The sequence below is a fragment of the Pedobacter westerhofensis genome, assembly GCF_900182595.1.
In the GTDB taxonomy this organism is placed as follows: Bacteria; Bacteroidota; Bacteroidia; order Sphingobacteriales; family Sphingobacteriaceae; genus Pedobacter; species Pedobacter westerhofensis.
In genome coordinates, this window is record NZ_FXTN01000004.1 from 288,357 (window position 1) to 519,042 (window position 230,686).

The window sequence follows — 230,686 nt, forward strand, 5'->3', positions numbered from 1 at the left end:
AATTCTACATCATAGCAAATCAGGATGCCGATCTTTCCGCAGTCGGTATCAAATACCTGCAGCTTATCTCCGCCCACCATACCATAGTATTTCTGCTCGTTAGGCGTGATGTGGATCTTGCGGTATTCTTCGGTTTTTCCGCTCCTGTGGCAGAGATAGGTAGCATTGTACAGCTTATTGTTTTCCAGTATCGGCATACTGCCCGATATGATATTTACATTGTAAGACACCGCGTATTCCTGAATCTTCTCTACAATTTCTGCGGTCAGTTCTGCCAGCTTGCGCATGGCTTCCATTTCCGGCAGGTGATTGTAGGGCTGCAGCAGAGGCGTATTGAAAAGCTCGGGGAACATCAGGAAATCTGATTTGTAACCGCTTACCGCATCCACAAAGAATTCTACCTGCTCATAAAACGCCGCCATATCAGGGAACAAACGCATTTGCCATTGTACCAGGCCTAAACGAATGGTTTTTGCGGAGCGTGCCGAAGCATCAATACCCTGGTAGTAAATGTTGTTCCACTCGATCAGCGTAGCAAATTCCTTTGACTCATGATCCCCGGGCAGGTAATTTTTTAAGACCTTACGGACGTGGAAATCGTTGGAAATCTGGAACGTGAGGGTTGGGTCATACAGCTCTTTCGCTTTTACCTTATCGATATATTGTCTTGGGCTTAAAGTATCTGCATGAGAGTGGTATCCCGGTATGCGGCCGCCTGCAATGATACTTTTCAGGTTAAGGCTTTCACAAAGTTCTTTTCTGGCCTCATATAACCTGCGCCCCAGACGGAGCCCGCGGTATTCAGGGGAAACAAAGATTTCGATACCATATAAGGTATCACCATTGGGATCGTGCGTCGAAAATGTATATTTTCCGGTAATCATTTCATAAGTATGTTTATCTCCATACTCATCATAATCAACAATAATGGCCAGAGAACAGGCCACTACTTTATCATCTACAGCAATACATAACTGACCTTCGGGGAAAAGTTTCAGCAGCTTAGCGATTGTTTGCCTGCTCCAGATCTGTCCGCCCAGCGTATCGTAAGCCTGTTCCATCGACTCTTTCAGATCGTTGTAATCCTCAAGGGTGAGTTTTCGTGTTTCAATATTCATGTATCGTGTTTTTTATAGGAAATGTGTTATGCTTTAAAACAAGCGTCCCGATTGTGCTGCAAAAGACCGGCCTAAATGTTTATAGGCGGCTTCAGTTACCTCCCGGCCTCTGGATGTCCGCATCATATAGCCTTCCTGGATCAGGAAAGGTTCATATACTTCCTCAATCGTTCCTTCGTCCTCGCCAACGGCGGTAGCGATGGTCTTTAAGCCAACCGGCCCGCCTTTGAACTTGTCTATGATCGTGAGCAGGATCTTGTTATCCATCTCGTCCAGTCCGTGTTCATCCACGTTCAGGGCGGTTAGCGCATATTTGGCAATGGCCGTATCAATGGTACCATTGCCCTTGATCTGTGCAAAATCGCGGGTACGCCTCAGCAGTGCATTGGCAATACGGGGTGTGCCGCGGCTTCTGCGGGCAATCTCATAGGCGCCTTCTTCGGTGATCAGTGTTTTCAGGATCTGTGAAGAGCGCAGCACGATGGTGGTGAGCAGCTTGGCATCGTAGTAGGCCAGGCGCGAGTTGATCCCGAACCTTGCACGCAATGGTGCGGTAAGCAGGCCGGAGCGGGTAGTAGCCCCAACCAGCGTAAAAGGATTTAATGTGATCTGCACGGAACGGGCATTGGGCCCGCTCTCCAGCATAATATCTATTTTAAAATCCTCCATGGCAGAATACAGGTATTCTTCAACCAGGGGACTTAAACGGTGGATTTCATCAATAAAAAGGATATCTCCGGTTTCAAGGTTGGTGAGCAGCCCGGCCAGGTCGCCCGGTTTGTCAAGCACAGGGCCGGAGGTGACTTTGATCCCCACGCCCATTTCATTGGCCACAATATAGGAGAGGGTAGTTTTGCCCAGTCCCGGAGGGCCGTGAAGCAGCACATGGTCTAAAGGCTCGCCACGCAGTTTTGCGGCCTTAACGAAGATCTTCAGGTTTTCCATGATCTTTTCCTGACCGGTAAAATCCTCAAATGCCTGCGGCCGCAACACTTTCTCTATATCCCTTTCACCGGGGCTTAAGCTTTCTGAAGAAGGATCAAGGTTTTCGTTCATGTTGTAAAGTTAAGATAAAAACTTTGCTGCCGGCTGTGCTTCTTTGGTTCCCCTGGCATAATCGTAAAAGCCTTCGCCCGATTTTACGCCATTTTTACCAGCCATTACCATATTTACCAGCAAAGGGCAGGGGGCATATTTGGGATTGCCAAAGCCTTTGTATAAGACATTTAAGATCGCCAGGCAAACATCAAGGCCGATAAAATCAGCCAGCTGCAGTGGGCCCATCGGATGCGCCATGCCTAGTTTCATGACGGTATCGATTTCTTCCACACCGGCAACACCTTCATATAAGCTGAAGATGGCCTCGTTGATCATGGGCATCAGGATGCGGTTGGCCACAAAGCCGGGATAGTCGTTCACTTCAACCGGGGCTTTCCCAAGCTTGCGCGAAAGCTCCATCACCAGTGCTGTAGTTTCATCCGACGTAGCATAACCGCGGATCACCTCTACCAATTTCATTACCGGCACGGGGTTCATAAAATGCATGCCGATCACGTTGCTGCCCCTGCTGGTTACGGCAGCAATTTGGGTAATCGATATCGATGACGTATTGCTGGCAAGTACCGAACCGGCCTTTGCATAAGCATCCAGTTCCCTGAAGATCTTTAGTTTAAGCTCCAGGTTTTCGGTAGCCGCTTCAACCGTGAGGTCTGCTTCGGCAACACCTGTTTTCAGATCCGTGAAGGTAGTGATCCTGCGCAGGGCAGCAGTTTTTTCTTCTTCGGTCAGCGTGCCTTTGGCTACCTGACGGTCAATGTTTTTGCCTATCGTATTTAATCCTTTGTTCAACGCTTCCTGACAAACATCTATCAGGTTTACCTCGTAGCCAAATTGGGCGAAGGTATGGGCAATGCCATTTCCCATCGTTCCGGATCCGATGACTGCTATTTTGTTCATTTTATATTTGGTTTGGTCTTATGGTGCAAGCCTGTTAATTGTCCATACGCCATTTTCGTTTGTATACGTAATCCTGTCGTGCAGCCTGCTCGGGCGTCCCTGCCAGAACTCAATATGAGAGGGCGCCAGGATATAACCTCCCCAGTGCTCGGGGCGGGGTATTTCTTTTTCTGCATAGGCTACCGTCAGTTCCTGTACACGCTCTTCCAGGATTTCACGGTCAGGGATCACCGAACTTTGCGGGGATGCCATGGCGCCGATCTGGCTGCCTGCGGGGCGTGAATGAAAATAGGCCGTAGACTCTTCTTCAGTTACTTTGGAAATTGTTCCCTCAATGCGCACCTGGCGTTCCAGTTCTGCCCAGAAAAATACCATTGCGGCCTGCGGGTTTTCATCCAGCTGCTGCCCTTTTTTACTCGCATAGTTGGTGTAAAAAACAAAGCCTTCGTCAGTAAAGCCCTTGAGCAGTAGAATCCGTGCCGTGGGCTTGCCGGAGCGGTCGGCCGTAGCCAGTGTCATCACATTGGGCTCGTACAGCTGTGCGTCCAGCGCCTCTTTAAACCATTTGCCAAATTGCACAACCGGGTTTTTGTCAACATCCGCCTCTGCAAGCGTTGCAGAACGGTAATCTTGTCTCAAATTTTGAATACTTTCTTTAGTAAGCTCCATTCCACAAAAATAGGTTTTAGTTTTTTTAAAATTATCAGTAATTTTCGGAATGATAAGTCAACTGGCACCTTCAGCAGGGAAACTGCTTATTTCTGAACCTTTTCTGAATGATCCCAATTTTGCGCGGTCTGTGGTTTTACTGACCGAACACAGTGATACAGGGACACTTGGATTTGTGGTGAACCATCCCAGCCTGCTGATGGTTGATGACCTGATCGCCGATATCGGTGCACCAAATTTCCCTGTTTTTTACGGAGGGCCGGTAGCTACCGATACGATCCACTTTATCCACCGCTGTCCGGACAGGATTACCGATGGCGAAGAAATTGCCAAAGGCGTATACTGGGGAGGCAACTTTGAAACGCTGAAAGCGCTGATGGGGCAGGGCGAGGTGACACAGGAAGAAGTGAAATTCTTTGTGGGTTATTCCGGCTGGGGCGAGCAGCAGCTGCAGGGCGAGATCAAAGCAAATACCTGGATCGTATCAGACCAGTACGATCCGGATATGGTGTTTTCTGCTGATGAAGAGCAATTGTGGAAAGACGTGATTATCCATCTAGGCCCTAAGTATGCACACATCAGTAATTTTCCGCAAAATCCCAATCTGAATTAAAATCCATTTGTGTTGCAGGCAGCGCTCTGATAGGGCAGGACTTCCTGTATATTTCATATTATTAGTGAGTTATGCTTTTTACAATATAACTTCACCAGTTTAGGGTATAGGCTAAGGTAGTTATGAACGCTATTTTTATCGGATCTCAAACATATATTCATTTGAATTTGATCCGGAAAAATGAAAAGAACTACTCTACCACTAATTGCATTATTATTTGGATGTGTCGTATTTGGTTTTACGGCCAAAAACCGTCCGGGAATAACGGGGAAAGTCACCCATCCATCTGACGCTGAGCTGGCCAAAAACGAAATTGTGTCGCTGAACAGACAATTTTCTGAAAGTCTTCACAATGCTGACACGGAATCTGCAGCGAAAATTTACACTGTAGATGCGAAACATATGCCACCAAATTCCCCTGCCGTTGAGGGCAGGGAAAGCATTAAACAATTTTATAATCAAAAGATTGATCAAAATGGCCTGGATCTGGTTTTAACTACATTGGCTGTTTGGGGAAACAGCAACATGGTTACCGAGGAAGGTACATATGTGGTTAAAACAATTGAAGGCGTTCAATGGGAAGTTGGTAAGTATTTGTCACTTTGGAAAAAGGAAAATGGAAAATGGAGAATTTTCCGGCAGTGTTACAATTCTGATAGACCAGCAATGTAAATCCCTCAATATACTGAAAATGTACGGTTAATGAATACTGAAATTGTGCTTTTAATGAATACTGAAAATGTGCTGTTAATGAATTAGATAATCAGTTAATGAAGTGCAAAAAATAGGAGTAGCGCTGGTAATGGATTAGATAACCAGTTAAGACAGTTTAGTAAGCCGGTGGGTTAAAGCACCACGCATTCGATACTCGTCAAAAAAATGATACCCTGTATCGATGCCTAGCGTTTTTTTGCGTAGCAAAATAATGCAGCACCGATACAGGGTACCATTTTTTCAGCGCAGCCAGATGATCTCAGAACCCGAGAAAATCTACATCGTCTCCGCCGATGCTTCAACCGCTTTTCTCAAATCATCTTTATACTCCTGCATCTTAACAGCAAGGCCTTCATCAGAAGTAGAAAGGATCTGCACAGCGAGCAATCCGGCATTTTTTGCCGCATTTAACGCTACCGTAGCTACAGGAATGCCATTGGGCATTTGCAGGATAGACAGTATAGAATCCCATCCGTCAATAGAGTTGGAAGATTTTACAGGAACACCAATCACCGGCAGTACCGTAATTGAGGCGACCATGCCCGGTAAATGCGCTGCACCACCAGCACCGGCAATGATCACTTTTAAACCCCTGCCAGCAGCTTCTTTGGCGTAAGTAAACATCCTTTCGGGCGTACGGTGCGCAGAGACAACCGTCATTTCAAATTCTACTCCAAATCCCTTTAAAATATCAGCAGCATCGTTCATGATATGTAAATCAGACTTGCTGCCCATAATTATTCCTACTTTAACGCTCATTAAGATATTACTTTTAGTGTTTCTTTGATATAGTTTGCTTTTTCGATCGCGGCCTCGCGGTTTTGGTCTACGATCGTTACATGGCCCATCTTCCTGAAAGGCTTGGTATATTTCTTACCGTACAAGTGTACATATACACCATCAAGGCCCAGGATTTTTTCCATCCCCTGATAGGTAGCCACACCTTCATGGCCTTTCTCGCCAAGCAGATTGATCATCACGGCATTGCTGATCGAACGGGTATCGCCCAATGGCAAGTTAAAGATAGAACGCAGGTGCTGCCCAAACTGTGATACATAATTGCCCTCGATGGTCTGGTGACCACTGTTGTGCGGCCTTGGTGCCAGCTCGTTCACCAGGATGTCACCATCACGGGTGATAAACATCTCTACGGCCAGCAGCCCGGTTACATTTAAGGCACCGGCAATATTTTTGGCAATAGTTTCTGCCCGCTCCTGGATATGATCAGGATAGGTAGATGGCGAGATCAGGAATTCTACAAGATTAGCTTCGGCATTGAACTCCATCTCTACCATCGGAAAGGTTTTTACGTCCCCGTTAGAGTTCCTTGAAACGATCACGGCAATCTCTTTTTCAAAATCTACGATCTCCTCGATCAGGCAGTGGCTTTCAAAAGCATCATCCAGATCGGCGGCAGAATTAATCCGCATCACGCCTTTGCCGTCATAACCGTCCCTGCGCTGTTTTAGCATATAAGGGAAAGGGATATGGGAATGCAGCATATCTTCCTTGGTATTGGCCAGCTGGAAAGGGGCCGTAGGAATATCGTTTTCTTTGAAGAACTGTTTTTGTACGCCTTTATCCTGGATCAGCCTGATCACGCGGGATTGCGGGAATACCAGTTTGCCCTCTTTTTCGAGCTGCTCCAGTGCTTCAATATTTACTTTTTCGATTTCAATCGTGATCACATCAGCTTTCTTGCCGAACTTATAAACCGTATCGTAGTCGGTAATAGAACCGCATTCAAAGTAATTGGCGATGTGTTTACAGGGAGCGTCGCTATCAGGATCCAGAACCAGCGTAGTCAGGTTGTAATTAATGGTTTCCTGAATTAACATTCTGCCTAATTGTCCCCCGCCTAAAATCCCCAATTTAGAATCACTTATTTGTTTTGCCATATCGATATGAAAAAGTTATGCTTATTTTGCACAAAAATAACAATATAAACGGATTTGATGGATGCAGATGCTATAATAATTGGTGCCGGGGCCTGTGGATTAATGTGTGCGGTGCAGGCCGGATACCTTGGAAAGAAGGTAGTTATCCTCGAAAAAGGGAGTAAAGCAGGTGCCAAAATATTAATATCAGGAGGGGGAAGATGTAATTACACCAATCTGTTTGCCAGTGATGAACAGTTCATTTCGGGAAATAAACATTTTACCAAATCTGCCTTTACGCAGTGGACGGTAGCAGATACTGTTAGTTTTTTTGAAACCTATGGTATCCGCGGAAAAGAAAAAACACTGGGACAGCTGTTCCCCGAAGAGCAGAACGCAAAAGCGATTGTAGACATGTTTACAGGGCTGTGTGACGACTTTGGACAGGAGATCCGCTGTGATGCGGATGTTACTGATGTGATCAGAGGTGAAGATCAGTATACTGTGTTGTATCAGCGGAACGGAAAAGAGTATCGGTTAACAGCACCAAAGATTGTGATCGCCACTGGCGGGCTGCCCATTCCAAAGATGGGGGCAACCGACTTCGCACTGCGTTTTGCGCGGAAGCAGGGGCTGAATATCGTAGAAACTGCACCGGCACTGGTGCCGCTTACGATCACCGGGAAGGATGAGGACTGGTATGCGCAGCTCTCAGGCAATTCCGTGTTTGTGGAGATCAGCAATGAGCGGATCTCCTTTGAAGAGAATATACTTTTTACGCACTGGGGCCTCAGCGGCCCGGCGGTACTGCAGATCTCCTCGTACTGGCGTGCCGGCGAAAGCATCAATATCAACCTGCTGCCGCATGAAGAGATTGCAGATCTGATTGAAGAAGAAAGAACATATAACGGTAAAACCCTGCTCTCTACCTTGCTGAACAGGTATTTTGCAAAGAAGTTTACCGATGCACTGGGCAAATTCCTGCCCCTGGGCAAAACCGTGGCCTCGCTGACAAAATCTGAAATGGAAACAATCCATTCTACGATACATTTGTTTAAGGTAAAACCGGCAGGCGATAAGGGCTACGACAAGGCCGAGGTGATGCGGGGCGGAATAGACACCGCAGAGCTGTCTTCTAAAACCCTGGAATCAAAAAAGCTGCCCGGCATATACTTTGGCGGGGAATGTGTAGATGTGACAGGCTGGCTGGGCGGCTACAACTTCCAGTGGGCCTGGGCCTGTGGTTTTGTCATTGCACAGGGGATATAAAAGATGATGACGGAAACAGAGATCTTAAAGCATTACTGGGGCTTCAGCTCCTTCAGGCCCTTACAGGAAGAGATCATCTCTGCTGTAATGAAAGGGGAGGACACGCTGGCGCTGCTGCCCACCGGCGGAGGGAAATCCCTCTGTTTCCAGGTGCCTGCAATGGCGATGGAAGGGATCTGTATCGTAGTGTCGCCGCTGATCGCGCTGATGAAAGACCAGGTGGAGAACCTGAAAGCGAAAGGGATCAATGCTGTCGCGATTTATGCAGGAATGGGCAAGCGCGAGATCGATATCCTGCTGGACAACTGCATTTACGGGCCCATCAAGTTCCTGTACCTCTCACCGGAGCGGTTACTGAGCGACCTGGTGAGGACGCGTATTTCTTATATGAATGTAAATCTGATTGCCATTGATGAAGCGCATTGTATCTCCCAGTGGGGATATGATTTTCGTCCGCCTTATCTGCAGATCAGCTCACTCCGGGAAATCCATCCGGATGTTCCGTTTATAGCACTCACGGCCACAGCTACGGCTTTCGTAAGGCAGGACATCCAGGATAAACTCGAACTGAAAAATCCTAAGATATTTGTCCAGAGTTTTGCACGTAAAAATTTAAGCTATGTGGTGTTCGACCTGGAGGATAAGTATAAAAAACTGATCGGGATCGCAACCAATGTAAAGGGCAGCGGACTGGTGTATGTCCGCAACCGGCGCGAAACCTCTGAAGTAGCGCTGTTTTTACAGCGGAACAATATTGCCGCCGACTTTTACCACGCGGGGCTGGAAAAGGATGAACGCTCGCGCAAGCAATCAGAATGGAAGCAGAACAAGATCCGTGTGATGGTGGCCACCAATGCTTTTGGAATGGGGATCGACAAACCCGATGTACGTTTTGTGGTACACCTGGACCTGCCGGAAAGCCTCGAAGCCTATTACCAGGAGGCGGGGCGTGCAGGCAGGGACGGCAGGCGTTCCTATGCGGTACTGCTGGCCAACAAGTCTGACCAGGCGGCGCTCAAAGCAAAGTATACCGATAGTTTCCCAAGCGTGGAAGAAATCCGCAAAACTTATCATTATCTGGGCTCGTACTTTCAGCTGGCCTATGGCGCCGGTGCGGGGGTAAGCTTTAGTTTCGACCTCGCGGATTTCTGTAAAAGGTTTAAGCTGGGCGTGATCAAGACCATCGGCGCGCTCAAGTTCCTGGAGCACGACGGATACCTTACGCTGTCAGAAAATATCTTCCTGCCCTCCAGGGTTATGTTTACTGCCGGAAATGAAGATGTGTACCGCTTTCAGATCGAGAATTCAGGCTATGACCCGCTGATCAAAACGATGTTGCGCCTGTACGGGGGTATGTTTGACCACTATGCGCCGGTCACGGAAAGCGATATTGCCAAACGGCTGGGCATTTCTTATAACGATGTGGTGAGGCAGATCACTAACCTGCAGGAGCAGGGACTGCTGTCTTACCTGCCGCAAAGCGACCAGCCCCAACTGCAGTATATCCTGGCAAGGGTAGATCTCCTGCACCTGGATACGGATGTGAAATATATAGAACTGCGCCGTAAGGTGCAGGCAGAGCAGATCAGTGCCGTGCTGGCCTATGGCAGTACGCAGATTTGCCGCAGTATACAGCTGCTGGCCTATTTTGATGAGCCCAACGCAGATAAATGTGGGGAATGTGATGTTTGTTTGGCTGAAAGGAAGGAAGAGGAGCTGGCAGAACTGACGGACAAGGTTGATTTTGAAATCGCTACGCTGCTGCAGGCAGGGCTGCGCAGCCTTGATGAGCTGGTGCAGGAACTGAAAACGGGCTCCGACCAGGAGAAGCTTGGCCGGATACGCGAGCTGCTTGATGCAGGTAAAATTAAAACTGATGGCAAAAACTATTATCTTTGATTGTATGTTCAATTATATATGATGAAAAAACAATTACTCTGCCTGCTCGTCCTGCCTGTGCTTTTTACAGCATGTAAATCCAAATGTGTTGAAGACCTGGGCATTCTTTCTACCCGGGACCTTACGCTTAAACCCTTTGATGAAATTTCCGTGAAGGGGCCGATCAGGCTTGTGATGCGCCAGGACAGCAGTTATAAAGTAAATGTGCAGTCAGACTCTGCGGTAATCGATATGGTTAAGGTTGAAGTCAGCGGACATGAACTGCAGGTAAAGCTGGATGCAAAACAGTATTGTGGTAAGGACTCAATTATTGTAAGTGCGGGGATCGGCGACCTGAAAAAACTGAAAGCAGAGGGTGCCGCACATATCTACACGTCTTCACTGATCAATGTAAACGACCTGGAAATGAATTTATCAGGCGCTACCATGCTGATGCTGCAGATGAATGCCGGAAAGCTGGTTACCAATACTGACGGGGCAGCCAATATTGTCCTGCTGGGGCAGGCCGGTGCGCATGAACTGAAAAGCAAGGGAGCCATTCAGATGACTGCCTTTGATTTTGTAACAGGTATTTCCGACCTGAACGTAGAGGGAGTTGCCAAATTAAAGATCAATGTACTGAACGAACTGAAGATCAACAGCACAGGTTCTGCCGATATCAGTTATAAAGGCAGCCCGAAGAAACTGGACGAGAAGAAAACAGGTACTTATAAACTTGAAAAAGTAAATTAATACTGCAATTCCGCTGCTTACATGGAACCAAAAAATGATAAAAAAGTAATTCGTTCATGGGCATTTTTCGACTGGGCAAACTCGGCTTATAACCTGGTAATTACCTCAACTATATTTCCTGCCTACTATACCATCATCACTTCAGATAAGGATAACAATACGATTGATTATGTGACCTTTATGGGCAAGAAGTTTGTGAACTCTGCCCTGTATAATTATGCCCTTGCCTTTGCTTTTCTGGTAATTGCGCTGTTATCGCCCATCCTGTCTTCGATCGCAGATTCAAGGGGGAACAAAAAACTGTTCATGCAGATCTTTACCTATATCGGTTCGCTGGCCTGCTGCGGCCTCTACTTTTTTGAAATCGAGAACCTGCAGCTAAGTATTGTACTGTTTGTACTGGCCGCTATCGGTTTCTGGGGCAGCCTGGTTTTTTACAATGCCTACCTGCCTGAAATAGCTACGCCAGATATGCAGGACAGTGTAAGCGCCAAAGGTTATGCCTATGGTTATGTGGGCAGTATCATCCTGCAGCTGATCTGTTTTGTATTTGTATTTTTTCCATCCACCTTTGGCTTGTCGGGCGAAGGACAGGCCTCACGACTGTCATTTCTGATGGTGGGGATCTGGTGGGCCTTGTTTGCCCAGATACCCTTCAGGAAGCTGCCTGCCGGGACAGCGGATCTGCAGAAGGCCAGGGCCAGCTGGCTCACCGGCGGCTTTAAGGAACTGCGCAAGGTTTGGGCGCAGCTGAAACATATGCCCTACCTGAAAAGGTTCCTTACGGCTTTCTTCTTCTACTCCATGGGCGTGCAGACGGTCATGCTGGTGGCAACGATCTTTGGTGAAAAACAATTGCACCTGCCCACCTCAAAGCTGATCGCGACGATCCTGCTGCTGCAGATTGTGGCCATCCCCGGGGCAATGCTGATGTCATTTCTCTCCCGCAGGTATTTTGGCAATGTAAAGGTGCTGATCGGGGTGGTGATCATCTGGATCGGCTGCTGTGCGGGCGCTTACTTTGTAACTACTGAAATGCAGTTTTATTATCTTGCGGCCACGGTAGGACTGATTATGGGAGGGATACAGTCGCTCTCCCGTTCCACATACTCCAAGTTTTTGCCACAGGAAAGCCCTGACCATACCTCTTTTTTTAGTTTTTACGATGTAACTGAAAAGGTTGCCCTGGTGATCGGAATGTTTAGTTTTGGCTATATTGAAGAATTTACAGGCAGTATGCAGAATTCACTGATTGCGCTCGCAGCGTTTTTTGTGATTGGCCTGGTATTTTTGCTGCTGCTGCGCAAAGTGGAACCAAAGACTGAGAATCAGACATTTGCCGTATAAAACGAGTACTTTTAACCATTATCGATGATCCTGACAGGATTTATTCAATTCGTTGAATCGTCGGACAAATAAAATTAGACCAATTGATGAAAGTAGAATTATTTATCCCTTGTTTTGTTGATCAGTTATATCCTGAGACAGCATTCAGCACCATCAAACTGCTGGAGAAAGCAGGATGTGAGGTAGATTATAACCCGGGCCAGACCTGCTGCGGGCAGCCGGCCTATAATGCCGGGTACTGGGAACAGGCAAAGGAAACGGGTACTAAATTTCTGAACGATTTCTCCGGCAGCAATTATATCGTTGCTCCTTCTGCCTCTTGTGTAGGCATGGTGAAAAATGGCTTTAACGATTTATTTACCAATTCAAACGTCCACAATAAATGCAGGACCCTGCAGGGCAATATCTTTGAACTGTCGGATTTCCTGATCAATGTACTGAAGAAGGATTATTTTGGTGCCGAGCTGGAAGGTAAAGCGGTATATCACGACTCCTGCAGTGGCCTCCGTGAATGCAAGATCAAGGAAGAACCGAGACAGCTGCTGGACAAGGTCCACGGACTGGAAATGCTGGAAATGAAGGACACCGATATGTGCTGCGGTTTTGGCGGTACCTTTGCAGTGAAGTTTGATGCGATTTCATCGGCCATGGCAGAGCAGAAGGTAAACCATGCGCTGGACCAGGATGCAGATTATATCATTTCAACAGATTTGTCCTGCCTGATGCACCTGCAGGGGTATATCGACCAGAATAACCTATCTTTAAAGACGATGCACCTGGCAGATGTACTGGCTAACGGATGGCTGGAAAGCACTGAATATTAATATTTATTTAACCTTTTTTAACATCTTGCTGTGGTTGCTTTGAATTAATTTTGCATGTTTAACTGATATACAATGAACCGATTTCTTATCGCCTCAATCTGTGTGCTGGGCCTTTCTGCCCAGCTTAAAGCACAACCAAAAAAATCTGGTGCCATTCAATTTGAAAGCACTTTTGACCCGGCGGCCATGGCTGCTGCCAATGGGATCAAACTAAGCGAACAGGCTTTGGCAAGAATGCCGAAAAGCTCGGTCTCCAACTACGAACTGCTGTTTAACTTAACCAATGCCAGCTACATGCCGGTAGAGGAAACGGAAGACAGCAATAACAGCGGCGGACAGGGCGGAGGCTTTCGTTTCGGCGGCTTTGGAGGTACCAATAAAGATTACTATTATCAATTTGCTGAGCATAAACTGTCAGAGGTTTTCGATCTAAACGATTCCACTTTTGTGATGGAAGATAAACTGGGCGACCTCTCCCAGCAGGGATTTGGCATGCAGCAGGCTGCGCCCGTTGTGGAGTTCATCAAAAGTGACGACACAAAGAATATCCTCGGTTTTCCATGTCATAAAGTGACGGTAAAGACTACCATTAAACGCAAGATCATGGAAGAGGAGAAGGTGATTACTGACGAAACAAGCGTTTGGTATACCAATGATCTGGGTTTTGATTTTTCACCGAATCCAGGATTATGGACTGAAGGTGCTGTACTGGCGATCGAAGGAAAGGGCACGCATGTCTATGCTAAAAGCATCGAGTTCCGTAAAGTAAGCGAAAAAGACGTGAGCCTGCCGAAAAAAGTGATCCCCCTCACTCAGGCACAATACCGCGCTAAAATGGAAGCACGGAGAAAACAGTTCCGCGGAAACCGAACGGGCGCCAACGGACAGGTAAGAACAATAACGATTAACTAAGCGAAATGATATAACAGGCCTGCAAAGGCCTTTTTTATTTGCCCTGGTGCTGATCAGGTGATCGTTCAGTTTGGAATTTATACACAATTTTGCGAAGCTTTTTACCGTAATTTTACACTGCATTTTCCTCCAGGATTACCCTCCCTTTTTTATACCCTTTTTCAATCTATTTGCTGGTAGCTAAAACGAGTTACCAACACCTTTAGCAGATCTTTTCAGCTCATGTTTTTTTTAGACAATACTCTTTTTTCGAGTCTGTTGCGAATCGGTTGTACATAAGTATAACTATTTTTTAGCCCCTAGGGGTAAAGAATCCGTCATAATTGGCAGCGTATTTTCCACTGGTGTTGATAACATTTAGAATCATTCCACGGCAGAATTTGCATTTTTGATCTCCGCTAAAATAGGTCGGCATGAGGGCTGATTGAATTAAAAAAGAACCTTCGCAAATGAGCACAAAAAGAATCATCAAATTCGAAAAAGACGATTGCAATCCATGCAATATGGTTTCAGAATACCTGGACAGAAAAGGTGTGGTATATGAAACAATCAATCCGTTTAACCAGCCGGAACTGGCCATGCAGTTCAGGGTGCGTTCTGTTCCAACTGTCATCCTGATGGAGCAGGAGCAGGAACTGCAACGCGTAATTGGTTTTAAACCCGAAGAATTATCTGCCCTGCTGGCAAGTTAGGGATTCAATGACCTGCAGCTGATGACCTGGATTTATTACGACAGTAAAACGGGAAATGTGGAACGCTTTGTAAACCGGCTTAAACTCCACCGCGACTGGAGGATACAGAAGATCGGGGGCACATTTAAGCCAGAGCATGCCGGGCACCTGATTACCTATACCACTGGCTTTGGAGAAGTACCACTTTCCACGCTGCATTTTCTGGAACAGAACAGCAGCATGATCAAATCGGTAACGGCCAGTGGTAACAAAAACTGGGGCCCGAACTACGGGATGGCAGCAACAAAGATCTCAGCACAGTTTCACCTGCCGGTGCTGATGCAGTTTGAGCTTTCGGGCACGATGGCAGACATTCAAAAATTTATAGACAATATAGAGGGCTAATAGATATGGTAACTAAAAAATGGATCTTGCTGAACAACGAGATCATGGTAAAAAACGACGACGAATTCAGCCTTCACAAAGATAAGGAAGCCGTGCGTTCCTATTTTCTTGACTATGTCAACAAAAACACGGTTTTCTTTTACACCCTGAAAGAAAAAATCGACTACCTGATTGAACAGGAATATTATATTGACTTTTACCAGTGGTACACTTTTGAGCAGATGCAGGAAGTGTATGATATGGTTTATGCCAAGAAATTCAGGTTTCAGTCTTTCATGAGCGCATTCAAATTCTTCCAGAGCTATGCGCTCAGGGACGATAGCGGCGAGAAATTCCTGGAACGCTATGAAGACCGCGTAGTTGCGGTTTCGCTGTTCCTGGCCAGGGGCGATGTGAAACAGGCACTGGAATATGCAGAAATGCTGATCAACCAGGAATACCAGCCTGCAACACCTACCTTTTTAAACTCAGGTAAAAAACGTTCGGGTGAACTTGTTTCCTGTTTCCTGGATGAAATCGGTGATAACCTGAACGGTATCGGATACGCGATTGATTCGGCAATGAAACTGTCGTCAATCGGCGGAGGTGTTTCCTTCAACCTGTCGAAAATCCGCGCCAGGGGCGAATCCATCAAAGATGTGGAAGGCCGCGCTGGCGGGGTGCTTCCGATCATGAAGATCCTGGAAGATACTTTCTCTTATGCCAACCAGCTGGGGCAACGTCCGGGAGCAGGAGCGGTGTACCTGAATGTATTCCATACGGATATCGAGGAGTTCCTCGACTGTAAAAAGATCAATGTTGATGAGAAAGTAAGGATCAAATCACTGTCTATCGGTGTGGTAGTTCCTGATAAGTTTATGGAACTGGCCGAAAAGGACGAAGCCTGCTACCTTTTCCATCCGCACACGGTATTAAAACAATACGGCAAATATCTTGATGAAATGGATATGGACGAGATGTACGAAGAGCTCGTGACCAATCCTGCCGTAAAAAAGAAAAAAGTAAATGCACGTCACCTGATGGTGAAGATCGCGCAGACACAAAAAGAAAGCGGTTACCCGTACCTGTTCTTTAAAGGGAATGCCAACAGGGGCCATGCTCTAAAAGATATAGGCAACGTAAAGTTCTCCAATCTCTGCACCGAGATCATGCAGATCTCAGATGTATCTGATATTGAGATTTACGGTACTGAAGATAAAATCCGTTACGGGATTTCCTGCAACCTGGGCTCCCTGAACATTGCTACGGTAATGGACAACAAGAGGATCAAGGAAGCGGTGAAAACAGCGATGCGCTCCCTGACGATCGTTTCTGATATCACCAATATTGCAATGGTGCCATCGGTACAGAAAGCAAACAAGGAGCTGCACAGCGTAGGGCTTGGCGCCATGAACCTGCACGGGTTTCTGGCCAAGAATTTTATCATGTACGAAAGCAAAGAGGCGCTTGATTTCTGTAATGTGTTCTTTATGATGGTCAACTTTTACTCACTGCAAAGCTCTATGGAGATTGCCCGGGAAAGAAAAGAAACCTTTGTAGGTTTTGAATCATCGGAGTATGCCAACGGAAATTACTTTGCGCAGTATATCGCCAAAGATATCGTTCCTGTGAATGATAAAATCGCTGCCCTGTTTGAAGGCGTGGAGATCCCTACAGCGGCCGACTGGGCACAGCTGATGGCTGATGTGAAGGAACATGGTATATTCCATGCCTACAGGCTCGCTATTGCGCCTAACCAGTCTACATCCTATATCATGAACGCTACTGCATCGGTAATGCCAGTGGTGGATGTAATTGAGGTAAGGGAATATGGCGACAGTACTACATACTATCCGATGCCATACCTGGACAATGACAATTACTTCTTCTATAAATCTGCCTATGATATGGACCAGAAGAATGTACTGAGACTGATCTCGGTGATCCAGAAACATGTAGACCAGGGAATTTCTACAATCCTGCACACCAATACGAAGGATACCACGCGTGATATTGCAAAATATTATATTTATGCGCATAAAATGGGATTGAAATCCCTGTATTATACCCGTACCAGGAAAGCCGGTATTGACGAATGTGTGTCCTGTTCAGTGTAAACCTATAATCTAAGAAAAACAAAATGAGCAATTATAAAGCTGTAAACTGGAATACACCCGAAAACGATTATGCAGGCATGTTCTGGGAGCAGAACCTTCGCCAGTTTTGGGTAGATACAGAATATATCCCTTCCAAAGATATTGACATCTGGAAAACGCTGGCACCTGAGATCCAGGAAGCTTATAAAAGGGCGCTGGGCGGGCTAACGCTGCTGGATACCCTGCAAAGCCATACGGGTATGCCCAAACTGCTTGACCATATTGACGGGCTGCAGAATAAAGCGGTATTGTCTTTCATGTGTATGATGGAAGCCATCCATGCCAAGTCGTACTCCACGATTTTTACTACGGTAGCGACTACAGCAGAGATCAATGAGCTTTTTGAATGGGTAGAAAGCAATAAACTGCTGCAGTTTAAGGCGGCTACGATTGATAAATATTACAGAAAGCTGGATGCCGATCAGGTGAGCAACGAGACCCTGTTTATGGGACTGGCAGCTTCAGTACTGCTGGAAACTTTCCTGTTCTACAGCGGGTTCTTTATGCCGCTCTGGTTATCAGGACAGGGACAGATGGTAGCCAGTGCCGATATCATTAAAAAGATCGTTGCTGATGAATCTATCCACGGTGTGTTCGTAGGACTGCTGGCGCAGGATGTTTACAAAAAACTGCCTGACCCTGAGAAGAGCAAAGCCGAACTGGTAGAGCTGCTGACGGAGCTGTACGAAAATGAATTGAAATATACCGATGAGTTATATACAGAAGTTGGGCTTACTGCCGACGTGAAGGAGTACATCCGTTACAATGCAAACAAGGCGATGATGAACCTTGGCTTTGAAGAGATATTTGAGGTGAAAGCAATTAACTCTATCGTATTAAATGGTTTAAATGGTGAAACTACCCAGCATGATTTCTTCTCCAAGAAATCTACCAACTACGAAAAAAGCATGGAGGTGATTTATCTCCGTGATGAGGATTTTGAAATGGATGCAGAACCTGTATTCTAATGATCAGATAAAATGCTGACAGAAGCCCGCCCGATACAAATCAGGCGGGCTTCTTTTTTAGCGCAACGCCTTAGAAATAAGGGCCAAAATACCCGGAACATTATTCGTGTAATTCGTTACATTTGTTTATACACATAATTTAATGCGCTCTGTACTCACTTTTCTTCTTGTCCTGATCTGTTTTGCCTCCAATGGCGAAGTGATCGTGATTGGAAAGAAGTTGCCTTATCAGAGCCTCGGCAAATCTGTTACGTACCTGAAAGACGCAAAGTCCGGCCTGAGCCTGGCGCAGGTAATCCGGGCAGATCAGGATGGCCGGTTCATCCAGTCCGCTGCGGAAGTCCTTAATTTTGGCAATTCCAATGCTGCCTACTGGGTGAAGATCTCTTATGTCAATACTACACAGGATGACGCTTATCTTGTGGTTGATCTTGCAAATATTGAGGTTATCGATTATTACGCTGAAAGCGCTCCCGGTAAATTCCGCAGGGAACATACAGGCAGCATTGCCCCGCTGAACCCTGACGTCGTCACCGGTAACAAGTATATCTTTACTTTACCTGAAAGCGCTTATCCGGGTGGAATAGAGACTGTTTACCTGCGCGTTAAAAGTGAAAATATACTGCTGCTGCCGATCAAGATTGCCCTGTCTGAACAATTGATTGCGGGCATCAATAAGGTAGACAGGTTTGAGGCAATTACCATCGGGATCCTGATGGCGCTCTTCCTGTTCAACGTTTCAGTGTACTTTAAATCCAAAGATCTTACTTACCTGTTTTACAGTATCCGGATTTTGGCGCTGTTCATTTACATGATATTTTACTTCCTCGGCTATGCCTATCTGCTGGGCGGGGAATTCCGTTACCTGCTGAATACGCACCCTCATCTGTTCCTGGGCCTGGGCTCTATCGCAGGAATAGCCTTTTCTTACCGGTTTCTAAACTTAAGGGTCACCCTGCCATGGTCGCTGAAGATCATTTATGCGCTCACCGCGGCCTGGATGGTGCTGATCGTAATTTCGGCCCTGGGCTATAAGAGCGCCGGTTCCAATATTTCGCAGGCCTTATCGCCATTAACGATCATTACCTTATGGGGGCTTGGTTTGGCGGCGTATATCAAAGGGTATAAGCTTGCTTTATACTTTGTGATCTCCTGGTCTTTTGTATGTATCAGTACTACCGCACTGGTGTTCTGCCTGGCAGGCATCCTGCCATATAATGAGAATTTCCTTCATTTTGTGCCGCTGGGCTTTATCTTCGAGCTGTTGTTGCTTTCCCTTGCGCTGGGCGACAGGCTAAAGGAGATGAAACGGGCAAGGCTGCAGGAGCATGCCGCCAAGTTAAAAGTGCAGGAAGAAAACCTGTACCTGATTGGCAGCCAGAATGAGCGGCTTGAAAAAATCGTGGATTCGCGCACGCGGGCACTTAAAAAAATGGTGCAGTCACTGGAAGCAGCTAATGCCGACAAAACCAGGATATTTTCTATCATTGCCCACGACCTGAGGAGCCCTTTCAATAGCCTGATCAGTCTGTTTTCATTAAATGATATGGACCTGCTCACTTTCGACGATGTGAAGATGCTGCTCAATGACAGCAGGAAAAACGTTGACAATATCCATAATACACTAAATAACCTGCTGTACTGGGCTCAAAGCCAGATGAAAGGCATTACTACTGCGCCTTCGCGCTTTAACGTGCGTGTGATGGTAGAAGACCTGATGCTGGTTTACCAACCGCTGATCAGTAAAAAGAACATCAGAATGGAGATTGCGGTTGATGATGATGCCGATGTCTTTGCCGATCTGAACCAGATCAACCTGGTGATCCGGAACCTGCTGGACAATGCGATCAAGTTTACGCCGCTGGGATATTATATCCGGATCAGGATCTGGGGCAGCCAGAACCATGTTTTTATTGATGTATGCAATCCTGTAACCGATCAGCTCAATATCGATCAGTTTATCCGGAAGGAGCACAGCGAACCTTCCTACGGAACGTCCAATGAACGGGGAGTAGGCCTTGGCCTGCATTTGTGCCGCGACTTTGTAGCTAAAAATAAAGGTATCCTCAAAGTGAGCAAGGAAGATGATTGCGTTGTGCTCCGGTTCAATTTGCCTAAGTTCAGGATTGAGTCGTCCCCAGCCGTAGAAGCTGAACTGGCGGAAAAGGCCTAAGATTTCTTTTTGTTGAACAGTCTGCTCAGGTTGGGCTTGATCCCGATAGTGAGCGGAATGGCATTGAAAGGCCTGCCGCCAACATCCCCAAGGCCATGCATATAACTGGTTTCCATGAACAGATTGGCACCGCCGATATTGTATTCTATGCCGGCACCGGGCTCGATGATTCCCATGTGATTGGTCTTGTTGTTTAAAACCGCAATATTAGTGGCTTGGTTTACCGCAAGCCGTGGTGTGAGTATAAATCCGCCGCCACCGTTTACAAATCCGTAGAAGGCCACATTATGGATGATTTTTCTATAGCCAACACCCACCGTTAACAGGTAGGTGGTAGACCTTCCTTTTTCCAGCTGATAGTTAAATTCCTGATCGGTCTGTGCATTGTCGTATCCGAAAACATGGAGGCTGAATTTGGGATAGAGGAAAACTCCGCCATGACCATTTCCCTGTCCAAGCCCGATATTGGCACCGATGGTGGTAGAAAATTTTGGCCTCATAAAATCACTGCTTCCGCCTATCGGAAATGAAAATCCAAAGCCGCTCATCGAATAGAATTTGTCACTGCGGGGCGGAAGATCCTGTGCATTGGATGGTTTTGAAAATGATAGAAGTAGCAGGGTAGTGCATATGAAACGGGAGTGAATTTTCATGGATAGGGTTGTGGTGTAACGTTACAACAACAGGTTAATGTTAATGTTTAAAATTGGGTACGCTCTGATGATTTAAACGATTAATTTGGTTAGATTAGCAAGACTTCATTTCACGTCGAATGACTTAATTTACAAGCAAACAGAATTATATTTGGCCTTTTCAGCCTCCGAATTTAATGTGGCGAACATTTATAATTACCTGTAAATCATTAGTTCAAACTTTCTGGTGTAAACTTTAAGTTAGTCTTGCGCCTTTTAAATTAGGATTCTTAACCGGAAATTACAGAATTAAATATTGATATTTAGCATTGTGCACTGTCCAACAATGTGTTACATACACTACATCAATTATTACTGTTGCCTTTCATATGCTGCTGAAAAATCTGTTCGCATTCCTTTAAATCTTTCTACCACAGTTGCAATAAATGCTTCATCAAGCATGGCGAATATCTCATTTGCCCCGCCGCCGGTAAGGTCGAGCTCTGATAATTTATAGCTTTGTTCCAGTGTGCCCTGTTCAAATTTAACGATGTATTTCTGATTCATATTAAACAGGGTGATCTTACATTCGGGGTGCGGCAGTTCTGCGATTACTCTCATTGGGCATCAATTATTTTAAGGGTGATAAATGGCCAAATTTAACAATATTACGCATGGTTTACACCGATGTTCCGTCAATTCCTTAATTTTAACATTTAATTTTATTTACAGAATTCTACTCATATCCCTACCCATGGCCGAAGATTTAGTAATTATCAAAAGTGAAAGCAAGGAACAGCAGTATCAGTCGCTGCTGCCGCAAATTGAAGCGCTGATCAGCGGCGAGGAAGACCTGACCGCAAACCTGGCAAATATAGCTGCCGCGCTCAAGGAGCAGTTTGGTTGGCTCTGGATTGGCTTTTATCTGGTAAAGCAGGATGAGCTGGTGTTGGGGCCTTTTCAGGGGCCTGTAGCCTGCACCAGGATCAGGAAAGGCAAAGGTGTTTGCGGCGCGGCCTGGCTGGAGGCAAAAACTTTTATTGTAGATGATGTGGAGGAATTTCCCGGGCACATTGCCTGCAGCTCTGCGTCGAGATCAGAGATCGTACTGCCGCTGTTTAAAGACGGTGAAGTAGTAGGGGTGCTGGATGCTGACAGTGCAGATCTTGCTCATTTTGATACAACGGATGACGAATACTTAAGCAAGATTATTGCTTACATCAACTTATAGGTGCTCCAAACAAATGTTCCCGGCAGATGTTGTTTAGAAAAACATCCATTATGAAAAACGAGAAGAACATAGAAATATTAAAGAGCAAAGTTGAAGAAGTAAGGATATGCCTGTTTACAACGATTAGCGCAAAAGACGAATTTTCAAGCCGCCCAATGGCTACAGCGAAAGTTGAAGAAGATGGGAGTATCTGGTTCTTTACCAATGAGTATTCGCTGAAATCCAAAGAGATTTCCAAAGAAAACCAGGTGACGCTTGGATACAGCAGCCCTGCCGATAATACTTACATAACTGTAAACGGCAAGGCTGAACTTGTGGATGACCAGGTGAGAAAAGAAGCTTACTTTTCGGCACCGGTAAAAGCCTGGTTCCCTGACGGTGTTCAGGACCCGAGGCTTATTCTGGTAAAGGTTACTCCGGAAACTGCGGAATACTGGGATGGTACTTCATCGAAGATCGTGCTTGCATTTAGTTTGCTGAAAGCGATCGTGACGGGAGACCAGCCGGATGCGGGCAAGCATGACAAGATCAATTTTTAGATATTAGTTGTTGCTGGGGTTGGAGATGATCTGGCTTCGCGAAAAAATGGGATTAAAATATCGTCGCTGCCTGCTGCTGAAACGCAGCAGAAGGCGATGATATTTCAATCCCATTTTTTTTCAGGGTATCCTGTAGCATGATGGCTTGTGATATCTGTTACCTATTTCATGCTCAATCCTTTTTTCATGCTCAGTCCCTTTTTCATGTCTAATCCCCTAGTTCAAATCCAATCCCTTGCGCATGTCAATTCCTTATTCTTGATCAATCCATATTCATGTTCAATCTCTAGTTCAAGTCCATTCCTTTGCGCATGTCAATTCCTTATTCTTGATCAATCCATATTCATGCTCAATCTCTAGTTCAAGTCCAATCCCTTGCGCATGTCAATTCCTTATTCTTGATCAATCCCTAGTTCAAGTCCAAGCACTTAATTATGTCCAATCTCTTGGTCATGTCAATTCCTTATTCATGTCCGATCCCTAGTTCAAATCCAATCCCCCAGTTGCTGTCCAATTCCTTGTGTATCCAATTTCCTGTTCATGATCAATCAGCAGTTCATTTCCGATTCCTTATTCTTCTTCAATCCCCATCTATGTTCAATCCATTGTTTATGTCCAATTACTCCATTTATGTACACGTAAGGCAATTCAGTAGCTATTTACCGTATTCCTTATCCAGGAAGAGGTAGCGCGCACGGTGCTTTTCTGTTTCAGCTTTGGTATTCACATCCAGATTGATGTAATTGACCTGGTTATTGGCTTTGATTTCCGGCCACTCAGGTAGGCCTGAGCCGTTGGGGTTGCCCGTTTTAACGAAGTTGGAAAAGTAGCCCAGCATGGTGTCAGAGACCTTCTGGTCATCGGCGGTAAATGCGTATACCTTGTTGTACCGGAGGTTGCCCATGGCGTATTCGATTTCAAAGGCGTGTGGGGCGCCGGTAGGAACAATTGGTTTTTTAGCATCGGGATCTTCTTTTCCCTTGGTAAAACCTCCGGCCAGTCCCGGGACAGCGCCTTTCATGCTCTCGTTCATAGGTGGTTTGGATTTGGAGAAGAGGTAACGGTAAACCGCTTTTTGGCCGGTATGACTGTGCAGATCGGCCCATTTCCAGGTGCTGTAAACGATGAATCTGTCACTTGAGAGGGCGGTTGCGGACTCCACAACCTGTTCATCAGTGGTGCCTGGATAAAGCTGGAGTACTTCCTCACTTTTTTCTTTGTAAAGTTCCCCAATGGCTTTTTTATAGTTGTCGGGAGTTGGCGCCGCGGTTTTTAAGATGGACTGATAAGAAACCTCCGCAGAGTTCCATCCTACGAGAATGGGCACCTTTGCCTGTTTGCCCTCAGCGAATGTTTTTACAGGAAGTTGAGGAAAGAAATATCCGTCCACGGTGGTAGTGGCGCCACCCATATTATTTTTGTATGCGATGTCGATCAGCTGCGTGGCAGGTATCTTACGTAGTTCGGCCAGTGAGGCTGCACCGATTTTTGCGCCAAAGGCTATACCTTTGCTTTCTCCTTCGGCGAGTGTGACAGGTGCGAGTGTAGGGTAGATAGCTGCTCCGCTTTCGCCAATGGCGCCGGCAAACAGGCCTTTGGCCAGGGGAGAGGCCATCTGTGCAAAAACGGAGATTGATCCTGCCGACTCTCCGGCAATGGTAACCCTGTTGGGATCCCCGCCAAAGGCGCTGATATTCTGCTGAACCCATTTCAGTGCCGCAGTCTGATCCATATAGCCGTAGTTTCCGGAAGAATGGTGAGCCGACTCCTTCGTTAGTTCGGGATGGGAGAAAAAACCAAAGATACCAAGGCGATAATTAACCGTTAGGGTAACGATTCCTTTTTTAGCCATGCTTTCGCCATCGTAGCGCGGTTCTGAGCCGTCACCTGCAATAAGTCCGCCCCCATAAAAGTACACCAGTACAGGAAGTTTCTCCTTTGATGCCCTGGCAGGCATCCATACATTAAGGTACAGGCAGTCCTCGCTGGTGCTGTCAGCCCTGAATCCCATGTCCCCGAATACAGGCTTCTGCATCCCTTTGTTACCAAAGCGGTCTGCTTTGCGGACGCCCTGCCAGTTCCGGACAGGCTGAGGTTCTTTCCAGCGTAAATCGCCCAGCGGAGGCTGTGCAAAGGGCACTCCCCTGAACACGCTGATGCCGGACGCTTCAGTTGTGCCTTCAAGGATACCATTTCCAGTTTTAATACGTATGCTGCTGCCTGCCTGTGCTGTCGCAGAAAGGGAAATGGCACTGCAAAATATAGTGATCACTACAATCAGATTTTTTTTCATTTGTTTCATTTTTAAGATGCTGTCCTGGCTTTTGGCTTGATTGAATCCTGAGGCAATCTTAAGATGATATCGCTTGCCCGAGTGGTAAATCCAGTTAATAAATCTACTTAATATTGACGGATAATCCTTTCTGGACAGCATATTTATTGTAACAATCTGATTCATAAATAACTGGAATGGCCATGTGCATCCGCTTCCGGTTCCCCAAAGAAGCATGGCTTTTACTGCATAACCACTTTTGAAATTGTGTGAAAAAAAACATAATTCATTTTGAACATATCGATCCAATGTTGGTTATAGAGCTGCCTTGAGTAAGGGCTGTGTTTGTTGATTGATAAAGAGTTTGTATTGGTAGGTAACGACGATATAGATATTAATTTAAATGTACGGGCTTTGATATGGAAAATTTAATTTACGAAGGTACCGTTTACTGGGCCATGGATACTGAGATACTGGCTATGGATCTGACGGAGAAGTATGTTGGCAGGCATTTTTCGCTTACTCCGCCCTTATCGCAACATGAGGGGAGAATCTACCTGACCAATACGGCTATTCACCTCGAAGGTGATGAGCAGATGATTATCCTGCTTGCCGATATTACGCAGATCAGCCTGGATTTTGACGAGGTGTTTTCTGCTGCCTCGGTCAAAAACGTTGGAATGTTCTGGAAACCACTAAGGGTAACTTACGGTCTGGATCATATCATCTATCTGATTATCGATTATACGCTGATGATCTCCAATAATAAGCGGTTTTATGAAATCCTGAAGGGAAGGCTCGCGGGCTAATGGCTGCATGATGTATTTGGGTATCTGGCAGGTCTGGAAATGGGCACCGCCTGGTAGTGTTCTCCTTACCGGGCGCCGCTCAGCGTGTTTAATAATCCTGCAGCATTTTTATTGCCAGGATCAGTGGCAATCGCTTTTTTAAAGTAAATGGCTGCCTCCTGCTTTTTGTCCAATTTTAAATAAGATTCGCCGATCAGCTCATAGCCATAAGACAGATCAGCAGGTTTTGCTTCCGGCAATATGGCCAGATGGAACAGGCTAATTGCTTCTTCCAGCTTATTGCGCCGCTGCAGATATTTTCCTGTACTGATCAGGTCGCCTGTTTCGAAAGAGAAATCATACTGGTCCTGATGGTCCGCTTTGAGGGCGCTGAAGAATTGCAGGCCCTTTTCATGATCGGCCAGTATTTTATCCCGGATATCGAGGTATACTGATCGCTTTGGAATGGTAAAAGGTTCATCCTTTAAGATCGACAGGATGGCTGACTTCAGGGCATGAACTTTAAAGTTCTGGTTGTTGGTCATCATTACGATGCGTACTCCTGACTTCAGGTCGCTGTACACCAGTGCTTCGTAATTGCTGTTTGAGCCCTGGTGCTGGTGCCAGGTCAGCTCGCCGTTCTCAAAGCCGGTGGAGCCCAGGCTGCTTTCTCCGCCGGGAAAGTTTTCTGCCAGTTCTCTGAAAGATTCCTTACTGATCAGGCTGTAACTCTCCAGTTTTGTGATGTATTGATAAAGGTCCCGAACAGGCAGCCGAAGCCACCCCGTCATCTCCTGGGCATAACGTGTAGTCTGAAAATCATTGTTAAATGCGATGGCCATGCCCGGGCCATTGGTGGGATAATTTAGTTTAGAGTGCGACATTTTACAGGGTATCAGGATATTTTTTGTGACAAAGTCGGCATAGCTCTGGCCGCTGATCTTTTCTATCATCCGCATTTGCAGGTAAACGTTGTAATGGTTATAGATATAGGCAGTTCCGGATTCGAAGCTCAGTTCTTTTAATTCCATCAGGTTTTTCAGCATCTCCTGATCACTGTCCGCGGCTGTCGGGCTAAACAGGGGAATGCCGCTGGTATAATTTAAAAGATGCCTGACCTTCACCTTTGCCGCCCAGGCAGGCAGAGCCGGAAAGAACTTTGAAATGGGATCGTCCAGACTGAGCAGTCCGCGTTCTTTGAGGATCATGATGCCGGTGCCATTAAATTCCTTACAGATTGATCCGATATCGAATGACAAATCAGGATTTAATTTTTTAGTCCTTGAGCCGTCGGCAAAACCGAGGGAAGCCTGATAAATGATTTTCCCGTGCCTCGCTACAAGTATATTGCCATTAAAAACACCGCGCTGCATCGACACCTGCATCAAAGAATCGATCTTGCGGGATTGGGGATCTCCCGCATGCAGGGCAGAAGTAATGAACAACAGCATCAGGAAGGGGAAAATTCTTTTCATCGTAGATCTTTTTGAATAAGACAGATGAAATGATGCTTAGTTGCATGAAAGTACTTCAAAAATAATCTCTGCTACAGTTTACTGAGCGCAATAATCTCTTTTCCTTCAATTACTCTTTTTGCATCGCCCAGACCTACTACATCTATCATCGCGCGGCCCAGTTCCTGCATGGTTACAAAACCTGCAGGGTAAATAGCCCTGCCCAGCGGAAATAACCAGGAAATGTACTTGTAGAAACCATGTGTTTTGGAAAGCCCGGGAGTAGGTTTGATGAAACCAGGCCTGAAGGCATACACTTGTTTAAAAGGGAGCTTCATCAGGTCGTTTTCTGTTTTGCCTTTAACGTTTGCCCAGTTACTGCTGCCCTGTTCGGAACTGTCTGTGCCGGCACCTGATACATAACAAAAGGTCATGTCCGGATTGAGCCTGCTCAGCGTTCCGGCAACCTGCAGTGTTAAAGTATAGGTGGTTTTGTAAAAATCTGCTTTACTTACCCCAACAGAGCTTATTCCCAGGCAAAAGAAACAAGCATTGAAACCTCGAAGCTGATGCGCTATCGCATCAAGGTTATAGAAGTCGGGCTGTATTATTTCTGTCAATTTCGGATGACTGATGCCAGAAGCTTTCCTGTTGATGATCGTCACCGCTTCCACCTGAGGATCCTGCAGACATTCGTGCAGCACACCTTCCCCAACCATACCTGTTGTGCCTGTAATAATGGCCCTTATTGTCGAATTCATGATAGATTTCTTTGTACTAAGATAGTTTTATAATATTCTTTTTCAAATTCATCTGATATTAAATGAATATTGCCGGATCACATGTTTATTACTTGTTAAATGAATAATATGTGCTGTCTAAAATTTATCTTCGGATGATTTAAATGCTAAAACTTACAAAAAAATCTGAATAATGTCCTTATTTTCCCGTTATCCCATATCAAAGCTGTTGCTGTTGATATCATTTTGCATCCTATCGCTATCAAAAAACACCTTTGCACAGGAATCCTATCAATTTGAGAAAGGCCTGATCGTCAGCAATGCTTATCATTACGGCCGCGAAGCGATTTATACCGACCAGCTGGCCTGGCTAATGTACAACGGGCAACTGAAGACGCCTGCAGAGGGCGTCGAATTTGCGAAAGATGAAAAAGGTCAGCCGCGGCAGTGGAAGGTTGTTACAGCAGATGCCAGGAAACGTTTAGGCAGCAGGACCAGCCCAAATGCATATGTCTATCTCACCTATACTTCGGGCAAGGACCAGTCTGCAGTGCTCAACATTCAAGGTAACAGCGCCCTGTATGTGAACGGTGTTTTACATACTGGTGATCCCTATGCCCTGAACTGGCTGTATATCCCGGTAAAACTTAAAAAGGGTTTAAATGAATTTTATGTGAGGGGCCAGAGCATTACTGCAACGTTGTCATTTCCTGCAAAGCCCGTCTTCCTTAATACAGAAGATGCTACATTGCCCAATGTCGTTACCGGAAAAAATAACAGCAGCCTGCTGGGTGCTGTGGTAGTGATCAACACCAGCAATGTGGTATTGAAAAATCTATCTATACAAAGTAAATCGGCCTCGAACATGCTTTCTACAGCTATTCCTGATGTACTTCCGATGACCACGAGAAAGGTTTATTTTAAGTTTGACGGTTCCGCCATGTCTGCGAACAGCAATTACAAGCTTGATCTGGCCTTGTTGCAGGCAGGTAAACAAACAGACACCGCTTCGGTAATTATAGAAGCTGTTGCACCCGCATCATCCTATAAAAATACCTTTATCAGCAAAATCGACGGAAGTCTCCAGTATTATGCTGTCACACCAAAATCAGGTCTTACCAAGCCGGGCGACGCATTGTTTTTCTCTGTTCACGGGGCAGGAGTAGAAGCTATCGGACAGGCTAAAGCATACAAGCCCAAAGACTGGGGAACAGTGGTTACGCCCACGAACCGCCGGCCACGGGGATTCAACTGGGAAGACTGGGGCCGACACGATGCGCTTGAAGTACTTGGGCAAGCCACAGCATTGTTTAAACCCGATCTGCAGCATATTTATCTGACCGGACATTCCATGGGTGGACACGGTACCTGGTTTTTAGGGGCAACCTACCCGGATAAATGGGCCTCAATAGCGCCATGTTCCGGTTATCCCACGTTGAAAGGATACGGATCCGCTGATGGGCTGATCCCTGAATCTGGCAGCACAGCAATGGAGAACATGCTGATCAGGGCCAGCAACCAAAGTGATGTGATTAAACTGGCAAAAAATTACAAATCACTCGGTGTGTACGTTTTGCATGGCGACTCTGATAAAGTGGTTTCAGTGAACTATGCCAGACAGATGAAAAAGATACTGGCAGATTTCCATACGGATTTTAGTTACTATGAATACCCGGGAGGGGAACATTGGTTTGGTGACCAGAGCGTCGACTGGAAACCTATCTACGATTTCTTCAAATGGCATCAGCTTGCGGCCGACAGCAGTGTAAACATCATTGATTTTACCACGGCAAATCCAGGTGTATCTGCGAAATATCACTGGGCCTCAATTGTGCAGCAGGAACAGCCGCTGCAGTATAGCCATATTCTGCTCAGCAGGAACAAAAAAGAACTCAGCATAAATGGCACAACCGAAAATATCAGCCTGCTTAAATTAAACCTGAAAGAATTCGCAGCAGGTGTTACGCTCAGGATGAGTATTGATAACTCAACGGTGGTTTATACTACAAAAACTGCGTCAGACAGCATATACCTGCGCAGCCAAAATAAATCCTGGAGGCTGGGCAGCATGCCTGCCGCACATGATAAGAACCCTTTGCGGAACGGCACATTTAAAGAGGGATTTAACCAGCAGATGGTATTCGTATACGGCACATCGGGCAATACGGCAGAAAATGAATGGAGCCTCAACAAGGCACGTTATGATGCTGAAACCTGGTATTACAGGGGGAACGGCGCTGTAGATATGATTGCCGATAAGGCATATCAGGCGAAGAACTTCAAAGGTCGAAATGTAGTGCTTTATGGCAACTCGGTCACCAACAGTGCCTGGAAAACCCTTTTGAGCGATTGTCCTGTATCAGCAGACCGCAACGGTATCAAAGCAGGAAAGAAAAGCTGGACCGGCGATGATCTTGCCGTCAACTTTGTATGGCCGATCAAAGGAACCATTCATAACTCCGTGTCTGTGATTGCAGGTACGGGAATGAAGGGATTGAATACAGCTTTTGCAAACCAGTATCTGGCTGGCGGAAGCGGCTTCCCTGATATTTTTGTTTACAGGCTCAGCATGTTGACAGAAGGAACCAAAGGCGTCGAAATGGCCGGGTTCTTTAATAACCAGTGGCAAATCAGCCCCGAAGCGATGATACAGCAATAAGGTATCTCAAATTGCAATCCTATATCACTGTAGCTTATATCATCATTTGATCAGAGCACATCATTCAATCAGACATGATGATCAACTCAGATATCATCGTTAAATCAAAATCAGATATCATCTTAAATCATAAAGGCTGCCTTACGAGGCAGCCTTTATGATTTAAGATGATATAGTCGAATTAAAGGACGATCCTTTTGCCGCTTGCAGCAGAGCGCTTTGCGGCATCAAGGATTTCCATTACGATCATATTATATTTTAAAGAAGAGAGGTCGTCCGTAGCGGGCAAATCATTTTTGAGTACTGCGGCAAGGTACAGCATAGGGTTGCTGATGTTCGCTGCCAGAGGTGCCGCTTTTTTTGTACTAACGATATTTTCGCGCATTCTTGTCGTGATATTGCGGTTATCCAGCGCATGAACATATCCGGTTTCACCAAATACTTCCATGTCTTTAATTGAGAAAGGCCAGTTCCATGAGGCTTCGATCAGGCCGGTAGCACCGGGATATTCCAGGATGATTGTCGCATCGTCTTCAACCTTGGGATAAACCTCAGGTTTGTAATGACGTGCAATAGCGGTAACGGCAAGCGGCCTGCTGCCATTCATCAGCCAGGTCATCAGATCGGCCCCATAACACCCAAAATCATTCATCGCACCTGCTCCGTTTTTAACCGGATCCGTCAGCCAGCTCAGAAACTCAGGGCTGCAGTTGATTTCTTTTGGCCCCTGATGGCCATCATGGACTACCATCTTTTTGATCTTTCCCATGCTTTTGCTGTTCATGCTGTCATAAATATCACGATAAGAAGCGTACCAGGTGGTTTCATAGTTGGTTAACACTTTTACGTTATATTTTAGCGACAGTGCTTCTATCTGTTTTGCCTGCTGCAGTGTAGCCGCCAGCGGTTTCTCGACCATTACAGGCACACCAAGCGGAGCACATACCTGCACGATCGACAGGTGATCTGCAACGGCATTATATCCGAGTACAGCATCAGGTTTTTTAGCGATCAGCAGTGCTTTCAGATCGGTGTAAAACAAGGAGTCCGGCAGCTGATATTGTTTGCTGAATTTTAGTTGCAATGCCCGGCTGGGTTCTACAATTCCGACAATCATAACCTTGCCTTCCTTAAACTCATGCAGGATATTATGGATATGATCATGGTTTAAACCCGCAACTACAACACGTATTTTTTGTTGTGCAGCAATGCTGGTGGAAAGGCCCACCAGCATGATGATCAATAACTTTTGATAAAATAGGATAGTTTTCTTCATGGTTGTGCAATTTATCTATTTAACGCCGAATTGCCACGATAGTATGATCTGCTATTTTAATACTTCAACGTCCAGATAGCTGTCGTTAAAGACAGTATGCGTAGCTGTGATATAATCGCTCTGATCAGCTTTATATGGGTTGGCTACAAATTTTTGCGGGTTGCGCGCAAACAGGGGGAATGCCGTACTCTGCACCTGGATCATGATGCGGTGGCCTTTTTTAAAGGTATGCAGCACATCCTGCAGCTGAAAGTTGACATCAGTCTTTTGATTGGCCACAAAGGCTTCGGGTTTCTCAAAGCTGTTGCGGAACCTGCCCGGCATCACTTCAGAACGTACCATCTGCTCATAACCGGCCATCAGTATATTTTTGTTAGGCAGATACGGGTGGTTGGGCTCATCGCCGGGATACACATCGATCAGTTTAACAATCCAGTCTGCATCAGTACCGGTAGTTGCAACTTTAAGGTGCGACATGATTTCGCCTCCCAGGGTCATATCTTCAGTAAGCACATCCGTTTGGTATACCAGTACATCCGGTCTGCGGCCGGCAAAACGCTGGTCTTCGCTCATATAGTTATGCGGCGTAAATCCTTCGGTCGTGGTATTGTCTTCCGTATAAGGGACAGGTTTCATCGGGTCGCTGATAAAGGATACCGATCCTGTAGCTGCCGGCTGGCTGAAGCTGATCTTTCCGTCTTTTCCAAGAAACAGCTTTTGGTGACTGGCATTGGCTGCCGGCCACTGATCAAATGTTTTCCAGTTCTTATTTCCGGTATCATACATATAGGCATTGGGAAGGCCGGAGTTTTTGTCGCCATTGCCTTTCAGGAAGTGGTCGAAAAACTTAGCCTCGATGTTCTTCTGGTAAAAGGTAGCAATGCTGTCGCCAAAATATACATTTGAATGCAGCGTATGGCCAGTTTCGCGCGACCAGCGGCCGTGGCCGAAAGGTCCCATCACGATGGTATTGTACGCAGCCGGGTCAGATTTTTTGATCGCCCTGTGAATGGCGAGGGGGCCGGTAAGGTCTTCTGCATCATACCATCCGCCTACCAGCATCACCGCAGGTTTTACTTTTCCATAATGTTTGGGCAAGGCACGTTTTTGCCAGAACTCATCGTAGTTAGGATGGTTCATCGTTTCCTGCCAGTAGAAGTTGTCTTTGTACCACTGATCGAAATTCTTCAGCGGCCCTACGTCCAGTAAAAACTGGTAGCCGTCGGCAGATGTTTTTTTGATAGACTGGCCATTGTACCAGGCTTTGCTCGTGGTATCTGTTTTTTGTACACCAAATACCGGGAAGGTGAAGATATAGCTTTCAAGGAAGGAGCCGTTATGGTGGAAATCGTCAAAAAAGAAATCTGATATCGGCGCCTGCGGAGATGAAGCTTTCAATGCAGGGTGGTTAGACAGGATTCCTGCAGCGGTATAGAAACCGGGATAGGAGATGCCCCACTGCCCAACGCGGCCATTGTTGCCGCTTACATTTTTTACGAGCCAGTCGATCGTGTCATAAGTATCAGAACCTTCATCAACATCATTTTTGCTCTTTTTATTGTCGATTACCGGAGTCATGTTCGTCCATGTGCCTTCACTTTTATAGCGGCCGCGCACATCCTGGTAAACTACGATATAACCTTCTTTCATCATGATGTCTGAAGGGCCCAGTCGTGCAGGAATTTTATCTTCGCCATAGGGCGCGATGCTGTAACAGGTACGCTGCATGATCACAGGGTACTTCTTTTTTGCCGAAGCATCCCTGGGGCTGTAAATAGAGGTAAAAAGCTTTTTGCCATCCCTCATGGTGATGTAAACATCCTTTTTTGTGTAGTTGTCTTTTGCGTAGGTACTTGCTGTGCTGCCCTGGGCGAAGGTGCTGCCTGCAAACAATACCATTATTACGCAGGTAATAATAGGTTTCATCCGTATGGTTTAGTTAATCCTCCAAATTTAGGAGATTGATAAACTAATTCCAGTATACGAAGTAACAATATTGCGTTGCAACCTAATTTATTTTCAACCTTTAATACTTTTTGCAAAGAATAACTGCCTAATGTCCCTTTTCTACTTGTTCAAGGTCGCCATGAACAGTTGATTTAAAGTTGTATTTCATAAATTCTTCATCCTGCGGAATCTCGAGGCTAAAGTTTTTGATCCTTGCAATCTCTACGGTCAGATCTGTCCCTGCAAAATCAAGCACATGGCCGCCCTGATCTTTGCTGTCTGACAAGAAATGGAAGTGATAACCTTCTACACTGAGCCCGTTCAGATAGGGCGGTAATTTGTAACCTACGATCACACCGGCAGTATTTCTGATATCAAAGAATTTCTGCCTGTCCAGCAGGGTGGCCAGCGGAGGATAGGGCTTTTGGGTGTAGGGAGGAAAAGCGCGTGTTTTCAGGTATTTGAAGTTTCCCGATATTTTAACTGCATAGGCCGCGTTTTTTTGGTTAACATATTGCTCCAGCTGCGCCAGAGCTTCTTTTTGATTTTCAGCAGCATGGATATGAAAGGTAGTATCTGCTTTAAAGAAAGTTACAAAAGCCAGGGCCGTTTTAAAGGAATCAGGCACCAGGCTGGTTTTTCCCGTTGCCTGTGTCTGATAGGCGCGCCCATTGTAAACGATCAGTTCCCCGTCCAGTAATCCGGGGGCACCAATTCCAAAATCCCCGTGTTTTTTTAATTCGGAGAGCGGTAAGGTAGCTTCAAATAATCCGCCCACAAAGCTGTCTGCAATGCCGTATTGATATAAAATATTGTTGTGGTTCAAGGGATTCGCCTGCTGATCTGTCATTGATGGCTTTGATTTCGGATGATGGGTTACTGATGATTTCGTTTTAAAATTCTGCTGGGCCATCAGGTTGAGGCTGATCACCGAGCAAAACAGGATGAGTTTAATTTTCATGGTACTGCTAAGATTGTAATTTATTATCTGTAACGTAAAAAATAACCCGATTGATATTTCATCAGGGAGAAATACATGCTGTTAAAATTTTCTTTATTAACAATTTAAAAATTAAAGCGCCAAAATGATCATCAAAGCTGATTTGGTTCACAGAATATATAATCTTTGTTTATATTGTATCCTTAATAGAAAAAACTAAATATGAGAATGATGAAACAGATCCCCGTCATTGCGGGTGCCTGGGCAGTTTTGGTGCTGGGCATATCTCCCCTGGGCGCCAGGCTGCAAACCAAAACTGACACTTCAGCCAAATCCTGGATAGTAAAATCAAACCGCTATACGGCCTTATTGATTGAGCTGGATAAAAAATATTCCCCGGAGTATGGTTCTTCACAGGGGCTCGCAGCATATGATACGCAAATCAGCGTTCCTACACTGGAAAATGAAATGGCGCAGCGAAAAGATGAAGAGCAGCTGCTGAACCGATATATTGCCAGTTTAAGTACGGAAAAAGATATGGCTGTTGCACAGGATCTTAACATCCTGATCAGCCATCTTAAACTGGGCTTCCGGCAGCAGGATTTTCAAAGGAAACGTCAGGTTCCTTTTCTCAATGCCGCTTCCGGGATTTATGGGGGACTGGAAATCCTGCTGGATGCACAAACCGCTGATGCGCGGCGCAGCGCTGCTGTAGTACGGATGAGGAAGTATGCGGGCATGGAGAAAGGTTACCGTCCCTTTTGCACCATCCTTCGTGAGCGTACTGAACAGCAGATCGCCGGAAAAGACATGATCTATCCCTCAGCGCAGCAAATGGAAGTAGAGCTGTCAAGGAATGAAAGCATCGTGAACGGAATTGCAGAACTTTGCAAAAAATATAAACTGAGCGGATGGGAGGAACCCTACCAGAAATTAAAAGCACAGACAGCAGCTTACGACAGCTGGCTGCGCCAGAACGTGCTCAGCAAAGCACGGAAGGATTTCCGCCTCCCGCCTGAAGAGTATGCGCTTGCACTGGAAGATTATGGTGTGGATATCCCGCCGGCCGACCTGGCCGTTATGGCACATGCCGCCTTTACCAGTATCCAGAATGAAATGCAGCCCATCGCAGAAAAGATCGCCGGGCAGCGGCATTTGCCTTCTGCGGATTACCGTGCGGTGATTGCGGAACTGAAGAAAGAACAGGTTCACGGAGACTCTATTATTCCTTTGTACGAAAGGCACCTCAAAGATATTGAGGGGATTATCAGGAAAGAGCAGCTGGTGACCCTGCCGGGCAGACCGGCGATTATCCGTCTGGCCACAGCGGCAGAGACCTCCAGAAGTCCGGCACCCCATATGGTCCCGCCACCATTCTTAAACAATACCGGTCAGCGCGGGGTATTTGTACTGCCCTTAAATATGCCTGCGGCACCGGGAGAAAAAGAGACCAGCAAGTATGACGACTTTACCTTCGATGCAGCATCCTGGACGATTATTGCGCATGAGGCCAGGCCGGGGCATGAACTTCAGTTTGATAAAATGGTGGAGGAAGGCGTATCACAGGCGCGTTCCCTGTATGCTTTTAACTCTACAAATGCAGAAGGCTGGGGATTGTATGCAGAATATATTACCAGGCCCTTTATGCCCCTTGAAGGCCAGCTGGTTTCCCTTGATTACCGCCTGTTGAGGGCTGCCCGCGCGTTCCTTGATCCTGAGATACAGGCCGGAAAGGTGACACAGCAGCAGGCGCTGGATATACTAATGAAGGATGTGGTGCAGTCGAAAGCCTTTGCACAGCAGGAGGTAGAGCGTTATTCGCTAAAAATGCCGGGCCAGGCAAACAGCTATTTTTATGGCTTTACAAAAATGATTGCGCTGAGGAAGGATACGGAGGCAGCTTTGGGTGCCAAATTTAACGCATTGCGCTTCCATGACTTTATTCTTTCACAGGGTTTGCTGCCGCCGGCACTGATCCGTGACGCAGTGATGAAGGAGTTTATCCCAACTGAAAAAGCGAAATAAGCCTGATTTTACGTTTGATGTTCCTGAGCCGCCATCCGGTTGCTCAGGAACGTTAAAGTTTCAAAGACAATAAAATCAAACGACAGGTAGATTAACCTATATTTTTATAGTTGCCAGATCAGACCGAAGCTCTTTGATTGACTTCAGCCGGTCTTCAGCAACAAATAACGATATCAATATGACCAGTCCGATGGCCAGGAAAGCATCCAGCACCATCGCGGCATCCCTCATTTCATGGGTTACAGACTCCACAAACCCAAAAGTAAACAAGCCCACCACGATAGCCAGTTTTTCTGTTACATCATAAAAGCTGAAGTAGGAGGCCGTATCCGGAATATTCTGCGGGATATACTTGGAGAAGGTTGAACGTGAAAGTGTCTGTACACCGCCCATCACGATGCCAACAACTACCGCTGCCGCATAAAACTGGTAGGCATTGGTGATGAAGTAAAAAAAGCCGCATATCATTGTCCAGAAAGCAACAATGCCGATCAGCACTTTAACATTGCCATATTTTTCTGAGAATCTTGCGGTTAACCATGCGCCCAGAATGGCTACAAACTGGATCACAAGGATAATGCTGATCAGATTTTCTTCGGGCAGCAGCAATTCCTTTGCCCCAAATCCGGCAGCTACCAGCATTACGGTTTGCACACCTACAGAGTAAAAGAAAAACGCCGGCAGAAAACGTTTGAGCAGCGGCATTCCCTTTACCTTTCCCCAAACTTTGGCGAGCTCTTTAAAACCGCCGGTAAGTACATTGTAATTGTGTGAACCAGGATTTGGTGCGCCTTTTGGCAGGATATAAAATGGGATCAGCGCAAAGCCGATCCACCAGATGGCGACAATCAAAAATGAGAGCCGTGCAGGTAAGGCTTCGTCTGTGATGCCAAAGGTAGCGGGCGACAATACAAATATGAAACAGATGATCTGTACCGTGATACATCCTGCAAAGCCATAGATAAAACCTTTGGCGCTTACTGCATCCTGCTGGTCAAGCGTTGCGATCTGCGGGAGGTAAGAGTTATAGAATACAAATCCACCGCAATACCCGATAGAGGCAAGGCCGTAACAGATCATACTGAACTCAAAAGTGTCCATCGTAAAAAAGAAGAGCCCTGCGCAGGAGAGGCTGCCGAGCCAGGTAAAAAGCTGCATATAGATCTTTTTGTTGCCGCGGTAATCTGCAATTGAAGTTAATATCGGCAGGCTCACCACGATAATCAGGTAGGACAGGCCGAGGATGTAATTTGCCAAAACCGTATTTACATACTGTCTGCCAAAGAATGTAACCATATCTCCGTTTTGCTTATTCGCCGTTATGGCGACATAATATGCCGGAAATATGGTAGTAGTGATGACCATATTATAGGATTGATTTGCCCAGTCGAACATTGACCAGGCCCAGATTGTCCTCTTGTTATTCTTTGCTTCCATATACGGTTACAAAAAAAGGACAACCGGCGCTTTTGTGAAATACCCGAAAAGGATGATTCACATCCCCTTTATTGGGGGCTGATCAAAATGACTGGTGCTAACCAAATCCGGGCAGTTCTTTCATTGTTATTGGGGATGTTATCATAAAATCACCTTCGTTTACTTTGCAGCATAAATAATATCACCACATTTTAATTTATTGCTAAACCGGGTTAGGCCCTGAATTTAATTTATGAAAAACAGAACACTAATTATTACAGCAGTTATTGCTATTGTTATTTATTCATTGTCCTCCTGCGGGACTGGCGGAAAGGGAAAGCCGGGCGCAGAGGATCAGCTGGCAGCAAGGGACACTTCTGCAAAAAGGGGGGGATATCTGGTTACAATTATGGGATGTAACGACTGTCATTCACCAAGAGTGCCGGGTGCCCACGGGCCAGCGCTTGATGCAGAACGCATCCTGTCGGGATATCCCTCAAATGTATCTTTTAAGGTACCTGATCTGAAGCATCTTGAACCAGGCTCTGGTGTGTTTGATCCTACAGGAACGGCCTTTACCGGCCCCTGGGGCACTTCATTTGCATCAAATTTAACCTCTGATGGCACAGGAATCGGAAACTGGTCCCTGGTACAGTTTAAAAATGCGTTTTCGCACGGTAAATTTATGGGGATCAATGAAGAGCGGATGATCATGCCTCCGATGCCGTGGCAGAACTATACGCATATTGATGAGGCCGACCTGAAGGCAATTTTTGCCTATCTCAAATCTACAAAGCCTGTGCACAACAATGTGCATGCCTATATGCCTCCCGGGGCAGCAAAATAAAAAGCATCTAAAAACAAGAAAGCAAATGGTGTTGTTCCATTTGCTTTCTTGTTTTTGCTTCAATACTAGAGTTTGGTATCTGGCGGGGTTGCAGTTGGCGGCAGCTTCAAACCCGAAATGCCTGTAACTACTTCTTCTTCCTCGTCTTTATGTTTTTTCTTCTTTTTCTTGGCTCCGCCTCTCAGCTGTTCTTCAAGAAAGTTGTCGTAATCAGTTTGCTGATCACCTTTTAAGATATTTCTGATATTTTTTGTGGTCTCATTCTGCATCCTGTAAAACTTTGCGATATCATCATCACCAAAGGCACCGGTCTGCTGCTTCTTGGTTAGCGCAAGCTGTTCCCTGTACATGTCCATGGTATAGTTATAGATAATATTCCGCTGTGTAGGGTTCATCTTTACTTTTTTATCCATGGCTTCCATGTTCTTGTTTGTTAACTCTGTAAGGGTTGGTGTTTTTTGCTGTGCAGAAGCAAAGAAAACTGTGCCCAGGATCATCGACAGAATTAAAGTATATCTTTTCATTGTTTTATATGATTAATAATTTCGCACGCAGGGTTATACACCCATTTTGTATGGCGCAATTTATAAAATATTCTGCAATACTTTAAAAACGAATGATCATTAATCGCTGAAAATATCTGTTGCAGCGGCCTGGCTGAATCAACTATCAATAATAATAGCCTGCCTGTAATCTGGAAAGCCCCGTAAAATGACTTTATCTAAGTTATATTACTTCTATAGCCATATAAGGAAAGAATAACTTTGCTGATTTCGGGAACATTTTCAGCTTTCCAGTGTTCAGGCTAGGTAATTAGATATTGATGAACAGCAAACTCCAAAGTCTTTTAAAGGTTTCTACAGAAATAGATACGACGGTATTTCAGCGTACAACAAGCTGTCTGGTGATCGCTCCGCATCCGGATGATGAGTCGCTGGGCTGCGGCGGACTGATCGCCCGCCTCTGTGACCTGCAAATCGCCGTGCATGTGATCTTTACCACAGACGGCAGCATGTCGCATCCCCATTCGCGCAATACCAGTACGGCTGCGCGCTGCAAAATGCGCGAGCAGGAAGCCATCAGTGCCCTCCGCATCCTGGGCGTGGAGGAAAAGAATATCACTTTTTTCAGAGGAAAAGACAGCGCCCTTCCCGCACGCGGTGAAACGGGCTTCCCGGGATTTGTGGCCCAGATGATCGGCATTATTGATGGAATAAATCCCGAACTGGTGCTGGTGCCCTATGAGTTTGATCCGCACAGAGATCACCGTGCCAGCTGGCAGATTACCATTGCGGCGCTGGAACACTATCCCGGGGCAGAAATCTGGCAGTACCTGATCTGGTTATATACCCTCGGCAAGGAAGGGGATGTAGAGCCGATCAGCAATATTCCCGGAGGCATACAATATCTGCCGATGGGCAATCAGCTAGGGAAAAAGAGAACGGCTATTTCGCAGCATAAATCACAGCTGATCCCTGATGTATTTGATGATCCCGATGGATTTATACTGGTGAATGAAGTGCTGCAAAACTTTTATGGCGACAAAGAGTATTATATAAAACAGGTTAAATCATGATGGAAAAAGAAAATATAGACCGGGCATATTTTGATGCCATGTATGAAAATTCAAACGATCCCTGGAACTTCGCCGGCAGTGCCTATGAGCAGGACAAGTATCAGCATACGCTAACTGCCCTCGGCGGCAGGCACTTTGCAAATGCGCTGGAGATCGGCTGCTCAATCGGGGTGCTTACAGAGATGCTGGCGCCCAGCTGTTCATTTCTGCTGGGCGTGGACATCAGTGAAAAACCCATTCAGATTGCCAGGGAGCGTCTTAAAGCGCGGAATGGAATCCAGTTTGGAGTATTTACGATCCCGCGTGAATATCCTGAGGGAAAATACGACCTGATCATGCTCAGTGAAGTGGCCTATTACCTGAGCAGGGAAGACCTTGAACTGACCAAAGAGCTGATCTTCGACTCGCTGAACCCCGGCGGCACGCTGTGCCTGGTAAACTGGAGGCCACAGATTGAAGGCTGTGCGTTTAACGGAGATGAGATCAGCAGGAATTTTACCGGTGATCCCTCGTACATCAATACCTATCAGGATATCAAAGACAATTACCGGATTGATGTGATGCAGAAACCATAACCAGCTCTTCCAGCTGCTCCTCATAACGGCTTACCATTCGTTCTACGTCAAAATGCGATTCCGCGTGTTTTCTGCAGTGGCTGCGGTCTTTTACCACCGCCGACGCAATCGCTGCTGCCAGTCCGTCGATATCTCCCGGACTGGCCAGTGCACCGGTTTCGGGAATGATCAGGCGGGGCAGAGCGCCAATGGCAAAGCCTGCTACAGGAGTACCGCAGGCCAGAGATTCTGCTACTACCAGCCCGAATGGTTCTTCCCAGGCTGGAGTGATCAGGCTTAGCAGGGCATTGCCCGTCAAAGCATTTAATTCTTTATGGGTTTTTCTTCCCACATAAGTGATATCATCGTTCAGCAATGGCTCAACCTGGGTTTTGAAATAACGCTCGTCTGCAATCATACCCGCAATCATTAGAGGGATGCCCGCCAGTCTTGCTGCCTGAATAGCCAGATGCGTTCCCTTATCAGGATGGATGCGGCCAAACCACATGGCGTAGTTTCCCGAGGGCCGGGGATAGAAATCCCAGCTGTTGAGGTCGATACCATTTTCTATGACCATGCAGCTGGTGTTCGTATAGGGCTGCCAGTTTTCTGCATTGCGGTCTGAAACCGTAACATAAGTAATGGGCATATTTGCCTGTTTGCTTTCCAGCTGTATGGCGTTTTTCAATTCAAAAAACGGAGGCGTATGGAGCACGGTAAGCATCGGTGTTTTGAGCATCCCGGCCATGGTGACAGGCACATAGTGCAGGCAATTGTTGAATATGACATCCAGTTCCATGCTGTCAATATGCTGCATCAGGTTCATGTACGCGTGATGTTCAGCCATATACTCTGAGGAAAGATTGGGTTTCTTCTCCCTGAAACCCGTCTGGTCGTCATAGCTGCTGTCATCCAGTATCGGATAAACGTTAAGCGAGGGATCTGATTTGGAAGAAGCGAATAAAATCACCTCATGGCCGCGCGCCGACAAGCGTTTGCAGATATCATATGTAAACGCTTCGAGTCCGCCGCGGAAGGGGCTTTTTATTGGATGTTTAAGATGTGCAATGATCCCTATCTTCATGAATATATCTTGTTACTGATCGTTTCTTCCTGCTGCATCAGGCAGTTCTCCATTCCATCTTCAGTGCGGATGAGATATCCTGCAGCATTCTGTAGTGTAGCGTCTGGTGCGGGCTGGCGCAGATAATAACTGAGGTCGCGGTGCCAGCGCTCCAGATCTCCCGGTGCCATTAATCCTTTGGCGCCAACACACCTGGCAGAAAGTTCCAGCACTTCCAGGCATGTACTTTCAACGGTCAGCCTGCTCAGGTGCGCATAAGCGATCAGGCGTTCGTGCTGCTCATCCATGCCTTTGAGGCGGTCAAATTCATGCCCTGCGTTTTGGATCCAGAGTTGCCCGGTATGAATAGCCATGGCCATTTTTCCGATGCGCATCTTTTGAAAAGGATCGTCGAGCCGGTTGAGTGAGCGGAGAAAGGACATGGTTTTATTGTAGACTGCCTCTGCCATGCCCAGCTGTACGGCTGCAAAACGAATGGCCCCGCTGAGGAAAAAGGGAGCACGGAGATAATCTCCCGGCGCGCCCAGTACTGCATCTCCATCTAAGATTATTCCGGAGAAATCGATGGTGTGGCTTACCGATGCTTTCATCCCCATGGGCTTCCATGAATTGCGGTCGATCCTGTATTCTTCTACCTGGTCCATCGGCACCACCACCATTTGCCAGTCTGAAGCCGCAAGGGGCTGATCAGTTTTTCCGCCGATCAGCGCATAATCTACCAGGCTGCTGCCGGAACAAAATCCTTTGCTGCCATTGATACTGACGGTGCTATGATCCACAGCAAAACTGATACCGGTAGCACCGTCTGTGTTCCAGACGCCAAAAAGTTTCTGATGCTGCCCTGACTGATTGTACCACCAGTCGCGCTGCTGATCAGTGGCATATAAATGGATCAGAAACAGGGTATTGATATGCCCTTCATAAATTCTTCCTACAGCACCGTTGCTTCTGCCAACATCTTTGAGCAGGGAAAGCAGTTCAGGCATATGGTCGTCATTAAAATCAAGTTCATTACCGGGCAGGACAATGCTGAGCAGCCCGCTTTGCTTTAACAGGCGGATCTCTTCTGCAGGCATTCCGCCGGATGCTTCAGTGCGTACCGCCAGCTGGTCCAGTTGCTGATATAAGGTTGAATAATCTGTCATCATCTAATTATGCAAATTGCTTTGTATTTAACATATCCCTGAGGTGCCCTATAGCAGTATCTATATGTACCACAGGATGTCTTTCTTCCCATTTCTGTAAGGTAAGGTGCATTTCCGTCTCTTCCCACAGCGCACCAAAATACCTGGCCTCGGTAATCCTGAGTCTGAGCCAGTCGGCTTCAACAAAGAGAGAATTTGCAAGAATTTTCAGCCTGCTGCGGTTCAATGTTTTGCCCAGCCTGTAGTCCGTAAAGAGTTCCCTCAGCGCTTTCTTTGCGTTGAATTTAACGATCAGTGATCCAAGGGGCTCTACCAGCATCTTTTTACCTTCCAGGTTCATTTTTGTCCATTCGTTCAGCTGGATAGAAAAACCAAAGTCTACCTTTCCGCTTTCGCGGCTGGAGGTATATACTTTTACATTTGGCGAACGCCTGATGCGCGCATCGATCCTGAGCAGTGCTTTACGAAAGTTTTCATCTTCGAGAAAAGGCAGTACAGGCAGGCGCCCCGCCTTATCATAAATACTGCATTTTACAGCAGTACTGGGGCCAAAACACTGGAAGTGACGTGGCCAGGGGTCAAATGAACAAGGGTCGAGGTATGATTCAAGATGGCTCACCAGGTAACGGTAGCCCACATCTTTGAGATGGAATTTCCGGGAGGGGCTGTCACTGTATTCAGAGATGATCCTGCCGCCCACCACATCGCAGCCACTGTCAAATTCGGCGAAAATATAATGCAGCCAGCAGCTGTCTACCCGCGAATCGCCATCAGTAGAGATGATAATTCCATCAGGATTGTTCAGGACCTCAAAACGCTGGTAGGCTTCGTCCATTAATAATCTTCTCACTGTACCGATATGTGCTTCATGCTTTTCAAGCGTAATTTCTGCAGTGTGCAAATGAAAAAGAGGGTATTTTTTCTGGTATTCCGCTGCAAGGGCAAAGGATTGATCTGTGCAGTTGTTGGCCAGCAGCAACACTTCATAAAGCGAATGTGGTATGGCATTCCCAAAAGGATCGACCTGAAGCCGCAGGGCATCAAGCATCCCTGTGAGATTTAGCGCTTCGTCCTTTACAGGTACAATGATTGTGGCTTTGAGTGCTTTAACCGGAGGATTTTTGAAGAGTGTCATTTTGCTCATTTTGTTTGACAACATACAGGAGGCTTCAATGTTTCATGTATTTTCAGGCTGCCGAAACAATAGGCCCCCGCTTGCAGTTGTCACAATACATGGGCTTTACTACAACCAGTTATCCGGCAATCTGTTTTTATATCCATCATCATGGTGCCGGGCATATCACCAGGGCAATCAGCATTGCCGCTGCCATCAAAGATTTTCCGGTTTGTTTTCTGGGAAGCAATCTGAAACCCTATGCTGACCTGATCAGCAGTCATATAGAATGTATCCACCTGCCTATGGATGTTCCTCTGGATGATGAGCCTGAGCTGCCGCCTGCAGAGCTGAACTTTTTGCATTATGCACCGCTGGGGCTGGAGGGGATACGCCGCAGGGCGGATATCCTGACAGGAGTATTCAGGGAGAAGTACCCGATGATACTGGTAGTCGATGTATCTGTCGAGGTCACACTGCTGGCGCGTTTGTGCGGAATTCCTACGGTTGTGATGCTGCAGCATGGCAGGAGGAATGACGAGCCACATCGCAATGCCTACCAGAGTGCCCAGCTGCTGATTGCACCATTTTCTCCGGTGATGGCATCGGGCGGAATTGCAGAAGAGTTTGCTGCAAAGACTTTTTACAGCGGCGGTTTTTCGCGGTACAGCAATCTAAATCTTTCTACTAATATCCATGAAAGTCCGGGGCATCTAGCCATACTTACAGGTAAGGGAGGCACCTCTGTTGATCCTGAATTTATCATCTTCCTGGCAAATCAATGCCCTGGCTATGTTTTCCATGTGATTGGCCAGCTGGCGCCGGAAGATGCAAAAGCACCGGACAATATCATATGGCATGGCCATCAGCATGATCCGCTGGATTTACTGCTCATGTGTGAGATCGTGATTGGGAATGCAGGCCACAATACAGTCATGGAAATGGCAGATCTCAATAAGCGCTTTATTTGCATACCTGAAGAAAGGCCTTTTGAAGAACAGGAGCAGAAAGCTGCCCTGCTGGCGCAGAATGGCAAAGCTGTGCTGGTTAAAGCCAGTGATTTGTATGCGGAGGACTGGCCTGCATTACTGGACGATGTGGGGCAATTAACACCCGACTGGACAAACGTAATCAACCCGGAAGCGCTGCTAAACATTGCCGAAAAGCTGAGAATAACGGCAGAAGATCTTTATTTACGGTAAGTTTCAATAACAGCCTGTTCAGGATAATTTAATATGTTGATATGATCATGATCCCAGGAGATATATCCCATGTCCCGGAACTGGGTTAACCATCCTTCCATAGGCCACTGATGCCATTTCCGGTGAAACACCCTGGCATTGCTGATGATGTCTTCCAGATGGTTGAGCGGCGGATTATAGCTTGCATGGGGCTGATGATAGGCTGTGGCCTCCAGCATTTCCAGTTGTACATGATTTGCCCGCGCCATAAATGCGAAATCTGTGTCCTCAGCACCGTAGCCCGTATATTCCTCGTCGAACCCACCGATTTTGCCAAAAACTGATTTGCTGCAGCCAAAGTTGAGCGACCAGAACAGTTCATATGGCATGCTTGTTAATCCGCCCCTGATCGGGTCAGCTTTGCTTAGAATTTGCAGCGCACCGGTATGCAGATCGGGTAAAAGATTAGTGTTCAGGTAACGTACGCTGCCAGACCATAAAACGTCACGCTGTGCAAATGCTTTACGATATGCACTGATAAAATTTTCTTCAGGGATACAATCCACATCAAGGAAGATACAGTGTTCTGCGCTGGCTTTTGACATGGCAAAGTTGCGGGCTTTAGCAAGGGGGAGGGCCTCTTCAGAAAGAAGGCAAAAGGAGCTGAGGGAAAAGCTTACCGGGGGCAGTGGGTAGTCTTCTTCGTTCATATGCACCACAATGAGTTCCATATCGGTATCAGCATTCATTGCTAATCCACGGATCATATTGAGCAATGCTTCCCTGCGGCCTTTAACTATTGTTAGAACAGATATTGTGATTCCCATGGCTGCTTAACGCGGGCAGCCTCAAATAGTTTTAGAAACTCCGGACATTCCTGCCCGGAGTTTCTGAACGCATTAAATGATCACTATCAAATTATAATGTTGCGATATCAATTACGAATCTGTAACGCACATCACCTTTTTGCATACGGTCGTACGCATTGGAGATATCCTTGATGTCAATCATTTCAATATCCGAAACAATATTGTGCTCTGCACAGAAATCAAGCATTTCCTGAGTTTCGGCAATGCCTCCGATACCTGAACCTGTAAGGCTTTTTCTTCCTGCAAGCAGGCTGAAAGCAGCTACTTCTGCCGGTTTAGGCGGAACACCCACACAGATCATGGTACCATCGGTAGCCAGTAATGAGAGGTACATGTTAAAGTCGTGCTCAGCTGAAACAGTGTCCAGGATAAAATCAAATGTGCCCATCGCAGCTTTGATCTGCGCTTCATCAGAAGTAACTACAAAATGATGTGCACCCAGTTTTTTTGCATCTTCTTCTTTTTTCGGAGAAGTGCTCAGCACAGTAACTTCAGCGCCAAAGGCAACGCCAAATTTCACTGCCATGTGGCCTAATCCGCCCAATCCCAATACAGCAAGTTTATGTCCTTTACCAACTTTCCAGTGTCTCAAAGGTGAATAGGTTGTGATACCTGCACACAACAGGGGTGCTACAGCAGCCAGGTTCAACTTTTCTGAAATGTGTAAAACGAATTCTTCTCTTACTACGATGGTATTTGAATAACCGCCGTATGTAGGAGTTTTTCCATCGCGTTCCAATGCATTGTAGGTTCCGGTATTGCCTTCAAGGCAGTATTGTTCAAGATCTTTTTTACAGTTCACACACTCCTGGCAGGAATCTACCATACAGCCTGTACCGGCAAGATCACCAACTTTAAAGTTTTTCACATGGTCACCTACTTTAACTACGCGGCCAACAATTTCGTGGCCTGGTACCATTGGGAAAATACCCGGAAACCAGTCGTTTTTGATCTGGTGCAGATCTGAATGGCAAACACCACAGAATAAAATGTCAAATTGTACGTCGTGTGGACCTACTTCGCGACGCTCGAAAGACCATGGTGCTAAATCTTCCGTTGGGCTTTGTGCCGCATATCCTTTTGTCTCTATCATTATAAATATAGTTAAGTTGAGATAAAGGTAAGCTCTTGTCTGAACAATCAAATAATAGATTTCAAACAATTGATTGCAAAATTCAAACATTTGAAGGTGGCAGCAGACAGCCTTGACAGACTCGATTGAAGAGCTGAGCAGAGTTACCTGTGGAAATGTAGCTGTTATTTAGGGCGTTTCACATAATCTGTGGGCGACATTCCAAACTGTTTGGTAAAATTACGCCCGAAGTTGGTGTGTGAGCGGTAACCTACCAGTTCTGCAATCTCATAGATTTTGAGTGTACCCTCACTGAGCAGTTCCGCACCGCGTTTCAGGCGTGCCAGGTTGATCAGTTCATTGGGGCTCATATCAGAAACCGACCTGATCTTGCGGTACAGGGTAGGCCTGCTCATGTTGAGCTGTGCGGCCAGCGTATCTACATCCAGGTCGGGATCTTCGAGGTGCCGGTGTATGGTATCCTGCAGTTTGCCCAGGAACAGCTCGTCTGCCTTTGAATACGCGATGCTTTTGATATGGATCAGCGGGGAGCTTGCAAAGTATGCTTTGATCTTATTGCGGTTTTTGATCAGTGAGGCAATCTGCACCTGCAGGAATTCTGGGGAGAAAGGCTTCTCCACATACGCATCGGCGCCCAGTTCCAGGCCTTTGATCTTGGACTGCAGGGTATCCTTTGCGGTGAGCAGTACCACCGGGATGTGGCTGAACTCAATTCCGGATTTGATCAGTTCACATAATTCAAATCCATCCATTCCGGGCATCATTACGTCGCTTACTACCAGCTGCACGATATGCTGCTGCAGCAGGTCCAGTGCCTCATGGCCATTTCTGGCCGTCAGTACCGTATATTTGTCAGCGAGATCGTCTGCAATAAAATCCAGGATTTCCTCACTGTCGTCTACCAGCAGCACCACATTCCTGATCGCTGCAGGGTGTGTTTCTTCCATTTCAAGGACTACATTTTTTTCCATTTTCCATTGAGGTTAAATTCTACCAGCTGATGCACGGGAAGTGCCACAGTAAATATGTTTGCTTCGGCAGCGGTATTTTCAAGCCGCAGATAGCCATTGTGCAGTTCTGCCAGCGATCTGGAGATCGACAGGCCGATACCTGTGCCCGGTTTCATATCCGTTTCTTTCATTCTGTAAAAGGGCTCAAATATTTTATCTGCCAGTTCTGCCGGGATATGCTTCCCGTCACTGCTCACGCGGATGCGGAACATTTCATCGCCCTCGGCGACAGATAAACTGATCTTCAGCATTTTGCGGCCATATTTTAAGCCATTGTCTACCAGGTTGCTGATGATCTTGTGGAAGGCTTCCATATCAATATACGCGTAACAGGGCAGGGCGGGCACAGACAAACTGATACCGATGTTCCTGCGGTCGGCACTTTCCTGGAAATCCAGTACAATATCTGCCAGCATCTCTGCGATATCGGCGCGCACAAAACTCAGCGAAAAGCCGGATGTTTCGGTCTTTCTGAAATCCAGCAGCTGGTTGGTGAGCGTAAACAGGCGCTCGGTGCTGCGCTCCATGATCTTCAGGTTTTTTTTAATCTCAGGGATCTGCACCGCCTGTTTCACCAGTTTCTCCATCGGCCCCTTGATCAGCGTGAGCGGGGTGCGGATCTCATGGGCCACATTGGTAAAAAACTCAATTTTTGCGTGGTAAATCTCTTTCTCCTTTTCATTTTCAAAGATCTCCATCCTCCGGAGGTTTTTCTTTTCGATCTGCTGATGATAGCGCACTAAAAGATAATAGGCGAGTGCTACCAGCAGGATGGCGTACAGCGCATAGGCCAGGGGGCTTTTCCAGAGGGGCGGCAACACCCTGATGAGTATTTTAACGTTCTTTTTGCTCCAGTCGTCACTGCCGTTGATCAGTGCCCGGGCCTCAAAGGTATAATCGCCCGCGGCCAGCTTGGTAAAATAGACCTTTCTGTTGGTCTTCAGATATTCCCAGTCTTTGTACAGGCCTTTCATTTTGTAGGCGTACTCCGTCATATCTGGTGAGAAAAAGCTGATCGCGGCAAAGTCGATACTAAAGGACGACTGGCTGCTGTTCAGCAGGATCGTATCAGTAAAGAGGGTAGAGCGCGCGAGCAGCGACAGGTTTTCTTTCTGCTGATGCTGGTTATTGTCGATCTGAAAGGCGGTCATGTATACCGGGGCTGCATAAGCTGCGGCATACAGCTGCCGGGGCTGAAAACTGATCAGGCCCCTGACACTGCCAAAGTACATTCTGCCGTCGGTATCTTTAAAAGAAGAGTGGTAGTTAAACTGGTCGGTAAGCAGTCCGTTGGAGCGGGAGTAGATCTTCAGTGTTTCCTTAAGCGGGTCAAAGCGGATCAGGCCCCTGCTGCTGCTGATCCACAGTTTGTGGTCGTCATCTTCTTCGATCTTAAAAAGAATATTGCTGGGGAAGCCGTTGCGGCTGGTATAATGTTTAAAGATGCGGAGCTGCCTGTCGTATTTGCATAAACCGCCGCCATCAGTGGTAAACCACATGTTTTTACGACTGTCCTCAAAAATCCCGTTGATAGAATTGTGGCTGGAATTGCGGGTTTTGCCTTCCCTGCTGCGGTAGTTCCTGAGGCCGCGTTGCTGCAGGCGAAAAGAATAAACCCCTTCGTTGACTGTCCCTGCCCAGATCCGCCCCTCGCTGTCCTCCATCACTGTATTATAAAACACAAAGGGCAATCCCGGGATCGGGTCAAAATTGTCTTTTTCCCGGTTATATACATATATTCCTCTTACCGTGGCCACTATAATCTGCCCCTCCCGGGTCTTGCAGAAAGAAATGATAAAGTTGGAACGCAGGTTGTTGCCTTTGCCGCCGGTATAATGCCTGATTACCTTTCCGCTGCTGATATCCATGATGTCCAGGCCATGCTCAAAGGTGGCAATCCAGAGCCTGCTACCGTCTACCAGCAAACCGTGGATATTGGAATACGCGATGCTTTTGCTGGTCCCGTCGGGTTTAAAGCTGCTGAAAAAACCCGTTTTGACATCCAGTTTGTTCAGCCCTGCATCTTCTGTACCGATCCAGATGTCGCCATTGCCGTCCTTACAGATCTCCCGTACATCGCTGCCGCTGATCGAATTGCTTTCTTTTTGCGGGAGGTACTTGTTGAAGATTGCGTACTGGCTGGAGTAATAGTTGATGCCGCCAAAAAAAGTTCCGGCCCACATCCCGCCTTCGCGGTCGCGGCAGATGGTGTAGATCGCGTTGTCAGACAGGGAGTAGGTATTGCTGCCCTGCTTCTGTAGGTGCGTAATCCTGTCACTCAGGCTGTTGTAAACATATATACCGGATTCTGTACCGATCCAGTATTCCCCGTTGGCGGCGCTTTCAATATCCCGCACGAAGATCGGGGTTTTATCCTTATTTAGCCGCGCCAGGCTGCGCAGCGCTTTGGTTTTCAGATCATACAGTTTGATCCCGTCGTTCGTCGTGCCGATGATCAGCTGTCCGTCTGCTGTTTCGGCGATTTTGGCAACACAGCGGGTATCGTTGCTTTTGTTTGGGGGGATAATGAGGTGTGATTCAAATGCAGCAGTCCCTGGGTTATATTTTTCTATGGTACCTTCCAGCGTGCTCAGCCATATGCTGCCGTCCCTGAACATTGTAATGCTCTTGGTGCTGAAGTTTACCTTGTTTTCAAATGAATAAAAGCTTTTAGCATTATGGTCAAGCCGGTACAGGACAAAATTTGAAATAATCCAGATATTGCCCTGCCTGTCGCTGCAGAAGTCGTCAATGCCCATGGCAGCAGTTTGGGGCAGCAGCAAAAATTCTTCGTGTATAGGTTCGTAACGGTACAGGCCTGTACTTGTTCCTATCCACAGCACCTGATGCTGGTCGTTGTATAATTTATGGATAATGTCGCTGCCGATGCTCCTTGGGTTGGCAGGATCATGGCGGTACGACTTAAAGGAATAACCATCAAAGCGGTTTAATCCATCCTTGGTACCAAACCACATAAAGCCCCTGCTGTCCTGTATACTGCCATATACAGTATTGTGCGACAACCCATTTTCCACCTGATAGTGTTTAAAATAGTAGGGTTGTGCAAAGGTAAATTTTACCGTTAACAGGAAAAGCACGATGATGAGGTTCTTCAATTTGGTTAGAATCGTTTAACCAAATATACAATATTCTCTTAAATAGAGACAATTTGAAGAAAGAATGATACGATATGTAAACATGACGAAAGTCAAAATCAGTCATATTTGACCAATCCAAATATAATCACATGAAAAGAAGTTTACCCGCCCGCACCAGGGGTATTGGCTTAAACCAGCATTCGCTGAAAGTCTTTATCTCCTGTGTTTTCCTTCTCCTTATTGCCTGCACTGGCTACGCCCAGGAGAAAAATACCATCACCGGAACAGTATCTGATGAAAAAGGTGTCACACTGATTGGTGTTAGTGTAAAAGTAAAAAACACCGCCATTGGCGCCACTACTGATGCTAATGGAAAGTTTGTTCTCAATGTACCTGCAAAAAATGTTATCCTTCAGTTCGTCTATGTCGGATTTATCAGTCAGGATGTAGCCTTAAACGGGCGCAGCAGTATTTCCGTACAGCTGAGAGAAGGTAACGAAAACCTGCAGGAAGTAGTTGTTACAGGCTATGGTTCGCAGAAAAGAGAATCCATCACAGGCTCTATTGCTTCGGTAACGAGCAAGGACATCGACCGCGTACATGGTGGTTCTACCGTAAGCACCGCACTCGCGGGAAAAATCCCCGGCGTAACCTTCAGGATGGCTGATGGCCGTCCCGGCGCCAGTGCCAATATCCAGATCCGTAACATGGGCAGCCCGCTGTACGTGATCGACGGCATCCAGCAGGATGTAGGCCAGTTCAATAACCTTTCGCCGAATGATATTGAAAGCATCAGTGTGCTAAAGGATGCTTCGGCTGCGATCTATGGTGTCCGCGCTGCCAATGGGGTTGTTGTGGTAACTACCAAAAAAGGCAACAAAGGTGAGAGCATCATCAATGTGGATGCGTATCTGGGTTACCAGAACTGGACACGTTTTCCAAAAGTGCTGAACAACTCGTATGATTATATGCTGTATAAAGCCGATGCAGAAATCAATGGAAACGGATCTACCAGCATTACGGCCGCCGAGCTTGAAAAATACCGGGCCGGTACAGAACGCGGCTACCAGAGTTTCGACTGGCGTGATTATGTGCTGAAGTCCAATAACAACGCGCCACAGAACAACATCAATGTGAATTTTACCGGGGGGAGTGATAAGATGACTTATTACGTTTCAGCCACTAATCTGTATCAGAACTCTGTTCTGGGCAAAGAATATGAATTTAAGCGCAGCAATATTCAGTCGAACATTACCGCCCAGGTCGCAAATGGTTTAAAGGTAGGACTGAACATTAACGGCCGTATCGAAAGCCGTGAAAACCCGGGTGTTCCGGGGGGGGATGATTATTTCCTGGCCCGTTATTCCGTTTTACGCAATACGCCGCTGGAAAGGCCTTATGCAAATGATAATCCTCTGTACCTGAATGATATTGGACATAGTGAGTCTAACTATGCCTTCCTCAACAAGAGGCTTTCCGGTGTGTACCGCAGCGACTGGCGTGTAATACAGGCAAACTTTAATGCAGAATACCAGATTCCCGGCGTGAAAGGACTAACCGCCCGTGCTGTATATTCCTATTATTATGCTGATTATGTGCTCAATAACAATGAGTATACCTATAATACCTACACTTATCGCCCTGCCACGGATACTTACGATATTACGGGCGGAAGTAATAACCCATACCGTGAGCGCGAGCAGCGTAAGGAGTTTAGCACTACGCAGCAGGCACAGTTGAACTACAACAATACCTTTGGCAAACATAATCTGACCGCTACCCTCGTAGCGGAGCGGCTGGAACTGATCCATCAGCGTAACTATGTACACGGATCGCCGATTTCCAACAACCTGCCTTTAATCTATTTCCCTACACTGGATACCTATAATGATACAGATGATACCGAGCGCCGTATCGGTTATATCGGCAGGGTAAATTACAATTATGACAGCAGGTATTACCTGGAGCTATCTGCCAGAAGGGATGCTTCCTATTTGTTTGATCCGGCACACCGGGTGGGCTATTTCCCCAGTGTATCCGCAGGATGGCGCATCACTGAAGAAAAATGGATGAAAAACCTGCTGGGAGATAGCAAGATCCTGACCGACCTGAAATTTAGGGCTTCGTACGGAGTTCTGGGAGATGACAGGAATCCCAATGATGCTACTCAGGCTATCGTAGCTCCATATGCTTATCTGCCAGGATACAATTACAATCAGGGAACAGCAATCCTGGACGGAAATGCGGTGATCGTATCGCGTGACAAGGGGATTCCAATCAACAGGATCTCATGGCTGAAGAGTAAGACTACCGATGTTGGTGCCGACTTTAGTCTATTTAGCGGCAAGCTGTCAGGTAGCGCAGATTACTTCTACCGTAAACGCACAGGCCTGCTGGGTATCAGGACCGATATCGTAGTACCTACGGAAATTGGTTATACGCTGCCGCAGGAAAATGTGAACTCTGATGCCCAGTATGGCCAGGAGATCGCCCTGAACTATGCCGGTAAGGTTGGACAGGTAGGGTTTAATGTGGGAGGAAATATCTCCTATACCCGTCAGAAGAACCTTAATTCTTATAACCCCTTATTTTTTAACTCATGGGATCAGTACAGGAATTCCCTTGAAAACAGGTATTCGCACATCGATTGGGGATACGAGGTGATCGGGCAGTTCAATTCTCAGGAGCAGATCAATAATTACACTGTAAATAACGATGGAAAGGGGAACCGCTCCCTGATTCCGGGTGACCTGATGTATAAAGATCAGAACGGCGACGGTAAGATCGACCAGTATGATGAGCGGCCTCTTGGTTTCGGATTGGGTACACAGCCTAACATCAACTACGGACTGAATATCGGATTGAGTTATAAGGCATTTGACTTTCATGCCGACTTCTCCGGTGGAGCAGGTTATACCTACTCACAAAACTACGAGGGAAGGTGGGCCTTTCAAAACGGGGGAAACCTCAATGAGATCTTTCTGGACAGATGGCACCGTGCCGATCCGCTGGACATCAACAGCGCCTGGATCCCGGGAAAATATCCTGCCAACAGGTTTAACGTAGGTACCGGGCACAGTGATTACTCACTGAATGGACAGGGCAACTCTTCTTTCTGGCTCCACAATGTAAAATACCTGCGTGCCAGGACGATAGAATTTGGTTATTCACTGCCGGCATCAGTGCTGGCGAAAGTTAAAGTGCGGAAATTAAGAGTATATGCCAATGCATATAACCTGTTCTCCATTGATAACATGAAGCAGTATAACCTCGATCCTGAGATCAGTGATGATAACGGCCTGCAGTTCCCGCAGAGTAAAATCGTGAATTTTGGTCTCAACCTAACCTTTTAATTTAATCAGATGAATAAGATATATATACTTTCATTAGTTGCGCTCCTGCTCATCACAGGTTCCTGCAAGAAAGACAGCGATTTTTTAGATGTTCCACCCAAACAGGTGATTCCTGAAGAAACAGCTTTTTCTGACCCTGCACTGGTACTTTCTGTGCTGGGCGATTTATACAACCGTCAGCGCGATTTCTCCAGTCTGGATGGACAGCCGGAGGAGAGACCTTATGTTATTGGTGATCAGCCGGGCTGGCGCACCTTTGCTGATTTCAGCGAGGCTTTCCCTTCAGAGAACGGCAGTTCTTTCCTGGTTCAGCGCAGCAGCTGGGATTTTATGGAATGGGGGATGTGGAACTATGGTTATATTCGTGACCTTAACCTATTTATACAACGCGCCAATGCAGCTACAAAACTGCTTGAAGCGGATAAAACCAGATTTATTGCCGAAGCACGTTTTCTGCGCGCCAATTACTATTTCGAAATGGTGAAAAGAATGGGCGGCGTTCCACTGATCACTGAACCGCTTACATATGATTACAGCGGGGTAGTGACCAACCTGCAGGTTGCGCGTTCCAAAGAATCAGAAATTTATGACTTTGTGATCAGCGAAGCAGAAGCGATCAAAAGCAAACTGCCATCGGATGTGAGCCAGAAATCGCGCGCCACAAAGGCAGCAGCACTGGCCATGGAATCACGTGCAGCGCTGTACGCAGGCTCTATCGCCAAATATGGTGCAGGTACGCCCCAGGTTGCCACACCGGGAAATGAAGTAGGTATTCCTGCATCACTGGCCGCAGGCTATTATACAAAATCTCTTGCTGCTGCAGAAGAAATTATCAATGGCGGTGCAGGTGGTTACCAGCTGTACAAGGTGTTGCCTGATCTGTCTGACAACTTTGCTGCGATATTTCTTGACAAAAGCAGCGTAAACCAGGAGTCTATCTGGATTGAAGATTTTAAAGTGAACAGCGGCAAGGTACATGGTTTTACAACAAACAACCAGCCGTTCTCGATCTCTGATGAAGGACTGGATGCGGGACGTTTAAATCCTTCGCTCAACCTGGTGGAAGCATTTGAGAAACTCGATAACACATATGCTCCAATCGCCACCAAAGATGGCAGCGGAAACCCGGTTTACTATACCAATCAGCTGGATGCTTTTGCCGGCAGGGATGCACGTTTGGCAGGCACAGTACTGCTGCCAAACGCAACTTTCAAAGGTAAAAACGTAGATATCTGGGCAGGTTACCAGCTGGCAGACGGCAGTATCTTTACCAGTGATGATGCAGGCCACCTGAAAGCTTTGCCGGGTACCAGTGTAAATATCCAGGTAGTAGGCAAGGATGGCCCGATCAATGGACAGGAGTTCAGGACGCAGAGCGGCTTTTACGTCCGCAAGTACCTTGATCCGCAGATCGGTTCTGGTCGGCGCGGCCGCCAGAGTGATGTGGCCTTTATCCGCTACCGCTATGCAGAAGTACTGCTGAACGCTGCGGAAGCTGCTTTTGAACTGGGCAGGATCAGCACTGCTGACGGATACATCAACCAGGTGCGTGCACGTGCAGGTTTGACCACACCGCTTACCGGGGTTACATTTGACAGGATTGTTCATGAAAGAAGGGTAGAGCTGGTATTTGAAGGCCATACATTGTTTGACATGAAGAGATGGCGACTGGCGCACCGCGTATGGGACGGCGGTTCGATGACGGTAAACGATCTGGTCAGCAACATCGGTTCTGCGACCAAAAGAAACACCCAGCCTTATGCGCTGTGGCCATATAAATATTATAGCCCGGGAAGCCCTAACAATGGAAAATGGATCTATAAGGAAGTGCTGCCTTCTGCAGTCACAGGGGCCAGCAGGTTCCAGTTTGGTAATTACTATTCACTGATCACCAACGAAATCCTGTCTGCCAATCCAAAAATTGTTAAACAACCTAACCAATAATGACCATGAAATTCAGATTTCACTATATCATATTGCTGTCGTTTGTTCTTGGAGCTTCGTCATGCAAAAAAGACAATTACGACGCACCTTCCTCAACGCTCAAAGGGCGGATCATGTATAACGGCGAGGAGATCGGCCTTGAATACAACCAGGTACCGCTGGAGCTTTACCAGCCCGGGTTTGGCAAGGTAGGGGCCATTGCCGCTTCCTTTGCCCAGGATGGTACATACTCTACTTTACTTTTTGACGGCAATTATAAAATGATCATCCCCGCCAGTCAGGGCCCCTTCCAGTGGCGTGAAACCACTGCAGGCGTAAGGGACACGCTTGCAGTAACTGTAAGCGGCAACCAGACACTGGATTTGCAGGCTACACCTTATTTTATGATCAGGGCCGCAACCTATACCGTAACCGGAAAAACAGTGCTTGCCAATTTCCGTGCCGATCAGATTATTACCGGCAGCAACGCCAAAACGATAGAGCGGATCAACCTGTATATCAACAAAACACAGTTTGTGTCCAGTGCCGATAATATTGCAAGTGCAGAAATTGCGGGCACCGCGATCACAAACCCTGCAGCGATCAGCCTTACGGCAACAGCTCCTGCAATCGTGCCAGCCCAGAACTATGTCTTTGTTCGCATCGGCATAAAGATCGCAGGCGTAGAGGATATGATCTTTTCGCCCCTGCAGAAACTACAAACGAATTAATCTTAAATTTTTTATATGAAACGAGGATTCCTATCTTTTAGCCTGGCTGCTCTTTTACTTAACGTCACAGCCCAGGAGCGTAAAGCACCTGCTTATCCATTGATTACACATGATCCCTATTTTAGCGTATGGTCATTTAGCGACAAGCTCAACGGCTCGGCCACCAAACACTGGACGGGCACCAGCCAGTCCTTGTCTGGCCTGCTTAAAGTTGACGGCAAAGTTTACCGCTTTCTGGGCGATCAGGAAGAAAGCCTGATCACGGTACTGCCTGCATCTGATGAAAAAGCGTACACGGTAAAATACAGCGAATCTGCTCCGGCCGCAGGCTGGGAAAAAAGTACTTTCGCTGATGCAGCATGGAAGACAGGGACTGCGCCTTTTGGCGACGGACAGGCTACCACGCAGTGGAAAAGCAAAGACCTCTGGGTACGCCGTACTTTTAACCTGGCGCAGACAGATTTTAACAACCTGAAGCTGAAGATCATGCATGATGATGATGTAGAGGTGTACCTGAACGGAAAGAATATCTACAGCTGCCAGTGTTTCAACGGCAAGTTTATCAATGTTCCGGTAGATAGTAAAATCCTGCAGAAGGGCCAGAACATCCTGGCTATCCATGTGAAGAACAATACCGGCGGGCAGTGGCTTGATGCAGGCCTGGTTTATGTGAAGCCTGTTGTGGCGATGCAAAATATCGCCAGCGCCAAACAGACCGATGTAAAAGTGAGTGCTACGCAGACAAGCTACAGTTTTGACTGCGGCAATGTTAATCTCGATGTAGACTTTACTTCGCCACTGCTGATGAGCGATCTTGATTTGCTTTCACGCCCGGTGTCGTACGTAAGCTTTAAACTGAAAGCGAAGGATGGTAAAAAGCATAATGCCGAAGTTTACTTTGGCGCTTCAACAGACCTTGCAGTAAATACCGCTACGCAAGAAGTAACTGCCAAAGCCTACCAAAGCAATGGCCTCTCTATCTTAAAAGCGGGTACTACGGCACAGCCGATGCTGAAGAAAACAGGTGATGATTTGCGGATCGACTGGGGATATGTTTATGTAGCTGCAGGGCAGAAGAGTGCTGCCAAACAGTATATCGGTGCTGGTGATGCTGCCCAGCAGGGTTTTGTGACCGGAAAAGTAGTTGCTTCAGGAGCCACTACCGGCAAAAAACTTGCGCTGTCCACTGTTCTGCCTTTCAGCCTTAATGGCAACGCTGCGGTAGAAAAGCAGCTGATGATTGGTTATGACGATCTCTATTCTGTTCAGTACTTTGGCCAGAACCTGAGGCCATGGTGGAACAATAAGGGCGACCAGACCATTGAAAACCAATTGAAACTTGCGGACGAACAATACGCAGCAGTGATTGAAAAATCCTCGGCCTTTGATGCGGCTTATCATGCGGCTAATCTTAAAGCCGGTGGAGAACATTATGCAGAACTGTCTGACCTTAGCTACCGTCAGGCTATTGCCGCACATAAGCTGGTCAAATCTACCGATGGGGAGATCCTGTTCCTGTCTAAGGAGAACTTTAGTAACGGCTCTATCAATACCGTAGATATTACTTATCCTTCGGCACCTTTGTTCCTGGTTTATAACCCAGACCTGCTCAAAGGAATGATGAACGGTATTTTTTATTACAGCGAAAGTGGCAAATGGAAAAAACCTTTTGCAGCACACGATCTGGGTACCTACCCGCTGGCCAACGGACAAACCTATGGCGAAGATATGCCTGTAGAGGAAGCCGGCAATATGGTGATCCTTACCGCTGCGATTGCGAAAGCGGAAGGCAATGCTGAGTATGCAAAGAAACACTGGGCAACGTTAACTACCTGGGCTGAGTACCTGAGCAAGGAAGGACTTGACCCGGCAAGCCAGCTGTGTACGGACGACTTTGCAGGCCACCTGGCAAGAAACGCGAATTTATCTGTAAAGGCTATTGTTGCACTGGGCAGTTATGGCATGCTGGCCGAACAACTGGGACAGCATGATATCGCAGTGAAATACAAGACGATGTCGCAGGAGATGGCCCAGAAATGGATGAAGATGGCCGACGATGGTGATCATTATGCGCTGACATTTGACAACAAAGGTACCTGGAGCCAGAAGTATAACCTGGTTTGGGATAAGGTCCTTCAGTTGGGCATCTTTCCGAAAGAGGTTTACAAAAAGGAGATCGACTTTTACCTGAAAAAACAGAATGTTTACGGTTTGCCTTTAGACAGCCGCAAGACCTATACAAAATCTGACTGGATCATGTGGACGGCTACTCTGACAGATAATGAGGCCGATTTTCAGCGCTTTGTTGACCCGATTTATAAGTACGCCATAGAAACGCCTACACGTGTACCATTGAGCGACTGGCATGAAACTACTGATGGTAAACAGGTTGGTTTCCAGGCGCGCAGTGTAGTTGCGGGATATGCTATGAAATTGCTGGATACTAAACTGAACTCAAAATAAGCAGCATGCAAAAGACTGTTTCCATCCTTATATTAACCTCTCTGTTTACGTTTGTGCTGCGTGCACAAACGTTTACTAACCCTTTGCTGCCTTCGGGCGCTGATCCCTACAGTTTTTATAAAGACGGATTTTACTACTATACCCATAGTACCGGCAACGGGGTAGAACTGTGGAAGACCAGGAACCTGGCAGAGCTGAAGGATGCGCCGCATCAGCGCATCTGGAAACCTGAAGCAAACAAAGCATGGTCTAAAAATATCTGGGCGCCAGAAGTGATGTTTCTGCAGGGGAAATGGTATGCCTATTTCGCTGCCGATGATGGCAATAACAGTAATCACCGGATGTATGTACTGGAAAATTCATCGGCTGATCCCTTTAAGGGCAGCTGGGTTTTCAAAGGACAGGTAAAGGATGCAAGCAACAAATGGGCGATTGACGGGGATGTAATCCATTTGAAGAACCAGCTGTATATGATCTGGTCTGGCTGGGAAGGAGACGAAAACGGAAAGCAGGAGATTTTTATCGCAAAAATGAAGAACCCCTGGACGATCTCAGGTAAGAGGGTGAAGATATCTTCACCAAAATTTGACTGGGAGAAGTATGGCAAACTTACAGGTGCAGGAAATCCTCCGCAGGTGGATGTGAATGAAGGGCCGCAGTTTCTGGTACATCAGGACAAGATTTTCATTATCTATTCTGCCAGTGGCTGCTGGACGGATTTTTATGCACTGGGCATGCTGAGCACAGGGATTGATGCCGATCTGCTGAGCCCTTCGTCATGGAGAAAGTCTGAACAGCCGGTTTTTAAGCAATCGCCGGAAAACAGTGTGTATGCACCGGGACATAATTCGTTTTTTAAATCGCCTGATGGTAAACAGGACTGGATCCTGTACCATGCCAATGAAAAGCCGGGGCAGGGATGTGGTGGTTTCCGGTCGCCCAGGGCCCAGCAATTTCACTGGAAAGCTGACGGGACACCGGATTTTGGAATCCCGGTAAGCACAGGGAAGGCCTTGCCGGAACCTGCCGGGCAATAAGATTTTAGGATAACTTTTAGTGTTCTATTATTTGGTTAGGGGCTTGCCAGGATTGGCGGCCCCTTTGTTATAAATTGAGCATTTTAACGATCCATCGTATGGAGCCCCCCGGTATTGCGGCAATAATCTGCAGGCAAAAAGCTAAAACCGGTAGAATTAAATACGCCCATATCGGGTATTTATATTTGATTGTGGTATTCCTGGTACATAATTGCAATGCTGGTATTACTTGTGTTTTATAGTGCAATAGTATCAGTACAGTTAGCAGCAGGTAAAACGGCAATAATATGGTGAATGGTGTCATCAGGCCCATAAAGGTAATATCCCAAACCAAAATATTTAACCAGATGGGAATGGATATGAAAGTTCCCAAAATTACAGTGCGGTTATACAGTATGAGCATTGCGGTGAGCATCTGTGAAATACCAATAAAAGATTTGAATGGCTCATGATCGGCTAAGTACCAGGACACTCTGAACAGATCAATATCTTTCAGGGCCATATTCATCACCTCTTTTGGAACGCCAAACTGGTGCCCTGAAATTTTTGCCAACCCATAGCTGAGGAGCAGGCCAGCTAAAAGGCACCTGGCAACAAGAATGAAATAATCCCAAATTTGCCCTTTATTCAATTTTTTCATTTATGATATATCTTTAAATTGAGAACTGTCATGTGGTTCGCCGCTGACGACGAAGTGTTGTCTCTAAGTTAAATCATTTTTTTCGCTGAATTGGAATGATTAACTGTAAAATATAAAATTCCGATTGGTGTGATTGTTGATCAGGGGCAGGGAATAAATATCAATTAATAAAACAAATCATGGATCAGGAAGCACTTCATCATTTGATAGTTCGCAATGTTGGATTAAGCGAGCAGCACTTTGAAAGCTTTTTAAGCATCAGGCAAACCAGAACGCTGGCAAAAAAAGAGCTTTTGGTTAAAGAGGGCAGCATATGCAACATGATCGGATTTATTCATTCGGGACTGATGCGCTCCTTTGTACGCGGTGATGGAGAAGAGCATAACACAGATTTTTATTTTGACGGCTATCTGGTGAGTGCTTATTCCAGCATGGTTACGCAGTTACCCAGTGATCATCTGATTGAGGCGCTTACCGAAACACAGCTCAGTTACATCAGCCTGGACGATTATAACAATCTGGTCAGCAATGATATCGCATGGCTACAGTTTGGCAAATACGTTGCTGAGTTTTTCCTGATCAGAAAATGTAAGAGAGAGATTGCGCTTTTGAAGTTATCTGCTGCTGAACGACTGGAGGACATGCGCAAAACATACCCGGGAATAGAACAATTAATTTCACAGTATCATATTGCATCTTATCTTGGGATCAAGCCCCAGTCACTCAGCAGGCTTAAATTCAATGATACTTTGGGGAGTTAATTCCGGATTTCAAATCTTCACATATGTTCATGAAACTGATGAATGGAATGACGTATTTGCCTTGGGCGAGGCGCCCGCAGATATAGATAATTCCTTAAGAATGTTGTTATGAAAAAAGAAAAACTTGGCGTAGGCATTATTGGTGCAGGCAAAGGCAGCTGGGCTGTCAGAGGTCATATTCCCGCATTGCAAAAATTATCAGCGCATTTCACGCTGACAGCAGTCAGTACATCTGCAATGCAATCCGCAAAAGCTACTGCTGAGCAATTCGGAATAGCCTATGCTTTTGATAATGAGTATGATCTTGTAAATCATCCATCCGTTGATCTTGTTGTTGTTGCAGTAAAAGTTCCCGCACATGATCATTTGGTGAGGACTGCCCTGGAGGCCGGAAAAATGGTGTATTGCGAATGGCCGCTGGGCAACGGTACAGCAGAAGCAAAGGCACTCGCAGACCTTGCTGCTGAAAAAGGGATCAGGACTTTCGCCGGTCTGCAGGCCCATGCACTGCCTGAACTGAAATACCTGAAGGATTTTCTTGCCGAAGGCAGGATCGGAAAGGTGTTATCATCTGCGATTATTGGAACAGGAGATAACTGGGGCACGAGCCTCCCGACAGAGTCGCTCGCTTATTTGCTTGATCCCAAATCAGGTGCGGATATGATGACGATCCCATTTGCACAGACCATCGATGGTGTGGAGTTTTCGCTTGGCGCGTTTACTGAAATCACAGCTCAACTGGCTACAAGGAACCATGCTGTGCTGATCGGGGAAACTAACCGGGAAGCTCCGCTGCTGGTAAATGATCAGGTTCTGTTAAGCGGTACGCTGCTGAACGGTATCATATTTTCTGCACATTACAGCGGGGGCGAATCACAAAGCCACAACTTTTACTGGTCGGTTAAAGGGAGCGCCGGGGAAATCGTGATTACTTCGCCAACGGGCCATCTGCAGTTTGGCAAGCTCGATCTGCAGGTGTCTTTTGGAAAAGACGCCTTACAGCCATTAGTGGTACCAGCCAGCTATCTGCCAGATGAAGGAGGGGAGCCCGGACTATGCGCTGACCCATCGCGGGCAGTTTACTATGGTTACAAGGAAATTGCTGAAGACCTTGCAAAGGGAACAAACGTATTCCCTTCTTTCAGCTATGCTGTAACAAGACATGAGTTTCTGGATCAAATGATCACAGCAGCAGCATCGGGCTGCGGTTTAACAATTAAAAATGATTAAAGTAAAATCTTATACTTATCAAATCATATGTCTGGTGCTGATGTTTGGCAGTTGTGTGAATTCGCTGTTTGCCCAGGCTCTGCCCGGCTTATCTTTCACTGTATCCGCTCCCAATCCATCGGACCATCTTTTTCATGTTCAGGTCAGATATACTTCGGCTGTTCAGAAGGAACTCAAGTTCCGCATGTGTGCCTGGACACCCGGATTTTACGAAATACAGGAATATGAGAAGGCGGTTTCGAATTTTAAAGCGACAGATTACTCAGGAAAAACACTTCCATGGAACAGGGCGGCCGACAGCAGCTGGCGGGTGCAGCCCGGAAGTACCGGCGTTATCCTCAGTTATGATGTAAAAGCCGTCAATCCCTTTATCGCAAATGCGAACCTGACTGAAGGCTATGGATATTTTGTTCCTGGAGCACTGCTGATGTACCTGGATGAGGAGATCCGGCAGCCACTTACGGTGCAGATTATACCGTACAAACTCTGGCCGCAAACAGTAGCAACTGGTTTGGATGAGCTTCCGGGACAGCCAAATACCTATCGTGTCCCGAATTTTGATGTGCTCTATGACAGCCCTTTTCTGATGGGAAAGCTGCAGGAATTCCCTGAATCATCGGTAAAGGGTAAAAAACTGAAATTTATAGGCTACCAGATGGGGCAGTATGATCAGAAAAAGTTGATGGAGGATGTCACGAAAATTGCTGTGAGCGCCAGCGAAATCATTGGCGACGTACCTTATGCGCATTATTCCTTTCTGGGGATTGGCATGCCGATCCGTGGTTTTGGCGGGATTGAGCATTTGAACTCCTCTTCTTTGCTGATGGCGAATGACAGCACTTTGCTGGCAGACCCGAAATTCAGGGAGTCGATGTATGGTTTTCTTGCACATGAATATTTCCACCTGTATAATGTAAAGCGTATCAGGCCTGTAGCGCTGGGGCCTTTCGATTACAGTAAAGAAAATTACACGAATATGCTCTGGGTATCTGAAGGGTTTACCGATTACTATGAGTACCTGATCCTGCGAAGGGCAGGCCTGTTAAGCAGGGAACGGGTTCTGGCAAATTATCAGGAACATATTAAAAATTACGAAAATACTCCCGGTCATCTTTACCAGTCACTGATAGAGTCCAGCCGTGGGATCTGGGCGCAGCGGGGCAGGCCGCAGGCGCGTACAGCCGAAGAGCAGTCGAAAACGATATCAGTCTACGATAAAGGATGTGCGCTGGGGATGTTGCTCGACCTGAAGATCCGTCATGAAACAAAAAATCACCGCTCACTGGACGACGTCATGAGGTCTTTATATAAAGAGTACTATCAAAAGAGAAACCGGGGATTCACCGATCTGGAGTTTCAGCAGGAATGCGAGCGGGCTGCAGGCCTGAAGCTGACTGAACTGTTCAGCTATGCCACAAGCGTTGCCCCAGTAAATTATCCAAAATACCTGGCATATGCGGGTTTAAGGATAGATACCGCTGATAAAAGTTTCATTATGACCAGGATGGATCATCCGGATGCCCTGCAGTCAGAGATCTACAACAGCTGGTTGCGTTAAGGGCGACCGGCAATCTCCACTGCATAGGTTTGAATGGTCCCTTCAAAGTTACCTCCGAAAATCACCCATTTTCCATCGGGAGAGATATGCACATTCGGCTCCAGGCCTTTGGTTTGGGGCTTTTCCCGGTAGATATGGGCTTTCATGTTCACCAGTTTTTCTGATACAAAGCGTTTTCCGGCAGGACGGAACAGATAGATCCACTGGCCGTTTTTTGCTTTAGCCACTTGTGTAGAATCCCCACCATCACCGGCAAAGAAAGTATTGTCCGGAGATACCGCAAAATGTATCGACCATTCATCAGCAGTCATCTGATAAGTGGCCACAGGCCTGCCGCTTTGCACATCAGTGCCGGAAAGGAAAAATGTCTTTCCCTTTGGTTTTTGCAAATCAAACCAGATCACTTTTCCGTCCCCTGAAAAGAATTCATGCCCGGCAATCTCATTTGGCATGGTACGCTGGTGCATGAGCACCAACTGCTCCGTTTTGATATTATAACGCCAGATACGATCTACTTTTTCCCATGGCCCCTCATGACAGAACAGGAGGATATCGGGGTCGACAGGGGAGAACTGTACGTGTCCCAGCCAGTTGTTTTCCTGATGCACCTTTTTGCTTATGCCTGTCTTCAGGTCCAGCGTGGTAATTGTATTGAGCAGATGCGCATTATAAATCCGCTGAAAATAGTCCGATTTAGCCGGATACTGCTTTAGGATGGCTGCCTGCTCAGGCATTGAACTTGCTGAGGCAACCATCGTGGCATCAGCGGTAACAGTGGTAAGCCCCACATGTTCAGCAGGTTTTACTACATAGAGCAATCTGGTCTTTTTAGTATCGGGGTTTCCTGCATATATAGTGTCGGCCGACTGGTAAATAAATTCATGCGTTTTTTGTGCACTGGTAGCAGCCAGCGTTTTGGGAGAAGGGCCAAAAGTAAGCTGTACAGATTTGAATGTCTTTAAATTCATGGCGAATACCTGAGGAACCTGATTGATATCCACATCGGAAAACACCATTTTATCCTCCCTGTGGCCTGGTGATCCAAAAAAAGGATTGTTATGAAAATACCAGTTTTTGATAGCGTTGCCTGTGTTTCCGCTTAAACGAACTATTTTATGACCTGTGTCTTTGTCGATCCAAACATCGGGCATCGGTTTTACGGAACCTGTTTCAATGATTGGTTGTGCAGCAGCAGCAGCTGCACCGATAATAAGGATCGCAGTGAGTATAATAGATTTCTGTTTCATTGCTCATTATTTAAAGCGCCTGAATCAAAATTAGCTATTATTAATTTATATATTTAAGATAGATATTAAAGTCTGATGGAATAGCCTTGCAGGGCATAATATAATTTAATATCTGGACAATAACCGTTGCGAAACCTTAATGACCGCTCCCTGTCCGGTCCCGTACAGAATTTGTACGATATTGAACATTTGCAATAATTCATCGGTGCCATTTGCCTGTCCTTCAGCAGCTTTTCACTACGCTATTCTTTGGCACGTCCTTAGCGCGAAACCAAATAATTTGTCTGTCAGGAAAAAATCAGTAAGTAAATTTGAAATATGTTTAGACTGAACTTGAACATCGCACTGCGCAATCTATGGAGAAACAGGGGGATCACCTCTATCAATATTGGCGGACTGGCAATAGCATTAGCCGCTTTTATTCTGATCATCATGTATGTAGGTTTTGAAAGCAGTTTTGATCAGAGTAATCCCAACTACAGGAATATTTATGCTGTCGGGAGAATCTATCCCGACTTTAAAACAATTTATACGCCGCCTCCACTTGCAAAAGCAATTCAGCTCAATCTTCCTGAGGTAGAACTGGCCGGGATAATTAAGCAAAGCTCCTTTGAGATGGTGCTGAAGAACGGGAAACACAGCATCATCACAAAGAATTTTTTACAGCTGGATTACAGCGCCGCAAGAATTCTTGATGTGCGGCCTGTTGGTGGTTTGGAAAAACCGGCTGGAGCAAATGACCGCCTCAATTATCTGGGGATGGCAGACATGAAAACATTATTCCCGGATAAACGGGATAACAAGCCTGAAATTGTGGGCGCTGGCAGCAGCACTTCTGGCATAACAGCGAAAATAAACGGAGCGATCATCAATGACAGGCATTCTCATATTACTTTTGATGCCATATCGGTTGCCAATGAGCTTGGGCAGGGAGAAAACTACGGTTACAACAACTACAGTACTTACATTCTGGTTAAGCCGGGTACTGATATCAATCACCTGGAACAAAAGATATCTGCCTTGTACCGGGCAGAGCTTTCAAAAGGAGAGACTGACAGAAAAACAATTGAAGAGATTAAACAGGTATCAACCTTCCTGGATCCGTTGGCCCATCTGCATTTAAGACCGAAGGCGGGCAATGATACGCCATATAAAATACTGATTGCTTTATCCGGACTGGGAATCCTGATGCTGGTGATTGCGTGCATCAATTTCACCAATATGAGTATAGCACAGGCAAGCAGGCGTGCAAAGGAAGTTGGCGTCAAAAAGGTGATGGGGGCTTACCGTTCTCAGCTTACCCTCCAGTTTCTTACCGAGATTTTTGTACAATGTTTTGTTGCTACAATCCTGGCGCTGATTATAGCTGAACTGGTACTGCCGGCATTCAACAACCTGTTTGCAATCAAACTAACGATCTGGGATCTTGAGAATCAACTGGTATGGCAGCTGCCGGTGGTCTTGTGCCTGATCACGGTCATCGCAGGAATATATCCTGCGCTGGTTTTATCTGGTTTTAAACCTGCGGTTGTGCTGAAAGGTAATTTTTCTGCCAGTAAGCACAGTTCCTGGTTACGGGACAGCTTGCTTGTCATTCAATTCGGCATTGCCATTATTTTTATCATTGGTTTATTTACGATCAATAGCCAGTTAAAATATATGCGCAACCAGGATCTGGGTTTTACAGCCAGTCAGGTGGTATATATAAAGAGCAATACCATTTTTACAAAGCCAGAGACCTTCCAACCGGTTAGGGAGAGGATACTAAAAATACCGGGACTGAGGTCTGCCACAGTGGCGACGAGTATTCCTGATGGTTCCGAAAATGGATCTAACGGCTATACATACCGCGGTACACAGGCGAATATCGACTTTGTGGATGTTGATTTTGATTATTTTGAAACGCTGGATATTAAGTTAAAAGAGGGACGCCTTTTTTCCCCGGCTTTCAAAACTGATACCGCTAATGCTGCGGTGATCAATGAAAGTGCCGTTGCTAGATTTAATATCAAAAACCCGGTAGGACAAACGCTGCGTGGCTGTGACAGGGATTATAAGATAGTGGGAGTGGTAAAGGATTTTAAGTCACAGGGATTTGAAAATGCTATTCAGCCAACAATCTATGCGATCCGTAATCCTTGCGGAAATCCTAAAATTGAGATTTTGCTGAAGATTGAGCAAAGTAAAATGGCTGCTGTACTGGCTATTCTGAAAGAAAAATGGCCGGAGATTAATCCGAAAGACGGGGAGGATTTCAGGTATGAATTTTTAGATGAGCTCTATGGCAGGCTTTTTAAGAAACAGGAACAGCTGCAATCCGTATTTTTTGCCACCGCATTGCTTGCTATATTTATTGCTACATCAGGCTTATTTGCTTTCGCAAAATATGTAACAAATGGCAGGATCAAGGAAATAGCGGTACGTAAAATACTTGGGGCCACGGATCTGCAGATACTAAAAATGATTAACCGTTCCTTTCTTGTGATGGTAGTTTTGGCTAATCTGATCGCATGGCCAATAGCCTACATCCTGGTCAGCAAATGGCTTGAAACTTTCGTCTACAGGATTGATCTGCCAGTGGCGCCGTTTGTCTTCAGTGCTTTGATCACCACAATTTTATCGGTACTGACGGTAAGCTTCCAGGCAGGCAAAGCAGTGAAAGCCAGTCCGGTGGATGCTTTAAAATACGAGTAAGCATCCTTGATTTGCCGTTATTAGGATTAATATCGACCTAAATTATCCAAAATATATGTTAATCGCAGTGCTGCGGCCTGACTCGATGTTTTAACATTAAAATCTCTTACAATGACAATATAGTGTGGTTACAGCGATACCGCTGGGCCATTTGATGATGATCCGGGAAAATTTAAGTTTAATCAAGAAATAAAGTTTTTCGCTTTTATACTCCATATCGGAGTAAATATACAATAGTTGAAATATAGTGATTATTCTTTAGGTTAAATGACCGGGTAAATGTTATATTAGAGCAATGATTTGTTGTGCAGGGTTTTAACCTGGATATCAGGTTATGCCAGACTCCTCAATATTTTTAACCGTTCTCAAATTATCCAGATGCATAAACCAAAAAAGAAGGAGATGTCAAGTGTTCCCACCGAAGAGCTTGCTTTTCAGCATGAGGAAAAAGAAAATCGGGCTGCTGAGCTAATCATTGCAAATAAAGAACTGGCTTTTCAGGAAAAAGAAAAAGGAAATCGTGCTGCCGAACTGCTCATTGCCAATAAAGAACTGGATTTCCAAAAAGAAGAGAAACAGAAACGTGCAGAAGAGCTTGTAATTGCAAACAAAGAACTGGCCTTTCAGAATGAAGAAAAGGGCAACCGTGCGGCAGAGTTGGTGATTGCCAATAAAGAACTTGCTTTTCAGGCCGAAGAAAAAGAAGACCGGGCTGCTGAACTGATCATTGCCAACAGGGAGCTCGCCTTTCAGAATGAGGAGAAGGAAGACCGGGCGGCAGAGCTGATCATAGCCAACAAGGAACTTATTTTTCAAAACGCAGAAAAAGAAAGCAGGGCAGCCGAACTGGTGAAAGCCTATAAAGAACTGGCCTTCCAAAATCAGGAAAAAGAAAACAGGGCTGCGGAACTCATTATTATTAATAAGCAGCTGGCCTTTCAGAATGAAGAAAAGGAAAACAGGGCTGCTGAACTGATTGTCGCAAATGAGCATCTGAAGCAGGCGGAATTGGAAATTGCGGAGTTGAACATTGGTTTAGAACAAAAAATCATAGAGCGTACAGCTCAGCTGGAAGCCGCCAACAGGGAGATGGAAGCATTTTCGTACTCGGTTTCCCATGATTTAAGAGCACCCCTTCGCGCAATTAACGGTTTCACCCAGATCCTTATTGAAGACTATGCGGAGCAACTTGACCCTGATGCTTTGGATATCCTCAATGAAATTGTGGGCAACTCCAGCAGAATGGGACAGCTAATCGATAATCTTCTGGAATTTTCACGCTTTGGGAAGCAGAACCTCACCATGGTGAATATCAATATTACAGAGATGGTGGAATCTATTGTTGCAGGACTGCTGAAAGAACACCCGGACCGTCAGGTGAGCGTGACGATCAAGCCTCTTGGAGATATCACGGGAGATAAAAATATGTTAAAGCAGGTTTTTATCAATATGATCTCAAATGCCTTTAAATATAGCGGTAAGAAAGAAAAAGCTATGATCGAAATAGGTTCCTATGAAAAAGATAAACAGTGCGTGTACTATGTGAAAGATAACGGAGCGGGTTTCGACATGAAGTATTATGATAAATTATATGGCGTTTTTCAACGCCTCCACAGCTCAAATGAATTTGAAGGTACCGGCGTAGGCCTGGCCATCATACAACGTATCATTAGCAAACACAATGGCTCTGCATGGGCAGACGGAGTGGTAAACCAGGGTGCTTGTTTTTATATTTCCTTACCTACATTAATTAAAAATTAGAGATGCAAACAGCAGAAATTAACCATACGGATATCCAGATCCTACTTGTAGAAGATAACAAATCAGATGCTATGCTTACGATCAGGGCATTAAAAAAACACAACCTTGCTAATAACCTCATTCATTTGATAGATGGTGCACAGGCACTTGATTTTATCTTTGGAAAGGGAGAATTTGACGGGCGGGATATTGAAAACAAACCCAAAGTAATCTTCCTGGACATAAAAATGCCAAAAGTAAGCGGACTGGAGGTGCTGCGTATCATTAAAGAAGATGAAAGAACCAAACGAATTCCTGTAGTGATGATGACCTCATCGAAGGAGGAGAAAGATATTCTGGAAAGTCATCAGCTGGGGGTAAACAGTTACGTAGTGAAACCAGTTGGATTTGAGAATTTCTCCAAAACTATTGCCGAACTGGGATTCTACTGGTTGGCAATCAACAATTCACCTGAAATCTAATCCATGAGAATAAATACGAAATTGAAGATATTGCATCTCGAAGATCTCTTTAGTGATGCCGAACTGGTGAACAGGACTTTGAAAAAAGCCAAGTTTGACTTTGAGCGGCTGGTGGTAGACAATAGGGAGAACTTTATTAAAGCGCTAACCGAATTTGCCCCGGATATCATCCTTTCTGACCATTCCTTACCTTCATTTAATTCTCATGAAGCATTATCCATCTTTAAGACGATGGGCTTGAATATTCCGTTTATCCTGATCACTGCTACTGTTTCTGAAGAGTTTGCGGTGGATGTAATCAAAAGGGGAGCGGACGACTATATTTTGAAAGACAGGCTGGAGAGATTGCCCACTGCGCTTGCAAATGCCTTAGAAAAATTTCAACTGTTAAAGGATCATCAAAGCATCCAGGATAACCTGGTCAAAAACGAAACGCTGTTCCGTGCTTTGATAGAGAACAGTGCCGATGCGATTATTGTGATCAATGAACAGGTGGAGTTCATTTATCAAAGTCCTGCTGTAGAGCGGCTTACAGGGTTTGATTTTACAGAATTAGTGGGTAAAAAATTATTAGATTATATACACCCGGATGATCTGGAAGATTATAAGCTCTTTTTTGAACAGGTACTGCAGTTACCGGGTATTGCCATCACCAATAAATTCAGGTTCCGTCAAAAGAATCTTGGTTATATTTACACCGATGGTACCATCACCAACCTGCTGCACGATAAAAATGTGAATGCCCTGGTGATCAATTACAGGGACAATACCAAAAAGATCAAAGCCGAAGAGGAAAAAAAGGCCCTGGAAATTTTACTGGACAAGGCTACAAGCCTTGCCCGTATTGGCAGCTATGAAGTAGATCTGGAGAACAATACGCTTTACTGGTCTGCTATCACCAAACAAATCCATGAGGTTGGCGACACCTACCTGCCTACTGTTGAATCTGCCACCAGTTTTTACAAGGCGGGTTTCAACAGGGACACGATCAGTGATCAGTTGAAAATAGTAGTCAGTACCGGAAAGACGCTTGATCTGGAACTTCAGATCATCACAGCCAAAGGTAATGAGCGCTGGGTCAGGATCATCAGTGAGCCTGATTTTATCAATGGAAAATGTGTGAAAATACGGGGTAGTTTCCAGGATATAGACATCCGGAAACGGGCCGAACTGGAACTGCTGAAAGTAGCCGAGGAGAAAAATATGATCCTCGAAAGTATTGGCGACGGTTTTTTTACGCTGGATACCCATTGGATGATCACCTACTGGAACAAGGAAGCGGAGAACATTCTTAAGAAAAAAAGAGAGGAAGTGATTGGCAGGAACTTTTGGGACCTCTATCACGGGTCGGCAGGTACCCACAGTCACCTCAGTATGCTTAAGGCATCCAAAGAAAGCAAGGTGCAAAACTACGAATGGTTTGTGGAGAACCTTAACTGCTGGCTTGATGTGACCGTTTATCCATCAATCCAGGGACTGTCTATTTTCTTTAAAGATATTACCGAGCGCAAATTAGGCGAGATGGAGCGCACAAAAATGGTATCAGACTTATTGAAGCGCAACAACGATCTGGAACAATTTTCATATATCATCTCACATAATTTGAGGGCCCCGGTTGCAAATATCATCGGCCTTGCCGGAGAGCTGATCAGAGACCAGGTGCTCAAAGGGGAGAGCAACCTCCTGATTGATTACCTACTGGCCTCTACACAAAAGCTGGATACGGTGATCATAGATCTGAATGCTATTCTGCAGGTTAAACGGGAGATCATAGATAGTAAAGAAAATGTGGTTCTTTCCCGGCTGCTGGAAGAGGTTTTAACTTACCTGCCAAACCTGATCAGGCAGCAGAAAGTTAAGTTTATCATCGACTTTAGTGCAGGGGACGAACTCTGGACGTCAAAAAGTTTTATGCACAGTATATTTTACAACCTGATTTCAAATAGCATCAAATACCGCAGGCCAATGGTTAATCCGATTATTGAGATTAAAAGCGAAAGGATAGGGAACAAATTTATCCTCAGTTTTACAGATAACGGCATTGGCATTGATCTTGAAAAGAATAAATCCGAAATATTTGGATTGTATAAACGTTTCCACAGCCATGTTGAAGGTAAAGGCATGGGGCTGTTTATGGTGAAAACACAGATAGAAACACTTGGGGGAAGTATATCGGTAGAAAGCAAGGTGAACCGTGGTACGCAGTTCAGGCTGGAACTGAAAGTGAATCCTGCCGGATAAATTGTTCTGGCAGCAGCAATGGGTTATGAACTTATTTTATCGCCCAGTACACGCTTAAGGTAATCGCCCGGGTTAACTTTGTAATACTTTTTAAATGCTTTTGCAAAATGGGTCATATTGGTGTAGCCGACCATATATCCTGCTTGAGATACGTTGTAATTTCTTGAATTCAAGAGATCTTTGGCCTTGATCACCTTTGCCTTTTGTGCAAACTGGTACAAGGTACGGTTGAATACCTGCTTGAATAATCTGGTCATTTTACTCTGGCCCATGCCCACTTCTGCAGCAAGCTCAGCGATCTTGATGGTCTGATGACTATTTTCCATTAACTTCTTCCTGATAGCAAACATCTTTTCTGCATCCTCTTTTAAGAGGCCGGATGAATTGTAGCGTTCTTTGATCACAAAGCTGCGGTACAGTGTTAGCCTGAGCAGATTAAGCACAGCGAGATAGATTTCGAATTTCGAGGGCTCGCTCTCGCCGCCAATACATGCCAGTTTACGGATAAGGGTTTCTGCTTCAGGAACTGCTTCATCCAAATACAGGAAGGGTGAGATGGGATCGAGTCCATTTAATACATCAGGCTGATCCATAATGGCGCTGACAGTTGCGCTTGTAAAAGTTATTGTAATGGTTTTTAAAGGCTCGTTTTGAGGATAAGCTACTTCAACAGATGAGCCATATGAATAAAATAAAACGCTATTGGGGCCATTGTAATTTGTTTTTAGCCATTCACCATCTTTTTTGATGCTGATTTCATTTGACATGATGCTTGCAGAAATGCAGAAAGTTGTGCTGTCCTTTTCATTGATAGTTTCCTGTTGCCAGGGAACTATCAAATGGTATTTGCCCAGGTATAATGACAAATCCGACGGAAAATACAATCCCCTAATCTTTCCGGAGCCTAAGGATGAGGGCAGGTTAACTGCATCTGAGGTACTTACATTGTAGAACTCAGTGGACAGGTCCTCAATCAGGTTGGAGCCTTTTCTGATTCGGATATAGCTTTTCATAGGCAGGACTGCTTCAACATGAAGAACTAAGGTAATAAAAAAAGTATATCGGCTGAACGGGTATATTTTTTGGCCCACAGCGAGGTTCCATATTTTTATATAACAACTGTTTCTTCTGTAACCAGCCTCAGTGCTGCGGGGATATCGAGAAAGTTATCGTGGTCAGGATCCACTTTATTGAGAAAATTATCGGACAGAAAGAATGAATTAAGATCCTCAAGACTGTCGAACCATGCCTCAATCATGGCATCATAGGCTGGGTTGGGGTAACCTGCTGCCGGAACTGGGACAGAAACTATAAACTTTCTGACAAACTGTTTGGTTTCGGGAATCGAGAGCAGGAGCGGAGCATGTATATCCCGGCGGTAATCTAAAAATTCCTGATGGCTCATGCCTTTCCGGCGTGTTAGTAAAATAGCTAGCTTGATCATAATATATTTGAATGAAAATGTTTATTCAAATCTCTATAATAATGCACAAGGCCAATAGCCTGAAACTTTTACAAAACAGCCCGAAAAGAGAATTATCAATATACCTTCTGAGTGTTCCTTTGATCAGGCGCTCTGATATGAATTTCATTGATGCCAGTCTTTTAACCAGACGTCATCATATTCTGCAGGATAACGTCTGAACTGCGTATTGACATAAGCACAAAGAGGAATGATCCGCAGATCATTTTCTTTTGCATAACTTACCAGCTGGTTAAGCAGCAATTTCGCAAACCCCCGGCCTTCATATTCGGGAGAAACTTCGGTATGAAAGACAGTAAGCCTTCCCTTTGTAAGAGCAATGTTCATCTTGCCCACTTTCACATCATCCGTAAACAGCTGAACCTCACCAGTGGAATGGCCCAGAAAGACTACTTTTGTACTTTCCATTATTTGATTACCTCCTTATTTTCTTCATTCTTAACAATGCTTAAAGCGCCCGAAGGGCATTTGGCAACCTGACCAATCAGTTCCTGCGTGGTTGCGTTTTCTGTCCTGATCCATGGCCTCGCCTTTGGATCATAAACTTTCGGCAGTGTGCTTACACATATTCCTGCATGTATACATATTTCCGGTTGCCAGAGAATTGTTATTTCCCCGGCCGGATATTTTATCGTTTCCATCAGTTTCCTATTCAAAATATAGTGATGATAATTTATTTCAAGCTTTGATGCAAAGTTCAGCAACCTGGCAGGATAAGAGAGATGATTTATGTCGAAAAAAAATGTAGTCATATATCTATCTTTTTTTTCGACATAGATCATCTTCCTGTTTCCAGGTCTTGACGGAACTTTGCTATTGGCTTTATGCCACACAATCACATCATCAACTCGAAATTACAATGAAAAAGAAAAGCAGTTTTTCAACGCAGGGACAAAGGGCAGATATTGGGGACCTTGCCATTTACAGGATATTGGCGAACAGGTACGCGGATGCGGTAGGCCCGTTCGTCTTTTTGGACCATATCGTACCAAAAATCCAGACAAAGGTGAATAAAGAAGGGACGGGCGCACATCCGCACCGCGGCATTGCTACATTAACCTATATACTCAATGGTGAAGACGAGCACTTTGACAGTGCAGGAAATTATGCGATGGTACATTCCGGCGGAGTGCAGTGGATGAATGCCGGGAACGGGATCATTCATGATGAAACGCTGAACTATGATTCCAGTACTGACTCTAAACTTACCCATGCCTTTCAGTTCTGGATCAATCTGCCTGCAAATATCAAAAGCGAAAAGCCGGCATATATGGCCATTGAAGGCAATGAAGTGCCTGTAAAATCATTGCCGGAAGGAAAAGGCTGGATCAAAGTGATCGTTGGATCTTTCGAAGAACTAAGCGCTGCGATCCCCAACTATTCAGAGCAGTTCCTGTACCATATCCATCTGGAGCCTGATGCCAGTTTTACTATCAGTTTTGCTGGTAAATTAGAAGTTGCGGCCTATCTGCCAGAACTGCCGGCCTTTCTGAATGATGAGAAATTTAATGATGGCGACTTTATTGAATTTGACCGGCAGGAGGGGACGATTGAATTGAGAAATGAAAACCATCATGAGGCATGTGATATTTTATTGTTTGGGGGAGAGACCTATAATGAGCCTATTGTAGCTGAAGGCCCCCTTGTGATGAATTCCAAACTGGAGATCGCAAATGCCTATAAGGATTTTTATAACGGTGATTACGGCAAAATTGATTACGACAAGCACAGGTGATTTCCCGGCCTCTGTGCCCAAGATCAACTGCCCGGTGTATTTTTTTGTGGGGAGGAATGATCATCAGACCAACTATGCCATTTCTGAGGCCTATTATAAAAAACTGATCGTCCCAAAAAAGGAGCTGTTCTGGTTTGAGAAATCCGGGCACCTGATCCCGTCACGGAGCCCCTGCTGATGCAGCAGGTAGTGATCCAAAAAATTCTGCCCAAAATACCGCACTGATCACTGCTGAACAATTTGCCGCCGGATTTTAATTAAATGAATGTCGAAATTCCAGTGGTGAAAGACTGGTTTTTGTCTTAAACAGTTTACTGAAAGATTGCAGGTGTTCAAAGCCCAATTGGTAAGCGATCTCGCTTACTGAAAGATTAGTTGTCGAAAGTTTTTCCTTGGCCAGGTCGATGAGCTTATTGTGCAGGTGCTGCTGGGTATTCTGCCCCGTCAGCGATTTGAGCATGCTGCTCAGATATCCGGGCGAAATATTTAAATTTTCAGCAATGTACGTAACGCTGGGCAGTCCTTTCTGTGCAAGGAGGCCTGCTTCAAAATAGCCTGAAAGCAGATCTTCCAGTTTGATCAGGATCTCGTGGTTCGATTTCCTGCGGGTGATAAACTGACGCTGATAAAAGCGCTCTGAATAGGTTAGCAAAAGTTCCAGCTGTGCAATGATCACGCTGCCGCTATAGCGGTCTATATTCGCATGGTATTCCAGCTCAATGTTCTGCACAATAGTGGTCAGCATGGTTTCTTCCTTATCCGACAAATAGAGTGCTTCATAAACAGAGTAGCTGAAAAATTCGTACTGTTTAATGGTTTTGGCCAGCGTGGTGCTCCACAAAAAGTCCGGGTGGACCAGTATCATCCAGCCTTCCGGCCGGTGGGTGATACTGCCCTTTTCAAACTCAGCGCTGAATACCTGTCCGGGCGACATAAAGAACAACACGCCCTCATCAAAATCATGAGACTGCTGGCCATATTTGAATTTGATGCTCCTGGCTCTTTTCATCGAGATCGAATAAAAATCGTAAACCACACTGAACGAGCTATCGGCCAGTGGCCTGCTCAGGTCATCCATGTGTACCAGGCTGATCAGCGGGTGCACTGGTTTGGGCAGGCCTGCGGCACGGTGATATTCGGTAATGGTATGAAAGTGGAAAAGTGGGGTGCTGCTCATATGAATTAAATGTACTTATTTATTTTTGTTTGTAGACACTGGCAAATTCCCTGGCAAAGTCGGCAAGTTTGACCTTTCCCATTTTGGGATTGCTGCGCTTAAAATTTTCCAGCGCTTTGCCGCTGTGCATGGCTGCCTGCATTTCTACCAGGCTCTCTGCGAGTTTTTCAGGCAATTTGGCCATCTTCAGTCCGCGGAGCATCTCCTTGTCGGATAACAATACCCATTTTAGCCAGGGTTTACCGATCGACGCACCGATGATCCGGGCAGCTTCGTTGCAGGTCATTTCTTCACTGCCAACGTAGCGTACAGTGTTCCCCATGGGCATCAGCGTCAATTCTTCAGCTGCAGCATCCGCGATATCCTTTGGCGACACGAAAACGATCCGGTCATCACCGCCATAATTTCCCATCAGCAGGCCGGTCTTACCTGTCAGCAATGCCCAAAGGCCGGAATAACGAAGCGTCAGGAATTTACCAATCAGGCCTTTGCCTTTGATCAGATCCATAGACTGGTAGAAGTTGGTGTAAAAGGCCGCGGGCCGCAGGATGGTAACTGATGCCTCCAATCCATCGAAGAGGTATTCCAGATTCTCGGCTTTCACCAGATCAGCCGACCAGCCACTGAGGAGCACTATACGTTTGGTACCGGCCTCCTTTAGTGCCTCGGCGTAATTCCTGGCTACCTGATGCAGATATTCTCCGATATCGGGTTCGGTAAAGCTGAGCGGGATCATCGTGTACACAGCATCTGCATCCTTGAAGGTTATTTTTAAAAACTGCAGGTCTTTGATTGAGCCAATGGCCGGTGTTGCACCCAATGCCGCTATGGCACTTTGTTTTTTAGGATCGCTGCTGATCAGGGTGACATCATGGCCCTGAGCCACTAAAATTTCTGTCAGCGGTTTGCTGATGTTCCCAAGGGAACCTGTTAAAATAATCTTCATCCTTATTGGGTATAAACGCCGTTTTCAATATCAGCAATCAATGATGAATGGGTAGGCTGCCATTTCAGATCTTCCTGCGTCCATGTGCTTGATGAGGGGCAGTCCAGTGCGGCCATCTGCGCGAACCAGCCAAAGTGTTCAGCTGCGGATTCCGGCGCAATTGATCTTACCGGAAGATTCAGTTGTTTACCAATATTTTCTGCAATAGACTGAACTGTAATGGCTTCTTCGGAGTTAGCATGGTAACGTGCTTTTGCTGATGCATTCTCCAAAGCCAAGCGAAATACACGGGCGGCGTCCAGTCTGTGCACAGCGTTCCAACGGTTATGTCCGTCGCCAATATATGCAGAGACGCCTTTTTCCTTTGCAATATTAACCATGATGGGGATAAATCCGTGCCTGTCCTCGTCGCCATGTACCGATGGTGATAAACGTACTACTGCTGCACGAACACCCTTGTCAGCTACAGCATCTGCTGCCTGCTCCGAGGCACGCGGCCAGGCAGGATTAAACACTGGGATAATATCTTCAGTGGCCAGCGTTCCCGGGCTAACCAGTGCTGTACCGGAAGTTACAATGAAAGGGCGGCCTGAACCTTCAAGCACCTCACCAATGGTTTCAATAGCAATTCTGTCTATTTCGCATACTTCGGCAAAGCGGCTGAAATCGTGTATAAAGCCGGCATGGATTACACCGTCAGCTTGTGCAGCTCCTGTCCGCAGGCTTTCCAGGTCTTCAAGGTTGCCCAGATGTACATCTGCACCTGCGGCGAGCAGTTTTTGGGCTGATGCCTCCGACCGTGCCAGTCCCAATACCTGATGGCCGGCAGCTAATAATTCCTGCACTATGGCAGTGCCGATGAAGCCTGTGGCTCCTGTGATAAATACGCGCATAATTGTATGTTTTAGTTGATACAAATATGGGCTGCTGTGCTGGGAGGGATTTATCCATATCAGCTTTTGATTTAGCCATATCCTGAATATTTATTTTTACATATCCCTGCGGGCTCAGTAATTATTTCTACTTTAGTATCAACCAAATAATTTCTGATGACAACCCATCGGCTGATTAATGAAAAAGAATTACTGTTCCTAATGCCAGCTGATCTTATAGATACTGTATTGTCTGCCCGCTGAACCCGGATAAACTTAAACAAAACCCGGGCTGATAATTCATATATTAGTTAATAAAAATACACAAAGTCTTTAGACAAATAACGTTTAGTACATAATGGACAGACGATCATTCGTAAAGAGTACATGTTTAACAGGTGCAGGATTGCTGGCAGGCGCACAGCTGCTGAAAGGAATGCCCATCAGTATGCTGGAACCGGCACAACTGATGGGGGGGCGGTATATCACGCTTTGCATTATGATCAGGACTACCCCCTGGGAGGTTTCGCGTGATGTGAAACTGCATCCGCGCGATGAAGAAAAATGGCATACGCTTGAAGGGGTTAAAAACCTTAGGAATGCTTTTGGGGCCAATAATCCGAAAGGCAGGCTTACCTGGGGCTTTACACTCAATGCACTGGAAGACCGCCGTACCAATTATGTGCAGATCCGGGAGTACGCTGCCTGGTGCCAGGCTGAGTATGGCGACGAAGTGACGGTATTTCCCGGTTACTTTCCGGCCATGTACCTGCCGCCGGCGCGGATCAATAAAGAGCTGTCTGAGGCACTAAGGATCATCAGCGGGTTTGTGGGCAAAGGCTATAAACCAAAGTCCGTCATCGGCGGTTTCCTGCCGGCAGAGTCATTGCAATATCTGGCTCAGAAAGAAAATATACACGTAGCGCAGGCCGTGATCTGGAGCCAGCACAATATTGACGGAGGGGGAGCAGACGGATCTCCTTCCTATCCTTATTATCCCTCCACAAAGCATTTCTGCAAGCCGGGACAGCATAAAAAAGATCTGATCGATTGTGTAAACCTTGATGGCTGGTCTATGGACTTCATCTGTGCCAGGCAAAGCGGCCAGACGGGCCACGAAATCACAGGGTACAACAGCCGCCGTGGTGTTGGCCCGATCGAAACCTATAAAGGATGGGGACTTGAACTGGGCCACAGGGAAGTGATGCACACACAGTCCATTCATTTTGACAAGGGCGTAGAGCTAAATGGTTTTGGCTGGGTGCCAAATATCTGGGAAGCACAGATGGTATATGAGTTTGGAATGGATTTCATTTGCAGTGCGATGAAATTATGGGTAACTGATACGCTGAAACGCTGGCCTGATGCGCAGTTTGTAAGTTTTGGAGAGTTTGGTGAAATCTGGCGCAGCCACTATAAATCCAACGATGAATACAGTTATAAGTTTGTTGAACGTGGCTGCGGACTTGGCGATTCGTACAATAACCTGGAAATCCGCTGGTTTATGAATAAAGGATTCAGGCTGGCGCTGCTGCGCGACTGGCATCACCACACACCGGAAATGGTTATCGATTTTACGCGGTACGATCTTCCGGCGAAAGAACCGGGGGGCTCCCGCCCGGATAAACCGGTGAAGGACTGGAGCCTGATCAACCGCATTAACCAGAAGGGCTTGCGCCCGGAAGACAAGCCGTTGCGGCTGATAGATCTCACTGCCGATGAGCAGGAGCTGATCTACAGGTACTGTCCTGAACTTAAAACCTCCTAAGCTAATATACTTTAAAACCAATATTTTAACTATGTCCATCTTTATCAATAAAATATCCTGTACCGCTGCTTTGTGCCTGCTTTCGTGCCATTTTCAGGTCTTCGCTCAGGAGGCACTGCTTCCTACAACATGGACTGAACAGGCTAAAAACAAAGAAGTGCCGCTGAATGAATATCCCCGTCCGCAACTGCAGCGTACCGAATGGCTTTGTCTAAACGGTAAATGGGATTATAAAGGGGGCAAGTCTGCTCCTAATGCCCTGAACCCGCAGGCCGAAGCATCATTTGACGGCCTCAGTCAAAAGATTTTAGTGCCTTATTGCCCGGAATCCTATCTTTCAGGGGTGCAGAAAAAACAGGAGATCAATTTGTGGTACCGCCGTACATTTGAAGTTCCGGCTTCCTGGAAGGGCAAGGACGTGCTGCTGAACTTTGACGGTGTAGACCACGACGCAACAGTTTTTGTAAACGGCAAAAAAGTAGGCAGTCATTCCGGTGCTTATGATGCATTCAGTTTTAATATTAAACCTTATTTGGTTAAAGGCCAGAATACGATTGTAGTGGCTGCATACGATCCTAACGATGGCAGGGCCCCTTCGGGGAAAAATGGCCCGCGTGGCGATTATACCTTTAGTTCCGGCATCTGGCAAACTGTATGGCTGGAGCCGGTATCAGCTGTGCACATCAGAAATATTAAGCTGCTGCCCGATGTGGATGGCAAGCGCCTGAAGGTGCTGGTAAATACTATCGGTGGGGGCAATGTGACCGCTTTTGCGCTGGCCGGCAGAAAGGAAATCGCGCAAACAAAATCTGCTGCTGGCACTTATTTCTATCTGCCAATTGAAAACCCAGAACTCTGGTCGCCGGATCATCCATTTTTATATGATCTCAAGATTACGCTGCAAAACAGCAATGGCAGTGTTGCGGATGAAGTGCTAAGCTATTTTGGTATGCGGGATATCAAGCTGGCCAAACTGAATGGCGTGATGCGGCCCCTTATCAATGGGAAATTTATCATGCAGCTGGGACTGCTCGACCAGGGTTACTGGCCGGACGGGATACTGACCGCACCCACAGAAGAGGCCTTAAAATCTGATATCGAATATACCAAAAACGCGGGTTTCAATCTGATCAGAAAACATATGAAGACCGAGCCTCAGCGGTTTTATTATTGGGCAGACAAGCTGGGCTTACTGGTTTGGCAGGATATGCCAGCGATATGGTATCAGAACGAAGATACTACTGCTACCCGCCGTGTGTTCCGCAAGGAGCTGAAAGCAATTATTGACGACCACTATAATTCACCTTCCATCATTACCTGGGTGCCCTTCAATGAAAACTGGGGCGCCTTTGATGTGAAGAACATTACTGCCTGGCTGAAGCAGTACGATCCATCTCGACTGGTAAACGGCAACTCTGGTTTTAATAACAATCCTGGCTATCAGAAAGCTTATGGAGATCCCGGGAACGGGGACTACGTAGACACGCATATTTACGTAGGCCCTTACGGTGCATCGGTGCCCGATGAGAAACGGGCGGCTTCATTGGGCGAGTTTGGCGGTGTGGGCCTTTTTGTCCGCAATCATATGTGGCCGGTAGAAAATAATGCTTATGCATACGAGCCTACTCGTTCCGCGCTCAGCGACAGATATGTTTTCCTGATGGAGCGGGTTGAACAGCTGATGAAGTACAAAGGGCTCAGTGTTGCCATTTACACGCAGACTACCGATGTGGAACATGAGGTAAACGGTGTGCTTACCTACGACCGTAAAGTGGAAAAAATGGACAATAAACGGGTTAAAGAAGTGAATGAGGCTGTGATCCAGTCGGGATTTAATATGAATATTACGAAAAAATGAAAAGACATTTTATACTTCTGGTGATCCTGTCCCAGTTTCTATTTTCTGTAGCCAATGCCCAGCAGCAAACTGTCAGCAAAGGTAAGGAGCCAAAAATCATCAATATTGTTAATTTTATCAGGGACATTGAGCCGCGTGACGCTGCTGTCACAAAGGATGTGCTGTACCAGACCGTCGTAAAGCAGATTGAGCTGATGAAGCAATATCACCTGGGCGGAACATTCCTGCTGCAATATGATGCACTGATTGACAAACGTTACCAGGAACTGCTAAAGGCACTGCCCGGCAATGAATTTGAAATAGGTGGCTGGTGGGAATTGCCACAGCCGCTGATTGAAAAAGCGGGCATCAAATGGCGCGGCAAGTATGCCTGGGACTGGCATTCGGATGTCGGATTTTCTGTAGGCTATACGCCCGCAGAACGTGAGAAAATCATCGATGTTTATTTTGCTGATTTCAAAGCCGTATTTGGCTATTATCCCAAATCTATTGCCGCCTGGGTTATTGATGCACATTCCCTCAATTATATGTACAACAAGTATAAGATCGTTGCTTCGGCAAATTGCAAAGATCAGGTAGGAACAGACGGATTTACCCTTTGGGGCGGGTATTGGAACCAGGCTTACTATCCGAGTAAAATAAATGCCTACATGCCTGCACAGCAGCAGGACCAGCAAATTCCGGTTCCGGTTTTCCGGATGCTGGGCAGCGATCCGATCCGTCAGTATGCTGACGGGAGCACGGTGACTACGTTAGAACCGGTATATCCTTATGCCGGCGGAAATGAGCAGTGGATCAATTGGTTTTTCAAAACTTTTGCCAACGATCCCGCACTGGGATTTAACTATACACAGGCGGGCCAGGAAAATTCCTTCACCTGGGATGCGATGAAGAAAGGCCTGGAATGGCAAATGCCGATTATCGCTAATTTGAAGAAGGAAGGGAAGGTGCGCGTGGAGACAATGGAGCAGTCTGGAGCATGGTTCAGTAAGCAATATAAAGTTACTCCGGCAACTACATTTACTGTAAGCAAAGACCTTGGCAATAGTGATCAGAAAACCATGTGGTACAACAGCCGCTTTTACCGTATCAACCTGCTTTGGGAAAAAGGTATGCTACGCATTACCGATATCCATTTGTTTAATGAACAGATCCCTGATAAATACCTTAAAGAGGCGACTACCACCAACCAGAGTTTCTTTTATACCCTGCCGGTAGTAGATGGGTTTCAATGGGGCAAAGCGGGGCATCCCGAAGGTTTCCGCTTAATGGCGAATGAGGGCGGCAGCAGTGTGCCTGTACAGGGGGGCGATCCGGTATTTACAAATGTTAACGAGACTACCGCCCGTGCCGCATGGCCGCTGGCAAAGGGTTCATTTGAATTTGAAATGAGCGAGAATGCCTTTACCATTACAGCAAAAGGAAAACCTGCTCCCGACTGGTTTTTGGAGCTCTACGTCGCCGATAAAGGCAAAACTGCGTTTCAGAAACTTACAGGTAATAGTGCAGTCTATGAGTTTCATGGCCATTCTTACAAGATCAGCCCGCTGCAGGGACGCCTGGAAGAAAGCAGAGGCGGAGGTTTATACCGGGTATATCCTAAAGGAGACCGTATTTCATTCCGGCTGGCAGATACGGGAGGAAAAGAACTACAATAAGGCGACCGGATGTTTTATAGACAAATGTCTATTTTATTTTTCGACAAATATCTTCTTTACAATCTGTTAGCTTCGTGACATTTGCACTGTCAATATTTAGCAAGCTAATATGAAAGCAGTTGTAATCAAAAATTATGGGGGGCCGGAAGTCCTCGATATAAGTGAGTTACCGACCCCCACCATAACAGATCCTTCGCAAGTGCTCGTGAAGGTGAGGGCTACATCGATAAATCCGCTCGATTATCAGGTAAGGCGTGGAGATTATGCTTCTCTGTTTGGATTACCAATTATAACGGGCCACGATATTGCAGGGGACATTGTGGCCGTAGGTGAGGCTGTAAAAAACTGGCGGATTGGTGATAAGGTCTATTACTCCCCGCGATTTGGCGGAAGTGGCAGCTATGCCGAATATCATCTTACGGAAGAATCTTCGCTATCCAGAATGCCGGATAATCTTTCATATGAGGAAGCTGCTGCTGTACCTCTTGTTGGCGGAACTGTATGGGAAATGCTCGCGGTAAGGGCCAGCCTCAAAAAAGGGGAAACGATACTGATCCCCGGAGGTGCCGGCGGCGTGGGAACATTCGCAATACAGGTCGCGAAGTCTATGGGGGCTGTTGTTTTTACAACAGGGCAGAGTGCTTTGCATGAGGATCTTCGGAAACTTGGCGCTGATGTGGTAATAGATCATCATCATGAGGACTATATTGAAGAGATCAAGTCTTATACGAATGGAAAAGGGGCAGATGTAATTATTGATACCGTTGGGGGCAGTATGCTGTCGGACAGTCCGCTTGCGCTGGCTGACTATGGTAGAGTTGTATCACTGGTTGATATTGCCCAGCCTCAAAACCTTATCCATGCCTGGGAAAAGAATGCTACGTACCATTTTGTTTTTACGCGGCAAAGCAGGGATGAGTTGCATCATATTACCAGATTGATAGAAAATGGAGATATAAAACCTGTTATAGATAGTGTATATCCGATTGAAGAAGTCAAAAACGCCCATGAAAGGATTGAACAGAGAAAAAGAGAAAGACCTTTATTTGGTAAGATTGTGCTTTCTTTTTAGAATGATGGATTAAGCAGGTTCACTGCTATTGCTTTAACCGTATCTTAAATTGGGAAGGCGTATCAATATAACTGGCATCTTTATCAAGCCCCGCTTTAAAGGTCTCAAGTTTTGCGCTATCGATCCAAAATACCGTTTTTAAATACTGCGATTTTGTTAACCTGGTTTCATCATATGTTTCGTCGCCACTTGGTTCATGAGGCGCTATTTTATGTTTCAACAAGGTTTCTTCGAAATTCTCCCCGCGCAACCAGACAATGATGTTGCCTTTATTCGCAATTCCAATCACAAAATCCAGTCGGTTCACCGAAGGTTTCTGGTACAAATCAGTGCTGATGCCCTTTGCATTTACGGTGCTGAACGCCTTTTTAATCGCATCTACAGGAAGAGGTATTGTATCTGAATAGAAAGATTGATCGCGGAATGAAGCATACTGAACCACCAGTTTTACAGGCAGGCGTTCTTTTCTGGTAGGGTCGTTAGAATCCCCGTAGCCCCAGCCGAAGTTATTGCCGTCATTTACAGTATTGTAACCTACGTATGCTATTTCGCCGTCTTCTAAAATAAGCTGGCCGTTGTGTACATGTACGGGATAGCTGGCTGGCGAAGAAAATGAAGCGGTGTAATAATACCTTTTCCAGGTTTTATATTTCCAGATCTTTACTGACGTGGCCAGGATCAGGAGCATCAGTATCGCCGCATAAATCTTATTGATGGAATTTAGTTGATACATGCTAGTGCCAGTTTGTGTTTGCAAGTTCAATAAAAAAGCACAAGACAAAAATGCTGCACAGGCTGAGTGCTAAGGAAATATAGAAAATTATACGGCTTGCAGCATATGCCTTGCCTTTGTAGGTGAAGGTATACATACCTGCCAGTATACTAAAGATTGGGCAGACCAGCGTGCAGAGCATGATTCCTTCATCTTCACTATTATAAGTGCAAGTCATGTAAAGAGCAGTCATGATAAGGATAGCTGCAATCAGGATGATACTCTTGTACGACTGTTTTTCAATTTCTATTGTGTCCTGTGCTGGTGATTCCATATGTTATTTTTTCCCCGGGTTTTCTGGTATGACTTTGGAAGTCTTTTTTTTGGCTTGAAAAATTTAAATTTTATTTGTTTATTCTTGTGCCTGTTTTTCTATTTTATCGCAGGTGTTAAATACTCTTTTACAATATAGAAATATAATCTTAATCTTTAGTATCAGTATGATTAGCCAAATGCCTGTTCCCGCAAGATGAATAGAGGATTTGTAAATATGTTGGATGATGTTTGTACTCGGGTTGTCTCCATGCGAAGTTCATACCTGGTTTAGTTTTCGTATACTTTTTCTTCGGTATCAAGGGGCTTCTTAGTGCGTGACTCAGAAGCAAGGTTGCTTGTTAATCTTCTGTAAAATCACCATTTGAATGGATATTTGATGCACACCATGGATATCCATCAGCATATCATACTTATCAGAATGCGGTTGTTTGGCACCAAATGCCGGTGTAAAATATTGCAGGGCTGCGGCCAGCTCGCCGTTCGCTCCGCCAAATTGCTCCAGCAAAATGTTTGCGAAAATAGGATGGGGTTAGAAACCCTTGCGTTGAATTGTAAATCTTTTGAATGATGATTATCATCTGTTTTTTAGGTGATGTATGCTGCCTAAACTCACAGGATTACATTCAGTTTCGTATAAAATTTAATGATAATGATATAAATTACTTAGGGATCTCGATGTAAAAAGTGGTACCAACATTTACCTGGCTTTCGAACCATATTTTTCCGTTATGCCACTCCACAATGGTTTTGATGATAGACATCCCCAGTCCGATGGACTCTTCACCTTTGAGCCCGCTGCGCCGTGCCGGATTAAATTTCTCAAACAATTGTTTGTGATATTTTTCAGGAATACCAACACCGTCGTCAGCCACAGTAATCAGTACAGAAGTATCCTGATCAGTGATGTTTACCGCTATTGTTCCACCGTCATTTGTAAATTTCAGCGAATTGGAAATGAGGTTGTTCATGATCTGGAAAAATTTGTCTTCATCAATTTCGATGTAAACTTTTTCCATATTGCTCAGCAGGGTAAAGCGTTTTTTCATTTCTACCTCATTATTGATGTATCCCTGTATGAGGATTTGCATCTTGCCAACAAGTTCGATCCTTTTTTTTACCAGATTTACACCAAAGCTCTCGAGAAATTCCTGGTTGATAAAGTTCCTGATCAGGTTGATACATTTTTTACTTGTCCTGTTGATCAGATCGGTGTATTGATGCAGCCGGTGCTCGTCGGTTATTTTTTCAGGGTCACTCATCAAACTGGAAAGCGATTGTATGATCCCAATCGGCCCCATCAGGTCATGGGAGATAATATTCAAAATGGAGTTCTTTTTCTTATTGTGCTCATTCAGGACATTGATATAGTCCTTCATGTCTGTGATATCTTCTGCATCACAACCAACAATACGCTGGCCGGAGGAGGTAACCATTAATGCAGCAGCTATTTTGTAAACGTGTCGTTTTCCGTCAATATGCACACGGGATTCGAAATCTTCAATTTTTTCACCTGATTTACATGCAAGGTATTTCTCCATTACATATTCCAGATCCTCATGTTCTATCAAAGGCAGCAACACCGCCGGATCCGTGATATCGTTAAACTGGTTGATAAAGGCCTGATTTGAGTAGATGATGCGGCCATTCCTAACATCAATGAGAAAATGCAGATGCCTTGAACTTTCACTTAGCAATCTTAACGTTTCGTTAATCATATGTATAGCAAGGTAGGCTATTGAAGCTGACAATTTGTTTTGTATAACTACCTGTTCTTTGCGATAAACATCCTGAAAAAATATATTAAGCAGCATAAACATCCAGATCATAAGATGAATTCAGGTATCATGCGCTTAAAATAAAATTCATAGGCGGTTTATAGCTGGCTCTTTTGAGGTAATATTCTTCAGCCTTCCCATATTGTTTACGTGCAGTATAGATAACGCCCAAAGATTCCTATACCTAATACATGTCAGCTTCTGAAGGAGATTGCTCTTTTATTGCTTTCTGAAGCCTGGAAAGAGCCACACTTGTATGGTTCTGCGAGATAAGTATCTTATTAAAAACTGCAATGTTAGAGTAATGACAGTAGTTAATATCTGACAGAAAGGCCAAGGTTAACAGCTCTGCCTCTTCCTTTTGAGTAAAAGCCTGGCTGCATAAACCACTGGGCGCGGGCAGGAAAATAATCCTCATTGAATAGATTGTCAATACCCAGACTTAAACGTGTATTTTTGTTAACCCTGAATCCAGCTGCAAAACTAAACAGGTTGTAAGGCTCAACTACACCTTCATTTCCATTATAGATTCCGCTGGTTGCATTTTTCTCAAACCGGTCACGTTTCATAATCCCAGTGTAATTAAGTGTCAGATCAAGTACCCTCAGCGGAAGATAATTTATACTACCCGTAATTTTTGGTGCAGAGATGCGCCTTCCGTTTAAGTACAGGTCTTCAGGATCGTTATACTTTCCATTTCCATTCACATCTCGTTTGCCTTCGGTATAACTGTAGCTTCCTGAAATATTCAGAGAGGGTGTAATGATAAAATTTGCCGCCAGTTCATAACCGTAGATATTTTCCGGGCTCCGGTTGGTATTATACAGCGTTGTTGCCGGATCGTATACAACCTCTATGCCTAATTTAGATGTGCTGCGATAAGCTGATGCCGTAAGTTTTAATCCTTTGAAACTGCTTTCAAAACCTAATTCATAGTTGTTTACCCTAACAGCATCAGTATTTATTTTGTCGATGCTGCTGGCTCTCGCGTCGCGCAATGCAAGACCAATATCCATTACAGAGAAACCCTGGGAATAACTGACGAATGGACTGAACAATGGTAGTTTATTGTATTTGAAACCAGCATTAAATAAGGCCGTATTGTATTTTAATGCGCCGCCCGTAACATTGATTGAGGGTGTTACTGTCGCCCCGTTTGCACCGGTAATCCGGAGAGTCTGGTAATCATCAACATCAATGTTCACATGCTCGTACCTGAATCCTGTTTTAAATATCAGGTTCCTGAAAAGATTTACATCGGCCTGTACAAATGGCGCCAGATTGGTCATATCCATAGTAGGCACCCACACACGGCCGTCGACCAATGGTTGTGAGGTTTTATCCCGGAGAAAATCTAATCCATAGGCAAGGTTTGCTGTTACAGGTAAATGGTCAATAATTGGTGTTTGTAAAAATATCCTTGCGCCTTTCTTATCATTGTGCGCAAGTGACTGTCCGTCGCCGCCGTCAAATCGACCAGCAGAGACGTAAAAAACGTCTTCCCTGTTTTCGTAATATGCGTCAGCTGTAAGGGAAGTTTTTAAAAACAGACTGTCAAGTTTGTACGAAAAATGTAGATTATGGTTGTACTGATTGCCGGTTGGTATTCCCGCAGGAGCTCCTAACTTTCCTGTTGCCTTTTGGCCTGTGGCCAAATTTCCATTAATCAGTGTGTAGTTACTGTGTTGTAAACTACTGTAAAAGTTGTAAACCAGCTGAAGACGTTGATTTTTAGTAGGCTGATAACCTATCTTGGCAAATGCGTTATAGCTATCTGTTTCCCCAAGGCTATAGTTAGGGCCTACAATATCACCTTTTGCGTCTCTATACTCGCCTGTTTGCTCTGCCACACCACTTAGAACGTAGTCGAACTTGTTAGTTTTTCCATAGAACATCTGGCTGATTCTGCCTCCAGCGGAGTTTTTAAGCTTCACCAGCGATCCATTATAGGAGATATCAGTTTTACCCGCAAATTTCTGGGCTGTATCTGGCACCAATGTAATATAGTTGACCAAGCCTCCGGCAGCCCCGTTACCATAAATAGCAGTTGCACCTTTTACCACCTCGACCTGCTGTAAGACGGAGGGATCAATAGATCTGAGATCAACTTCTGCATTTCTGAGAGGGGAGGACTGACTAACACCGTCAATCATGACCAGCATGGGTCTACCGCGCAAATTCTGACCAACATTGCTGCCAGACTGTGCTGAAGGTGCGATTCCTGGAACCTGATTTGCGAGGATCGCTGTTAAATCCGGATTGATAGCGATTTCATTTTCCAGTTTTTTCCTGGAAATTACTGTTACAGATGAAGTAATATTACGAAGTTGCTCTGGCCTTCGGGTTGCAGAAACTACAACTTCATCCAGGTCATTTTGAATCTTCTCCAACTTCCAGTTGATTGTGGTATCACGTTGTATGGCCGGAAGATTGACCAATAATGTCTGATAACCTGCAGAGGAGATTTTTAATGTGACAGGAACACCGGCAGAGAGATATATTCCATACAGACCTTTTGCGTCTGCATTATTTGACGTTCTACCGATCTTGATGGTTGCAAAAGGCAGAAACCCATTTTCATCTTTTACTATACCCTGTACTTTGACACTTTGTGCAACGGTAGTAAGACTAACCAGGGAAAAAACCAGCAAAATAAATAGCGAGAGTTGTAGATTTTTCATCATAATTTAAATTTATGCGAATGTAGAACAATATCTTTGTTATTTATAATGATAATAAATAAATAGTCTTTAGGTCTTGATGCTTTGACCCAGCAGAGAGAGTATAAAAAGCCCTTACCCAACAAAACCAGCTCCATTGTCTAAATATGAACAGCTTTTTAATATGACAATTTTATAAAATATTTCTTCAAAGAATTTGTATACTGGCTTATGGCTGGCTGGCTAACTTTTCAATCGAAATATGACATTAATCTAAAACATACATTTCAGATTTATACTACCTTTGCGGATATTATGGCACGAAATGTGGAATTTGATGAAGATAGGGCTATTCAAAAAGCCATGGAGGTTTTCTGGAGAAAAGGGTACGGCGGTGCTTCCATGCGTGATCTGACAGACGCGATGCAGATAAACGCCAGTAGTTTATACAATACCATAGGAGATAAGCATCAGTTATTTATCAAGTGTATCACCAACTATGTACACACCCGGATGGAGGAAACTCTGGCACATTCCTCTAAAATCAAGTCACCGATAAAAGCAGTTATTGGTTTAATCAATGATTGTGTGAATACAATTCTTTATAGCGATAACCACTGTCTGGCCATAAAGACAACTTTCGAACTGGCGTCAACAGATCCGGATATCAAAGTGCTGCTCAAGCAGGATAGCGATTTTACGCATGGGTTTCTACTGAAGTTGATTCAGCAGGCAATTGAACTCAAAGAAATCACCAGCGATACAGACGCTGAAACTCTGACCAGTTTCATCCTGTCTGCTTTTACAGGCTGGCATGAATCCTACATTATCCATCACGATCCTGTCAGGATCAAAAAGATGGCAAAATATCTCATCACACAAATTTCTCAGTAGATTGGCCTGACTGCAGTTGAACTTCGCGTTTTAATGACATTAATCTGAAATGTTTGTTTTAAAATTAGCATACGTTTGCTAAAGATATACGAGTAGTAACAGAGGCATTAAATAATAAACCTGCTTTTTGTTGCTATAAATCTGAAACGCATACTACAGAATAAAACTGAATAACATGAAAAACTTACAAACTATCCCACAGGGGAAATTGTTGATCTACGGAGCAACCGGATACACTGGTACACTAATCGTCCATGAAGCAGCACGCAGAGGCATAGACTTCGAAATCGCCGGCAGAAGCGAAGATAAGTTAGCTGTATTGGCTGCTGAACTCAACGTTCCTTACCATGTATTTCATGTTGGTGACATTGAAGGATGGAAAGCATCCCTGGAAGGTAAAACTGCATTGCTAAATATAGCAGGACCTTTTAGCGAAACAGCAGAGCAGGCGATGGAAGCTGCCATCAAATCCAAGGTACACTACTTTGATATTACTGCAGAAGTAGACATTTACCGTCTTGCCGAAAGCAAAGATGCTGCAGCCAAAGCCGCCGGTATCATGCTGTTGTCAGGAGCCGGATTATTCGCTACATATGACCCTTTAATTGTACACACTGCGAAACGCGTAAAAAATCCTGTTGCACTGCGTGCAGCGTTCAAATATTCAGGAGGGTTTACGCCCGGTTCTGTAGCCAGCAGTGGCAATATCATCAACGCGGGATTTTTGGTGAGGAAAAACGGCGAGTTAAGAAAACTAACGGAAGCACCTTCTGCTGCTTTTGATCTGGGTGACGGCCCGGAAGATTTTTCTCTGATGCCTTTGGGTGCGGTAGTTATCAGTTATAAATCAACAGGTATTCCTGATATCGAGGAATATTTTGCAATGGCGGCTCCGGCTGAAGCGGGTACTGAACCATTCAAAGAAGGTCATCCGGTAGCAGGATCTGGCACACAGCGCAGTAAAATTCTAGTCGAAGTTACCGGAGATGACGGAACAGTAGTGCGTTCAATGGCGGATACACAGGATGGTTATATGCCAACTGTTACATCAGCAGTTGAGGTGGTAAATCATGCATTGAATGGTTCGTTTAAAATAGGATTTCAGTCGCCCGCTTCTGCATATGGTGCGGAATTGCTGACTTCACTACACGATGTGAACATAACTGATTTTTAAGCTCGCTTTACGGATATGCTAGAAGTGTATCCGCTTAACATTCACAATAAAACAAAATGGTTTTGCCGGCAATTCAGCTGACAAAACCATTCTTGTTTCTGGTGTAAAAAGAATTGATTAAAGGATTGATGATCCTCCGTCAATGATGTGGTCGGCTCCGGTGATAAATGAAGCTTCGTCACTCGAAAGGAAGGCTACAAGCTGACCAATCTCTTCCGGTTTACCAATCCGGCCAATCGGCGTTAAGCTGATCAGGTAGTCGTTCATGCCTTTCAGGCTGTCAGTATCCATTCCCATTTTACTGAATAGCTCAGTGTCAATGGCACCCGGACTGATGGAATTCACTCTGATCTTTCTTGCTGCCAGTTCCAGCGCTGCTGTTTTTACTATGGAATTTACTGCGGCCTTGCTTGCGCTGTAAACGCTGAGGGTAGAAGCGACCGTGGTAGCAAGTACAGAAGAAAGCACAACAACAGATGCTCCGTCATTAAGATAAGGGATGAACTTGCTCAGCGTAAAAAATACGCCCCTATAATTGATATTGTTGATCTTATCAAAGTTAACTGGTGTTTCCTTTTCGATGGTGGATGTACCTGATACTCCGGCGTTGATGTACAGGATATCAACCTTGCCAAACTTATCACTCACTTCGCTTACTAAGCTGTCAATATCTTCAAGTTTTGCCTGATCTGATAAAATAGCGGTAACTCCAAGTTTTTGTGCGGCCAGATCTATCGCATCCTTTCTTCTTCCGGTGATAATAACTGTAGCGCCTAATTCTTTAAGAACTTTGGCCGTGCCATAGCCCATGCCACTGTTTCCGCCGGTAACGACAGCTATTTTGTTTTCAAATTTGTTCATTGTCTTTGTTTTTTATAATTTTTGTGATGTATAATGCAGTGTAACTTGTTTTTTTGGGATGGTAAAAGTTGCAATCAGGGCAGCGATTAAAGCAATACCCGCAGCGGTTAAAAATGCTGTGCTGAGGCCTGAAGAAAAATCGTGGGGTTTAACATTGGCTGAGTATACGGATAATACTGCAGCAATGCCTATGGCACCACCAATTTGCTGACTGATTTGTAAAACTCCTGAGGCTATACCGGCGTCTTCATCTTTAATACCTTCGAGGATTACAATACTGCCGGGTGAAAATACCAAAGCAATACCTATACTATGCAGCACCAAAGGCACAAGAACACCTATTGAGTAATTGCTTGTACTGCTCAATTCTGAAAAACCAAGCAGACTGGCTGCTACTAAAAGGCTTCCGGTAACGAGTAAGGTGCGACTTCCGAAAATGGAAAGAAGACGGGGCACAAAATTGGATAGTATAAATACAATGGTTGTTAATGGAAGGTAAGCAACACCAGCCAGTAATGGGTTGTATCCCAGTACTTCCTGGAAATACTGAAGAATGAGAAATAAAGTTGCAAAGTGCATTCCGCAAATGACTGCCATGACAAACAGACCACCACGTCTCGTTGTTGGGGCAAGAATATTTAGTTTCAACAGGGGCGCGGTAACTTTCGATTCTATCCTGATAAATAGGATGAACAAAAATGCAGCGCTGATAAAACTGCCTGCTGTGATTAATGATAACCATCCATATTCTCCTCCACTTATAAAACCGAATACCAGTGCCGAAGAGCCCGCCGTTGCTGTCAATGCGCCCAGCAGATCTATTTTTCCATTGACCTTCGCAGTTTCTGGTACAAGAAATGCTATTGCTGCAAAAGCTATAGCGCCAACCGGAACATTAATGAGCAATGACCACCGCCATGAAATAAAAGCGGTTAATGCCCCACCTATAATAAGGCCTAATGACGCACCAATAGAGGATACCGCTACAAAAAGGGATAAGCCACGGTTTTTTTCGTCTTCATTTCTGGCCAGAATGGTGATCAAAGCCAGCACACTTGGAGCAGCCAGCGCAGACCCAATACCCTGGAAAATCCGGGCAATGATCAGGGTGGAAGGAGATTGCGCGATTCCTCCGCTGAGCGAGGCGAGGACAAATATAGCGAGGCCTACCTGAAATGCCTTGACCTGTCCCATAATATCACCTAATCGTCCACCTAACAGTAGCAAACCTCCAAATGCTAATGCAAAGGCATTTGGGATCCATGATAAATTCGTTGTGGTAAAACGCAGATCAGTCTGAATATTCTTTAAGGATACTATGACGATCAGAAAATCCATCGCCAACATCAATTGTACTGTGAGTATAATAGCCAATGCAGTTCTTCTATGAATTAATGTAGTAGTCATGATTTATATAATAATTTGTTGGTTCAAAGGTATAATTACTTAACTTTACATTGGATATGGGTTTCCCTTAGTATAGTGGGTTCCCTTAATGATTGCGAAAATGGAACAGACAAGATTACTCAATGACATAGAAAAGGATTGTTCAAAAATCCTCTTTGCGATACAAGACGCGCTTGATTTAATCAGCGGTAAATGGAAGATCAAAGTGATCAGCGTGCTGCTTTACGGTAAGAAAAATTTCACTGATTTACAAAGGCAGATTGACGGCCTTGGCTCCAAAATGCTTTCCAAGGATCTGCAGGAGCTGGAAATTAACGGGTTAATCACCAGAACGGTAAATGCTACAAAGCCCATTACGGTGACCTATGAGTTAACGGAATATGGCTATACTATGGAGCCGATTATCCAGGTGCTTGCTGATTGGGGAACGGAACACAGACATAAAATTACTGGAAGATAATCCGGTTTTTGTGGGTATACGGAAAATTAAAACAGGATTGCAAACGGGCATTTCGCCGGCTTGTAGTTCTTTGGCTTTTTTAAATAAAATAGGGTTTTTAAATTGCTGTCCATAACGACTGATTTAAGTAATACAAATTTAACTTAACCGTCAGGCTTGCACAAGATGTTCAAATTACAAACTGGTTGATACATAATTTGTTACATCGTTCCAGTGAGTTCGCTCATTTTTTAGACCTACTCACTGGATTACTCACTGGAGATATGGTTTTATATGAAATATGTGAACACACTTAAAAACAAAAAAGTCCGTTAATTGAACATTAACAGGCTATTTAAACATTTTGATATTGCTATCTGCGGAGAGTGGGGGACTAGCTCGCTACTCTCGCTGATCCCTGTTAGGGGGAGGTTTCAAACAAAATGCTGTCGCTGCGCTCCTGTCCTTTTTTGTCATCCACCAAGCCTTGCGCTACCGCGCAGAACTTGCTGTATAACAAAAAATGCCACCCTATTGGGTAGCATTTTTGTTTGGCGGAGAGTGGGGGATTCGAACCCGCGGACCCTTTGACAAGTCAACAGTTTTCAAGACTGCCGCAATCGACCACTCTGCCAACTCTCCGCGACAAAAGTACAATTAAACTCCAATTCGCCAAACAGTAGCCCTGAACTATCTTTTAAATGCCTCATTATGAAACTGATTTTTTTTCCTGAACCTGTTTTTAGATGCGCTCAACGCTCTTAATGCGAAGTTCCAGGTGTGAAAATTGTAATATCCACATCATTACCCAGCCCCTCAAACTGCCCTGTAACCGCTAAAAAACGAATTGCTCCTGTAATATGTTTGAATTTCGCAATTAATGGTTTGATTAACGCAACTGTCATAAAACTATCCAAAGTAAATTTGTGTCAGCAAATTTTATTAAATTCATCCCTATGGAAAAGACGCAAACGTTAGAGAACTTTTATCAGAGCAAATTTAACACCGCTACGCCCAATATACAGCATGGGGTGGGGCACTTTAATGTGTTCCGCCTTGAAGACTGCATGGGGCCAAATGCGAAACCCGTTTCATACAGCAGAAGGGATTTTTATAAAGTAAGCCTGGTGCGTGGCAAATACTTGTACCACTATGCAGACAAAAGTATTTCCATCGAAGGCACCACGCTGATCTTTTTTAATCCCAACGTTCCTTATACCGTACAATCACTTTCAGAAAACAACACCGGGTTCTTCTGCATCTTTACAGAATCCTTTTTTATAGAAAAAATACGCGGAAGCCTGACCGATCTTCCGATGTTCAGCAACGGTGGCAAGCCGGCATATTTCCTGGATGAGAAACAGGATGAAGTGGTATCTTCTATTTTCACGAAAATGCTGGATGAAATTGAATCAGACTATGTTTTCAAGTATGATCTGCTCCGTAATTACGTCACAGAGCTCACGCATTATGCACTGAAGTCGCAGCCTTCAGAAACGCTGTACCAGCATCCTGATGCCAAGTCAAGGATTACTTCTGTCTTTACAGAATTACTGGAGCGTCAGTTCCCGATAGAGACTCCTTCACAACGCTTCTCGATGCGCTCGGCGAAAGACTTTGCAGAAAAACTTGCGGTACATGTAAACCACCTCAACAGGTCGGTCAAAGAGACCACAGGAAAGACCACAACAGATATCATTACTCAGCGACTGCTGGCCGAAGCAAAATCTCTGCTGCGCCATACCGACTGGAATGTTTCTGAAATAGGATACTGCCTGGGCTTTGAAGAGGCGGCACACTTCAATAACTTTTTCAAAAAACAAACCGCTTATACCCCGGGTTCGTTCAGAAATGTTTGAATTTAGCAATGATGTGATTGATTGTTGCAATTTTTGAGCCTGCTGAACCATTAATTTTGTTATCAAAATAACAATCATGGAAACAAAATCGCAAGTATGGTATGTTACAGGTGCCACAGAGGGACTTGGATTAGATTTAGTAAAACAGCTACTTGCAGCTGGGTATAAGGTTGCTGCAACTGGCAGGAATGCCGAAGATCTTGAAGCTGCGGTAGGCCACTGGTACCCTAATTTTTTGCCGCTTGAAGTTAACCTTTCCAATGAAGACAGTGTAAGCACATCTTTAAAAGCTACGGCTACCAGGTTTGGTAAGATCGATGTGGTAGTAAATAATACAGACAGTCCAATCTCAGAAGACTCAGGTCAGATGAGCGATAAAGAGGCGAGGGCCACTTTTGAGATCAACGTTTTCGGAATGATGAACGTGATCAGAAACGCCATGCCTAATCTCAGGAAAAACTTGTCAGGACATTTCTTCAATGTTTCCTCGTCAGGAGAATTTAACGGGACGTATCCGGGTTTCAGCATTTACTGTGCAGCAAGGTTCGCCGTAGCAGGACTTTCTGAGTCGCTCGCCGCAGAAGCCAGGCCATTTAATATCGGTGTCACTGTCGTGCTGCCTGGCCAGTTCCACACGGGCAATCTGAATGCTGTTACAGAAAGCAAACCATCTTCAGGCCATATGCTCAATGCTCAGACCCAGGTAGAGCATAAACAGGAGTTATATCCCGATGGTGCCGCTATTAAGCAGCAGGTTGATCCTAAGAAAGCCGCTGCACTGATGATCAGTATTGCTGCAAAGAGCCAGCCGCCACTTTACCTGTTCCTGGGCAAACGCGCTTTTGAAGATGCTGCTGAAAAGATTAACCTGGTACAAAAGGATATGTGTGCCTGGAAAAGCGAAGCACTAAGCACTGATGCCAAAGCAGAACTGGAATAATTCTTTTGCCCAATCCCGGAAAATGGACATTTGCGACCACTTAAACAGACATAATTAAAATAATTCTAATTTATCTTCGATTTTATTTGTATCGAGTCTTAATAATGTGAATATTTGCAATATAATCAATTCATTAAATGCAAAACGTCATTACCGCTGAGCCTCTTGTAGAATTCGTAGAAGTATTTAGAACTGTTAATGGTTCTGTATTTCAGTCTGACAAAGAAAATTGCTGGTATATTGATTTTGTAGGCAAGCTTGCCCGTTTTGATTACAGGAGCATCATGAAGCTCAGAAAGGCGATTTACGCGATAGATATCGAAGCACTGCTGCTGAATTCTGAACTGACGCCTGATCTGGAGATCGTATTTATCTGTGCCTGTGATCACTGCTACGTGTTAACCCTGCTGGAAATTATTGATTTCAAAAAATTGCTTGAAGGAACATTTGTCATGCTGGAGTTAAACCGCATCATTCATGACAGGGTTTACCGCTTAAGTATCTGACCTTCTTTAGACTTAGAATCTTTCCATATTTCACTGTAATGCTGCAAAGTTGATTTTATGCACTATTTTTGCATCAGTCAAATCGACAAGAACATAATTACAAATATATGAAAGACATCACACGCGTACAGTGCCTGCTATCAACTGAGGTAGAAGCATTGTTAAATCAGCAAATCAAAAAAGAAGCCCAATCTGCATCAGCATATCTTGCAATGGCATCATGGTGTGATAGTAACGGTTTTGATTATTCATCTGAATACTTTTTCAAACAATCCGAAGAAGAAAGACAACATCAGCTTAAAATATTCAAATATGTTTTGGATATGGGCGGTTCTGCTATCTCTCCGGAAGTAACAAATATACAAACTGAATTCAACTCTTTCAGAGAGGTTTTCGAAGAGGCTTTGGATGCAGAAATCAGCGTTACGCAATCACTGAAAAACATTGCGGCAAACTGCTACAAAGAGCAGGATTACGTAACTATCGAGTTCTTAAACTGGTTCTTTAAAGAACAACGTGAAGAAGAGTACAAAGCAAGACGTGCGCTCGAATTGTTCGACGTGATCGGTGAAGCCGGTACAGGAAGATGGGAAATTGACAAACATGTTAACGACATTAAATACGATAGCGAAGGATAATCCAGCTATTATTCTTCAGAACCGCTCAATTATATTGAGCGGTTTTTTTGTGTCTGAAATTTCGGGGCTTCCCTCAACCCTGGCATGAGCTTCAGGATAAAAGCTTTACAAAATAATAATACTGATTTCACAATACCAAAGCTGTAGCCTGCCAAATTTTAAGTGTATCAATTAGGTTATGTATGGTTTTTGAAACTAAAAATTGAATATCATTGTTATAAATAGATATACATTCTTAAACTAATTTAAAGAAAGATACACAGTATGGGACTATTTGATATTTTTAAGGCAAAAAAAGAAAACGAAGCAGGGGACACCAATACTGATCAGCTGATGGTCAATACTGATGAGCTAAACCTTGACGAGCTTTTGGAAATAGCTGTAAAAGAGCCTGTATACAAACCTGCATTTTATAAGCGCGTGCTTACAGACGAAATCATAGTAATTTCTATAAATGTGAATGTCTCTGATGGTTATCAGTACCTGGAGGTAGGAACGAGCGTGGAGCTATATGCGCTGGCTGACGGGACAATCCCGCTGTTTACCACCATAGACCGCATCTTTGACCATGGAGTTGTAAAAGATGACGTAGAATTTCTAAAGATGAGCGGTGCAGATCTTTTCAGTGTAGCCCAGGGCGAGAAATTCATAGTGAACCCTCACAGTGATTACAAAGTTAAAATCTCGCCAGGCATAGTTCAGAACCTGCTGGATGGAAGAATCTAACATAATCCTTAAAAAAAAAGACCATTGATATCAATGGTCTTTTTTTTGCGAAGCCAGTTCATCTGGCATCGGAAATAAATAGTTATTAAGGCTGCGCTTGCTGCTCCTGTGCTTTCTCTTTTTCCTTAGCTGCTGCTTTTTCTTTCTTCCTGAAGAAACCTCGCAGCAGAAAATTATGCTGCAGCGCTTCCATATTTTCATCCAGTTTCTTAGTGCTGGATTCCAGGTTAGATACAGTATGTTTCAATCGCGTTCCTGTTGAATCATCATTTAGCAAAACACCCACCGCATTTTTATCAGAATTCAGTTTCCTACTTGTTGCATTCAGGTTTCCAGTCATTTCAGATGCCGAAGTAGCAGTAGCCTGCAGGCTTTTTACAGCTGATTTCAGGTTACTGAACACCACTGTGTCGGTTAAGAGCTCTGTAGCCAGCGTACCTTTATTGTTCAGCTTGGAAGTATATTGTGAGATCGCAGATGTTACTCTTGCGGTAGTAGCAGATGCATTTTCAAGGTTTACTGTCATCTGGCGCAGGCGGTCGGCCATTACAGAGTCGGTAAGCAATGCGCCCAGTGCACCTTTTCCTTTTACCATTTCAGCACTTACTACCTTAAAGTCAGTGGTGATCGCCAGTATGTTCTTGTTATTGTCCTGCAAAGTCTTCATAATATCGTCGGGAGCAAGTGCTGCCGCAATATCCAGTCTGTCGCCATCTTCAACCACAGGCGTCTGCGCAGTCCCGCCCACAATCTCCACCATTTTATTACCGATGAAACCTTCTGAACCCAGTTTTGCCATCGCATTTTTGTGGATATACTGCTGTGAAGACTTCTCGATATGCAATGTAACCTCAACCTGTGCATTGCCATAAAATTCAACTTTGCTTACCGTTCCCACTTTAACACCGTTGAAGAAAACATTGTTACCTGCAGTGATACCGTTTACATTGTTAAAGATCGCTTTTAAGGTAATGCTGCTGACAAAACGTTTTTGTTTACCACCCAGGGTAAGTACACCTGCGATAAAAATAATGACACCAACTACGATGAAAATTCCGACAATAATTGATCTTTTGTTTTCTGAAGCGCTCATTTATGCTGTAAAATTATAATTGTAAAAAGATTGAACACGGGAATCCTCACTCGCAAAGACCTCCTCAAAGGTACCCTGAATAGCAAACTGCCCATCCAGTAGCATAGCAATTCTGTCGCCAGTTTCCTTGGCGCAGGTTAAATCATGTGTAATGATGATCGCCGTGGTTTTATATTTCTCCTGAACTTCGTTGATCAGGTTATTGATTTCTATACATGTAATAGGGTCAAGTCCGGCTGTCGGCTCATCATATAACATGATCTCCGGCCTCAAAATTAACGTCCTGGCAATACCAATCCGCTTGCGCTGCCCGCCTGATAGTTCAGAAGGCATCTGCTCGATGGTCTGCAGCAAGCCAACCGCATCCAGTACACTTTCTACCTCATCATTGATCTGGCTTCGTGACAGGTTCCGCGAATTGCGTACCAGTGGGAACTCCAGGTTCTGGCGTACAGTCATACTATCATATAAGGCGCTGTTCTGAAAAGAAAAGCCCACTTTAAGTCTCAGGGCCATCAGCTCTCTGGTTGGCAAATTTGCCACTTCTTCACCAAGAACCTTCACCATGCCCTGATCGGGAAGGAGCAGGCCGGAAATGATTTTGATCAGTACTGACTTACCTGTTCCGGAACGGCCAAGTACCACAAGGTTCTCGCCTTTATATACATCAAGGTCAACACCCCGCAGGATATGCAGGTCGCCGAATGCTTTTTGTAATCCCCTGATAGAAATCACAGGGTTATTTTTGTCTATTGCTTTCTGTTCTTTTATCATGATCGCTTAACGGAACGCATTTACTATTGCTACAATAACAATTTCCTCCACAAAAATCAGGAACATGGCGGCTACCACGGCAGAGTTGGCTGCTTTACCTACACCTTCAGTTCCTTTACTGGAATTGTAACCACAGTAACATCCTACCAAACCAATGGTAAAACCAAAAACTGTTGATTTAAACGAGGTACTAAAGAGATCCAGGAAACTGAGTGATTCAAACACCTGCGAGAAAAACATGGCAAAACTGGTCTGTTCATGACTGTGCACACTTAGAAATCCTCCCATCAGGGCTACAAAGGCAGTATACATCACCAGCAAGGGTATCATGAAAGTAGTGGCCAGTATCCTGGTTACGACCAGATATTTAAAGGGGTTCGTGGCCGATACTTCCATCGCATCGATCTGCTCGGTTACTTTCATTGATCCCAGCTCCGCACCCATATTGGAACCTACTTTTCCTGCGGCAATCAATGCAGTTACCAAAGGCGCAAGTGCGCGGACTATAGCGATAGAAATCAGTGAGGGAATCCAGGAGGTGGCACCAAAGTTGGCCAGAGATGGCCTTGACTGGTCCGTAAATACCACTCCGGTAATAAAGCCCGTAAGGGAAATCAGCGGCAGTGACTTGTAACCTACCTCATAACACTGGTGAATGATCTCTTTAAATTCGTAAGGAGGCATGAACACCTCCTTGAAAAACCGTAGTATAAATTTATAAATCTCGTAAACCTCTAAAAACAAACTGTCCAGTTTCTTGGATAAGACATATTTTGTGGGCTGTATATTGGGATTGTCTGTGTTAGGATCCATTCGTTGTGATTGATGCGCCAAATATAATTTAAATCATCATTATATTTATTCTATATTAAGAAAGCGACAAAACACGAAAATTGTTTTTGTTTTATGCTGACTAAATACGCATTTTGGTCAAATGTAAGATATCATGAAGGATTAGCCAATCCGGCATCCTAAAATGACAAAATAATGATGTGTTAAAAATAATATTGCTACCTTTTAAAAATTTATACCTATGAACAAGCCAAAAAGCATACTCAAAACTATCCTGCTAGGATTAGTACTGGTTTCTGCGACAGCAATGAACGCTTCAGCCCAGGAGAAACCGCCCTTTTGGGACGATGTAAATGCAATCAAAGCATACGACAAAATCTATGCGCCGCCGGCAAACCCTATTTTGTTTATCGGCAGTTCTTCAATTCGCCTTTGGGTTGATTTTACAAAGACCTTTAAGAATTATACCGTGCTTAACCGTGCGATAGGAGGTGCCGTAACCACGGATGCAGACCTTTACCTCAAAGATCTCGTATTTCCATACCATCCCAAACAACTGGTGATCTATGTTGGAGAAAACGATCTGCTTAAAGCACCCGATGCTACAACAGTTTTTAACGACTTTAAAAAACTATACGGGGATATCAGGGCGGAACTTCCCAATACTCCTATAGTATATATATCTATCAAAGGAAGTCCTTCAAGAAAACAATACCAGGCAAAGGCGATTGAGGCCAACCGTTTGATCAGTGCCTATATAAAAGGACAGCAACAGATCACTTTTGTGGATGTTTACCATCCTATGCTCGATAAAAATGGAGAGATGCAGCCGGGCCTGTTCAAACAGGATATGCTGCACATGAATGCCTCGGGCTACGCGATCTGGAATAAGCTTGTGCTACCCCTGCTGATCAAAGATTAAATTCCCGGCAATCAATCTGCCTGGGGCCGCTTGAGGCCGGTAATATGACAAGCACAGAATAATCTGTGCTTGTCATTATAATCTCAGCGCATAATCAAAGGATGCACGATTGTAAATGAGATACCTGTATAATACCACCAGATATGCCCCGTACACTACCTGTATAAACACATTCTCCCAGGATTCTATCAGGGAAGAGCCAAAAATAAGCATCAGTATCAGGATCAGCCCAAGCAGGATCCCGGACCTCGTAAACAGGCCAATCAAAATTAAAATGCCGACAATCAGCTCCAGTACAGGCAGTACATAGCCAAATGCCTGCACGAGCGGTTCAGGTAAAAATGTCCTGCTGAACAGATTTGCCATCCACTGACTAAACGCTTCCAGCTTGGGCAAGCGCGCTAAACCATGTCCAAAAAAACTCAGGCCTATAGGCAGACGGGCAAGGAAGTAGCTGAATTCTTCATTTTTCATAAGCTCAATTTTTATCTAAATATAACAAGATCCGGTCTGCTTCCGCAGAACATCAGGCCCATAATGATAACCGCCCTGTAAAAAACAGGATTCGTCGGTAGATTCTATATCCTCGTCTAATATGACTTTGGCTGCAGTAAATATTTGGTTCTTTTGGTGTAACAGTTGTATTACCATCAGGCAAAAAAGGGAAAGTGGCACAGTTATGATCAATGTGCTGGGATATATCAATATGTTTGTTTAACAATTATGTTAAATACTAATATCAAACAATAATAAACAATGGCAGTAAGAGATACCGGAACAGAACAGTTAATCAAGGATACCGCCAAGCGGATCTTTTTCCGCGAAGGAAAGTTCCATGCTACCACACAGGATATTGCTGACGCGGCAGGGGTGAACCGTACCCTGGTCCATTATTATTTCCGTTCAAGAGATATTCTTTTTGAACAGGTAGTGAAAGAGGCCAAAGACGAGCTTCACCAGACCCTTGACAAAACACTGGCCGCCAAACTCAGCTTTAAAGACAAACTGAAAAAGATGATTGATGTGTTTATGGATGAAACAATGGCCTTTCCTTATCGTGAGCTCTTTGTGATCACCGAGAACAAGAGGCACGATAAGCAGGAAATAGACCTGATACATGATACACATGTGAAGCCCTTCCTGGCAGAGATTAAAACAGAGATCCTGGCGGGGAACATCACCACCACCAACGATCCGCGGCAATTTATGATGAGCCTGTTTTCGCTCATGGCCTATCCGGTACTTGCAGAATCTCTGAATAAAACGTTTTTAAAAATCAGTGATACAGAATTTCCAAAAATGATGAAACAGCGCAGGCAAATCATTTTTGACATGCTTTACAGATAACATGATATGATCCGAAGATAGTTTGCGATCGTATTCCCTTATAAACTAACAATTTAAATGATATAATTACCCTTATACAAGCCCAGAAGTAGAAAACACACATATGAAGACGAACATAAAAACAGGACTGCTGTTCCTGGCAGGAATCACCCTCGCCTCATGCGGAGGAAGCAATAAAGAAGATGCAGCTAAGGCAGCTGCCGCCCCACAGGTGCAGGAATACAAAGTGGTTACCCTTCAGCCCAGATCAGCAACCCTCAATACAGACTTTCCTGCAAGCATACAGGGTCAGGAGAACATTGAGATCAGGCCCAGGATTGAAGGTTACATTGAAAAAATATATGTGGATGAAGGTGCCGTAGTGAAAAAAGGCCAGCCGCTCTTTAAAATCAATGACCCGCAATATGAACAGGCCGTACGTACAGCACAGGCAGGAATTAAAACTGCACAGGCACAGGTAAGTACAGCAAAACTGGCGGTAGTAAAAGTTACGCCACTGGTACAGAAAGAGATCGTAAGTAAATATGAGCTTGAATCTGCCCAGTATAGTTACGACTCTGCATTGGCGAGCCTTGCACAAGCCAGGGCAGCCCTGGTGAATGCACAAACGAACTTAAGTTACACCACAGTGACCAGTCCGGTAAACGGAGTTGTAGGTTCGATCCCTTTCCGCCTGGGAAGCCTGGTAAACTCCAGTACTACAGATCCGCTGACAACCGTATCAAGCATTGGCAATGTATATGCTTATTTCGCGCTGAATGAAAAGCTGCTCCTTGAATTTACAAAAGACAGCACAGGAACATCCTTTTCGCAGAAAATTGCAAAACTGCCAAAGGTATCACTGCTGCTGGCCGACGGATCACTGTATAAGGAACAGGGACGTATAGAAACTGTAAACGGCCTGATCAATACCGCTACAGGTTCTGCCAACATCCGCGCACGTTTTTCAAACCCTCAGGGTGTGATCAGAAGTGGTAGCAGTACCACTGTAAGGCTTCCAAATGCAGTAAAAGATGCATTGCTGATCCCTCAGAGTGCTACTTTTGAACTGCAGGATAAGCGTTTTGCAGTAGTAGTGGATAAAGAAGGCAAAACTAAAACCGTATCTATCACCGTCATGGAGAATACTCCTGGTAACTACTATATCGTGGAAAGCGGACTAAAAGCGGGCGACCAGGTTGCACTGGAAGGTGTATCTACTTTAAAAGATGGCACCCAGATCAAGGCAAACGTACAGCAGCCGGATGCTATTTATGCAGACTTAAAATAAGAGCAGATGTTTAAAATATTCATACAGAGACCAGTTCTCTCCACGGTGATCTCAGTGATCATCGTTATTCTGGGTGTCCTCGGGCTCATCTCGCTGCCAATTGCGCAGTACCCCGATATTGCACCTCCCACGGTAAACGTTGCCGCTTCCTATACAGGGGCAAATGCCGATGTGGTTTTAAAAAGTATTATTATCCCACTTGAAGAGCAGATCAATGGGGTGGAGAACATGACCTACATGACCTCCACCGCAACGAATGACGGTGCAGCAAGCATCAAGATCTTCTTTAAAGTGGGTACAGACCCGGATCTTGCCGCGGTAAACGTACAAAACAGGGTGTCAAGGGCAACCAGTTTGCTGCCCTCTGAAGTAACACAGGCAGGGGTAACGGTTACCAAAAGCCAGAGCAGTAACCTGCTGATCTTCTCATTATATAGTGAGGATAAAACTTATGACCAGACCTTTTTGCAGAATTATGCCAAGATCAACCTTGTACCTGCCATCCAAAGGGTAACCGGCGTAGGAGATGCAACCGTTTTCGGATCAAAGGATTATTCGATGCGTATCTGGCTAAAACCGGATATCATGCAGCAGTACAGCCTGATCCCAAGCGATATCTCTGCTGTACTCGCAGAACAGAACATCGAGGCGGCTCCGGGTAAGTTCGGTGAAAACAGTAACCAGTCTTTTCAGTATGTAATTAAATACAAAGGCCGTTTGGTGCAGCCCGCCGAGTTTGAAAATATGATTATCAAATCCGTAGGCCAGGGACAGGTGTTACGCCTGAAAGATGTAGCCAGGGTAGAACTGGGCGCATTAACGTACTCCTCGACGATCAATATGAACGGGCAGGAATCGGTAGGTATGGCGATCAGCCAGACCCCGGGCTCCAACGCAAGGGACGTGATCAATAATTCCAAAAAGATTATTGAAGAAGCTTCAAAAACTTTCCCCAAAGGGATTAAATACACCTACCTGGTAGATGTGAATGAAAACCTGGATGCCTCAATTGAAAAAGTAATCCATACGCTGATCGAAGCATTTATCCTCGTGTTTATCGTGGTATTTATCTTCCTGCAGGACTTCAGGTCTACTTTAGTTCCGGCTATTGCGGTTCCGGTGGCAATTGTGGGTACCTTCTTTTTCCTGAACCTGTTTGGTTTTACGATCAACCTGCTGACGCTGTTTGCGCTTGTACTGGCTATCGGTATTGTAGTGGATGATGCGATTGTGGTAGTTGAGGCCGTCCATGCGAAACTGGATCATGGTTATAAATCAGCGAAGAAAGCTACCATCGATGCCATGAACGAAATTTCCGGTGCGATTATTTCCATTACGCTGGTGATGGCCGCGGTATTTATCCCGGTAACTTTTATCACCGGATCTACCGGGGTTTTCTATAAGCAGTTTGGTGTAACACTGGCAGTGGCAATTATCCTATCAGCCGTAAACGCATTGACCTTAAGTCCGGCACTGTGTGCATTGCTGTTAAAACCGCATGCTGATGACCATAAACATCAAAGCTTTATACAGCGTTTTTATACGGCATTTAATGTTGCTTTTGACAATATCACCAATAAATACAAACGCTCGGTACAGTTCCTTTCTGTTAAAAAATGGATCGTGCTGGGTGCAGTGGCGATAGCCGGAGCAGGTTTATTCTATATGATGAAAACCACGCCTTCTGCCTTTGTGCCCTCAGAAGATCAGGGAACAATTTTTGCCAATATCAGTTTGCCGCCATCTTCTTCGATGGAACGTACAACGGAGTTATCGAAACAGGTGGACAGCATTGCGCATACGATTCCTGAAGTAAGCAATACCTTACGTATCGTTGGGCAGAACTTTGTGGCTGGTGCGGGTAGTGCCTATAGTATGGTAATTGTGCGTCTCAAAACGTGGGACCAGCGGAAAAGAACGGTAGATGATGTGGTGGGCGACCTGTTCAAAAAGACAGGCAGCATACGCGGTGCAAGTATCTTCTTTATATCGCCGCCAACCATCCAGGGTTTTGGCCAGAGTGGTGGTTTTGAGTTCCAGCTGCAGGATAAAACTGCGCACAGCACGGCCGACTTCTTTAAAGTGAATAATGAGTTCCTGGCTAAACTGGCCCAAAGAAAAGAGATCCAGTATGCACAAACTTCTTTCAATCCCAACTTCCCTCAATACATGATGGACGTAGACCTGGAGAAAGCCAAAGAAGCGGGAGTAACGGTGAACATGATCCTTCAGACCATGCAGGGTTATTACGGAGGTTTATATGCTTCAAACTACAACCAGTTTGGCAAGCAGTACCGCGTGATGGTGCAGGCTTCTGAAGAATACAGGATGAACCCTGAAGGGCTGAGCAAGATATTTGTCCGCAATACCGCAGGGGCGATGGCACCAATAACGGAGTTCATTAAAATGCGCAGGGTATTCGGCCCGGAATCTATTTCCAGGTTTAACCTCTTCAGCTCAATTGCGATCACGGGTGCACCTAACGTAGGCTTCAGTTCCGGTGATGCTATTAAAGCTATCCAGGAAGTGGCTACTTCACTGCCTGCAGGTTATGGATACGAATTCTCGGGCCTGACCAGGGAGGAGCTGGCATCAGGCAGTGAAACAGTATTTATCTTTATCCTCTGCCTGGTTTTCGTGTACTTCTTGCTGAGTGCACAATATGAAAGTTATATTCTTCCATTTGCAGTACTGCTGGCGATTCCATTCGGACTTGCAGGGGCATACCTGTTCTCGATCATCTTTAAACTGAACAGTAATATCTATCTGCAGATCTCGCTGATCATGCTTATCGGTTTGCTTGCCAAAAACGGGATCCTGATTGTAGAGTTTGCGCTGGAAAGAAGAAGGAACGGGATGCCAATCGTGGAATCTGCAATTGAAGGTGCTGTGGCGCGTTTAAGGCCGATCCTGATGACATCCTTTGCATTCATCTTTGGGCTTGTGCCCCTGATGTTCTCCAGCGGAGCGGGTGCAGTAGGTAACAAGTCTATCGGTACCGGTGCCGTAGGAGGTATGCTCATCGGAACAATCATCGGGGTGTTTGCGATCCCGGTATTGTTTATCATCTTCCAGTCTTTACAGGAAAAAATCAGTGGCCCGGCTAAGAACGGCTATGATGATGATGACGAAGAGGAAGAAACAGCAGCAGCTAATCCTGAACAGAAAAGAATCGATGGCGCTGAAGAGCACCTGCTGATCGAACCGCCTAAAGCATAGTTTATCATTAAGAACGAAATCAAATGACTCATAAATATAACAAACAGGTTTTAGGATTACTCGTAGCAGCGTCACTTTTTAGTGCCTGCTCGGTGACCAAAACCTACAAAAGCCCGGAGGTAAAAACTGATGGATTGTACCGCGACCAGGTTGCTGCAGATTCTGTGACGCTGGCTGATATGCCATGGCAAAGTCTTTTTGCGGATGAAAAGCTGAAAGCACTAATCCAGAAGGGGCTCGACCAGAATGTAGACCTTAAAAATGCAATCCAGAATATTGCGCAGGCACAAGCGACATTGAAGCAAAGCAAACTGGCGTATTTGCCGACTTTAAGCGCGAATGCAGATTATACGAGGACAAAATCCTCATTGGCGGCATTAAACTTTCCGGCCGGAATCAATATCAATACGCTTACCAACACCTACCGTTTGTACCTAAGTACTTCATGGGAAGCGGATATCTGGGGAAAACTGAGCAGCAGCAAGAGAGCTGCCCTTGCCAGTTACCTTGGCACGGATGCGGCAAGAAAAGCTGTGCAGACACAACTGATCGCTGATATTTCAAATAATTACTTTACACTAATTTCGCTGGATAAACAGCTCACGATTACCGAAGAGACCCTGAAGAACAGGCGCAGCAGTGTAGAAACGATAAAGGAGTTAAAAGAGGGGGCAGTGGTTACAGGCGCAGCTGTTGTGCAAAGTGAAGCTAACCTCTATGCAGCAGAAGTGACCATACCTGATCTGAAACAGAGCATCAGGGAAACTGAAAATGCGCTGAGCATTCTACTGGCGCAGGCACCCGGCCCTATAGACAGAAATACGCTTGACTCACAGGTTGTACCTGTAAACCTGTCCGTTGGACTGCCATCTCAACTGCTGCATAACCGCCCCGACGTTGAGCAGGCAGAATTCGCCTTCAGAAATTCATTTGAAAATACAAACCTGGCCAGGACGTATTTCTATCCAAGTTTGACCTTAACGGCAAATGGCGGATTGTCTACGCTGCAGCTAAAGAATTTCTTCGATCAGTCGATCTTTTATTCACTGGTAGGGGGCTTAACTCAGCCTATCTTTAATCAGGGTGTCAATAAAGCGAGATTAACTACTGCACAATCACAACAGATACAGGCGATGAACACTTATCAGCAGACCTTACTGGTAGCAGGGCAGGAAGTATCTAACTCTCTGTTTGATTACCAGTCGGCCGTAGCGAAACAGGCTTCCAGGGCAAAACAGATTGCCGCCCTGATCAAAGCTGTGGATTATACGCAGGAATTGCTGCGTTTCAGTTCGGCCACAAACTATACTGACGTACTGACTTCAGAGCAGAGCCTTCTTGCAGCGCAGTTAAGTGCTGTAAGTGATCAGCAGCAGAAGCTGCAGGCTGTGGTAAATCTCTACCGTGCATTGGGCGGTGGCTGGAAATAATCCGGCTACCAGTCTATCCCCTGCAGGGATGCATGATATTTAACAGGATCAAAGCTGTAAAGGTTGGGTGATTTATGCGCCCCGCCTTTACGCTGGTCTTCATGTTTAATCAGCACATCGAAACGCATGATCCGGCGGTAAAAATTACCCCTGTTCAGCTTTCTTCCCAGGATGGTTTCGTATAAACGCTGTAATTCCGAGATGGTAAAGCGCTCAGGAAGCAGGTTCATACCAATGGGTTTATAACTCAGCTGCTGCCTTAAAACAGTCAGCGCATTATCGTAAATCGTCTGGTGGTCCATCGCGAGAGCCGGCATGTGATCTATTGATTTCCATTCGCAGGTGTCACTGTAATGGTCAATTTCCAGGTTTACTTGTGTATAATCTACAAGTGCATAAAAACCGATGGAAATAAAACGTTGCTTGTGCCAAAGGTTATCATCGTAATTCCTGAAAAAATCTTCTGAACGGTTGACGTTTCCGAAAATGCCAAATTCCTGTAAATAGATCCTTTCTGCACCGGTACGCTCTCTGAGTACCCGCTGTGCTGCATCCTCAACATTTTCATCTTTAAAAACGTATCCGCCGGGCAACAGCCATTTCTGACCTTTTGCCATTCTTACCAAAAGCACCTTTAACTGGTTCTCGTGAAAACCAAATACAACACTGTCTACAGAAATATGGGGCAAGGCTTTTTCCCACATCCGGCTGCTCATCTCAATGATCTTCTCGTCTTTTTCCATTTTCCGCAATAATAAGCTAAAATAAATATTTGCCGCGCTAAATAAAATAATATCTCAGTGATTCACAATGAGTCAAAGGTGCTGATTATTACCCGGATATAACAGATTTTTATTACAGCTGCAAGAAGATTGTATGCTTTGAGCATTGATTCCCGGGCTTTCAATTCTTACCTTACAATGTAAAAATGATGTAACATCAGAGCGCTGAAATTTTATTATGATAGCTTTGATTTTTAAAACTAAGATTTACCTAAACTCTTTGATCACATGAAGAAAACGCTTCTCTTATTCTCATTACTGGCATTTGCCGGCTTGAAAAGCCAGGCGCAAAGCCAGCCGGTATGGATGCAGCAGCCTGCTGTTTCTCCGGACGGAAAATGGATCGCCTTTGAATATAAGGGCAATCTTTTTAAAGTTCCCTACAGCGGTGGCGATGCCGTACCGCTTACCATAGCCAATTCCTATAGCGGATATCCCATCTGGAGCCACGACAGTAAAAAGATAGCTTTTGCCTCAGACCGCTATGGCAATTTTGATGTTTACCTGATGAATGCTTCAGGGGGCGAGGCCAGCCGGCTAACTTATAATTCCAGTCGTGATATCCCTTATGATTTTTCTGTGGATGATGCTAAGGTTATCTTTGGTACAGACCGTCATGATCTCTATTCATCGGCGCGTTTTCCCTCGGATGCGATATTTACCAAGCTCTATGAAGTGCCCGCTAAGGGAGGCAACAGCCGGATGCTGAACAGTGCAGGGATGGAATATGTGCATTACAATGAAAAGGGCGACCAGCTGATTTTTCAGGACAGAAAGGGCTATGAAGATGCCTGGAGAAAACACCATACCTCGGCCGTAACCAGGGATATCTGGACGTACAATATCAAAAACAACACCTATACCAAAGTATCTGCATTTAATGGCGAAGACCGTGAACCGGTTTGGGGCAGCGGGGATACTTTTTATTACCTGAGTGAAAAAAATGGAAACCAAAATCTTTACAAATCATCTTTAGGCAGTACTGCTGCAGTTACGCAGCTGACGAACTTTGAAAAAAATCCTGTACGTAATCTTTCGCGCTCGGCGGGAGGCAACTTTGTATTTACTTATAATGGTGATCTGTATACTTTCACAGAAGGGCAACAGCCGCAAAAGCTGGGCATCAACCTGAATGCCGACTTCTCGGGCGACCAGATCATGACTGTTCCGGTAAGAGGAGAGGCTGCTGAAATGGCGGTTTCCAGCGATGGCAAACAGGTTGCTTTTGTATACCGCGGAGATATTTTTGTGACTTCTGTTGATGGTGCTACCACAAAAAGGATTACCAATACTCCTTATCAGGAACGGATGGTAGACTTTAGTCCAGATGGCCGCAAGCTATTGTATTCTGCGGAACATGCAGGTTCATGGGATATTGATGAAGTGACGATTGCCAACCGGAACGAACCTTATTTTTATGCCGCTACGGTACTGAATACGCAAAGCATTATCGCCACTGCGAAAGACGAATTTCAGGGTGTTTATTCACCTGACGGGAAAAAGATCGCTTTCCTTGAAGAAAGAAATATTCTGCGCTCGTATGATATTGCCGGGAAAACAAGCCGGACATTACTGCCCGAAGGCGTGAATTACTCCTATGCGGACGGAGATCAGTATTTCACCTGGTCGCCCGACAGCAAATACCTGCTCGCGCAATCCACCGAGGGCGGAGGGTGGTTCCAGAACGAAGTGGTATTGATTAAAGATGACGGTTCTGGCAAGCGCATCAACCTCACGGAATCTGGTTTCAGTGATGAGATGCCGCAATGGGGAATGGACGGAAAGATGATGTACTGGTTAACGGATAAAGACGGAATGAAAAACCTGAGCCGCGGCAGCCAGTCGGACATCTATGCGATGTTCTTTGACCAGAAAGCATGGGACAGGTTCCAGCTGAGCAAGGAAGATTTTGACCTGCGCACAGAATCTGAGAAAAAAGATACTGCCGGTAAAAAAGAACCTGCGAAAGACCTGAAAAAGAAAGAGCCTGCAAAAACTCCTGCCGCACCGGTAAACCTGTACCTCAGCAACCTGGATAACCGCACAAAACGCCTCACACTGGCATCTACGGCGATCAATGGGGCCAAGCTTTCAAAAGATGGTGAAAAGCTGTATTTCTTTGCGAAGTATGACAAGGGGTACGACCTCTGGGTAACGATCACACGTACCAATGAAAGCAAAGTGCTGGCCAAGCTGGATGCACCGGGTGGCGGCATTGAGCTGAGCAAGGATGGAAAATCACTCTTTGTGATCGCCAATGGCAATATCATGAAGGTAGGGGTAGACGATGGCAAAGTTACCCCAGTGAAGATCAATTCTGAAATGGAACTGAATGCCTCGGCAGAACGTGAATATATTCTTGACCATACCTGGAAACAGGTGAAGAAGAAATTCTTTGATCCTAAACTCCAGGGTGTAGACTGGGATTATTACCATACCAACTATAAGAAGTTCCTGCCTTATATCAACAACGATTATGACTTTCAGGTACTGCTGAGCGAATTCCTGGGAGAATTAAATGCCTCACACACCGGCGGACGTTACAGTCCTTCCTTTCCTAACGGCGATGAAACTGCCGCACTGGGGCTAACCTACGATCTTTCGGGAACCGGCGACGGACTGCCTGTAAAGGGCGTGATCCCTGGTGGGCCTTTTGATATTGCGGGCACAAAAATGAAAGCCGGTATGGTAATCGACAAGATCAACGGGGAAGCGATTACTGCCGCCTCCGACTGGTCGAAACTGCTGAACCACAAAGCCGGGCAGTTTACGCGGATTTCATTTCATGAACTCAAAGGCGGAAGCACTTATGAGGAAACGGTCAAACCGATCAAACCGAGAACCGAAACCAGCGTGCTGCTGTACAACAAATGGGTGAAACTGATGGAGCATCTTACCGATAGTCTCTCTGGCGGCAAAGTAGGCTATGTACATGTGCGCAGCATGGATGATCCCAGCTTCCGCGTTACCTTTGATAAGGTGTTGGGCAAAAACAGCCGGAAGGAAGCCTTGATTGTAGATTCACGCTTTAATGGCGGCGGATGGCTGCATGACGACCTGGTAACCTTTCTGAGCGGCAAGCTTTATTTTACACTGCGCCCGCAGGGACATATTACCGAAGGCGGCGAACCGCTGAACAAATGGTACAAGCCCAGCTGTGTACTGATGAGCGAAAGCAACTATTCCGACGCTTTCATGTTCCCTTATGCGTATAAAGAACTGGGAATTGGAAAACTGATTGGCACACCTGTAGCCGGAACTGGCACGGCTGTATGGTGGGAAGCACAGATCAACAGCCGGATCGTTTTTGGGATCCCGATGATCGGAACCTATGGCGCCGGAGAAACCCATGCCACGGAAAACCACCAGCTGGAACCAGATATCATGATCCTGAACGATTACAACCAGATCCTGTCTGGTAACGACCAGCAGCTGGCCGCTGCTGTGCAGGAGATGCTTAAAACCATAAAGAAGTAAACAGATAAGGCTTTATCATTAAGCTGAACCCCAAAAGTTTTGTCGTAATTGGGGATCAGCTTAATGATAAGGCCTTATTTCATCCTGTCCTCGCTTTCAGTCATCGCGCTGATGCTTTGAGTCATCGCGCTTTTTGTGCTTTCTGCCTCATTTAACATTTCGTAACAATTACCAGGGCATATATTTCTTGAATTTAGAGAAATATTAAACCCTATATGAAGACTATTTTACTATTTTTATTGTTTTGTGGCCTGTTTTCCATACAGCAGGCCAGGGCCCAAAACGGGCCGAACTTCCAGAACGATACCGCAACGGTCAACAAATTTATCACAGCGCCGCTGGATGAAGTTCTGGATGAATTCGCTGCCACCTATAAGATCAGGTTTATATTTGATCGTGCACAGATGCACAAATATGGGGTAAGCGATCACTATTTCCATGATAAAGTGAAAGACATCATCAGAGGTATCTGCCGTGCCAATGATATCTACTATGCCAAACAGCCGGATGGTACGTATTTTATCCTGGAAAAACCTGAAGACATTACCCGGCTGAGGCGGCTTCCGCCAGGGGCCATGAAACCCACGGTAGAAGCTAAGGTTAACCAGGCCTTTACAGAGGAGGTCATCACTACGGCCGCTGCTGCGAGGCCAGTGCGTACGAACTTTGCGCTGGCCGGAAGGGTGACAGATAACGCTACCGGCGAATCGCTGCCCGCAGCTTCGATCAAGATCAGAGGGACAAACATTACAGCCGTAACCAATACCGACGGATACTTTAACCTGACGAATGTCCCTGCCGACACATCTGTCCTGGTCGTCAGCTATGCGGGGTACCAGACATCAGCCGAAAGGCTTACGCCCGAAAGAGCATCACAGAAGCTGGTGATCTCCATGCTGCCTGCCGACAATGCACTTACTGAGGTAGTGATCAACGGGGAGAAGGGAGAAGCGGTGATGAATACCGATACGCGCAGGGTGAGCGTGGTACAGCTTACACCGGCAAAGCTGGCTGTGCTGCCAAACATTGGCGAAAGGGATATCCTCAGGGCATTTCAGCTGATGCCAGGGATCAGCGGAAGTAACGAATCCTCATCAGGAGCCTATGTAAGGGGAGGTACGCCGGATCAGAACCTGGTGCTATTCGATGGTTTTACCGTTTATCAGGTAGACCACTTGTATGGATTTTACAGTGCATTTAACGTAAACGCGGTCAAGGATGTGCAGATGTATAAAGGCGGCTTCTCCGCTAAGTTTGGTGGCAGGCTTTCCAGTGTGACCGATATTACAGGTAAAGACGGGAATAAGAAAACCGCAGGTTTTGGGGTAGACCTCAGTTTGCTGAGTGTTAACATCTACGGAGAAACGCCATTAAACGATAAATCATCCCTCTTGTTCAGTTTAAGGAGATCGTACCAGGGCCCGCTCTACAATAAAATTTTTAACAAGCTTACCAATACCACTACTGCAACCACCGGTGGCGGCGGATTTGGTGGCCCGGGTGGCCGCGGCGGAATGGCTAACTTCCAGACACAGGTATCTTCATGGTTTTATGACCTGAATGGAAAATACACGTATACACCGGATGATAAAAACATTTTTTCCCTCAGTTTCTACAGCGGTAAGGATAAACTGGATAACAGCCACGACCTGGGTATCCCGAGTGTGCTTTCAAGTTCTGTTAACAGCTCCAGCATCACAGATCTTACCACTTACGGTAACGTAGGCTCCAGTGCCAAGTGGTCCAGGAGATGGACAGACAAATTGTACGCTAACACCCTTGTGAGTTATTCCAATTTCTTCAGCCACCGCAACAGGGGCATGGCCAGTTCAATCACAGATTCTACAGGAACAGTAGTTGATACCAACAGTGGTTCTGCGGAGAACAATAACCTGAAAGACCTCAGTGCAAAGTCTGACTGGGAGTTAAACATCAGCAATACGGGCAAAATTCTGTTCGGCGGTTTTGCTTCCAGGCAGGATGTAAAATATGATTATACGCAGAACGATACGACAAAACTGATTGACCAGAACAATCAGGCGCTTACCCTTGGTGGGTACGCAGAACTGGAGCAGAACTTTGGCGCGCTCAGGTTGACTCCGGGCCTTCGGTATACCCATTACGACTTAACGAACAAGAATTATATAGAGCCGCGTTTCTCTGCCAGTTACGCCATCAACGACAAGCTGATGCTGAAAGCTGCTACCGGACGTTTTTACCAGTTTACCAACAGGGTAGTACGTGAAGACATCCTTTCAGGCAGTAAAGACTTCTGGGTACTGGCAAATGGGAGCAGTATTCCTGTGGGCAGTGCCATCCATTACATCCTTGGTGCCAGCTACGAAACCAACAAATTTTTATTCAGCATTGAAGGGTATTACAAAAGGCTGAGCGACCTGACAGAATATTCCCTTCGGCAAACGGGAACTGGCGGAATGTTCAATCCGAATTCTACCATCACCCTGGAGCAGAACTTTTATAATGGAAAAGGGTATGCAAAGGGAATTGAATTCCTGGTACAGAAAAAAGTTGGGCAGTATACCGGCTGGATAGGCTATACCCTGGCCAGTGCGTTCAATAAATTTGACGTATACGGTACGGATTATTTCCCTGCAGCACAGGACGTGCGCAATGAGTTTAAATCGATCAACCTTTATCAGGAGGGCAGATGGACATTCTCCGCTACCTGGATCTATGCAAGCGGGCGTCCGTACACGGCACCTGTTGGCAGTTATACCATCAACAGGGCAGGGTCGGGAGCCGAAACCTATTTTGTGGTCAGCGGTAAAAATACCGAGCGCTTCAAAGCATATCACCGCCTTGATGCCGCCATTACGTATGATCTGATCAGGACCAGCACTAAGAAAGTGGGCAGCATTGGCTTCTCTTTCTTCAACATCTATAACAGGTCCAACACCTGGTACAGGGAGTATTCTATACAGGGAAATCAGGTGATTTCTACTGATGTAAATTATCTGGGGTTCACACCTAACTTAACGTTAAGCTTAAAATGGTAACAAACTATAGAAAGATCATATTCAGCAGTATAGTACTACTGCTGTTTCTTGCAGCCGCATGTAAAAAAGACAGTTCCACAGCAGACTACAGTGCATTGCCGGTGGTAGAGGGATACCTGATGCCCAACAAAATTGTTGAAGTAAAAGTATCATTGCAAAAAGCCCTGGTAGATACCAATGCCTATGGCGTGGCTGTCACCGGATTAACGCTGAGCATCTCTGACGGCAGCATTACAAAAACGCTGACCGAAGATAAAGCGGGCCACTATATTTTGAACGACCTAACTTTTATCAAATCCGGCTCAACCTATAAGCTGTCTTTTACTTATAATAACCTGCCTGTAACGGCCAGCACAGTGATACCCGATAAACCTTCGGGCATTGTAACCTCTGCCGATACTGTGATCATTCCAAAGATGACTTTCGGTTCTACAGAAACTGCATTTGTACCCGTGTATATCCGCTGGAATAATCCAAACTCATATAACCATATTGTAGTGTTCAGGTACCTGGAAACTTTCAAGTCTTTAATTTCCAGTCGGTTTAACAGTGATACGGTGAGCAGTGTGGAAGTGAATGCGGTTAAAGCAGCAGAATTTGAACTGACTGCCCGTTCTTTTAAATATTATGGAAACTACAAGGTAATCGTAACACGTGTAAACCAGGAATATCTGGATATGCTGAACAACAACAGCACATCTTCACAAAATTTAACAAATGCACCAACAAATGTTACGAATGGATTGGGTATTTTTACGGGCATGCAATCCGATACCCTCTCAAAAAAGTTGCTGGTGAAAGCGGAAGAGTAATTTTAGAAAGATCATGAAGCGTTTATCCAGGCTGATTTCCAACAAGTACGTCATTTATGCAATTCATGTATTGTTCTGGATGCTGCTGATCTTTCCCTTTTTATCAGGGCCCTATCATCCTTCATATTTTAGTGAGGTAAAGTACAGGATAATCTTCAACAACAGCATGTTGATTATCCTGTTCTATTTCAATGCGTACTATCTTTATCCCAAAGTTTTCAGGAGAAAGGGCTGGCCGGCCTATATTTTAAGCGTGGTTGTATCCGTAGGGATGATTGTTTATGTGTCTTTTTATGTAGAGAAAACCTGGTTGCCCTTTAATGAATTTTCAGGTTTTCCGGGACGTCATCACCGTACTTTTCCTGAAAAAGAGAGCGGTCCATACTGGTCTCATTCGGGGATGGGACATGACGATTCTCTGCACAGGGATGAGGATCCTTCGTTTTTCAGGGAACGTGGAAGGAATGAATTCCATAAGGGCGACCGGGAGCGGTTTCCGCGGCCAATGGGCCCACCCAGGGGGATATTTCCCTTTCCGATGTATCTTTTTATCATTGGGATCAGCTTTAGCTACAGGCTGATGACCGATCAGAATATCGAAGAGAAAAAACGAAAGGAGCAGGAAACAGAAACCTTAAAAACAGAGCTCGATTTTCTGCGTTCGCAGATCAGTCCGCATTTTATGTTTAATGTGCTCAATACACTGGTAGCCATGGCCAGAAAGAAATCCGACTTAATGGAGCCTTCCCTGATCCAGCTCTCTACGTTAATGCGTTATGTGCTGCATGAAAGTAATTACAACAGAATTCCGCTGGGCAAAGAGGTAGAGTATCTCAAAAACTATATTGAATTGCAGTCGCTCCGCTTTGGTGATGACCTGAATCTGATCATGGAGATCTCTCAGGATACTGAGGGCTTTGAAATTGAGCCCATGCTGCTGATCCCATTTGTAGAAAATGCTTTTAAACATGGGCTGGGAACCGGGAACGATGCAAGACTGCTGATCCGTCTGGGGATAGACCAGGCGCTTTCACAGCTGCATTTTACAGTTGAAAACGAAATTGCCCCTGTGAGCGACAGTAAGGACGCCAGCTCCGGCATTGGATTAAAAAATGTAAGCCGCAGGCTGGAACTCTTATACAAAGACAAATACACCTTAGAAACGATGGTGAATGATAATATTTTTATTGCCGACCTAATAATTGAATTGAGATGATCCGTTGCCTGATAGTTGATGATGAGCGTTTTGCGAGAGAACTGATAGAGGATAACATTCGTTTAATTCCCTTCCTTGACCTGGTAGCCAGTTGTAAAAATACAGATGAGGCCATGAAGGTAATGGCCACAGAACAGATTGACCTGGTTTTCCTGGATATCCAGATGCCCGGCTTATCCGGAATTCAATGGCTGGGAGCAGGGCTGATCAATTCCCCGATGGTGATCATGATTACGGCCTATGAAAATTATGCCCTGGAAGGCTTCAATCTGAACGTGCTGGATTACGTAGTGAAACCAGTTGCGTTCGATCGCTTTTTAAAAGCTGCCAATAAAGCTATGGAACTGTACATGTTGAAAAATAAGCAGGCCCCTGCCTTGCCTGCTGAGCCTAATACCTTATTCGTAAACTCCGACTATTCGCTGGTGAGAATTAATATGGACCATATCACCCATATCGAAGGTTTAAAGGATTATATCAAGATATTTCAATTGAATACCGAGAGGCCGATTATACCGAGGCTTACGCTGCATTATATGGAGGCCAAGCTTCCTGCCACATCATTTTTACGCGTCCACCGTTCGTATATCGTAGCGCTTGATAAGATTATCTCCATTAAAAGAAACCGCTTGTACCTGCCTGATGCAGATATTCCTTTCACTGATAATTACAGGCCACAGTTAATGGAATATATAGGCCAGCACAGTTAAGTGGTCCTGATGGGAAACATGTCTTTACCGATCTTCCAGCCAGCTTAAAAACGCAGTTACTTTATCTTTTGCAACCAATAGTTTCTCTGCTGTAGGAATTAACAGCTTCACAAAAAGCTTCCTGGCGAAATAATGCTCTACCTCAAGTACAGATTTAAAGCTGATGAGGTACTGCCGGTTTAACCTGAAGAACTGTTTGGTCGACAAGAGCTGATGCACTTCATCCAGCGGGGAGGAGATGCCAAACTCTTCCTGATGAAAGTTTACGATCGTGGGTATTTCATTTTTGATGTAGAAGTAGGCGATGCTTTCTGTGGGGACGATCACATATTTGTTATGTTTAAATACCAGGAAGCTTTTTTTACCATCATTTTCCCCAATCCTGTTCATCAGCAATTCGAGCTGCTGGCTTTCTTCTTTGTGTGTCTGAAAGAAATTTCTGATACTTTCAACCTTTTCAAAAGCGGGGCCAATGGTTTCGGCTGATATCGGCTTTAGAATATAGTCTATCCCGTTGGATTTGAAAGCTTCTATTGCGTAGTCATTATAAGCTGTACAGAATATGACCGGGGAAACCACTTTTACACGTCTGAAGATATCAAAACATAATCCGTCTGCAAGCTGAACATCCATAAAGATCAGATCGGGTGCGGGATTTTCACTGAGGTACTGTACCGCGCTCTCCACACTCTGTATTGAACCCACAATCTTAGCGCCCGGTTTTACTAATGTAATGGTCCTGGCTAAAGCTCTGGCCGTTTTTATTTCATCTTCAATGATCAGGATATTCATGGATCAGCGGGAGTTTAACTGTAAAAAGTACGTTATTGTTATCGATGATGATCTTCTGGTTCAGCAGGTGCAGATACCGCTGGTTAATATTCTCCAAACCCAGCTGGGTAGAACTTTCAGGATTTTTCCGGAGGTTGAGCGGATTCTCGATGACCAGATTTTCTGTTGTAGTGTACAGCATGATGTGCAATGGTTTTACCAGGCTGACTACATTGTGCTTCACACAGTTTTCCACCAGAAGCTGAAGTGTGAATGGTGGTATAAGGCTTTGATATAAAGATGGATGAATACGTATATCTAAACTTATACCTTCTTCAAATCTGGCTTTCAGCAGGAAAAAATATGCCTGCAGGATACCGAGTTCTTCGCTTAAAGTGATCAGGTCTGATTTTCTGTTTTCCAGCGTGGAGCGGTAGAAATCAGACAGTTTATTTATGAAATTGGCGGACTGGGGATCTCCCAGCTCGATCATTGATTTGAGTGTGCTCAGGCTGTTGAACAGAAAATGGGGATTAACCTGCTGCTTAAGCAGTTCAAACTGGGCACCCAAATTGTCGGATCGGGTCCTTTCCAGTTCTATCGCCATGAGCTGCGTCCGGTGGCTCTGGTACAGCAGGTGAAGAAACATATAGGTGGTGAGGTTAATCAGGATTCCCCTGAACTGGTACATCATCAGCATAGACTTGAAATTATATGCCGGGAACAGTAACTGGTGCGCGATGACCAGTACAATCATCAGGAAAATTCCAAACACCACACTGCATATCAGCCTGATATTAAAGAAACTGCCGTCCACCGCTTTATTTGAAAATTTAGGTAAACTAAAAAGGTTGGCATACCAGATCAGCAAAGAATAGGTAAAAGCAATGGAGGCATCTACCATCAGCTCTGTAAGCGTAATATGCAGCTGAAGGATCTTTGGTATCGATGCCAGTACACCAATGAACAGCGAGCTGAGCCAGATGACCAGGGGCGAAACGCTGAAAACGCTTCCGGGCCTCGTATAAGTACCGGGCCTAATGATCATGGCATTACTGAGGGTTGCTGTGCAAAGATATAACGCATGCTTTTTTCATTTCCTGTAGTATCATTGCTCAAGGTAAGTAATTTACCTTCATATCGCTGGTAGTTTGCTTTTATGTTTTCAAATTGACCGCCGGTTGTTTTAATTATTTCCAATGACAGGAGCTCGCCGGGGATCTTTGCGCCAAACCAGTGTTCATCTTCTTTCTGTTTCCAGGTGATCATGGCCAGAACTTCGCCAGGCTGTGGCGCATTACCCGCTATGGCAGTTTTTAGGGCAAGTTCGTTACCATACAATGTGCACATTGTGGCGTTTTTTTTGTTGATTGCTGTGCTGATCACTTTTAATCCCATTTTACTGAAATTGAAAGATGAGGGCAGCGAAGCGTCTTTATTGATTAGCTGAGAACCATTGGGTTGTGTACTGCATGCTGCCGATAGCAGGATCAGCGCCGGGAATACGATATATATTGCTTTCATTGTTTTAGTTTTTAACGGGCAGAGTAAATACAAAATCATTTTTGCTCATCGGGCGGTGGCAGTTCACACATTCTGTAGCAAACAGTTTGGTTTTTCCGTAAGGAAGCATTTTTGGTGTCTTAAACCTTGCAAATCCCCATCCTGCAGTAGAACCATATTTTTGATCATCTTTGATCATATACTCCACCTGTTTAAAAGCGCCTGTTTTTACGTTGCCATCCTTATCGCTGAGCTTATCCCATGCTACTTTTGCAAAAATGGTTCCGTTTGGCCAGGGGTTGATGTGATTCTCCCTGATCGCTTTGATGGCAATATCATTTCCAAAAATCACCCGCATGGTGTTGTTATCAAAGCGGTCTGATGTGGTAACTACCTGCCAGTTTTTATAGTCGGGTATAAATTCAATACCATTGAGTGCTACCGGAAGATTGATTTTTGGTGCATTTGCGGCTCCTTCAACCCATTTACCATACTGTTTATCCAGTGCATTGGTCTTACTGGTATCTGAAGGTTTGTTGTTCAGCATCTCTGTAAGGTAATTTTTCAGTACCAGGAGATCTGAAGCTGAAACCTTTGTTCCGGGATGTACGATCTGGTATGATTTAATGGGCATCGCAGCTGCCTGGATCTGGTTTACGGCTTCCCATAATTTGGCTGCCTGATCTGGTTTGGCCAGTGCAGACCAGCTGGAGAAGTTTAATCCTTCGCGTCCCTTCTTTATATCCTCCGCTACTTTCCAGTTTGCAGGGGCAATCCTATCATACCACCGTACATTCGTTTCATTGGAATGGCAGTCGTAACAAGCTCTTTTCAGAATTGCCTTTACATCCTGCGGCGCCTGGAAATCTCCGGTGACCGGTGGATTTGCAAATACCGGCCTGTTAATAAACTGTATCAGTATCAATCCTCCTAGAATTACCAGGACCCCGGGGATGATGATTCTTCTTATCCGGTGTTTTGCTTCTAAACTCATATCCTAAAATTTTACTTAAAGGAACGCTTATTATATCCGCCATCAAAGCTGATTTTGTTCAATCAGGCGAATAAACAGGTGAACCCTCCAAATATCAGGTTGAATCTGAATTTCGTAAAATTTGGAAACATCATGTAATACCAGCATTCCTGCTGCGTCTGTTTATTTACATCCGTACTTTTATCAGGCTCCAATTCCAAACTGCTCAGCCAGTCTTTTAACTTTGCCCTTTATGAGTTGGTTTAACTCTTTTTGACCATACCCAGCAGTTATTTTGTCCAGGTTTTCAAGCACATATAAACCTATGCGGATATTTTGGAGGTGCGCCTGCTGATACGTGGGGTCCAGACTCTCGATATAACTGAACTCCTGAGAAAGAAAATCCGTGGTTTCCTTTGTGAGGATATTGGCTTCTGTCACATGGCGCAGCGCATACATGTTCTGAATGGTGCTGACCCGGTTAAGGGTATCTCTCATACTGTAATTTCTCAGTGGTATCTGCTTCAGGCTTTTCTGGAGGATCAGTTCTGCCTGCATGGTTTTACCTTCCATAATCAGGTTGGTAGTCAGGGTGTTATTCATAGTCCAGGTTCCTTTCATAAACTCTCTCGTCTGTGGATCCAGGTATTTCGATTTTTTATATGCGGTGAAATCCATTTTGTTGGCAACATGATCGAACATCTCATCAGTATGGCTACGCTCAGATTTATCGCGCTCATCACCCTGTTGTGACTGAAATGGCAGCAGGCGATAGGCATAACCTTCAAGGTGCAGGTATTTATCCAACCCGATATAAGTATCGTCAGAAACAGAGGTCGCGAAATATATTGGCCGTTTCCAGTTGTTGTGTACCAGGATATCGAAGATGGCAAGGTCACCTTTACTGGCATAGGGTTTATTGAATACCCATTCCATACTTTTTGCCACTCTGGACCGCTCATTATTTTTGATGGTATGGGTTTTCACCAGCTGATCGGTGTCAACGGTAAGTTTAAGCTTTTTGGAAGGCAGGAAATTCATGTACGCGCCACTGCTCATCTGTACCTGGTCTGCTTTATTGTCTGATGTCATTACCGCAAAGAGGTCCTTCAGCTCTACGCTGTCCGTCAACCCATAATCTACATAAGGCAGATAATCTCTGGTGCCCTCTGCATACTGGTTTTCGGTCATAGAAACAGGGAGAGGAGCAGAGGCGTTCTGCTGTCTTTTCATCTGGTTGATATATCCTGCATCCGGCAGGAACTGTACGCACAGCACCCTCACATCAGTTCTGATTCCTTCCACTTCCTGCGCGTACCAGAGGGGGTAGGTATCATTATCAGCATTGGTAAACAGGATGGCGTTTGGGGCACAGGAGTTCAGGTAATTTCTTGCCCAGTCGCGCGCAGTGGTTTTATTCGATCTGTTGTGATCGTCCCAGTTCTGAGTTCCCATGAGTACCGGTACAGTGATGCAAAGCAGTGCGGCAACCGAAAGGCTAAATTTCGGCTGGGCAAACCTGCTCAGCAGTTCCCCTACTGCAAGCATTCCAAAGCCTATAAATATAGAGAAGGCATAAAACGAACCGATATAAGCATAATCCCGCTCCCGCACCTGCAGCGGATCCTGGTTCAGGTAGAGAATAATAGCAATTCCGGTAAAAAAGAATAGTGTCAGCAGTACCAGCGCGTCACGTCTGTTCCTGCGGTATAGCCAAACCAGACCTGCGATACCCAGGATCAGCGGCAGACCGTAATACACATTGTGGCCTTCATTCGCAGTTACGCTTTGCGGCAGGCCGGCCTGGCTTCCCAACCTTACTGCGTCAAGTGATTTTATTCCTGTGATCCAGTTTCCGTTTTCTATACCGCCCTGGCCTTCAAAATCATTCTGACGACCGGCAAAGTTCCATAGAAAGTAGCGCCAATACATAAAGCCAAGCTGCCAGGAAGTAAAGAACCTCAGGTTTTGCACAAATGAGGGGGTTTCTCCTTCGGACATATTCAGCCACTGACGATAAAATGCGGGATGGTTATCCTTCTGGCTATACGTTCTGGGGAAGAACATATTTTTATCATACGTAGTTTTATAAGTGGAACCGGAAATTTCATATTTGGAATTTCCTTTTCGATAGGTGTAGCCTGTTTCCTTCTGGTCTACGGTTTTTGCATCAAATGTATTCCCGTATAGTAAAGGCGTAGAACCATAATTGATCCTGCCAAGGTAGCTGTACAATGAAAATGGGTTATCAGGATTACTTAAATTGATATTTGGCTTTGCGTCGGCACGGATCAGGATCATGAAATAAGAGCTAAAGCCAAACAGCAGAACTACTAAACACAGGAGTCCAAGGTTGAGGTTGTACTTTTTCTTTTGAATGGAATACCGGATGGCCCATAAGGTAGCTGCAGCAAATATCAGAAGAAAGAAAATTGCTCCTGAGCCAAATGAAAATCCCAGCGTATTTACAAAGAATAAGTCAGCTTCGGCAGCAAAAAGCACAAAATACTGGATGATCACAAACTGGACCAGTCCCACGATGAAGCAGCCAGCTACCAGCGCTTTTAATGTGCCTGGTACTGTTGGTCTTAAAGCCTTCTTGAAATACCAGACAAGCGTTACTGCGGGAATGGCAAGCAAGCTCAATAAATGAACCCCGGTAGACAGGCCCACGACAAAAGCGATCAGCACAAGCCAGCGGTCGTTGTTTTCGCTTTCCCATTTCAGGATTGCCCAAAATGTGATGGCGGTAAATAAAGAGGAGAGCGCATATACTTCTGATTCTACTGCAGAGAACCAGAATGTATCAGAAAATGTATAGGCCAGGGCACCTATTGCACCCGCGGCCATAATACCGAATGTTTTTGAGCCGGGTTTTTCATTCCTGTATACTTTGGCAGCAATGGCCGTGATGGTCCAGAATAAAAACATAATCGTGGCTGCGCTGGCAAGCACTGCGCTGAAGTTGATCCAATATGCAATCTTCGCCGTATTTCCCATAGCCAGCAGGCTGAACATTTTTCCGATCATTAGAAACAGGGGAGCCCCGGGCTGATGGCCAACCTGCAGTTTGGAGGAAGTTGCAATAAATTCTCCGCAGTCCCAGAAACTTACTGTGGGTTCCATTGTGAGCCAGTACGTGAGCAGGGCGATCGCAAAAAGTGCAAATCCCATACAGGTATTGATACGCTGATAACGTTGTTTTTCTGCCGGAGTACTGATCATCTCTGCAAATTCAGTATGGATAAACTCCTGTACCCGCTTCATATTGAATGTTGTGGGCTGATGTTCCAATGCAGTAAGGATATGATCGTATAACTCATCAAATGAATCCTTGCTAACCGTTACCTCCAGGAGATGACGGCGAACGTCGAGCTGCTGCTGTGCGGTAAGTTTCATGATAATTTTGATTTAAGGCTGAGCAGTAATTCAAGATTGCCAATAAAACTTCTGGCTTCTTCAAGTTTGGTTTGTACGGCAACCCTGCCTTCTTTGGTGAGGGCATAATACTTGCGGACGCGGTTGTCTACCATTTCGGTGCTGGTGCTCAGCATTCCTTCGGCTTCCATTTTATGCAGGGAAGGGTACATCGATCCTTCAGTAAGGAGGATCTCACCGTTGGTGATTTCCTTTACTTTTTGTGTGATCTCGTAGCCATACATTTTTTCATTTTCCTGCAGTAATTTAAGAATGATCGTTTGCAGGCTTCCTTTTAACATACCGTTTGCTGTACTCATGATACAAATGTATAATTTTCCTACATACATAGGAAAATTATGCATTATATATTTTTTTTGGTTTAGCTAAAAGTGATTGTACCAAGGTACTCACTGTCCGACTGCCTGCTGCGGTCTGCTGCAACAAACGCCAGGTAACAATGAAATGTGCCACCATTGGTGTATATCTTACTTTTTTTGTAGTAGCTTACCCGCAGAATCTGTTCGCCACTTTTTCTGAACTCTCCAAAAATAGACATGAAAGCCTTTTTGTGCTCAATATCATAAGCAAGCAGCATTGCCTGGTCTGCATAATGTGCACCTTTTGCGAGCGCATCCGACCAATCTTTATCCCAGCTGAATTTGATCTCCTGTTCAGCATACTTTTCTACCTTCATGTTTTCTGGCAGAGGCAGACTGCCGTAGCTCACTTTGGCCAGGGCAGGATTGACTGTGAACTCAGGTGCATCACCTTCAACGGCATGAGTCAGAAGGTAGGATTTCGCAGCAGCATGGCCTTGCGAAGCAGGCTTGTAGGTGAAACCTTTGAATCCTTCACGCACAAAATCGAGAAGTGGTTTTAGCCAGAATTGCGCGGTGTTAAATCTGGTACGATTGCCTTTTTCTTTTTTTGAGATCTTCGTTGTTCTTTTTTTATGCGGCCCCTTTATATACGGATTGCCATTACGAGAAGATCCATGTGTAGGGCCTACCTTTCCTTTGATAGGGCCGTTAATTCCATTGATTAGTTTTCCCATGATATATTCAATTATTTGAAAACCAATTTACTAACTGTTTTAAACAAATACAAATTAATTTGAAAATAAATATGGATCAAAAACAGATCATACAGGGATAATATTTCTCTTTGATCCGAGTTTGATCCGTCTTTGATCCGAGTTTGATCCGAATGTGATGCGTTTTTGTTTGGGAACAGTGGTTACAGTAATCAATCAGCGTATGATGGCGGGCATCTTATGATCTTTTCAGAAACCGGATTTTGAGATGTTATTTGCTTAAAGGTTTTGGCCGCCGGAAACTTCGATGCGCTGTGCATTGATCCATTTGGCATCTTCGGTGCACAAGAAAGCAACAACACTGCCGATATCGTCAGGCCTTCCTACGCGGCCAAGAGCCGTGATACTTGCGATATGCTTGTTGAGTTCCGGATTATCTCTGACCATACCGCCGCCAAAATCGGTTTCTATGGCTCCGGGGGCAACAATGTTCACATTGATCCCGCGTTTACCTAATTCCTGGGCCATGTATTTGGTTAAGGTTTCAATCGCGCCTTTCATACTTGCATAGAGTGAATAGCCCGGGGTACTGAATCTGGCCAGGCCGGTAGAAATATTGACAATACCGCCTCCGTCGTTCATCAGGGCAAGTGATTTTTGCGACAGGAAATAAACTCCTTTATAGTGGATATTCAGTAAAGTATCAAACTGCTCTTCAGTAGTATCAGTAAAGGGGGCATATACAGCGATCCCTGCGTTATTGATTAAAAAATCAAAATGATCAGTATCAAATTTATCTTTTAATACTTCCTGAACCTGAATGAGAAACTGATCAAAGCTTTTGATATCTGCAGTATCAAGCTGCAGGGCTGCGCCCTTTTGTCCCAGTTGTTCAATATCAGCTATCACTGCCTGGGCCTCATCTTTTTTCGTGTGATAAGTGAAGATCACATCAAAACCTTTCTTTGCAAGGCTTTGTACCATGTTTTTACCTAATCCGCGGCTACCGCCGGTAACCAGTGCAATTTTACTTTTAAGTTCCATCGTAATAAGTTTTAATTCGACGGTAAAAGTAAGATGATATCGGACAACGGTGTTTGCACAATTCAATCAGAAGCTTACATAAATCAATCTTAGGCCCTGAATAGATTGGGAGCGATGGAGGTTTGTTTTCTAAAGAAGTTTGAAAAATGCGCCAGCTGTTCAAAACCGAGGGAATAGGCAATTTCGGATATGTTCCAGTCGGTCTGTTTCAACAGGATTTTTGCTTCCTGTGTAATCCTGGAGCTGATGATCTCTGTAGTGGTTTTGCCTGTATTTTCTTTTAAAACCTTATTCAGGTGATTTACATGTACAGAAAGCCGGTCGGCATAATCCTTGGCAGTACGCAGCGCCAGTTTCTGATGTTGTGATTCAATTGGAAACTGTCTTTCCAGCAGTTCAATAAAGAGAGAAGATACCCTTGCCGAAGCGTTATGTGTTGGATACAATGAAGATGCCGGCTGCAATTTCTGCCCGTAGTGGATCAGTTCAAGCACATAGTTTCTGATCAGGTCATATTTATAAGCGTAGTCGGATGATATTTCCTTATGGATTTTATTGAAGATCGCAGTCAGTTCCAGGCATTCTTCATCTGTAAGCTCGAATATTGGAACACCGCCCGGCTGAAAAATGGGCAGGTCTTCGAGAACTACGCCACTCTTATTCTTGATCAGAAACTCGTCTGTGAAGATACAAAAGCTGCCGTGCTGGTCTGTATCCTGTGGCAGCCAGTTATACGGAATCTTTGGTGTGGCAAAAATCAAAGCATTTTTCTCAATGTCAATTACTTTATCAGCGTACTCTGCTATATTCTTCCCGTGAATGAGGCCTATTTTGTAATATGCTCTGCGGTTGTAGGGCATAACAGGCTTCTTATCGGTTTCTTTGCTCACCAGATCTTCAGTTCTGAAGATGTTGAAATGACCAATTTCTTTAGAAAGCCCTGCAGGTATCAGGGTGGATATAGACTGATAAAATTCTTCTACCGATATAGTTTCCATATACATGAGGTTTGCAAAAATCAAATATAATGAAAAATCATTAATGGAAGCAGCGGCATTGATTGCTATATGAGAGCAGCGGAATAGCTGATCTTATCCATAATAACAAAGATAAGCCACATCGTCATCACAGGTAACATCAAAGGATACGCCTGAAGGAACATCAAATTCTTCCTGTGCCTTGTATTTTACATAACTGTTTCCTTCGAGTTTTACGCCCAGAATACCTGAAATGATAATCATTTTCTCTGGTGAGGATGTAGAAAAAGTATAGTTGCCTTTTTTCATCACGCCCACTGTGGCGCTTCCTTTTTCTGTTTCCAGTGCCAGGCTTTGAACTTTGCCCGAAAAATATACATTGTGGTTTACGGTCTCTTCTTCAGAAAGATTGATAGAATTACTCATGGTTTTGGATTTACTGGATTGATTTAAAAACCAAAAATAACTTTTTTATCATATAAGAGGTGGTTTATCTATAAAAAACCTCCTATCGCATCGTGTTTGGGAATCTGGCGAATACATATACGGTTTTGGCTACATCCTTACCAGCAGCATTCCCGAATTTTGGCAGATAAATTAATCAAAGACATGGAAATCAAAGGAAAAATCGTAGTGATTACAGGTGCTAGCAGCGGAATAGGCGAGGCTGCTGCGCGAATGCTGGCCGGGCTGGGCGCAAAAGTAGTATTGGGCGCACGCCGACCTGAGCGTCTGGAAAGTATTGCCGCGGGCATTGTAAAAGATGGCGGAGAAGCTGTATTTGCCGTAACAGATGTAAAACGCCGTGAAGACCTTAGCAATCTGGTAAAACTGGCTGTTGAACAGTATGGTAGGGTGGATGTGATCATTAATAATGCCGGGATTGCCCGTTTATCCCGAATTGATGAACTGGATATCGAAGCATGGGAAGAAATGATAGATATCAATCTGAAGGGTGTTTTGTATGGGATCGCCGCCGTCGTACCGGAATTTAAGAAACAGGGATATGGTCAGGTAATCAATATTATCTCAACTTCGGGTATTAAGATTGTGCCTTTGCAGGGCGTTTACGCAGGTACAAAAAATGCAGTGAGAACAATCAGTGAAGCCTTCCGCCAGGAGTCTAAAGGTGCATACCGCATAACCGGCATCTCTCCCGGAATGATCCGGACAGAACTGACCGAGGGAATTACAGACCCGGCGATGAGGTCTGCAATGCAGGAACATGTTTCGGCAGTGGCCATTTCTGCGGATGCGATTGCCAGCGCTGTAGTTTTTGCTATTGGCCAGCCCTCCGATGTAGAGGTCGGTGATATTGTTGTTCGCCCTGCGGCGCAGGATTAATTTCTAAATTGCCCGGGATTTACTGATATTGTATTTATAAATATTTTTATACACTTATAAAATGTCTATTCCTCAGATTTACACCATCAACAGTATTTCAGAACTGTTACGAAGGACAGGACTGCCAAAGCCACTGCATCCGCAGGTAGCGCTGGTGAACTATGACCAGGTGAAGCTGATGCTGACTGATGCCGGCAATAAATTTGCACTGAATTTTTATAAAATATCTTTTAAAACTGATTTTAACGGACGTGTAAAATACGGACAGGGGTATTATGATTTTGAGGAGGGTGGACTTGCATTTCTCTCCCCAAATCAGGTCGTGACCATGTCTGGCGAAACTGAGAGTTATCAGGGGTATGCGCTGTATTTTCATCCTGACCTGATCAGGGGCCATCCGCTGGCTGAGCATATCCATCAGTATGGATTTTTTGCTTATGCTGTTTCAGAGGCGCTATTTCTTTCTGACAAAGAGAAAAAGGTGATCAGCAGGCTGTTTGAAGCTATCGAAACAGAACTTCAGCATGATATTGACCACTTTAGCCAGGATGTGCTTGTTGCACAGATCGAGCTGCTGCTCACGTACAGTAACCGTTATTATAACAGACAGTTTATCACCAGGAAAGTGATTTACAACAGTCTGATTGATCAGATGAACCTATATCTGGGCGGGCGCCTCGGCGCGCAAAATCCAGTGATCGGCGGACTGCCCTCTGTTCAGGATGTGGCAGACCACCTGCAGGTTTCTCCGAGGTATTTAACGGATATGCTTAAATCCCTTACGGGACAAAGCGCACAACAGCATATCCATCATCAGATCATAGAAAAGGCGAAAGATATTTTGGCAGTCAGCAACCGCACCATTGCAGAGATCGCATATGATTTAGGCTTTGAACATCCGCAATCATTTAATAAGTTGTTTAAGCAAAAAACAAAAATGTCTCCTTCAGCGTTCAGGCAATCTTTTGATAATTGATTGAAGTTTATAAATTTACTTTCGATTTGCGCCGGAATCATAACACAACCGGCAGACAGTCGTTAAAGATATTATGAAGAAGCAACATCATTATCAATTATCATTAAGGTGGAATGGGAACCTTGGCGAAGGAACGCTTAACTATAAATCATATGCAAGGATTTACACTGTTCACATCGATGGTAAACCAGTATTGGAAGGTTCCTCTGATCCTTATTTCAGGGGAGATCAAAGCAAGCACAATCCTGAAGACATGCTGATATCGTCGCTGAGCGCCTGCCATATGTTATCCTACTTACATGTATGTGCCGTAGGCGGGGTAGTGGTGGTAGATTACCTGGATAATGCTACAGGTTTGATGGAAACTACGCCGGACGGTTCCGGCCGTTTTCTTGAGGTTACGCTTAATCCTGTGGTTACTGTTGCCGATGCTTCTATGATTGAAAAAGCCAACGCATATCATGCCAGGGCCAATCAGCTCTGTTTTATTGCAAACTCGGTCAATTTCCCGGTGAAGCATGTGCCCGAGGCAAGAGTGAAGTTAAATGTAACTTTCAAGCTTTAAATGCGCCCGTTACCAAAGTAACAGGCGCATTGGTTTATATCTTTTCAGACTCCATTCCGTACTGTTTTAACACATCAGCCGGTACGCCTTCCCATTTGTTTGGCTGGTTACCTGCGTAGCCGATATCTTTGACCCCGATTTCGCTGGTGAAAAATCCTGAGGCCGTAAGATCCCGCATGAGGTTAAAAAAGGCAACTCCCTGCATCATATTTGGTTTCGCTTTTTGAGGATAGGCGATCTCATCGATCAGGCTCAGCTGCTGGGCGGATGAACCTCCGCTGAATGGCTTTTGAAACCTGTTGTTGCTCTGGATGTCCAGCCATTTTAGTCCTCCGCGCATTGGCGTCTGGTGCTGTGGCATGTCCTTCACAATAAATTCAATAAAATCCGGCACTTTTGCATCTGTTGCACTGCCCGACCTGCCATCTTTGGGTATGATGATATCTGCTAGAATTGCGATAGTAGCCATTTCATGTTCATTGAAGAACTTTGCTTCTTTCAGCGCCTGGTCCCTTGCTATTTCAAAGTCCTGCCTTCCCGGCTGGGCGGCAGCTTCTTTTGTAACTATTTCTTCTTTTACTTCTTTTCCCGGTTTACAGGCCTCGAGTAATAATCCCGTACTTACGGCAGTGAGGCCTAAGGCCCTTAATGATTCTCTTCTGTTCATCTTATGATAGATAATTAAGCAGATTAAACGATACGATATTGATTAGCTCAGGTTTACCTTTTTCTTCTGCGCCAGAATATACTCTGCGGTACGCATCGACAATGCAAGAATAGTCCAGGTTGCGTTTTTATCGCCCTGCTGTACGAAAGGCCCGGCATCAACCACAAATAAATTCTGGCAATCATGTGCCTGGCACCATTTGTTCAGCGCAGATTTCTTCGGATCATTGCCCATCCTTACTGTACCGGTTTCATGAATGATTTTTCCCGGTGCTTCCAGTCCGTAATTGGTATCTGCGCCCGGCAGGTCTGAGGTAATGATGGCGCCCATATTATGCATGATCTCTTTAAAAGTTTCCTGCATATGTTTTGCCTGTTTAACCTCGTCCGGTGCCCATTTATAATTGAACCGGAGGACAGGGATACCGTATTTGTCTACCACTTTAGGGTCTATCTCACAGTAATTGCTTTCTCTTGCGATAGCTGTACCGCGGCCGGCCATCCCTACGTTTGTGCCAAAAAACCTGCGGTAATCATCTTTCAACGAAGCTCCATACCCTCCGGCTTCTTTCATCTTTCCATCCTTGCCGGGCACGAGGCCATTGACCTTCTGGATATTAGAGCCAATGCCATATCCCGGCATGTGCATACCACCGCCATATTCTATATGGTATCCCCTTGGGAAGTCCAGCTTTTTATTGTCCAGCCACCAGGGCGAATAAATATGTACACTGCCTACACCATCTTCGTTGTAGCGTTTACGGTCCATCAGCTGTGGCAAAAAGCCGCTGAGGCTCGCTCCTGTAGAGTCATGCAGGTATTTTCCTACGATGCCGCTGCTGTTGGCTATTCCGTCAGGGTGAGCTGCAGATTTTGAGTTGAGCAGCAGTCTTGCAGATTCTCCGGCACTGGCGCCCAGAATTACAATTTTACCTTTAACTTCATATTCCTGTAGATCTTTGGTATTCACATAGGATACTCCTGTAGCAAGGCCGCTTTTATCTGTCAGAACTTCTCTGACCATGGCGTTGGTGATCACCGTCAGGTTTCCGGTTTCTACTGCCGGGATAACCAGGCATGAGGATGATGAAAAATCGGCGTAGACTTTACATGATCTTCCGCATTGCCCGCAGAAAAAGCAGGAACCACGTTTATTATTTCCCGGTAAAGCTTCGGTGAGGACAGACCCTCTTCCCGGTATAACTTTCACTCCGGATTTCGTAGCGCCCTTCTTAATAAACAGTTCGTGCAGCCTTGGTTTTGGAGGTGCGAGGAAGATGCCATCAGGTTCACTTTCTATTCCTTCGGCAGTTCCGTAAACACCAATTAACCGGTCTACCTTGTCATAAAAAGGTTTTAGCTCATCGTAAACAATAGGCCAGCTATCGGTTAGTCCGTCCTTAGGCTGGAAATCTTCGGGGCCCATTCTCAATGAGATTCTTCCCCAGTGATTTGTTCTTCCGCCCAGCATCCTGGAACGGAACCATGCAAATTCTGAGTTGTTTTTTTGTGTGTAAGGTTCACCTTCAAGTTCCCAACCACCGTATGCGGCATCGAAATCGCCGAAGGGACGGGTAGTGCTGGCTCCGCGCCTGGGTGATTCCCAGGGCCATTTGAGCTGCTGGGCGTCTGTTCTTGGGTCAAAATATGCACCTGCTTCGAGCATCAGTACTTTTTGTCCGGCATGAGCAAGCACATAGGCAGCCATACCGCCTCCTGCACCTGAACCTACAATAATTGCATCGTATTCTACATTTGACTTTTTAATCTGAAAATCGTTCATCCTTAATTCTGGGTTATTAAGAGTATATATTTGGGTGCTTATTTTTCGAATTTAGGATTAAAAATGAAAAAATGACTTCTATTCCAAGAAATAATTGCTGTAACATTTTGAAAACATCCGTCCTGACGTTAACAAAATTGCCTTTAAAGTTGATAATAAACACCCTTAAAAATAAAAAAGAGCCTCAAAATTGCTTATCCCTGCCTGTTTTCACAATGTTAGTTTTGATGTGATCATAAAACGATTCTTTGTATGTTGAACCCAGTAGGAGCACGGTTTTATTTTTAAGCACAACCATGTTTCCGTCAATATGGATGATCTTTGTATGATTAACGATAAAAGATTTATGTATCCTAAGAAAGAGATCCGGGGGTAATTGGGAAATGATTTTTTTAAGGGGCACCTGAACAACGTGAGCTTCCCTGTCTAAATTGAAGGTTACATTATTGTTATTGGATTCTATATAAAATATATCATCAAGCTCTATTTTAAACAGACGGCTAGTGGCAAGCTCCTTGAGATAAATGTACGAAGCATTTGTAGACTGAAGTTTTTGCGGTACTGCTGAAGGTTGAGGCAAAGCATAGATGATTTTGGCAATGCACTGCATAAATTTCAGCTTTGAAACAGGTTTTAGCAAATAATCGACTGCATTATGCTTAAAGGCTTCAAAAGCGTATTCTGTAAACATACTGATATAAACAATTTTGGTAATGTGGGCAATCAGACCGGGAAAATCCACTCCTTCAAAGGCTGGCACATCAATGCCCAGGAAAACGAAATCAGGCATTATCATTTTCACCTGCGCGATACCTTCTTCAGCTTTGGTTTGAAAACCAACCAGTTCAAGAAAGACGATATCATGAATATGTTTTTTCAGGGTATCAATTGATTTGAGATCTTCATCAATAATAAAACATGTTATCTTCATATTCCCTCCAATAATTATTTTAACCTGTCCAATTCAGACTGGTTGCTCAGGTCTTTTTTCGGTGCCGTAGACTTGCTGCCAAATTTGTAATTTAAGCTCAGGTTGAACCGTCGGTTTTCATTTTTATTATAAAAAGTACTGTATAAGTTTCCGGTTTCATTTACCCCTTTTGTGATATAGCTGTAAAAAATATCAGTGATACCCATTTTCAGGGAAGCCTTATTTTTTAATATCGTGTATTTGAAACCTGCATCAACCCTGTATCTCGGGTCTATCCGTCGCGTGAGCACAACGCGTCTGGATTTGAGCAAGCCCAGTACTTCGAAAGACAACCGGGGATTTACCTCAAGGGAATTGAGGAGATTGAGGCTGCAGGCGGCTTGTTTCAGATTGACATAGGTGTCAAGTATAGGTGTTTTGTATTGCTCGTAAAACAGATCACTATTGGCGGTCATATTCCACCATGATGAAATTTCCTTATTGTAACTGATTGATAAGTCAATGGTATAATAATTTTTAAAATTATCTATAGTCTGCCTGGTTGCTCCGCTGCTGTCGGCCAGTGAAGTGAAGTAGTTAAAGTAGTTCTTAGTTTTACTATAGGATAGGCCCAGCGTCAGGTCTTTTTCAAAAAGGTAGCTGAATTCGACAGATTGGGTGGTTTCCGGCTGGAGCAGGGGATTGCCCTGAGTATAAAAGTAGGGAGAGGAATAGTCTATGAAGGGATTTAAGTCTTCGTATCCGGGCCTTCCGATCCTGCGGCTGTAGGAAAAACTGATCTGGTCTTTTCCTATATCCCTTAACAGAAACAGGCTTGGGAAAAACTGGATATAGCTTCTGTTGAACCTTTCCCCGGTGGTTATAGAAGTCCCCTGATAATCAGTTTGCTCTGCTCTGACACCAACCTGGAAGCTCGTATGCTCAGCAAATTTTGTGATGTAGTTAAGGTATGCTGCATTGATATATTCTTTATAATCAAAAGTATTTGTCCGGCCCGGATCGCTTACAGCATATCCCGGAATAACTTCATTCTGGAACAGGATGCTGCTATTGGAATGTGTATATGCTGTTTTAGCCCCGGCCTCGAACTTTGCGTTTTTTGAAAGCGGATAAGTATAATCGACTTTTGCCGTGTAGACCCTGATGTCAATATCCGCAGAGTTTAAAACCTTTTCCTGCGGCCGGTCAGACAGTCCCTGTTTGTTAAAATAACTATTAATATACGTATTTGGATCGGAAGACCGATAGGCAGTATAATCAGCGTTGAATAAGATCAGATGATCATCAGGACCGAAGAGGTGCTTCACACTGAGATTTAGCCCATATGTATGATACGAACCTTTTCCATTGTTCAGGGACGATAAACTGGAGTCGGGGACACCGCTGTTAAAATCCCTGAAGACTGTATTCTCTTTGAAATCCGAACGACTGGTATTATCATTTAAGGTGCCTAGTATCCCTATTGTATTAAAATCATTCAGCGTATAGTCGGCCCCCAGTCGCGCGTTATTGGAAACCGATCTGTTATGTGAGATTTGATTTTGGTTATATTTAAGTAATTCTGGCGCGGTTATCCTTTTATCACTCAGGTATTCTGATTTCTGCAGACTATGCTGAAAACTGTAGTTACTGAACATGTTGAGTTTACCTGCTTTGTAATTCAGCGTAGCACTTTCGCTGAACCGCGGTCGGGTCCCAATAATAAATCCGCTGGTAACCGTCCCGTTAAATCCCGGATTTGTTCCCTTTTTAGTTTTAATATTGATAATTCCTCCTTTGCCTTCCGCATCATACTTAGAAGAAGGATTGCTGATCAGCTCGATTTTATCGATTGAATTTGCTGGCATACTTTGCAAAAGGGAGCTGATTTCGGCTGCCGATAATTTAACCCTTTTATCATCGATCATCACTATGACGCCCTGTTTTCCTTTCATGCTGATCTGGCCATTGTCAATGGAAACGCCGGGAGCAATCTCCAGTAGTTCGTTGACCGAGCCGCTGCTTGCCAGGATGCTGTTTTCGACGTTCATAATTGTGCGGTCTATCTGGCGCTCTATAAATTGCTTCTTTGCAACCACCCGAACCTCATTCAGTTGTTTGCTGGAGGGCGCAAGCTGCAGGGGAGGCAAATGGATACCTGCTGAAGTTAAGCTGAAATTAGTGCTCGAGGTTGTTTGATATCCCATTTGCGAAACCTTTAACCTGTAATTTCCCAGGGCAATGTTTTTAAATGTGTATTTTCCGGTGCTGTCGCACAGCGTATTTTTCACTACTGAAGTATCCTGCGTTTTCAGTAGCTGAACGGAGCTGTATGACAGGGGTTGTTGCCTCTGGTCGTAAATATAACCTGTTACTGTGCCCGTAGCAATACTATCTGTAGTGGCAGCAATCTTTGAAGTGGAGAATATGCCCGTTTTTTTTACTCTGGGATAGATGACATAATTACTGTTTTCTACATGGTAGAAAGAGAGGTCTGAGTCTTTAAAGAAATCTGCGAGTACTTTTTCTATTTTCTGATCCGTTGACTGGGGTACCACATAGCTGGTAGTTTTGCCGGTAAGCAGTCCATCCTGATACATGAAATTGATATGGTATTGATGTGCCAGTCGGTCGATCACTTCTTTTACAGGATGTTCGTTAACAGAAATCTGTGAAGCATAGGACCCTTCAGAAAAATAGATAGAACAGATCATTGTTATAAAAAATGTGATGTATTTCATACAGGTGCAGATCCGCTTATTTTACAATTAACTGTTTGGCAGAATTTTTGGAAAATGTGATATTCAATGCAAGAGAAAGCCCCTTTAATAATCCGGCTTCACTGCTGGTGACAAAAGTCCCGGTAAGCTTCTTACTCAGGATTTCCTGATTCTGAACTATCACCTTATACCCATACATATCTTCAAGCTGTGTAAATACCTCGCTCACAGAAGTCTGGTTAAATTCCAGACGGTTGTTTCTCCAGGCAATCTTCTTTACAGCTATTGTCTTCTTTTTTATGATGGTGTCCTGGTGGGAGAGATATTCAAATACTTCACCAGCTTTCATCAGCACAGCCTTTTTTGCTTTAAGCCCGAGGCTTACCTTACCCCTGATCAGTGCAACATTCACCAGTCCACGTCTGTGGTTCACGTTAAACGTAGTTCCAAGGACTTCGATGGCCAGTTGGCCGGCATGCACCACAAAATGATCTGCTGGCAGCACAGCGCCAGACTGATGCAGATGTTTTACAACAAACAGTGCTTCTCCGGTTATCCATACTTCCCTCTTTTCGCTGCTGCTCCAATTTTTCAGGTAGTGCAGGGTACTGTTGGCATTGAGCTCTACCTGTGAATGGTCAGGAAGCATGATCGTCTTTTTTTCTCCGAAGGCTGTACGAAACTCTACCGTGCTTTTTAAGCGGTAAAAAAAGAATAATGATCCAACCAGAATAACCGCTGCAGCGGCACTGACAATTGTCCGCAATTTAATGACATGCACCTTTTTGTGTTTTGTTATTGCTGCATTTATGCGGCTCCAAAGCTGGTCCTCATCCTGCTGATCAAAGATTCTCTGTTCCAAGGTAATGCCGGATACGACTTTGGCCGCAATTTCCATATTCTGTATCTGTTCAGGATGGCTGAGACGAACCTGTTCCCAATAGGCCGAGAGCTCTGGATTGGGTAACAATACCCAGGTGATGAAAGAAAGATCAGTTATAAAATCTTCGGGTTTGTAATGAGGTAAGTCTGGATTAGGCTTGATCATAGCACTGCATTTTTATTGATTAGCAGTTCTATCCGATTTTTACCCCATGAAGATGAAATTTAATTTATCTTATACATAAGACCCCGATTATCATATGTATAAATTAACAATAGTACAGGTATATAAATCTAAAGTCTTTCAGCGTAAGATTTCTTCGCATGACGGCAATAGCCCTCCCCAATAATTTATAAGTTCCTTTTTTTGTAATATCCATAATATCGGAAATCTCTTCGAAGGAGAGGCCTTCGTAATACCGCAGGTAGATAATCTCGTATTGTTTTACTGATAATTTTTTAAATGAACTTTCCAGCTTTTTTTTGATATCAAGCTGATATTCTTCAGTGATCATTTGGGCTTCTTTGTTGAAAGTGATTTCAAAGAGGGGAAGATCATTCACGGATACGAATTGATGATCAGCGTTTAATAGTTTGAATAGATTAATCCTGAATGATTTAAACAAGTAATTTTTAGTATGATCTGTACTGCTTAAATGTGTTCTTCTTTCCCAAAGGGATACAAACAGATCCTGAATGCATTCCTTAATGAGTTCTCTGTTGCTGCTGAATCTTGTACCATAATTGAAGAGAAGCTTTGAATATGATCTCACAATACTTTCGAAAGCGATGCGGTCACCCTTCCTAAAAGCATCCCAGGTGATCGTATCGGATTTAGTGGCTGCGCTTTTCAAATCGAATATTAAAATTAATACTGTGGATAAGATAACAGGTTAATAACGGTAATATAGTAACTAAAACGGCTTACCAAATATAAGTAAAATTAATTTATTGATTGAACCAAACGTAAACCTGTAAATAGCTTCAGTTCACATGGATAAAATCCACTTTCACCAGATTGAGGCGCAGTTTAATTTTGTTCATAGTATATTCAGTTACAATCTAAAATAAACTTAATTTATTTGTTATGGAAAATTCCAAAGAAAACCAATTTGATCCAAAAGAGTTTTTGGATGCAAAAGTTATTTCTCCTCTGGAGCAGGAAAAACTTTTAGGAGGTACAGCTGAAGCTGTGGAGAAAGAAACTGTGAAAGAACACGTAAAAGAAACCTAAGAGGTAGTCTTTTTGAGAAGCAAGCCAGATGTGAATATCATCTGGCTTGTTCGTTCAAGTTGAATTTAATACCGGGCAAATGGAACTAACAAACAACATTACTACGAGCGACACTGCTCAAACTGCATGGACTAAAGAATGGTGGACAAACTTTTTAGACGCGTCCGATTTTTTTAAGGATTCCATTCTTATTCCGGATGTTATGGATGAAGAAACTGTGGCCAGTTTTAACGACATGACAGGATCGATGTTGAGGGAGATCTTTATAAGGCAGAATACATCCTATGACTTTAGACTGTACCTGAACGGGAAATCGCAGTCGAGGAAATATATGGTTGACAATTTATTTAATTACCCGCCATTGACTACTGAAAGCCTGGCAGAATGGGCATCTCGTACGTTTGCGGATGAGAAATTCGGGCTGATCATTAATTCGGGGGAGAAGTTTTCAAACGAAATGGCAGAGAAGATTGCAGTGTACCTGAATCCGCTACTGGAAGAGGCCGGGCTGCCCCTCAAAGGCATCAATATCACTGTCTTTGTGGGCAATTATGGGTTTACTCCCCTGGGCATACATACGGATCATCCCGGAGAAAATGTGATGCACCTACATCTTGGGCCTGGCGAAAAAACGATGTACAACTGGGAAATGGAAGCCTACAAAGAAATCGCGGGTGATGTATCAAATAATAAAAACATTGCACCTCTTTTGCCTTTTGCGAAAGCCTTCCAGCTAAGAACCGGGGATGTGTATTTTATGCCATGGAACAAGTTCCACATTGGCAATACAGAAGATTTTTCAGTAGGGCTGAGCGTCTGGTACAACAATATGCCACTGAACAGGCTCTTTGAGAATCTGATCAAATCGTTTAAATATCAGTACCTTAAAAAAGATGACACGAATGACAAATCCAATATTGTTGGGCCTTACAAGGCTCCCGATGCGGAGGAAGGTTTTGAACAGATACTCTCTGCCCTGGAAATGGACGATGTGAGATTGAAAACAAGTCTTAAAGATCTCACCAGAGAGGTTTTTGAATCGTACATCCTCTCGTTGTACAGCAACCAGGGCTGGAAATCAAGGCCTATTTCTGTTGAAGATGAACTTGCTTTAAAAGGCCTTAAACTCAATGAATCTACATTTCTTCATTTGAAAGATAAAATTATCCACGCTCCTGAATCCTATAAGATAACCTATAAAATCCTGGAGAGTGGTCAGCTGAGAATTTATGCAAGGGGAACAAAAATTGAAATTAAATATCATCCTGAGCTTGTCGCTATTATACAAAAGCTAAATGAGGGTGGAAGTTATCAGACAGAAGAACTGCTTAAGGAATTAAATAAAGAATGGCCTGAGCAAGCCGGACTTTATATACTTAACCTCTTATTCCTGAACAGAGCAATAGTTTATTAATGAACAATAAAATACTGGAATATGTCAAATGCAGGATTAACAATTGCCAATACCACAGAAAAGTTTCCATTGAATCGTACAGGATGGGAAAGTATTCTTCATCAGACTGATAAATTTTCAATACCGGGAGTACAAACAAATGTATTGGAACAGGAGGACAGAGTTAACTTCAAAAAATGGATTTTTGATGTGGTACGTCACATTTGCCTGAATAAAACAAATGCATATGGTTTTCGCGTATATGTTAACGGCGAAATTGTCAACAAGGATTACCTGATTGAGAAGGTATATCCGCACATACCTGCCGTAGACAGTGATGGATCGGCATGGATTGAGGATGTTTTTCAGGATCAAAAGTTTGGCATTATCCTTAATTACAGCGAAAAGTTCAGTATGTCGATGGCAGACCGCCTTTCCGTCCTGCTCCATCCCCTCCTGGAACATCTTGGTGTTCCTTCCAATGGTATGCATACTACGGTATTTATCGGGAACTATGGCTTTACACCATTAGGTCTTCATCAGGATCATTTTGGTGCCAATGTGATACATTTTCATCTGGGGCCCGGAGATAAAACCATGTACACCTGGGAAGCCGGACTCTTTGAATCTGTGGATGGAAAAAACAAAGTCCTTTCAGAATTGCTCCCCTTAGCCAACGCTTATCATTTTGAGCAGGATGACCTGTTTTTTATGCCCTGGGACCAATATCACATCGGACAGACAGACGATTTGTCTGTAGGGCTTACGGTATGGTTTGATAACCACAGTAACTATGCCCTTGCCGAAAGACTGCTGAAGTCTGTTACTGTGGAACTGACTGATGAAAACCTGCTGGAAATCACTAATCTGCAGCGGGGGATTGCTGATATTGATTATTCTCCTGTAGAAGAGATATTTAAAAACCATTCGACGATTGCTGATTTACCATTCAAGGAACTGCTGCGGGAAGTTTTCACCGATTTTAAGATGGCGCTGTTCAGCAATTGCGGCTGGACTTCCATTCCGGTTACTGTTGAGCAGATTTCAGCGGATTTTAAAGTCGATACAAATTTCAGCATGATGGACGGTGTGCGTGTGCAAGTTCCCAATCCTTACCAGCTTTATTACAGGAGAAGTACCGCAGAAGATATCACCATCTATGCAAGAGGAGCAAAAATCACAATCAAATATCATCCGCTGCTGGAAGATATTATGAACAGGTTAAATACCAACGAAATCTTTGCTTCAGGATCTTTGCTGAAGGAGTTGAATGAGGTATGGCCACCGCAGGCGGGATTGTATTTTCTGGCGTTGTTATATAATAAACGGGCACTTTATATTACTGATTAGCTTCAGTTATCATCTGATTTTATGGAATGAGAAATTTTCCTCACTATTCACAATTTGATTCCATTGACTGCGGGCCCGGCTGCCTGCAAATCATTTCCAAATTTTATGGCAGAGAATATTCCCTAAATCTGTTGCGTAGTTTAAGTAATGTTGGCCGGGAAGGTGTGTCTGTATTGGGCATCTGCCGTGCCGCAGAAAAACTGGGCTTCAACTCAACACCAGTAAAGATCAGCTTTGCAGATTTTGCATCGCGTGTGCAACTTCCCTGTATTGTGCACTGGCAGCAAAACCATTTTCTTGTGGTTTACAAAATCACATCAAAATATGTTTATCTCTCAGATCCGGGTTCTTCAAGGCAGAAAGTTACTGTTGCTGCCTTTCTGAAAAACTGGATCAGTGATGTAGAAGATAATGAGAAAATCGGGATCGTCATCGCTCTGGAAATGCTGCCCGCATTCAAGACCATCAATCTGGAAGATTCAAATATCCCGCAGGCCAATAAAACAGAGGGGCTAAAATATCTTTTCGAACATTTGTTCAGCCATAAAAAAGTGATCATCCAAATAGCCTTCGGGCTATTCTTCAGCACCTTATTTACGCTGATCCTTCCTTTTCTTACCCAGGGTATTATTGATTCCGGGATAAATGAAAAAGATATCAATTTTATATACCTGCTGGTTTTTGGACAAATTGCTATTTATACGGGACAATTGGTAATAGAATTTATTCAAAACTGGCTGCTGATGTATGTTGGTTCAAGGATCAATGTGACAATGGTCTCTGAGTTTTTATCCAAGATTATGGCTATGCCCATCAAATATTTTGACACAAAACTTTCCGGAGACCTGCTGCAGCGGATAGATGACCATAAAAGAATAGAGAAGTTCCTGACGTCCAAAACTCTGGGCCTGATCTTCCAGGTGCTGTTGTTCGCTGCCTTCGTGACTGTACTTGCCTTCTATAATACAAGCGTTTTTGTTTGCTTTATGATTGGGACTTCAGGGTATATTGGATGGGTCTTATTGTTTCATCGTAAAAGGAGGATAGTTGACTTCCAGAAGTTTATTGAGCTGTCGAAGAACCAATCCAAGCAGATTGAAATTATAAACGGGATGCAGGACATTAAACTGCACAACTCAGAGCGGCAGAAAAGATGGGAATGGCAGGAAATACAAGCCAGATTGTTTGATATTAACCTACGCTATCTTTCACTTGAACAATACCAGCGACTGGGTGCAAAATTTATCAACAGCATTAAAAATATCATTATCACGCTAATTGCCACAAAAGCTGTAATTGCGGGCGACATGTCTTTGGGCCAGCTCATCGCGATCCAGTTTATCGTGGGAGAACTTAACTCTCCACTGAGCTCCGCGATAGACTTTATTCAATCCTACCAGGAAGCCAAAATTAGTCTGGACAGAATAGGAGAGATGCAACAACCGCAGTCAGACAGCAGTAGTTTGACAGACCATCTGCTGCGTCCCTTGTCTTCGGGATCCCTGCAGTTAATAAAAGTTAGTTTTACCTATGCCGGAACGCACTATTCAAAAGTATTAAAAGACGTAGACCTGCATATTCCTGAAGGAAAAACGACAGCCATTGTGGGACTGAGCGGCAGCGGCAAAACGACTTTGTTAAAGCTGCTCATGAAATTCTATGAACCCACAGAGGGACAAATCGTAGTGGGCGATATTAACCTTAAATCTGTTAATGAGCAGATTTGGCGGGAGAAATGTGGTTCTGTACTACAGGATGGCTTTGTTTTTTCTGATACGATCGCCAGAAATATCGCTTTAGGAGTAGAGAACATAGATCATCGACAGTTGTTTGAGGCAGCGAAGATTGCCAATATACGGGAGTTCATTGATTCACTTCCACTGGGTTTTAATACTAAAATTGGTCCGGAGGGAATAGGGATAAGTCAGGGCCAGCGCCAGCGTCTGCTCATTGCCCGGGCCGTATATAAAAATCCGGATTATATATTTTTTGATGAAGCTACAAATGCCCTGGACGCGAATAATGAAAAAGTGATCATCAGAAATCTGGATGATTTTTTCAAAGGAAGAACAGTAGTAGTGGTAGCACACCGGCTAAGTACAGTTATCAATGCTGATAAAATTTATGTGCTTGAAAATGGAAGTGTTGTTGAATCTGGTTCGCACCGCGAGCTCATTGATAAATCGGGTGCTTATTTCACGCTGATAAAAAACCAATTGGAACTTGGAAATTAATTGAGATGGAGGATAAGATCAAACTCATAGATGATAAAACAAATATGATCCTCAGCCGGCCACCGGGCTGGGTGTATCGCTGGGGAGTAGCAGTGACTATTACCTCCGTTTGTTTACTTTTATTCCTGTCTTTTGTAATCCCTTACAAGGAAAGCATTACCTGTAAGGTTAAGTTTAGAACTACCCAGCAAATTTTGCCTGTACTGAGTCCTGTAGACGGGTTTGTTGGCGAACACCCATTCTATAAGAACAAAGCAATTAAAGCCAACCAGTTTTTATTTACAATATATGACGTATCAAATAAGGAATACATAGACTTAAAGGCTCCACATTCCGGCTTATTCATGCCTGCAGAGTATAATTTGAGGGGTAAAACGTATGTAAAAAAAAATGACACCTTGTTTTATATTGTACCGCAAATCAAGGACAATAGAGATTTGTACGCCGCTGCTTCGGTCAATGCATTTGAACTTTCAAAATTGAATCCAGGCAATAAAGTCCAACTTAGCATCTCCCAATTCGGAAAAGTCATTGATCTCTTCGGCAGCGTTTCTTTTATCTCACGTATTCCAGATCAGAAAGGCAACTATCCGTTTTTTATTTTGCTGGAAAATAAAGATATCCGGTACCTGAGTGCAGGGAAACTGATTTATTTTAACCAGACCGGCACTGCCGAGGTGACCTACCGCACTGAAAAAATTTTCTATAAGTTGTTTAACTTCCTGTAATGGTTCTTAGGTGGAAGAAAGGTAAACAATTGCTGGCTGTGTATTCAGCGAGGTCATTACAGTATGTGATAACCTGAAGTAGCAATGTGAAATAAAAGTTCCTGAGGAAAGGTCTCACTCTGTGCTCAACACGCTGGATCGATTCCTCAATTGAATTCAGTCCTATAAAAATAAGATGTATTTCATATCCTGCATGACGAAACTCATTTGCAGTTTCCATTGGATTCGAGGAGCTGAAGTTTGTCTCAAATACATAGCTTTTCTGCTCACTGATGGCTTTTCATTTTTCCACTTTAAACACTTGTTCGTCCACTGCATTTAACAACACATCACTACCAATTTCTGGATATTTCTTAGTAAACTCAGTAAGGTGTTTGTCCCCGTCAAAAACAGTATAATCAGATTCCGTAAGTTTGCTAGAGAAAAGACTTTTGCCAGATCCATTTGGTCCTGCAATAATAAAAAGCCTCAAGTTATTCATAGGATCAGACTAGCTCTCTCAGTACACTCTCCTTGGAATTTTCCTGGTTCTGTGAAATAAGGAATTTCTTTCCATTGGGATACTGGTGCATAAAGAAGTTAGGCTGGATACAAAGGTTGTTTCTATATACAATAGGTTTCTGCATATCGACGGTCAATTGAATTACCTCATTTAATGCACTCTTCAGACGTGATTCACGCTCCGATTTGGATAACTCAAATATGAGCCGATGTTTTTTATTGGTGGCCATAATACTGAACTTATAGATGCAAATATACAACAATTACCTTGAATTAAAGTTAATCAGTAGAGCTCTCAGGGCTCTAAATCGTATAATTTTATTGCCTCTGTTTGAAGTGTTAAAAATAGTGAAGTTATTTGGGGAAGGGAATAAATTCTTTCTGTTCAGGTTTTCTAAAATTATGCTAAATTTTATACTCTACCCAAGAATTCCATTTGATCCATTTCAGCTATGGGTGGCCCCACTTGCTTCTGTCGACGGATTTTATGTACGATTTAACCTGTCTAGCGAATCTAAAGGGGAAATTGATGGAGATCGGTTCGCAACTTACCAATGAAAAATTAGTTGATTAGAGTGTTTTAGTCGCATGCGCAGAACATAAGTACATAACCTAAAACCACAAGTTATGAACCTTGGGGGAAGGTTTATCTACGAGGCTTAATGCAAAGTTTGTGGGGAATGTAGAAAGCAATAAAACCCCAGACAAATACAATTTGAATCATTTAAATTCGCCATGATTCTGGAATGCCCAATCAAAGATTTTTCGCCGATCAACCGCTAACGACAAAAAATCCAAAGTGACATCGACGTTATAGATTATCAGGCTTAAATCCAATTCTAACTCTAGGACGTTTGGGCTTATCTTGTTTTTCCAGGAGTTCATCTAAATACTTAAAGACAATTTCCATATTTTTATCTTGATTATCTAGCTTCCCCTTTATTTTCTCAATTTCAAGTTTAACTTCAGTAATATCCGTGAGTAAGAGCCGCATCTTTGTGAAGATCCTGATAATTTGAATATTTACTGATATTGCTCTGTCACTATTTAAAATACTTGACAACATAGCTACGCCCTGTTCTGTAAATGCAAATGGAGTAGAAGAGCCGAATTTAGCGTTTCTAGGCAGGTTATCACAAATTGTGATAACCTCATGCCACTCTTTTTTAGTTAATTGAAACATGAAATCTTCCGGAAACCGCAATATATTCCTTCTCACCGACTGCTTTAATGCGCGTGTTTCGACTTCATATAAAATAGCAAGATCAAAGTCAAGCATTACTTTTCGTCCACGGATTTGAAATATCTTGTTCATGACAATCTCATCTGGTATAAGTGCATTATTGTTATGTTCTTCCATAATGTTGATGCTAAACCCAATACATTTGGGTAAATTGGTTCTAACTTATTTCAATTTATCCTATGAGTGTTAATTTATTTTTCAACATTGCCATATCAGCGCCTACCTTACTATCAAGTATTTTCGCGTAATGTTGAGTGGTCTTAATATTTGTATGACCAAGCATTTTGGAAACGCTTTCTATGGGTACGCTGTTGCCGTCCAGTCGGCAAGTTTTAGTATTCCAATGTGCTGGATCACATAGTTTGCCCGTTGACAGCTCTTTAGGTACTCCATCTACGGTAATATGCATCTAAATTGGCATTTCGCCGGAAACATAATTTTTTGGCTTCTTCAAATAGAAGAGCAGACTAAATGTGTTTTTCGTTTTCTTAAGATTAGAGTTAAACAATACCGAAGCTCCGCCTTACGAAGCGAGCTCTACATTAACGTTAAAAAACAGTAATTAAATGAATGTAAATTAGCATTGCAGATACGAGTAATCAAGATGTTCAATTTTTTAATATGCTGATAGTCAATTATATATGAGGTTTTCAGTGAGTCAGGTGTTTTGATTCATTGACTCATGAATTACTCACTATTTGTACTGGAAATATTGTTTATTTCGCGAAGTCAATCAATCAAAAAAGCCCTTAATCATCAGATTAAAGGCTTTTTGAATGTTTTACTACTTCTTATGCGGACCGGACGGGACTCGAACCCGCGACCTCCGCCGTGACAGGGCGGCATTCTAACCAGCTGAACTACCGGTCCGTTCTCCCTTGCGGGGCTGCAAATATAGAAAAAAAGCGCAATCCCGTATTAAATTTGTTTTTTTTTATATTTCTGGCTGCAATTTTTGTTTCTGCCTGATTTTGTAAAAGCTGATCAATCCAACGATTGCAATTGCCAAACTGAACAGATCAATAAACAAAATATCGGTAGCCCCGGTAGAATAGGTTTTCCATATCCAGTTGCCAGTGCATACGCCATTAGCAACAGGTATCAGCAGGCTGAATACACTGCCTAACAACAGTGTTTCGCGGTTTGTGCGGTTTAAGTTTTTACGGATGATATAATAAGCAGACAGCAGGAGCCAGCTATAGAAGTAAACCCTGTAAATAAACGTCATATCAACAGCAGGGCTCACCTTGACTGCGATAAAAGTTATAGCGGTAACAGGGAACATAGACAAGCAGATGGCAAGAAAAATATTGGCCAGCCAAAGGTTGAACTTCCGTTTACGCTCAGGAACATTCTTTTTATCACGCGCAACCAGCCAGATCATTATTCCGGAAATAATAACCACACATCCCATCATTCCCAGAATGAAATAAATGATCCTGAGCGCATAACCGCTGTAATCTCCAAAATGCAAGTGATAGATCAGGCTTTTAACCTTAGCGATGTAGCTGCTTTCTCCAAGCGGAGATCTGTGATAAAACACCTTATTACTTTTAATGTCGTAAATTACCTTTCCTGTTCCTGAGAAACTGCGCTGAGGATTAGCGGTTCCTTCAATCATAATGGCCATAGAGGCATCGCCGTAATTTTTGATCAGCACACGGATGATATCAGAATCTTCCCAGGTTTTTTGAGTACGGTCAACATAAGATTGTACATCAGTTTTCACCGGCAAGGCCTGGTAGGTATAGGTATAAACCCTTGCATCAGCATATTCCAGGTCACTGTACATCTTGTCTGCCTTGCCCTGATAAAACATAAATGTAAAAGGCATTAAAAGAATTGCGTTTACGATCAGCACTACTCCTGTGATTGCATAAACCAGCTGGAAGGGGAAACCAATCATTCCTAAAGCAGTATGGGCATCTGTCCAGACTGTTTTCACTTTAGACCAGGGCCTGAAGACAAAGAAGTTGGACACAATTTTATCCCAGTGCAGGAGCAGGCCTGTGATCAGTGCAAACAGAAAAAAGAAGGAGACCAGGCCTGCAACCAGGTATCCGAATGGTGTACCAATCCTGATGGGCACCTGATTTAACTGGGCAAGGAAATGGAGACGGTAGAGAAATTCTCCGAGGTCATAAGTTTGATCGTACGTTTTACTTTCTCCCTTATAAAAATTGTATTTAAAGTATGCTCCGTCGCCATCGTCGCGCCTTCCCCTTTTACGGCCTTTTTTTTCGTGACCAGGCTTCTTTTTTGGTGCAAGCGTACTGTCTTTTGTAGCTGTAACCTCAACATAGGTATCGAAGGTGTTTTTCTGCAGATAAAAAGATATGTCCCTGCCTTTTAGTTTGTACTTCTGATCCAGGGAGTCCAGTAATTTATTGTAATCCAGCTTTTTATTTTCATGGGCATTGAACGATGTATTGCTCTGCCAGGCAGAGATTTCATCTTTGAACAAAGTATATGAACCTGCGAAAAAGATAACAAATAATATGGCTGATATGATAATACCACTGATGGTATGCGTATTAAAATATATATTATAATTTCTGTTTTTCATGTTTCGGTTACAGTTTTAAAAGGAAGGGGATGGAGAAAAGGGCTGTTAGTAAAATATAGTATAGCCAGATTTTCCATGCGCTTTTTGACAGAAAGGCCAGGAGCATTAAGATGGCCCACAGCGTGTAGCCCGTAAAGGCTGCTGTGATAATTACATTTTTTGGTTCAAAAATATATCCAAGTAAATAATGAAAGGAGATCATCACACAGTAGCCGCCCAGAAAACCGGCGGTTATTTTGAGGAATTTTTGAAAAGGGGATTTTGTAAGGTATTTTTTATTAGCTGGCATATTTAGAAAATCAACTGTTCAAAAACAATGAAAAGCAGGAATAACGCGGCCATTTGCTTTACAGACACATAGCGAAACGGAAATAATAAAACAATCAGGCATCCCATTGCCATCAGGATAATCATAAAGCTGAAAGTCCCTGAGACCATACCATTGTCCAATACCAGCAAAATGAATGCGGCCAGCGTAAGTATCGCGCTGAGCACAGTTGACAGGACCCGCTTTTTTTCAAAATAGCTTGCCCACACAGGTTTATCAGACCAATCGTTCTTTTTTGATAAATTGTATAAGAACAGAAAGGCAATAAATACCAGTAAAACAATTGTTGTGTACATGAAAATGGATTATAATGAGCCGTTATCAATCAAAACAAATTGCGATTCAGAAACCATTTAGTGATGGGCTTCTCTTCTTTATTTAGATTGATTAAATGCAAATATATAAACGTAGAGTCATTTTTCAAATGTTTTTTATTGATTTTACTGCAACGTTCATTTTAAGATGAACGTTGTACGGTGGCGAGTAAATCATGCGGGTACCCGAGAGAAACGGCACTGAGCTGATCAAGCTGAGAGATATGTTCCGGTCTCAATTGAAGGGATGCTGCCTGCAAAGCATCATGGATATGGGCAACTGTACGCGCTCCAATGATAGGAAAAGTGTTTTTGGTCATGACCCAGGCCATTGCTATCTGCCCGGGACTGGCATGAAGTTCCGAACCAATCAGGATCAACTGATCAATTGTTTTCTTTGTCAGGTCATTTTCCTGATAATCCGAATCAGATGAACGGTTGATGCGGCCGGCTTCGCCCTGTCGGTATTTTCCCGTCAGCAAGCCACCTGCAAGGGGAGAATACATCATTGTGCCCAAACCAAATTGTGCAGCCATAGGAATAAGTTCCCTTTCGGCTGTGCGCTGTAATAAGTTGTATTCAATCTCCAGGGCCGTCAATCGTGTTTGAGAGCCTATGGCTGCAGCCTTCCAGGCAGGAAAGTTAGTGAGGCCTGTATACAGTACTTTACCTGCTGTTACCAAATCTTCAAGTCCTCTTATAATTTCATCAACAGGGGTGATGCCGTCATCGAAATGGGGCATGTAAATATCAATGTAATCCGTTTTAAGTCGTTTTAAGCTGGATTCAACCGCCTGTCTCATCGCTTTGCGGTGATTGCCACGGTTTGTGATTGCGGGTTCAGCCTGATTGCTTTGGGTATATTTGGTACAAATGATAAAATTGCTGCGCTGATGATCAATGAATTTTCCTACCAACTCTTCAGATTCACCGAGCTGGTACCGATCCGAGGTATCAATAAAGTTTCCTCCTTCATCGGCATAAGCTTTTAATATGAGTTCTGCTTCTTTTGCGCTTGCCCCATAACCGTTCCGTGTGCCTAACATCGCTGCGCCTAGTATCATTTCGCTTGCATACAGGCCCGTATTTTGTCCAAATAGTTTATTTTTCATTGTCTTTGATTTAAGGATGTAAAATTGGAATAATCCGCCCTCCTGGTCAAGTACAGCTAAATTTATCTATACCAGATAGTATTTTCATATGACCTATATTTGAGGATCAAACAGAATTGTGATGTACAAAAAGAAGATTCCGGTATCAGTGGATTGTGGGTTACACTTATTCATGACCGTAATTAATGGAAAATGGAAGATCAACCTGATCTGGTGTATATATTCAGGCATTAAGCGGCCTGGAGAGTTGGAACGAAAAATCCCGCAGGCGACACGTAGAGTACTGGATGCACAGCTCAGGCAGTTAACCGATCACGGCATCATTTCGAAAGTCATTTATGATGAGCTTCCACTCAAAGTAGAGTATGAATTAACTCCGCTGGGCAAAACAATCATACCGGCAATTGCAGTTGCTGCCCAGTGGGGCGAGGACAACCGTGAAGAACTGGAGCGCCTGGTTCAGGACTGATCATCAATAAAAAAGGCCAGGAACAGTAAAGTCCCTGGCCAATCATCATACTTCAATCAGCTCCTCAAAACGGCAACAGCGAAATTCTAAATTCGCCGTAGGTAGTGGATTTACCTTTCGTTTTGATGAAAGCATCGTCATAATTGCTGTCTTTAGCAATTGTTCTGGCTGAGACAGTGCTATTCACACCACCGCTGATTCCCAGTAAAATGTATTTGCCGAGCAGATATTCAAAACCTGGCCCGCTTTTAATTTCGATTGTGTTGTAGCTGTATTCATGGGGCAGCGCAGGGGCGCCGGATTTATAAAATGAAGCATAGGTATTGGCATTTGATCCCAGGTAAACCCAGGCTTTGCGTGACAAGGATTGCTTCAGCGTTGCGCTTTGCGGCAGATCAACTATCAGGTCCAGCCCGTTACTGTTTAATTTCCGGTAATAGTTGATTGTAGGGAGTACCGGCGTAGGAGCAGAGGGATCGATCTGTACAAGCGCCCCAACAGCAAAATATACATCTGGTGTTTTCCTGACAGGAAAGACAATGCTGCCATTAAAATTGAATCGTCTCACTGACTTTAGGTTGTCAGATATTCCGGTAAATACCGCGGAGTAGATTACCGGGGTATGAAAAAGTTCATCAGTTCTTGAATAATTCAGAGCCAGGCCGAGGGTGCTTTTAGAGGTGCTGCCAGTATTTACCAGGGGTCCAGCTAATTTATTGTCGACTTCGCGTACATCAAAGAACTGTTCATTGTGGTAGATGGTTGCGCCGATAACATTTCCATCCCAGCTGCTGATCGGAATAGAGAAGAAGGAACTGATCCTTGAATTACGGCTCTTGCCACTGTTCAGATCTTCATCGTTTAGTTTTGAATCAAAGTGTCCTGATCCGAATATGTCGGCCGTAACCGAAGCCCGGCGGAGTGTATTAAATCGGATCGCCTGCTCGCGCGACTCCTTCTTAAGCGTATCTGCAGGATGAATGCTGGACATGCTGAACATGTTTTGCGCATATGTACCGATACTGAAAAGAAGCATACCGACAATTAGAATATTGATTTTCATGTTGTATTTTGAAGTGGGAAAATTGTACTGGTTATTTCTTTTTATCTGGTTCAAAATCAAGTGATACAGAGTTCATGCAAAAACGTTGGTATGTTGGAGCAGGGCCGTCATCAAAAACGTGGCCGAGGTGGGAATCACAGCGGCCACATAACACTTCGGTCCGCTCCATCCCTGCAGAATTATCAGTTTGATAGCGAACAGCCGCAGGTCGTTTTGGCTCGAAAAAGCTTGGCCAGCCACAGCTGCTGGCAAACTTTGCATCCGACCTGAACAGGAGGTTGCCGCAAACGGCGCAGTAGTAGGTTCCCCTAGTTTTACTATTCCAGTATTTCCCGGTGAAAGGCCGCTCCGTGTTATTTTCGCGTGCAACAGCGTACAGATCTGAAGAAAGTACTTTTTTCCATTCTGCATTGCTTACGTTCAGCTTTGTAATGTCTGTATTGGAATACCAGGGATTGTGCTCATGGCCAAGGGCGGTTTTTTCATTTTGGGCATAGCTGCTCAGGCAGATCAGCATCAGCAGGCTGCAGTAAATCAGGATTTTTTTCATTGTTTAAGTTTGTTTTTAAAAATGCGTTTGAATTCTTCAAGTTGAGGCTGGATCACATAACGGCAGTACCCTTGCTCAGGATTGTTTTTATAATAGTCCTGATGCATTTTTTCAGCATCATAAAAAACCCTGAATGCAGTTACTTCGGTTACAATAGGCCTGGGATAGATTTTCTTTCCGGTTAGCTGACTGATATAGTATTGTGCCTTTTTGTGCTGCTCTTCATTATGATAAAAAATGGCTGAACGGTACTGGGTGCCAACGTCGTTGCCCTGCCTGTTTAGTTGTGTTGGGTCGTGAGACAGGAAAAAAGCCTGCAGCAGTTCGTCGTAACTGATCACCGAGCTGTCGAAAACCACGTTAAATGCTTCGGCGTGCCCGGTTGTCCCAGTGCAAACTTCTTCATAGCCCGGATGCGCAACATGGCCGCCGGTATATCCCGCAGTTACCTTTATGACGCCTTTTAGCTGCGAAAATTTTGCTTCACCGCACCAGAAGCAGCCGGTTGCGAAAGTTGCTGTTTCAACAGGCCCCACAGGTTTGTTTATGACTTCGGGAGGTGTTTTTCTGATAAAATTGGCCCTGAGGGCTGAGAAGCCAAGTGAAAGCATCAGTATGAATAACAGAATTGGATTTTTCATCAGGTTATTTTATAATTTGTAAAAGGAAATCTGTTACCTGATCTGGTTTGGTAAGCATTGGACAATGACCAGAGTCTATAGCAAACACGTTTTTAATGCCGGCAGCACTCACCATTTTTCTTTGCAGGTCTATGGTGATGGCATGGTCCTGATTGGTATAGATGTAATATTTTGGTACTGAAGCAAAAGATGGGTTTTTTAAGAAAATCTTGTCTGCCTGGGCGGCAATAGGCTCCGGGCGGTTGTTTGCGATGAGTAGTTGTTTAACTGCCTCAGTACCATCCTGGGCGAAAACCTGCATGATTTTATCATTGGGGATACTTGCTGTACTGCCATCAGCGGATATAATCAAAGCCGGGCCGAACTGTGAATTTGGATCCATAGCAGTGAGGTCAAAGATGGATTGGTTATTTGCCGGAACAAAGCCAGCAAGGTAAACCAGTTTCTCTATATGGCCTGGAATCGTATCGGCTACTGCAGTGATAATGGCGCCTCCCAAACTGTGGCCTACCAGCACCACAGGCCCACTGATTGCCGTGATCGCTGAAACAACTTTATCGCGATATGTTTTGATAGTAATCGATGAAGGGGGAGTCTGGTCCTGACCGTGGCCCGGCAGCTCAATGATTACTACTTTTTGTCCGGCAGCTTCCAGTTTTGTTTTTACAAACTGCCAGGCGTAAGGAGCCTGAAAAGCGCCATGTACAAGTACAAAGGTTTTGGGAGCTGGTGCGTGATCTTGCTCGTCTTTACTGCATCCTGTGATTGTAAGAAGGCAAACTGCAAAAAAAATCAGTGAGTAAAGCAATGGCACCCGTGTGTTTTTATAGAATTGAGATTTCATATCAAATAAAATTATTTGATACAAACCTAGGCGGTAATTGAGAGCCTTTTTTTCACTTAAGTTAATATAAACGTGAATATCGGTACTTGTACTGTACTGCGTGATACCAGGCGAACACAGAAGCCTGAACTGAACTTTGTTTTTCTTTCCATGAAAATGCCCCCAATAAGATTCTACTTTGTTGGGGGCACTTCAAATCTGATGATTTGCAGGACTCTTTATTTTTGCTACAAAATAAAGATAGTTCTATCCCGCTGCAATATGTAATGAGCTATTCCGCGTTGTTTAATCAATTACTATGCTTGCAATTGCTTTGTCCATAGCATGATCCTTGATACCGGGAACCTTTAGGCCTTCGGCACGGAACACCGTTTGGCCTGTCATCCCCAGGAAGCCCAGGAAAGCCTTCAGATATGGCGCAACAAAGTCATTTACCTGACCCGGTCCTTCAGAATAAATACCTCCGGAAGACATGGCTACATATACTTTTTTACCGGTTACCTTTCCCACAGGACCATTTTCACCATAGCCAAAGGTTATTCCAGCCCTGGTGATATAATCAATCCAGGCTTTCAAAGCTGTATGGATGGTGAAGTTATACAATGGAGCTCCAATGACGATAATGTCAGCTGATAACAACTGATTGACCACTTCGTCAGAAAAGCTTATAGATTCCTTTTCTTCGGGAGTCAGTTGATCGGCTGGAATAAAAAATGTGCGTAGTACGGTAGGATTGAGGTGAGGAATTTCGATCTCGACCAGATTCAGCTCTTCAAGAGTGTTCTCAGGGTATTTTTCCTGAATTTTTCTGATGATGGCCTGACCCAGTTTGATACTGTATGATTCTTTGCCCTGGATGCTGGAGATTATGTGAAGGATGCGTTTCATGAAAAAAATTATTATGAGTTTGTGATCTGAAGCAAAAGTATGGTTACCTGGTGATGAAAAGTTAGTACTTACCTAAAGGAAAGCGGTTACCTGGAGGTAAGTGATTACCTTTGGAGGATGAAGATGATTATAAATGAGGCACTTCCAGACAAGGATGAATGTACGGGCTCACTGAGGAATGTCCTTGATGCACTATCAGTTTTAAATGGGAAATGGAAGATCGCTTTAATTCTGTCTCTTGTGCAGTCATCAAAGCGGTTTAATGAGATTCAGCATGAACTTAAGGGGATATCCCCGAAAGTGTTAGCTAAAGAACTGAAGGATTTGGAGCTCAATGATTTTGTTAAACGATGTGTGTATCCGACTACTCCGGTTAGTATTATTTATGAAGCGACCGATTACAGCCGTACATTAAAAAGTCTGATTGGGGAACTTAGCGCCTGGGGGGAACAGCACAGGGAAAAAGTCAAACAGAGTATGCGAAAGCAATCCTGAGTGTTTGTAACAAACTGCACAGGTTAACAAATTCATAATAATAATTGAACCATAAATGCACATCTGATTGTTCAATTTTGCCGGAATAATTACCCTGTCTGGCAAGCTCCATTCAATTATGGACTAACTTTTATGCATTAATAGTATATGAGATTGCCTATACCGCAGAATGCGGTCGGGATGATTGTTACTTACTTATTCGGCATTTATGATCAAAGATATATTCCATACAAATAAAACCAACAGACTGATCCGCGTGGCTTTCACTATGCTTGCCACCATGTGTGCCATTCATTCTACGCAGGCCCAGCAAACTAAACATGTCAACCCATGGACCGCTAAAGAGCTTGGTAAACTACCACCGATAGCCAGTCTTACAGACGGCGTCTGGCTGAAGGGTGACCTGCATGTACATTCAAGTCATAGCACTGATGGCGTCAATCCTGGCCCTGAACGGCATCCGGTCAAAACTATAATTGCTTTTGCGAAATCAGTTGATTTTGGTTTCATAGGAATTACAGATCACGATAATCACGTGTGAGGAGATGTTGAACATCACACCTGGGCTGATCCGGATTTCAAATCGGATTCAGTATTATTATTATACGGAGCGGAGTGGACCACCACCCGTGGCCATGGCAATACCTTTTCCGCGAAGCCATATGATCACCAAAAATTTTATGATGTTCGTGATCAGCGGGATGCCAATATCATTGCGGTAAAAAAAGAACTGGGAATTCATGTATCAGCTAATCATCCGGCTGGCCCTAAAGATCACTTCGGATTTTCTTATGACTTGGTTGACGCAATGGAAGTCTGGAATTCAGCTTTGTGGACCAAAAACGCTAACTCTATCCTGATATGGGAAGATATGCTGGCCTCGGGACGCAGGGTAACAGGCCGCGGAGGGAGTGATACACACTCGCCGAGTGAACTTAACTATATTGGCACCCCAACAACCTGGGTATTTGCCGCTAAACGTACATCGCAGGGAGTGGTTGACGCTCTGCTGAACGGTCGCGTTTCTGTAAGTGCAAATCCTTTTGCCCCACGTGTTGAGTTCTTCGCTGATCTCAACGAAGACGGTAAAATGGATATGATGATGGGTGATAACGCGAAATCCACCGGAAAACCCATCAAATTCCGGGTCGAGCTGAAAGGGAATATAAAAACAGATAGTACCTATACTGTGAATGTGATTAAAGACGGCCGTAATTTTGGCAGCTTTAAAATGTCTGGGAGCAAGCCTGTGATCGAGTTTATTGATACGCCAAAGTTAATTGAGCGTATGTATTACCGTCTGACTGTTGAAGGACCTCCTACCAATTATCCGCAGGTACCTCGCTCGGCAGCTATCACAGGGAACATGGTTGCTTTGTCAAACCCGATATACTTCAATTTTGACCCTGAATTTTAGAGGGATATCATCATATAGCCTGCATTAAGAGCCGATATTTTAACGAGGATATAGGTGAGAAACAGAAGCTACTATAATTGTAGAGAGCCATCTTGCTCGCTTGCTCAATATTTAGAAAGATCGGAAAACAGAAGAGCCTCAACTTTTTCAAGTTAAGGCTCTTTTGCGGACCGGACGGGACTCGAACCCGCGACCTCCGCCGTGACAGGGCGGCATTCTAACCAGCTGAACTACCGGTCCGTTCTCCCTTGCGGGGCTGCAAAGATAGAAAACATATATTCAAATGCAAATCAAATTAAATATATTATTTAAGGCTTGTACGGTTAAAAAAATGCCAGTTGTCTATTCTGCTTAATGTCATCTGTTTATGATTGTAATATAGTCATCAGCTTCTGCCTTGCCTCCCTCGATCATCTGTGCTGATATTCTCAATTTCTCAAGCATCCTGATAAAGCAATTTCTTACGATATGGTAAGATTTTTAAAAAAGGGAAGGGCTAAATTTGTTTCAACAATAAGGAAAAAGCAACTCCAGCTTAACATAAACAGAAAGATCATTATGGAAAACACAATTTTAGGTCTGCACCACATCACTGCCATTGCAGGCAATGCGAAAGTTAACTACGATTTTTACACCAGGATTCTGGGACTGCGTTTGATCAAAAAAACCGTCAATTTTGATGATCCCCAAACCTATCATTTATATTATGGCGATGAAGCAGGCTCGCCCGGAACGATACTGACATTCTTTCCATGGGGCAATATCGGTGCCGGCAGAAGGGGTACAAGACAGGTGACAGAAATCGGGTACAGTGTACCGGAAGGAAGCCTGGGATTCTGGCAGGAACGTCTTGAAAAAAATAACGTAACCTATAATAAAGCGTCAGAAAAATTCGGCGAAAAATATCTTACCCTGCTTGATCCTGACGGGCTTAAATTTGAACTCACAGTAGCGAAAAACAAAGATACCAGAACATCATTTTTAACTCCTGAGATCGGTGCGGAAAACGCAATACTAGGCTTTCATCAGGTGACAATTACAACCAATAAAATGGATAAAACTGCCGAAGTGCTCACCTCCATCTTTGGATATAAACTGATGGAACAGAATGTGAACCGCTACCGCTTTATTACGGATGCTGTTGAACAGGCAGCGATTGTAGATCTTGTGGAGGCACCGGGAGAAACTGCCGGGCATGTAGCAGGAGGCTCGGTACACCACGTTGCTTTCCGTGTGAAAGACGAAAAGACGCTGATGTATTTTAGGGATAAAGTAGTAGCAATGGGATTAAATATCACTGAGAAAATTGACCGTAACTATTTTTATTCCCTGTACTTCCGCGAACCGGGTGGTGTATTATTTGAAATGGCGACTGATAACCCCGGATTCACCGTTGATGAGCCACTAAATGAGCTGGGCACAAATCTTAAACTGCCTTCACAATATGAAAGCCAGAGATCAGAAATAGAAAGCATCTTACCAAATTTAATTTAACATGTATCAACATTCAAAAAATATAGTTACCGCAGGCCTGCCTGTGGAAAATGCCAAAAGTGCCCTGATCATGATTCACGGCAGGGGGGCTTCGGCCGAAAGTATGGTCCCTTTAAGCAGTTATCTTGATACCAGGGATATGGCGGTGTTCGCCCCGCAGGCGAGTCGTCACAGCTGGTACCCTACAAGCTTCATTGCTCCGGTTGAAGAAAATCAGCCGGCGCTTGATTCAGCATTGGAAATTATCAATGAACTGGTGCAGGATATCATTAAAGCGGGAATTCCTGCTGAGCAGATTTATTTCCTGGGCTTTTCACAGGGAGCCTGTCTCACGCTGGAATATGTGACCCGAAATGCGATGAAGTATGGCGGGGTGATCGCCTTTACAGGCGGATTAATAGGAGAAGAGATTGCTATGGAGAATTACAGGGGCAACTTTGAGCAGACAACAATACTGATCACTACCGGTGATCCCGATGCACATGTGCCGCTGAAAAGGGTGAAAGAGAGTGCTGCAATCATGGAAAAAATGAACGGAAAGATGCATGTAGTGGTTTATCCGGTGAAACAGCATACCATTACAAATGAAGAAATTGATGTTGCAAATCAACTGTTCTTTAGTGCAGATGTAAATCAGGTATAAGTAGAAAGGAGAACAAAAAATGTTGAAGATGCTGCTTTCCCTGAGGGACAATTTAATTGGCTATTATGTTTCCCTGCATTTTAAAATGTATTAGATTTACGGCCTGATAGGGGTTTAATTTAAGGCAGATATACATTTTGAGTACAGCAGAGGAGCCAATAGCACATTACAATAAACGTTTTGAAAACATCAACTACGAGGATAAACATCTCGTGGGCAGGTATTTTGACAACTGCGTTTTTTATAAATCAACGATAAAAGGCTGTCTGTTTGACGACTGCACTTTCAATAAATGCACTTTTGAAGAAACGGATCTTTCACTGATCAAACTAAAGGAAACTTATATCAGTGATTGCATCCTGATTAACTGTAAGGCCATTGGGATTTTGTGGTACGATACACAAAATCCATTTTCACTGCAGGCCAGAGGTTCTATTATCAGCTATTCGAGTTTCTTTGGTAAAAACCTAAAGAAAATAAAACTGCTGAACTGTGTTGCCCGTGAAGTGGATTTTACGGGTTGTAATATGAGCAGTGCGGATTTGAGCGGAACCGATTTCATGGGCTCAACTTTCTCAGATACTGATCTGAGGCTGGCAAATTTCACTGCTGCACAAAATTACCAGATTGATCCGGCCGGGAATAAAATCAGAGGGGCTATTTTTCAATTGCCCGCTGCGATTTCATTCCTGGATAGTCTTGGGATCACTATTGTAGATTAATAAGTTTAGTTTTACACAAAAAAGAGAGAACAACATCACGTTATTCTCTCTTTTTTGTGTAAAACTATGCTAATATGCCGCAGTAAACTGCTGTCTGATATGTTTAGGTGTTTCAAGTTCATCAATGATGACTACTGCAAGATCTTCTACTGATAAAATGGACCTGCTGTCGTCATTGAACACAGGCTGAGTTGTTCCCAGACGGTAATTTCCTGTCCGTGTGCCCGATGTTCCCTGGTGCATTTCAAAGGCTGGGCTAAAAAATGTCCAGTCTAAGTCTGTATTCTTTTTAAGGATATTAAGATAATCTCTGGCCGCAGAAGCACCGGGATAAATTGCCGCCGGGAATTCCGGTGTATCCACAGCCTGGATGCCGGGTGCTATTTCCAAGGCTCCCGCGCCACCGATTACAATATACCTTTTGATACCTGTGGCTTTAACTGCAGCCTCGATCGACCGGGAGCCTTTCAGAAATTCCTCATAGATATCAGGATTGCTCCAGCCGGCATTGTATGCGCTGATGACCGCATCAGTTCCCGCAAAGGCAGCTTTAATCTGATCAGTATCTAAAGCGTCGGCCTTAATGATGCTGAGATTTTCATGTTCTAAAGTTATATTTTCAGGATTTCTAACGATCGCTGTTACCTTGTGGTCTCTGTTTAATGCTTCGCTTAAAATTGCTGCGCCTACAAATCCGGAAGCTCCGACTAATGCTACATTCATATTGTTTGATTTATTAAAATGATTATCACCTTTTTTAAGGTGCTGCTAACGGCTCAAATGCCTCTTTCAGCAGTGCTGATGATACAAATCTACTGAAAAGAAGGTTAAACAACTACTCTGCTGCCATTGATTATGGATTTATGAAAACGTTTTCATAAATTCGTTGAGTTCGTTATTGATCAACATATGAAGGAAAATCAACAGCATCATACAATTCTTGATTTGGCAGCCGCGCTCAAATTATCGCCCGCCACAGTTTCAAGAGCGCTGAACAATACCTCATACGTTAAGAAAGAAACGAAGCAGAGGGTGATGGAGATGGCCCTGAAGCTTGGATACAGGAAAAACACGATGGCTGCCGGTCTCAGGAACAGCAAGACCAACACCATTGGTTTGATCCTTCCGAAAATCTCTATGTTTTTCCACGCAGAGGTGGTTACTGTTGTTCAAAACCTGTTGCATGCACAGGGATATAACCTGCTAATCGGGCAATCAAATGATGATCCTGCGATGGAAAAGGAACTTTCAGAAACTTTTTTCTCTTCGCGTGTAGATGCAATGATCGTATCCTGCACACTGCAAACAATAGATTTCAGTCATTTCGACATCTTTGCGGATCATCAGGTTCCAATCCTATTTTATGACCGTGTTCCGCCCGGAAACTATAAGGCAAGAGTAATCAAAGGCGATGATTTCCAGGGCGGTTTTATTGCAGGGCAACATCTTGCCGAAGCTGGCTGCAGGAATATTGGCATGATCAACGGGCCCATGACTTCAAATATATATGAAGCGCGGGCCGCAGGCTTTATGGGCAGCTTGCAGTATTTTAATCTTCCGGTACGTAAAACACTGTTTTATCATCAGGAGCTGAGCACTGAACAAACAATTGCAGCTCTGAAAAAGATGTTTGCGGCCAAAAACAAGCCCGACGGGCTTTTTGTAACCAGCGACAGAAATGCAGTTACCGTAGTACAGTATGCAAAGGAAAACGGTATCAGGATACCGGAAGACCTGCGCATCGTAGGGTATTCCAATGATCCGGTAACGGCAGTTATCAGTCCCTCGATTACTACCATCGATCAGTTTCCTTCTTTATTTGGCAGTAAACTGGTAGAAACACTGCTTGAAATGATGGATACAATACAAACTGATGAATATATTCCTGCCGTGGTTACTCCTGTTAAACTTGTAGAAAGGGAATCAACATCAATCCTTAAACCAATAATTAATCCTATCAAATTAAAATAGCAAAATACAAAAATTATTATGGAAAATCGTTTTGAAAGCCGTTATGCAGTAAGTCCTGTGGAAGCAAAGGCTATGGATACCACTGCACTGCGCAGTAATTTCCTGATCAGCTCCATCTTTGAAGCAGGGAAAGTGAATCTCACCTTATCACATTTCGACCGTTATATTGTTGGTGGTGCAATGCCTGTACATGGCAAGCTCAGCCTTCCAAATCCGGATGACCTGAAAGCACCTTATTTCCTGCACCGCAGGGAGCTGGGGATCATCAATGTAGGTGGCGATGCAATTATTACCGCTGATGGCATTGAATATGCACTGGCTTACAAAGAGGCACTCTATATTGGAAAAGAAACGGCAGACGTTCAGTTTGAGTCGGCCGATTCCGCAAAACCTGCAAAGCTGTACATCAATTCTGCACCGGCACACCATAAATTCCCTACAAAGAAAGTTACTAAGGCAGAGGCCGATATTGTGGAACTCGGATCTCTGGAAACTGCCAATCACCGTATCATCAATAAACTGATCGTGAACAGTGTGATCGAAACCTGTCAGCTGCAAATGGGAATGACGGAACTGAAAACAGGCAGCATATGGAATACCATGCCTGCGCATACCCACGACAGAAGGATGGAAGCTTACTTTTATTTTGAAGTGCCTGAAAAACAAAGTGTATGTCATTTTATGGGACAACCACAGGAAAGCAGGCATATCTGGATGCAAAACGAAGAAGCTGTGATTTCACCAAACTGGTCGATACACTCAGGAGCAGGAACCAGCAATTATACCTTTATCTGGGGAATGGCGGGAGAGAACCTCGACTATGGAGATATGGATCACTGCGCAATTAACGACTTAAAATAATTTAGTTATCGCTATCAAAAACAAACTATGTCAGTATTAAATACATTTGATTTAAAGGGAAAAACAGCATTGGTTACCGGATGCAAAAGAGGAATGGGCAAGGCAATGGCTATAGCCCTTGCCGAGGCGGGAGCAGATATTATCGGCGTTTCTGTTAATCTTGAACTCGCCAACAGTGACGTAGAATCAGAAGTTACGGCGCTTGGCAGAAAGTTCACAGCTTATCAGTGCGACTTTGGTAACAGGGAAGCACTTTATGTCTTTATAGAAAAAGTTAAAGCTGCACACGCGGTGATCGATATCCTGGTGAATAATGCTGGTACAATCCTCAGGATGCCTGCGGCAGAGCACTCCGATGAGTTCTGGGACGAGGTGATTGCCGTTAATCAGAGTGCACAGTTTATCCTCACCAGGGAAATCGGTAAAGGAATGATTGCGGCAGGAAGCGGAAAGATTATTTTTACGGCTTCGCTGCTCTCTTTTCAGGGTGGCATCAATGTTCCGGGCTACGCGGCCAGTAAAGGTGCCATCGCATCACTAACCAAAGCTTTTGCCAATGAGTGGGCCTCCAAAGGGATCAACGTGAATGCAATCGTTCCGGGATATGTTTCAACCGATAACACTACCGCACTGAGGGCGGATGAGAATAGGAGCCGTTCAATACTGGAACGTATCCCTGCGGGCAGGTGGGGAGAGGCCGAAGATTTTAAGGGACCGATCGTTTTTCTCAGCTCAAAAGCCTCTGACTATGTTCATGGCACACTGCTCACCGTAGATGGCGGATGGATGGGCCGTTAAATCAATAAAGATATGAAAAAAGTACTATTCCTGCTGTTCATCGGATGCGGGAGCGTAAACGGATATGCACAGCAGGTGGCGATACAACTGAGAAATATGCTTCCCATGGAGCGTAAAAATGAACTGATTGAACTGGACAGGGCTTTCCTTGAAAAAAAACTGGGCAGGCTGTCTGAAACAGTCCCTCTGGAGGTTGTGGGTCTCAAAGACCGTCCGGCTGTGCAGTTTGACGACCTCAACGGAGACGGCAAATGGGAGAAGGCTGTTTTCCTTTGTGATTTTAAATCCAGAGAAACAGTAAAGCTGAAGCTGGTACTCACCGGAGAAGTGGTGGTTTCAGGAGGCCCCTTAGCCCATGTACGCCACCGGCGCAAGCGGGGCGATGATTTTGGCAGGGATTTACGCCTTGACAGTGTTCCTGCAGGGCAGCCTAATACCGACTTTACGAAGGTGAAGCTTCCGCCTTTTCTGACCGAAGGTCCGGCATGGGAAAATGATAAGGTAGGTTTCAGGATCTATATGGATGTCCGCAATACCAAGGATATCTGGGGCAAGACTACCCCGGCAATGATGATGGATGTGGTAGGGGTAGATCCGAATGTGATTTATCACGACCTGGCACCATGGGGAATGGATATCCTGGCGGTAGGTAAATCCCTGGGCGCTGGTTCGCTTGCACTTAGTGTTCCCGTAAAAGGTAAAAGTGATACCCTGGTGAGGCTGGGGGGCATAAATATGGGCAGGATCATTTATAAAAAGATTTCAGACGGCCCTGTACGTGCTGTTTTTCAGATGCAATACCCTGCATGGAATGTACTGGGAAATGGTAGGCTCACAAGCCTCACCGAGCAGATCAGCATCTGGGGAGGGCAGTACTTTTATGAGAGCAAGGTGTCCATGAAGAATGCACCTGCAGGCGCCAAACTGGTTACGGGCATTGTAAACCTGAAAAGCAAAAAGGCTGTTCAGGATACCCTGCACAATCCGGCATTGCTCTATACATTTGACCGGCAGAGCGAAAACAAAGATAACCTGGGCATGGCAGTGATGCTGAACAGGGCCGATCTGGTCGCTTTTGGACAAACACCAGATGCAGGAAGTGACGTGTTAAATACGTACACGGTGCAGCTAAAAATGCCCATTTCAAAACCAGGCGTAACTTTTCGTTTTTATTCCTGCTGGGAACGTTCTGATGCTAATTTTGCTTCGGAAGGACGCTTTAAAAGGTATTTGTCAAAAGAAGCGAAAGCTTACACCAGCCCGATTTTAGTGAAGTAGAAAACTACCTGATAAACAACCGGGTCTGCAGGATATTTCTTTCAAATTCAGTAACAGGAAACTTAGCTTCTATAAGCTCCAGTAATTTCTCTGTAGCCAGCTGGCCCATGTCAAAAGCAGGCTGAAATACTGAGGTGATCGGCGGATTAAACAGATCAAGCACGTCAGAATTGCTAAATCCAGCTATGGCGATCTTTGTTGGGTTGAGCATATTGAGCTTCTTCAGTACATGCATGCAGCCCATTGTCAGTCGGTCGCCGGCTACAAATATAGCATCGGGCCTATTCTTCAGGCTCAGCAGTTCTTTCACCGCAGTTTCTACTTCATCCTGGATCATGCCACCATGAGGGCAATTCTTAATATATTCAGGATGAATTGATAATCCATTCTCATGTAAAGCATCTGTATATCCAGTGAGCCGCTCAATGCTGATTGATAAATGTGCTGAGCTGGAAATGTGTGCAATCTTAAGGTGTCCGGAACGGATCAAATGGCTGGTGGCCTCATAAGCACCTTTCGCATTGTCAGCTATTATTTTAAAGGTATCAATGCGTTCTGGCACACGGTCAAAAAACACAATCGGCAGGCCCCGCTGGTGCAGCTGCTCCAAATGGCTCACATCACTGGTCTCGGCAGAAAGCGAAATCAGTAGCCCGTCTACAGACCTTGATGCCAGATGCTGTACGTTAGTTTTTTCCCTTTCAAAAGATTCGTGTGTCTGGGTGATGATGACCGTGTAACCACGACTGTTCGCAATGGATTCTATGCCATTTATGGCCTGTGAAAAGTAATGATTGGCAACTTCGCTTACAACGATACCTATAGACTTGCTCCGCCGTTCTTTAAGGCTCAGGGCATTGGGATTGGGGCGGTAATTTACCTGCTGGGCATAATCCATCACCAGTTTCTTGGTTCCTGCGCTGATCTCGTAACTGTCGCGTAAAGCCCTGGAAACCGTAGAGGTGGAAAGGTTCAGCGCCCGGGCAATATCTTTAATGGTAGAGCTCTCAAACATTTGGTTAACTGGGTAGATTTTTGACCGGATGGACCGGTTGGACTCTACAAGTTTAATGAAATAATTTGAATTTTGGTGAAACATCAGCGGTTTTCGGCAACGTTTGCGTAAATTAATAAAGGCAACTGAATTCTTTCTCCCGAAAAACTAGCTAGAATTGCGAAAAACATGCTCAAACCAAATTACTGTATGAAACGCACCGGAAGCCTGTGTAGCAGATGTATCGTCATCATATCTTTCCTTGGCCTCCTTGCCGGCCATACACTGGCTCAGGAGAACGCACAATACCACCCGGTTTCTAAAGTATGGGTATCTGACCTGGGCAACGGGAAATACAGGAACCCTGTAATCAATGCCGACTATTCCGATCCTGATGCGATCCGCGTTGGCGATGACTACTACATGATCTCCTCCAGTTTCGATGGTGTTCCGGGATTGCCGGTCCTGCATTCTAATGATCTGGTGAACTGGACCATCATCTCGCATGCCTTAACAAGGCAGCCTCCCTTTGACCATTTTGCGCTCACACAACATGGAAATGGGGTATGGGCACCTGCTTTCCGCTACCATAATGGCGAATATTACATTTACTATCCTGATCCCGACTATGGTATCTACCTTATTAAAGCCACCGATCCGGCGGGAATATGGTCAAAACCACTGCTGGTTTGTCCGGGAAAAGGACTGATTGATCCCTGTCCGCTTTGGGATACCGACGGCAGGGTATATCTGGCACACGCTTTTGCGGGTAGCAGGGCAGGCATAAAAAGTATCATCACCATCAAGGAATTAAATAAAGCTGGTAATCAGGTATTGGATCAGGGGGTAATCGTATATGATGGGCATGAAACAGATCCAACGCTTGAGGGGCCAAAATTTTATAAACGGAACGGATACTATTATTTGTTTGCCCCTGCGGGTGGCGTAGCAACGGGATGGCAGATCGTTCTGAGATCAAAAACCATCTATGGCCCTTATCAGCGTAAAATAGTAATGCATCAGGGTAATACAGCGACAAATGGCCCGCACCAGGGCGCTTGGGTAGATACCAAAACGGGAGAAGACTGGTTCCTGCATTTCCAGGATAAATATGCCTATGGAAGGGTAGTTCACCTGCAGCCAATGAAATGGGTAAACGACTGGCCTGTTATCGGTACTGATGCAGATGGCGATGGTACCGGAGAACCGGTAGCAGTTTATCGGAAACCTAATGTTGGTAAAGTATATCCAATCGCTACACCGGCAGAAAGCGATGAGTTTAATACCATAAATCTGGGGCGCCAGTGGCAGTGGCAGGCCAATCCGGAAGGCACCTGGTCGTTCATGAACAGCGCGGCGGGTACTCTGAGATTATACACGATGAAGATCCCGGATTCGGCCCGGAATTACTGGGATGTGCCCAATATACTACTGCAAAAAACTCCTGCCGATGAGTTTATGGCAACTACTAAGATCAAATTCAGTCCCAATCCAAAACTCGAAAATGAACGGGCGGGATTAATTATCATGGGGCAGAGTTATGCCGCTATTGCTTTCAAAAGTAGTAATAAGGGGCTTTCACTCATCCATATGTTTTGCAAAAATGCAATTAAGGGCAAAGTAGAAACTGAAAAGGAACTGCTTGGTTTAAAGCAGAAGGAAGTTTACTTTAGGGTAAAAATTACAAAGGGCGCAATTTGCCAGTTTAGCTACAGCCTCGATGGAAAGTTATATACTGATGCAGGGGCGCCCTTTCAGGCCGAAGCGGGTTTGTGGATCGGTGCGAAAATGGGGCTTTTTGCCACCCGCTCCACGCAGATCAATGACAGTGGTTTCGCTGATATAGACTGGTTCAGGGTGGAACCTCTGCAACAGTAATCGTAATGACAACTTAACCCTTAGGGGGATTAATGTAGTCTGCTTCAGGATCATCGGTCGGGTACCAACCCAGAAAGGTCTGGTATTAACACTGATGATCTGACCAATCAGGCAGATAAACCGGTTACGCAAGCGTTGCCGGGAACGTTTGCACATTTATTTCCCCCGATTTAAAGTGATTAAACTTTAAAACTTTGTAGACTTGCTTTATACAGATTCTGACAAATTCTTTGTTTCTCAGGAAACAAGGAGGCAGTCCTGATTTGCAAGAACTCTAACCAAGTACGTATGAACAAATTTTATCTATTAATGGCTGCATTATGCCTGCTCGTCAGCAGTATGGCAACAGCCCAAAACCGCACCATTTCCGGCCGCGTGGCCGATGGGAAGAACCGGGAAACGCTGATCGGCGTAAGCGTCAAGATCAAGGGGAGTACGCAGGGAACCAGTACAGATTCCAGAGGAAATTTCAGTTTAAGTATTCCAGCGGGCAATAATGCGGTGGTACTTGTAGTGAATTATGTGGGCTATCAGCCTCTTGAAGTTCCTGTGGGTAACCAGACTACGCTGAATGTTGAATTAACTTCAAATGAGACGGCCCTCAGTGAAGTTGTGGTAATCGGTTACGGAACCGTCAAGAAAAGGGACCTCACAGGTTCTGTGGTGTCGGTAAAAGGCGAAGACATTGCCAAAGTGCCTTCCGCAAATCCTCTGGAGTCGATCCAAGGCAAAGTACCCGGAGTGGATGTAACGCGGAACACGGGTGCCGCATCATCGGGAGTCACGATCAACATCCGCGGAACGCGTTCTATTTCTGCCGGGAACGGTCCGCTGATTATCGTGGATGGCGTACAATACTCAAGTTTACAGGATATCAGTTCTAATGATATCGCCTCAATGGAAGTCCTTAAGGATGCTTCGTCAACGGCAATTTACGGATCACGCGGTGCGAATGGGGTAATTTTGATCACCACCAAAAAAGGAGTAGCCGGCAAGGCGGATGTTACATTTAATTCTTATTACGGAATCTCAAAAGTGGCAAGGTATCCTTCAGTGATGAATGGTGACCAGTATGTACAACTGCGCCGTGAAGCTTACCGTACAACAGGAAACTGGGCGAGCCCCGCAGATGATGCCGCAATCTTTAACTCTGCCGAATATGCGGCCGTACAAAACAGGGATTTTCTCAATTATCAGGACCTGTTGCTGCATGATGGCCATCAGCAGGATTATCAGCTGGGTGTACGTGCGGGCACAGAAACTACCAAGGCCTACTTTTCACTGGATTACCTGGATGAAAAAGGTATTGTAAAGCTCGACCAGTCCAAACGCTATACTGCGCGCCTGAACCTCGATCAGTCTATTGGCAAAATCTTTACTACCGGGATGCAGGGCCAGTTTACGCATTATGAGATCGATAATCGCCGGGACCCGCTTAATCAGGGGAACAAGGTTAGTCCGCTGGGAACACTGTTTGATGCCCAGGGTAACTTTATTGTTTATCCGTTGCAGGGAACATTCGTAAGTCCACTTGCCGATGAACAGCCTGATGTATATTCAAACCAGTCTGTAATTAACCGGACGCTCATTTCTGCTTATATGGAGCTGAAACCTTTTAAGGGGCTTGTGGCAAGATCAAATCTGGGGGTGAATTTAAATACTAACCGGGGAGGTTCCTATGCGGACAGGTACTCGATTGACAGGAACGGTTCCGTGCCTAAAGCTACGTACAGCGCTTCTAACAGTCATCTGATTGACATTGAAAACTATATTACTTACAACAAAGAGATTAAAGACCATTCCTTTACCCTTACAGGAATTAACAGTTTACTGTACAACCGTTCTGATAACATTGCGGCTTCCGGTGAGAACCAGCTGCTGAAATCACAACTGTTTTATGGCCTTGGCAATACCCAGAACCAGGCAGTTACCACAGCTTACTCCATGAATAACCTGATCTCTTTTGCAGGAAGATTAAACTATGCCTATAAAGGTAAATACCTGCTGACCGCCACAGGACGTACTGATGGCTCATCTAAACTTGCGGAAGGTAACAAATGGGCTTTTTTCCCTTCGGCAGCTGTAGCCTGGAGGATCAGCGATGAAGATTTTTTGAAAGACAGTAAAGTAGTGAGCGACCTGAAACTGAAATACAGTTATGGTATTGCAGGCAGTGATAATATCGATCCATATTCTACCCAAAGCAGCCTCACCAGGATCGCCTTTGCATATGATGACAATTCGGCTCCTGCCTATACGTATTCACCCTCTGTAGGTAATGTAGACCTGACATGGGAAAAAACCAAGACCAATGACGTCGGCATTGAAGCAGGATTCTTTAAAAACCGAATTACTGCTGCCATAGATTATTATGATTCAAGAACATACGATCTGTTGCTTAAACGTAGTCTTCCGCCTTCAGACGGGGTAACTTCGGTCATCCAGAATATCGCCAAAACACGGAACAAGGGGATTGAAGTTCTCATTTCATCAAAGAATATCGATGGCAGGGATTTCCAGTGGAACACGAATATCAGCTTTACCCGTAACAGGGAAAAGATTGTTGAACTTGCCGGCGGAGCATTGTCTGATGTGGCCAATTCATGGTTCGTTGGTTCGCCAATACAGTCGTACTACGATTATCAGAAAGTAGGGATCTGGCAGACTTCAGAAACGGCAGAAGCGGCAAAGTATGGACAAAAACCCGGAGACATCCATGTAAAAGACCTGAACAATGACGGTAAGATCGATGCCACCAATGACCGTACGATTATTGGCACAAACAGGCCAAAATGGACGGGCGGATTTGAAAATACATTTACGTATAAGAATTGGGATCTGAACATTTATCTGTTTGCAAGAATGGGTCAAACAATTTATGCTGACTTCCTGAGAAGATATAATCCACAGGGGATAGAGAACAGCTCTGCGATTATCAATTACTGGACCCCGGAAAACCCGAGCAATGATTATCCCCGTCCCAATAAAAACTTATCCCTTGCGTCTATGCTTTATTCCAGTTCATTGGGATATGTGGACGGATCTTTTGTGAGGCTCCGGAATATTACGCTGGGATACAAAGTACCAAAGGCGATACTTGAAAAGACCTTTGTAAAAAGTATCCGCATTTATGCAACGGCAAGAAACCCCTTCACTTATACCAAATCCGATTTACTAAAAGAATATGATCCTGAAAGGGGTGGTTCTGAAAACGGGCCAATGACCAAGCTGTATACTTTCGGACTAAATGCAAATTTTTAATTGAACGATCATGAGACAATATATATTTAAAGCAATGATCATTGTTGCAGGGATGACCACCTTGGTATCCTGTAAGAAAGATCTGGTAGAGAAAAATCCTTCGGGAATCACTGCAGAAAGTGTGTATACCACACCAGCAGGTTTCGAAGCACTGGTGAATGCCGCGTATTCTTACCAGCGCTGGTGGTATGGCAAGGAGGAAGGATACAGCATGTCTGAGATGGGCACCGATATCTGGGCCAGTGGTGCAGGGGACGTCACCACAGACCTTACCAATTACATCAACCTGCAGGGAACCAATGCCTCAGTCACTACCGAATGGCAGGCACTTTACGCAGCAGTGAACCTTTGCAATGCAGGCGTTAATAAGATTGACGGGGCTGGATTGTCCGCGGCAGTGCGGCCTGTAAGGGAAGCCGAATTGCGGTTTCTGAGGGCATTTTACTTCTGGCACATTGTAGAATCCTGGGGCGGCGTGCACTTTACGCTGCAGGAAACACAGGGGGTAATCACAACGGCCAATAAAACCCCGGTAGAGACTTTTAACAAACAGATCATTGACGATTTGTTGTTTGCAGTAGCCAATCTGCCGGCCACTACCGCAGATTACGGAAGGGTAACCAAACCAGCTGCACAGGCTTTCCTGGCCAGGATGTACCTCACACAGAAGAAAAATGCAGAGGCCAGGGACATGGCCTTGGCAGTCATCAACGGGGGGTATGGCTTTACGCTGCTTCCTGCGTATTCAGACTTGTGGAAAATGGCAAACCTTAAAAATAAGGAAGTGATTTATGCCGTAAATTATTCCACCAATCTGATCCAGAATGATCTGAAAGACGATATCTTAAACCCGCTGGGACATAGCCGTGGCAGTAACAACGGGCACCTGTTGTTCGCAATGAAATATGACGATCAGCCGGCTATGATCAGGGATATCCTGAATGGCAGACCCTTCGACAGGTATATGCCTACACGCTTTTTGCTGGATCTGTACAGTGCTGACGACTCAAGGTATGAGGGATCGTTCAAAACAGTATGGCTAGCCAATAGCACCATACGTCCTGCCGGAATGAAACTGGGCGATACCGCAATTCTGGCCAGTAAAGCGGTAGTTTCTGCAGCAGGTAAACTCTATAAAGTTTATGACCGCAATGCAGTATATAATGCAAACGGCTCAGTAAAAGACCAGCTACACTATGTGACACTGAGCAAGTTTGATGATCCTACCAGAACAAGCATCAATGAAGCACAAAGTGCAAGGGATGTTTTTGTGATCCGTTTTGCAGAAATGTATCTGATTGCCGCCGAGGCAGAGACTAATCTCGGTAACAAAACTGCTGCCGCAACTTACCTGAATGTGATCAGGACCCGCGCAGCGAAAGCCGGCAGGGTTGCCAGCATGCAGGTGACGGCCGATCAGGTAACGCTCGATTTCATCCTGGATGAACGGGCACGTGAATTTGCCGGGGAACAGATCCGATGGTTCGACCTGAAAAGGTCAGGTAAACTGATCGACCGTATCAAATTGTATAATCCAAATGCCACAGCGATACAGGATTTTAATCTGGTGAGGCCAATTCCGAGGGCGCAGGTAGATGCCGTCACCAATAAAGACGAGTTTAAGCAAAACCCAGGGTATCAATAATGCTACGCATGAGGGGGCAGATTTTGTCCCCTCATTCTTATATTTAACCATCAAATATGAACAAATTGAACTTTTTCCGCCAAAGCCTGTTTTCCGCGCTGATACTGGTGTCTGCTTCGCAGGCCATTGCACAAGTGAAACCTTTTTCTTTTGACCACCTTCCGGAAGTCAAAGAAACCAAATTCAAAAAAGATACGATACGAATCACCTCCTTTGGTGCCATAAATGACGGGGTTACGCTGAATACCAAAAGTATCAATGATGCCATCGCTGCCTGTAATAAAAAAGGGGGCGGGGTAGTTGTAATTCCTGCCGGGCTCTGGTTAACAGGGCCTGTGGTATTGCTGAGCAATGTGAACCTGCATTTGCAGAAAAATGCGATCCTGCAGTTTACGAAAGACTTTTCCCAGTATCAACTGGTAAAGGGCGACTGGGAAGGGATTCCTCAGATGAGAAACCAATCGCCTGTTTCGGCTGACCATGCCGAAAATATCGCCATTACCGGCTTTGGCATCATCGACGGAAACGGAGATGCCTGGAGAATGGTGAAAAAAGATAAGTTGACAGAAAGCCAGTGGAATAAACTGGTAGCATCGGGAGGGACAGTCATTGCAGAAAAGAAAATGTGGTACCCTTCGGAACAATCCGCAAAAGGCTCGCTGTTGAAAAATGCCGGTGCGATTGCTCCTGAGAAAACTCCCGAATTTTATGCTTCGGTGAAGGACTTTTTAAGACCAAACCTGGTGGTGCTGAACAGCTGTAAACGCGTTTTACTGGAAGGAGTAACGTTCCAGAACTCACCTGCATGGAACCTTCATCCACTGATTTGCGAAGACCTGATTGTGAGAAATGTATATGCAAAAAATCCCTGGTATGCCGCCAATGGCGATGGAATAGATATCGAATCATGCAAAAACGTCCTGGTAGAAGGAAGTACCTTTGATGTGGGCGATGATGGGATCTGCATCAAATCCGGTCGTGATGCCGAGGGGCGAAAACGCGGGCTTCCGACGAAAAATGTGATTATCCGCAACAGTACGGTTTACCATGCCCATGGCGGTGTGGTGATCGGCAGTGAAATGTCTGGCGGGGCAAATAATATATTTATTTACGATTGTTCGTTTATAGGAACAGATATCGGTCTCCGCTTTAAGACTACACGCGGGCGCGGTGGTGTGGTAGAGGCGATCTACGCAAAGGATATCGTGATGAAGGATATTGTAGGAGAAGCTATCCTGTTTGATATGTACTATGCAGCAGTGGATCCTATTGCACTGAAAGGTGAAAAAAGAGATGCGCCGAGGGTGGTTAAATATCCTGTTACAGAAGAAACTCCTATATTCAGGGATTTTCATATCAGCAATGTGGTCTGTGACGGAGCAGGTAAAGCCATATTTATCAGGGGACTGCCGGAACTGAATATCAGTGATATTTATTTGGATAACATGACGATACAAGCGAAATCAGGTATAGAGATCCAGGAAGCGAAGAACGTGCAGCAGAATAATGTGAAAGTGATACTCAGTTCTGATAAAAAATAATAAGATTGAAGACCTAAACCTGTCAGATGATTCTTTCATAATTGAAACCAGTAGCAACATCCTCTTGTCTGGCTTGCGATCATGAAAGGCTTCATCCGATAATGAAAAAACAAATATAGCAGATGAACTTATCATTTAACATTACAGCAGCTTGTCTGATGACAACCTTTGCGGGCACAATGGGCGTTGCTCAGGCCCAGATGCAACCATTATCAGAACAGATGGCATCTACGGCAATGGATATCTGGAAGGATTCGTTGTCAGTTAGCGGGAACCCGGTAAAATGGTCTTATGATCAGGGGGTGATCCTCGAAGGTATTGATGCGATCTGGCGACGGACTGGAAATGCTGATTACTTCAGGTACATGCAAACACAGATGAATTATTTTGTTACTGCCGATGGCAATATCAGATCGTACACTGCGGAATCACAAAATATCGACAACATTAAAAACGGGCGCTCCCTGCTTACGCTGTATAAGGTAACAGGACAGCAGAAATATTTTAAGGCGGCAACACTGCTATGGCAGCAGCTGCAGACACAGCCCCGCACAAAAGAAGGCGGTTTCTGGCATAAGAAAATCTATCCTAACCAGATGTGGCTGGATGGTTTATATATGGGCGAGCCTTTTTATGCAGAATATGCGGCACTGATACAGGATGAGAAGGCCTTTGATGATATTGCCAACCAGTTTATCTACATGGAAAATCACTCCAGAGATGCAAAAACGGGTTTAATGTACCATGGATGGGACGAATCCAAAGAGCAGAAGTGGGCAGATCCAAAAACCGGTACTTCCCCGCATTTCTGGGGAAGGGCTATGGGATGGTATGCTATGGCGCTGGTCGATGTTTTGGATAACTTCCCTGCATCGCATCCCAAAAGGAAAGAACTGCTGGCGATTTTATCGCGGGTAGCGAAAGCTGCCGAAGATTATCAGGACCCTAAAACCGGAGTATGGTATGATATACTAAACCTGCCTGAGCGAAAAGGAAATTACCTGGAATCTTCTGCCTCGGCAATGTTTGTTTATGCCCTGCAAAAAGGAGTGAGAAAGGGTTACCTTCCTGCTGCATATACCGCTGTGGCAAAAAAAGGCTACGCAGGTATTCAAAAGGAATTTGTAGAACAGCGTAGTGCCGGAAAGATCAATCTGAAGGGAACGGTAAGCGTTTCCGGTTTGGGCGGCACGCCATACCGTGATGGTTCTTTTGAATACTATATGCGCGAGAAAGTAATTACGAATGACGGTAAGGGTGTAGGCGCATTCCTGCTGGCAGCAAACGAAATGGATCTTGCCGCCATACCCAAAAAAGGTATGGGCAAAACGGTAATGCTGGATTATTTTTTTAACAGTGAAGTAAAGAAAGACCAGAGTGGCCATGACATCCAGTGGCATTATAAATGGGAGGAAATGAGCAATGGTGGATATTCATTATGGGGCGAAGTATTCCAGCAAAAAGGTTTTAAACTAACCAGTTTAAGGACAGCACCTACCGCCGCGAACCTGAAAAATGCTGCAGTATATATTATTGCAGACCCGGATATTGTAAAGGAAAATCCTAAGCCTAACTATATCGGAGCTGCACATATCACCGCGATTACCAACTGGGTAAAAGCCGGCGGAGTGCTCGTGATTATGGCCAATGATACCGGAAATGTTGAGCTTGATCATTTGAATGAGCTGACTTCAAAATTTGGGATATCTTTTAATAAGGACAGCAAAAACCGGGTAACCGGCAACAAATTTGAAATGGGCAGTATCATGATTCCTGCTTCCAATGCTATATTTAAACATACCAAACAGATCTATGTAAAAGAATACAGTACGCTGGCCTTAAAAGCCCCGGCAAAATCTGCTTTACAGGATAAAGAAGGGAACGCGGTGATGGCCGTTGCCCATCTTGGTAAAGGGACTGTCTATGCAATCGGAGATCCATGGCTGTACAATGAGTATACCGATGGCAGGAAAATACCTGCCCAGTATGAAAACTTTTCCGCGGCGGGCGACCTCAGCAACTGGATCGCCGATCAGCTACCTGTAGTTAACAAAAAATAGCAAATGTGTATTTTCATAGTTACGATAACGATTGCGTAGATAAATGCTGTACTTAAGAAGCCATTATTTCTATATAATCGTTAGAATTGTTGTGAAGCAAATATCCGACCTGTTACAATGATACTAACAAAAGAAACTTTAAAAAATATAGATACCGCAAAGGTGATTGTTCCCGCTGAAGCCATCTTCAGCCTTCCCGAGAAAATACTGCAGTTTGGAACGGGTGTTTTACTCCGCGGACTTCCTGATTATTTTGTAGACAAAGCGAACAGGCAGGGCATATTCAACGGCCGTATTGTGATCGTAAAATCAACCGGCAACGGTGATACTGCTGATTTCGATAACCAGGACAGCCTGTACACCATCGGCATCCGAGGTATCGAAGACGGTAAAAATGTTGAAGAAAATATTGTTTCTTCAGCGATTTCCAGAGTGATCTCGGCAGAGCAGGACTGGGAGGCTATCCTGGAGGTAGCCAGGAATCCTGAGTTAAAAATCGTGGTTTCCAATACAACGGAAGTGGGTATTCAACTGCTGAATGAAGCGGTTACGGGGAATCCGCCCGCTTCTTTCCCTGGTAAATTACTGTCTGCCCTGTACGAAAGATATAAGGCACTCGGTGATAGCGCAGATGCCGGACTGGTGATCACTGCAACAGAACTGATCCCTGAAAACGGAAAGAAACTGGAAGCCATTGTTTATGAACTGGCTGCCTATAATAAACTGGAAGATGAATTTGTGAGCTGGTCCAAGGCTAATAACATATTTTGCAATTCACTCGTAGACCGGATCGTTCCGGGGAAACCCGATGCCGCTAAGCTGACGGAATTGCAAACAGAACTGGGATATGAAGATCAGTTGCTGATCCTGGCAGAACCTTACCGCCTCTGGGCAGTGGAAGGAAACGATAAGGTTGCTGAAACACTGAGTTTTATGGCAGCAGACAAAGGTCTGATTGTAAAACCGGATATTGAGATCTACCGCGAACTGAAGGTCCGCCTGCTCAATGGTACGCATACGCTTACTTCAGGAATTGCCTGTCTGTCGGGTATCGACACAGTTAAGAACGGCATGGATAACAGTAATGTGCTCAATTTTGTGGAGCAGGTGATGCGCAAGGAGATTGCCCCGGCTATCCCTTATCAGGTATCGCTTGATGAAGCGCTGGTGTTTTCAGGTACGGTGATCGACCGCTTTGCAAATCCGCACATCAAACATTTGTGGCTGAGCATTACGATGCAGTATGCAATGAAACTGAAGATCCGCGTATTGCCGGTATTGTTTAATTACCATACGCTGTTCAATACGATTCCTCCTTTTATCACGTTCGGTTTTGCTGCATTTTTACATTTCATGCGTACTTCCACACTTGAAGGCGGAAAGTACTATGGTTCGTTCAATGGAATTGAATATGTAATCAACGATGACAGTGCAGCATACTTCTATCAGAAAACTACTGAAGTAAATGAAGCGGACTATGTGGAAGAGGTATTAAATGATACTGAATTCTGGGGCACAGACCTGAATGAGGTCCCTGGTTTTATCGAAGTGGTAGAAAATGATTACGACACAATCCTTGAAAAAGGAATTACCGCCGCTTTGGAGGATTTAAACCTGAAACTGAAGGCGGTTTAACAGCGCATCACATGGAAAAGAAAATATTAAAGGTACATCCGAAAGATAATGTTCTGGTGGCCTTTGTAGACCTGGCCGAAGGCGAAGCAATTCTTTACGGCGATCAGGTCTATATCTTAAAAGATAATGTAAAGGCAAAACATAAGTTCGTTACAGAAGACCTGAGAACGGACGATCAGGTAATCATGTACGGTGTCCTGGTAGGGAAGGCCAAGCTGCCGGTACCAAAAGGAGCAGTGCTCACTACCGCCAATCTGAAACACGCTGCTACGGGCTTCCATACAGGTGAACACCATATGGAATGGCATGTGCCAGATGTATCTGCCTGGAAAGATAAAACTTTTAATGGCTTTCACCGTACCGACGGGCAGGTGGGTACCGCAAACCACTGGCTGGTAATCCCGATGGTTTTCTGCGAAAACAGAAACCTGGATGTGATCCAGGAGGCCTTGCTGAATAACCTGGGCTATGGCCGTAATGAAAATTACCAGGCTCAGGCCAAGGAACTGATGGCGCTGTATGAAAAAGGTGCAAGCGTTGAGGAAATCCTGAATGCCCAGACCAGCTATACCGAAAAAGCAGAACCCAAAAACAGGATGTTCCCCAATGTGGACGGTATCAAATTCCTGACGCACAATGGTGGATGTGGCGGTATACGCCAGGATTCGCAGACTTTATGCGGTCTGCTGGCAGGATACATTACGCATCCGAATGTAGCTGGTGCTACTGTACTGAGCTTAGGATGCCAGAATGCACAGGTCAGCATCCTGATGGAGGAGATTGCGAAGAGAAGCCCTGATTTTGATAAACCCTTATATATTCTTGATCAGCAAAAAACCGGCACTGAAGCCGATTTGCTCTCGGATGCGATCAAACAAACTTTTGCCGGCCTGATCCAGGCCAATGTCAACGTCCGCCAGCCTGCACCCTTAAGCAAGCTTTGCATCGGTTTGGAATGTGGCGGATCGGATGGTTTTTCTGGTCTTTCCGCCAATCCGGCGATAGGATATACCTCAGACCTGCTGGTCGCGCTTGGCGGATCAGTGATCCTGGCGGAGTTTCCGGAATTATGCGGGGTTGAACAGAATATTATCGACCGCTGTGTGGATCCCGCTGATGCGGCACGATTTGCTGAACTGATCAAAACATACAGCGACCGCGCCACTGAAGCAGGGTCAGGATTTGATATGAACCCTTCTCCGGGGAATATTAAAGACGGACTGATCACCGATGCGATCAAATCTGCCGGTGCTGCAAAAAAAGGAGGTACTTCGCCCGTGGTCAATGTGCTGGATTATCCGGAAAAGGTAACTAAACCGGGATTGAACCTGCTGTGTACGCCGGGCAATGATGTGGAATCCACTACAGCCGAAGTAGGATCGGGTGCAAACATTGTGCTTTTTACTACAGGACTCGGAACTCCTACGGGTAACCCAATTGCTCCGGTAGTGAAAATATCTACCAATACAGTGCTTTACAATAAAATGAATGATATTATAGATCTGGACACTGGCTCGATCATCGCTGGCGAAGAAACTATCGAAGAAGCCGGTGCCAGGATACTGAATTATGTAATTGATGTTGCCAGCGGAAATACTACGGTGAGCGCTGTACGCCACATCCAGGATGATTTTATTCCCTGGAAACGCGGCATCTCACTTTAAATTTTTCTTAGATGAACCCGACATTATCAAAATAATTATTAAAGCCCACAAGGCAATAATTATTTTGATAATCGAAGGCTCCATCTGACAGATGAAAACAATATACTACTGAGATGAACCCGACATGATCAAAATAAGTATTAAAGCCCACAAGGCAATAATTATTTAATTATCGAAGGCCCCATCTGACAGATGAAAACGATAAACTATTCAGATGAAACAATTTTTAGACGAAAACTTCCTTTTAAACAGCCAAACTGCCCAGGATTTATATCACCAGTTTGCAAAAGATATGCCCATCATTGATTATCACTGCCATCTTCCGCCGGACCAGATTGCTGAGGACAGGAATTTTGAAAACCTGACCCAGGTTTGGCTCTATGGTGATCACTACAAATGGCGGGCAATGCGTGCCAATGGGGTTTCCGAAGACTATATCACCGGAAACAAAAGTGATTGGGAGAAGTTTGAGAAGTGGGCAGAAACCGTTCCTTACACACTCAGGAACCCCTTATATCACTGGACGCACCTTGAGCTGCAAAGATATTTTGATATCTATGATATCCTGTCGCCAGCCACCGCAAAGAAAATATATGATGAGTGTACAGCCAAATTGCAGACACCGGAATATTCAGTAAAGAACCTGCTGAAAAAGATGAACGTGCTGACAGTGGCTACAACAGATGATCCATGCGATGATCTGGCACATCACAAGAAACTGAAAGCCGAAGGTTTTGAGGTAAAGATCCTGCCGGCTTTCAGGCCAGACAAGGCCATGAATGCGGATGACCTGATTGCACTGAATGCCTATATCGCAAAGCTCGAAAAAATACATGGTTCTGAAATCAAAACTTACAGAGAATACCTTGCGGCGCTGAAAGGAAGGCATGATTATTTTGCAGCCAACGGCTGTGTACTTTCTGATCATGGTTTGGAGCAGCTATACGCCGAAAATTATACCGAAGATGAAGTAGAGGCGATCTATTTAAAAATCGGTGCCGGCGATACACTCACGAAAACGGAGATCCTGCAGTTTAAATCGGCCATGCTACATGCGTTTGCGGTGTGGGACCATGAAAAAAACTGGGTACAGCAATACCATATTGGTGCACTGAGGGATAATAATACAAGAATGCTTAAAAACCTTGGGCCTGATACCGGTTTGGATTCCATCGGTGATTTTTCACAGGGTGCTGCATTATCAAAGTTCATGAACAGGCTGGATACAGGCAACCAGCTGGCAAAGACCATTATATACAATCTTAACCCGGCAGATAACGAACTGATTGCAACGATGATCGGGAATTTTAACGACGGCACGATCGCTGGTAAAATCCAGTACGGCTCGGCATGGTGGTTCCTGGATCAGAAAGAAGGAATGATCAAACAGATCAATGCGCTGTCAAATATGGGCCTGCTGAGCCGCTTTGTAGGGATGCTGACAGATTCAAGAAGCTTCCTGTCTTTTCCAAGACACGAATATTTTAGAAGAATATTGTGCAATTTATTAGGAGAAGATATTGAAAATGGTGAACTTCCCAACGACATAGCCTGGGTAGGTAAAATTGTACAGGACATATGTTATAACAACGCTAAATCCTATTTCAATTTCTAATGATGAGTAAAGTTTTAAGTTTCGGCGAACTGCTGTTAAGGATTTGTCCTGATTCGGCAGGGAGCTGGCTGGAGGAAAATAGTTTCCCTGTTTATGTAGGTGGCGCTGAGGCAAATGTAGCCGCGGCACTGGCATTGTGGGAAATCCCTTCGGCGTATATGTCGGCCATACCCGACAATTTTATTGCCAGGCAGCTGGTAGGTTACCTGGACGAACTGAATATCGATACCAGTGCAATCCAGTACTCCGGTGAGCGTATCGGTCTGTATTTCCTGGATAAGGGAAAAGACCTGAAGAATGCAGGAGTAATTTATGACCGCAAGTATTCTTCGTTTTCGGAGCTTGAGGTAAATACGATCGATTGGGACAAGGTTTTTGAGGGCGTAAGCTGGTTTCATTTCAGTGCCATCTGCCCGGCCATTAACCAGTCGGTAGCCGATGTTTGTGAGGAAGCGCTGAAAGCAGCTTCGGAAAAAGGGATCAGGATTTCAATCGACCTGAATTACCGGGCCAAGCTCTGGAAATATGGAAAAGAGCCTGTGGAGGTCCTGCCTTCGCTGGTTGAATATTGCGACCTGGTGATGGGCAATGTATGGGCAGCAGAAAAAATGCTGGGCATTCCTGTTTCTGAAACTTTGGTAGAAGAACATGATAAAAGTGCATACCTGCAGCAATCGCAAATCAGCTCAAAAGCCATTATGGAACAATTTCCAAAATGTAAGCATGTAGCCAATACATTTCGCTTTGATCATGGCACGGGCATTCAATATTATACAACTCTGTACACACAGGACGAGCTTTTTATCTCCACTGAATATGTGGCTGAGCAAATCGCGGGAAAAGTAGGCAGCGGTGACTGCTTTATGGCGGGCCTGATCTACGGTTTTTACAAGGAACAGGAGCCGCAGGAGATTGTGGATTTTGCAACGGCAGCGGCATTTGCCAAGCTGTTCACAGAGAGCGATTTTAATACAACTAAGATAGAAGATATACAGGTAGTAGTTCAACAATATGAAAACTAAGGAAGAGACGTTAAAAGTGATTACAGAACAGGCGCTTTTGCCATTGTTCTACTATGAAGATGCAGAGGTAAGCCTGGAAATTGTGCGCACGATATACCGTGCCGGTGTACGTGTGATAGAATATACCAACAGGGGGCCGGCTGCCCTGGAAAATTTTAAGATCCTGGTTGAAGCCGCAAAAACTGAGATGCCGGACCTACATGTAGGGATCGGAACGATCAAAAACACCAAACAGGCCGCAGATTTTATCGCAGCAGGTGCACACTTTATCGTTTGCCCTGTGGTAGACCTGGAGATTGGAAAATTGGTACACGATGCCGGATTGCTCTGGATCCCGGGCTGTTTCTCTCCAACAGAAATTAACCTGGCTTCGCAAAACGGCGCAGGCCTGATTAAATTGTTTCCTGCTAACCTGCTCGGACCGGCATTTATGTCCTCCATCAAAGATCTGTTCCCCGGCCAGTTATTTATTCCAACCGGCGGAGTAGAAATCGAAGCTGCCAATATCAGTGCCTGGTTTAAATCGGGCGTTTGTGGCGTAGGAATGGGAAGCAAACTGATCAGCAAAGAGATATTAACGGAGAAAGATTACGATACCCTGTATACATTGACAGAAAAAACGTTCAAAATTATTAGTGAAACCCGGCTGAGTTAAATTTACTCAGCCTTCTAACCTTAACCGAACTCAAACCAAATATAGACAATGAAAGAAGCTAAAATGAGCAATTACCGCTGGACGATCTGTGCGTTATTGTTTTTTGCCACTACTGTCAACTACTTAGACCGACAAGTATTGAGTCTCCTGCACCCGATGCTGGAGAAAGAATTTAACTGGACGAACAGCGATTACGCGAATATTACCTCAGTCTTTCAGTTTGTGTATGCGATTTCTATGCTTTTCGCGGGCAGGGTTGTAGATAAACTGGGTACCAAATGGGGTTACGCAATTTCGCTTGTTGTTTGGTCGGTAGGCGCAGTAATGCATGCGCTGGCCATTCCGATCGGGCAGGGCTTATCGTCTATGTTAAGCTGGGCAGGACTGGGAATGATTCCTGTTTCTGTGCTGGGTTTCAGTGTCGCGCGAGCGGTGTTGGGTATAGGTGAATCAGGGAATTTTCCGGCAGCAATCAAAGCTACTGCCGAGTATTTTCCAAAAAAGGAACGCTCTTTTGCTACGGGTATCTTTAACTCGGGGGCTAATATCGGTGCTGTACTGGCACCATTAACTGTGCCCTGGATTGCAGCAAAATGGGGTTGGGAAAGCGCTTTCATCATCGTGGGTGCGGTTGGCCTGATCTGGCTGGGCTTCTGGTTCTTTTTCTATGATAAGCCTGAAAACCAAAAGAATATTACACAATCTGAACTGGACTATATCAATAGCGACCGCCTTCACCATGACGGCATTGTAGAGATTGAGGATACGGAAAAGGTTTCATGGATTAAACTGCTGGGTTACAAACAAACCTGGGCTTTTGTGTTTGGTAAATTCATGACCGATGGTGTATGGTGGTTCTTTCTCTTTTGGCTTCCTTCTTACCTGAAGGTGCAATATGCGATGGAAGGTACTGCAATTATGCTGCCCCTGACTATTCTTTACAGTATGACGATGATTGGTAGTGTTGGCGGTGGATGGTTTCCTGTATACTACATGAAAAAAGGCCTTGCACCATATGATGCCAGGATGAAAGCGATGTTTATCATTGCACTGTTCCCGCTGCTCGTATTACTTGCACAACCCCTTGGACATATTACGTTCTGGATCCCTGTGCTTTTAATCGGTATCGGTGCCTCTGCGCACCAGGCCTGGTCGGCCAACATCTTTACCACAGTTTCTGATATGTTCCCTAAAAAGACAATCGGTACTGTAATCGGTATTGGCGGTATGGCAGGCGGCATCGGCGGAGTAACGATTTCCAAACTCGGGGGAGCACTCTTTGATTATTATAAAGCTCTGGGACACACGCAGACGGGCTATACCATTATGTTTGCCATCTGCGCTGTTGCTTATCTGATCGCCTGGGTAGTGATGAAAATGCTGGTTCCAAAGTACCGCCCGATTACTGATCTGTAAGCTGGTGTGTTTCTAATTTATTAATATAATAATAAGTCTTATAATTACAGTAAAACCTATTGTGAAATTATTATCTTCATGAATTGTTAATTTAATTCAGTTTTCTTATGTCTGTAATAGATTTATCCTCAATTTTTGTTGAAGAGAAACAAATTCCTGAGCAGCACAGATTATTGGAAGAAGTAAACCAGCGTGAATATTTAAGCAATGGTGAAATGCTTCCATGGAATGGTGAGGTACATACTGTACTTTCACCTGTCTGTATCCAAACTGCTGAAGGACTGAAACGCAAGGTGATTGGTACTTATCCGTTATGTACGGAGAAGGAAAGCTTTGAAGCCCTTGATGCTGCCGTTGCAGCCTATGACAATGGACGTGGCGAGTGGCCTACGATGAGTGTGTCTGACCGGATAGATTGTGTAGCACTGTTTACCGAGAAGATGATCACCAAAAAAGATGAAGTGGTAAAACTGCTGATGTGGGAGATCGGCAAATCGCACGCAGATTCTGTAAAGGAATTTGACCGCACAGTAGAATACATCTACGCAACCATTGATGCGCTGAAGGATCTGGACAGGCGTTCTGCCCAGTTTAGTATTGAACAGGGGATCGTTGCACAGATCAGGCGCTCTCCGCTGGGAGTGGTGCTGTGTATGGGCCCTTTCAATTATCCGCTGAACGAAACTTTTACAACGCTGATCCCGGCACTGATTATGGGGAACACGCTGTTGTTTAAACCGCCTAAACATGGAACTTTATTGCACTACCCACTGCTGGAAGCTTTCAGCACGTGTTTCCCAAAAGGGGTAGTCAATACGATATATGGCCGTGGAAATAAGATTATTCCCGGTTTAATGAAATCAGGCAAGATCAACGTGCTTACGCTGATTGGTTCCAGTAAAGTAGCGGATGAGCTGAAAAAACTGCATCCAAAGGTGAACCGACTGCGCGCTGTACTCGGGCTGGATGCAAAGAATGCAGCGATCATTACCGCGCATGCAGATCTGAGCCTGGCTGTACAGGAAACATTACTTGGCTCGCTGTCATTTAACGGACAACGCTGCACTGCATTGAAAATAGTTTTTGTTCACCGGAGCAGGGTGGATGAATTCCTGGAACTATTTGCTGCAGCGGTAGCTAAGTTGAAGTACGGTATGCCCTGGGAGGAAGGAGTAGCATTAACACCACTGCCTGAGCCGCATAAACCTGCTTACCTGAAGGAATGTATTGAGGATGCAATTGCTCTGGGTGCACATGTAGTGAATGAAAATGGTGGGCTGACCAATGAATCGTTTGTTTACCCGGCGATTGTTTATCCGGTGAACAAGGGCATGAAGTTATGGGAAGAGGAACAGTTTGGGCCTGTGATTCCGGTAGCAGCATTTGATGATCTGGAAGAAACGATTCAGTACCTGATTGATTCTACACATGGTCAGCAGGTGAGTGTATTTAGTAATGACGACGATGAGCTTGCGGAACTGATTGATCCGCTGGTTAATCTGGTGAGCAGGGTGAATATCAACTGCCAGTGCCAGCGCGGCCCTGATGTTTTTCCATTTACGGGAAGGAAAGATTCCGCTGAAGGCACCCTTTCTGTCGTGGATGCGATCAGATCGTTTTCTATCCGTTCATTGGTGGCAACGAAGCTGAATAAAACAAACAAGGAATTGCTTGATGCAATTCTGGAAGATAAGACGAGTAATTTCTTGTCTAACAAGTTTTTATTTTAATTTGACGTGATCATAGGGTAAAAAAAGAGGGTTATATTTCGATGCCTTCTGCTGCTGAAGCGCAGCAGCAGAAGGCATCGAAATATAACCCTCTTTTTTATTACAGGGATAAAGTTTTTCTCATGGTAATTGCACCCTGAATGACGGAAATACATACCGCAATTGAAATACATAGCGCAATTGAAATACGTATCGCAACTGAAATACATAGCGCAGGTATGCTACCCTAATTCACTAATCTTTTTTCAAGGATCATGGAGCTTTGGATCTTTCTCTTTTTTGAGTTATTCAGGATCACGTTGTAATTGCCCAGGAAACCAGTACCGATGATGTTATGCGGTGCAGCAGAACTAATGACTATTTTCTGGTTCTTCAGCGTAATTCCATTGAAGGTCATGCTCGGGATTACCGCTTCATAGATCGTATCTACCAGTTTATCGGAATGGATATTGGAGGTGACGGTCCTGGCGGGGCGTAAATGATAATCCTCAATAACGGCCTGTCCGATCGCAGTGCTGCTGCTCAGAAGAAATCCTGCGCCTGATCCAAGATCGAGGATAAATTCAGAATTTACCTTGCTGATGTTCACTACGGCAGTTGGAAAGGTATTATTCTTATAGCTGATGGTTGTATATGCCTGATCCGCACTGAATGGTGTTTTGGAAACCAGCATCTCGTTTCTGTCATTGTTGATTTTCCAGTTGTACTGGTAAACCATCAGGGTTCCGGTAGAACCTGTGGCAATGGAATCAGGAAAGGCTTGGTTGATGACAGTTTCTTCGTTGCGGAATTTCAGGGGGCCGATCTCAATCCTTGGCAGGTAGTAAAGGGATTTACTGTGCGGGCCACCATATTTATCAGTTGATACCAGTCGCTCAAAGCTGGGCCATAATTGCCTGGTTTCGTAAAAGTAAGGTGTTAAGCGTAAAGTTTTTGAATAGGTGGCGAACAGCAGTGCGATGGTATCCTTATCTACCTTCGCCGGGAGGAATATGCGGTTGAACTTATCCTTTTTAAAGGCAATCCTCGTGACTTCCTTTTTTGACTGGGCCTGCGCAGGAGCAGCAGATACTAAACAAACCAGCGGGATGCAACTGAGTGCAAGAAGAAACGTTAGGGTTCTTTTTGGTGAAAAATTTAGTGTATTCATATGTGTGTGAATTTATAGTACTAAAATAATCAATTTCTATCAACAAATCTAGCCTTAAACAAATGGCGTATTTAAATGTTTATGATATTAAACACCACGCTATGCCTCTCTGGTTAAAACGCTCTATCCAAGTCTTTGCTGCCCTGATTATTCTCATTGTTATCGTTTTTATCGGACTGGCGATATATGTAAACCTCAATAAAAAGGAGCTGCTGGTTTCCATTAATAAGGAACTGAACAGGAACATCAATGGGAGTGTTACCGTGGGCGCTATGGAACCTACATTTTTGAAAGGATTTCCGGGTGTATCTGTATCGCTCAAAAACGTGGAGATCAGGGATAGTTTATGGAAGATACATCATCATTCTTTGCTGACTGCAAAAGATTTTGATATCTCTGTCAACGCAATGGCGCTGCTCAGGGGCACGATTGAGATCAGAAGGATATCAATTAACGATGCCGAAGCGTATTTATACACAGACAGTACAGGGTATAGCAATACCTCCGTATTTAAGAAAAAAACATCCGCTACACCAGAATCTAAAGAAGAAAGTGCTTCTCCGGCAGAAATCAGGAGGTTCGACCTCAATAATGTGCGCTTTATCCTGGACAACAGGAAAGGGAACAAGCTGTTTCTGTTTGCCGTTCAGGACTTTAGTGGTAAGGTGGATTACCCCTCATCAGGCTGGAAGGCAGATGTGAACCTCAAAACGCTTGTGCGCAGCCTGGCTTTTAATACCAAAAGGGGAAGTTTTGTCAAGGATAAAGTATTGCAGGGCAGGATGGACATTTCATATGATAACGACCTGGGAATAATCGAGGTGAAACCAAATATTTTAAATATAGGTGATGATCCTTTTATCATCGGGGCAAAATTCAATATCGCAAAAGAGCCCACAGCATTTACCATTGCCGTAGAAGCGCGCAGTATTCTTTGGAAGAGCGCTTCAGCTTTGCTGGCACCAAATATCGCTTCGCGCCTCAATATGTTTAATCTTGACAATCCGATTGCCGTAAAATGTATCATCGACGGTGATATGGGAGGGGGCGGTGACCCATCGATCCTGGTGAATGCTTCGGTGAAAGCCAATAAGCTGACCAGTCCTGGTGCGGTGATTGATCACGTTAATTTCTCTGGTGTTTACACCAATAATTTTATCAACGGCAAGGGCTTCAGCGATGCCAATTCTGCTGTGAAGCTTTACCGGTTTTCAGGAACATATGCTGATATACCATTTACGATAGACACGGCTTTTCTGCATAATTTTGAAAAACCGGTAGCTACCGGAACATTCAGGTCTAAATTTGACGTATCAAAACTGAACAATGTTGTTGGGGACGATATGCTGAAATTTACCAAAGGAACAGCAGATCTGAAACTGCATTATTCGGCAGATCTGGTGAATTACAAACTGAATAAACCGGTGCTCAGGGGAGTGGTGAGCGTTAAGAATGCCGATGTAAGCTATGTACCCAGGAACGTAAATTTTAAGAATACGTCCATTACGCTGGATTTCCAGAAAGAAGATCTCATGATTAAGGATATCCGGTTACAGAGCGGCAGAAGTATCGTGTTTATGGATGGAAGTATCAAAAATTTCCTGAACCTGTATTACAATGCACCTGAAAAGATTATGTTCAACTGGAACATGCGCAGCCCGGATATCTACCTTGGTGAGTTCCTGGGTTTCCTGAGTTCCAGAAAAGGACGTGTAGTGGCTAAGTCCAAAGGTAAAAGCAATGTCTCCGCCAGTCAGCTGAACCAGATGCTGGAAAAGGGAAAAGCGGCGATCAGCCTGAAAGTGGATCGTGTGCACTACAACAAGTTCCTCGGTACAGGTGCTACGGCTACCTTTTTGCTTTCGGATGCAGGCCTTTTTCTGAATGATGCAAGCCTGAAACACGCCGGCGGGACGGTTAAGCTTAATGGAAGTGTAACGCAGATTGGTAAGTTAAACCGCTTTGCGGTAAATACCGTGGTCTCTAATGTGAGCATCCGCGACTTCTTTTATTCATTTGATAACTTCGGGCTGAAGTCGCCCACCTATAAAAACCTGAGAGGCAACTTCTTTACCCGTACAAATGTATCCGGGAACATCACTGCGGAAGGAAAGGTGATTCCGGGTTCGATGAACGGTACTGTGATCTTCGACCTGAAAAATGGCGCGCTTGTAGACTATAAGGAATTACAGAGTGTAGGCAAGTTTGCCTTTCCTTTCCGTGACCTGAATAATATTGTGATCAATAACCTGAACGGAAAATTTGATATCAGGGGAGAGAAGGTAACAATCAACCCGATGAAAATCAATTCCAGTGTCCTCAATATGGACATCGAAGGTGTATATTCAATGGGCGCAGGTACCAATATCTTACTGGATGTGCCGCTGCGAAATCCAAAAAAGGATGAAGATATTACCGATAAAAAGGAAATCAGGGAAAGAAGGATGAAGGGGATTGTGGTGCATATCCAGGCGCTTGACGGAGAAGACGGCAAGATCAAGTTCAAACTGGTGAGGAAAAAAGATAAGGATAAAACAGAATAAATCTGAAAGGGCGGGTGGTCTGCAGTTTAGGGCTGCAGACTTTCAAATGTATCACCGATCAGAAAAATAAGATCCTCATCTACGGAGACTTCATCGTTTGTGACCCACATATCTTCTTCCGATAAAAAGATCTCGAAGCGCTCATGTCCGGGGATCTCAGCGTAAAATACCGAATCATCTTCTTGTTCAACTTCAGTAACAATCACGGGGATAATTTCACCTTCAAATGCTACAGTAAATTCTGTTTTTAAATCAGCCATGCCCCAAATATACAATTTGCCGGTGGATCTGCGTTGTACATTTTATACCTTTACAGCCATGAAATATGCCCTTGCCTTTCTTTGTTGCCTTTGGGCTTTCCATACCCGGGCACAGAATCTGGAACTGAATCAACTGAAATCATTTATTGCACGGCCTGCGCTGAAGGTGACCGACAGCCTGAAAAAAGCCGGATGGGCATTGCATCCTGAGCTATCGGGTGAAAAAGCGCTGCAGATGTATCAAACCTGGTCATTTGGCAAGCATAAGGCTGAGAAAGCCAAAGCTATGGCATGGTTCAGGATTCAGGCTGATCATGGGGTAATCAATCAGCTTTATTATCAGGCACCCGGAATCACACATTTCAATGTACTGCTAAAGGAGATCGTAGCAGCCGGAACAGAGAAGAAAGAGGAGCAGAACATCGAGGATAAAAAAATAAGCACCTACTATGTTTCGCCTGATTTTATTTTTCAGACCATAGTAGGTGAGCATAGTTATACTGTGATGGTGATGGCGAACAAAGCACCATAAGCGCTAAGGCTAAAAAGCCTCGCCAAGATTAATGGTAAATCCTTTATAACCCTTACTTACACCATAATCAACACCAATGTTGGTATTGGAAGCTTTGTTGAACTTTACACGAAGACCTGTTCCGATTGCCGGATGCAGCCTTTTGAATTTGTTATCCTGTTCTGTAACTGATGTGGCATTGGCAAATACGACAAAACCAAACAGCCCGTCATCGGTAATATCCCTGCGGTATTCAGCTTCCAGATAAACCAAGCCTTTACCTCTGTAGCGGTTCTGGTCTATACCGCGGCCGGATTTGTTATTGGGGTCCCATCCGATACTTGGAAGGTTCAGGTAGGGAATATCATTATTCAGTCCGGTCCATAAGTAGGTCCAGAAAGCAAGTGTGTTCTGCTGGTGAGGTTTTGTGTTGAGCGAGATATATTTCCTGGCATCTACATAGACTGATTGCCAGCTGGTTTTGCTGCCCAGGAAGCTGGGATTATTTCTGATACTTACATTCAGATAAGATCCCGGTAATGGATTGATAGCGTTATTTCTCGTATCGTAGATCAGATTTGCTGAGATACCTGATGAGAATGAGTTTTCACCGTCGCCGGTACCAGTTTTATAACCGCTAAAGGCTGCAAGTCCCGGAGCATCGGTTCTTACATTGATAAAATAATCAAGGTTATAACCTAATCCTGCATAAAGATATGGTTTAATACGTCTGAGTGCACTCTGATAAAAGCGGATATACTTATAGTTCACCAGCATGCTGTTTTCCTCTTTTCCGCTGCCAATACCCCAGGTAGATTGCGGATAAAACAGGAACCGTGTATCGCCCTGGATTACCCAGTCGCTGCCGTTAAGCCAAAGATTAGACCTGAGCGGCAATCCAAAACGGCTTTTCAGGTTCCAGTATGGGGTAAATGTAACATTGGATATATAAGTAGTTTTTCTGTCGCCAAGATAGAATCCTGCACTGGTGGAAGTGATCAGCGCACGGCCGCCCCCGGGTACGTTACCTCCGATGGGTAACAATGAAAAGAACACTTTTTTCTCTCCAGGTTTTGTCCTGGGCCTGCTTTTGATATTAAATAACGTTTTAGCAATATCGATCAGATCTTTTTTTACAGCGGTATCACCTACAACATTATTGGTAGATATGGCATTGTTTGCATTTTGAGCATTCGCCCCGATAGTGGTAAGTAGCAGGATGAAAAAGAGCGTGTGTTTAATCATATATTGTGGATAAACAAATCTCGCGCCATTAATACACAATATTATGTTATTCTATCAATAAATATGATCAAATTATATTCTGCAGGCAGGAAGGAAGGTGATGCGCAGAAATTTGTAAGTTTGCACATGCCCAGTTCCTACTCCCTGTTTGACTTTTCCCGTAAAATAAATTACAAAACTGAAATCCTTGCCGGCCTCACCGTAGCAATGACGATGATGCCTGAATCACTTTCCTTTGCAATCCTGGCCGGATTTCCACCATTGGTAGGGTTATATGCTGCTTTTATCATGGGTCTGGTGACTTCAGTTTTTGGGGGCAGGCCCGGGCTGATCTCCGGCGGTGCGGGAGCGGTTGTGGTGGTGCTGATCGCGCTGATGAAGTCGCAGGGCATCGAATATGTTTTTGCAGCGGTAGCACTCGGGGGACTGATCCAGATCACCATCGGTTTGTTTAAACTCGGCAAATTTATCCGGCTGGTGCCACAACCTGTAATGTATGGCTTTGTTAACGGACTGGCTGTAATTATCTTTATGGCACAGCTTGAACAATTTAAAACAGTAGTGAACGGACAGCTGATCTGGCTGTCCGGGAATGCTTTATATGTAATGGCCGGACTGGTAGCGCTAACGATAGCCATCGTCTTACTGCTGCCGCGTTTTACAAAAGCTGTCCCTCCGTCGCTGATAGCAATTATCGTGGTTTTCCTCATCGTACTGGGTTTTCATATTGACACGAAAACCGTAAGAGATATTGCTTCTGTAAGTGGTGGGTTCCCGCCTTTTCATATTCCACAGATCCCTTTAAATCTGGCTACTTTGCAGACTATCTTTCCATATGCGCTGATTATGGCGGGCGTTGGTCTTACCGAAGGATTGCTGACACTGAACCTGGTGGATGAAATCACGGCAACGCGGGGCGATAGCAACCGGGAATGTATTGCTCAGGGCACAGCAAATATCCTGAATGGCTTTTTTACCGGAATGGGAGGATGCCCCATGATTGCCCAAACATTTGTTAACCTTAATGCAGGCGCAAGGGCAAGACTATCCGGTATCATCGCTTCGCTGACAATTCTGGTCATCATTCTTTTCGGGGCGCCCATCATTGAACGTGTGCCCATGGCAGCCTTAACGGGAGTAATGATCATGGTGGCCATCGGTACTTTTGAATGGGCGAGTTTCAGGATCATCAATAAGATGCCCCGGCAAGATATATTTGTAGGTATTGCTGTAGCAGTGATTACTGTATGGCTGCATAACCTTGCACTGGCGGTTTTAATTGGCGTAATAATATCTGCACTGGTATTTGCCTGGGAAAGCGCTAAACGCATCCGCGCCAGAAATTATATTGATGCCGAGGGAGTGAAATATTATGAAATCTACGGTCCGCTGTTTTTTGGCTCTGTGACTGCGTTTACGGAAAAATTTGATGTGACGAATGACCCGGAACAGGTTGTGATCGACTTTAAGGACAGCAGGGTAGCGGATATGTCGGCCATAGAGGCATTGAACAAGCTGACGGAACGCTATCATCAGGCTGGAAAAATGCTGCGTTTACGCCATCTCAGCGAAGATTGCAGGATCTTGCTGAAGAATGCAGAATCTGTGATCGAAGTAAATATTATGGAAGATCCGGGATATAAGGTTGTGCATTAATCGCATGCCCCAGGCATCTCAAAAATTAACACTCCTCTGGGTTGTCTGGCCGCTAATCGCAGGCCCTGATCGGATTTTGTATAGTTTTCCATATATCTGTTTGCACACCACTCCTGATACTTTTTAATTTCAGCAGAAATTAATTGTCTTAGTGATAATTTGAATGTATATTCGGACTATAATCTCTTAATCATGAACATTTTGAAACGCCTCTTCATTTTGTCAGTATTGCTGGTGTCCGCTACCATGCTGAATGCTCAGAAAATGCCTTATTTTTCCGGAACCTTTGAAGACGCGAAAGCGGAAGCAAAAAAACTGCATAAATTAATATACGTACTGGTAGAGGTAAACCAGGGCAGTAATGCGTATTATCCCGTCCCTTTGGATGATGAACTGCTGAAACGCTACCAGTCTGCCTTTATCTGTCTCAACAGGACTGCTGTACCATCAAATGGGGCAGACAGCATTTCACAGAAATATAATGTTACTACTTTACCCGGCCATTTGTTTCTCGACAGTGAGGGGGGCCTGATCCTGAAGACCACAGGCTACGACAGCAGAAAAGACCGGTACATGAAAGACATTGACAGGGCGCTTCAACTCTCAAAGACGAAAACCTTAACAAAGTATACCCAGGAATATCAAAAAGGCAACAGGAACACTGAGTTTATGCAAAGATACCTTCTGAAATATGATGAGCTTGATCTTCCGGTGAACCAGGATGTCCTCGATGCTTATGCAAGGCTCTTGCCCGTTAGTGCTGCCGATAACTATCAGACGATCGTTTTTATCATGAAACTGGGGCCGGTGCTTTCCAGTACGGCTTATAAAATCACCAGGATCAACCTAAAGCTTACTGATAGCCTGTATAAAACGCTGCCATATCCTGAACGGGTAAAAATGAACAACAAAATTATCAATGCCTCGATGGCGGCGGCAAAGAAGACAAAAAACGAGGCGCTGGCTATGCAGACTGCATCCTTTACACAGTCTACCTGGAATAACGACTGGCAGAAGAGCTATGCTGCAAACATGTCAAGGCTGATGGAATACTACTACGCAGTTAAAGACACAACTAAGTATCTGCGGAATGCTTCTTCCTATTATCAGCAGTATTATCTTGCACAGCGTGACTCGATCCACGTACCGCAAACCAATGGTTTTCCGCCAACAGGGCAGCACACAACGACGAGGAAGACCACAGTAATAACTGATTCAGCCAAATTTGGCGCCACGGTGAAAGATCCGGTGCCAGACCTTTCTTCCATGCCCTCGATGAGCGCTAAAGCGATCAGGGCCGACTCTGCCCGGATCGTAACCAAATCAATTACCCGGGTGGTGATGCTGGAAAGCGGTACCACCACGCCACTGGTGAGTTCCGGCAGAAAGGCAATGGAGTATGCAATGAATCTGAATAATGGAGCATGGGCCTTTTATACCATGCGTACCACCAATGCCAGCTATCTGTCGCAGGCCGTGATATGGGTATGGCGCGCTATTGAACTTTTCCCTGACAACTCTGCCTTTTATGATACGCTTGCCCATCTCTATTACCTGCAGAAAAAATACGGGGAGGCAACTGCTATGCAGCAGAATGCGATCGATGTGGAAAAGCAGGCTGCGAAGATCAGGGCCGAAATGATGGCCAAATCTAACTTCAAGCCTTCAAAACCTCTTCCTGATTATTCACAGAAACAAATCGAAACCTACACTACAGCGCTCGAGAAAATGAAACAGCGGAAGCTTTAATCATAAAAACTACAGCTTAGTTCTGCTTCCTCACATATTTAGTTAAGATCACAATGACCTGACCTTCAATTCTGCCTTCGATCTGATCAGTATTGTCCTCTACCAGACGGATGTTCTTTACTACCGTACCCAGTTTGGCATTGAGGCTTGAGCCCTTTACGTCAAGGGTTTTTGTCAATACTACAGCATCACCAGCCAGCAGGGGGCTGCCAAGCGCATCTTTATGGATTTCAACCACTTCGTCCGCTTCATCATCATTAACTGCTTTGGCCCAGGCAAGTGTTTCTTCATCCAGGTACATCGTATCCAGATTATCGGCCGCCCAGCCTTCAGCGCTCAGACGCTTCAGCATCCGGTAAGAAACAACCTGAACTGCCGGGACCTCGCTCCACATGCTTGCCGTTAAACAGCGCCAGTGATTCTTGTCCATCTCATCGCGTTTCTCGATCTGCGAAAGGCAGGTTGTACAAATCAGGATAGAGTTATCCAGGCTTTGTGCAGACTGGGGCGGTACTGCATACAATTCCAGTGGCTCCGCCGATTTACATATTTCACATTCGCCCTGGCTTCTTTGCTGCAGTTGTTGTTCCAGTATCATATATTTTCTTAAAAATTCTTTTTATAAACAATTCCGCGAATATAGTGATTTAAACCACCATAGTATCTACAATGTGACAGCTGTCCCCGGAAATTATTCTTTTCTGTTCATCTAATTTTCATTATTTTTAGGCTCTTACAGCTCATATGAACCGACTTTTAACCACTCTCATTATATCTGCAATGGTGCTTTCTGCATCGGCACAGCAAACCCAGAAACCAGTACTGCACGGACGTAACTGGATGGCCATCACGGGCAAACCATTAGCCGCTACAGCAGGGGCCATCACCTTTCAAAAAGGCGGGAATGCAGTTGATGCCGCCTGTGCCATGCTTGCGGCCACATGCACCATGTGGGATACACTGAGCTGGGGAGGAGAAACACAATTACTGATCTATAATCCAAAAACCAAACAGGTTATTGCGATCAATGCAATGGGAGTTGCCCCAACGGGTGCTACTGCAGATTTTTTCAAAAGCAAAGGATATAACTTTCCGCCGGAATATGGGCCGCTTGCAGCAACTACACCGGGCACGGTGGGCGGATTGATCTATATCCTTTCCAACTATGGCACTTTAAGCCTTGAACAGGTACTGGCACCGGCAATGGAACTGGCAGCAGGTTATCCGATTGAGGCACAGGCAGCCAATGCCATGGAGCGCGGTAAAGCTCTGATCAAACAATGGCCTTATAGTTCAAAAGTATTCTTTCCGCATGCGGGAGAAAAAAGAGAAGCTCCGGAAGCGGGGGAGATTTTTGTACAAAAAGACCTGCTGACTACTTTGACAAAACTGGTAGCAGCAGAAAAGGATGCGTTAAAAAAGGGTAAAAACCGCAAACAGGCTTTGATGGCTGCCTATGACAGGTTTTACAAGGGAGATATCGCGGAGGAGTTTGTACGCGGCGCGAGAGAACAGGGGGGACTGATCACGATGCAGGACCTGGCCAGCTGGAAACCTTTGGAAGAAAAACCATTGATGATAAACTATAAGGGAATAGACGTTTACAAAATGCAGCAGTGGACGCAGGGACCGGTGATGCTGCAGGCGCTGAACATCCTGGAGAACTTTGACCTGAAGAGCATGGGCTACAACAGCACTAAATATATCCATACGCTGTACCAGGCAATGAACCTGGCTTTTGCCGACCGTGATTTTTACTACGGTGATCCCTATCAGAAACCGATGGAACCAATGATGGGATTGCTGAGCAAGGGCTACGCCAAAGAGCGTGCCCAGCTGATCAGATATGATAAAAACGATCCAAACATCGGGCCCGGTAATCCATATCCCTTTGAAGGAAAAACAAACCCATATATCAATCTGCTCAAAAGCCGCGGTTTTGAAATGGACACCAGCAAACGCAACTTTGCACCCAAACACGACATGACGAACAATACGCCCAAGGCGGATTACCAGGACAGGTTATGGCGCGGTACTACTTCCGTTGAGGCCGCAGATAAAGAGGGATGGGTAGTATCCATTACGCCAAGCGGTGGCTGGCTGCCAGCCTGTATAGCCGGGAACACTGGGATAGGCATGAGCCAGCGGATGCAGAGCTTCGTGCTGGATTCGGCAATCAATCCCTTCAATGTAGTTGCGCCGGGCAAGAGGCCAAGGGTAACCTTGTCGCCGGCACTGGCATTAAAAGATGGTAAACCTTATTTATCATCAGCGGTACAGGGCGGAGATACCCAGGACCAGAACCTGCTGCAGTTCTTTTTAAATGTTTCTGAATTTGGGATGAACGTACAGCAGGCTTCTGAAGCAGCAAATATCAATACAAACCAGTTATGGCTATCACTGGGAGGCAGCAAGACTTCAGACCGTGAGCCAAAGCCCGGACAGCTACTGCTCAACAGCAATACCCCTGAGGCTACACGTGCAGAGCTGAAGAAGCTGGGCTATATCCTAAGCTACAGCGAACGTACCAGCGGCCCGATCAATGCGATATTTTTCGACTGGAAGCACAATAGCTTATGGGGCGGATCCAGCAATCACGGGGAAGATTACGGCATAGGCTGGTAATATTTTCAAATGAGTACATCAATCTATAATTACTTTGATTACTTTAGCGCCAAATGAGAGGATTTGTATTTTACATATACCTGGGTCTCCTTCTGCTTTGCGGAGGGCAAACCCTGTATGCGAATACGCATCATTCTCTGCGCCAGCATTCTTCTCCGCGTGATTTAGCGAAAAAACCTCATACTAAACTATCAAACAACGATCAGAACAATACCTTTTTTGAGGATGCAGATATTGATGTTGAGGAAGAATATCTTGGTGATCATGATGCCGATGATGCCGGAACAAATCAGTTTGTTCCCGTAAAATACTGCCTGCCCGACTGGCTGTACCTGACATCAGCTGAGCTCATCGTTTCTAATTATTACACTAACCGCTTTAAAATCATCCCGCAAATCTGCGGCGATACATCACCTCTTTATATTACCCAAAGGGTATTAAGAATCTGAGAGAAAATCTGCCAGTACTTTCGGTTGGGATCAATCAGCCCATCCGTGTACTGATCAATTTTTACGTCCAAAGGAATCTGTAGGTTCCTGCACTCAAAACGCTTAAATACCATTTTTATACTATGAAGAGACTAATTGTGTCTAAAGGCTTAATCGCCCTGTTATGCCTTGCAAGCTGTACATCTAAAAAAGAAGAAAAAAAAGAAGAGAATAAGTTTACTGTAACCAGTGCGATCAGGATTGATACCTCGTTTACAAAACAATATGTTTCGCAGATTAAATCTGTACGGAACATTGAGATCAGGTCTCAGGAGAAAGGCTTCCTTCAGAACATTTATGTTGATGAAGGACAGTCGGTTAAATCAGGTCAGCTTTTGTTCAGGATTATGCCCAAAGTTTATGAGGCAGAATTACTTAAAGCGCAGGCCGAGTACAAATCTGCAGAGATAGAACTGCAAAATGCCAAAACACTTGCCGATAAAAATATAGTTTCCAAAAATGAGCAGTCAGTAGCCCAGGCCAAACTGGAACAGGCAAAAGCCGAAGTTTCGCTGGCAAAACTGCACCTGTCATTTACCGAGATCAGGGCTCCCTTTGACGGGACAATCGACCGTATTCCTTTAAAACTAGGAAGTTTAATAGATGAAGGTGAACTGATGACCAACCTTTCCGACAATACCCAGATGTTTGCTTATTTCAATGTCTCGGAACCGGAATACCTGGAATATCAGACCAATATAAAAGGACGTGCTGACAATAAAGTAAGCCTGCTCCTGGCCAATAACCAGCCACTTCCATACAAGGGAAATGTGGAGGTGATCGAAAGTGAATTTAACAATGAAACCGGTAATATCGCTTTCAGGGCCAAGTTCCCAAATCCTGACAAGCTGCTGAAAAATGGTGAAACAGGTGAAGTACAAATGCTTGTTCCCCTGCACCAGGCAATGGTGATCCCACAGAAAGCAACATACGAGATCCAGGATAAGATCTATGTATTTGTGGTAGATGCCCGCGGAACAGTACACTCCAAAAATATCACGATCACCGGTGAAATGCCGGATCTGTATGTGGTGAGCAGCGGCCTTGACGATAGTGACAAAATCCTGCTGGAAGGCGTTCAGAAAGTAAGGGATGGTGATAAAATCAAGTTCGAATACACAGCACCTAAGGAATGGATCTCTTCATTGAGATTAAAAGCCGAATAGGTTCAGCAAAGCTGAAAGCGCTACACAAATCCATTTGGTTTAATCATTAAAACAGCAATCAATGTTTAGTAAATTTATACAGAGGCCTGTACTCTCTATAGTGATCTCCCTGATCATCGTATTTTTGGGGTTTTTAGCTATGAAGGGCTTACCGGTCACACAGTTTCCCTCCATATCGCCGCCGAAGGTGAATATCACAGCAGAATATCCCGGTGCCAACGGCGAGCTTATGATCAAATCGGTTATCATTCCCCTGGAAAGGGCAATCAATGGTGTCCCGGGAATGAAATACATGGCATCGGATGCAGGTAACGACGGTGAGGCCACCATTCAGGTGATCTTTAACCTAGGTACCGATCCCAACCAGGCATCAGTAAACATACAGAACCGTGTGGCTTCGGTAGTAAACAAACTCCCGCCACTGGTAGTGCGTGAAGGTGTGAAGATTACCCGTGAGGAATCAAACATGTTAATGTACATCAACTTGTTTAGTAAAGACCCGAAGACCGACCAGAAGTTCCTTTACAATTTCGCGGATATCAATATCCTGTCTGAATTGAGAAGGGTTGACGGGGTAGGTGTCGCCGACATTTTAGGTACACGTGAATACGCCATGAGGATCTGGCTCAAACCAGACCGCATGCTGGCCTATAAAATCTCTGCCGATGAAGTGCTTGAAGCATTAAACCAGCAGAGTCTGGAAGCCTCGCCAGGTAAAACCGGGGAGAGTTCGGGCAAAAGGTCTCAATCTTTTGAATATGTATTAAAATACGGAGGAAGATATACCACCAAGGAACAATACGCAAATATCATTTTAAGATCTACCAAGGACGGTGAAATCCTGCGCCTGAAAGATGTGGCCTCAATAGAGTTTGGCAGTGCGATGTATGATATCTATTCTAACCTGAACGGACACCCTTCAGCAGCGATTACGATCAAACAATCATACGGAAGCAATGCAAGCCAGGTAATTAAAGACATTAAGGCCAAGATGGAAGAGATCAAGAAAAGCTCTTTCCCGCAGGGACTGGACTATGAGATCAGTTATGACGTATCAAAATTCCTGGATGCTTCCATTGAAAAGGTAATCCATACGCTGGTAGAAGCATTTATCCTGGTAGGTTTGGTGGTGTTCCTGTTTTTGGGCGACTGGCGTTCTACGCTGATCCCGGCCATTGCAGTACCGGTATCACTGATCGGAACCTTTGTTTTCATGCAGTTCTTTGGGATTACGCTCAACCTGATCACCCTGTTTGCACTCGTACTGGCCATTGGGGTCGTGGTAGATGATGCAATTGTGGTGATCGAGGCCGTCCATGCCAAAATGGAAGAGAAACATCTTTCGCCGCTGAAAGCAACACAGGAAGCCATGCATGAAATTGGTGGTGCCATCATCGCCATTACCTTCCTGATGGCAGCGGTATTTGTTCCGGTAGCCTTTATGTCGGGCCCCGTTGGTATATTCTACCGGCAGTTCTCTATTACCATGGCAACAGCGATTATCCTGTCGGGGGTTGTGGCCTTAACGCTTACACCTGCGCTTTGCGCGATGCTGCTGAAGAACAACCACGGTAAACCTAAAAAGAAACATGGACTGGATAAGTTCCTGGATGGTTTCAATAACGGGTTCAACAAACTGACCGGCAGGTACCAGAAAGTGCTTGGCCTGATCGTAAACCGCAGGATGCTGACATTTGGCGTACTGATTGCGTTTTGCGTGGGTATCTTCTTCCTGAACAACAGTCTTCCGTCAGGGTTTATCCCGAATGAAGACCAGGGGATGTTTTATGCGATTATCCAGACGCCTCCGGGATCATCTCTGGAAAGAACAAATCAGGTTGCCGAGAAAATACAGAAGATTGCCGAGAAAATCGACGGTGTACAATCCGTATCTGCATTGGCCGGATATGAGATTTTGACAGAAGGTACAGGATCAAACTCCGGAACTTGTCTGATCAACCTGAAAAGCTGGGAAGACCGTACACATTCTGTACAGGAAATTATCACTGAACTTGAAGAGAAGACAGAAGCGATCAATGGTGCTACCATCGAATTCTTCCAGCCACCAGCGGTGCCGGGATATGGAGCTGCCGGCGGTTTTGAACTTCGTTTGCTGGACAAGGCAGGCTCGGGTGATTTCCACAAGATGGAAACTGTAAGTAAAGACTTTGTAAGGGAACTGGGTAAACGTCCGGAACTGGCTTCGGTGTTTACGTTCTACAGTGCCAGTTTCCCGCAGTACCTGCTAAAGGTAGACAATGACATTGCCAAACAAAAAGGGGTGACCATTGAGAATGCGATGAACACGTTGTCTACACTGGTAGGTAGTAATTATGAGACTAACTTTATCAAGTTTGACCACCAGTACAAAGTAATGGTACAGGCTTCGCCGGAGTACCGCGCGCTGCCTGAGGATATCCTTAAGCTATATGTGAAGAATGACCGCGACGAGATGGTGCCTTTCTCTGCCTTCATGAGGATGGAGAAGGTGTACGGACTGTCTGAAATTACCCGTCACAATATGTACAACGCTTCTGAGATCAGCGGTGCATCAGCGCCGGGATACAGTAGCGGTGCAGCCATCAAGGCCATCCAGGAAGTTGCAGAAAAAACCTTGCCAAGGGGCTTCGGTATCGACTGGGCAGGTATTTCAAAGGATGAGGTGGGACGCGGAAATGAAGCACTTTATATCTTCATGATCTGTCTGGGCTTCGTATACCTGGTACTTGCGGCACAGTATGAAAGTTTTATCCTGCCCTTTGCAGTGCTGCTTTCATTGCCATGTGGTATTTTCGGCGCATTTATGTTGCTGGAGATCTGCGGACTTGAAAATAACATTTATGCACAGGTAGCACTGGTGATGCTCATCGGTTTGCTGGGTAAAAATGCCGTACTGATCGTTGAGTTTGCGGTGCAGAAACATGCACAGGGTGCTACAGTAATGGAAGCTGCGATGGAAGGTGCAGCCGTGAGGTTCCGTCCTATCCTGATGACTTCCTTTGCGTTTATCGCAGGATTGATCCCACTGGTATTTGCCTCTGGCCCGGGTAAGATTGGTAACAGGACCATTGGTTCTGCCGCTGCCGGGGGTATGCTTTTAGGAACACTCTGCGGGGTACTGGTGATCCCTGGATTGTACTATATATTCGGCAAAATCGCTGAGAAAAACCGCATGGCTAAACATGAAGATGAGAATCCGTTAACAGAAGAAATTGATCACAATGTATAAACTTAAGCTCAACCAATATACTATAGCACTGGGCATCTGCCTTGCTGCAGCGGGATGCAAAGTGCCCGAAGCCGCAGCGCCGGCGGCAAACAAACCTGTTCCCGAATCTTTTGGGGATGGCCACGATACAACAAATATATCCACTGTTCCTTGGAACAGCTTTTTTAAAGATAAATACCTGGTAGACCTTATTGACACCGCACTGAAGAACAACCAGGAACTGATGGTGACTTTACAGGATATCGAAATCGCAAAGAACGATGTGCGCATGCGTAAGGCTGCGTTGCTGCCTACGGTTGGTTTAAGGGCGGGCGCCGAGCTTGAAAAAGTAGGAGAATATACCAGTCAGGGTGCGGGCGATGCCTCAACTGATATTACACCCGGCAGAGAAGTGCCCAATCCGCTTGCCAATTTCACCCTGGCAGCAACTGCCAACTGGGAGATTGATATCTGGAAGAAACTGCGGAATTCAAAAAAAGCAGCCATCAGCAGGTACTTATCAACCATCGAGGGCAAGAATTTTGTGCTCAGCAACCTCATCGCTGAAGTTGCCAATTCGTACTATGAATTGCAGTCGCTCGATACCCAGATGGATATTCTCCAGCAGAATATCAAACTGCAAAAGAATGCGCTTGAAATTGTCAAAGTTCAGAAACAGGCGATGCGGGCAACAGAACTTGCCGTGCAGAAGTTCAGGGCAGAAGTGCTGTCTTCACAAAGCAAGGAATTTGATATCCTGCAGCAAATCAAAGAAGAAGAAAACAACCTTAACCTTTTGCTGGGACGATATCCCCAGGAAATTAAGAGAGAAAAGGGCGATTTCTTAAGCCTTGTGCCGATGTCTGTTAATTCAGGTATTCCTTCGCAATTACTGGCCAACCGCCCTGATATTAAACAGGCGGAGCTGGAACTGGCTGCTGCGAAGCTCGATGTGAAAGTTGCACGTGCAGAATTTTATCCATCGCTTGATATATCCGCTGCTATAGGGCTGGAGGCCTTTAAACCGTCTTATTTATTTAAGTTGCCAAAGTCCCTGCTATATTCACTGGCAGGTGATTTAGCGGGACCATTGGTAAACCGTAATGCGATTAAGGCGGAATTTGCAAATGCCAACGCAAGGCAGCTGCAGTCGATGTTTAACTACCAGCGTATTGTGCTCAGCGCTTACATGGAAGTGAGCAGCCAGCTGTCGAAAATCAGTAACCTGGAGAAAAGCTACGACCTGAAGTCGCAGCAGGTAGATGCTTTGAATACCTCGATTTCAGTGTCGAACGACCTGTTTAAATCTGCAAGGGCAGATTACTTTGAAGTGCTGATGACACAGCGCGATGCTCTGGAAACCAAGCTGGAACTCGTAGAAACCAAAAAAGCACAGCTCAACGCCGTAGTGAATGTATATAAACAACTTGGCGGAGGCTGGAAATGAGTTTTTCGTATAAAATGATAAAGCGCCTGCTGGTATGAAGTGAACCCCAAAAGTTGGACAAAAACTTTTGGGGTCACACCAGTAATATACCGGCAGGCGCTTTTTTTATATCTTAATACCTGCGCTATCGATCAGGTTAACCTGTTTTTGCATCTTCTTTTGTATCACTTCAAAGTGATGCAGCTCATCCTGACTTACCAGCGAAATCGCTGTGCCTTCAGCTGCTGCGCGGCCAGTTCTTCCGATACGGTGAACATAATCTTTAGGTGACCGCGGCAGTTCGTAGTTAATTACAAAAGGCAGAAAAGCAATGTCGATCCCTCTGGCCATCAGGTCTGTTGCTACCAGTACCTTCAATTTGCCGGATTTAAAATGGGTGATGGCATCGGTTCTTGCGCCCTGGCTTTTTTTACTGTGGATAGCCTTTGCCTGAATATTGTTTTTATTGAGCTTGTTTACGATTGCATCTACCTGCTGTACCGATGAGGCGAATACCAGTACCTGTTTCATTTCATGATGATGAATAAGGTACCGTAAAAAAGGGCCTTTCTTTTCTGCGGACACGATATAAGCAACCTGATTGATCAGGTCAAGGGAGGCTTCTTCCTCCGCGATCTCGATCACCACAGGTTCATGCAGCATCAGCTGTTGTATTTGATCAAGATCTTTGCTCAGTGTTGCAGAGAATAATATATTCTGGCGCTTTTCAGGCAAAAGCGCCAGAATTTTGTTCAGTTCTTCCTTGAACCCCAGGTTTAACAGTTTATCAGCTTCATCCAGCACCAGTGTTTCAATGGCAGAGAGATGAACTGAATTTGAATCTACCAGTTCCAGTAATCTTCCGGGGGTGGCTACCAGTACATTAACTCCCTGTAAGGCCATCATCTGTGGATTGATTGACACTCCGCCATATACTGCGAGGGTTTTAACCGGCTGGGGTAGGGCCTTGCTGAATACTTTAAAAACATCTTTCACCTGTTCTGCCAGTTCCCTTGTGGGAACCAGCACCAGTACATTGGCATTACGGTTATTCAGGCCGGCCGTCTCCTGCAGGTTCATCAGCAGGGGCAGCACATAACCAGCAGTTTTTCCTGATCCTGTTTTTGCGATTCCCAGAACATCTTTCTTCCGGAGAATAACCGGAACCGCAGCTTCCTGTATGGGTGTTGGTACTGTAAACTTTTGAGATTCCAAAGCCATTAACAAGGCAGGGGATAAACCAAGGGAACTGAAAGGCATAGTATAGTTTTATATAAAGGCGCAAGTTACCATTATTGTGTAATACCTGTTAAGCTTTTGATCACGTCTGTTTCTTCTTTTTTATACGGCATACCATCCTGGCGGAAGATCTCGTGGAACCAAAGTGCCGGCTCAGTGCCGTCAGGTACCGGAAGGTCCCAGGCATATTTTGTATTCGTTTTTCCCGCTACCAGTCCCCAGTTATAGGCAGCGATATTTTCCTTCTTTAGTAAAGGCATGATCGTACTGAACAGACTGTTTCTCGACCTGGCCATGTACTCTGTGCATACCAGCGGGCGCTGCGATACGCTTCTCAGGGTATCGATTGCTTCCTGATGGGTTTTTACATCGCCATAATTGTGGTAAGTGATGACATCAGAATTTTTAATCTGGTAATCCGTCAGTTCCTTCAGTTTGAAATCCCAAACGCCGGCTGAGAGTGGTTGTGAAGGGTTAACGGCTCTTCCCCATTCAAATACCTTCTTTAAGAGGGGCATACTTTTATTTCCATTTTTTGAATTACCGGGTTCATTGTACAGGTCCCAAAGCGCAATACGCTGATCATTTTTAAATGAAGTAAGCACATCCTTTACGTAGGCTTCAAGCGTATCAACCAATTTTGGTTCTGTATAGTAAAGGTCTCCGGGATCACGTACCCAGCCAGAATTATGGATACCGGGTTTAGGCTCGGGCTGTTTTCCTATTTGATAAGTTGCATTCCAGCAATCATCAAACAACACAAATACTGTAGAAATATGGTGTTTGCCGGCAATAGCGAGGTATGTCGATACCCGGTCTTTGAAACCCTGTTTGTCCTGCATCCAGGCAGCATGGTGAAGAAACACACGCATAGAATTGAGTCCGATCCCTTGTGCAAATCCCAGTTCCCTGTCTATCGTACTGGGATCAAAGGTGTCTTTTTGCCACATCTCCAGCTGGTTAATCGCCGTGCTCGGAATAAAATTGCTGCCCCGCAGCCAGCCCCATTTTGACTGCCAGTCTTTTGCCTGCTGTACCGTCCATACCGGTCTGGTTTTCGCTTTTTTTACCTGTGCGTACAACTGGCTGCTGAGGGTTACAGCTACCAGTATGAAGCAGATTTTTAAGTTTCTCATCGTCATGTTTTTCGTTTTTTTTGTTAATATATAGGTGCAGACAGCAAACTGAAGCTGGAACTGTCTGCGGTTAATAATGATGGGCTGTCGCCATTGCCCGTAAATTCCATATTGATCAGGCCTGTTTTTCGCGGTGACACCTGAGTATCCGAGAAATGGGTGTGCATCACATAGTGGTACTTTCCGGAAGCATCTTTGAACAGGTCGCCATGCCCTGTACCATTATGTTTCACAGTCTTTTTGCTGATGATGGGGTTTCCCTCATATTTTGTCCATGGTCCCTCCGGGGATTTGGATGTAGCATAACCTACAGCATAATCGCTGCTTCTGAAATCATTTGCCGAGTATATCATAAAGTAATATTTTCCCTCCTTTACTACTGTTGGCCCTTCTGTAACCGGCCAGTTGTTCTGTGCAGTATTTTCCCATGGAGCGGTACCGGAGATACATTCGCGGGCAGTACCGGGAATGATATCAGTAAGGTCCGTCTTCATTTCGGAAACAAAAATCCTGTTGCCCTCCTGCAGTTTCACGTGGTACAGAAAAGGTTTGCCGTCAGTATCAAAAAAAACAAAGGGGTCTATTTGTTTGCCCGTTCCGGAAATGTTTTTCTTTACGGCCTGGGTAAAGGGGCCCAATGGACTGTCGCTCTGCGCAATAGCGATCTGCTCGTCGGCTGTGTAGGCCATATAATATTTGTTGTTATGGCTGTAAACCTGAGGCGCCCAGAATCCTTTGGTACCGAAAGCGTCGCCCTTTGACAAGGCATAACCATTTTTGCTGCCCGCGGGGCCTGTCCAGGACTTCAGATCTTTGGAGGCATACACCAGGAAACCGTTGTCACTGCTGGTCCCGTACAGATAGTAAGTTCCTTTATCGAAAAAAATCGTAGGGTCTGCCTGATAGATCGACTGCGCCTGTCTGGGCGAACCGGCGCGGTATTTACCCTTCACCATCCATACCTCTGAGTGATTGGAGTAGGCATTGGTGCTGGTAATGGCGATGATCGTATCATCATTGAGTATACAGAGGCTGTTCCAGAGACAGGATTTATCACCGGGGATAACAAAAGGAGTGGACTTGCTGCTGAAATCTTTTGCTTCGCTGCTACCCACCACCACCTTCATATCTGCAAAATCGAGGTTGTTTACTCTTCCTTCGGTACCCTGATAGGAAAGGATGGTCTCCCCGGTTTTGAGCTGCCGCAGAAATGGAGCACCTGCATAAATCTCATTGCCTATTTTTTCTGCCAGTGCATAGGTCCTGTTTTTGCTGGCAGCGTCCACCGTTTGTGCCCAGTTCTCCTGAAGTGTGTTCCTGATGATTACAGGTTTGAAGTTTCCGGAGCTGTTGTCTTCAATGGAAAAAGCAATCTCCTGCCCATTCTTCAGCAGTACTGGTACGGGCATCCCGTCCCGTTTAGTGGCACTGAAACTTACAATTTCCGGTGTTTTTGTCCAGCTCTCTCCATTGTCAGCAGAGCGCAGCAAAGAAATATTCTGCTCTGAAGAAGAGGTGTAAATACCTTCATTGGCAAAGAAAAGCTGGATCTCGCCCGAGGGCAGCTGTATGGCTGACGGTTCCCAGCATCCGTTTTCAAATTGATACCCCGCTTCGTAGAGTACTTTCTCATCATTCCAGGTTGATCCGCCATCCGTACTTTTTTTGGTTTTGATACTGAATTTCCGGGAGGGGTCAATCTGGTATGGCCTGCCGTTATAACAAGCCAGTAGGGAATGGTCCTGCAGTTCCAGGATATCAGGGACGGCCATATTGATACCGTTCTGCTTGGTAGCGACGGTAACCGGGGCAGACCAGGTTGTACCAAGATCGCTGCTCCGGGCAACCACGATATTTCCGTCATATTCATAAATACAGAGCAGAGACTGGTCAGGGCGCTGGATCATCCGGGCATAACCTGCATACTTATTATCAGCAGAGCTGGCAGAAACCCTTTTTAGTGTTGTGTAATCCCACACGATCTCACCCGTAGCCGTAGCCTCTGCGGTTTTGGTCATCGCTAATTTTGGCTCACAACCGGTATGGACCAGCGCAAGCAACACGACTATGTATTTTCCCTTTCTTACAAAATGTTTAAAATTCATAGGTATCTGTTTTAAATTCATCTCATATTAATAATTAGGATTTTGTCTCAGGTTTGTATTGTTTTCTACTTCAACCTGCGGCAGCGGGAGGCGGATATGCTTGCCTACCACAAAATTCTTGAAATCCGGGTCGCGCAGGGCTACTTCATTCACTGCTGCCTGGGTATCCAGGTCGCCCCAGCGTTTAAGGTCGGCCCATCTCACACTTTCCCCGCAAAGTTCCAGCATACGTTCTGTTTTCAGCCTGTTCCTGAAAAGTGTTTGATCTGTGCCTATGGCCGGGTATGCCACCTGCATGGTTGCCATATTGGAACGTTGCCTTACTAAGTTAACGTATTGATATGCTTCGGTGGTCTGTCCCAGCTCATTCAGTGCTTCAGCGTACATCAGCAAAACGTCTGCATAGCGGATTACTCTATTATTAACCTGGTTAAAGTAATCTTCGTTGTTGCGCATATAATCACGTGAATATTTTTTAAACCAGGCTTCGTCGGCACCCCATTCCCAACTGCGGCCGTAGATCTTATCGCCAAAATCTGCTTCGAGAGCCGGGTAAAACAAGGTATAACGCAGACGAGGATCTACACCACCGCTCAGTGTTTTCTCTTTCTTAAATTCGCCCACTGTCCAGTACCTGGCCTGCCCGTCAGACCAGCCGATGCTCCTTGGCGCAAAAAACTGCGCTCTGTTGGTGCCCATATTTGAATTCGGGCCATCGCCCTCTGCGGTTTTATTGGCGTCAGAAAACTGGATTTCGAACACTGACTCTTTATTGTTCTCGTTCTCTGCCCTGAAATTGTCTTTAAAATCTACCAGTCCGTAATAACCTTTGCCGGCACCAGTAACAAGATAGTCGAAAGCTGTTTTGGCTTCTGACCATTTCCGCTGCTGCATCAATGCTTTGCCCAACAGTGCCTGGGCAGCGCCTTTGGTAGCACGGCCAAGTTCGGCGCCTGTCCACTGCTCCGGCAAATCTGCACTGGCTTCCTGCAGGTCTTTTTCTACCTGTGCCCATACCTGTGCAAGGGTAGAAGCTGCAGGAACATCCGTTGGGCTTTGCAGCGTAGTTACAAGCGGGAAGTTTTCCCAGAGGACGGCTGCATAATAGTGATAGTATGCACGCAGGAACTTAGCCTGTGCAAGAAGCTGCGCTTTCTTTTTCGGGTCTGCAAAAGAAATATCGGGAACATAGCTGAGTACCTGGTTACACCTGAAAATTGCCTTGTAGAAATTCTGATAGCTGTTTACATTGCCTTCAAAGAAATTGTAGTTTACATATTGGAAACGCGTCCAGTCACCCAGTTCTATCCATGGGCTGTTGCTGAAGCCTTCATCCGAGGTAAGGTCCAGCCTGAAATAGATCCATCTGTTCCAGCCGCCGGTTTGATAAAACATGGCGTATATTGCATTCACTCCCTTTTGTGCATCACTTTCTGTTTTCCAGAACTGATCCACGGTAAGTGTGTTGGGGTTATCCAGGTTCAATACATCTTTCTTGCAGGATACTGCAAAGATGAGCATAACCAGGAGGAGGAATTTTGAAAATTTTGTTTTCATCAGTATATGTTTTTTAAAGGCTGGGAAGCCCTGATCATCTTTATTTATGACTGTTGCTGAGCGCTGAGCTTTTAATCTTTTCATTTTCTTGTGATTAAAACCCAAACTGGACACCTAGTGAGACCGACTTTAGATTGGGGAAGGCACCAAAGTCGTAACCCTTCTCAAAAATACTGTTGTTACTAAATTCCGGGTCAAGTCCCGTGTATTTGGTAATGGTAATCAAATTTTGTCCGGAAAGGGTAATTTGCGCAGTGCTGAAGCCGATCTTATCCAGCATGTGGCGTGGTAGGCTGTACGTGAGGCCAATATATTTTAACCTGGCAAAGCTGCCATTCTCCAGCCATCTGTCTGTATCACCGCGTGAGTTGGTAGTACTGCCATAAAATGCCCTTGGCACAGTGGTATTGGGGTTATCAGGTGTCCAGGGTTGTACACCTGCCCGGTAATTGGAATTATCAGAGAAGTTATCAGTAACACTTCTCGGCCCGTTAAAAACTTTTGCACCGAATGAGCCAAACCAATCCATCGTTAGGGAAAAGCCTTTGTATGAAGCGCCAAGGTTTAAGCCAATCTCATAATCTGCCCATGGGCTGCCAGCTATTACCTTGTCGGCATTGGTAATCGTGCCGTCACCGTTGGTATCGCTGAAACGTATATCACCGGGTTTTGCATCAGGCTGGATGATTTTGCCTGCGCTGTTTTTATAGTTTGCCACTTCAGCTGCGTTCTGGAACAGGCCATCGGTTTGCAAGACATACCACATGCCAATAGGATCGCCCACCTGCGTAACGGTATTGCCTACAAACGTTCTGTTTTTGTTGTATCCAAGTGAGATTACTTTATTGTTAAGGGTAGTGAAGTTCAGCGCCGCATTATACTTAAATGCTTTGGTATTATTCTGATAGCTGGCGCTGAGCTCAAAGCCGTGGTTGCCTAAAGTTGCGCCGTTGACGAAAGGATTGCCGCCATCATTGCCGGTGGAAATCAGCAGCGGGTACTCGATCAGGACGTCTTTGGTTTTGGAGGTAAAATATTCTGCAGTTATACTCAGTTTATTTTGCAGAAAGGCGGCATCAAAACCATAATTCTGCTGTGTTACCTGTTCCCATTTTAAGTCGCTGTTTGCCAGTTTAACCTGTGTGGCGCCCTGCTGAACAGCCTGACTGCTGCCAAAAGGCACGGTAGAAAATGTATTGATGATGGCGATGTAATCATATGGGCCGATGTTACTGCTGCCCAGGGTACCATAATTAGCTCTCAGTTTCAGATCATCGATCCATGAAGAATGGAAAAACTCTTCCTTGCTGATCCGCCATGCAGCAGATACAGAAGGGAAGGTACCATACTTGTAACTGGGCCCAAACCGCGAGACCCCATCCGTTCTGATGACTCCGTTAACAAGATATTTGTCGTCATAATTGTATTCCACCCGTCCGAAATAGGACACCAGATTGGCCTGGGTGCGGTATCCCGCCGTCTGTGGCTCATTGCCCTGGTCCAGCACATCATAGTAACCTCCGGATGGATTGGCAAGAATATTCCGTTTGGTGCCGCTGATCCGCGCATATTTATCTTTCTGATACGACTGCCCCGCAATTGCGCTGATGCTGTGCTTTCCAAATTTTTCATTAAAGTTCAACGTATTCTCAATCAGGATCGTGCTGGACTCACCTCTGAATTCGTTGAGGATTGCGGGGTCATAAGCCTGGTTCAGCGTCCATGACCCTTCTTTTCTCAGATAAGTATAATGGTCCCTGCTGGTTTCGTACCCAAAACTCACACGGTACTTTAAGGATTTCAGCAGCTGAAGCTCCGAGTATAAATTACCCCTGATCCTCAGGTTTTCATTGGTACGGTCTTCAACTGAAGCAATGGCCAGTGGATTGGTCCCGAACGTACGTGCAGAATTTTCATTCCCATAACCAAAACCGCCGGGATTGGCAGCGTCGTACACGGGAATAGTAGGCAGCAGCCTTACCACGTCAAGCACCGGGTTGCCGGAGATCTCATCAGTTTTAGCATTGCTGACCGCCAGGTTTTCGCCAACGGTAAAGATTCCTTTGGTACTTTTGGTGTTTACCCTGAAATTGTACCTGTCAAAGCCGGTACTGATCACTGCGCCTTTGTTTTTAAAATATCCGGCAGATACAAAGTAAGTCCCGTCTTTGCTGCCGCCCGAAAAATCCATGTTATAGTCCTGCACAAGACCTGTCTGGTAAGCTACATCCTGCCAGTTCGTATTATTGCTGAGGTTTAGTTTTTGCCTGGGCACATTTGCATTATCATAGGCCATATAATTGATCCTGGCAAATTCATCAGTTTCTGCAAGATCATACCTCGGCATAGTTTGTACCGTAGTTTTTGCGGAGAAAGAAACCTGCATTGGTCCGGCCGAACCTTTCTTAGTAGTAATAATAATCACTCCATTTGCGGCCCTGGAACCATAAATAGCAGCTGCCGAGGCGTCTTTCAGGATCTGGATGCTTTCAATGTCTGCAGGATTAAAATCGCGGTTGGCCGTAGTGATCAAACCATCGATTACGTAGAGGGGATTGGTGCCCGAGAGATTTTTTAGCCCGCGGATCTGTATCTGTGCTTCAGATCCTGGCTGTCCGCCGCCTCTTACCTTAATCCCTGTAGCCAGTCCCTGTAAAGATTCTGCAACAGTAGTGGCTTGTCTTTTCTTCACATCGGCAACCTTTACTACAGAGACGGCACCGGTAAGATCGCTTTTGCGCTGCGTACCATAGCCAACAACTACAACCTCGCTGAGGTCGGCCGACTGGCTTTTTAAGTTGACATTGATCAGTGATTTACCGTTAACCGGTATTTCCTGTGCTGCATAGCCGATGTAAGTAAACACCAGGATATCGCTGGCGGGATTAGCCACGCTGATACTGAACGTACCGTCAGACCCGGTTACTGCAGAAATTTTTGTGCCCTTTACCTGAACACCTACACCGGCAAGTGTGCCTGTATTGTCTGTTATCGTTCCCGAAACTCTCGTTTGTGCGCTGAGTTTTGCGCTGAGTGAAAACAGAAGCGCCAGAATGATCAAACAGGGTTTCATACTCCGGCTCCAAAGTAATTTTCTTTTCATACTTATTAGAATTTAATATTTGGTTAGTCCAATAGCAGATTTACGCTACAATTGGTCGTCTAAATAATGAATAATGATTTGATCTATCAGATCAATTTTTGGTCTGATCGTCTCATTTTCTCTATTTTTAGTTCAAAAAAGGGCTTCACATTCTTTTCATGAACTATTTCTTTTAATTTTATATCACCAATATATAAGCCATTTGAAAAAGCTAGTACTGCTGTTCTGTATTCTGGTGGGCATGTCTCTCTTTAGCATGGGACAGTCTTACCACTTCAGGCATTATGAAGTAGAAAACGGATTGTCCTACAATTCTGTCATTTCCAGTCTGCAGGATAAAAAAGGTTTTTTGTGGTTCGGTACAAAAGATGGGCTAAACAGATTTGATGGCAGCACTTTTAAAATCTTCAGGAATGATCCAGACCAGCCGGGAAGCATAGGCAATAATTTTATACATTGTTTATTTGAAGACAGCAGGCAAAACCTATGGATCGGCACACGCAGAGGCATTTATCGCTATAATCCGCTCGTTGAAACTTTTACACTGATTCCCTATACAAACAATAAAGAAATCAGGGACCTGAAAGTAGACCCGGCAGGTAATATCTGGTATGTTGCGGGCACTACCTTGTTCAGGTGCGACAGCTCGGGCAATAAGCCAATCGTTTATGATCAGCGTGAACACAATCAGTCAACTTCTCTTGTATTGAGTTCAAAAGGAGAAGTTTGGGTGTCAACCATTGACGGGTATATTCAAAGGCTCGTACCGGGGAGCCGTAGGTTTGAAAGCTATAACGTTTTTGATCATTCTGAGCCGGCTATCTCATCCTGGATCGAAAAGATTTATGATATGGGACAAGGTATTATCCTGATCGGCACTTCCAATCAGGGCCTGAAAGCATTTGATACCAGCACATTGAAGTATAAGGATATCCTGACAAGAAACGCAGATCATACGGGCATTTACGCGCGCGACTTTGTGAAAAAGGATGATAATGAGTACTGGATCGGAACAGAATCCGGTGTTTTTATCTATGATATTAAAACGGGAAAGACAACCAATCTGCGTAATCAGATCAATGATCCCTATTCACTATCCGATAATTCTGTATATACATTAACGAGGGACAATGAAGGGGGCATATGGGCGGGTACTTATTTTGGCGGAGTAAATTACTATCCGAAGCAGCTGACAACGTTTAACAAGTTTTTTCCGCAGGGAATTGAAGGTAGCTTAAGCGGCTACGCGGTACGTGAAATCTGTGAAGATAAAAATGGTAACCTGTGGATCGGGACCGAAGACGGAGGGCTTAACCTTTTCAGCCCCGCAACGGGAAAATTTGAGCACTTTAAACCAAACGGGAGCAGGGCAAGTATTGCCCACACCAACATTCACGGCCTGCTGGCCCTGGGCAATGAGCTCTGGGTAGGCACTTTTGAACAGGGGCTGGATGTATTTGATATCAACACGCATAAGGTAATCAGGAGGTATTGTGCAGGGAGCGCCCCGAATCAGTTAAAAAGCAATTTTATTGAAAGCCTGCTCAAAACACGCTCGGGTGATATCCTGGTTGGCTCTGCGGTGGGGCTGTACAGGTATAACCCGGGCAGCGATGATTTTACCCTGCTCAATGAAGTGCCCGGAAACTATCATTATTCTGCACTGTTTGAAGACAAGAGCGGCACGGTATGGGCGGGCACACTGCGCGACGGCTTATATTTTTATAACCCTGTTACCAAAGTTTCCGGCGGCTTTAAGAATGATGAACATGATAAAAACAGCCTGATCAGCAATGATATCAATGCAGTTTACCAGGATAGCAGGAATAATATATGGGTGGCTACTGAAAACGGGCTTTGCCGGTTTGTTGCAGGAGAGCAGAATTTTGTGCGTTATACCATTAAGCAAGGTTTCCCAAGCAGTGTTTTCTATAGCATGCTGGAAGATGGGCAGCACAAATTGTGGATCAGTACCTCGCGGGGGCTGGTATGCTATGATGCTGTAAAAAATACGATCAGGACCTATACCAAATCGAACGGCATATTAAATAATCAGTTCAATTACAAGTCTGCATTCAGGGATAAAAAGGGATGGATGTATTTTGGCAGTGTACAGGGAATGATCAGTTTCAGGCCTGAATCGTTTATGCAGAACAGTTTTGTTCCGCCGGTATACATTACGGGATTCCAGATCAATAATGAGGAGCCTGGTATCGGCCAGAAAGGATCTCCTTTAAAACAATCTGTGAATTATACCAGGGAACTTACAATTGCTCATGACCAGTCTACCTTTAGTATCGATTTTGCTGCCCTTGGCTACACCGCACCACAAATGACAGAATACAGGTACAGGATGGAGGGGCTTGACAGGCACTGGACTTTTCTAAAGAAAAACAGAAAGGTTTATTTCACCAACCTGCAGCCGGGAACCTACATATTCAGGGTTGGGGCGGCAAACAACAGCGGCCAGTGGGACAATAACGAAACCAGTATCAGGATTATCATCAGGCCGCCATTCTGGAAAACGAATCTGGCATACGCGTTCTACCTGGTCATTTTTGTCATCGGGAATTTCTATTTTATCCGGGGGTATCACCGCTGGACAGAGCAGAAAAATACACGAAGGGCAGAGCGCTGGGAGGCACAAAAAGAAAAGGAACTGTACCAGGCCAAAATTGAGTTTTTTACCAATGTAACCCATGAAATCAGGACTCCCTTAACGCTGATCAGCGGCCCGCTGGACGAAGTGATCAGGAAATCTGACCAGCAGGGGGGAATTGACACGCATTTGATAACCATGAAGAAGAATACCGAGCGGCTGATTGCATTGACAGATCAGCTTCTCGATTTCCGCAAAGCAGAAGTGAAAGGTTTCAGCCTCAATTTTGTAGATGTAAATATCAGCGAGCTGTTAAAAGATAATTATGAAAGATACCATGCCGCAGCGCTTGCCAGAGGATTAAGGTTTAGTATAAATCTGCCGGAATTCCCCTTGCAGGCCTATGCCGATGTGGAAGGATTAAACAAGATCTTAAGCAATCTGATAGACAATGGATTAAAGTATGCCGGTCAGACATTACTGTTAAACCTTGATGGAAATGCAGAGTCCTTCACTATACAGGTAAAAAGTGATGGAATGGCTATTCCCGCCGCACTTCATCAAAAGATCTTTGAGCCCTTTTTCAGGATGAGGGAAGCGAAAGATGAAAGGGGCACCGGCATTGGGTTGCCGCTTGCACGTTCCCTGGCCGAACTGCATGAAGGCACATTAACCATATCTAACCAGGAAGGAGGCTGGAATGTGTTTACACTTAGCCTGCCGCTGCATCACGAAAGAGAATTTACGATCCACAGGCCCCCCGAAGAGGCTTTAATTGCAGCAGAGCCAGTGACTTCTGCAGACCGCGATTTACCGGTAATTCTTTTGGTGGAAGATCATGCAGAAATCCGGAAATTTATCAGTGAACAGCTGAGACCGGATTTTGTAGTCCTCGAAGCTGCAAACGGCCAGGAAGCATTACATATCCTGAACAAGAGCAGTGTTCACCTTGTGGTGAGCGACATCGCTATGCCGGTGATGGACGGCTTTCAGCTCTGCAAGACCATCAAGGACAATCTTGAATATACACATATCCCTATTATTTTGCTCACGGCCAGCAATTCCCTGCAATCCAGGATAGAAGGCCTGGAAATGGGCGCAGACGCTTATATGGAAAAACCATTTTCACCGGCGCATCTGCTCAAACAGATTACTAATCTGCTGGCAGGCCGTGATAAGATCAGGAATTTTTTCGCCCATTCACCATTGGTGCATATGAAGAGTATGGCCTACAATAAGGCTGATGAAGCATTTTTGGAAAAGGTTTCTGATTTTATCAATAAGCATATCAACGACAAACTGAGTGTAGACCAGCTCGCAGACCTGATGAACATGAGCCGGCCTACATTTTACCGTAAGATCAAAATGATCTCTGACTTGTCGCCGCTTGAACTGATCAGGATCAACCGTCTCAAGATGGCCGCGCAGCTGCTGAGCGAGGGTGTCTATACCATCCAGCAGATTGCGGCAATGACAGGGTTTGGTTCCCATACGCATTTTGGTAAAAGCTTTATCAGGCAATTTGGCATCTCGCCGCTCGAATATGTGCATCAGGAGAGAAAACAGCGGCAAATTGTTAACGATGATGATAAAATATCATAATTATTAGAAAATATATCAGAATAGGCAAATGCTTATGCAGGTAATTTTGTGTATTAACCAAATATGTATAAGTCCCCCCTAAATCCTGAATTTTTTAAACATGATTCGCCTGGTATGAAAAAATTCTATTTTCTAATTCTTTTTATCTTTTCAATAGTCCTGGCACAAGCACAATCCCGTATTTTAACAGGCAAGGTATTGGATTCAAGCAATAGTGATCCGCTGATCGGAGCAACGATCAGCCTGCAGGGTACTGCCGTCCGCCAGTTGACGGATGTTAATGGAAAATTCAGCCTGAATATACCAGAGGGGCAAAAAGCCACGCTTGTGGTTAAATATATTGGATACTCAGATCAGACCGTAACATTTACAGCGGCAGATCAGAATGTAACCATCAAACTTGCTGTGCAGCTGAATTCTCTGGACGATGTAGTTGTTGTAGGCTATGGTACAATTAAACGCAGGGACCTGACCGGATCTGTAGCCACGGTAAAGGCTTCGGACATCGTGAAAGCTCCCACGCATAATGCCCTTGAGGCTATACAAGGCCGCGCACCGGGTGTTGATATTACACGCAGTTCCGGCAATGCAGGTGCGGGTGTAAACATCCAGATACGCGGTACGCGGTCGATTCCGAATGCCTTAAACACGGCAGGTGGTATTAACCCCAATGCTCCGCTGCTGGTTATAGACGGTGTGCAGAACGGAGGCAGCATTAACAATATCAACCCTAATGATATTGAAAGTATTGAAGTGCTGCAGGATGCGGCTTCTACGGCGATCTATGGTTCGCAGGGCGCAAATGGTGTAATTATCGTCACTACGAAAAAAGGAATATCCGGGAAGGCCAAAATATCTTACAACGCTTACTATGGTATCAATGGCTTCACAAAATTTCCGCAGCCCCGCTTGGGAGATGATTATCTTACGCTTCGCCGTGAGTCTTACCGCGATGCAGCAACTGGCCTGATCCCTGCAGATAATGTGGTTTTTCCCAATGCCGGAGAGCTTGCGGCAGTGCAGGCCGGGCAGTTTGTGAACTGGCTGGACCTGGCTACACAAAATGGCCAGCAGCAAAGCCATACGGTTAGCGTACGCGGTGGCAACGAAAGCACCAAAGCTTTTTTCTCGGTAGGCTATTTCCGGGAAGAGAGCCAGCTGATCAACAATGATTATAAACGCTATAACTTTCGTTACAATATCGATCATCAGCTGAACAAGTGGTTTAAAACAGGTATCACGGGGCAGCTGGCCTTTAATAAAACCAATGCCCGACGCGATCCGATGTCAACTGCTTTAACGGCAATTCCGTTGGGCACGCCATTTAACCCGGATGGTTCCATCAACACTTTGCCTATTGCCGGTAATACCAGCACCATCAGTCCGATTACTGATCAGCGGCCGGGCGCTGCAGTAGATGAAACTACAGGCAATGAAATCAATGCCACCGGCTACGCAGAACTGTCACCAATAAAAGGAATTACCTTCCGCAGTAATCTGGGCACTGTGCTGGGCAACAGCCGCCGCGGGCAGTTCAATGACCCTTTTTCTCTCGCTCAGAATAATGTGCGGTATTCTGCAGCCTCCATTACCAACTCTACTTCACGTTATTACAACTGGGACAACATCCTTACCTATAACAAAGAGATACAGAAACACAGTTTTACAGTTACGGCAATATCAAGCTATATCCACAGCGAAGCTGAGGAAGCGTATGCTGCAGGGATAAAGCAGGTGCTTTCGTCACAGCTGTTCTATAACCTGGCCAGTACCGAATCCACCAGCCGCACCACCTCGTCAGGTTTTACGCGTTACGATCTGCTGGCTTATGCAGGGCGTTTTAACTATAGTTTTGATGGCAAATATCTGTTGCAGGGAACGATACGCTGGGATGGGGCATCAAGACTGGCAGCGGGACATAAATGGGACTCATTTCCCTCAATATCCGCGGGATGGGTCATCAGCCGCGAATCTTTCTTTAAAGACCTGAAGCAGATCGACAATCTGAAGCTGAGGGCGAGCTATGGGGTTAGCGGCAATTCAACGATCAAGCCATACGATACACAAAGTCTGTTAAATCCCACCAATATTGGATTCGGTGAAATTCCCGCACCTGCGTATACCTTTAACGGAAATATTGTTTCGCCGGATCTGGGCTGGGAAAAGTCGCGCACACTGGATATTGGTACCGATGTTACTGCCTTTAAAAACAGGATCACCTGGGCGATCGACTGGTACCTGACAAAAACATCAGATCTCCTGTACCCCCGCAGTTTGCCGCAATCATCGGGTCAGACTACAGTGTATCAAAACATAGCATCCACACAGAACAGGGGTATCAACACTACGCTGTCCACGGTAAATATCCAGACCAAAAACTTCAAATGGAGTACTATGGCTACCTTTTCTGCAAACAGTGAAAAGATCACCGGGCTTGTGGATGGCCGCAACCTGATCAATACCGAAGAAAACTCCTTGCTGATAGGATCGCAGGTGCAGTCATATTATGTGTATAAAAAGACCGGCATCTGGCAGCAATCGGATATGCCGATTACGACCACGCTAAATGGTGTCGCATTTAAACCTGGTGATATCAAGGTAGAAGATGTGAACGGAGATGGAAAGATAGACATTAACAACGACCGTGTGGTGGTTGGCCATCAGCAACCCAAATGGTATGGAGGATTACAAAATACGTTTATTTATAAGGGGTTTGACCTTAACATTTTTTTGATGGCGCGTTACGGTCAAACAGTAAAAGGGGAGTTCATTGGCCGCTACAATCCATCGGGCGGTGCCAACGGCCCTGCTAATTTTGACTACTGGACTGTCAACAATCCATCTAATGATTTTCCACGTCCCGGCCGTGGCACGCTGGGCGACCTGTATCCCAATACATATACTTCACTGCTCTATATTGACGGTTCTTTCCTGAAGCTCAAGAATGTATCATTGGGATATACTTTACCTAGGAGCATGACTGACAAATTAAAGATCAGCACGTTAAGATTTTATGCTACCGCCTCCAATTTGTTTACCTGGTCTAAAGACCCATTGTTAAAGGATTATGATCCTGAGCGGGGCGGTGCCGAATCGTCGCCGCTTAGCCGTCAGCTTGTTTTTGGTGTGAACCTTGACTTTTAAATATGAACGCATATGAAATATAACATATATCAACTTGCCAGCCTCGGTTTGATTGCATTCACTATGCTGTCATGCAACAAAAACCTGAACGAATATAATCCGGGAGGAGCCACCTCCGATGCGACATGGACAACGCCCGCAGGTTTTATTACCGCAGTAAACGGGGCTTATCAGGAGCAGCGGGCCTATTACGGTAAAGAGGACGGGACATTGGTGTCGGAAGGGGGAACGGATCTTTGGTTTACTGCCAATAAGATCAGTTTTGCCAACCAGGTTACTAAATATATTGGCTTAACACCTGCGTCGCCAAGTTCTGCAGGTACGATATGGCGTTTATTTTATCGCGCAATTAACCAATGCAATGCGGGGATCAACCGGATCGATGGTGCCGGTTTTACAGATCTGGCAGAAAAAAGCCGGAGGTTAGCTGAACTGCGCTTTTTACGTGCGTTTTATTACTGGCATATTGTGGAGCAGTTTGGCGGCGTAAACCTGCGCACCTCGGAAACACAGTCGGTTGAATTAACCGCAACGCGCAGTTCCGTAAGCGCAGTTTATGATCTGATTATTGCTGATCTCAAATATGCTGCAGACAACCTGCCAAATGCAACTTTCTGGGGCGCAGAATACAGCAGGGCATCAAAGAAATCAGCCCTGGGCATGTTAGCCCGGGCCTATCTGTCAAGAGCTTATTATGGAACCGGTCAGGACCGCACAGATTACCTTACACTGGCGCGTACTACGGCCAATGATGTGATCGCGCGCAAGGGCGAGCTGGGCACTGACCTGTGGGCGTCGGCGGCCGACTTATGGAACCCTGCCAATAACAGGAACAATAAAGAAGCGCTGTATATCATCAGCAATTCTACAAATACACAGCTGGATTATGATGTGAACGGAAACCGCCTGCATGCCTGGTACCTTACCACTTACAGTGGCAGGCCGGGCCTGGTCAGAAGCCTGGCCTATGGTTTTGACGGACAGAAACGCCTGCAGCCTACACGTTATCTGCTCAACTTATTTAACGAACAGGCAGATGGGCGCTACGCAGCATGTTTTCAGGAAACCTGGACGGCGAATACTTCGTTTACATGGACTGCCAGTACTGCGGCAACGTATGGAAAAGCAGCTTCTGTTGTCGGTACAGCTTTAACGCCCGGTACCAGCAGGGCGATGGAAATAACCAAACAGGTAGTGCCCGATAAAGCCAGCAGGCCATGGGTACTTTATGATATCAATGATCTCTACAATACGAATGGCACGATTAAATCGTTAACCGATTTTGTTCCGCTCAGGAAATTCCTGGATGCCAGCCGCACTGCTGTAGACGGACAACCGGGCTTTGCCGATATCATGGTGATCCGGCTGGCAGAAATGTACCTGATATCGGCCGAAGCCGAATTTCAGCTGGGGAATTATGCTGCCGCGGCCACACAGCTGAATGTGTTGCGTACCCGTGCGGCGATCAAAACACCCGTTGACCAGACTGCCGCCATGCAAACCACCGCGTCGGAAGTGCAGGCAGGGGGGATCAATTTTATTCTCGATGAGCGTGCCCGCGAGCTTTGCGGCGAGCATTTGCGCTGGTACGATTTAAAGCGCGTCTTCACCGGAGAGCAGTTTGTTAACCGCATTAAACTTGACAATCCTGATATTGTGGATGTACAACCTTTTCATCGTTTGCGCCCGGTACCACAGGTGGAACTGAATGCGCTAAGCAATGGTGCCGAATTTGGTCAGAACAGCGGTTATAATTAATTGTTTGAAAAGGAATTTCGTCCTTCTGCATGTCAATCGCAATAAATAATTATTATTGATCTGGAATTTAGTTATATTTAAACTTAAGACGCTCCATAGCCGCAATCTTAAACTTATACTTAACCAAATCCAGAACAGTAGTATTGATGTATGTGTATAAAATATGGCCGGATGAAAAGATCCTGATTTCCAGAATTGCCAAAGGAGATCATGAGGCATTTAAAATCATCTACGACCGCTTTGCAAAAAAAGTGTATTTGTTTGCCCTCCGCATTCTAAATTCCAATGTGCACGCGAACGAAGTGATGCAGGAAACGATGCTAACGTTATGGCAGATGGGCGAAGAGCTCAACAGCGTTGTTCATCTGGAACCTTATCTGAAGACCATCAGCAAAAACAAGTCGTTTAATGTACTCCGCCGCTTAAAGCTGGAGCTGAAAGCCGGAAATGAAAGAAGCAAAAACTGGCTGGAGGCACATAATGAAACCGAAGAACAGATCCTGTTGAGAGATACCCGTAAAGTTTTGCAGAAGGGAATAGCCCTGTTGCCCCTGCATCAGAAACTTGTTTATGAACTCTGTCATATCGAAGGCCTGAAATATGAGGAAGCGGCTAAAAAACTAAATTTGTCGCCTCATACTGTGCAAACCTATATGAAACATGCGCTACGGAACCTGAGAAGTTATGTACGTAAGCACACCGATATCGTAGTGCTGCTGATTATTTTTAAACTATTTTAATTTTCTATATCCCCTTTCTTTTTTTTCGCGTGTCTTCATTTAAAGGGCTTTAGTTTTTAAAGTCCTGCCAGAAATATACGCCCTAAAGATGGACCGGAACAAGATTATCTATTTATACCTCCGCTGCCGTAATCAGACAGCAACTGCCGCAGAACAGGAAGACTTCAGGCTGATGCTCGCAGATCCGAAAACAGAAGACGTTTTACATGACTTCTGGAACGCATATTGGCCGGAAGACCCATTTGATGATGCATATGTAGAAGTGGCACGTTACGAAGAAATTTTTGAGGAAATTTCGGCAAAACCGAAGCTCAGAAGAAGTATTCGCTGGCCGCAAATAGCAGCTGCAGCAATGGTGCTGCTAATGGCAGCTGCGGGATGGTTTTATACAAGGGAAAATATATGGAAAAAAACAACTGCTGAGGCCGTAGCCAAAAACGATATAGTTCCCGGGGGCAATAAAGCTTATCTGACTTTGGCAAACGGTAAGAAGATAACCCTTACAGATGCAGTGAATGGTACCCTCGCCAGTCAGTCAGGTGTACAGATTACCAAAGCGGCCGATGGAAAATTAGTATACACTGCACTGCCGCAAAAATCTGCTACCGCCGCATCAGCTCATAATACGATCGAAACCCCAAAGGGAGGGCAGTACCAGATCAGCCTGCCTGATGGCTCCAGGGTGTGGCTCAATACCGATTCCAGGCTCAGTTACCCGGTTTCTTTTGCGGCACAGCGGGAAAGAACAGTTGAGCTGAACGGAGAAGCATATTTTGAGGTGGCAAAAGACAAAGATCATCCCTTTCAGGTGAAAAGCGGAGGGCAGGTGATCAGGGTACTGGGCACGCATTTCAACATCAACAGTTACCAAGATGAGGAGGCCGTCAAAACTACCCTGCTGGAAGGAGCAGTGGAGGTTCTCCCGCTTTCAGGACAGCTTAAAAGTATGGTTCTTAAACCGGGCCAGCAATCGGTTTTAACTGCTGCTGCATTACAGGTAAAAACAGTTGAGGTAAATGACGTGGTAGACTGGAAAAACGGGGAGTTCATCTTTGACAATGAACCGTTGCCAGGTATAATGAGAAAAGTTGCCAGATGGTATAATATAGAGGTAGAATATCGCAACCCGCAATCCAGGCAGAATACGTTTACGGGATCGGTATCCAAATCTGATAAGATTGGAAGCATCCTGAAAATGCTGGAGAAAACCAGTAAACTCCGCTTCACTGTTGCCGGCAGCAAAATTATTGTAGACTAACCAAACGCATCTAAATATGAAATTAACTGCTCTTTATTTCTTCATGCTCATCATGACCGCGGGGCTGCTGCAGGTCAGCGCCTCCGGTTTTGCACAGCGGCTCACCTATGTCAAATCAGAAACCACGCTGAAACAGGTCTTTCAGGAGATCAAAAAACAAACCGGGTTTAAAGTATTGTACTCCAACAATGCGCTGGACGGGCGCCTGAAAATAAATGCTGATTTTAGAAATGCAGAATTAAAGAGCGTAATGGAAACGCTGCTGAAAAACCTGCCGCTTGTTTACGAAATCGAGGAGAAAAATATTCTTATCATCGAAAAGCACCCTCCGCAAACCCGGGTACGTACCGGTCTTAAAGATATTGATATCCAGGGAAAGATTACAGACCATTTGGGCAAACCTTTGCCGGGGGCTTCGGTAAATGTAAAGGGGACAGGGAAGGCTGTCAGCACAGATGAAAATGGCAGTTTTTCGCTTAAAAATGTAGATGAGCAGGCCATACTTGTTGTTTCTTTTATCGGATATGTACGAAAGGAAGTGCCGGTTAGGGGACAGCTAAATTTGAATATTGTACTTGCAGAAGACATTGGCCAGCTAAATGATGTAGTGGTTGTTGGTTATGATTCACGGAAACAAAGCGAGCTGACGAGCTCAGTAGCTGTCGTATCTTCGGAAAAGCTGAAGGATGTAACCAGTAATAATATCGGCACCATGCTGCAGGGCAAGGTGGCCGGTTTACAGGTTGTAAACAGCTCCGGAGCACCGGGTGCTGCTGCCGAAATCAGGCTGCGGGGCGTTTCATCCGTTAATGCCAACCAGAGCCCACTCTTTGTGGTAGACGGGATCATCGGCGGTAATTATGACCCCAACGACGTGGAAAGCGTAATTATTCTGAAAGACGCAGGAGCTACTGCTTTGTACGGTTCACAGGCAAACGCAGGGGTAATCATCGTTACTACAAAAAGGGCAAAACAAAACGAAACACGGTTTGAAGCTAAAGTATCTACAGGGCTCAGAACTGCGGATTTTGGTAAGATGAACCTGATGAACAGCAATGAACTCTACGATTATCAGAAAGAGTTCTACCGCGACTATATTGTGGGGGCTACGGATAACTCTTACAAGATCAACCTGCTGAAGTTCTATGCCGAGCGTCCGCTGTCACTGCGCAACCAGGATTACGACTGGTCAAAAGAATCTTTCAAAGCCGCCCCTGTATACAACTTCTACCTGTCAGCCACGGGCAAAACAGAGAAGAATGATTACTATGTAGGGGCGTCATACTATAAGGAGAAAGGAACTTTCATCCAGACCAATTTTGAGCGTGTTAACCTGCGCGGAAACTCAACTTATCACTTTTCAAAAAATCTTGATGTAACCAACAATATTAATCTCAGCGCTTCGCAGGGCAAAAGCTATGATTATATGGATATGTATTATTCATTCCTGAACATGCCCTGGGACAATCCTTATGATGCCAGCGGCAATCCGGTGTATGTAGACGGCAACTCTACTTTCAAATGGTGGTCCAGGGATAAAATCAACCCGATCAACACCGTACAAAACTCAAATCATGTTTATAAGGGATTTAATGTAAATTATGACCTGGGCGTTAACTACCGGATTGCTGACTGGCTCACATTTGCCAGTACAAACAGGGTCTCTGCGTCGTATGATAAAAGCAGTAATTATGTATCGCCGCTTGCTGCGGGTGCCTATCACGCTACGGGTTACCTGGATGAGCTGAGCATACTGAACTATGGTGTGATCAGCAATCAGCTGTTTAAATTTAACTTTAAATCGGGCGACCATAGTATCAGCGGTTTTGCAGGGGGAGCATTTGAAAGCAGCAGAAATGAATACTCCGGCGGCTCTGGCAAGGGTTTGCCTGAGGGCCTGAGTGTTCCGAATGTAGTGTCCAATAACCAGGCAATCTCTGGCGCAAACAGCAAATATATCTTACAGTCGCTTTTATCACAGGTGAATTATAATTATAAAAATAAGTACTTCCTGTCTGGTTCTTTCAGGTATGATGGTTCTTCTAACTTCGCCGCGAGCAGGCAGTACGGTGGATTCCCATCGGTGTCGGCAGCATGGTCTGCCAGCAACGAGGATTTTCTGGCTGATCATCCTGTGATCAGTAACCTGAAACTAAGAGCCAGCTATGGGATTACCGGTACCCAGGATATTGGTGCATCCCGTTACCTTGGGCTTTTCTCGCTCACTTCGCAGTACAATTCACTGGTAGGCGCGATACCCTTTCAATTGGGCAATCCCGATCTCAGCTGGGAAAGTAAGCACCAGCTGGATGCAGGGTTAGATATCAGTTTATTCAAAAGGTTAAATATAACCCTTGATGTGTACCGTA

The 230,686-nt window shown here is 44.9% G+C and carries 187 protein-coding genes, 3 tRNA genes and 2 pseudogenes (2 of these 192 only partly in view); 104 read left to right on the top strand and 88 right to left on the bottom strand.

The genetic code is table 11. The annotated features are described in order from the left end of the window. The 4 genes in view from FN831_RS09265 to pdxH are tightly spaced (at most 33 nt apart) and all read right to left on the bottom strand, a layout consistent with a single transcriptional unit that may run on beyond the window. A protein-coding gene (locus FN831_RS09265; protein WP_142527944.1) for a bifunctional GNAT family N-acetyltransferase/carbon-nitrogen hydrolase family protein crosses the window boundary here: on the bottom strand, positions 1–1,118 show its 5' portion. 391 nt of this gene lie to the left of the window's left edge; the window shows 1,118 of its 1,509 coding nt (coding positions 1–1,118); it begins with the start codon at positions 1,116–1,118; the stop codon falls past the left edge of the window. 33 nt (positions 1,119–1,151) lie between these two features. Beyond that, positions 1,152–2,174: a Holliday junction branch migration DNA helicase RuvB gene (gene ruvB, locus FN831_RS09270; RefSeq protein ID WP_142527945.1), complete on the bottom strand. Its 1,023-nt coding sequence runs from the start codon at positions 2,172–2,174 to the stop codon at positions 1,152–1,154. 9 nt (positions 2,175–2,183) lie between these two features. Continuing rightward, positions 2,184–3,074: a 3-hydroxybutyryl-CoA dehydrogenase gene (locus FN831_RS09275; protein ID WP_142527946.1), complete on the bottom strand. Its 891-nt coding sequence runs from the start codon at positions 3,072–3,074 to the stop codon at positions 2,184–2,186. An 18-nt stretch (positions 3,075–3,092) separates the two neighbouring features. Continuing rightward, positions 3,093–3,743, bottom strand: coding sequence for a pyridoxamine 5'-phosphate oxidase (pdxH, locus tag FN831_RS09280; protein WP_142527947.1), 651 nt, complete (start codon positions 3,741–3,743; stop codon positions 3,093–3,095). A gap of 49 nt (positions 3,744–3,792) precedes the next feature. Here pdxH and FN831_RS09285 point away from each other — a divergent pair, with 49 nt between their 5' ends. Together FN831_RS09285 and FN831_RS09290 are read left to right on the top strand one after the other, a co-directional pair. Then, on the top strand, positions 3,793–4,356 hold the full coding sequence (locus FN831_RS09285; RefSeq protein ID WP_142527948.1) for a YqgE/AlgH family protein: 564 nt from the start codon (positions 3,793–3,795) through the stop codon (positions 4,354–4,356). 180 nt (positions 4,357–4,536) lie between these two features. Then, entirely contained in the window at positions 4,537–5,028 is a 492-nt protein-coding gene (locus tag FN831_RS09290) for a YybH family protein (RefSeq protein WP_142527949.1), read from the top strand. Positions 5,029–5,346: 318 nt separating this feature from the next. Here FN831_RS09290 and purE read toward each other — a convergent pair whose 3' ends face one another. Further along, a complete protein-coding gene (gene purE, locus FN831_RS09295; RefSeq protein WP_142527950.1) occupies positions 5,347–5,829 on the bottom strand; it encodes a 5-(carboxyamino)imidazole ribonucleotide mutase in 483 nt (160 codons plus the stop codon). After that, positions 5,829–6,968 (bottom strand): 5-(carboxyamino)imidazole ribonucleotide synthase, encoded by a 1,140-nt coding sequence (locus tag FN831_RS09300; RefSeq protein ID WP_142527951.1) that lies wholly within the window; start codon positions 6,966–6,968, stop codon positions 5,829–5,831. Before FN831_RS09300 ends, purE begins: the two co-directional genes overlap by 1 nt. Positions 6,969–7,025: 57 nt before the next feature. On the opposite strand from FN831_RS09300, the gene FN831_RS09305 reads away from it, so the two are divergent. The 11 genes from FN831_RS09305 to FN831_RS09355 all read left to right on the top strand — a co-directional run bounded on the left by FN831_RS09305 (position 7,026) and on the right by FN831_RS09355 (position 20,282). Beyond that, complete coding sequence (locus tag FN831_RS09305; RefSeq protein WP_142527952.1) at positions 7,026–8,216, top strand: BaiN/RdsA family NAD(P)/FAD-dependent oxidoreductase; 1,191 nt, start codon at positions 7,026–7,028, stop codon at positions 8,214–8,216. 6 nt (positions 8,217–8,222) lie between these two features. Beyond that, complete coding sequence (locus tag FN831_RS09310) at positions 8,223–10,115, top strand: RecQ family ATP-dependent DNA helicase (RefSeq protein WP_142528143.1); 1,893 nt, start codon at positions 8,223–8,225, stop codon at positions 10,113–10,115. 21 nt (positions 10,116–10,136) lie between these two features. After that, complete coding sequence (locus FN831_RS09315; protein ID WP_246101439.1) at positions 10,137–10,847, top strand: head GIN domain-containing protein; 711 nt, start codon at positions 10,137–10,139, stop codon at positions 10,845–10,847. Positions 10,848–10,868: 21 nt separating this feature from the next. Further along, the gene (locus FN831_RS09320) at positions 10,869–12,194 is read left to right on the top strand and encodes an MFS transporter (protein ID WP_142527954.1); all 1,326 of its coding nucleotides are present in this window, start codon (positions 10,869–10,871) and stop codon (positions 12,192–12,194) included. An 86-nt stretch (positions 12,195–12,280) separates the two neighbouring features. Then, positions 12,281–13,018 (top strand): (Fe-S)-binding protein, encoded by a 738-nt coding sequence (locus FN831_RS09325; RefSeq protein ID WP_142527955.1) that lies wholly within the window; start codon positions 12,281–12,283, stop codon positions 13,016–13,018. 72 nt (positions 13,019–13,090) lie between these two features. Continuing rightward, positions 13,091–13,930 (top strand): hypothetical protein, encoded by an 840-nt coding sequence (locus FN831_RS09330; protein ID WP_142527956.1) that lies wholly within the window; start codon positions 13,091–13,093, stop codon positions 13,928–13,930. Between the two features lie 449 nt (positions 13,931–14,379). Continuing rightward, entirely contained in the window at positions 14,380–14,622 is a 243-nt protein-coding gene (locus FN831_RS09335; protein WP_142527957.1) for a thioredoxin family protein, read from the top strand. 21 nt (positions 14,623–14,643) lie between these two features. Next, entirely contained in the window at positions 14,644–15,006 is a 363-nt protein-coding gene (gene nrdI, locus FN831_RS09340) for a class Ib ribonucleoside-diphosphate reductase assembly flavoprotein NrdI (RefSeq protein ID WP_142527958.1), read from the top strand. Positions 15,007–15,011: 5 nt separating this feature from the next. Beyond that, positions 15,012–17,102, top strand: a complete 2,091-nt coding sequence (nrdE, locus tag FN831_RS09345) for a class 1b ribonucleoside-diphosphate reductase subunit alpha (protein ID WP_142527959.1) — start codon at positions 15,012–15,014, stop codon at positions 17,100–17,102. 23 nt (positions 17,103–17,125) lie between these two features. Further along, entirely contained in the window at positions 17,126–18,109 is a 984-nt protein-coding gene (nrdF, locus tag FN831_RS09350) for a class 1b ribonucleoside-diphosphate reductase subunit beta (protein WP_142527960.1), read from the top strand. A 142-nt stretch (positions 18,110–18,251) separates the two neighbouring features. Then, complete coding sequence (locus tag FN831_RS09355) at positions 18,252–20,282, top strand: sensor histidine kinase (protein ID WP_142527961.1); 2,031 nt, start codon at positions 18,252–18,254, stop codon at positions 20,280–20,282. Here the strand turns inward: FN831_RS09355 and FN831_RS09360 are convergent. Further along, positions 20,279–20,935 carry a hypothetical protein gene (locus tag FN831_RS09360; RefSeq protein ID WP_142527962.1) on the bottom strand — a complete coding sequence of 219 codons (657 nt, stop codon included), beginning with the start codon at positions 20,933–20,935 and terminating at the stop codon, positions 20,279–20,281. The genes FN831_RS09355 and FN831_RS09360 overlap by 4 nt on opposite strands. A 351-nt stretch (positions 20,936–21,286) precedes the next feature. Next, complete coding sequence (locus FN831_RS09365; protein WP_142527963.1) at positions 21,287–21,535, bottom strand: hypothetical protein; 249 nt, start codon at positions 21,533–21,535, stop codon at positions 21,287–21,289. A 133-nt stretch (positions 21,536–21,668) separates the two neighbouring features. Here FN831_RS09365 and FN831_RS09370 point away from each other — a divergent pair, with 133 nt between their 5' ends. Together FN831_RS09370 and FN831_RS09375 are read left to right on the top strand one after the other, a co-directional pair. Next, a complete protein-coding gene (locus FN831_RS09370) occupies positions 21,669–22,145 on the top strand; it encodes a GAF domain-containing protein (RefSeq protein WP_142527964.1) in 477 nt (158 codons plus the stop codon). Positions 22,146–22,195: 50 nt separating this feature from the next. Next, positions 22,196–22,684, top strand: coding sequence for a pyridoxamine 5'-phosphate oxidase family protein (locus FN831_RS09375; protein ID WP_142527965.1), 489 nt, complete (start codon positions 22,196–22,198; stop codon positions 22,682–22,684). A 655-nt stretch (positions 22,685–23,339) separates the two neighbouring features. On the opposite strand, the gene FN831_RS09380 is transcribed toward FN831_RS09375, so the two are convergent. Further along, on the bottom strand, positions 23,340–24,977 hold the full coding sequence (locus FN831_RS09380; protein ID WP_221931318.1) for a carboxylesterase/lipase family protein: 1,638 nt from the start codon (positions 24,975–24,977) through the stop codon (positions 23,340–23,342). A 398-nt stretch (positions 24,978–25,375) separates the two neighbouring features. Between FN831_RS09380 and FN831_RS09385 the strand changes: the two genes are divergently transcribed. After that, entirely contained in the window at positions 25,376–25,765 is a 390-nt protein-coding gene (locus tag FN831_RS09385) for a hypothetical protein (RefSeq protein WP_142527967.1), read from the top strand. Positions 25,766–25,830: 65 nt separating this feature from the next. Here FN831_RS09385 and FN831_RS09390 read toward each other — a convergent pair whose 3' ends face one another. Beyond that, complete coding sequence (locus FN831_RS09390) at positions 25,831–27,219, bottom strand: serine hydrolase domain-containing protein (protein WP_142527968.1); 1,389 nt, start codon at positions 27,217–27,219, stop codon at positions 25,831–25,833. A 71-nt stretch (positions 27,220–27,290) separates the two neighbouring features. After that, positions 27,291–27,959 (bottom strand): NAD-dependent epimerase/dehydratase family protein, encoded by a 669-nt coding sequence (locus FN831_RS09395; RefSeq protein ID WP_142527969.1) that lies wholly within the window; start codon positions 27,957–27,959, stop codon positions 27,291–27,293. A gap of 172 nt (positions 27,960–28,131) precedes the next feature. On the opposite strand from FN831_RS09395, the gene FN831_RS09400 reads away from it, so the two are divergent. Further along, positions 28,132–30,597, top strand: a complete 2,466-nt coding sequence (locus FN831_RS09400) for an alpha/beta hydrolase-fold protein (RefSeq protein ID WP_142527970.1) — start codon at positions 28,132–28,134, stop codon at positions 30,595–30,597. Between the two features lie 181 nt (positions 30,598–30,778). Here the strand turns inward: FN831_RS09400 and FN831_RS09405 are convergent, their stop codons facing one another. From FN831_RS09405 to budA, 3 genes are all read right to left on the bottom strand, one after another. Beyond that, positions 30,779–31,873: a Gfo/Idh/MocA family protein gene (locus FN831_RS09405; RefSeq protein ID WP_142527971.1), complete on the bottom strand. Its 1,095-nt coding sequence runs from the start codon at positions 31,871–31,873 to the stop codon at positions 30,779–30,781. 51 nt (positions 31,874–31,924) lie between these two features. After that, on the bottom strand, positions 31,925–33,799 hold the full coding sequence (locus FN831_RS09410) for a CocE/NonD family hydrolase (RefSeq protein ID WP_142527972.1): 1,875 nt from the start codon (positions 33,797–33,799) through the stop codon (positions 31,925–31,927). A 127-nt stretch (positions 33,800–33,926) separates the two neighbouring features. Next, positions 33,927–34,781, bottom strand: a complete 855-nt coding sequence (gene budA / locus FN831_RS09415; RefSeq protein WP_142527973.1) for an acetolactate decarboxylase — start codon at positions 34,779–34,781, stop codon at positions 33,927–33,929. 207 nt (positions 34,782–34,988) lie between these two features. On the opposite strand from budA, the gene FN831_RS09420 reads away from it, so the two are divergent. Beyond that, positions 34,989–36,785, top strand: a complete 1,797-nt coding sequence (locus FN831_RS09420; RefSeq protein WP_221931319.1) for a DUF885 domain-containing protein — start codon at positions 34,989–34,991, stop codon at positions 36,783–36,785. Between the two features lie 96 nt (positions 36,786–36,881). Here the strand turns inward: FN831_RS09420 and FN831_RS09425 are convergent, their stop codons facing one another. Continuing rightward, on the bottom strand, positions 36,882–38,222 hold the full coding sequence (locus FN831_RS09425; protein ID WP_142527974.1) for an MFS transporter: 1,341 nt from the start codon (positions 38,220–38,222) through the stop codon (positions 36,882–36,884). Positions 38,223–38,454: 232 nt separating this feature from the next. Between FN831_RS09425 and FN831_RS09430 the strand changes: the two genes are divergently transcribed. Beyond that, entirely contained in the window at positions 38,455–39,048 is a 594-nt protein-coding gene (locus tag FN831_RS09430) for a c-type cytochrome (protein WP_142527975.1), read from the top strand. Between the two features lie 65 nt (positions 39,049–39,113). Here the strand turns inward: FN831_RS09430 and FN831_RS09435 are convergent, their stop codons facing one another. Then, entirely contained in the window at positions 39,114–39,572 is a 459-nt protein-coding gene (locus FN831_RS09435; RefSeq protein ID WP_142527976.1) for a hypothetical protein, read from the bottom strand. Between the two features lie 299 nt (positions 39,573–39,871). Between FN831_RS09435 and FN831_RS09440 the strand changes: the two genes are divergently transcribed. Both FN831_RS09440 and FN831_RS09445 read left to right on the top strand, forming a co-directional pair. Continuing rightward, complete coding sequence (locus FN831_RS09440; RefSeq protein ID WP_142527977.1) at positions 39,872–40,624, top strand: PIG-L deacetylase family protein; 753 nt, start codon at positions 39,872–39,874, stop codon at positions 40,622–40,624. Further along, positions 40,621–41,199: a class I SAM-dependent DNA methyltransferase gene (locus FN831_RS09445; protein WP_142527978.1), complete on the top strand. Its 579-nt coding sequence runs from the start codon at positions 40,621–40,623 to the stop codon at positions 41,197–41,199. Before FN831_RS09440 ends, FN831_RS09445 begins: the two co-directional genes overlap by 4 nt. Here FN831_RS09445 and FN831_RS09450 read toward each other — a convergent pair. From FN831_RS09450 to FN831_RS09460, 3 genes are read right to left on the bottom strand one after another with little or no spacing between them, the layout of a single operon-like run. Next, the gene (locus FN831_RS09450; RefSeq protein ID WP_142527979.1) at positions 41,159–42,262 is read right to left on the bottom strand and encodes a glycosyltransferase family 4 protein; all 1,104 of its coding nucleotides are present in this window, start codon (positions 42,260–42,262) and stop codon (positions 41,159–41,161) included. The genes FN831_RS09445 and FN831_RS09450 overlap by 41 nt on opposite strands. Continuing rightward, a complete protein-coding gene (locus tag FN831_RS09455) occupies positions 42,259–43,410 on the bottom strand; it encodes an acyl-CoA dehydrogenase family protein (RefSeq protein WP_142527980.1) in 1,152 nt (383 codons plus the stop codon). Before FN831_RS09455 ends, FN831_RS09450 begins: the two co-directional genes overlap by 4 nt. Before the next feature lie 4 nt (positions 43,411–43,414). Further along, entirely contained in the window at positions 43,415–44,542 is a 1,128-nt protein-coding gene (locus FN831_RS09460; protein ID WP_185960439.1) for a glycosyltransferase, read from the bottom strand. Between the two features lie 98 nt (positions 44,543–44,640). Between FN831_RS09460 and FN831_RS09465 the strand changes: the two genes are divergently transcribed. Beyond that, positions 44,641–45,723 carry a glycosyltransferase gene (locus FN831_RS09465; protein ID WP_185960440.1) on the top strand — a complete coding sequence of 361 codons (1,083 nt, stop codon included), beginning with the start codon at positions 44,641–44,643 and terminating at the stop codon, positions 45,721–45,723. On the opposite strand, the gene FN831_RS09470 is transcribed toward FN831_RS09465, so the two are convergent. From FN831_RS09470 to FN831_RS09485, 4 genes are all read right to left on the bottom strand, one after another. Next, positions 45,711–46,529: a glycosyltransferase family 2 protein gene (locus FN831_RS09470; protein WP_142527983.1), complete on the bottom strand. Its 819-nt coding sequence runs from the start codon at positions 46,527–46,529 to the stop codon at positions 45,711–45,713. The genes FN831_RS09465 and FN831_RS09470 overlap by 13 nt on opposite strands. Before the next feature lie 91 nt (positions 46,530–46,620). After that, positions 46,621–47,664, bottom strand: coding sequence for an NAD(P)-dependent alcohol dehydrogenase (locus FN831_RS09475; protein WP_142527984.1), 1,044 nt, complete (start codon positions 47,662–47,664; stop codon positions 46,621–46,623). Positions 47,665–47,828: 164 nt separating this feature from the next. Next, positions 47,829–48,635, bottom strand: a complete 807-nt coding sequence (locus FN831_RS09480; protein ID WP_246101440.1) for a response regulator transcription factor — start codon at positions 48,633–48,635, stop codon at positions 47,829–47,831. Further along, positions 48,620–51,790, bottom strand: coding sequence for a sensor histidine kinase (locus tag FN831_RS09485; protein ID WP_142527985.1), 3,171 nt, complete (start codon positions 51,788–51,790; stop codon positions 48,620–48,622). The genes FN831_RS09480 and FN831_RS09485 overlap by 16 nt, the downstream gene beginning before the upstream one ends. Positions 51,791–51,921: 131 nt before the next feature. Between FN831_RS09485 and FN831_RS09490 the strand changes: the two genes are divergently transcribed. Genes FN831_RS09490 through FN831_RS09510 form a run of 5 tightly spaced genes read left to right on the top strand, consistent with a single transcriptional unit; the run spans position 51,922 to position 61,279 of the window. After that, complete coding sequence (locus FN831_RS09490; RefSeq protein ID WP_142527986.1) at positions 51,922–55,125, top strand: SusC/RagA family TonB-linked outer membrane protein; 3,204 nt, start codon at positions 51,922–51,924, stop codon at positions 55,123–55,125. Between the two features lie 9 nt (positions 55,126–55,134). Next, positions 55,135–57,069 carry a RagB/SusD family nutrient uptake outer membrane protein gene (locus FN831_RS09495; RefSeq protein ID WP_142527987.1) on the top strand — a complete coding sequence of 645 codons (1,935 nt, stop codon included), beginning with the start codon at positions 55,135–55,137 and terminating at the stop codon, positions 57,067–57,069. 5 nt (positions 57,070–57,074) lie between these two features. Beyond that, positions 57,075–57,779, top strand: coding sequence for a DUF3823 domain-containing protein (locus tag FN831_RS09500; protein ID WP_142527988.1), 705 nt, complete (start codon positions 57,075–57,077; stop codon positions 57,777–57,779). Positions 57,780–57,794: 15 nt separating this feature from the next. Beyond that, a complete protein-coding gene (locus FN831_RS09505) occupies positions 57,795–60,242 on the top strand; it encodes a glutaminase family protein (protein ID WP_142527989.1) in 2,448 nt (815 codons plus the stop codon). A 5-nt stretch (positions 60,243–60,247) separates the two neighbouring features. After that, positions 60,248–61,279 carry a glycoside hydrolase family 43 protein gene (locus FN831_RS09510; RefSeq protein WP_142527990.1) on the top strand — a complete coding sequence of 344 codons (1,032 nt, stop codon included), beginning with the start codon at positions 60,248–60,250 and terminating at the stop codon, positions 61,277–61,279. Positions 61,280–61,346: 67 nt separating this feature from the next. Here FN831_RS09510 and FN831_RS09515 read toward each other — a convergent pair whose 3' ends face one another. Further along, complete coding sequence (locus FN831_RS09515; RefSeq protein WP_142527991.1) at positions 61,347–61,919, bottom strand: hypothetical protein; 573 nt, start codon at positions 61,917–61,919, stop codon at positions 61,347–61,349. Between the two features lie 179 nt (positions 61,920–62,098). Here FN831_RS09515 and FN831_RS09520 point away from each other — a divergent pair, with 179 nt between their 5' ends. The 3 genes from FN831_RS09520 (at position 62,099) to FN831_RS09530 (ending at position 65,468) form a co-directional block, all read left to right on the top strand. Continuing rightward, positions 62,099–62,680: a Crp/Fnr family transcriptional regulator gene (locus FN831_RS09520; protein WP_142527992.1), complete on the top strand. Its 582-nt coding sequence runs from the start codon at positions 62,099–62,101 to the stop codon at positions 62,678–62,680. Positions 62,681–62,788: 108 nt separating this feature from the next. Beyond that, entirely contained in the window at positions 62,789–63,910 is a 1,122-nt protein-coding gene (locus tag FN831_RS09525) for a Gfo/Idh/MocA family protein (protein WP_142527993.1), read from the top strand. Further along, positions 63,903–65,468, top strand: a complete 1,566-nt coding sequence (locus FN831_RS09530) for a M61 family metallopeptidase (protein WP_142527994.1) — start codon at positions 63,903–63,905, stop codon at positions 65,466–65,468. The genes FN831_RS09525 and FN831_RS09530 overlap by 8 nt, the downstream gene beginning before the upstream one ends. Here FN831_RS09530 and FN831_RS09535 read toward each other — a convergent pair. After that, the gene (locus FN831_RS09535) at positions 65,465–66,715 is read right to left on the bottom strand and encodes an oligogalacturonate lyase family protein (protein ID WP_142527995.1); all 1,251 of its coding nucleotides are present in this window, start codon (positions 66,713–66,715) and stop codon (positions 65,465–65,467) included. The genes FN831_RS09530 and FN831_RS09535 overlap by 4 nt on opposite strands. A gap of 318 nt (positions 66,716–67,033) precedes the next feature. Between FN831_RS09535 and FN831_RS09540 the strand changes: the two genes are divergently transcribed. From FN831_RS09540 to FN831_RS09555, 4 genes are all read left to right on the top strand, one after another. After that, positions 67,034–69,409 carry an ABC transporter permease gene (locus FN831_RS09540; protein WP_142527996.1) on the top strand — a complete coding sequence of 792 codons (2,376 nt, stop codon included), beginning with the start codon at positions 67,034–67,036 and terminating at the stop codon, positions 69,407–69,409. Between the two features lie 402 nt (positions 69,410–69,811). Then, complete coding sequence (locus FN831_RS09545; RefSeq protein ID WP_221931320.1) at positions 69,812–71,170, top strand: sensor histidine kinase; 1,359 nt, start codon at positions 69,812–69,814, stop codon at positions 71,168–71,170. 2 nt (positions 71,171–71,172) lie between these two features. Next, positions 71,173–71,631 carry a response regulator gene (locus FN831_RS09550; protein WP_142527997.1) on the top strand — a complete coding sequence of 153 codons (459 nt, stop codon included), beginning with the start codon at positions 71,173–71,175 and terminating at the stop codon, positions 71,629–71,631. Positions 71,632–71,634: 3 nt separating this feature from the next. Then, positions 71,635–73,872, top strand: coding sequence for a PAS domain S-box protein (locus tag FN831_RS09555; RefSeq protein ID WP_142527998.1), 2,238 nt, complete (start codon positions 71,635–71,637; stop codon positions 73,870–73,872). 23 nt (positions 73,873–73,895) lie between these two features. On the opposite strand, the gene FN831_RS09560 is transcribed toward FN831_RS09555, so the two are convergent. The 4 genes from FN831_RS09560 to FN831_RS09575 all read right to left on the bottom strand — a co-directional run bounded on the left by FN831_RS09560 (position 73,896) and on the right by FN831_RS09575 (position 76,107). Then, the gene (locus FN831_RS09560; RefSeq protein ID WP_142527999.1) at positions 73,896–74,885 is read right to left on the bottom strand and encodes a helix-turn-helix domain-containing protein; all 990 of its coding nucleotides are present in this window, start codon (positions 74,883–74,885) and stop codon (positions 73,896–73,898) included. Positions 74,886–74,980: 95 nt separating this feature from the next. Beyond that, complete coding sequence (locus FN831_RS09565) at positions 74,981–75,316, bottom strand: EthD domain-containing protein (RefSeq protein ID WP_142528000.1); 336 nt, start codon at positions 75,314–75,316, stop codon at positions 74,981–74,983. A 144-nt stretch (positions 75,317–75,460) separates the two neighbouring features. Then, the gene (locus FN831_RS09570) at positions 75,461–75,763 is read right to left on the bottom strand and encodes a GNAT family N-acetyltransferase (RefSeq protein WP_142528001.1); all 303 of its coding nucleotides are present in this window, start codon (positions 75,761–75,763) and stop codon (positions 75,461–75,463) included. Beyond that, entirely contained in the window at positions 75,763–76,107 is a 345-nt protein-coding gene (locus tag FN831_RS09575; RefSeq protein ID WP_221931321.1) for a (4Fe-4S)-binding protein, read from the bottom strand. The genes FN831_RS09570 and FN831_RS09575 overlap by 1 nt, the downstream gene beginning before the upstream one ends. A gap of 107 nt (positions 76,108–76,214) precedes the next feature. Between FN831_RS09575 and FN831_RS09580 the strand changes: the two genes are divergently transcribed. Together FN831_RS09580 and FN831_RS09585 are read left to right on the top strand one after the other, a co-directional pair. Continuing rightward, complete coding sequence (locus tag FN831_RS09580) at positions 76,215–77,090, top strand: pirin family protein (protein ID WP_142528002.1); 876 nt, start codon at positions 76,215–76,217, stop codon at positions 77,088–77,090. Then, complete coding sequence (locus tag FN831_RS09585) at positions 77,068–77,268, top strand: hypothetical protein (protein WP_142528003.1); 201 nt, start codon at positions 77,068–77,070, stop codon at positions 77,266–77,268. The genes FN831_RS09580 and FN831_RS09585 overlap by 23 nt, the downstream gene beginning before the upstream one ends. A gap of 75 nt (positions 77,269–77,343) precedes the next feature. On the opposite strand, the gene FN831_RS09590 is transcribed toward FN831_RS09585, so the two are convergent. The 3 genes from FN831_RS09590 to FN831_RS09600 are packed head-to-tail and all read right to left on the bottom strand — an operon-like array spanning position 77,344 to position 80,106. Then, positions 77,344–78,267, bottom strand: coding sequence for a helix-turn-helix domain-containing protein (locus FN831_RS09590; protein ID WP_142528004.1), 924 nt, complete (start codon positions 78,265–78,267; stop codon positions 77,344–77,346). Positions 78,268–78,286: 19 nt separating this feature from the next. Next, entirely contained in the window at positions 78,287–79,213 is a 927-nt protein-coding gene (locus tag FN831_RS09595) for an NAD(P)H-binding protein (RefSeq protein WP_142528005.1), read from the bottom strand. 2 nt (positions 79,214–79,215) lie between these two features. Beyond that, positions 79,216–80,106: an SDR family oxidoreductase gene (locus tag FN831_RS09600; protein ID WP_142528006.1), complete on the bottom strand. Its 891-nt coding sequence runs from the start codon at positions 80,104–80,106 to the stop codon at positions 79,216–79,218. A gap of 337 nt (positions 80,107–80,443) precedes the next feature. Here FN831_RS09600 and FN831_RS09605 point away from each other — a divergent pair, with 337 nt between their 5' ends. The 4 genes from FN831_RS09605 (at position 80,444) to FN831_RS09620 (ending at position 86,441) form a co-directional block, all read left to right on the top strand. Then, the gene (locus tag FN831_RS09605) at positions 80,444–81,853 is read left to right on the top strand and encodes a DUF3863 domain-containing protein (protein ID WP_142528007.1); all 1,410 of its coding nucleotides are present in this window, start codon (positions 80,444–80,446) and stop codon (positions 81,851–81,853) included. Positions 81,854–81,884: 31 nt separating this feature from the next. Further along, on the top strand, positions 81,885–83,711 hold the full coding sequence (locus FN831_RS09610) for a glycoside hydrolase family 2 protein (protein WP_142528008.1): 1,827 nt from the start codon (positions 81,885–81,887) through the stop codon (positions 83,709–83,711). Further along, complete coding sequence (locus FN831_RS09615) at positions 83,708–85,369, top strand: hypothetical protein (RefSeq protein ID WP_142528009.1); 1,662 nt, start codon at positions 83,708–83,710, stop codon at positions 85,367–85,369. Before FN831_RS09610 ends, FN831_RS09615 begins: the two co-directional genes overlap by 4 nt. A 109-nt stretch (positions 85,370–85,478) precedes the next feature. After that, complete coding sequence (locus tag FN831_RS09620) at positions 85,479–86,441, top strand: zinc-binding dehydrogenase (protein ID WP_142528010.1); 963 nt, start codon at positions 85,479–85,481, stop codon at positions 86,439–86,441. Positions 86,442–86,466: 25 nt separating this feature from the next. On the opposite strand, the gene FN831_RS09625 is transcribed toward FN831_RS09620, so the two are convergent. From FN831_RS09625 to FN831_RS09645, 5 genes are all read right to left on the bottom strand, one after another. Beyond that, positions 86,467–87,174 carry a DUF2931 family protein gene (locus FN831_RS09625; RefSeq protein WP_142528011.1) on the bottom strand — a complete coding sequence of 236 codons (708 nt, stop codon included), beginning with the start codon at positions 87,172–87,174 and terminating at the stop codon, positions 86,467–86,469. A gap of 1 nt (position 87,175) precedes the next feature. Further along, positions 87,176–87,487 carry a hypothetical protein gene (locus tag FN831_RS09630; RefSeq protein WP_142528012.1) on the bottom strand — a complete coding sequence of 104 codons (312 nt, stop codon included), beginning with the start codon at positions 87,485–87,487 and terminating at the stop codon, positions 87,176–87,178. Between the two features lie 321 nt (positions 87,488–87,808). Then, complete coding sequence (locus FN831_RS27920; RefSeq protein ID WP_221931322.1) at positions 87,809–87,994, bottom strand: manganese catalase family protein; 186 nt, start codon at positions 87,992–87,994, stop codon at positions 87,809–87,811. A 154-nt stretch (positions 87,995–88,148) separates the two neighbouring features. Then, on the bottom strand, positions 88,149–89,204 hold the full coding sequence (locus FN831_RS09640) for a PAS domain-containing sensor histidine kinase (protein ID WP_185960441.1): 1,056 nt from the start codon (positions 89,202–89,204) through the stop codon (positions 88,149–88,151). 374 nt (positions 89,205–89,578) lie between these two features. Further along, positions 89,579–91,948 (bottom strand): TonB-dependent receptor, encoded by a 2,370-nt coding sequence (locus FN831_RS09645; RefSeq protein WP_142528014.1) that lies wholly within the window; start codon positions 91,946–91,948, stop codon positions 89,579–89,581. Positions 91,949–92,239: 291 nt separating this feature from the next. Here FN831_RS09645 and FN831_RS09650 point away from each other — a divergent pair, with 291 nt between their 5' ends. Both FN831_RS09650 and FN831_RS09655 read left to right on the top strand, forming a co-directional pair. Next, positions 92,240–92,818 (top strand): TetR/AcrR family transcriptional regulator, encoded by a 579-nt coding sequence (locus tag FN831_RS09650; protein ID WP_142528015.1) that lies wholly within the window; start codon positions 92,240–92,242, stop codon positions 92,816–92,818. Positions 92,819–92,993: 175 nt separating this feature from the next. After that, positions 92,994–93,992 carry a saccharopine dehydrogenase family protein gene (locus FN831_RS09655; protein ID WP_142528016.1) on the top strand — a complete coding sequence of 333 codons (999 nt, stop codon included), beginning with the start codon at positions 92,994–92,996 and terminating at the stop codon, positions 93,990–93,992. A gap of 117 nt (positions 93,993–94,109) precedes the next feature. Here FN831_RS09655 and FN831_RS09660 read toward each other — a convergent pair whose 3' ends face one another. Continuing rightward, a complete protein-coding gene (locus tag FN831_RS09660) occupies positions 94,110–94,853 on the bottom strand; it encodes an SDR family NAD(P)-dependent oxidoreductase (RefSeq protein WP_142528017.1) in 744 nt (247 codons plus the stop codon). Positions 94,854–94,865: 12 nt separating this feature from the next. After that, the gene (locus tag FN831_RS09665; RefSeq protein WP_142528018.1) at positions 94,866–96,260 is read right to left on the bottom strand and encodes an MFS transporter; all 1,395 of its coding nucleotides are present in this window, start codon (positions 96,258–96,260) and stop codon (positions 94,866–94,868) included. A 100-nt stretch (positions 96,261–96,360) separates the two neighbouring features. Here FN831_RS09665 and FN831_RS09670 point away from each other — a divergent pair, with 100 nt between their 5' ends. Continuing rightward, positions 96,361–96,720, top strand: a complete 360-nt coding sequence (locus tag FN831_RS09670) for a winged helix-turn-helix transcriptional regulator (protein WP_142528019.1) — start codon at positions 96,361–96,363, stop codon at positions 96,718–96,720. Positions 96,721–97,251: 531 nt separating this feature from the next. Here FN831_RS09670 and FN831_RS09675 read toward each other — a convergent pair. Further along, a tRNA-Ser gene (locus tag FN831_RS09675) sits at positions 97,252–97,341 on the bottom strand. 119 nt (positions 97,342–97,460) lie between these two features. Then, complete coding sequence (locus tag FN831_RS27925) at positions 97,461–97,604, bottom strand: hypothetical protein (RefSeq protein WP_221931323.1); 144 nt, start codon at positions 97,602–97,604, stop codon at positions 97,461–97,463. A 51-nt stretch (positions 97,605–97,655) separates the two neighbouring features. Between FN831_RS27925 and FN831_RS09680 the strand changes: the two genes are divergently transcribed. The 5 genes from FN831_RS09680 to FN831_RS09700 all read left to right on the top strand — a co-directional run bounded on the left by FN831_RS09680 (position 97,656) and on the right by FN831_RS09700 (position 101,368). Beyond that, a complete protein-coding gene (locus FN831_RS09680) occupies positions 97,656–98,558 on the top strand; it encodes a helix-turn-helix domain-containing protein (protein WP_142528020.1) in 903 nt (300 codons plus the stop codon). A gap of 76 nt (positions 98,559–98,634) precedes the next feature. Continuing rightward, a complete protein-coding gene (locus FN831_RS09685) occupies positions 98,635–99,498 on the top strand; it encodes an SDR family NAD(P)-dependent oxidoreductase (protein ID WP_142528021.1) in 864 nt (287 codons plus the stop codon). A 137-nt stretch (positions 99,499–99,635) separates the two neighbouring features. Then, a complete protein-coding gene (locus FN831_RS09690; protein ID WP_142528022.1) occupies positions 99,636–100,004 on the top strand; it encodes a hypothetical protein in 369 nt (122 codons plus the stop codon). Positions 100,005–100,111: 107 nt separating this feature from the next. Further along, positions 100,112–100,642: a ferritin gene (locus FN831_RS09695; RefSeq protein WP_142528023.1), complete on the top strand. Its 531-nt coding sequence runs from the start codon at positions 100,112–100,114 to the stop codon at positions 100,640–100,642. Positions 100,643–100,906: 264 nt separating this feature from the next. Continuing rightward, positions 100,907–101,368 carry an SseB family protein gene (locus FN831_RS09700; RefSeq protein WP_142528024.1) on the top strand — a complete coding sequence of 154 codons (462 nt, stop codon included), beginning with the start codon at positions 100,907–100,909 and terminating at the stop codon, positions 101,366–101,368. Positions 101,369–101,453: 85 nt separating this feature from the next. On the opposite strand, the gene FN831_RS09705 is transcribed toward FN831_RS09700, so the two are convergent. The 3 genes from FN831_RS09705 to FN831_RS09715 are packed head-to-tail and all read right to left on the bottom strand — an operon-like array spanning position 101,454 to position 104,048. Beyond that, positions 101,454–102,461 carry an MlaD family protein gene (locus FN831_RS09705; protein WP_142528025.1) on the bottom strand — a complete coding sequence of 336 codons (1,008 nt, stop codon included), beginning with the start codon at positions 102,459–102,461 and terminating at the stop codon, positions 101,454–101,456. Next, on the bottom strand, positions 102,462–103,235 hold the full coding sequence (locus FN831_RS09710; protein WP_142528026.1) for an ABC transporter ATP-binding protein: 774 nt from the start codon (positions 103,233–103,235) through the stop codon (positions 102,462–102,464). A gap of 6 nt (positions 103,236–103,241) precedes the next feature. Continuing rightward, positions 103,242–104,048, bottom strand: coding sequence for an MlaE family ABC transporter permease (locus FN831_RS09715; protein ID WP_142528027.1), 807 nt, complete (start codon positions 104,046–104,048; stop codon positions 103,242–103,244). 220 nt (positions 104,049–104,268) lie between these two features. Here FN831_RS09715 and FN831_RS09720 point away from each other — a divergent pair, with 220 nt between their 5' ends. Further along, a complete protein-coding gene (locus tag FN831_RS09720) occupies positions 104,269–104,949 on the top strand; it encodes a GDSL-type esterase/lipase family protein (protein ID WP_246101442.1) in 681 nt (226 codons plus the stop codon). 75 nt (positions 104,950–105,024) lie between these two features. Here the strand turns inward: FN831_RS09720 and FN831_RS09725 are convergent, their stop codons facing one another. Continuing rightward, positions 105,025–105,423, bottom strand: coding sequence for a DoxX family protein (locus FN831_RS09725; RefSeq protein ID WP_142528028.1), 399 nt, complete (start codon positions 105,421–105,423; stop codon positions 105,025–105,027). Positions 105,424–105,705: 282 nt separating this feature from the next. Between FN831_RS09725 and FN831_RS09730 the strand changes: the two genes are divergently transcribed. The 4 genes from FN831_RS09730 to FN831_RS09745 all read left to right on the top strand — a co-directional run bounded on the left by FN831_RS09730 (position 105,706) and on the right by FN831_RS09745 (position 112,215). Beyond that, positions 105,706–106,296 carry a TetR/AcrR family transcriptional regulator gene (locus FN831_RS09730; protein ID WP_142528029.1) on the top strand — a complete coding sequence of 197 codons (591 nt, stop codon included), beginning with the start codon at positions 105,706–105,708 and terminating at the stop codon, positions 106,294–106,296. A 103-nt stretch (positions 106,297–106,399) separates the two neighbouring features. Further along, positions 106,400–107,566 carry an efflux RND transporter periplasmic adaptor subunit gene (locus FN831_RS09735; protein WP_142528030.1) on the top strand — a complete coding sequence of 389 codons (1,167 nt, stop codon included), beginning with the start codon at positions 106,400–106,402 and terminating at the stop codon, positions 107,564–107,566. A 6-nt stretch (positions 107,567–107,572) separates the two neighbouring features. After that, entirely contained in the window at positions 107,573–110,785 is a 3,213-nt protein-coding gene (locus tag FN831_RS09740) for an efflux RND transporter permease subunit (RefSeq protein ID WP_142528031.1), read from the top strand. Between the two features lie 23 nt (positions 110,786–110,808). Next, positions 110,809–112,215 (top strand): efflux transporter outer membrane subunit, encoded by a 1,407-nt coding sequence (locus FN831_RS09745; protein ID WP_142528032.1) that lies wholly within the window; start codon positions 110,809–110,811, stop codon positions 112,213–112,215. A gap of 5 nt (positions 112,216–112,220) precedes the next feature. Here FN831_RS09745 and FN831_RS09750 read toward each other — a convergent pair whose 3' ends face one another. After that, the gene (locus FN831_RS09750; RefSeq protein WP_142528033.1) at positions 112,221–112,958 is read right to left on the bottom strand and encodes an NUDIX hydrolase; all 738 of its coding nucleotides are present in this window, start codon (positions 112,956–112,958) and stop codon (positions 112,221–112,223) included. A 267-nt stretch (positions 112,959–113,225) separates the two neighbouring features. Here FN831_RS09750 and FN831_RS09755 point away from each other — a divergent pair, with 267 nt between their 5' ends. From FN831_RS09755 to FN831_RS09775, 5 genes are all read left to right on the top strand, one after another. Next, positions 113,226–116,474: a S41 family peptidase gene (locus FN831_RS09755; protein ID WP_142528034.1), complete on the top strand. Its 3,249-nt coding sequence runs from the start codon at positions 113,226–113,228 to the stop codon at positions 116,472–116,474. Between the two features lie 215 nt (positions 116,475–116,689). Next, the gene (locus FN831_RS09760) at positions 116,690–119,491 is read left to right on the top strand and encodes a TonB-dependent receptor (protein WP_142528035.1); all 2,802 of its coding nucleotides are present in this window, start codon (positions 116,690–116,692) and stop codon (positions 119,489–119,491) included. Next, complete coding sequence (locus FN831_RS09765; protein WP_142528036.1) at positions 119,485–120,303, top strand: DUF4249 family protein; 819 nt, start codon at positions 119,485–119,487, stop codon at positions 120,301–120,303. Before FN831_RS09760 ends, FN831_RS09765 begins: the two co-directional genes overlap by 7 nt. A gap of 13 nt (positions 120,304–120,316) precedes the next feature. Continuing rightward, positions 120,317–121,519, top strand: a complete 1,203-nt coding sequence (locus FN831_RS09770; protein ID WP_142528037.1) for a sensor histidine kinase — start codon at positions 120,317–120,319, stop codon at positions 121,517–121,519. Next, entirely contained in the window at positions 121,516–122,229 is a 714-nt protein-coding gene (locus FN831_RS09775) for a LytR/AlgR family response regulator transcription factor (RefSeq protein WP_142528038.1), read from the top strand. Before FN831_RS09770 ends, FN831_RS09775 begins: the two co-directional genes overlap by 4 nt. Positions 122,230–122,253: 24 nt before the next feature. Here the strand turns inward: FN831_RS09775 and FN831_RS09780 are convergent, their stop codons facing one another. From FN831_RS09780 to ppnP, 10 genes are all read right to left on the bottom strand, one after another. Beyond that, positions 122,254–123,021 (bottom strand): LytR/AlgR family response regulator transcription factor, encoded by a 768-nt coding sequence (locus tag FN831_RS09780; protein WP_142528039.1) that lies wholly within the window; start codon positions 123,019–123,021, stop codon positions 122,254–122,256. After that, entirely contained in the window at positions 123,002–124,048 is a 1,047-nt protein-coding gene (locus FN831_RS09785) for a sensor histidine kinase (protein ID WP_142528040.1), read from the bottom strand. Before FN831_RS09785 ends, FN831_RS09780 begins: the two co-directional genes overlap by 20 nt. Next, a complete protein-coding gene (locus FN831_RS09790) occupies positions 124,045–124,524 on the bottom strand; it encodes a hypothetical protein (protein ID WP_142528041.1) in 480 nt (159 codons plus the stop codon). Before FN831_RS09790 ends, FN831_RS09785 begins: the two co-directional genes overlap by 4 nt. A gap of 4 nt (positions 124,525–124,528) precedes the next feature. After that, positions 124,529–125,497, bottom strand: a complete 969-nt coding sequence (locus FN831_RS09795; protein ID WP_142528042.1) for a heme-binding domain-containing protein — start codon at positions 125,495–125,497, stop codon at positions 124,529–124,531. Positions 125,498–125,680: 183 nt separating this feature from the next. Beyond that, a complete protein-coding gene (locus tag FN831_RS09800) occupies positions 125,681–128,875 on the bottom strand; it encodes a glycosyltransferase family 117 protein (RefSeq protein ID WP_142528043.1) in 3,195 nt (1,064 codons plus the stop codon). Then, positions 128,872–129,213, bottom strand: coding sequence for a PadR family transcriptional regulator (locus FN831_RS09805; RefSeq protein WP_142528044.1), 342 nt, complete (start codon positions 129,211–129,213; stop codon positions 128,872–128,874). Before FN831_RS09805 ends, FN831_RS09800 begins: the two co-directional genes overlap by 4 nt. A 62-nt stretch (positions 129,214–129,275) precedes the next feature. Beyond that, the gene (locus FN831_RS09810; RefSeq protein ID WP_142528045.1) at positions 129,276–129,950 is read right to left on the bottom strand and encodes a DUF6266 family protein; all 675 of its coding nucleotides are present in this window, start codon (positions 129,948–129,950) and stop codon (positions 129,276–129,278) included. A 258-nt stretch (positions 129,951–130,208) separates the two neighbouring features. After that, positions 130,209–130,973 (bottom strand): SDR family NAD(P)-dependent oxidoreductase, encoded by a 765-nt coding sequence (locus tag FN831_RS09815; protein WP_142528046.1) that lies wholly within the window; start codon positions 130,971–130,973, stop codon positions 130,209–130,211. 89 nt (positions 130,974–131,062) lie between these two features. Beyond that, entirely contained in the window at positions 131,063–131,971 is a 909-nt protein-coding gene (locus FN831_RS09820; RefSeq protein WP_142528047.1) for a helix-turn-helix domain-containing protein, read from the bottom strand. A gap of 93 nt (positions 131,972–132,064) precedes the next feature. Next, positions 132,065–132,376: a pyrimidine/purine nucleoside phosphorylase gene (ppnP, locus tag FN831_RS09825; protein ID WP_142528048.1), complete on the bottom strand. Its 312-nt coding sequence runs from the start codon at positions 132,374–132,376 to the stop codon at positions 132,065–132,067. 183 nt (positions 132,377–132,559) lie between these two features. Between ppnP and FN831_RS09830 the strand changes: the two genes are divergently transcribed. From FN831_RS09830 to FN831_RS09840, 3 genes are all read left to right on the top strand, one after another. After that, a complete protein-coding gene (locus FN831_RS09830; protein ID WP_142528049.1) occupies positions 132,560–133,294 on the top strand; it encodes an SDR family oxidoreductase in 735 nt (244 codons plus the stop codon). Between the two features lie 61 nt (positions 133,295–133,355). After that, positions 133,356–134,270, top strand: coding sequence for a helix-turn-helix domain-containing protein (locus tag FN831_RS09835; RefSeq protein WP_142528050.1), 915 nt, complete (start codon positions 133,356–133,358; stop codon positions 134,268–134,270). A gap of 73 nt (positions 134,271–134,343) precedes the next feature. Continuing rightward, positions 134,344–134,835, top strand: coding sequence for an OsmC family protein (locus FN831_RS09840; protein WP_142528051.1), 492 nt, complete (start codon positions 134,344–134,346; stop codon positions 134,833–134,835). 34 nt (positions 134,836–134,869) lie between these two features. Here FN831_RS09840 and FN831_RS09845 read toward each other — a convergent pair whose 3' ends face one another. The 6 genes from FN831_RS09845 to FN831_RS09870 all read right to left on the bottom strand — a co-directional run bounded on the left by FN831_RS09845 (position 134,870) and on the right by FN831_RS09870 (position 142,650). Then, entirely contained in the window at positions 134,870–135,502 is a 633-nt protein-coding gene (locus FN831_RS09845; protein WP_142528052.1) for a gluconate 2-dehydrogenase subunit 3 family protein, read from the bottom strand. Positions 135,503–135,544: 42 nt separating this feature from the next. Beyond that, on the bottom strand, positions 135,545–137,284 hold the full coding sequence (locus FN831_RS09850; protein WP_142528053.1) for a GMC family oxidoreductase: 1,740 nt from the start codon (positions 137,282–137,284) through the stop codon (positions 135,545–135,547). Positions 137,285–137,468: 184 nt separating this feature from the next. Next, positions 137,469–138,215 carry a LytR/AlgR family response regulator transcription factor gene (locus tag FN831_RS09855; RefSeq protein ID WP_142528054.1) on the bottom strand — a complete coding sequence of 249 codons (747 nt, stop codon included), beginning with the start codon at positions 138,213–138,215 and terminating at the stop codon, positions 137,469–137,471. A 14-nt stretch (positions 138,216–138,229) separates the two neighbouring features. Continuing rightward, positions 138,230–140,935 carry a TonB-dependent receptor domain-containing protein gene (locus FN831_RS09860; RefSeq protein ID WP_142528055.1) on the bottom strand — a complete coding sequence of 902 codons (2,706 nt, stop codon included), beginning with the start codon at positions 140,933–140,935 and terminating at the stop codon, positions 138,230–138,232. Between the two features lie 16 nt (positions 140,936–140,951). After that, a complete protein-coding gene (locus tag FN831_RS09865; protein ID WP_142528056.1) occupies positions 140,952–141,962 on the bottom strand; it encodes a FecR family protein in 1,011 nt (336 codons plus the stop codon). A 103-nt stretch (positions 141,963–142,065) separates the two neighbouring features. Further along, the gene (locus FN831_RS09870; RefSeq protein WP_185960442.1) at positions 142,066–142,650 is read right to left on the bottom strand and encodes an RNA polymerase sigma factor; all 585 of its coding nucleotides are present in this window, start codon (positions 142,648–142,650) and stop codon (positions 142,066–142,068) included. A 233-nt stretch (positions 142,651–142,883) separates the two neighbouring features. Between FN831_RS09870 and FN831_RS27685 the strand changes: the two genes are divergently transcribed. The 5 genes from FN831_RS27685 to FN831_RS09890 all read left to right on the top strand — a co-directional run bounded on the left by FN831_RS27685 (position 142,884) and on the right by FN831_RS09890 (position 148,735). Continuing rightward, positions 142,884–143,030 carry a hypothetical protein gene (locus FN831_RS27685; RefSeq protein ID WP_185960443.1) on the top strand — a complete coding sequence of 49 codons (147 nt, stop codon included), beginning with the start codon at positions 142,884–142,886 and terminating at the stop codon, positions 143,028–143,030. A 79-nt stretch (positions 143,031–143,109) separates the two neighbouring features. Beyond that, positions 143,110–144,444 carry a hypothetical protein gene (locus FN831_RS09875; RefSeq protein ID WP_142528058.1) on the top strand — a complete coding sequence of 445 codons (1,335 nt, stop codon included), beginning with the start codon at positions 143,110–143,112 and terminating at the stop codon, positions 144,442–144,444. A 21-nt stretch (positions 144,445–144,465) separates the two neighbouring features. Then, on the top strand, positions 144,466–145,773 hold the full coding sequence (locus tag FN831_RS09880) for a hypothetical protein (protein ID WP_142528059.1): 1,308 nt from the start codon (positions 144,466–144,468) through the stop codon (positions 145,771–145,773). Positions 145,774–145,799: 26 nt separating this feature from the next. Next, complete coding sequence (locus FN831_RS09885; RefSeq protein ID WP_142528060.1) at positions 145,800–148,007, top strand: peptidase domain-containing ABC transporter; 2,208 nt, start codon at positions 145,800–145,802, stop codon at positions 148,005–148,007. 5 nt (positions 148,008–148,012) lie between these two features. Continuing rightward, on the top strand, positions 148,013–148,735 hold the full coding sequence (locus FN831_RS09890; RefSeq protein ID WP_142528061.1) for an HlyD family secretion protein: 723 nt from the start codon (positions 148,013–148,015) through the stop codon (positions 148,733–148,735). 280 nt (positions 148,736–149,015) lie between these two features. Here the strand turns inward: FN831_RS09890 and FN831_RS09895 are convergent, their stop codons facing one another. The 9 genes and pseudogenes from FN831_RS09895 to FN831_RS09935 form a co-directional block, all read right to left on the bottom strand. Beyond that, positions 149,016–149,216 (bottom strand): hypothetical protein, encoded by a 201-nt coding sequence (locus FN831_RS09895; RefSeq protein ID WP_142528062.1) that lies wholly within the window; start codon positions 149,214–149,216, stop codon positions 149,016–149,018. 4 nt (positions 149,217–149,220) lie between these two features. Beyond that, positions 149,221–149,466: a hypothetical protein gene (locus FN831_RS09900; protein ID WP_142528063.1), complete on the bottom strand. Its 246-nt coding sequence runs from the start codon at positions 149,464–149,466 to the stop codon at positions 149,221–149,223. Between the two features lie 581 nt (positions 149,467–150,047). Further along, a complete protein-coding gene (locus FN831_RS09905) occupies positions 150,048–150,596 on the bottom strand; it encodes an ORF6N domain-containing protein (protein WP_142528064.1) in 549 nt (182 codons plus the stop codon). A gap of 55 nt (positions 150,597–150,651) precedes the next feature. Beyond that, positions 150,652–150,792: pseudogene (locus FN831_RS28405) on the bottom strand (site-specific integrase); the annotation flags it as partial. A gap of 483 nt (positions 150,793–151,275) precedes the next feature. Further along, positions 151,276–151,349 (bottom strand) — tRNA-Asp (locus FN831_RS09915). A gap of 64 nt (positions 151,350–151,413) precedes the next feature. Continuing rightward, on the bottom strand, positions 151,414–153,045 hold the full coding sequence (locus FN831_RS09920) for a PepSY-associated TM helix domain-containing protein (protein WP_142528065.1): 1,632 nt from the start codon (positions 153,043–153,045) through the stop codon (positions 151,414–151,416). 7 nt (positions 153,046–153,052) lie between these two features. Continuing rightward, positions 153,053–153,334 carry a hypothetical protein gene (locus FN831_RS09925; RefSeq protein ID WP_142528066.1) on the bottom strand — a complete coding sequence of 94 codons (282 nt, stop codon included), beginning with the start codon at positions 153,332–153,334 and terminating at the stop codon, positions 153,053–153,055. A gap of 2 nt (positions 153,335–153,336) precedes the next feature. After that, entirely contained in the window at positions 153,337–153,669 is a 333-nt protein-coding gene (locus tag FN831_RS09930; protein WP_142528067.1) for a hypothetical protein, read from the bottom strand. A 161-nt stretch (positions 153,670–153,830) separates the two neighbouring features. Beyond that, positions 153,831–154,799: an aldo/keto reductase gene (locus FN831_RS09935; RefSeq protein ID WP_142528068.1), complete on the bottom strand. Its 969-nt coding sequence runs from the start codon at positions 154,797–154,799 to the stop codon at positions 153,831–153,833. A 121-nt stretch (positions 154,800–154,920) separates the two neighbouring features. Between FN831_RS09935 and FN831_RS09940 the strand changes: the two genes are divergently transcribed. Then, the gene (locus tag FN831_RS09940; RefSeq protein WP_142528069.1) at positions 154,921–155,268 is read left to right on the top strand and encodes a winged helix-turn-helix transcriptional regulator; all 348 of its coding nucleotides are present in this window, start codon (positions 154,921–154,923) and stop codon (positions 155,266–155,268) included. Positions 155,269–155,332: 64 nt separating this feature from the next. Here the strand turns inward: FN831_RS09940 and FN831_RS09945 are convergent, their stop codons facing one another. From FN831_RS09945 to FN831_RS09965, 5 genes are all read right to left on the bottom strand, one after another. Then, a complete protein-coding gene (locus FN831_RS09945) occupies positions 155,333–156,331 on the bottom strand; it encodes a hypothetical protein (protein ID WP_142528070.1) in 999 nt (332 codons plus the stop codon). 31 nt (positions 156,332–156,362) lie between these two features. Next, positions 156,363–156,881, bottom strand: a complete 519-nt coding sequence (gene msrB, locus FN831_RS09950; protein WP_142528071.1) for a peptide-methionine (R)-S-oxide reductase MsrB — start codon at positions 156,879–156,881, stop codon at positions 156,363–156,365. Then, positions 156,878–157,522, bottom strand: a complete 645-nt coding sequence (msrA, locus tag FN831_RS09955) for a peptide-methionine (S)-S-oxide reductase MsrA (RefSeq protein ID WP_142528072.1) — start codon at positions 157,520–157,522, stop codon at positions 156,878–156,880. Before msrA ends, msrB begins: the two co-directional genes overlap by 4 nt. Positions 157,523–157,526: 4 nt before the next feature. After that, positions 157,527–158,366, bottom strand: coding sequence for an alpha/beta fold hydrolase (locus FN831_RS09960; protein ID WP_142528073.1), 840 nt, complete (start codon positions 158,364–158,366; stop codon positions 157,527–157,529). Positions 158,367–158,651: 285 nt separating this feature from the next. Next, on the bottom strand, positions 158,652–159,254 hold the full coding sequence (locus FN831_RS09965; protein WP_142528074.1) for an FMN-dependent NADH-azoreductase: 603 nt from the start codon (positions 159,252–159,254) through the stop codon (positions 158,652–158,654). A gap of 117 nt (positions 159,255–159,371) precedes the next feature. Between FN831_RS09965 and FN831_RS09970 the strand changes: the two genes are divergently transcribed. The 3 genes and pseudogenes from FN831_RS09970 to FN831_RS09975 form a co-directional block, all read left to right on the top strand. Beyond that, a complete protein-coding gene (locus FN831_RS09970) occupies positions 159,372–159,749 on the top strand; it encodes a winged helix-turn-helix transcriptional regulator (RefSeq protein WP_246101444.1) in 378 nt (125 codons plus the stop codon). Between the two features lie 208 nt (positions 159,750–159,957). Next, positions 159,958–160,290 (top strand): PHP domain-containing protein, encoded by a 333-nt coding sequence (locus tag FN831_RS27930; RefSeq protein ID WP_221931324.1) that lies wholly within the window; start codon positions 159,958–159,960, stop codon positions 160,288–160,290. A gap of 81 nt (positions 160,291–160,371) precedes the next feature. After that, a pseudogene (locus FN831_RS09975) lies at positions 160,372–161,166 on the top strand (CehA/McbA family metallohydrolase); the annotation flags it as partial. A 166-nt stretch (positions 161,167–161,332) separates the two neighbouring features. Here FN831_RS09975 and FN831_RS09980 read toward each other — a convergent pair. Further along, a tRNA-Asp gene (locus FN831_RS09980) sits at positions 161,333–161,406 on the bottom strand. Positions 161,407–161,724: 318 nt separating this feature from the next. On the opposite strand from FN831_RS09980, the gene FN831_RS09985 reads away from it, so the two are divergent. The 3 genes from FN831_RS09985 (at position 161,725) to FN831_RS09995 (ending at position 164,025) form a co-directional block, all read left to right on the top strand. Beyond that, positions 161,725–162,660 (top strand): ring-cleaving dioxygenase, encoded by a 936-nt coding sequence (locus tag FN831_RS09985; protein WP_142528075.1) that lies wholly within the window; start codon positions 161,725–161,727, stop codon positions 162,658–162,660. A gap of 1 nt (position 162,661) precedes the next feature. Further along, positions 162,662–163,303 (top strand): alpha/beta hydrolase, encoded by a 642-nt coding sequence (locus FN831_RS09990; RefSeq protein WP_142528076.1) that lies wholly within the window; start codon positions 162,662–162,664, stop codon positions 163,301–163,303. Positions 163,304–163,440: 137 nt separating this feature from the next. Further along, entirely contained in the window at positions 163,441–164,025 is a 585-nt protein-coding gene (locus tag FN831_RS09995; RefSeq protein WP_142528077.1) for a pentapeptide repeat-containing protein, read from the top strand. 69 nt (positions 164,026–164,094) lie between these two features. Here FN831_RS09995 and FN831_RS10000 read toward each other — a convergent pair whose 3' ends face one another. Then, a complete protein-coding gene (locus FN831_RS10000; RefSeq protein WP_142528078.1) occupies positions 164,095–164,748 on the bottom strand; it encodes an NAD(P)-dependent oxidoreductase in 654 nt (217 codons plus the stop codon). Positions 164,749–164,934: 186 nt separating this feature from the next. Between FN831_RS10000 and FN831_RS10005 the strand changes: the two genes are divergently transcribed. Genes FN831_RS10005 through FN831_RS10020 form a run of 4 tightly spaced genes read left to right on the top strand, consistent with a single transcriptional unit; the run spans position 164,935 to position 168,933 of the window. Next, positions 164,935–165,996: a LacI family DNA-binding transcriptional regulator gene (locus FN831_RS10005; protein WP_142528079.1), complete on the top strand. Its 1,062-nt coding sequence runs from the start codon at positions 164,935–164,937 to the stop codon at positions 165,994–165,996. An 18-nt stretch (positions 165,997–166,014) separates the two neighbouring features. Next, complete coding sequence (gene kduI / locus FN831_RS10010) at positions 166,015–166,857, top strand: 5-dehydro-4-deoxy-D-glucuronate isomerase (RefSeq protein WP_142528080.1); 843 nt, start codon at positions 166,015–166,017, stop codon at positions 166,855–166,857. A gap of 27 nt (positions 166,858–166,884) precedes the next feature. Further along, complete coding sequence (locus FN831_RS10015) at positions 166,885–167,655, top strand: SDR family NAD(P)-dependent oxidoreductase (protein ID WP_142528081.1); 771 nt, start codon at positions 166,885–166,887, stop codon at positions 167,653–167,655. 12 nt (positions 167,656–167,667) lie between these two features. Further along, positions 167,668–168,933: a DUF4861 family protein gene (locus FN831_RS10020; RefSeq protein ID WP_142528082.1), complete on the top strand. Its 1,266-nt coding sequence runs from the start codon at positions 167,668–167,670 to the stop codon at positions 168,931–168,933. A 4-nt stretch (positions 168,934–168,937) separates the two neighbouring features. Here the strand turns inward: FN831_RS10020 and FN831_RS10025 are convergent, their stop codons facing one another. Further along, on the bottom strand, positions 168,938–169,948 hold the full coding sequence (locus tag FN831_RS10025; protein ID WP_142528083.1) for a LacI family DNA-binding transcriptional regulator: 1,011 nt from the start codon (positions 169,946–169,948) through the stop codon (positions 168,938–168,940). A 189-nt stretch (positions 169,949–170,137) separates the two neighbouring features. Here FN831_RS10025 and FN831_RS10030 point away from each other — a divergent pair, with 189 nt between their 5' ends. The 12 genes from FN831_RS10030 to FN831_RS10085 all read left to right on the top strand — a co-directional run bounded on the left by FN831_RS10030 (position 170,138) and on the right by FN831_RS10085 (position 190,049). Further along, the gene (locus FN831_RS10030; protein WP_142528084.1) at positions 170,138–171,805 is read left to right on the top strand and encodes a glycoside hydrolase family 43 protein; all 1,668 of its coding nucleotides are present in this window, start codon (positions 170,138–170,140) and stop codon (positions 171,803–171,805) included. 288 nt (positions 171,806–172,093) lie between these two features. Then, a complete protein-coding gene (locus tag FN831_RS10035; RefSeq protein ID WP_142528085.1) occupies positions 172,094–175,066 on the top strand; it encodes a SusC/RagA family TonB-linked outer membrane protein in 2,973 nt (990 codons plus the stop codon). A 10-nt stretch (positions 175,067–175,076) separates the two neighbouring features. After that, the gene (locus tag FN831_RS10040; RefSeq protein WP_142528086.1) at positions 175,077–176,711 is read left to right on the top strand and encodes a RagB/SusD family nutrient uptake outer membrane protein; all 1,635 of its coding nucleotides are present in this window, start codon (positions 175,077–175,079) and stop codon (positions 176,709–176,711) included. Positions 176,712–176,767: 56 nt separating this feature from the next. Next, the gene (locus tag FN831_RS10045) at positions 176,768–178,252 is read left to right on the top strand and encodes a glycoside hydrolase family 28 protein (protein WP_142528087.1); all 1,485 of its coding nucleotides are present in this window, start codon (positions 176,768–176,770) and stop codon (positions 178,250–178,252) included. A 122-nt stretch (positions 178,253–178,374) separates the two neighbouring features. After that, a complete protein-coding gene (locus FN831_RS10050) occupies positions 178,375–180,312 on the top strand; it encodes a glycoside hydrolase family 88 protein (protein ID WP_246101446.1) in 1,938 nt (645 codons plus the stop codon). Between the two features lie 117 nt (positions 180,313–180,429). Then, positions 180,430–181,947, top strand: coding sequence for a tagaturonate reductase (locus FN831_RS10055; RefSeq protein ID WP_142528088.1), 1,518 nt, complete (start codon positions 180,430–180,432; stop codon positions 181,945–181,947). A gap of 11 nt (positions 181,948–181,958) precedes the next feature. Beyond that, positions 181,959–183,611 carry a UxaA family hydrolase gene (locus tag FN831_RS10060; RefSeq protein ID WP_142528089.1) on the top strand — a complete coding sequence of 551 codons (1,653 nt, stop codon included), beginning with the start codon at positions 181,959–181,961 and terminating at the stop codon, positions 183,609–183,611. 214 nt (positions 183,612–183,825) lie between these two features. Next, positions 183,826–185,226, top strand: a complete 1,401-nt coding sequence (uxaC, locus tag FN831_RS10065) for a glucuronate isomerase (protein ID WP_142528090.1) — start codon at positions 183,826–183,828, stop codon at positions 185,224–185,226. Then, a complete protein-coding gene (locus FN831_RS10070; RefSeq protein ID WP_246101447.1) occupies positions 185,226–186,248 on the top strand; it encodes a sugar kinase in 1,023 nt (340 codons plus the stop codon). The genes uxaC and FN831_RS10070 overlap by 1 nt, the downstream gene beginning before the upstream one ends. Further along, the gene (locus tag FN831_RS10075; protein ID WP_142528091.1) at positions 186,238–186,903 is read left to right on the top strand and encodes a bifunctional 4-hydroxy-2-oxoglutarate aldolase/2-dehydro-3-deoxy-phosphogluconate aldolase; all 666 of its coding nucleotides are present in this window, start codon (positions 186,238–186,240) and stop codon (positions 186,901–186,903) included. The genes FN831_RS10070 and FN831_RS10075 overlap by 11 nt, the downstream gene beginning before the upstream one ends. A gap of 48 nt (positions 186,904–186,951) precedes the next feature. Continuing rightward, a complete protein-coding gene (locus FN831_RS10080; RefSeq protein ID WP_142528092.1) occupies positions 186,952–188,319 on the top strand; it encodes an MFS transporter in 1,368 nt (455 codons plus the stop codon). 107 nt (positions 188,320–188,426) lie between these two features. Beyond that, on the top strand, positions 188,427–190,049 hold the full coding sequence (locus FN831_RS10085) for an NADP-dependent glyceraldehyde-3-phosphate dehydrogenase (RefSeq protein ID WP_142528093.1): 1,623 nt from the start codon (positions 188,427–188,429) through the stop codon (positions 190,047–190,049). Between the two features lie 226 nt (positions 190,050–190,275). Here the strand turns inward: FN831_RS10085 and FN831_RS10090 are convergent, their stop codons facing one another. After that, entirely contained in the window at positions 190,276–191,199 is a 924-nt protein-coding gene (locus tag FN831_RS10090) for a hypothetical protein (RefSeq protein ID WP_142528094.1), read from the bottom strand. Between the two features lie 62 nt (positions 191,200–191,261). Here FN831_RS10090 and FN831_RS10095 point away from each other — a divergent pair, with 62 nt between their 5' ends. Continuing rightward, complete coding sequence (locus FN831_RS10095) at positions 191,262–193,742, top strand: AsmA family protein (RefSeq protein ID WP_246101449.1); 2,481 nt, start codon at positions 191,262–191,264, stop codon at positions 193,740–193,742. A 26-nt stretch (positions 193,743–193,768) separates the two neighbouring features. Here the strand turns inward: FN831_RS10095 and FN831_RS10100 are convergent, their stop codons facing one another. Continuing rightward, positions 193,769–194,002, bottom strand: coding sequence for a hypothetical protein (locus FN831_RS10100; protein WP_142528095.1), 234 nt, complete (start codon positions 194,000–194,002; stop codon positions 193,769–193,771). Between the two features lie 58 nt (positions 194,003–194,060). Here FN831_RS10100 and FN831_RS10105 point away from each other — a divergent pair, with 58 nt between their 5' ends. Further along, the gene (locus FN831_RS10105; protein ID WP_142528096.1) at positions 194,061–194,534 is read left to right on the top strand and encodes a hypothetical protein; all 474 of its coding nucleotides are present in this window, start codon (positions 194,061–194,063) and stop codon (positions 194,532–194,534) included. Between the two features lie 9 nt (positions 194,535–194,543). On the opposite strand, the gene FN831_RS10110 is transcribed toward FN831_RS10105, so the two are convergent. Beyond that, on the bottom strand, positions 194,544–195,758 hold the full coding sequence (locus tag FN831_RS10110) for a BamA/TamA family outer membrane protein (RefSeq protein ID WP_142528097.1): 1,215 nt from the start codon (positions 195,756–195,758) through the stop codon (positions 194,544–194,546). 126 nt (positions 195,759–195,884) lie between these two features. On the opposite strand from FN831_RS10110, the gene FN831_RS10115 reads away from it, so the two are divergent. Further along, positions 195,885–197,414, top strand: coding sequence for a SulP family inorganic anion transporter (locus FN831_RS10115; RefSeq protein WP_142528153.1), 1,530 nt, complete (start codon positions 195,885–195,887; stop codon positions 197,412–197,414). Between the two features lie 192 nt (positions 197,415–197,606). Beyond that, complete coding sequence (locus tag FN831_RS10120; protein ID WP_142528098.1) at positions 197,607–199,163, top strand: hypothetical protein; 1,557 nt, start codon at positions 197,607–197,609, stop codon at positions 199,161–199,163. A gap of 16 nt (positions 199,164–199,179) precedes the next feature. Here the strand turns inward: FN831_RS10120 and FN831_RS10125 are convergent, their stop codons facing one another. Beyond that, a complete protein-coding gene (locus tag FN831_RS10125) occupies positions 199,180–199,761 on the bottom strand; it encodes a PhnA domain-containing protein (RefSeq protein WP_142528099.1) in 582 nt (193 codons plus the stop codon). A 146-nt stretch (positions 199,762–199,907) separates the two neighbouring features. On the opposite strand from FN831_RS10125, the gene FN831_RS10130 reads away from it, so the two are divergent. The 5 genes from FN831_RS10130 to FN831_RS10150 all read left to right on the top strand — a co-directional run bounded on the left by FN831_RS10130 (position 199,908) and on the right by FN831_RS10150 (position 208,097). After that, entirely contained in the window at positions 199,908–201,788 is a 1,881-nt protein-coding gene (locus tag FN831_RS10130) for a gamma-glutamyltransferase family protein (RefSeq protein ID WP_142528100.1), read from the top strand. Between the two features lie 53 nt (positions 201,789–201,841). After that, on the top strand, positions 201,842–202,237 hold the full coding sequence (locus FN831_RS10135; RefSeq protein WP_142528101.1) for a hypothetical protein: 396 nt from the start codon (positions 201,842–201,844) through the stop codon (positions 202,235–202,237). Positions 202,238–202,359: 122 nt separating this feature from the next. Further along, the gene (locus FN831_RS10140) at positions 202,360–203,442 is read left to right on the top strand and encodes an efflux RND transporter periplasmic adaptor subunit (RefSeq protein WP_142528102.1); all 1,083 of its coding nucleotides are present in this window, start codon (positions 202,360–202,362) and stop codon (positions 203,440–203,442) included. A 61-nt stretch (positions 203,443–203,503) separates the two neighbouring features. Beyond that, positions 203,504–206,671, top strand: a complete 3,168-nt coding sequence (locus FN831_RS10145; RefSeq protein WP_142528103.1) for an efflux RND transporter permease subunit — start codon at positions 203,504–203,506, stop codon at positions 206,669–206,671. Further along, positions 206,664–208,097 (top strand): TolC family protein, encoded by a 1,434-nt coding sequence (locus tag FN831_RS10150; protein ID WP_142528104.1) that lies wholly within the window; start codon positions 206,664–206,666, stop codon positions 208,095–208,097. The genes FN831_RS10145 and FN831_RS10150 overlap by 8 nt, the downstream gene beginning before the upstream one ends. A 105-nt stretch (positions 208,098–208,202) precedes the next feature. On the opposite strand, the gene FN831_RS10155 is transcribed toward FN831_RS10150, so the two are convergent. Genes FN831_RS10155 through FN831_RS10175 form a run of 5 tightly spaced genes read right to left on the bottom strand, consistent with a single transcriptional unit; the run spans position 208,203 to position 217,216 of the window. Then, on the bottom strand, positions 208,203–209,336 hold the full coding sequence (locus tag FN831_RS10155; RefSeq protein WP_142528105.1) for a DEAD/DEAH box helicase: 1,134 nt from the start codon (positions 209,334–209,336) through the stop codon (positions 208,203–208,205). 32 nt (positions 209,337–209,368) lie between these two features. After that, positions 209,369–210,451: a glycoside hydrolase family 2 TIM barrel-domain containing protein gene (locus tag FN831_RS10160; protein WP_221931325.1), complete on the bottom strand. Its 1,083-nt coding sequence runs from the start codon at positions 210,449–210,451 to the stop codon at positions 209,369–209,371. Between the two features lie 23 nt (positions 210,452–210,474). Next, the gene (locus FN831_RS10165; RefSeq protein WP_185960444.1) at positions 210,475–212,556 is read right to left on the bottom strand and encodes a family 43 glycosylhydrolase; all 2,082 of its coding nucleotides are present in this window, start codon (positions 212,554–212,556) and stop codon (positions 210,475–210,477) included. A gap of 27 nt (positions 212,557–212,583) precedes the next feature. Then, positions 212,584–214,197: a RagB/SusD family nutrient uptake outer membrane protein gene (locus tag FN831_RS10170; protein WP_246101451.1), complete on the bottom strand. Its 1,614-nt coding sequence runs from the start codon at positions 214,195–214,197 to the stop codon at positions 212,584–212,586. A gap of 10 nt (positions 214,198–214,207) precedes the next feature. Beyond that, the gene (locus tag FN831_RS10175; RefSeq protein WP_142528109.1) at positions 214,208–217,216 is read right to left on the bottom strand and encodes a SusC/RagA family TonB-linked outer membrane protein; all 3,009 of its coding nucleotides are present in this window, start codon (positions 217,214–217,216) and stop codon (positions 214,208–214,210) included. A gap of 202 nt (positions 217,217–217,418) precedes the next feature. Here FN831_RS10175 and FN831_RS10180 point away from each other — a divergent pair, with 202 nt between their 5' ends. From FN831_RS10180 to FN831_RS10205, 6 genes are all read left to right on the top strand, one after another. Continuing rightward, positions 217,419–221,417, top strand: coding sequence for a hybrid sensor histidine kinase/response regulator transcription factor (locus tag FN831_RS10180; protein ID WP_246101453.1), 3,999 nt, complete (start codon positions 217,419–217,421; stop codon positions 221,415–221,417). Positions 221,418–221,531: 114 nt separating this feature from the next. Then, positions 221,532–224,561: a SusC/RagA family TonB-linked outer membrane protein gene (locus FN831_RS10185; RefSeq protein WP_185960445.1), complete on the top strand. Its 3,030-nt coding sequence runs from the start codon at positions 221,532–221,534 to the stop codon at positions 224,559–224,561. Between the two features lie 12 nt (positions 224,562–224,573). Then, the gene (locus FN831_RS10190; RefSeq protein ID WP_142528111.1) at positions 224,574–226,319 is read left to right on the top strand and encodes a RagB/SusD family nutrient uptake outer membrane protein; all 1,746 of its coding nucleotides are present in this window, start codon (positions 224,574–224,576) and stop codon (positions 226,317–226,319) included. A gap of 146 nt (positions 226,320–226,465) precedes the next feature. Then, entirely contained in the window at positions 226,466–227,059 is a 594-nt protein-coding gene (locus FN831_RS10195; RefSeq protein ID WP_142528112.1) for an RNA polymerase sigma factor, read from the top strand. 88 nt (positions 227,060–227,147) lie between these two features. After that, positions 227,148–228,317, top strand: a complete 1,170-nt coding sequence (locus tag FN831_RS10200; RefSeq protein ID WP_142528113.1) for a FecR family protein — start codon at positions 227,148–227,150, stop codon at positions 228,315–228,317. 16 nt (positions 228,318–228,333) lie between these two features. After that, positions 228,334–230,686, top strand: partial view of a SusC/RagA family TonB-linked outer membrane protein gene (locus FN831_RS10205; RefSeq protein WP_142528114.1) — the 5' portion only. 953 nt of this gene lie beyond the right edge of the window; 2,353 of the gene's 3,306 nt are visible here — the first part of the coding sequence; the start codon lies at positions 228,334–228,336; its stop codon lies off the right edge, out of view.

Bases quoted from the DNA above. Each gene is read 5' to 3' on its own strand.
- FN831_RS09885 (WP_142528060.1), top strand. From the start codon at position 145,800: ATGAGAAATTTTCCTCACTATTCACAATTTGATTCCATTGACTGCGGG.
- FN831_RS09945 (WP_142528070.1), bottom strand. From the start codon at position 156,331: ATGAAAATCAATATTCTAATTGTCGGTATGCTTCTTTTCAGTATCGGT.
- FN831_RS10105 (WP_142528096.1), top strand. From the start codon at position 194,061: ATGAAATATGCCCTTGCCTTTCTTTGTTGCCTTTGGGCTTTCCATACC.
- FN831_RS10070 (WP_246101447.1), top strand. From the start codon at position 185,226: ATGATGAGTAAAGTTTTAAGTTTCGGCGAACTGCTGTTAAGGATTTGT.
- FN831_RS09355 (WP_142527961.1), top strand. From the start codon at position 18,252: ATGCGCTCTGTACTCACTTTTCTTCTTGTCCTGATCTGTTTTGCCTCC.
- FN831_RS09940 (WP_142528069.1), top strand. From the start codon at position 154,921: ATGTACAAAAAGAAGATTCCGGTATCAGTGGATTGTGGGTTACACTTA.
- FN831_RS09450 (WP_142527979.1), bottom strand. From the start codon at position 42,262: ATGAAGATAGGGATCATTGCACATCTTAAACATCCAATAAAAAGCCCC.
- nrdI (WP_142527958.1), top strand. From the start codon at position 14,644: ATGACCTGGATTTATTACGACAGTAAAACGGGAAATGTGGAACGCTTT.
- FN831_RS10120 (WP_142528098.1), top strand. From the start codon at position 197,607: ATGAACATTTTGAAACGCCTCTTCATTTTGTCAGTATTGCTGGTGTCC.
- FN831_RS09750 (WP_142528033.1), bottom strand. From the start codon at position 112,958: ATGGAAAAAGACGAGAAGATCATTGAGATGAGCAGCCGGATGTGGGAA.
- FN831_RS09455 (WP_142527980.1), bottom strand. From the start codon at position 43,410: ATGATGACAGATTATTCAACCTTATATCAGCAACTGGACCAGCTGGCG.
- FN831_RS10045 (WP_142528087.1), top strand. From the start codon at position 176,768: ATGAACAAATTGAACTTTTTCCGCCAAAGCCTGTTTTCCGCGCTGATA.
- FN831_RS09785 (WP_142528040.1), bottom strand. From the start codon at position 124,048: ATGATCATTAGGCCCGGTACTTATACGAGGCCCGGAAGCGTTTTCAGC.
- FN831_RS09700 (WP_142528024.1), top strand. From the start codon at position 100,907: ATGGGACTATTTGATATTTTTAAGGCAAAAAAAGAAAACGAAGCAGGG.
- FN831_RS09555 (WP_142527998.1), top strand. From the start codon at position 71,635: ATGAGAATAAATACGAAATTGAAGATATTGCATCTCGAAGATCTCTTT.
- FN831_RS10005 (WP_142528079.1), top strand. From the start codon at position 164,935: ATGAAGGAAAATCAACAGCATCATACAATTCTTGATTTGGCAGCCGCG.
- FN831_RS09625 (WP_142528011.1), bottom strand. From the start codon at position 87,174: ATGTATCAACTAAATTCCATCAATAAGATTTATGCGGCGATACTGATG.
- FN831_RS09925 (WP_142528066.1), bottom strand. From the start codon at position 153,334: ATGCCAGCTAATAAAAAATACCTTACAAAATCCCCTTTTCAAAAATTC.
- FN831_RS09520 (WP_142527992.1), top strand. From the start codon at position 62,099: ATGGATCAGGAAGCACTTCATCATTTGATAGTTCGCAATGTTGGATTA.
- FN831_RS09985 (WP_142528075.1), top strand. From the start codon at position 161,725: ATGGAAAACACAATTTTAGGTCTGCACCACATCACTGCCATTGCAGGC.
- FN831_RS09745 (WP_142528032.1), top strand. From the start codon at position 110,809: ATGACTCATAAATATAACAAACAGGTTTTAGGATTACTCGTAGCAGCG.
- FN831_RS09655 (WP_142528016.1), top strand. From the start codon at position 92,994: ATGAAAAACTTACAAACTATCCCACAGGGGAAATTGTTGATCTACGGA.
- nrdE (WP_142527959.1), top strand. From the start codon at position 15,012: ATGGTAACTAAAAAATGGATCTTGCTGAACAACGAGATCATGGTAAAA.
- ppnP (WP_142528048.1), bottom strand. From the start codon at position 132,376: ATGAGTAATTCTATCAATCTTTCTGAAGAAGAGACCGTAAACCACAAT.
- FN831_RS10055 (WP_142528088.1), top strand. From the start codon at position 180,430: ATGATACTAACAAAAGAAACTTTAAAAAATATAGATACCGCAAAGGTG.
- FN831_RS10060 (WP_142528089.1), top strand. From the start codon at position 181,959: ATGGAAAAGAAAATATTAAAGGTACATCCGAAAGATAATGTTCTGGTG.
- FN831_RS09830 (WP_142528049.1), top strand. From the start codon at position 132,560: ATGGAAATCAAAGGAAAAATCGTAGTGATTACAGGTGCTAGCAGCGGA.
- FN831_RS10015 (WP_142528081.1), top strand. From the start codon at position 166,885: ATGTCAGTATTAAATACATTTGATTTAAAGGGAAAAACAGCATTGGTT.
- FN831_RS09900 (WP_142528063.1), bottom strand. From the start codon at position 149,466: ATGGCCACCAATAAAAAACATCGGCTCATATTTGAGTTATCCAAATCG.
- FN831_RS09405 (WP_142527971.1), bottom strand. From the start codon at position 31,873: ATGAAGAAAACTATCCTATTTTATCAAAAGTTATTGATCATCATGCTG.
- FN831_RS09540 (WP_142527996.1), top strand. From the start codon at position 67,034: ATGTTTAGACTGAACTTGAACATCGCACTGCGCAATCTATGGAGAAAC.
- FN831_RS09855 (WP_142528054.1), bottom strand. From the start codon at position 138,215: ATGAAGATAACATGTTTTATTATTGATGAAGATCTCAAATCAATTGAT.
- FN831_RS09430 (WP_142527975.1), top strand. From the start codon at position 38,455: ATGAAAAACAGAACACTAATTATTACAGCAGTTATTGCTATTGTTATT.
- FN831_RS09495 (WP_142527987.1), top strand. From the start codon at position 55,135: ATGAATAAGATATATATACTTTCATTAGTTGCGCTCCTGCTCATCACA.
- FN831_RS09990 (WP_142528076.1), top strand. From the start codon at position 162,662: ATGTATCAACATTCAAAAAATATAGTTACCGCAGGCCTGCCTGTGGAA.
- FN831_RS09490 (WP_142527986.1), top strand. From the start codon at position 51,922: ATGAAAAGAAGTTTACCCGCCCGCACCAGGGGTATTGGCTTAAACCAG.
- FN831_RS09390 (WP_142527968.1), bottom strand. From the start codon at position 27,219: ATGAAAAGAATTTTCCCCTTCCTGATGCTGTTGTTCATTACTTCTGCC.
- FN831_RS10080 (WP_142528092.1), top strand. From the start codon at position 186,952: ATGAAAGAAGCTAAAATGAGCAATTACCGCTGGACGATCTGTGCGTTA.
- FN831_RS09730 (WP_142528029.1), top strand. From the start codon at position 105,706: ATGGCAGTAAGAGATACCGGAACAGAACAGTTAATCAAGGATACCGCC.
- FN831_RS10085 (WP_142528093.1), top strand. From the start codon at position 188,427: ATGTCTGTAATAGATTTATCCTCAATTTTTGTTGAAGAGAAACAAATT.
- FN831_RS09475 (WP_142527984.1), bottom strand. From the start codon at position 47,664: ATGATAGAGACAAAAGGATATGCGGCACAAAGCCCAACGGAAGATTTA.
- FN831_RS09760 (WP_142528035.1), top strand. From the start codon at position 116,690: ATGAAGACTATTTTACTATTTTTATTGTTTTGTGGCCTGTTTTCCATA.
- FN831_RS10100 (WP_142528095.1), bottom strand. From the start codon at position 194,002: ATGGCTGATTTAAAAACAGAATTTACTGTAGCATTTGAAGGTGAAATT.
- FN831_RS09500 (WP_142527988.1), top strand. From the start codon at position 57,075: ATGAAATTCAGATTTCACTATATCATATTGCTGTCGTTTGTTCTTGGA.
- FN831_RS10130 (WP_142528100.1), top strand. From the start codon at position 199,908: ATGAACCGACTTTTAACCACTCTCATTATATCTGCAATGGTGCTTTCT.
- FN831_RS10175 (WP_142528109.1), bottom strand. From the start codon at position 217,216: ATGAAAAGAAAATTACTTTGGAGCCGGAGTATGAAACCCTGTTTGATC.
- FN831_RS10150 (WP_142528104.1), top strand. From the start codon at position 206,664: ATGTATAAACTTAAGCTCAACCAATATACTATAGCACTGGGCATCTGC.
- FN831_RS10020 (WP_142528082.1), top strand. From the start codon at position 167,668: ATGAAAAAAGTACTATTCCTGCTGTTCATCGGATGCGGGAGCGTAAAC.
- FN831_RS09790 (WP_142528041.1), bottom strand. From the start codon at position 124,524: ATGAAAGCAATATATATCGTATTCCCGGCGCTGATCCTGCTATCGGCA.
- FN831_RS09305 (WP_142527952.1), top strand. From the start codon at position 7,026: ATGGATGCAGATGCTATAATAATTGGTGCCGGGGCCTGTGGATTAATG.
- FN831_RS10030 (WP_142528084.1), top strand. From the start codon at position 170,138: ATGAAACGCACCGGAAGCCTGTGTAGCAGATGTATCGTCATCATATCT.
- FN831_RS09570 (WP_142528001.1), bottom strand. From the start codon at position 75,763: ATGGAAAGTACAAAAGTAGTCTTTCTGGGCCATTCCACTGGTGAGGTT.
- FN831_RS09460 (WP_185960439.1), bottom strand. From the start codon at position 44,542: ATGACACTCTTCAAAAATCCTCCGGTTAAAGCACTCAAAGCCACAATC.
- FN831_RS09400 (WP_142527970.1), top strand. From the start codon at position 28,132: ATGTCCTTATTTTCCCGTTATCCCATATCAAAGCTGTTGCTGTTGATA.
- FN831_RS09395 (WP_142527969.1), bottom strand. From the start codon at position 27,959: ATGAATTCGACAATAAGGGCCATTATTACAGGCACAACAGGTATGGTT.
- FN831_RS09435 (WP_142527976.1), bottom strand. From the start codon at position 39,572: ATGAAAAGATATACTTTAATTCTGTCGATGATCCTGGGCACAGTTTTC.
- FN831_RS09805 (WP_142528044.1), bottom strand. From the start codon at position 129,213: ATGAGTACAGCAAACGGTATGTTAAAAGGAAGCCTGCAAACGATCATT.
- FN831_RS09930 (WP_142528067.1), bottom strand. From the start codon at position 153,669: ATGTACACAACAATTGTTTTACTGGTATTTATTGCCTTTCTGTTCTTA.
- FN831_RS09610 (WP_142528008.1), top strand. From the start codon at position 81,885: ATGTCCATCTTTATCAATAAAATATCCTGTACCGCTGCTTTGTGCCTG.
- FN831_RS09525 (WP_142527993.1), top strand. From the start codon at position 62,789: ATGAAAAAAGAAAAACTTGGCGTAGGCATTATTGGTGCAGGCAAAGGC.
- FN831_RS09545 (WP_221931320.1), top strand. From the start codon at position 69,812: ATGTCAAGTGTTCCCACCGAAGAGCTTGCTTTTCAGCATGAGGAAAAA.
- FN831_RS09360 (WP_142527962.1), bottom strand. From the start codon at position 20,935: ATGAAAATTCACTCCCGTTTCATATGCACTACCCTGCTACTTCTATCA.
- FN831_RS09530 (WP_142527994.1), top strand. From the start codon at position 63,903: ATGATTAAAGTAAAATCTTATACTTATCAAATCATATGTCTGGTGCTG.
- FN831_RS09510 (WP_142527990.1), top strand. From the start codon at position 60,248: ATGCAAAAGACTGTTTCCATCCTTATATTAACCTCTCTGTTTACGTTT.
- nrdF (WP_142527960.1), top strand. From the start codon at position 17,126: ATGAGCAATTATAAAGCTGTAAACTGGAATACACCCGAAAACGATTAT.
- FN831_RS09465 (WP_185960440.1), top strand. From the start codon at position 44,641: ATGGGCTTTACTACAACCAGTTATCCGGCAATCTGTTTTTATATCCAT.
- FN831_RS09765 (WP_142528036.1), top strand. From the start codon at position 119,485: ATGGTAACAAACTATAGAAAGATCATATTCAGCAGTATAGTACTACTG.
- FN831_RS10125 (WP_142528099.1), bottom strand. From the start codon at position 199,761: ATGATACTGGAACAACAACTGCAGCAAAGAAGCCAGGGCGAATGTGAA.
- FN831_RS09905 (WP_142528064.1), bottom strand. From the start codon at position 150,596: ATGGAAGAACATAACAATAATGCACTTATACCAGATGAGATTGTCATG.
- FN831_RS09285 (WP_142527948.1), top strand. From the start codon at position 3,793: ATGATAAGTCAACTGGCACCTTCAGCAGGGAAACTGCTTATTTCTGAA.
- FN831_RS09800 (WP_142528043.1), bottom strand. From the start codon at position 128,875: ATGAAACTTACCGCACAGCAGCAGCTCGACGTTCGCCGTCATCTCCTG.
- FN831_RS27685 (WP_185960443.1), top strand. From the start codon at position 142,884: ATGGAAAATTCCAAAGAAAACCAATTTGATCCAAAAGAGTTTTTGGAT.
- FN831_RS09370 (WP_142527964.1), top strand. From the start codon at position 21,669: ATGGCCGAAGATTTAGTAATTATCAAAAGTGAAAGCAAGGAACAGCAG.
- FN831_RS09425 (WP_142527974.1), bottom strand. From the start codon at position 38,222: ATGGAAGCAAAGAATAACAAGAGGACAATCTGGGCCTGGTCAATGTTC.
- FN831_RS09325 (WP_142527955.1), top strand. From the start codon at position 12,281: ATGAAAGTAGAATTATTTATCCCTTGTTTTGTTGATCAGTTATATCCT.
- FN831_RS27930 (WP_221931324.1), top strand. From the start codon at position 159,958: ATGATCAAAGATATATTCCATACAAATAAAACCAACAGACTGATCCGC.
- FN831_RS09615 (WP_142528009.1), top strand. From the start codon at position 83,708: ATGAAAAGACATTTTATACTTCTGGTGATCCTGTCCCAGTTTCTATTT.
- FN831_RS09410 (WP_142527972.1), bottom strand. From the start codon at position 33,799: ATGAAACCTATTATTACCTGCGTAATAATGGTATTGTTTGCAGGCAGC.
- FN831_RS10035 (WP_142528085.1), top strand. From the start codon at position 172,094: ATGAACAAATTTTATCTATTAATGGCTGCATTATGCCTGCTCGTCAGC.
- FN831_RS09935 (WP_142528068.1), bottom strand. From the start codon at position 154,799: ATGAAAAATAAACTATTTGGACAAAATACGGGCCTGTATGCAAGCGAA.
- FN831_RS09835 (WP_142528050.1), top strand. From the start codon at position 133,356: ATGTCTATTCCTCAGATTTACACCATCAACAGTATTTCAGAACTGTTA.
- FN831_RS10025 (WP_142528083.1), bottom strand. From the start codon at position 169,948: ATGTTTGAGAGCTCTACCATTAAAGATATTGCCCGGGCGCTGAACCTT.
- msrA (WP_142528072.1), bottom strand. From the start codon at position 157,522: ATGAAAAATCCAATTCTGTTATTCATACTGATGCTTTCACTTGGCTTC.
- FN831_RS09660 (WP_142528017.1), bottom strand. From the start codon at position 94,853: ATGAACAAATTTGAAAACAAAATAGCTGTCGTTACCGGCGGAAACAGT.
- FN831_RS10145 (WP_142528103.1), top strand. From the start codon at position 203,504: ATGTTTAGTAAATTTATACAGAGGCCTGTACTCTCTATAGTGATCTCC.
- FN831_RS09290 (WP_142527949.1), top strand. From the start codon at position 4,537: ATGAAAAGAACTACTCTACCACTAATTGCATTATTATTTGGATGTGTC.
- FN831_RS09780 (WP_142528039.1), bottom strand. From the start codon at position 123,021: ATGAATATCCTGATCATTGAAGATGAAATAAAAACGGCCAGAGCTTTA.
- FN831_RS10190 (WP_142528111.1), top strand. From the start codon at position 224,574: ATGAAATATAACATATATCAACTTGCCAGCCTCGGTTTGATTGCATTC.
- pdxH (WP_142527947.1), bottom strand. From the start codon at position 3,743: ATGGAGCTTACTAAAGAAAGTATTCAAAATTTGAGACAAGATTACCGT.
- FN831_RS09845 (WP_142528052.1), bottom strand. From the start codon at position 135,502: ATGAACAGAAGAGAATCATTAAGGGCCTTAGGCCTCACTGCCGTAAGT.
- FN831_RS09630 (WP_142528012.1), bottom strand. From the start codon at position 87,487: ATGGAATCACCAGCACAGGACACAATAGAAATTGAAAAACAGTCGTAC.
- FN831_RS09375 (WP_142527965.1), top strand. From the start codon at position 22,196: ATGAAAAACGAGAAGAACATAGAAATATTAAAGAGCAAAGTTGAAGAA.
- FN831_RS09735 (WP_142528030.1), top strand. From the start codon at position 106,400: ATGAAGACGAACATAAAAACAGGACTGCTGTTCCTGGCAGGAATCACC.
- FN831_RS09420 (WP_221931319.1), top strand. From the start codon at position 34,989: ATGATGAAACAGATCCCCGTCATTGCGGGTGCCTGGGCAGTTTTGGTG.
- FN831_RS09725 (WP_142528028.1), bottom strand. From the start codon at position 105,423: ATGAAAAATGAAGAATTCAGCTACTTCCTTGCCCGTCTGCCTATAGGC.
- FN831_RS09795 (WP_142528042.1), bottom strand. From the start codon at position 125,497: ATGAGTTTAGAAGCAAAACACCGGATAAGAAGAATCATCATCCCCGGG.
- FN831_RS09775 (WP_142528038.1), top strand. From the start codon at position 121,516: ATGATCCGTTGCCTGATAGTTGATGATGAGCGTTTTGCGAGAGAACTG.
- FN831_RS09970 (WP_246101444.1), top strand. From the start codon at position 159,372: ATGAAGATGATTATAAATGAGGCACTTCCAGACAAGGATGAATGTACG.
- FN831_RS09580 (WP_142528002.1), top strand. From the start codon at position 76,215: ATGAAAAAGAAAAGCAGTTTTTCAACGCAGGGACAAAGGGCAGATATT.
- FN831_RS09600 (WP_142528006.1), bottom strand. From the start codon at position 80,106: ATGCGCGTATTTATCACAGGAGCCACAGGCTTCATCGGCACTGCCATA.
- FN831_RS09645 (WP_142528014.1), bottom strand. From the start codon at position 91,948: ATGATGAAAAATCTACAACTCTCGCTATTTATTTTGCTGGTTTTTTCC.
- FN831_RS09920 (WP_142528065.1), bottom strand. From the start codon at position 153,045: ATGAAAAACAGAAATTATAATATATATTTTAATACGCATACCATCAGT.
- FN831_RS09720 (WP_246101442.1), top strand. From the start codon at position 104,269: ATGAACAAGCCAAAAAGCATACTCAAAACTATCCTGCTAGGATTAGTA.
- FN831_RS09710 (WP_142528026.1), bottom strand. From the start codon at position 103,235: ATGATAAAAGAACAGAAAGCAATAGACAAAAATAACCCTGTGATTTCT.
- FN831_RS10185 (WP_185960445.1), top strand. From the start codon at position 221,532: ATGAAAAAATTCTATTTTCTAATTCTTTTTATCTTTTCAATAGTCCTG.
- FN831_RS09595 (WP_142528005.1), bottom strand. From the start codon at position 79,213: ATGAAGATTATTTTAACAGGTTCCCTTGGGAACATCAGCAAACCGCTG.
- ruvB (WP_142527945.1), bottom strand. From the start codon at position 2,174: ATGAACGAAAACCTTGATCCTTCTTCAGAAAGCTTAAGCCCCGGTGAA.
- FN831_RS10040 (WP_142528086.1), top strand. From the start codon at position 175,077: ATGAGACAATATATATTTAAAGCAATGATCATTGTTGCAGGGATGACC.
- FN831_RS10170 (WP_246101451.1), bottom strand. From the start codon at position 214,197: ATGAAAAGATTAAAAGCTCAGCGCTCAGCAACAGTCATAAATAAAGAT.
- FN831_RS09515 (WP_142527991.1), bottom strand. From the start codon at position 61,919: ATGAAAAAATTGAATAAAGGGCAAATTTGGGATTATTTCATTCTTGTT.
- uxaC (WP_142528090.1), top strand. From the start codon at position 183,826: ATGAAACAATTTTTAGACGAAAACTTCCTTTTAAACAGCCAAACTGCC.
- FN831_RS09320 (WP_142527954.1), top strand. From the start codon at position 10,869: ATGGAACCAAAAAATGATAAAAAAGTAATTCGTTCATGGGCATTTTTC.
- FN831_RS09650 (WP_142528015.1), top strand. From the start codon at position 92,240: ATGGCACGAAATGTGGAATTTGATGAAGATAGGGCTATTCAAAAAGCC.
- FN831_RS09880 (WP_142528059.1), top strand. From the start codon at position 144,466: ATGTCAAATGCAGGATTAACAATTGCCAATACCACAGAAAAGTTTCCA.
- FN831_RS09330 (WP_142527956.1), top strand. From the start codon at position 13,091: ATGAACCGATTTCTTATCGCCTCAATCTGTGTGCTGGGCCTTTCTGCC.
- FN831_RS10160 (WP_221931325.1), bottom strand. From the start codon at position 210,451: ATGAGAAACTTAAAAATCTGCTTCATACTGGTAGCTGTAACCCTCAGC.
- FN831_RS10165 (WP_185960444.1), bottom strand. From the start codon at position 212,556: ATGAATTTTAAACATTTTGTAAGAAAGGGAAAATACATAGTCGTGTTG.
- FN831_RS10000 (WP_142528078.1), bottom strand. From the start codon at position 164,748: ATGAATGTAGCATTAGTCGGAGCTTCCGGATTTGTAGGCGCAGCAATT.
- FN831_RS09665 (WP_142528018.1), bottom strand. From the start codon at position 96,260: ATGACTACTACATTAATTCATAGAAGAACTGCATTGGCTATTATACTC.
- FN831_RS09605 (WP_142528007.1), top strand. From the start codon at position 80,444: ATGGACAGACGATCATTCGTAAAGAGTACATGTTTAACAGGTGCAGGA.
- FN831_RS10075 (WP_142528091.1), top strand. From the start codon at position 186,238: ATGAAAACTAAGGAAGAGACGTTAAAAGTGATTACAGAACAGGCGCTT.
- FN831_RS09565 (WP_142528000.1), bottom strand. From the start codon at position 75,316: ATGATCAAGCTAGCTATTTTACTAACACGCCGGAAAGGCATGAGCCAT.
- FN831_RS09335 (WP_142527957.1), top strand. From the start codon at position 14,380: ATGAGCACAAAAAGAATCATCAAATTCGAAAAAGACGATTGCAATCCA.
- FN831_RS09620 (WP_142528010.1), top strand. From the start codon at position 85,479: ATGAAAGCAGTTGTAATCAAAAATTATGGGGGGCCGGAAGTCCTCGAT.
- FN831_RS09550 (WP_142527997.1), top strand. From the start codon at position 71,173: ATGCAAACAGCAGAAATTAACCATACGGATATCCAGATCCTACTTGTA.
- FN831_RS09385 (WP_142527967.1), top strand. From the start codon at position 25,376: ATGGAAAATTTAATTTACGAAGGTACCGTTTACTGGGCCATGGATACT.
- FN831_RS10155 (WP_142528105.1), bottom strand. From the start codon at position 209,336: ATGCCTTTCAGTTCCCTTGGTTTATCCCCTGCCTTGTTAATGGCTTTG.
- FN831_RS09535 (WP_142527995.1), bottom strand. From the start codon at position 66,715: ATGAAACAGAAATCTATTATACTCACTGCGATCCTTATTATCGGTGCA.
- FN831_RS09310 (WP_142528143.1), top strand. From the start codon at position 8,223: ATGACGGAAACAGAGATCTTAAAGCATTACTGGGGCTTCAGCTCCTTC.
- FN831_RS09445 (WP_142527978.1), top strand. From the start codon at position 40,621: ATGATGGAAAAAGAAAATATAGACCGGGCATATTTTGATGCCATGTAT.
- FN831_RS09680 (WP_142528020.1), top strand. From the start codon at position 97,656: ATGGAAAAGACGCAAACGTTAGAGAACTTTTATCAGAGCAAATTTAAC.
- FN831_RS09575 (WP_221931321.1), bottom strand. From the start codon at position 76,107: ATGACTACATTTTTTTTCGACATAAATCATCTCTCTTATCCTGCCAGG.
- FN831_RS09875 (WP_142528058.1), top strand. From the start codon at position 143,110: ATGGAACTAACAAACAACATTACTACGAGCGACACTGCTCAAACTGCA.
- budA (WP_142527973.1), bottom strand. From the start codon at position 34,781: ATGAAAATTAAACTCATCCTGTTTTGCTCGGTGATCAGCCTCAACCTG.
- FN831_RS09850 (WP_142528053.1), bottom strand. From the start codon at position 137,284: ATGAACGATTTTCAGATTAAAAAGTCAAATGTAGAATACGATGCAATT.
- FN831_RS09470 (WP_142527983.1), bottom strand. From the start codon at position 46,529: ATGGGAATCACAATATCTGTTCTAACAATAGTTAAAGGCCGCAGGGAA.
- FN831_RS09740 (WP_142528031.1), top strand. From the start codon at position 107,573: ATGTTTAAAATATTCATACAGAGACCAGTTCTCTCCACGGTGATCTCA.
- FN831_RS09820 (WP_142528047.1), bottom strand. From the start codon at position 131,971: ATGGAAACTATATCGGTAGAAGAATTTTATCAGTCTATATCCACCCTG.
- FN831_RS10200 (WP_142528113.1), top strand. From the start codon at position 227,148: ATGGACCGGAACAAGATTATCTATTTATACCTCCGCTGCCGTAATCAG.
- FN831_RS09440 (WP_142527977.1), top strand. From the start codon at position 39,872: ATGAACAGCAAACTCCAAAGTCTTTTAAAGGTTTCTACAGAAATAGAT.
- msrB (WP_142528071.1), bottom strand. From the start codon at position 156,881: ATGAAAAAAATCCTGATTTACTGCAGCCTGCTGATGCTGATCTGCCTG.
- FN831_RS09755 (WP_142528034.1), top strand. From the start codon at position 113,226: ATGAAGAAAACGCTTCTCTTATTCTCATTACTGGCATTTGCCGGCTTG.
- FN831_RS09690 (WP_142528022.1), top strand. From the start codon at position 99,636: ATGCAAAACGTCATTACCGCTGAGCCTCTTGTAGAATTCGTAGAAGTA.
- FN831_RS09560 (WP_142527999.1), bottom strand. From the start codon at position 74,885: ATGAAAAGCTATATCCGAATCAGAAAAGGCTCCAACCTGATTGAGGAC.
- FN831_RS10135 (WP_142528101.1), top strand. From the start codon at position 201,842: ATGAGAGGATTTGTATTTTACATATACCTGGGTCTCCTTCTGCTTTGC.
- FN831_RS10110 (WP_142528097.1), bottom strand. From the start codon at position 195,758: ATGATTAAACACACGCTCTTTTTCATCCTGCTACTTACCACTATCGGG.
- FN831_RS09670 (WP_142528019.1), top strand. From the start codon at position 96,361: ATGGAACAGACAAGATTACTCAATGACATAGAAAAGGATTGTTCAAAA.
- FN831_RS09505 (WP_142527989.1), top strand. From the start codon at position 57,795: ATGAAACGAGGATTCCTATCTTTTAGCCTGGCTGCTCTTTTACTTAAC.
- FN831_RS09275 (WP_142527946.1), bottom strand. From the start codon at position 3,074: ATGAACAAAATAGCAGTCATCGGATCCGGAACGATGGGAAATGGCATT.
- FN831_RS09365 (WP_142527963.1), bottom strand. From the start codon at position 21,535: ATGAGAGTAATCGCAGAACTGCCGCACCCCGAATGTAAGATCACCCTG.
- FN831_RS09840 (WP_142528051.1), top strand. From the start codon at position 134,344: ATGAAGAAGCAACATCATTATCAATTATCATTAAGGTGGAATGGGAAC.
- FN831_RS09705 (WP_142528025.1), bottom strand. From the start codon at position 102,461: ATGAGCGCTTCAGAAAACAAAAGATCAATTATTGTCGGAATTTTCATC.
- FN831_RS09480 (WP_246101440.1), bottom strand. From the start codon at position 48,635: ATGGAAAAAAATGTAGTCCTTGAAATGGAAGAAACACACCCTGCAGCG.
- FN831_RS10090 (WP_142528094.1), bottom strand. From the start codon at position 191,199: ATGAATACACTAAATTTTTCACCAAAAAGAACCCTAACGTTTCTTCTT.
- FN831_RS09315 (WP_246101439.1), top strand. From the start codon at position 10,137: ATGAAAAAACAATTACTCTGCCTGCTCGTCCTGCCTGTGCTTTTTACA.
- FN831_RS10140 (WP_142528102.1), top strand. From the start codon at position 202,360: ATGAAGAGACTAATTGTGTCTAAAGGCTTAATCGCCCTGTTATGCCTT.
- FN831_RS27925 (WP_221931323.1), bottom strand. From the start codon at position 97,604: ATGACAGTTGCGTTAATCAAACCATTAATTGCGAAATTCAAACATATT.
- FN831_RS09815 (WP_142528046.1), bottom strand. From the start codon at position 130,973: ATGGAACTTAAAAGTAAAATTGCACTGGTTACCGGCGGTAGCCGCGGA.
- FN831_RS09715 (WP_142528027.1), bottom strand. From the start codon at position 104,048: ATGGATCCTAACACAGACAATCCCAATATACAGCCCACAAAATATGTC.
- FN831_RS10095 (WP_246101449.1), top strand. From the start codon at position 191,262: ATGGCGTATTTAAATGTTTATGATATTAAACACCACGCTATGCCTCTC.
- FN831_RS09860 (WP_142528055.1), bottom strand. From the start codon at position 140,935: ATGAAATACATCACATTTTTTATAACAATGATCTGTTCTATCTATTTT.
- FN831_RS09380 (WP_221931318.1), bottom strand. From the start codon at position 24,977: ATGAAAAAAAATCTGATTGTAGTGATCACTATATTTTGCAGTGCCATT.
- FN831_RS09965 (WP_142528074.1), bottom strand. From the start codon at position 159,254: ATGAAACGCATCCTTCACATAATCTCCAGCATCCAGGGCAAAGAATCA.
- kduI (WP_142528080.1), top strand. From the start codon at position 166,015: ATGGAAAATCGTTTTGAAAGCCGTTATGCAGTAAGTCCTGTGGAAGCA.
- FN831_RS09865 (WP_142528056.1), bottom strand. From the start codon at position 141,962: ATGATCAAGCCTAATCCAGACTTACCTCATTACAAACCCGAAGATTTT.
- FN831_RS09685 (WP_142528021.1), top strand. From the start codon at position 98,635: ATGGAAACAAAATCGCAAGTATGGTATGTTACAGGTGCCACAGAGGGA.
- FN831_RS09810 (WP_142528045.1), bottom strand. From the start codon at position 129,950: ATGGGAAAACTAATCAATGGAATTAACGGCCCTATCAAAGGAAAGGTA.
- FN831_RS09300 (WP_142527951.1), bottom strand. From the start codon at position 6,968: ATGGCAAAACAAATAAGTGATTCTAAATTGGGGATTTTAGGCGGGGGA.
- FN831_RS09640 (WP_185960441.1), bottom strand. From the start codon at position 89,204: ATGATTAACGAAACGTTAAGATTGCTAAGTGAAAGTTCAAGGCATCTG.
- purE (WP_142527950.1), bottom strand. From the start codon at position 5,829: ATGAGCGTTAAAGTAGGAATAATTATGGGCAGCAAGTCTGATTTACAT.
- FN831_RS10195 (WP_142528112.1), top strand. From the start codon at position 226,466: ATGTATGTGTATAAAATATGGCCGGATGAAAAGATCCTGATTTCCAGA.
- FN831_RS09590 (WP_142528004.1), bottom strand. From the start codon at position 78,267: ATGAGCAGCACCCCACTTTTCCACTTTCATACCATTACCGAATATCAC.
- FN831_RS09770 (WP_142528037.1), top strand. From the start codon at position 120,317: ATGAAGCGTTTATCCAGGCTGATTTCCAACAAGTACGTCATTTATGCA.
- FN831_RS09695 (WP_142528023.1), top strand. From the start codon at position 100,112: ATGAAAGACATCACACGCGTACAGTGCCTGCTATCAACTGAGGTAGAA.
- FN831_RS09895 (WP_142528062.1), bottom strand. From the start codon at position 149,216: ATGAATAACTTGAGGCTTTTTATTATTGCAGGACCAAATGGATCTGGC.
- FN831_RS10050 (WP_246101446.1), top strand. From the start codon at position 178,375: ATGAACTTATCATTTAACATTACAGCAGCTTGTCTGATGACAACCTTT.
- FN831_RS09960 (WP_142528073.1), bottom strand. From the start codon at position 158,366: ATGAAATCTCAATTCTATAAAAACACACGGGTGCCATTGCTTTACTCA.
- FN831_RS09890 (WP_142528061.1), top strand. From the start codon at position 148,013: ATGGAGGATAAGATCAAACTCATAGATGATAAAACAAATATGATCCTC.
- FN831_RS10115 (WP_142528153.1), top strand. From the start codon at position 195,885: ATGCCCAGTTCCTACTCCCTGTTTGACTTTTCCCGTAAAATAAATTAC.